Here is a 230,686-nt window from a genome sequence, read left to right as displayed (position 1 = left end):
GAGCGGCGCGGCACCTACCAGGCGCTGTTCCGCAGCGTGGCCAACGCCGGGTGCGCGCTCGGCGCGGGCGTCGCGGCGATCGGCCTGGCGGTGGGGACCACGGCCGCCTACCGCGCCCTGATCATGGCCAACGGCCTCTCCTTCGTCCTGGCCGCCGTCCTGGTCTGGCGCACCCGGGAACCGGCCGGACGCGGACTGGTCGAGGCGGCGGCCCCCGGGGAGTCGGCGGGCCCGTCCACCGCCCCGAGCCCCTGGCGCGACCGCGGCTACCTGCTCTTCGTCCTGCGGGACATGCCGCTGACCCTGGACGACTCGATCCTCGGCGTCGGCCTGCCGCTCTGGCTCGTCCACCACACCGGTGCGCCGCACGCCGTCGTCCCGGTCTTCCTGGTCCTCAACACGGTGCTCGTGGTGCTGCTGCAACTGCGCGTCTCGGCCCTGGCCGAGGGCCCGCGCGGCGCGGCCCGGGCGGCGGGCTGGTACGGGGTGATGCTGCTCGCCGGCTGCCTGCTGATCGCGCTGGCCACCGGCCGCGGCCCGTGGACCGCCTCGATCGCGCTGCTGGCCGCGGCGGTGCTGGTCACCCTGGCGGAGCTGCTGCGGTCGGTGAGCTCCTGGGAGCTGGCGGTCAGCCTGGCGCCGCCGGGCGCCCGGGCGTCCTACCTGGGCGTGGCCGGGACGTCCCAGTCGGTGCAGAAGTCGGTGGGCCCGCTGCTGCTCACCGGCGTGGTGATGGCGGCCGGTCCGGTGGGCTGGCTGGCCCTCGGCGCGGCGACCGCCGGCCTCGGTGCGCTGCAGCGCCGGGCCAGCCTGCGGCGGCTGGAGACGGTCCGGCCCGTCGGGGGCGTCACGGGCGCCACGGGCGTCACGGCGACCGCCGCCGAGCCGGTGGAGCGGGCGAGCGAGACCGTCGGCTGAGCCGCTCGCCGCCCGGGGGTTCGCGTGCGGCGCCGTGACCGGGGCGGGGTACGGAGGATCGAGGAGTGACGCGGAGTGACGGCGCGGGGCTCCTGGGGGATCGTGACGGGACGTCTGCGGGGCGCCGAGGTCTTGGCCGCCCTCGGGCCCGCGCGCAGGTGCGAGGGCGTTCGGGGCTCCGCCCTGGCAGCTGCCGGGCGCCACGCCGACGGCTGTGACCTGGCGTTTCGCCTGACTACGGTGGAGCCGCGCGACCGGATCCCTTGAACAGCACGACGACCCGAGATCGAGGTACCCGTCATGAGTCTGAGCATCCGCAACCAACTGCCCGGCACGGTCACGTCGGTGGCTGAGGGTGAGGTCATGGCCACCGTCAAGCTCCGGCTGGACGGCGGGCGCGACCTCACCGCGGCGGTCACCCGGGACGCGGTCGAGGACCTCGGTCTGCACGAGGGCAGCCGGGTGCGGGCCCTGGTGAAGTCCACCGAGGTCGCCCTGGCCACCGGCCCCGTCGAGGGCCTGAGCATCCGTAACCAGCTCCCCGGCACCGTCTCCGCCGTCACGAGCGGTGCCGCGATGGCCGGTGTGAAGGTCGCCGTGGACGGCGGCGAGCTGACCGCCGCCATCACCGCCGACGCCTGTGCCGACCTCGACCTGGCGGAGGGGAGCGCCGTCGTGGCCCTGATCAAGTCGACCGAGGTCTCACTCGCCGCCGTCTGATCCCGGGCGGTCGGGAGCGGTCCCGAGCGGTCCCGAGCGCGCCGCGGCCCGTCCTCGCAGGGGGACGGGCCGCGGCGCGTGCGGTCGGTCGTGGCCGATGCCTTCGTGCTCCCGGTCGGTGCGCGGGGCGGATCAGGAGCGGGTGGCGGTGATGAGGTGGTAGTCGAGGAGGCCGTCGTGCCAGGCGGCGAGGAAGTTGCGCGTCCAGTGGGAGGTCGGAACGGTGTCGGTGAGGTAGCGGTCGAGGCCTGGCCAGACGTCGGCGCCGATGGACTCGGTGTGGAGGCCGGTGAGACCGGCGTCGGCGAGGTCGGCGGTGAAGCCGGCCAGGGTGTGCGGGACGTCCAGGCCGTCGGCGAAGCTGGCGAGGAGGATCCGCAGGCGTTCGGCGACCTCGGCGCCGGGGGCGGCGAAGAAGGTGGTGACGGCGAAGTGGCCGCCGGGGCGCAGGACCCGGGCGGCCTCGTGCGCGAAGCCGGTGAGTTCGCGGAAGTGCTGGGCGGCCTCGACGGAGTAGAGGCCGTCGAGCGAGCCGTCGGCGAAGGGCAGTCGGTCGGCGGCGCCGATGGTGTAGGCGAGCCGGTCGGGGTAGGTGGCCAAGGCCTTGGCGTTGACGGCGCGGGCGCGTTCGACCTGGTCGGGGTGGATGTCCACGCCGGTGACGGCGGCGAAGCGGAACTCGCGCAGCGCGAGCGCGGCGCCGAGGCCGCGGCCGCTGCCGACCTCGGCGAGGCGTAGCCGTTCGCGTGGTTCGGGGAAGGTGCGTAGGACGCGCCGGTAGAGCTGTTCCTGGCTGTGGACCCGGTCCTCGGGGGTCGGGGCGGTGAGGTCGATGCCGTGCCAGTCCCCGAAGTTGATGAATCCGCCCGCGAAGCTGGCCGCCTTGGACAGGTCGCCGGCGCCGTAGGTCTGGCGCACCGTCGGGGGGATGTGGTTGTGGTCCATGGGCCGCTCGGTCTCCTGCTCGGTGGGCGCCCGGCGGTCGGGCGCGCCGAGGTACGTACCCAAACCGGTGGTCGTCGGAACACGGTACGTGATGGACGCGTGGGCTCGGTGGGAAAAGGGCGCGGCGGTGCTCCGAGGGGGCTCGGACCACCGCCGCGCGACCGGGGGCGGCTACCGGGTGAGGGCGGCCGCGGCGCTGGCAGGTGCGGTGGGTGGCGCGATGGTCGGTTCGGCCGTCGCTTCGACGGTCGGTTCGGGGGGCGGTTCGGCGGCCGGTACGGCCGTCATGCCCGCGGCGCCCCGGTGGCGGGGCGGCCCGCGAGCGGGATCTCGCAGGAGTCGGAGAAGCCCTGCGAGGAGACGCCGTTGGCGATGTTGGCCCGGGCGGCCATGTTGACGAAGGCGACGTAGGCGGTGAGTTCGACCATCGCCGCCGGGCCGAGGGCGTCGAGCAGATCGCCGTACTGCTCGTCGGTGACGGTCGGCGGCGTGACGGACATCGCCTCGGCGTACGCCATCACGTCCCGCTCCAGCGGCGTGAAGAGCTCGGAGCCCCGCCAGACCGGCACCTGACTGGCCTTGGCGAGGTCCAACCCCTGGTTCCGGGCCTGGAAGTAGTTGATGTCCAGGCACCAGCTGCAGCCGATCAGCGAGGCCACGGCCATGTGGGCGAAGGACTTGAGGCTCTCGTCGAGCGCCTCCCACCCGGCCACCCTCCCCGCGAACTCCTGGTTGGCTGTGGCGACCCCGGCGTTGTGCCAGAGCACCTCGGCGGGTTCGAAGACGGCGCCGAACGCCTTGATCATGGTCTCGCTCATGTCAGCGGGCAGTACGGCCTTCGGCAGGCGGAGCGCCATGGTGTGTCCTTCCTGGGTGTGTCTCGGTCGGGCATGAAGACACCGCGGGGCGGGCGGATGTGACAGGCGCGTGAAAAATCCCGCCGGGTGGGGCGGGCGGTTCGCTACAGTCCGCGAGGGTTCTCCGAGACCCCGACCGCGAACCCGGAGGAGAGCGACCCCGTGAACGTGCCCGACGAACGCCCCGTACCGCCGCTGACCGGGGGCGAACGCGAGATGCTGCGCGCCTTCCTCGACTTCCACCGGGCGACCCTCGCCATGAAGTGCGAGGGCCTGAGCGACGAGCAGCTGCGGCAGCGCTCCAGCCCGCCGTCCACCCTGAGCCTGCTCGGACTCGTCCGGCACATGGCCGAGGTGGAACGCACCTGGTTCCGGCGGGTGATCAACGCCGAGGACGTCCCGCTGGTCTGGTCCGAGGACGGTGACTACCAGGCCGCGTACGACGCCGGCGGTGCCACCCGTGCCGAGGCCTTCGCCGCGTGGCAGGCCGAGGTCGAGCACTCCCGCCGGATCGAACTGGCCGCCGAGACCCTCGACGTCACCGGCTACCAGGCCCGGTGGGAGGCCGAGGTGTCGCTGCGGCTGGTGATGCTGCACCTGATCCACGAGTACGCCCGGCACAACGGGCACGCGGACTTCCTGCGGGAGGCGATCGACGGGGTGGTCGGGGCGTAGCCGGGGTCTAGTCGGGGCGTAGACCCTGTCCGGGCCCGGCGGGTCGGACGGTTACCAGCCGAGGAGGTGGGTGCGGCGGGTGAGGGCGGTGAGGACGGACTCGGCGGCGGTCTCGTGGGTGAGGTCGGCCGTGTCCAGGGTGTGCGCGGGGTCGACCGCCGGGGCCGGACCGCGGTGCAGGACGACGTAGTGCAGCGCGGCGCCGGTGGTGCGGCTCTCGCGGCGGAAGGTCTCCAGCGCGGTGAGGGCGGTCGGGCTCTCCACGACGACCTGGTAGCCGCGGGTGGCGTAGGCGAAGGCCGCCTGGGCCGCGGCGGCCAGCGCGGTGGCGTTCTGGTGCTCGGCTCCGGGCAGGTGCGCCGGGAGGCGGCCGCTGCGGATGACCCGCAGGAAGTCGTCCGTCCGCAGGTGGACGCTCGGGTTCAGCTCCCGGGTGAGCAGCTCCGCGACCGGGCTGTTCCCGGCCCCGGACGGGTCGACGAGGACCAGGACGCCCCCGGCGCCCCGGCCGCCCCCGAGCTCCGGCCCACCTACGGTCGTACGGTTCACAGCTGCGGATCCCTTCGCGGGCCGGGGACGGTCGGGTAGCCGGGGCGAGGCGGTCGGAGTGCGAAGGGGCTGGTCGGCCCGTATCCGGACAGCAGACCGCCTCGTCCCTACGACTGATGGGTTTCGGGAATCAACCTAGTCCAAACGGGTGCCCCGAGTCGTCCCCCACCCGGTGTGCGGGCGGGTCGGCGCGGCCGGTCGGTGACCGGTCGGTAACCGGGCGGTGGCCCGGCCGTGTGCGTCCGGTGCGCCCGGCCGGTGCGCCGGGCCGGTGCGCCGCGGCGTGTGGTGCGTCGGGCCGTGTGGTGCGTCGGGCCGTGTGGTGCGCCGGGCCGTGCGCCCGGGGCAGTGCTCCTCTCAGCGCTCCTCGGCGCGCAGGACGATCGGGTTGGTCAGCACGGCCATCGGCCCCCAGGGCAGGTCCGGGCCCATCGCGTTGCCCTTGCCCGGGGTGCCGTCCGCCTTCGGGTGGCGCACCTCGGCGCGGACGTACGCGGCGAGCGAGGCCGTGGTGCGCCACACCACGGTGCCGGAGCCCTCGGCGGACAACGACTCCTGGTGCATCTGCCCCTCGTCGGTGATCAGCCGGACGGTGCCGCCGGGCACGCCGGAGACGGCGAGCCGGACGTCCAGCGGGGCGTCGGCCGGGACGGTCAGCTCCTCACCGATGCCGGCCCGGCGGCCGTGCCCGGTGACGGTGAAGTCCAGCTGGACGACCTTCGACTCGGCGAGCCAGCTGCGACCGTCGCGCAGCCCGTCGAGGACCGCGTCCCGGGTGAGGTCCTCGGCCAGCACCACGGTGTGCGGGGAACCGATCACCTGGGGCTCGCTGTGCGCGTCGCTGTTGCCCAGCGCCGGCAGCCAGGAACGGCCCTCGCGCAGGGCGACGGCGAGCCGGCCGTCCCAGGTGTCCACCGCGGACTCGTCGTCGTACGTCCAGGGGCCGTTCCACACCTCGACGGCGTCGGCCTGCTCGTAGCCGAACTTCCACTGGCAGGCCACGTACGGGCAGTACGGGTGCGCGGGCACCACCAAGCCGCCGGAGCGGTGGACCTGCCGGACGAAGCGCGGGAACTCCTCGTCGCGCGAGCGGTAACGCCAGTCGACGAACTGGCCGCCCTCCAGGCCGAGGGCCAGCCAGTGGCCGTTGCGGGTGGTGATCTCCTCGCCCGGGACGATCAGCAGGTCGGGGCCGGCCAGCGGGCCCCAGACGGCGTGCGAGGAGCTGGTGTTGTGGTCGGTGGAGACGATGAAGTCCAGCCCGGCCGCGCGCGCCCCGGCCGCGACCTCCTCGGGGAGCCGCCGCCCGTCGGAGTGGACGGTGTGCAGGTGGCAGTCGCCCCGGTACCAGGCCCGGCCGCGGCCGCGGGCCCGCTCGGCCGGGTAGTGCGGGGTGAACTGCGGCCCCGGTGCGCCGAACCGGAGCGTGACCTGGACGTGGTAGTCCAGGCCCTGCGGGGCGACCTGGTACGGGCCCAGCACGATGTGCCAGGTGCCGGGGTTGACCGGGCCGGGCAGGTAGCCCGGGGTCGCGGCGGAGCGGGAGAGGCTGAACTCGGTGCGGAAGCCGCCGGACCAGCCGCGGAAGCCGGGGCCGCCGAGGTCGGTGCCGCGCTCGTCGAAGATGCCGATGTCGCAGGAGTTGCCGGGCGTGCCGGCCGGGACCGGGGGCTTGTCGTAGCCGTAGGAGACGGCGATCTCGCGGACGCCCTCCGGGACTTCGACCGGGAGGTAGACGAAGTCGGGGGCGCCGGTGGGGAGATGGCCGGTGAGGGTGAAGGTGCGGTCGGGTGTCGCGCCGGCGGCTGAGGCCGGGGCCGCGGTGGGGGCTGCGGTGGGGTCGGCCGAGGCGTTACCGGCGTCCGCGGCGAGGCCGAGGGCGGTCGCGGCGCCGGTCGCCAGGCCGGTGCGGAGGAGGTCGCGGCGGGCGGGGAGCGGGGTGCTGGGTTCGGTCGGCATCGAGGTCTCCGGGCTGGGGCGGGCGGGTCCGCCCGGCGGCCTACCCGGGCCGGTGAACCCGGGGTGAGACGGGGCCCACCGCGGTGGGGCGGGTCGGTGAAGTCGGTCGCGTCGCCGAGACGGGAGGGGCGGGAGGGGCCGGCGGGAGGGGTGCGGGAGGCGGCCGGGGCGAGTTGCGGGGAGTGACGAATGGTCGGTTCATAGTCATGTAATCGGTTGATATCAGGATGGAATGGACCGGGAGGCTGGCGTGGCGGTGAGTCGGCGGACGCTGCTCGTGGTAATGGCCGGAGGCGTGCTGACGGGGTGCCGGGCCACGGCGGCATCGACCTCGCTCGCCGGGGCGGCCTCGGGGTCGGTCCCCGGTCCGGCGACGCTCTCCGGTCCGGCGGCGCTCTCCGGTCCGGCGACGGCGGACGCCACGGCGGCGGGCGGTATATCCGCGGAGGCCGGCGCCGCGCCGACCCCCGGCCCGAGCCTCGCCGCCACCCCCGTACCGATCCCCGTTCCGGCGAAGGAGCCGACCCGGGCGGAGGTGGTCGAGCGGTACGGCGCCGCGGCCCCGACCGACTGGGGGCTGGAGGTCGCCGGGGTGATCACCGAGCTGCCCGAGGGCGAGAGCGCGACGGCGCTCACCTTCGACGCCTGCGGCGGCCCCGGCGGCAACGGCTACGACGCCGCGCTGATCGACTTCCTGCGCGCGCACGCCGTCCCGGCCACGCTCTTCCTGAACGCCCGCTGGATCGACGCCAACCCCGACGAGTTCGAGCAGCTCGCCGCCGACCCGCTGTTCGAGATCGGCAACCACGGCACCGTCCACCGCCCCCTCTCGGTCACCGGCCGCTCCGCCTACGGGATCGTCGGCACCGGAGACGTCGGCGAGGTGTACGACGAGGTGGCGGGCAACGCGCAGAAACTGGCCGGTCTGCTCGGGCACCCGCCGCGCTTCTTCCGCTCCGGCACCGCCCACTACGACGACATCGCCACCCGGGTGGTCGCCGACCTGGGCGAACGCGTGGCCGGCTTCACCGTGAACGGGGACGGCGGTGCGACGCTCAGCGCCGCCCAAGTGCGCCGGGAGGTCGGGTCGGCCCCGCCCGGCGCGATCGTGATCGGCCACATGAACCACCCCGGCGGCGGCACCGCCCCCGGGGTGGCGGCGGCGGTGCCGGGGATGCTGGCGGCGGGGCGGCGGTTCGTCCGGCTCTCGGACGTGCTGTAGCGGCGTGCGTCGGGCGGCTTCGAGGGGCGCGGTCTTGCGGGGCGGGCGTGGCGGGCCGGGGGTTGCGGTCCGGCGGTTGCGGTTCGGGGGTTGCGGTCCGGGGGTTGTGGGCCTGGTGCTGTGGGCCGCCGGCGGGTCAGGCGAGGCGGAGGCCGCCCGGGTGCTCCTCCTCGATGATCCGCACCAGCCAGTCGAAGACCGTCGGCCCCCGGCCCGCCCGGGCGGCGGCCAGCTCGGCGGCCACGTGCTCCCGGTTGGCGGGGTGGCAGCTGCGCAGCCGGAGCTCCAGCTGGCGGGCCGTCTCCGGGTGGCCGAGGTTGCGGCGGGACACCTCGTGCCGGCGCCACTCGATCACCCAGTCCCCGTCGTCGGGCGTGCCGTAGCCGCCGCGCAGGCAGTCGGCGAAGGCGTCGAGGTTGCGGCCGAAGTAGCCGTCGGCGCCGATCTCCTGCCCGACGACGTCCCAGAAGTCCTCCAGGGTGCCGATCCTGCTGCCGTCGATCACGTAAGTCACCGTCACGGGGTCGAGGATATGCCCGGGTGGTGAACGGGGCGGCGACGGAAGGTCACGGTTCCGGGGCCGGTCGGAGCGTCGGGGGCCGGGGCGTCGGGGGCGGGCGGGGGCGCCGTTGGGGGCGGTGGCTCGGTGGGCCGTGGTTCAGTGGTCGGCGGCTCGGTGGTCGGTGGCTCGACCGTCGGTCACGGCGCGGCGGCGATGGCGGTGGCGAGCAGGCCGTCCCGGACGGCCCAGCGGCCGTCGAAACCGTCGATCCGGCGCCCGCCGACCAGCGGGCCCGGGACCAGCAGGCGGGCGGCGAAGGTGCCGTCGGGGGAGAGCTCCAGCTCGGCCTCGCTGAACTCCAGGAAGAGCCCGGTCAGCGGGAACCACGCCTTGTACACCGACTCCTTGGCGCTGAACAGGAGGCGGTCCCACGGGGTGCCCGGGTGCGCGGCGGCCAGGTCGGCCAGCCGCTTCTGCTCGACGGGCAGCGCGACGATGTCCAGCTCGCCGTCCTGCAACGGGAGCGCGGGCTCGGCGTCGATGCCGACGGAGGCGAGCGCCCCGGCCCGGGCCACGGCCGCCGCGCGGAAGCCGTCGCAGTGGGTGAGGCTGCCGACCACGCCGTCCGGCCAGCTCGGCGCGCCGCGCAGGCCCGGGACGAGCGGGCGGTAGGGGACGCCGAGCCGGGCGAGGGCGGCCCGGGCGCAGTGCCGCACGGTGGTGAACTCGCGGCGCCGCTTGTCGACGACCCGGGCCAGGACCGCCTCCTCCGCCGGCTCCAGCCGGGCCTCCGGCGGGTCGTCGTACGCCACCTCGGTCGCCACGACGTCCGGCAGCAGGTCCCCGATCACCCGTTCTCCCCCTCGGTCGGTCGCGCGGGGTCGTCGCCGCGCGGGACGAGAGTAACCCGGGTGGCGGATCGTGCGAGGTGGAACGGGGACCGCGGGCGGGGCCGCCGCCGGGGGCTGCTGCCCTTGCGGGCGGGGCCGCCGCCGGAGGCTACTGGCCGAGGAGCCGGGCGAAGTCCAGGCCGAGGCTGCCGAGGACGGGCAGGGCGCCGAGGTCGGTGATCCCGCCGACCGGGATGCTGTAGCCCTGGTTCACCGCGCGGGCCGGGCCGGCGGAGGTGGCGGGAGCGGCGGTCGCGGGTGCGGCCGCGGCCGGGACCAGGACGGCGCCGAGGAGCAGGGCGGCGAGGGCGGTGCGCATGTGACGGGGCCTCCGGGACGTACGGGCGGGTGACGCCCGGTCAACACCCTCCGTGGCAGTGCGGTCACGTATCTTCGCTCTTTCGGTCGCATTCGTAAAGATCCTTGCCTTGTGTTCATGCCAACATCATGGAGGTCTGGACCACGCCAAGGAAGAGCGCATACGTTCCCCTCTCGGGAGTGGGCACCGAGTCGCCGAACTGCCGTACAGCTGTGGTGACTTCTGGCTGTCATGCCCATGATCAACCTGTTCCGAGCGATTCATCAGCACGGCAACCGGAGGGAACGAACCATGCGCGCCATCGGCAAGAACCTCAGGATCCTCGCGGGCGCCCCGCTCGCCGCAGCCGCTCTCATCGCCTTCACGGCCGGCACCGCCAGCGCCGCCATCCCGATCAACAAGCCCATGACCGGCAAGGCCACCTACTACAACGACGCGGGCTTCGGCGCCTGTGGCACCCAGATCAACGCCTCCACGCAGCTGCTGGTCGCCGTCTCGCACACCTGGTGGACCACCGCGAACCCGAACAACGACCCGGTCTGCAAGGGGATTTCGGTCAAGGTGACGTACCAGGGCAAGACCATCACCGTCCCGGTGAAGGACCAGTGCCCCTCCTGTGACTCCACCCACATCGACCTCAGCCAACCGGCCTTCGCCAAGCTGGCGCCGCTCGACAAGGGCGTCATCAGCGGCCTCACCTGGCAGTTCGTGAAGACCGGCCTGAGGGGCGAGACCGTCGAGCTGTCCGCCCCGGTCGCCGGCTCCACCATCGGCTGAGCCGCCGGACCGGCCCTCCACGGCCGTGCCCGCCCCCTACGGCACGACGGGGGCGGGCGCGGCGTGCGTCGCGTGTGCGGACGGGGACGGAGGCGGGCACGGACGCGAGTCGGGCGCGGGCGCGAAGGCGGGTACGGGTCAGAACCAGTGCAGGCAGTGCGGCGGGCGCTCGGCGCGGAAGAGGGCGTCCGCCAGGGCGGCCGCGTCGGGGCGGTGGGCGCGGATGTGGCCGGCGCGCACGAGCGTGGTCGGGGAGGTGCCGCCGAGGTAGATCGCGCCCAGGTCGCGCACGTCCAGGGACAGGTCGGGATCGCGGTCGGTCGGGACGCACTCCGCCTTGCCGTCCCGGACGGTCAGCAGATGGCGGCCGCGCTCCCCGAGGAACGGGTCGTCGACGTCGAGGACGAGCTCCCCGTCGCCGAGCCAGCCGCGCGAGGTGAGCGCGCGCGGGACGTCCAGGATCCGCACCCAGAGCCAGTCCGTGCTCCTGCTCAGCTGCCCGGCGCTGAAGTCCACGAGCTGCCAGCGCAGCGGATGCTCCGGCGGGGAGTGCTTGAACACGACCTCCGAGACCAGGTCGTGGCCGAGCAGACACGCGGCGAGGGCCGAGTGGACCGTGTCGTCGGCGGCGATCACCTCGTCGACGGTGAGGGTGTCGGGTTCGTCCAGCCAGTAGCTGGCGTACCCGTCCGGCACGCCGTTCGCGTCGCGGTGCACGACGACATGGCGCGGCGCCCGGGCGACCGGGGGCTGTCCGGCGCCCAGCGCCCACCACCGGTGCGGCCGGGACAGCGCGCCGGGCTGCGTGCGGCGGTACCGGTCGTAGACCTCCTCCAGCAGCTCGCCGCAGTCGGCGCGCTTCAGCACCTCGATCGAGCCCGCGTCCGTTCCGCCGGCCCGGGGAGCGGTGAGGGCCGCCCGGTGGCGGGGGACCGTCAGCCGCTGGGTGTACGTCGCCGGGCCGTAGCCGAACCTGCCGTAGATCGAGGACTCGGAGGCCAGCAGGACGGACAGGAACTCTCCGCGCTCCCGTAGCCCGGCGAGCTGATGTCGCATCATCGCGGTGAGCACGCCCCGCCGCCGGTGCGTGGGCACGACGCCGACGGCGCTGATCCCGGGTACGGGGACGAGGGCCCCGCCGGGCAGGGTGAGTTCGAAGGAGTAGGCAGCGGCGGTGCCGATCGGTCGGCCGTCCGGGTCGAGGGCGAGCAGGCCCCGGTCGAGCTCCAGCGCCGACCACCACAGACCACCGCCGTCCTCGGCCGGTGTCCCCGGGAAGCGGGCGAACGCGGCATGGAGCGTGTCGACGAAGACCTCGCGGTCCTGGTCGGTCGTGGAACGGATCTCCATGGCTACCGCTGCCTCCTCGGGCTGCCGGCACCACGGAGTGCGGTGCCACGCCCCAGTGCAGCCCGGTGGCGTGGCAGGGTCAAACGATTTACGGACGGACGGTGAGGTTCAGACTTGCCGTTCGATGGCCTCGAAGATGTCGGCGTCGGTCTCCTGCTGCCACGTGGGCAGCTCGTCCCAGTCGGCGACGTAGCTGGGCTTGGGGTCCGCGATGTGCTTGTGGATCTGGGCGATCCAGCAGGTCGCGACGAAGCGGCCCTTCTGCTCCCGGGTCAGCTTGGCGGTCGTGCCCGCACTGACCGCCACGAAGTCGCGGACCTGCCCGAACACCGCTGCGGCGGAGGCCCGTTCCCAGGCAGGGGTGTCCTCCCAAGGAGCGACGTAGCCGGGCTTCGGCTCGCCCGGGAAGTGCTTGCGCACCCCGGCGATCCACGCCTCACGGAAGATCCGGCCGTCCTCGGTCATGGCTGTCACCCTTCGCTTCGGAGGTACTCCCGCTGCCACTCCAACGAGTTCATCGCCAGCGCGGCTTCGGCTCACGTCGGTCTCGTCGTGGTGCGGTCGGTTCATGCCTGCCATGGCTCTTCTCCATTGCGCAGGTAGCGGGTCCGGCCGTCCGTGAGCGCCTGGAGGGCGGCGAGCAGGCGGTCGCGCTGGCGCGGGCGGAGTCGGGCGGCGGATTCGGCGGCTGGCAGGAAGAGCACTTCGGAGAGCTCGTCATCGTGCGGACGGACGCTGGCGGCGAGGGCCAGGGGGAGGGTACCCGCGTCGAAGATGAAGGCGAGCTGGTCGTCCCAAGGGCCGTGCGGGGCCACCCAGTCCACGACCAGGAGGCGATGGATGGTGATGGTGAGGCCCAGTTCCTCGCGCAGCTCGCGGACGGCGGCCTGGTCGGGCGGCTCGTCGGCCTCCGCCATGCCGCCGGGCAGGTCCCAGCCGTCCTTGTAGGTCGGATTGACGACGAGGACGCGATCGTGCTCGTCGCGAAGGATCACGTCGGCCGAAACGCGCTTGCGGGCCTGCTTCGCGTTGCCCTCGGCGAGGTAGGCATTCCAGGCCTCGGGGTCGGTGGGTGTCGGCCTCACGATGAACCTCCCCGGGACTCCGGGATGATGTCGGCGAGCAGGAGGAGCCGGGTCCTGCTCGCTTCATCGAATCGTGCCAGGTATTCCTGCACGGGTCGGTGGTCGCGGTGCCTCGCGAGGAGTTCGGCGAGGTCGTCGAGTTGGTGGACGACCCGAACCGAACCGAGGGTGGGGCTGGTCGACAGGAGCTCGATTCCGACCGAGACCGCCGCGTCCAGGTCGCCGCACTGGAGGTGCGCGCGGGCGAGGGTGATCCGACTGAACGCCAGAGAACGCGTGCGGCCCTCCTCCCGCAGGACGACGGCCTGTTCGGCACACCGGAGTGCATCGGTGTGGCGTCCGAGGTCGGTGAAGACCAGTGCGGATTCGCCGGCGAGGGTGGCGTGGTCGAACGGGCTCAACCACGGGTGTGTCTCGTCTGCCCGCGTTGTGAGGGCTGAGTGGGCGAGATCGAGTGAGCGAGTGGCCGGTCCGAACTGCCCGGAGGCGGCGAGGGAACGGGCGAGTACGGCGTGCAGTCTGGCCGCCAGGCTCGGCAGGTGCGGGCCTCGGCGGGACAGTTCGATGCCGACCGTGGCCCAGTGCGAGGCCTGGGCCGGGTCACCGTCATGGAGCGACAGATGGCTTGTGCTGGCGGCGATGTGAGCAGCGAGGGGGAGATCGCCGGCTGTTCGGGCCAGTGTGAGCGCCCGGGTGAGGTGGCTTGCGGCGAGTTCGTCGCGGCCGGAGTCGTGCGCCATCCATCCGGCCATCTCGGTAAGTGCGGAGGCGGTGACGAACACCTGGGAACTGCTTCCGATGTCGACCAGTCGCGGTGCCACGTTCGCGGACAGGTGGCGGACCACGGCGGCATAGAGGCGTCCGCCTCCGGTCTGTCGATCGGCAGCGCGGAAGGCTTCGACAGCTGCGAGGTCGCCTTCGGCCGCAGGGCGCGAAGACAAGGGCATCGGGGTTCTGAATGCGGAGGTCATCGGCTCCCAGGGGCGTTCGGCAAGGCCCAGCAGATGGCCGGGGATGTGCAGGGCATCGGAGATCTGCTCGAACAACGCCAGCTTCTCCACCCGGGTTTTGCCGTTCATGTAGTCGTACAGGCGACCTTGGGTGATCTCCACGGCTGAGGCGAGGCGACGGGTGCTGATGCCATGGGCGTTCAGGAGGCGGAGCACGGCTCCCACGTCGCGCATCGAGCACGCTGACAGGAAGCGCGGATCGTCGAGCAGGCCCGCAACGATCTGGCGCGGGTCCGGATGGCCGTCCACTCTCACCCCCTTGGTTGCATGGGTCGATCGTACGGCCACGGAGAGTGCGATGACCTCGACTTGGAGTCACTGGATCGGAGTCTCCTGCGCGGGTCGGTAGTGGGTTGAGTGACGGGGAGCCGACCGGATCCGAGGTGTCCCGAGGGGCGGTGCGGCTGCCAGGTGGGCCCCGAAACAGCGAGGCCCCTGACCTCTTTGAGGAGTGACCCGTGATGAGTCAGCCCGTCGAGGAGAAGCACACCGCGGCCGTCCGTCGCCTGCAGGTGCCGCCGGTTGACCGTTCTGACCGGGCGCCGAAGCCTGCTACGGCGCTCCTGCCCTACCGGCCCGAGTCGGCTGCTGCGGCTCGGGGGTTGGTGCGGGAGAAGTTGTGTGAGTGGGGGCTTCCGGAGCTGGTCGATTCCGCCGAGGTGGTCGTGAGTGAGTTGGTGGCCAATGCGGTCAAGACGGGGTGTCTGACGAGGATGACCGTCACCGTCCGCCGACTGACCGAGCGGAGGGTGCGGGTGGCGGTGCGGGACGGGTCGCGGGTGATGCCGGTGTTGATGGTGGCGGGGACCGAGGAGGAGGGGCATCGGGGGTTGGCACTCGTCCATGTCCTGACGGAGGGGCGTTGGGGTGCGGTGGCGGAGCCGTTTGGGAAGGTGGTGCATGCGGAGCTGGTGGTGCGGTGAAGGGGTGAGGGGATGCCGGTGTTGTACGTGGTGGTGTGTGCGGCGGGGGTCGCCGGTGGGGTGGGGGAGTTGATCTCGGCTGCTCAGTCTGAGGGGTGGGAGGTGGGGGTGGTGGCGACTCCGCAGGCGATGGGGTTCATCGACGTCGACGCCGTCACCGCGCAGACCGGGTATCCGATCCGGTCGGCCTGGCGGAAGCCGGGGGAGCCCCGGCCGCTGCCGGATCCGGACGCCCTCGTCGTCTCCCCGGCGACGTTCAATACCATCAACAAGTGGGCCCTGGGGATCTCGGACACCCTGGCGCTGGGGATCCTCTGCGAGTCGTACGGGTGGGGGATCCCGGTGGCCGTCCAGCCGTGCGTCAGTCCCGCGCAGGCGGCGCATCCCGCGTACGGGGAGAGCCTGGCGAAGCTGCGGCGGATGGGCGTGCGGGTCGCGGAGTTCGTGCCGGGGGCGGGGGCGTACAGCTGGACGCGGGCGTTGGAGCTGCTGCGGGACTGACAGGGTGGCTGGTCGGGCCCCGGGATCCTGGCAGTGTGGGGGGTGGTCCGCGCCGGCCGGGCCCGGGTAGCGTCCGGGCAGGTCGGCGAGGGTGCGGGAGGTTCCGGTGGCGGTCAACGGCGGGGTGTCGTTCTGGTACGCGGCGGACGGGGTGCCGGAGGCCGGGCCCGGGCTCCCCGGGGACCGGGACGTGGACGTCTGCATCGTCGGTGGCGGGTACACCGGCCTGTGGACCGCCTACTACCTGAAGAAGGCCGAACCCTCGCTGCGGATCGCCCTGGTGGAACAGCGGTTCTGCGGCTACGGCGCGTCCGGCCGCAACGGCGGCTGGCTGTACAACGGCTTCGCGGGGCGCGGTGCCTTCGCCAAGCGGTACGGGCGGCAGCGCGCGGCGGCGATGCAACGGGTGATGGACGAGGCCGTCGGCGAGGTGGTGGAGGTCGCCGCCGCCGAGCGGATCGAGGCGGACGTCGTCCGTGGCGGTGTGCTCGAAGTCGCTCGCAACCAGCCGCAGTTGGCCCGGCTGCGGGCCTTCGTCGAGGCCGAGCGGGAGTACGGGGCGGGCCGGGTCGAGCTGCTGAGCGCCCAGGAGGCGGACGACCGGGTCGCGGTCGCGGGCACCCTCGGCGGCTCGTGGTCCCCGTACGGCGCCCGCATCCAGCCCGCGAAGCTGGTGCGCGGCCTGGCCCGGACCGTGCGCGGGCTCGGGGTGGAGGTGTACGAGGGCACGCCGGTGAGCGCGATCCTGCCCGGCGACGCCTACCGCAGGCCGCGGGCCGTCACCCCGTACGGCACCGTCACCGCCGAGTACGTGCTGCGTGCCACCGAGGGGTTCACCGCCGGGCTGCGCGGCGAGAAGCGCACCTGGCTGCCGATGAACTCCGCGATGGTCGCCACCGAGCCGCTGCCGGCCGGGTTCTGGGCGGAGGTGGGTTGGCAGGGCCGTGAGGTGCTGGGCGACTTCGCGCACGCCTACATGTACGCGCAGCGCACCGCGGACGACCGGATCGCGCTCGGCGGCCGCGGGGTGCCGTACCGGTTCGGCTCGCGGACGGACTCGGACGGCTCCACGCAGGTGGAGACCGTGCGGCAGTTGCGGGCGATCCTGAACCGCTTCTTCCCGGCCGCCGCCGGGGCCCGGATCGACCACGCCTGGGCGGGCGTGCTGGGCGTGCCCCGGGACTGGTGCGCCACGGTGGAGCTGGACCGGGTGACCGGGCTCGGTTGGGCGGGCGGCTACGTCGGCAGCGGGGTGACCACGACCAACGTCGCCGGGCGGACGCTGCGCGACCTGGTGCTGGGGCGCGACACCGGGCTGACCCGGCTGCCCTGGGTGGGCCACACCGTGCGGCGCTGGGAGCCGGAGCCGCTGCGCTGGCTGGGGGTGCACGCGATGTACGCCGCGTACCACGCCGCCGACCGGCACGAGGCGGCCGGGCGGGCCGGAACCTCGCCGATCGCCCGGGCCGCGGACCTGGTGTCCGGGCGCTAGCGCGCCACCTGGGGCTGTCGGCGGCGGGCTCCGCCCCGCGGGGCGAAGGGCTCGGGGTGCCGGATCGGCAGCTCGGCCGGGCGTGGCGGCGGTGCGGCGGGATGGCGGCGGAGGCTATTAGCAGATCAGCGACGCCGAGTAGTGGATCTTGGACCTCGAGTCGGCGATGCCACCCGAATTGCGGACAGCGTTCGGCTGATGGGGCATATTGTGTGCCCCGCAAACTACTCCGATGGAAGTCAGTTTCCCGTCGCGGTCCGAAAACGATCTGCCGACCCCCGCCGACTGGGATAGCGTCGAAGGCGTCGGGGGGCCGACACCGATCCGGTGTATTCGAACGCTGGTTACCGGGCCGTCAAGGCCGATTGAGTCCTGGAGAAAAACATGCGGAATTTCCCTTCGGAAAGCCGACCGGAAACGCTCGACGATCTGCAGCTCGCCGTGGATTCGCTGGCGGCGTTTCCGTCCCGGAACGCGGCGGGCGGCTCGGAGGTGACCGAGCGGCTCGCGGCGGTCGCCGAGCTGTGCCGCTCGGTCGACGCGGTGCTCGACAGCCTGGTCGTCCAGGCGGCCGCGGAGGCCGCCGAGGAGGGCTGGACCGCGGCCCGGATGGCGGCCGAACACTCCGCCTACTACGCCAGGTTGCAGCGGGCGCTGCTGCCCGCCGGCGCCGGTGCCGGGCTGACGCAGCAGTGAGCGCGGTGCACCTGGGCGAGCACGTGCTGGCCTGCCCCACCCGGTGGAGCGACGTCGACGAGAACGGGCACATCAACAACGCCCGGCTGGTCGGCTACATCCAGGAGGGGATTTACGACCTGTTCTGCCACCACGCGACCGCCGTCCGGGAATCGCTGTTCCCGTCCGGGTTCATTATCGCGCGGCACGAGATCGATTATCTGGAGCAGTTGCACCACCGCCCCGAGCCATTGTCGGTGCGGCTCACCGTGGAACGGATCGGGCGGAGTTCCGCGCACGTCGAGGTGAATGTCTGCCGGGATCCGCTGACCTTTATGCGGGCGCGGACCGTGGTGGTCGCCCGGGATCGCGAATCCGGCCGCTCGCGCGCCCTGAGCCCGAACGAGCGCCGCTTTCTCTCGACGTTTATGCCGGAGAAGGCGCGTGCCGAGGGAGCCCGGGCCACCGCGACGGCGACGGCGCCGACGCAGCGGGTGGCCTCCGGCGCCGCGGGCCGGGCCTGGGCCTCGCGCCGGCCGCGCAGGCGGTGCCGCACCTCGGCGGGCTGACCGCGGACCGACGGCGGGCGGACCCGCTCCCCGGGGCGCGGCCCCGGGCCGGCGGCGTGATCGACAACGGCGTCGATCCGCCGAGGCCGGACACCCGGCGCCCGGCCGGGCCCGATCGCATCGGGCCGGTTCCCGGGGCGCCGGGGCGAGTTACGCTGAGCAGCACGGGCACCGGTACGTCCCACGGCGGTCACGGGCCGCGATGCCACCTCCCTGCCCGGGGCGCAGACCGCCGTCGGTCCCACCGGATCCCGCCGACCGGAAGGAGGACTCGATGACCATCTCCTGGGAGGACTTCCTCGCCCGCGTCGTGGAGCGCGGCGAGTACCGGGGCGAGGCGGAGGCGGACCACGCCGCCCGGGTCGTGCTCGCCCTGCTCGGCGAGCACCTGGTGGGCTCGGAGCGGACCCAACTCGCCGAGGCGCTGCCCGGGACGTACGCCTCGCTGCTGCGCGACGCCGAGCCCGCGTCCGAGCCGCTGAGCGCCGAACGCTTCGTCCAGGGCGTGGTCGGGTGGATCGACGGGGCGACCACCGCGACGGCGCAGTGGGACATCGGAGCGGTGCTCAGCACCGTGGCCGACCTGGTTCCCGAGGAGCTGATCGACCGGGTGGTCGAGCAGCTGCCGGAGGGCTACGACCTGCTGTTCGGGCACCCCACCCCCGCGTGAGCCGTCCGGGCGGGCCCGAGCGGGCCCGCCACGCGGCCCGGTGAGCGCTCAGCGGCAGAGCGCGGCCGCCCCGATCAGCCCGGCGTCGGTGCCGAGTTCGGCGCGGCGCACGTCGAGACCGCGGACGTAGGAGAGGGCGGCGTAGCGGTCCAGGTGGCGGGCGAGCGGGGCGAACAGCACGTCCCCGGCGGTGGCCACGCCGCCGCCGACGACGACGCGGTTCAGGTCCACCAGGGCGGCCGTGGCGGCGATGCCGGCGGCCAGGGCCCGGGCGGCGCGGTCGAAGGAGGCGCGGGCGACCCGGTCGCCCGCGGCGGCGGAGGCGGCGACGGCGCGGGCCGAGCGGTCCTCGCCGTCGGGCCGCCAGCCGTCGGCGAGTGCCCGGCGGGCGATGGCGGTGCCGCTGGCCAGGCCCTCCAGGCAGCCGCGGGAGCCGCACGGGCAGGGCTCGCCGTCCAGGTCGACGGTGATGTGGCCGAGGTGCCCGGCGTTGCCGCTGGGGCCGGGCCGGACCGCGCCGTCGAGCACCAGTCCGGCGCCGACGCCGGTGGAGACCACCAGGCAGAGCGCGTTGTCCGCGCCCCGGGCGGCGCCCTGCCAGTGCTCGGCGGCGGCCATCGCGACGCCGTCCCCGGCGAGGTGGACGGGCAGGGTGCGCGCCGCCACCGCCCGGTGTGCGGCGACCTCGGCGACCAGCGGGAAGCCCCGCCAGCCGGGGATGTTGACCGGGCTGACGGTGCCCTCGGCGAGGTCGACCGGGCCGGCGCTGCCGATGCCGAGGGCCGTCACCGCGGCCCAGTCGTCGGTGCCGGCGAGCTGGTCCAGCACCTGGTGCACCACGGCGAGCACGGCCGGGCCGGGCTCGGTGGCCGGGGTGGGCAGCTGGAGCCGGTGCCGCAGCCGTCCCGAGCCGTCGACCAGGGCGCCGGCGATCTTGGTGCCGCCGATGTCGACGGCGGCGAACAGCGGGGTGGGCGGCACGGCGGTCTCCAGGGGGTAGCGGGGGCGGCGCCCCGGCCGCGAGGGCAGGGGCGCCGCACAGCGTAGAGCAGGCCGGTGGGGCCGATCCGGCTACCCCGCCGCCCGCAGGCGCAGGGTGACCAGTTCGAAGGGGCGCAGCGCGAGCCGCACCGCGCCGTCCTCGACCGCCACGTCGCCGCGGGTGCCGTCCCAGGGGCGCTCCAGCAGGTCGCAGGGGACGGCCTCGGCGAGCGGGAAGGAGGTGGTCAGCCGGCCCCGGGTGCGGCCGCCGGACGCCTCGTAGACCCGGACGATCAGGTCCCCGCTGCGGTCGTCGGCCAGCTTGACGGCGCTCACCACCAGCGCGTCGTGGTCCGCCGCCACCAGCGGCGCCACCCGCTCGGCCGTGCCGGTGACCCGCCGCTCGGGCAGGCCGATCCGGTAGCCCTCGCGGACGGCGTCGCCGATCGCCGCGCCCGGGACGAGGGCGTGCCGGAAGCGGTGCAGGCCCTGGTCGGTCTTCGGGTCGGGGAAGCGCGGGGCGCGCAGCAGCGAGCAGCGGACCGTCGTGGTGGTGCCGCCGTCGGCGTCGCGCACGGTGCGGGTGACGTCGTGGCCGTAGGTGGAGGCGGTGACCAGGGCGACCCCCCAGCCGGGCTCCGTGAGGTGGACGAAGCGGTGGTTGCAGGCCTCGAACTTGGCGGCGTCCCAGCTGGTGTTGGTGTGGGTGGGGCGGTACAGGTGGCCGAACTGGGTCTCGGCGGCGTAGCGCTCGGTGTGGACGTCCAGCGGGAACGCGAGCTTGAGGAACTTCTCGGTCTCGTGCCAGTCGACCTCGGTGTCGACGTCCAGGCGCGGCTCGCCCGCGGGCAGGGTGAGGGTCTGGACGACGGTGGAGGAGCCGAAGGAGCGCTCGACCCGGACGCTCGCCCGGCCGGCGTCGGCCGTGGCGGTGAGCGCGTCCACGCCGGTCAGGTCGGTGACGGTGTTGCGGTAGTACCGGTCGACGTCCCAGGCGTCCCACATGGTGGGGAAGTCCGGGTGCAGCTGGAGCAGGTTGGCGCGGCTGCCCGGGGCGACGGTCTCCCGGCCGCTCGCGAGCTCGACCACCGAGGCCACCAGGCCGTCCGCGTCCACCACGACCTCCAACAGGCCGTTGCGCAGCAGGTAGCCGCCCTCCGGCCGCTCGGCCACCGTGCAGCCCTCCGCCGGCGCGGCCACCACGGCGGCCCCGCCGGCCGGGACCGTCGAGCGCGCGTGCGGCGCCGCGTTGAACACCAGCTCGCGCCCGCCCGCGGCGTCCCCGGCGAGCGCCCGCTGCGCCGCGCCGATCAGGCCCTCCAGCTCCCCGGCCAGCGCCGCGTAGGTCGCCTCGGCCTCGCGGTGCACCCAGGCGATCGAGGAGCCGGGCAGGATGTCGTGGAACTGGTGCAGCAGCACCGTCTTCCAGATCCGGTCCAGCTGCTCGTACGGGTACGCGGCCCCGGTGCGCAACGCGGCGGTGGCGCACCAGAGTTCGGCCTCACGCAGCAGGTTCTCGCTGCGCCGGTTGCCCTGCTTGGTCTTCGCCTGGCTGGTCAGGGTGGCCCGGTGCAGCTCCAGGTAGAGCTCGCCGACCCAGACCGGCGGGTCCTGGTACTCGGCCTCGGCCCTGGCGAAGAACTCGGCGGGCTTCTCCCAGCGAACGGTGGCGGAGCCCTCCAGGTCCCGCAGCCGGGCCGCCTTGGCGACCATCTCCCGGGTCGTGCCCCCGCCGCCGTCTCCCCAGCCGGTCGGGGCGAGCGAGTGCCCGGCCACCCCCTTGTCCTTGAAGTTCCGTGCCGCGTGGGCGATCTCGCTGCCCTTCATGGAGCAGTTGTAGGTGTCCACGGGCGGGAAGTGGGTGAAGATCCGGGTGCCGTCGATGCCCTCCCAGAGGAAGGTGTGGTGCGGGAAGGTGTTCACCTGGCTCCACGAGATCTTCTGGGTGAGCAGCCACTTGGAGCCCGCGTTGCGGATGATCTGCGGCAGGCCGGCGGTGAAGCCGAAGGTGTCCGGCAGCCAGGCCTCCTGGTTCTCCACCCCGAACTCGTCCAGGAAGAACCGCTTGCCGTGCACGAACTGCCGCGCCATCGCCTCCGAACTCGGCATGTTGGTGTCGGACTCGACCCACATCCCGCCGGCCGGGACGAAACGGCCCTCGGCCACCGCCTTGCGCACCCGCGCGTACACCTCGGGGCGGTGCTCCTTGATCCAGGCGAACTGCTGGGCCTGGGACATGGTGTAGAGGAAGTCCGGCTCGTCCTCCAGCAGCGCGGTCATGTTGGCGGTGGTGCGGGCCACCTTGCGGACGGTCTCGCGCAGCGGCCAGAGCCAGGCCGAGTCGATGTGCGCGTGGCCGATCGCGCTGATCCGGTGCGCGGACGGCACGGCGGGTGCGGCCAGCACCGCGGCGAGCTCCGAACGGGCCGCGGCCGCCGTGCCGTTGACGTCCTGCAGGTCGACGGCGTCGAGCGCCCGCTCGATCGCGCGCAGCAGCTCCCAGCGGCGGGCGCCGTCCACCGGCAGCTCGACCATCAGCTCGCCGAGTACCTCCAGATCCAGCACCAGCTGCCAGACCGTCTCGTCGAAGACGGCGAGGTCCATCCGGGCCAGCCGGTACTGCGGCCGGTCGCCGGCCGTCTCCTTGTCGCCCAACTCGGTCGGCAGGAAGGGGTGGTAGTCCATGATGACCGGGTTGGAGGCCGCCTCGACGTGCAGCAGCACCTGCTCGCCGCCGGCCGCCGGGGCGGCGATCCGCACCCACTGGTTCTGCGGATTGAGGCCCTTCACCGGGGTGCCGTCCGGACGGTAGACCAGGCCCTCGCACTGGAAGCCGGGCATGTTGGCGTCGAAGCCGAGGTCGATCAGCGCCTCGACGGTGCGCCCCGCCCAGGCCTGCGGCACCGTACCGGTCACGGTGATCCAGCTGGTGCCCCAGGGCGCGCCCCAGGCGTCGCCGACCGCGATCGGGCGGCGCGGCGCGGCCAGGCCCTCGGCGACCGGGACGGGCTCACCGGGTGCCGTCCAGATGCCGACCTCCAGCGGGACGGACTCCGGGTAGACGGCCGGGCGGATGCGCTCGGCCAGGACGCGCTTGAGACGGGACTCGACGAGGGTGCGGTCATCGTGCATGTCGGCGGCTCCGTTGGGGACTGAGGGATAACGGACGAGGCCTGTCCGGCGGTGCTCCGCGGGCCCGGGAGCACCGCCGCACGGGGGCCCTACAGCGAACGTACGTCGTTGGGGTGGAGCACTTCGGTGATGCCGCGCGCGGCGAGGTGGGCCCGGTCGTCGGCGTGTTCGGCGAGGACGGCGGTCGGGCGGGCGCCGGCCTCGGCGAGGCGCATGAACGCCTCGTACACCGATCCGCCCGGGCCGCAGGCCGAGCGCTTCGGGGAGGTCACCTCGTCGCCGGTGGCGACCACCACGGCGATGTCGCGCGGCTTCGGCGGCTGCCAGTCGCGGCGGGCCTCGGCGGCCGCCTCGGCGAGCCGGGCACCGGCCGGCTTGACCTTCCGGTCGGTGGTCAACAGGCCGAGGCCGTACTCGAGTTCGGGGAAGTCGGCGAGCGAGCGGTCCACGTCGTGGGAGCACCACCAGGTGACGCCCCACAGGTCCGGGCAGTCCAGGACGGCGGCCAGGGTGGCGCCGGTGAAGCGGGCCGCGTCCTCGGGGGCGATGTACGGGGCGGGCGCGCCGACCTCCTGCAGCCACACCGGGCGGGCCGGATCGTCCGCCCAGGCCTTGGAGAGTTCGACCAGGTACGCGGCGTGCTGGGCGGTGGCCGTGGAGTGGGCGCCGTGGCGCTGCGCGGTGCCGTTGAACACCCACGAGTGCACGGCGGTGGCGGCGCCGAGCCGGGCCGAGTGCCAGGGGGTGAACGGGTGCTCGTCCAGGTACCAGGCGGCGTCGTAGGAGGCGTGCAGGTGCAGCCGGCCCGGGGCGGCGGACTCGCAGGCGTGGAGCATCCAGCGCAGCCAGGCCTCGGCCTCGGCGGGGGTGACCCGGTCCGGGTCGGGGTGCGGGGCGCCGGAGAACTGGTTGATCTCGTTGCCGACCGTCATCCCGAGGAAGTTGGGCCGCTCGCGCAGCGCCCCGGCGAGGGTGCGCAGGTAGGCGGCCTGGCCGTCGAGGACCTCGGGGTCGGTGAAGAGGTTGCGCCGGTGCCAGGTCCGGGTCCAGGCGGGGAGGAAGTCGAAGCTGGACAGGTGGCCCTGCAGACCGTCCACCGCCACGTCCAGGCCGCGCTCGCCGGCCGCGTCCACCAGCGCCGTCAGCTGCTCGACGGCGCGCGGTCGGATCAGTGTGCGGTTGGGCTGGAACACCGGCCAGAGCGGGAAGACCCGGACGTGGTCCAGTCCGAGGGCGGCGACGGAGTCGAAGTCGGCGCGCACGGCGTCGAGGTCGAAGTCCAGCCAGTGGTGGAACCAGCCGGCGCTGGGGGTGTAGTTGACGCCGAAGCGGGGGGCGGTGGTCATCGGAGGGCTTCCTCGACTGGGTTGGGGTGTACGGGCGGTGGGCCGTCCTCCGCCGGGTTCGTGCTCCGTCGGGTGTCGCGCTCGGTCGGGTGTCGGGCTCGGGGCGGGTGTCGCACTCGGTCGGGTCTCGGGCTCCAGCGGGTGTCGGGCTCGTTTCGGGCCTCGTGCTCTGCCTGGTCTCGTGCTCTGCCGGGTCTCGGGCTCCGGCGGGCTCAGCCCTTGACGGCCCCCTCCTCGACGCCCCGGAAGAAGAAGCGCTGGCAGAGGCCGAACACCACGACGATCGGCAGGAAGGCGATCATGGTGCCGGCCGCGATCAGCCGGGGGTTGGCGGAGAAGGTGCCGTTGAGGTACTGCAGCCCGACGGTGAGGGTGTACTTCTGCGGGTCGTTGAGCACGATCAGCGGCCAGAGGAAGTCGTCCCAGGCGCCGATGAAGGTGAAGATGACGATCACGCTGAGCATGCCGCGCACGTTCGGCAGCCCGATGTGCCACAGCCGCTGCCGGACGCTCGCGCCGTCCACCAGCGCGGCCTGGTCGAGTTCGACCGGGACGGCGGCGAAGGCGGTGCGCATCAGCAGCACGTTGAGCATCGCGATCGAGCCGGGCAGCGCGACCCCGGCCAGGGTGTCGGCCAGGCCGAGGCCGCGCACCAGCACGTACTGGGAGACGATGGTGACCTCGCCGGGCAGGACCAGCGTGGCGAGGAAGAGGCCGAGGAGGAGCCGGGCGCCGCGGAAGCGCAGCCGGGCGAGCGCGTAGCCGGCCAGGGTGCAGCCCACCACGTTGCCGGTGATGCAGATCGCGGCGACGACCACCGAGTTGAGCGCGTAGGTCCACACCGGGATGGTGTCGGCGACCCTGCCGTAGTTGCCGAGGGTGGGCTGGTCGGGCAGGAAGGCCGGGGTGCTGGTGTAGACGTCCTCGGCCGGGCCCTTGAGGGAGGTGGACAGCTGCCACAGGAAGGGGCCGATGACCAGGAGCAGGACGAGCAGCAGGAGCAGGTAGCGGACGGCGGTCCCGGTGGGGGAGGGGGTGTTGAAGCCCCGCGACCCCGTGCGCGGCCTGCCGGTGCGGTTGATGCGGTTGGTGCGCTTGGTGCGGGTGGCGTGGGCGGTGGTGCTGTCGGTGGTGGCTCCGGCGGTCGTCGGCGGGCTGGTGGTCACGGGGTCAGGCCGCCTTCCGGTTCAGGCGCATCAGGAACAGCATCGGTCCGAGGGTGACGAGGAACAGCAGCAGGCTGAGCGCGGAGGCGTAGCCGAGGTGGCCGTTGAAGCCGCGGCTGTACATCTGGATCAGCATCACCACCGACATGTCCCGACCGCCCGGGCCGCCCTGTCCGTTGGAGAGCACGTACAGCTCGGAGAACACGCGCAGCGCACTCACCGAGATCAGGACGGAGACCAGGACCATGGTCGGCCGCACCCCGGGCAGGGTGACGTGCCGGAAGCGGCTCAGCGGACCGGCGCCGTCCACGGCCGCCGACTCGTGCAGCTCGCGCGGGACGTTGGCCAGGGCGGACAGGTAGATGACCATGTAGTAGCCGAGGCCCTTCCAGACGGTCAGGGCGATCGCGCTGAACAGCAGCAGCCAGCGGTCGGTCAGGAAGGAGACCGGGGAGCCGGCCAGTCCGGACTGCCGGAGCAGGCCGTTGACCAGCCCGCGGTCGTCCAGCACCCAGCCCCAGATGATCGCCACCACGACGGCGGAGGCGATCACCGGGGTGTAGAAGGCGGTGCGGAAGAAGGTGATGCCGGGGATCTTCCGCTGGACGAGCAGCGCGAGCAGCAGCGGCAGCACGGTCAGCAGGGGCACGCAGACCAGCATGAAGACGACGCTGTTGAGCAGGGCGTCGGCGAGCTGGTCGTCGTCCAGCAGCCGGCCGTAGTTCTCCAGGCCGGTGAACTGCCCGCCGCCCAGGGGCTTGGCGTCGGTGAACGACAGGATCACCGTGTTGACGGCCGGCCAGAGGTTGAACACGGCCAGCCAGACGATCGCCGGCCCGGCGAGCAGCCAGGGGGTGAACCAACGCCGGTGGGTCATGCGCGTGCCTTCCTGGGGGCCTGGGGGTGGTGCCGGTGAGTCCGGGGAGCGGCGGAGGCGGTGGGCGGGGTGGCTCGGGCGGCCCGGGTCGCTGGGGTGGGCGCGATGGGCGCGGTGGCCGGGAGGGGAGCGGTGGGCGCGATGGGCGCGGTGGCCGGGTGGGTACGGGCGGCGCGGCCGGGGTCAGCCCTTCAGCAGTTTGTTGCACTGCTCCACGGCGGTGTCCAGCGCCTGCTTGGAGCTCGCGTCGCCGCTGATGGCCAGGGCGATCTGCTGGTTGATGACGGTGCTCATCGCGTCGTCGACCTGGACGGGCTGGATCAGCTTGGCCTTGGCCAGCGAGTCGAAGGCGATCACCTTGGCGTCGCCCGCGTTGGTGCCGTCGCTCTTGCTGAAGAACGGGTCGTTCGCCGAGGCCTTGGTGGACGGGAAGATGCTGGTCAGGTGGGCGAAGGCGGCCTGGTTCTCGGCGTTGGTGACCCAGCGGGCGAGGGCGACCGCGGCGGCCGGGTTCCTGGTGCTCTTCGGGATGGACATGCCCTGGACGTACAGCGGCGGGGTGGCCAGGGCGGGGGAGGGGACGACCTTCGGGGCCAGGGTGGGGTTGTCGACGGCGAGGCTGGTGATGTGGTTGGCGCCGGCGGTGGTCCAGGCGGCGGTGCCCGCGTTGAACAGCTTCGAGTTGCCCGCGTACGTGTTGGTCAGGACGTCCTTGGGGAGCAGGCCCTCCTTGAAGGCGTCCCGGTACTTGTCGAGCAGCGCGGCGGCCTCGGGGGTGTTGAAGGTGAAGCTCTTCCCGTCGTCGGACATGATCTTCACACCGGCGTTGTAGAGGTCGCCGATCCCCGGCTTGCGGCTCATCAGGTAGGTCTGGCCGCCGGACCTCTCCTTCATCACCCGGGCCTGGGCGATGAGTTCGTCCAGGCTGGTCGGGAGCTTCTTCGGATCCAGGCCGTTCTTCGTCAGGAGTTCCGAATTCCAGTAGTTCACATCGGTGTTGAGGTACCAGGGGTAGCCGAAGGTGCCCGGGTGGCCGGCGAAGCGGTAGGCCTCCACGCCGCCGGCGACGTACTCGTCGGCGAGCTTCGGATCGGCCTTGGCGACGTCCAGCAGGAGGTCCTTCCGCGCCAGTGGGAGGGCGAAGTCGGGCGGGAGGTTCACCACGTCGGGCAGGGTGCCGGCGGCGGCCTGGCTGAGCACCTTGTCGGAGTAGCCCTCGCCGGGCTGGTCGAGCCACTCCACCTCGACGCCGGGGTACTTCTTCTTGAAGCCGTCGATCACGCCCTGCACGTAGTCGGTGAACTTCGGCTTGAGTGCCCAGGTCTGCAGCGAGACCTTGCCCTTGACCTCGCCGGTGGCGGCCGCGCTCGCCACACTGTCGCTGCTCTTGGTGTCGCCGGAGCCGAGTCCGCAGCCGGTGAGCGCCGCCGCGGTGAAGGCCGTTGTCGTCAGTGCCGCCCAGATTCTTCGCATGAGGGTCTCCCGGTCCTGGGGTGGGTGGGGGGATCGTGCTGAGCTCGGGTTCCGGAGCCTGGCGTGCGAACTAAACCGGTCTAGCTATGGCAGGGACTATGCTCCCGCCTAAACTTGGCTGTCAAGAGAGGAGTCGGGTGCTGTGGGCAGACCGACGATCGCCGACATCGCCCGCCGGGCCGGTGTCTCCAAGGGGGCGGTGTCCTTCGCGCTCAACGGCCGCCCCGGGGTGAGCGAGGCGACCAGGGCCCGGATCCTGCGGGTCGCCGAGGAGATGAACTGGCGCCCGCACAGCGCCGCGCGCGCCCTCGGCGGCGCCCGCGCCGACGCCGTCGGCCTGGTGATCGCCCGCCCGGCCCGCACCATCGGCGTCGAGCCGTTCTTCGGTCAGCTGCTCTCCGGACTCCAGGCGGTGCTCTCGGCCGGCGCCGTCGCGCTGCACCTGATGGTGGTCGAGGACACCGCCGCCGAGATCGAGGTCTACCGCCGCTGGGCCTCCGAGCACCGGGTCGACGGCTTCATCGTGGTCGACCTGCAGGTCAAGGACCCGCGGCTGCCGGTCCTGGACGGCCTCGGGCTGCCCGCCGTCGTGCTCGGCGGGCCCGGCAAGGGCGGCAACCAGCTGCGGATCTGGGCCGACGACCGGGAGGCGATGCTCTCGATCGTCGACTACCTGGCCGCCATCGGGCACCGCCGGATCGCCCACCTGGCCGGGCTGCCGCACTTCCAGCACACCCAGCGGCGGATCCGCGCCCTGCGCGACGCCTCGCGCCGGCTCGGCCTGGAGGAGGCCCTCTCGGTGCCCACCGACTTCAGCGACGCCGAGGGCGCCGCCGCCACCCGCACGCTGCTCTCCCGGCCCCGGCGGCCCACCGCGATCGTCTACGACAGCGACGTGATGGCCGTCGCCGGGCTCGGTGTGGCGGGGGAGATGGGCGTCGCGGTGCCCGGCGAGCTCTCCATCGTCTCCTTCGACGACTCGGTGCTCGCCCGGATCGTCCACCCGCCGCTGACCGCGCTCAGCCGGGACACCTTCGCGCTCGGCGAGCAGGTCGCCCGCAGCCTGCTGGAGGCGCTGGAGGAGGCCGGGCCCGGGCGGGACCTGCGGATGGCGACGCCGCGGCTGACCGTTCGGGAGTCCACCTCGCCGCCGGGGGCCGGGCCGACCGCGACCTCATTCCCCGGAGTGGTTGCCGCGCGAGTCGTTGACAGCGGTTCTGAACCGGTTTAGCCTCGCTGCGCCGAAGGGGTCCGGTCCGGCGCACCGCCTGTTTGTCATGTTCGTTGAATTCCCGTCGTTCGTCGGATTCCCGCTTTCGCCGACCTCGCCCTCCCCGTCGGCCGCACCCGTCGACGCCACCTGTTCGGCACCGCCCGGTCGTCGACCTCTCCCGACGGTCGACTCCCCTCGGTGAGCACCGCCACGCCCGCATGCACCCGGGCCTGCCGCTGCCGGTGGGCCCGGCCCCCACCCACTCCGCTCGATCGGAGCCACCGCATGTCAAGACGTCTCCCCCCGCTGCTCGGCGTCGCGCTCGCGACGGCCACCCTCGCGACGGCCGTGCTCGGCGTCGGGGCCGCCGCCCAGGCGGCACCTGGTCCCGGTCCCGCTTCCGGGCCCGCGCCCGCCGATCCGGTGGCCGCCGCCGGTCAGGGAAGCCAGCCCTTCGCCTCGTACTGGTACCCCAGCTCGATCCTCGGCTGGGACCCGGCCACCGACCCGGACGCCCGCTTCAACCGCTCGCGCGTCCCGCTGCAGCCGCGCACCGCCGACCCGGCGCTCAGGGCGAACCCCAACGCCCGTACCGGCGAGGGCAGGATCGCCTCGCTGGTCTCCTTCGGCCCCACCTCCAACAACCCCTCGCAGGGCTCCGCCGACCCGAACTACTACGCCTTCGGCTACTGGCAGTACGTCGACAAGCTGGTCTTCTGGGGCGGCTCGGCCGGCGAGGGGCTGATCCTCGCGCCCAACCCGACCGTCATCGACGCCGCGCACCGCAACGGCGTCAAGGTCTACGGCACCGTCTTCTTCCCGCCCGGCGCGTACGGCGGCCAGATCCAGTGGGTGCGCGACTTCGTCCAGAAGTCCGGCAGCCGCTACCCCGTCGCGGACAAGCTCGTCCAGGCGGCGCAGTACTACGGCTTCGACGGCTGGTTCATCAACCAGGAGACCGGCGGCGGGGATTCGTCCCTGGCCGGCGAGCTGCGCAACCTGATGCAGTACACCAAGGCGCAGAGCGGCACCGAGTTCATGTGGTACGACGCGATGACCACCTCGGGGGCGGTGGACTGGCAGAACGCCCTGACGGCGGCCAACTCCCCCTTCCTCCAGGACGGTTCGAAGCGCGTCGCCGACTCGATGTTCCTGAACTTCGGCTGGTCGGCGAGCGGCCTGGACTCCTCCCGGACGCTGGCCCGGCAGCTCGGCCGCAGCGAGTACGAGCTCTACTCCGGCATCGACACCGAGGCCAACGGCTACAACACCGGCGTGGACTGGAACACCCTCTTCCCGTCCGGTGGTCCGCACACCACCTCGCTCGGCCTCTACCGCCCGGAGTGGACCTGGAAGTCCGCCGGCGACCGCGCCGACTTCTACGCCAAGGACGCCCGCTACTGGGTCGGCGCGAACAACGACCCGTCCCGGATCGACCTCTCGGCGAGCTGGCCCGGCCTGGCCGGCTACGTCGCCGAGTCCTCGCCGATCACCGCCAAGCCCTTCGTCACCACCTTCGACACCGGGCAGGGCGATTTCTACAACGCGGGCGGCGCGCGGGTCGCCACCGGCGGCTGGAACAACCTCTCGCTCCAGGACGTCCCGCCGACCTACCGCTGGGTCGTCGACTCGGCCGGCAGCAGGCTGAGCCCGTCCGTCGACTTCACCGACGCGTACCAGGGCGGCTCCTCGCTGCGGCTGAGCGGCACCCTGGACGCCGCCAACACCGTGCGGCTGTACCAGACCGCGCTGCCGGTCGCGGCGAGCACCAAGCTGGACCTGGTGGTCAAGACCCCGGCGGCCGGGCCGACCAAGCTCAAGGCCGCCGTCGCCTTCACCGACGCGCCGAACAGCTTCACCACCATCGCCGTCGGCTCCAACTCCGGGACGGGGTGGGAACGCCACACCCTCGACCTCTCCCCGTACGCGGGCCGCACCCTGGCCCAGATCGCGCTGCGGGCCGAGGGCTCCGACCCCGCGTACGACCTCCGGGTCGGCCAAATCGCCGTCTACGACGGCTCGGTGGAGACCCCGGCGGCGCCGAGCGGCCTCACCGTCCTCGGTGCGAGCGACGTGACGCCCGGCTCCAGCCAGTCGCTGCGGCTGTCCTGGACGGCGGTGCCCGGCGGCAACGTCCACCACTACGAGGTGTACCGGCGCAACGCGGACGGCAGCCGGACCTTCCTCGGCGCGACACCCAACGACGCCTACTTCGTGGGGCGGCTCGACCGGGCGGGGAGCGAGGCCGCGACCACCCTGGACGTCGAGGCGGTGTCCACCACCTACGGGCGCTCCACCGCCGCCTCGACCAGCGTGAGGTGGAACAGCACGCCGCCGGCCACCGGCAACCTGGCGCTGAACCGCCCGGCCACCGGCTCCGGCCAGTGCAACGCCGACGAGGGCCCGGCCAAGGCCGTCAACGGCAGCGTCGGCGGCGGCACCAGCGACAAGTGGTGCACCCTGACCGCCGCCAAGTGGCTGCAGGTGGACCTCGGTTCGGCGAAGCAGCTGTCGAAGTTCGTGGTCAAGCACGCCTCGGCCGGTGGCGAGAGCAGCGCGTACAACACCCGCGACTTCTCCATCCAGGTCCGGTCGAGCACCGGCGACCCCTGGACCACGGTCGCCACCGTCACCGGCAACACGGCCGGTACCACCACGCACCCGGTGAGCACCACCGCCCGCTACGTCCGGCTGGTGGTCACCAAACCCACCCAGACCACCGACCCGGCCGCCCGCATCTACGAGTTCGAGGCCTGGGGCGGGTAGGCCCGCCGGCCCCCGCTCGCTCCTTCGGACCTCCGGAGGGGAAGCCCCGGGCCGGTTACCCTCACCGCCGTCGAGCACACCGACCCGTTCGCCGGTCCCGAGGGCGCCTCGCGCCGGGCCGTGCGGATGACGACCGGGGACCCTCGGCAGCCCCGCCATGGAGACCACCGCCCGACGACCACCGCCGCCACGGCGCCCACCGGGGAGTGGGGCGAAAACGGCGTGCGGTGGGCGGCGTGGCGGGGCTAGCTTCCCCCCGGGGACGTCCGACAGCGACCGCACGGGGAGACGTGATGGTGATCCGATCCGAGGCCTTCGAGCGACCACCCCTCGGGTACGAGGAGTTCGTCGCCCGCGCCGCACCCGACCAGGACGTGGTGGGGATCGTCCTCAAGGGGTCGCGGACGCACGACGGCATGCCCACCGTGCATTCCGACCACGACGTGTACCTCGTCCTGGCGGACGGCGCCACGAGCGGCCTGGCCGGACTGCACGGCCACCGCTCGGCCGCGCTCGACGTGGTGGTGACCACGCTGGACGGCCTGCGGGCGTGCGACGGCCTGGAGCGCTACGCCCTCGCCCGGGCGCGGGTCGTGCTCGACCGCACCGACGGCGCGCTCGCCGCCATCCTCGCGGCGAAGGGCCGGCTCGGCGTCGAGGAGGCGCATGCCGTCGCCGCCGCGCGGCTGGACGCCTACGTCAACTGGCTGTACCGCTCGGTGAAGAACGCCCGCGACGGCCTCGCGCCGGCCTCCCACCTCGACGCCGCGGAGAGCGTCGGCCACCTGTTGGAACTGCTGTTCGCGCTGGACCGCCGGCCGCGCCCCTACAACAAGTACCTGGCCTGGGAGCTGGAGCGGCACCCGCTGCCGGGCTGGGACGCCCGGGCGCTGCTCGACACGGTCGAGCGGATCCAGCGGACGGGTGAGGTGTCCGTCCAACGGGGACTGTTCGGACGGGTGGAGGAGGTGGCGCGGGCGGCGGGCCACGCGGCGACGCTGGACGCCTGGGGCGAGGACCTGGCGCTGCTGCGACCGGGCGGGGAGCCCACTGGCCCGTCCGGCGCGGCCGTCGCCCCGGGTGCTCGGGTCGACGCCCCGTCCGGTGGGGTCGAGGCCCCGTCCGGTGGGGTCGACGCCCCGTCCGGCGCGGCCCTCGCCCAGCCCCGCGCCGCCGTTGCCCTGTCCGTCACCGTGCGGGACCTGCGACACGATGACCTGCCGGACTGCGCCTGGTCGGGCTCGGCCACCCATCTGCGCAGTGTGGAACGAGAGCTGGTGCGCGTGGCGGCGGGCGAGGCGGACTACCTCGCGGTCTGCACACCGGCGGGCCTGCCGGTGGCGATCGGTGGCATCGACTACCGGGCCTCCGACGGCGCCGGCACCCTGTGGCAGCTCGCCGTCCACCCGGCACTCCAGTCCTGCGGCCTGGGCACCCTGCTGATCCGCTCGGCCGAACAGCGCATCAGGGAAAAGGGGCTGACCCGGAGCGAACTCGCCGTCGAGGAGGACAACCCCCGCGCCCGCGCGCTGTACGAGCGCCTGGGGTACACCGCGTACGGCCGGGCGCCCGACGCCTGGGACGAGGAGGCACCGGACGGCTCGATCCGCCGGTACGAGACGATGTGCGTCCTCATGCGCCGGGAGCTGTGATCCCGGCGAGCGGGTGAACGGCCGGGAGGCCGGGGGCGGGAGACGGGGGGCGGGGAGGGCCCGCCCCGGCCCGCCCCTGCCCTCCCTCCGACCCGCCGACCCCTGCCTCTGGTCCTACGCGCCGCCCCTCCCGCCGGTCCTACGCGGCGGTCGGCCCGACGGTGATCGTGCGGAGCCGCTTGGTGGCCCGGGTGAGGGCGACGTACAGGTCGCGTTCGCCGGCGGGACGGGCGGCGACGATGCCGTCCGGGTCGACCACGACGGCCTCGTCGAACTCCAGGCCGCGCGCCTCGGAGGCCGGGACCAGCCGGGCGTACCGCTCGACACCCGCGGCGGTCAGCTCCTCGACCCGGTCGTCCGCGCAGACCACCCCGAGCAACTCGCCCGGATGCGCGGCGCTTCGGGCCCGCAGTTCGCGGAGGAGGCCCGCGGTGAGCCCCTCCGGGGCCAGCGTGACGGTGCGGGGCTCCTCGCCGTGCCGGATGGAGCTGATCGGCGGCTGCTCGGGGGCGATCCGCCGGAGCAACTCCGCGGTGGTGGCCAGGATTTCCCGCGTGGTCCGGTAGCTGACGGTCAGCGTCCGCAGGTCGAAGCGCCGGTCGAGGTGCGGATCGAGGGCCTCGTTCCAGCCGCGGGCGGCGGTGGCCGGACCCGCCTGGGCGAAGTCGCCGACGAGGGTCATCGACCGGCCCGGGCACCGGCGCAGGACCATCCGCCACTGCATGGCGGTCAACTCCTGCGCCTCGTCGACGACCACGTGCCCGAAGTCCTGTTCGGGCGGTCCGTCGATCAGACTCGCCGCCTCGTCGAGGAGGGGTACGTCGGCGTCGGTCCAGGGCGCGCCGGGCGTGCGCAGCACCAGGGCCCATTCCTCGTCGGCGAGCCCGGGCAGGTGGGTGCCCAGGGCGACGGGGTCGGACAGCAGGGTGCCGACGAGTTCGGCGGGTTCGAGGCGTGGCCAGAGCTCCTCGACGGCCCGGTCGAGGTGGGGGTCGTCGAGGAGGGCGGTGCGGACGGCGTCGGCGTCGAACTCCTCCGCACCCGAGGAGGGCGTGTCGTCGAAGCCCATGGCGTGCAGGTCCCGTGCCGCCATCCGGTCGAGGTCGATCCCGGTTTGCCGCTCGACCTCGGCGTCGATCCGCTCCAGCGCCTCGACGGTGCCCCGGGCCAGCGCGCTGGTGAGGGCGTCGACCAGGTGCTCCCGGAACCGCTCGCGAGCCCGGTTGTGGGCCAGGCCGCTGGTCTGCGCCGTCCGGCGCGCGGCGGCGACCTCCCCCTCCGCCAGCCGGATCCACTCCTTCCCGACCCGGACGGTGAAGTCTCCGCGCGGGGCCTGCCACGAGCGGACGAACTCGGCCAACGCATCGGCGAATTCGGCCCTCCCCTTCAGTCGCGCGGCTTCGGACCCGGCCACGGCACCGGGAACGACACCGGCCAGCTCCCCGCAGGTCGCCAGGACGACGTCGTTCTCGCCGAGCGAGGGCAGGACCTGGGAGATGTAGTCGAGGAACCGCGCGTTCGGACCGAGCACCAGCACACCGCGCTCGGCCGCCTTCGGGAACGCGTACAGCACGTACGCGGCGCGGTGCAGCGCCACCACCGTCTTTCCGGTGCCCGGGCCGCCCTGCACCACCGTCACCCCGCGGTGCGGGGAACGGACGATCGCGTCCTGCTCGGTCTGGAGCGTCGCCACCGCCGACCCCATCCGGCCGGTGCGCCGCTGCTGGAGCGCCGCCGAGAGCGGGCCGTCGCCGATGACGTCCTCGGCGGTGGGCGCGGAGCCGTCCAGCAGCTCGTCGCTCACCCCGGTCACCGTGCGGCCGGTCAGGCTCAGATGGCGGCGGCGCCGCAACCCCAGGGGGTGCACCGGCGTCGCCTCGTAGAACGGCCGCGCCGCCTCGGCCCGCCAGTCCACCAGCACCGGCAGCTCGTCCCCCTCCCGCTGCAGGCCCAACCGCCCGATCCGCAGGACCGTCCCGTCCGCCCGGTCGATCCGGCCGAAGACCAAGCCGCCCTCGGCGCCCTCCAGCCGGCGCACCTCACCCGCCAGCCGCCCGGCCGCCACCTCCCGCTCGTACACCTCGCCCGCACTGCCCGCCCGCGACGCGAGCACCCGTGCCAGCTGCGCCCGCGCTCCCGCGAGCCGCTCGTCGAACACCTCGCCTATGACGGACACCTGCGCCCGCTCCAGCTCCACCTGGAGTGTGGCGCTGCCATGGATCTGCGACAAGGAAAAGCCCCTCTCGGTTCGACCCGACACTATGCAGGGGGAATCCGGGGAAGTACATATTGACGTGTGCGGACCGGCTGTGTCCTTCGGCCAGGCCAGGGGTCGGATGGTCAGCGGGTCGACCCGAAAGCGGACCGTGCCAGGGAATTCCTCCCTGGTTCCGCGCCCCGTGACGGGGAATTCCGGTGGAATTCCGAGCGTATTCGCGGCCCCCGGGGACCGGGGTGTCCTTGAGGTGAGGAGTACGGATGCAGGTAGCGGTGGTCACCTTCGACGGGTTCAACGAACTCGACAGCTTCATCGCCTCCGCCGTGATCAACCGCTGTCGTGCGGACGGCTTGGAGGCCTTCATCACGACCCCGACCCCGGTGGTGACCTCGATGAACGGGGTCGAGGTGACGGGGCAGCGTCCGATGGAGTTCGTGGCCGACGCCGACGTCGTGCTGATCGGCAGCGGGGTGAAGACCCGTGACGTGGTCGCCGACGACGGGCTGGTCTCGCGGCTGGTGCTCGACCCCGCGCGGCAGCTGATCGGCGCCCAGTGCTCCGGCGCCCTGGTGCTGGCCCGGCTCGGGCTGCTGGCGGGCATGCCGGCCTGCACGGACCGCACGACCCGGCCCTACGTCGAAGCGTGCGGCGTCACCGTGTCGGACGCGCCGTTCCACAGCGAGGGGAACATCGCCACGGCGGGCGGTTGCCTCGCCTCCCAGTACCTCGCCACCTGGGTGATCACCCGTACGCTCGGGGAGGCCGCCGCGCGCGACGTCCTCGACTACGTCGCTCCGGTCGGCGAGAACCGGGCGACCGTCGAGCGCGCCCTGCGGGCCGTGCACCGGGGCGCCGCCGCGGCCCTGCCCACGGTCGGCTCGCCGGAGATCACGCCGCCGGTGGCTGCCCTGCCCTGACGGGGACCCTCCCTGACGGGGACCTGCCCTGACAGGGACCCTCCCCGACAGGGATGTGCCCTGGCGGGCCCCTGCCTGACGGCCCATCGGGATGTCCACCGCCCGATGTCCACGGGCGGGACTCGGCCCGCGCTCTCGCGCTCGGTCGGCAGCCGCCCGAGCACCTCGCGGGCCCGGCCCCGGCCCGCTGTTCCCGGAGGGGCCGACCGGCCGCGGCCACGCCGACACGCTGCTGCGGTGCACCGGCCGCACCGCCCTCCAGGGCCGCCGGGGCCGCTCGCGCCGCCCGGCCGGCGGGTGGCCCTGGGACGGCCCGGTGGCCTGAGCCCGGCACCGAGCGGGCGAGGACGCGGTGCGGGGTACGGCGGTGGCTTCGGTTCCGGGCACGACGGTCATGAGCGGACCTCCTTCCGGGCCACCCGGTGGCGGCCCTCGATGTCCCTCAGCCTTGCACCCCGCCGCAGCCTCCGGCGCCTGCCGATCGGCACATTTCCGGAGCTCATCGGCCCTCGGGACCTGCCGATCGGCAGGGTGGTCCTGGGCGCGACCCGGCCCCGGCCGCCCTGCGGGGGTGCGGGCGACCGGGGCCGGGGGTTCGGGGCGACGCGACGCCCTCGGCGCCCTCGGCGCCCTCGGCGCCCTCGGCGCCCTCGGCGCCGGCAGCGCCGTCGGCGTCGGCGTGGGCCGGGGTCAGTGCTGCAGGGTCTCGCCCTGGTAGCCGCCACAGCCGTTGGTGGTGAACACCGAGGAGACCCACCACCCGGCCGGGACCGTCGAGTTGGCGCACACGTTGATGCCGTTGAAGAGCTGGTTGGTGATGGTGCCGCCGAGGTGTCCGCCGCAGCCGTTGGTCTGCTGTTCGGCGGTGATGACCCAGCCCGCCGGGATGGACGAGTCCATGCAGATGCCGATGCCGTTGAAGAGCTGGTTGGTGATGGTGCCCCCGAGGTGTCCGCCACAGCCGTTGGTCTGCTGTTCGGCGGTGATGACCCAGCCCGCCGGGATCGGCGAGTCCATGCAGATGCCGATGCCGTTGAAGAGCTGGTTGGTGATGGTGCCCCCGAGGTGTCCGCCGCAACTGTTGGTCTGCTGCTCGGCGATGATCACGTACCCCGGCGGGATGGGCGAGTCCATGCAGATGCCGATCCTCGGGCCGGCGGTGTTGATCACGGCGATGAGGTGTCCGCCGCAGCCGGGGCCGGTGTACTCGGAGGTGATGACGTAGCCGGCCGGGATCGGGGAGTCGCCGCAGACGTTGATGCCGTTGAAGGGCGGCTGGACGGTCAGCTCCAGGTAGCCGCCGCAGCTGTTGCTGGAGCGCTCGGAGACGATCACCTGGCCGGGCGGGAGGGGCGAGTTGCCGCAGACCGTGGCGGCCGAGGCGGGAGCGGCGAAGGTCACGAGGCCGCCCGCGAGGACGGCGAGCACGGCGACGACGCGTCCGAGCCAGTGTGTGATGGGTTTCATGCGGTCTCCCGGAGGGGGGTGGACGGTTCCCGGACGGGACCGGTGGTGCGCCTGTGAATCCGGCGGTCCCGGTGCGCCCACCACAGTGGCGGGCCGGTCGGTCGGGGCCAACACCGTCGGGACTCGGACAAACAATTACGGAAAACGATCAACCCCTGGTCACCAGCCGATCCTGTGCGGACAATCTCGTGCGGACAATCAATCGACAGGACGTCGACGCGAATCCGGCGCGAAGCGGACGCGTCGCCGCAGCACGGGGAGGGTGCGGGTGGGCCGCAGACAACGGAGCCTGGACCCGGAGGCGGGGCCGGCGGCCGAGTTCGCCCTCCGGCTGCGCGCCCTGCGCGAACGGGCCGGGACCCCGACCTTCGCCGCGATGAGCCGCAGGGTGCACCGCTCGACGACGGTCCTCTCGGAGGCCGCGGGCGGCGTGGACCTGCCGACCTGGGCGACGGTCGAAGCCTTCCTGGAGGCCTGTGGCGAGACCGACCCCGGGCCGTGGCGCGAACACTGGGAGCGGGCCCGCGACGCCCTCGGGGAGCCGGCGACGCCGCCCGACGACCCGGCCTCCACGGCGAAGCCGTACGGTTCCGCGGGGCCCGGCTCGGCCACGGCCGCCGCACTGGCCGCCGCCGTTAGGTCCGACGCCGCTCGGCGCGCCGCCGCACCGCCCGGCACCACACCGCGAGCCGCCCACCGCTGGTGGTCCTCCCGCCCCGCCACCGCGGCCGCCGCGCTCCTCGTCGGCCTGACCGCCGGCCTGCTGACCGGTCTCCAACTCCCGCGCGGTGGAGCCGGATCCGCGACCGGTCCGCAGCCCACGCCGTCCCGGGCGATGCCGACCGTCGTGGTCGTCCCGGCGCCCGTCCCCCCGCCCTGGCCGGCCGGCGGCTCCGGCTGCGACGCCCGCACGCACTGGGTCTACCAGTACGACCACGCCTACCAGGGCCAGGTCTACGCGCTGCTCGCCCGCCCGGACGGCAAGCCCGCCGACACCGCCGTCACCCTCACCTGGGGCGCCTGGCGCTGGCAGCACCCGGTGACGGTCCAACCGGGCACCCCGGCCCAGACCACCGGCGGCACCCTGCTCCTCTACACCAAACTCGACACCAGCCTCCGCGACCCCCTGGTCACCGTCGACACCGCCGACCCGGTCTGCGCCGCCTTCGGCACCGCCGGGCCCACCTCCGTCGCGCCCCTCAGCACCGTCGACGCCAACCAGGGCTGGACCGGCGCCGAGCCCACGGCGGACACCCCGGACGATCCGTCAACAGCCGCTCGGTAGCGCAGCGGTACGGACGGCGGCCGGTTCGGGCGGCAGGCGCGCGGACGCCGATCGGGCGGGCGGCGGGAGCGCGTTCCGGGCCGTCGCCCGCACCGCTCGCCTCGGGGACACGCGTCAGCGGCGTCCCCCTGAGCCACACCGGCGCGGCCGGCCGCTCGGAGCCCGGGGCGAGCGCGTCCCGGGCTCCGAGCGGCCGTCGTCGAGCACCGGCTGCCGCCGTCCGTCGGGCGGGGGAGGGGCCGGCCCGTGCCCGACCCGGCTCGCCGTGGCCGGCACCCGCCCGCGACCGTCAGCTCCACCAGAACGACCAGCAGTCCTCCAGCAGGACCTCCTGCGCGTAGTCGATCAGGCTCTCGGTGGCGAGGACGTTGTCGGGACAGAACGCGACGTGCTCGGCGGCGATCGGCAGCGCCGTCTCCAGATCGTCGGCGTCCAGCCGAACCGCGGCGCTCAACCGCAGACCGGCGGGGCCGACTTCGACGACCCGGGCACGGAACCGCCGCTCCCAGCTCCGGACGACGGCGGCGAGCTCACCGGGGTCGTGGCCGCCGCCCGCCGTCCACCCGCAGACGGCCAGGGCCTCGGCCCCGGTGCCCGCCCGGACGAGTCCGATCCGCAGGTCGGCGTCGTGGCGCAGCAGCCAGCGCGCCACCTCGGCGGCGGCCGCGTCCGGGTCGCCGGCCGCCGCCGCGCACGCCGCGGGTGCCAGGCCGGGCCAGTCGGCGCCGTACGGCTCCAGTATCCGGTGGTGCCGCTCGGCCTCCTCGGGGTCGTCCGGGTGGGCCACGGCCGGCGGGTTCCACCAGCGGCTCAGCAGGGCAGCCGGATCGTGGGAGTCGGGCGAGGACGCCCGGTCCGGATGGAGGTCGCCGGTGGCCCAGGGCCGGAACTCCGGATCGCCGGCCCGGCGGGTCAGCAGCAGCGGCCAGAGGCCGGAGCGCTCGTGCTCCCGCTGCAGCTGCTCCCACAGGCCGACGGGTGCCGGGCCGTCGCTCAGCCACATCACCGGGGTGCCGCCGTCCCCGCTGCCGGCGGGGACGATCAGTCGGCCCGGCGGCAGCGGGACGGACAACGAGGACCGCTTGGCGGCCCCTTCGGGGAACAACGGGCGGAGTTCGGCCGGCAGCGGCGCACGATCGATCATGCGCTCACGGTAGCGGCGGGGTCGGACACGACCCGCACGGAGGCCGGCCGGGACCGGCAGACCGGCGGGCTCGCCGGTCTGCCGGTCCCGGCCGGTCCGTCAGAGCCGCTCGGGCACCGGGTTGCCGACCGCCTCGATGGCGCGGCGGACCGGGACCTTCACGAGCACCGCGAAGCCGATCACGAAGAACACCAGCAGCGAGATGATCGCCGAGCGGTAGCTGCCGGTGATCTGGTAGGCGAGGCCGAACACCAGCGGGCCCATCCAGCTGGTGCCGCGGTCGCTGACCTTGTAGACGCTGAAGTACTCGGCCTCCCGGCCCGCCGGGATGAGGTGGGAGAACAGCGAGCGGGAGAGCGCCTGGCTGCCGCCGAGCACCAGGCCGATCATGCAGGCCAGCACGTAGAACCAGATCGGCTGGTGGGCGGGCATGACGTACCCGAGGGCGAGGGTGATCACCCAGCCGACCAGGGAGCCGAGGATGGTCCGCTTGGCGCCGTACCGCCGGGCGATCCGGCCGAGCAGCAGCGCGCCGCCGATCGCCACCACCTGGACCAGGAGCACGGCGGTGACCAGCGAGGTCTGCTCCATGCCGAGTTCCTCGCTGCCGTAGAGCGAGGCCTGGGAGACGACGGTCTGGATGCCGTCGTTGTAGCAGAGGAAGGCGGCCAGGTAGAGGAGCGTGAGCGGGTGCTTGCGCATGCCCTTGAGGGTCCGGCCGAGTTCGCGCAGGCTGCCGGCGGCGGGCCGGTCGGTGGGGGCGGCGGTCCGCGCGGGGGCGATCCCGGCCCGGGAGGGCAGCCGCAGCAGCGGGACGAGGGTGAACAGCGCCCACCACAGCCCGGCGGAGGCCAGGCAGATCCGGACGGCCGTCCCGGAGGACAGGCCGAGCGCGTCGTGGCCCTCGAACAGCGCCAGGTTGGCGATCAGCAGCAGTCCGCCGCCGGCGTAGCCGTAGGCCCAGCCCTTGGAGGAGACCGCGTCGCGCTCGTCGGGGGCGGCCAGGCCGGGGAGGTAGGCGTAGGACAGCGCGACCGACACCGCGTACGCGATGTTGGCGACCACCAGCAGGGCGCCGCCGAGCAGGTAGCGGTCGCCGTCGAGGAAGAACATCCCCGTCGTGGCGAGCGCGCCGACGTACGCGAAGCCGCACATCAGCTCCTTGTGCCGCCCGGTGCGGTCCGCGACGGTGCCGGTCAGCAGCATCACCGCGACCGAGAGCAGCACGGAGAAGGAGACGGTGTACGGGAAGAACGATCCGGCGCGGATCGACAGGCCGAGCGGGTGCACGTCGCCGGACGCGTCGGCGGCGTTCTTGGCCACCGTGGTCAGGTAGGGGCCGAGGAAGACCGTGAGGACGGTGGCCGAGAAGGCGGCGTTGGCCCAGTCGTTGACGTACCAGCCGAACTGCATCCGGCGCAGGGCCAGGCGGTCGGCGGCGGCCGGGTCGGTCGCCGGTGCGGCCGCCGGGTCGGCCGGCGGATCGTCCGGCCGCTGCGTCGCGGAGTTCGTGGTGCTCATGGGGTCCCCATCACCGTGCTGGAGCCGGTACTGCCGTCCGTCCAGCAGCCGCGCTCGCCGAGGACGTCCCGCAGGACGTCGATGCGATCGGCCATGATGCCATCCACACCGAGGTCGAGGAGAGCCCTGATCCGTGTGGGATCGTCCACAGTCCAGACGTGGACCTGCAGGCCGAGGCGGTGGGCGGCCCGGACGAAGGCCCGGTCGACCACCCGCACGCCCCGGTGCCGCTCCGGCACCTGCGCGCACACCCCGGCGAACGGCGCCCCGCGCCCCGGCAGCAGCGGCCCGGCCAGCGAGCGCAGCCGCAGCCGGGCCACCTCGCGCGGGCCGAGCGAGGTGGCCAGCCGCGGCCCGGCGGCGGCCCGGACGGCGGCCAGCCGGCTGTCGGAGAAGCCGCCGACGCAGACCCGGTCCCAGGCGTCGGTCCGGCGGATCGCCTCGACCAGCGGGCCGACGGCCGGCGCCGCCTTGACGTCGATATTGAAGCGGGCCCCGGGGAACGCGCCGAGCAGGTCCTCCAGCAGGGGCACCGGCTCGGTGCCCCCGATCCGGGCCTGCCGGACGGCCTCCCAGGGCAGCTCCGCGACGGCGCCGGTGCGGTCGGTGACCCGGTCGAGGCGCGCGTCGTGGAAGGCCACCAGCACGCCGTCGGCGGTGGCGTGCACGTCCGTCTCCAGGTAGCGGTACCCGAGGGCGACGGCGGCCTCGAAGGCCGCCAGCGAGTTCTCGGGGTGCCCGAGGTCGCCGCCGCGGTGCGCGAAGGCCAGCGGCCCCGGGTGGTCGAGGAAGACGTGCATGGGGTGCTCCGAGCTGCTGGGAGGGGAGGCCGCGCCGCCCGCTCCGCCGCCGTCCGGGACCGCGTCCGGGCGCGCGCGTTACAGTATGACGCACTGTGTCAAGCAGTAATGAGGCCGGCGCGGGATCGGGGGCGGGCGGGGGAGCTGCGGCGGCCCGAGTGGCCCGCGTGGTCCGTGTGACCCGCGTCGCCGGCGGGGCCTGATGCGAGTGTCCGGTTCGTGGACATGACATCGATCCGAGATGTGCCGATTCCGCTTCTTCGCGTCAAAAGTCGTGCAGGAATCAACATTTCAGGAGTATTTCCGGCGACCGATCGATCGGGCACCACTTTTCTGTGACCTTTGCCACAGCTCGACGTGCGTTTTTCGTTCCTCGGCGCTCCTGTTTATGGCCGAAACAATCCACACTGGCCTGATGTCACTTGATTATTCGTCAGATGTTCGGATGTGATGGCAGGGTGTGTGTCGTAGCCGTACCACCTTCTGACCTGGTGCACACCGATCGTGTCCACGATGACGAATGGCTGAACTGTGCGCATGACCCGTTCGGATCGCAACGAAGCGACCACGCGGCCCCGCCTCCCCGGCGAAAAGCTCTCCACCCGCGAGTTCTCCCGGCTGGCCGGCAGCGTCGGCGGATACCCGTACGTGAAGATCGTGCTCGACCGTGCCGAGTCGGTGCTCCACTTCATCGACAGCGCGGACGGCATCCTGCACGTCCGTTACATCGCGGGCGAGATCCTCGGCATGTCGATCGACGAACTCGCCCGCGGCCTCGATGCGTTCAATGACGACGTCTACCGGAATCCCGATCGCCGCTTCCTCCTCGGCACCCTCGCCCTGCACACCCGCGGCGGTACCGGCGACACCTTCCTGTCGCTGGAGACCGTCGACGTCGACACCATGTCCCAGGACATGCTGCTCGCCTTCTACCACCGGGTGCGCGCGCACGTCGACCCCGCGCTGCCGCTGCTCCTCAAGCCGGCCAACCACCGCCAGGAGGAGTACGTCGCGGCGATCCCGGAGAGCGAGATCCCGCGCGTCCTGTCCCACGAGCTCTACTCCACGGCCGCGTTCGTGCCGCTGAACCCCGGCGAGGCGCACGGCCGGCTGCGGGTGTTCCGCTCGGAGGAGGAGTACCGGGCGGCCCCCGAACCGCTGGAGTGGCACGACATCGTGGTGATGCCCCGGGTGCCGGAGGACGTGCCCCGGGTGTCCGGCATCATCCACACCGAGCACACCACCCCGCTCTCCCACATCAACGTGATGGCCGCCGGGTGGCGGATCCCCAACGCGGTCGGGATCGGAGCCGTCGAGCGGATCGAACGGGACGGTCTGGCCGGGCAGTGGGTCCGCTACCGGGTCGACACCGACGGCACCGAGCTCCACCTCGACGCCGCGCCGCCGCCGAGCGCCGACGCCCGGCCTACGGCGCCCCCGCCGGCCGAACGCGTCACCGTGGACCGGCCCGACCTCGCCCCCACCCCCGTCACCCCGCTGACCGAACTGCGCGCCGGCGACCACGTCCGGTTCGGCACCAAGGCGGCCAACCTCGGCGAGCTCACCCACCTGCTGCAGCACGGCTCGCCGCGCTGGCTCGGCTTCTACCGCGTCCCGCGGCCGCCCCGGGAGAACCTGCTGCGCTACCTCGCCCGACAGCTCGGCCTCCCCGAGGACGCGGACGACACCGAACTCACCGGCGCCGCGCAGCGCCTGGTGAAGGAGCACGCCCGGGTGCCGCGCGGGATCGTCCTGCCGTTCTCCCTCCAGCAGCGCTTCCTCGACTCCTCCGCCGAACTCCGCGCCGCGGTCGGGCGCCTCGACTCCGCGCTGCGGGACGGGACTCCGGACGTCGACGGCCTGTGCCGCGCAGCGCAGCGGCTGATCCGCACCACCCCGGTGCCCGAGCCGATCCGCACCGAACTCGACCGGGCGCTCGACCGCCACCTGTACGGCGCGCTCGTGCTGGTCGTCCGCAGTTCCTCCAACGCCGAGGACCTGTCCGGCTTCTCCGCCGCCGGGCTCTACGAGTCGGTGGCGCACGTCAGCGGCACGCCGGCCGTCCTGGACGCGGTCCGGGAGGTCTGGGCCTCGCTGCTGTCGCCGCGCGCCGTACGGCTGCGGCACCAGGCGGGCATCCCGCTGGACCACTGCCGGATGGGCGTGGTGGTCCAGGAGCAGGTCGGCTCGGCCGTCGGCGGGGTCCTGGTCACCTGCAACCCGCTGAGCCCGCAGGACTTCCGCGACGTCTACCTCAACATCTCGCCGCGCTCGGTGACCGAGGTGGTCACCGGCGAAGGCGCCCCGCTGCAGTACCTGTGCAACACCATGGAGGGCGGCAGCCGCACCGTCTCGCTGGGCACCGCCACCGCCGACCTGGACGCCGCGACCAAGGACCTCGTCGGCCGGCTGGCGCTGATCAGCCGACTGCTGCAGTCGCACTTCTCGCCCGACGAGAGCTACGCGGCCCCGGTCGACATCGAGTGGGCGATCGAGGGCGACCGGATCGACCTGCTGCAGCTGCGGCCCTTCCGCACCGCCGGCTGACCCCGGCCGGCGCCCGGCCCGCTCGTACCGCGGCGCGCCCGCTCGTGCCACGCCGGGCCTGCGCACACCCCGCCGGGCCTGCGCACACCCCGCCGGGCCCGCTCGCCGGCCCACAGAACTTCCTTCAGGAGAAAGCACCGTGAAACGGATCCTCTACGTCTACGTCAAGGGCGGAGCCCCGCTGGAGTACGCCTTCCCGCGGATCGCCGCCTGCGGGGAGCTGCACGTCCTCGCGCTGGCCCCGCTGCCGACCACCGCCGAGGAGCAGTGGCGGCCCAGCTGCACCAGCATCGAGCTGGTCCCCGAGGCGCCGCGCGGTGACGAGCTGGTCGAGCTGATCGTGCGGTACGCCGAGCGCATCGGGGCCGACGCGGTGCTCACGCTCTCCGAGTTCGCGGTGCTGGCCGTCGCGCACGCCGCGCGCCGGCTCGGCCTGGCCGGCCCCGGCGAGGGGATCGTCCGGGCGCGCGACAAGCGACTGATGCGCGAGGCGTGGGCCGCCGCCGGGGTGCCCATCCCCGGGTTCCGCCGGGTCGACAGCCTCGCGGACCTCGACGCCGCGCTCGCCGAGTTCACGCCCCCGCTGCTGCTCAAGCCCGCCTGGGGCGCCGGCTCGGTCGCCCAGATCGTGCTGCACTCCGCCGACGACGCGGCCCCGGCCTGGCGCGAGATCGAGCGCGGGCTCCAGGCCGGCAGCAAGGTCGGCATGAACGAGCTCTACGCCCCGGACACCGACCGGGACCGGCTGGTCGAGGAGATCGCCCAGGGCTCCACCGACGGCTGGTACCAGGAGCCCGGCTACGGCGACTACGTGAGCGTGGAGGGGATCGTCGCCGACGGCGTCTACCGTCCGCTGGCCATCACCGCCAAGCTGCCGACCGTGCCGTCCTTCGTCGAGGTGGCCAGCACCTCGCCCTCCGTCATGGCGGTGCCGCTGCAGCGCCGGATCGAGGAGGTCTCCCGCCAGGCCGTCGACGCGCTCGGGCTGGAGAACTGCGGCACCCACACCGAGCTCAAGCTGATGAAGGACGGCGAGCTGGTGGTCATCGAGACCGCGGCGCGCTTCGGCGGCCTGCTGACCACCCGGCAGGTCCAGGAGGTGTTCGGGCTCGATCCGATCGGCATGCTGGTCCGGCAGCTGCTCGGCGAGCAGGTCGACTACCCCGAGGCCATGCTCACCGAAGGGGCCCGGGCCGCCGCCTCGGTGGCCGTCGTCCCGACCGACGCCTTCGGCGTGCCCTGGCGCACCCGCCCGGTCTGGAACCCGCAGGACGTGGACTGGCAGAGCCTGCTCTCCCCGGGCAGCAGCATCGAGGCCGTCCCCGCCTTCGCCATGCCCGCCGGCCGTCCGGTGCCCGCCTTCGACCCCAACGCGGGCTCGCGCAACTGGCTCGGGGTCTACCTGCTGAGCGCCGTCGACGCCGACACGCTGCAGCGCGACTGCAACGCGGTGCTGAACGGCATGGAGGCCGCCCTGCACCGGGCCGCCGAACGCGCCGCCGGACACGCTGCCGAACGCGCCGCCGGACACGTTGCCGAGCGCGCCGCGGGCTGATCGCGCCCGTCGTCCGCCGATCCGTCGTCCGCCGATCCGCCGTCCGCCGAAGCCCGCTGGGCGTGGCGGCGCCCCGCTTCCCCCGATGACTCACCGAGGTTCCCCCCATGCGCGTACTGTTCGCCGGCGTCCCCGGCGCCGGCCACCTCTTCCCCCTCGTCCCGCTGGCCAGAGCCATGCGTTCGCTGGGCCACGAGGTCGCCGTCGCCTCGATGGACGGCGGCGAGCCGGTCGCCGCGTCCGGGCTGCCGTACCTCCCGATCGCCCCGGGGGTGGACTGGAGCAAGGAGATCCGGGCGCTCGGCCGCGCCCTCCGGCCCGAGCTGCTGCAACGGGTGATCGAGACCAACTCGGCCGACCGGGAGTCGTTCGTCCCGCTGGCCGCCCTCGTCAACACCCTGGTGGCCGACGCGGCCGTCGAACTCGCCGAGCGGTGGCGGCCGGACCTGGTGGTCTACGACTACCAGTTCCCGGTGGCCCTGCTCGCCGCGACCAGCCTGGGCGTACCCGCCGTCCAGCACGACCTCGGATTCGTCCGCACCCCCCGGCTGCGCGCGCTGATGCTCGCGGAGATGGCCGAGGCCTTCGCCCGCCACGGAGCCGACCGGCTGCCCGAACCGGCCGCGACCATCGACCTCGCCCCGCCGAGCATGGCCGGCGCCGAACCGTACGGCTGGTCGCTGCGGCCCGTCGCCTACAACGGCGAGCGCGACGGCGAGGGCGACGGCGCCCTCCCGGACCCCCTGGCCGCGCCCACCCACCGCCCGCGCGTGGCCGTGACGCTGGGCACCGTACCGCCCAAGACCGACGGCCTGACCAGGATCGAGCGGGTGATCGCGGCCGCCGCCGAGACCGACGCCGACTTCGTCCTGGCCACCGGGGACCTCGACCTCGGCACGCTCGGCACCCTGCCCGACAACGTCCGCGCGTACGGCTGGGTCCCGTGGCGCGCCCTGCTGGACACCTGCACCGCCGCGATCCACCACGGCGGCAGCGGCACCGCGCTCGCCGCCCTGGACGCCGGCATCCCGCAACTCGTCCTGCCCGACGGCTCCGACCGCTTCATCAACGCCGACGCGGTCCGCGACCGGGGCGCCGGCCTCAGCGCGCGGGCCGAGGAGATCGCCCCCGCGCTGCTGGACCGGCTGCTCACCGACCCCGCGCTGACCGCCGCGGCCCGCGAGGTCCGCGCCGAGATCGCGGCCATGCCCAGCCCGGCCGAGGTGGCGGAACGGCTCACGCGCCTCGCCGGCTGAGGCCGCGGACGGCGGACGCGGTGCCGCCGCTTCCGGTCGGGGCGTCGCCGGCCAGGCTGCCCGGGCAGGAGTCCGTCCGTGCTGCCGGGGGGGGGACACGGACACGACCGAGCGTGACCCCGAGCAGCCCGGCCTTGACCCGGAGCAGCCGGCCTTCGAACCGTCAAGCGGATCGACGGTGCCGTGCGCGGGCCGCTGATCCGGGCCGACGTGAGCACCCCCGGGCGCCGATGCCGCCCTGGCCGGACGCGGGGGACGAGGACGAACGCGAGGACGAACGCGAGGGCGAACGGCAGTGCCGCGACTGGCGCGGAGGGCCCCGGCCCTCCCGGGCGGAGCGGCAGCAGCGCTCGCCCACACCGTCGGGGCCGCAGGATGACCGGGCGCGGGCAGGCTCGTCGGGCAGGGCGTGACGCGCACGAAGCGAACCCTCACCGCTCTGGCCGGCGCCGCGGCGGTCCTGACCTCGACCCCCGTCCTGCCGGCCCACGCCGCCGACGGATACGACCGCTGCCCCACCGGTTACTACTGCATGTTCTCCGGCCTCGACGGCACCGGGACATGATCAAGCTGACCCGCAGCACGCCCGACCTCGCCCCGCTCGGCATGAACGACCGGGCGAAGTCGGACTGGAACCGGACGTCCTCCGCCATCCACCTCTGGTCGGAGGCGGACTACGGCGGCTGCACGACCGTCACCTCCGCCGGGCCGACCGGCAAGGGCAACTTCTTCCCGGACTACCGGGACTTCTTCAGCTCGGTCCGGTTCGACGGCCCCGGCGGACCGAGCTGCGGCACCCCGCCGGGCGGGGAGGGCTGACCGGGGCCGGACCGGCGCGGCCTCAGACCACCAGAGGGGCGGCCGGGGCCGCGCGGAGATCACGGTCCTCCCCGGGCCCCGGGTCCTCCCGGAGCTCACGCGCCTCCTTGGACCGCGGGTCCTCCGTGGGCCGGCGGTCCTCCCGGGCGCCCCGGTCCTCCCTGTCCTCCCGGAACCCGCGGTCCTCCCGGGGCCGCTGCAGGGCCCCTTCCGGCAGCTCCCGGCCGAGCGGCAGCAGGGCCTCCAGCGGGACCCCGTACGTCAGGACGCGGTCGGCGTCCCGGGTGTGCTGGACCGCCGGGTCCAGCACACCCGGGAACCGGGTCCGGGTGCAGGTGCGCCACTGGACGGCGGCGACCCAGCCCAGCGCCATGCCGATGCCCGCGTAGGCGCGGGCGCGTCCGTCGGGCCAGGTCGGGTCGAGGGCGCGGCCCTCTCCGTCGGCGCACCAGGCGTGGTGGGACACCGTGCCGTCCGCCTCGATCACGTACCCCTCGACGTACGTCAGGGCGGCCGATCTCCGGGCGATCCGCCAGGCGTTGGGGAAACCGGCACCGCCGTTGCCGCGGCGGGGCATACCGGCCGGCCAGGCGGACGGCGTCTGCAGGCGTCCCTGCGCGAGGACCACGGCTTCGGCGGTCAGGCCGCCGCGCGCCGCCCGCGCCCGCAACGCGCCGACAAGGACCCGCTCGTGGTGGGAGGTTCCGGCAATCGAGGTGGAGGACACGCTGGCCAGTCTTCTCAACGCCCAAGGGCTGCGCGAGAAGTACTACGCCATCCGATGCCGCGAGTGCGCCGCCCGCCGCGCCGACGCCGTGTCGCCACCGCGCCGATGCGGGGCCGCTGACGCGTCGGGGCAGCCTCGGGCAGCGCTACACCGCGCCGAGGAAGCCGGGGTCCGGCAGCCCGAACCGCCCGGCGAACTCGGCCGCGACCCCGAGGACTTCGCGCATCGGCACGGCCCGCCGGGTCGTGCCGCCCGGGTCCTCCCGCGCCTCCTCGGACCACAGGAACGGGTACACCGTGATGCCCTGCGCCGGGGCCAGCGCCTCGGCCTCCGCCCGCCAGCCGGGCCAGCGCAGCCCGTCGTAGAACGTCTCCAGGCGGCCCGAGAGCAACCAGGAGACCCACGCGGAGTGGCCCATCGCCAGCTCCTCCCACTCCAGCGTGTCCGGCGCGAAGTAGGTCATCTGCCCCGGCGCACCCGGGCGGCCCGCGGTGGCCGGGTCATGGCCGTTGAGCGCGAACACCCCGCCCACGGCGTCATGACCGACCACCAGCCCGGCTGCCGGATGCCACCCGGGGTCGAACGCGGCGGGGAACCCGTTCACCTGCCCAAGGCTCGGCAGCCCGCCCTCCCCGGCCGAGCCGCCGCCGAACACCCGGACCCACCCGTGGTCCAGCAGGAGCCCGCCGGTGTTCCACACCAGCGCGCCGAGCACCGACCGCGCCGTGACCTGCAACTGCAGCAGACATCGGCGCCCCTCGACCCGGTCCGGGGCGAGCACCCGGGCGTCCACCGGGCTCCCCGCCAGCGCCGCCGCCACCTCCGGCCACGCCGGATCGTCCACCCCGACCAGTTCGTCGATCGCACGCATCCCAGGATGATCGCAGTTCCTACGACCGCCCCGGCACCCGGGTCACGCCCGACGAACCGGTCACGCCCGGCACGCGGGTCACGCCCGGCACGCCCCCGGCGGAGGGCCCCTCCGGCGCGGGCCGCCCGTCGCCACCGGTGCGCTGCCGGTGGCGCGTGGGCGGCCCGTCGGCGGTGTCAGCGGTCTGCCTAGCCCTCCGCCGGGGCGAGGGCGGCGGCCAGGCGGCGCAGTTCGGGGCCGTAGTCGGGGTTGGCGAGGGCGGCGGCGAACTGGGCGCGGAGGTAGGCGGCGGGGTTGCCGGTGTCGTACCAGGTGCCGGCGATGACCTGGCCGTAGACGGCGCGGCGGGCGGCGTACGCGTTGATGGCGTCGGTCAGGTAGACCTCGTCCTCGGGCTTCTCGTGCCAGCGGCGGGTGAGTTCGCGCAGTTCGTCGACGATGCCGGGGGTGATCACGTAGCCGCCGATGGCCGCGTACGCGGAGGGGGCGTCGACCGGCTTGGGCTTCTCGACCAGTCCGGTGATGCGCAGGGAGCCGCCGCCGAGGTCCTCCTTCACCACCGGCACGCCGTAGCGGTAGGAGTCCTCGGGGGCCATCGGCATCAGTGCGAGGACGGGCGCGTTCGTCTGCTCGTACGCCCGGATCAGCTGCTGCGCGCGGGGGACCTCGGCCACGAAGACGTCGTCGGGCCAGAGCACCAGGCAGGGCTCGTCGCCGAAGTGGCGGGCGGCGTTGAGCACCGGGGTGCCGTTGCCGTACGGGCCGTGCTGGTAGAGGTAGCTGATGTGGCCGCGGCGGGACAGCTCCCCGACCTCCTCGACGGCGTCCGCGAACGCCGACTTGCCGTCCCGGCGCAGTTGGTCGACGAGGACGGGGTTGGGCCGGAAGTGCTCCTGGATCAGGCCCTTGTCGCCGTTGACGACGATGGTGATGTCGGTGATGCCGCTCTCGATCAGCTCGCGCACGGTGTGCTCGATCACCGGCTTGTCGCCGACCGGCAGCATCTCCTTCGGCGTGGCCTTGGTCAGCGGCAGGAGGCGGGAGCCGAGCCCGGCGGCGGGGATGACGGCTCGGCGGATCGTCCTGGGGGCCATGTGCCCTCTCTCGTCTCGGCGGTGGCGCGGTGCATCGTGCAGATCGCGGTCGTGACGCCACGTTACCAAGGGTTGTGGTGTGATTATTCGCGTGCGGGGGTGGGGAGTTGGCGCCACGGCACGCGCTGCGGACGCCCGCCCCGAGGCCCCCTCCGAGGCCCCGCCCCGAGGCCCCGCCCGAGGCCCCGTCCCGAGGCCCTGACCGGAGCCCCGCCCTGAGGACCCGTCCCGGGGCACCGGCCCCGGGGCACCCGGACGGCACCGGGCGGGCCCCGCACCGGCGCCGTCCGCGTGCCCCGCTCCTAACGGGTCGTCTGCATCCGGGCCCCGACGGCGTCAGCGGACTCCGGGAGCGCCGCGGCCGGAGCGCCCGGGCGCAGGGCCAGGACGAGGACCGCCGCCCCGGCCAAGAGGACGGCCGCCACGAGCCCGGTGGTGTGCAGCCCGGCGGTGAAGGCCTCGCGGGCGTCCTGCAGCAGCGCGGCGCCCCGGTCCGCCGGCAGCCGGCCCGCGGTGGTGAGGGCGGCGGGCAGGGAGTCCGGGCCGCCGTGGGCGTGGTCGCGGTAGACGGTGGCCGCGAGGGTGCCGAGGAGGGCGAAGCCGAGCGAGCCGCCGAGGTAGTTGCCGGTCTCGGACATCGCGGCGGCCGAGCCGGCCCGCTCGGGCGGGACGGTGCCGAGCACCAGCCCGGTGCCGAGCGCGAACAGCGGGCCGGTGCCCAGGGCCAGCACGGTGATGCCGGCGATCACCACGGGCAGCCCTCCCGGGCCGCCGGTGCCGTCCGCGAGGGCGGTCAGTAGCGCGCCCAGCCCGGAGACCGCCAGGCCGCCCGCGATCGCGGTGGCGGGCTTCAGCCGGCCGGTCAGGGCGGGCGCGGTCATGGTGCCGAGCGCGACGCCCAGGCCCATCGGGGCGAACAGCACCGCCGAGGCGAACGGCGAGTGCCCGAGCACGCCCTGCAGGTACTGGGTCACCTCCAGACCGGTGCCCGCCATGGCGACCCCGGCCAGCACCAGCGCGACGAGCACGGCCGCGAACGGCCGGTTGCCGGCCCGGCGCAGGTCCAGCAGCCGCAGGTCCAGCAGGGGCGCGTCCTGCCGCAGCTGGCGCCGTACGAAGAGGACGCCGAGCACGGCACCGGCCGCCAGGAGCACCACCGGGGCGACGGCCGCGCCCTCGACGGCGAGCCGCTTGACACCGTGGACCAGCGGCAGCACCGCGCCCAGCGACAGCGCGACGCCCACCGGGTCCAGCCGGCCGGCCCGGTCGCTGCGGTACTCCGGCAGCACGGCGGGCCCGGCCAGCACGAGCAGCACCATCGCCGGCACGGCGGCCAGGAACACCGATCCCCACCAGAAGCGCTGCAGCAGGAACCCGGCGAGGACGGGGCCGAGTGCGCCGCCGGTGAACTGGCAGGTCGCCCAGACGGCGACGGCCCGGCCGCGTTCCCGTTCGTCGCGGAACAGGTTGGTGATCAGGGCGAGCGTGGACGGCGCGAGGGTGGCACCGGCGACGCCGAGCAGCGCGCGGACCACGATCAGCATCAGCGGGCCGGTCGCGAAGGCGGCCGCCGCCGACAGCACCGCGAAGGCCGCCGCTCCGCCCAGCAGCAGGCGACGCCGGCCGATCCGGTCGCCGAGCGTCCCCATCGTGATGACCAGGCCGGCCACCACGAGCCCGTAGGCGTCGCTGATCCACAGCTGCTGGACGCCGGTGGCGCCCAGGTCGGCGCTCAGCTCGGGCAGGGCGAGCAGCAGCGCGGTGGTGTCCATCGCCACGAGCAGCGTGGGCAGCATCAGGAGGGCCAGCCCCAGCCGGGCCCGGGTGAGTCGCATCTCGGGAACTCCTCTTTCCGTGACTTTCCGTACGTCGTCCTCGGACGGTTCGGGGGCTGGTCGGAGCGGACCGGGCGTTCTTGACGCGCCCCGGAGCGGCCCCGGAGATTTCGTGCGAGATTTCCGGCGGAGGACGTCAAGACGGCGGCGTCCGCTCCGACCACCGGTCGAAGCGGCCCCGCCGGGGCCCGCACATCCGAGGGAGACGCACGATGAAGTTCCTGATCAGCCTGCACATCAACCCGGCCGTCCTGGACGCGCTGACCGACGAGGAGAAGGCGGCGATCGGCGCCGGCCACGGCACGTTCATCGAGGAGCTGAAGGAGTCCGGCGAGCTGATCCTGACGCAGGCGCTGGTCGACCCCTCGCAGGCCGCCGTGGTGACCGTCCGCGACGGGCAGCCGGTGGTGACCGACGGTCCGTTCCTGGAGGCGAAGGAGTTCCTGGGCGGCTTCTACCTGGTCGACTGCGAGGACAAGGCGCGGGCGATCGAGCTGGCGGCCCGGATCCCGGACACCCGGATCGAGGGTCTGGGCGTCGAGGTTCGGCAGGTGATGTTCTCCGACGGAAACTTGGAGGCATGACAGCACCGACAGCACCGGACATCGAGGACCTGCTGCGTGGCCTCACGCCGCAGGTCCTCGGCACGTTGGTACGGAAGTACGGCCTGTTCGAGGGGTGCGAGGACGCCGTGCAGGAGGCCGTCCTCGCCGCCGCCGTGCAGTGGCCGTCCGAGGGGGTGCCGGACAACCCGCGCGGGTGGCTGGTGACGGTCGCCTCCCGGCGGCTGGTGGACCAGGTGCGCAGCGACCGGGCGCGCCGCGAGCGGGAGTCGGCGACGGCGGCCGCCGAGGTGGTGCCGGAGTCCGTCCCGGACACCGACGACACGCTCCTGCTGCTGTTCCTGTGCTGCCACCCGGCCCTGACCGCCGCCTCGCAGACCGCCCTGACCCTGCGGGCGGTCGGCGGGCTGACCACGGCCGAGATCGCCCGCGCGTTCCTGGTGCCCGAGGCCACCATGGCGGCCCGGATCAGCCGGGCCAAGCAGCGGATCCGGGCCGCCGGGAGCACCTTCGCCGCACCGGAGGGCGCCGAGCGCGAGGAGCGGCTCAGGGTCGTCCTGCAGGTGCTCTACCTGATCTTCAACGAGGGCTACACGGCCTCCTCGGGCAGCGAGCTGCACCGCCCGGACCTGGCCCGTGAGGCGATCCGGCTCACCCGGACGGTCCACGCCCAGCTGCCCGAGGACGGCGAGGTCGCCGGCCTGCTCGCCCTGATGCTGCTGACGCACGCCCGTCGGAGCGCCCGCACCACGGCCACCGGGGACCTCGTCCCGTTGGACGAGCAGGACCGCACGGCGTGGGACCGCCGCCTGATCGACGAGGGCACCGCGCTGGTCAAGACCGCGCTGGCGGGCCCGGAGCTCGGCCCGTACCGGCTCCAGGCCGCCATCGCCGCCACCCACGCCGACGCGGCCACCGCCGCCGACACCGACTGGCGGCAGGTGCACGGCCTCTACCTGATCCTGGAGCGGATCGCCCCCAACCCGATGGTCACCCTCAACCGGGCGGTCGCCCTGGCCGAGGCCGAAGGCCCCCGGGCGGGCCTGGCCCTGCTCGCGACCCTCGACGCCGACCCCCGCATGGCCGAGCACCACCGCCTGCTGTCCGTCCGGGCGCACCTCCTGGAGAAGGACGGCGACCCGGCCGCCGCCCACGACCACTACCGCCGCGCCGCCCGCGCCACCGCCAGCCTCGCCGAGCAGCGCTACCTGGAGGCCCGCGCCGCCCGCCTGCGGCCGCTCTGACGGACGGGTGCCGGGCGGAGGTCAGGACGTCGGCAGCAGGTAGCGGAGTTTGCCGCCCTCGGCGGCGGTGAGGCGGCCGCCGTTGGCCTCGATGACCCGGCGGGACGCGGTGTTGGCGGCGTCACAGGTCAGTAGGGCCTCCGTGATGCCGAGGGCGGCGCCGACCGGGAGCGCGGCGGCGAGCATGGCGGTCGCGTGGCCCCGGCGGCGGGCGCCCGGCCGGACGTCGTAGCCGATGTGGCCGCCGACCCGGGCCAGTCCCGGGGTCAACCGGTGCCGGATCGCGATCCTGCCCAGCACCTCGTCCCCGTCGGCCCACCACAGGGTGGTCATCGGCACGCCCGCGTCGCGTCGCGCCCCCGCCTCCGTCCGTTCGGCGAGGACCCGGGCGACGTAGCCGCCGAAGGCGGCGGCGTCGCCGGTCAGGGCCGCCGGGTCGACGTCGGTGACGAACCAGGGGACGGGGTGGCCCGGGTCCGCGCGGAACTCGGCCACCGCCGCCAGGAACGACCTCCGCAACCGGACGGTCGGATCGATCAGCCCGGGCACGGACTCTCCTCGGCCGCGTCGGCGTCCGGCGCCCGGTCCTCGGCGCGAGCAGGGCGGAGCCCAGCGGCGCGCCGACCTCGCCGCCGCGCAGCATCCGCCAGCCGACCCGGCGCCCGGTCCTCGAACACCCGACGGGCCACCGGGGGCCCGTCGGGAGTGCCGTCAGCCGTCATCAGCCGGTGCCGCCGGCCTTCAGGACCTGGGCCGCCGCGACGCCGGCGGCGCTGTTGCCGTGGCCGCCGCCCTCGACCTCGGCGGCGACGGCGAGGTCCCCGCGGTAGGCGATGAACCAGCTGTTGGTGGCCTGGCCGCCGGCTTCGACGGTGCCGGTCTTGGCGCCGATCTGGCCGGACAGGCCGGACATCGGCGCGCGGGCGGTGCCCTGGGTGGCGGTCTTGGCCATCATGCCGCGCAGGTCCCGGGCGACATCCGCGGGCAGCCGGCCGGGGGCCGACACCCGCTTGGCGTCGTCCCGCAGGACGGGCTGGCGGAACGTTCCGCTCTGCACGGTGGCGGCCACCGAGGCCATCAGCAGCGAGTTGACCTGGATCTGGCCCTGGCCGATGTACTCGGCGGCCGCCTCGTCCTTGTTCCCCGGCGCCGGGATGGTGGCGTCCCGGCTCGGGATGCCGATGTGCCACTCCAGGCCGAGCCCGAACTGCTCGCGGGCCACCTTGCCGAACGCGCCGGGCGCCAGCTTCTCCAGGCCCTTGTCGATGAAGCCGGTGTTGCAGGAGTGGGTGAAGTCGTCGGTGAGCGTGTACCCGGGGAAGTCGCCGGGCTCGTCGTTGTGCCAGGGCTTGGGGGAGTTGGTGGTGTTCTTGCACGGCACCACGGTGTCCGGGGCCACGCCGGCCTCCAGCAGGGCGGCCGAGGTGACCACCTTCATGGTGGAGCCGGGCGCCTGGCCGCCCGCGACCGCGCGGTTGAACCCGGCGGGGGAGTAGGCCATCGCCAGGATGTGGCCGGTGCTGGGCTCGATCGCCACCAGGGAGGCCGGCTTGCCGCCCGCCGACTGCTGCTTGACCGCCTCCTCGGCGACCTTCTGAAGGTCCGCGTCCAGGGTGAGCTTGACCTGCGGCGCGCTCGGCGGGGTCAGCACGAACAGCTGCTCGGGCTCCTTCCCGGAGCCGCCGGAGAGCACCACGGCCCGTCCGGTGACGACCGCCGCGCCGTTCGCGGGGGCGATCTGGGGCAGCACGGCCGCCAGCGACGGGAAGCCCTCCAGGGGCTTGCCGTTGCGGTCGGTGGGCTTGGTCACCGGGTCGGGCAGCGCCTTCACGGCGATGGTCCTCCCGGTGGCGAGCTGCGGGTGGATGACCGTCGGCGCCCAGCGCACCACCGCCCGGCCGTCCTGGGCCCGGACGACGGTGAGCGCGCTGTCGTACTCCCAGGCGCCGGTCGCGCCCTCGAACTCGGCCTTGACCCGGTAGCCGAGGGCCGGCTCGCCCGGGGTGCCGGACGCCGCCGGGCCCGTCCCGGTCAGCGCGAGCGAGCGCGCCGGCACGTTCTCGTGGAACGCGGTGAGCGCGGCGCGGGCGGCCTCCGGCCGGTCGGTGAGCGCGGAAGCGGCGGTGACGTCGCCGCGGCCCCAGGCCGCCAGGAAGTCCTTCGCCGTCGTCTCGGCCTGGGCGGCGGTCGGCGGCTCCTGCGGGGCCTTGGCCGCGCTGTCGGAGCCCTGCGTGCCGCCGCCGGACGAACCGCCGCCCTGGACGGCGCTCACGATGGTGTACAGGCCGTACCCGCCGACCGCCAGCAGTGCGGCGAACACCCCGCCCACCGCCACCAGGACGGCCCGTCGGGCGCCCGAGCGGCGCGGGGCCGCTTCCTCGTCCTGGAACTCGAAGTCGTCCTCGTCGAGTTCGGTGTACCCGGCGTACCCGTCCGGCTCATGCTCTTCGCGCATGTCCTCGTCCCCCCTGTGTCCTGCTTCGTCCTGCTTCGTCCTGCGGTTTCACGGGACCGCCCCCTCCGGCGTCCCGGCCGGTCGCCCGATCCGTCCGTCGGAGATCCGTTCGAGCGCGGACCAGCCTAAGCGGAGAAGGGCGATCGGTCGACGGCGGGTGGGTCCGCCGGGCGGCCGGGTGCCGACCGGGGCGGCCCCCGGCGTACGGCTGCGCCGCGGTCCGTCCCCCTCGACGGACCGCGGCGCAGCGGCTTCCGGGCGGCGTCGGTCAGGACGCCCCGGTCACACCGGCTGCCACAGGGCCGGGACGATCGGCGGTTCCCAGCCGACCTGGGCGGTGTGGCCCTGGATGCAGACGTAGCCGACGCCGTTGTAGGTCACGGTGTCGCCCGCCTGGTAGGTGGTGCCGGGGGTCCAGGTGCCGCCCGGGTTGGGGTTCCCGTTGCCCACGACCAGCGAGAAGCCGGTGCTGTGGATGGCCTTGCCGGTCCCGGTGAGGGTGATGCCGTAGGTGCCGGCCGCGGTGGAGGCGGAGGTCGTGATGGTGACCGTCGCCGAGCCGCCGGACTGCACCGAGGAGGGGCTGAACGTGACCGTGACACCGGCCGGCACGCCCGAGGCGGTCAGGTTGACCGTCTGGGCCGAGCCGGACGTGGTCGCGGTGGCGACCGTCGCCGAGGTGGAGCCGCCGGGCTGGACGGTGGCGGTGGCGGGGTTCACCGCGAGGGAGAAGTCGTCGGCGGGCGTGCTGCCGCCGACGGAGGTCTTCCAGATGGTGGAGGCCACGCCGTCGGCGCTGCGGTTGAGCACCGTCGCGTCGACGTTGCCGGTGGTGTCGCAGGACTGGTGGTAGCAGGAGTCGTAGGAACGGCCCGCCGTGCCGCCCCACTTGGCGGCCTGCGCCGAGGTCTTGGTGTCGCTGGCGCCGGCCGCGTAGCCGGAGGTCGGGATGCCGGCCTGCTGGAAGGAGTAGTCGTCCGAGCGGCCCTGCCCCTCGACGTTCTCCTCGGGCTGGAGGTTCAGCGAGTCCCAGTAGGCCTTCATCGGCGCCGCGGCCGGGGAGGAGATGTTGTTGATGAAGTAGCCGGCGTTGGGCGAGCCGACCATGTCGAAGTTGTAGTACGCCTTGATCGCGGAGCGCTGCGCGGAGCCCAACTGGCCGACGTAGAACTGCGAGCCCTGCAGGCCCTGTTCCTCGCCGGTCCACCAGGCGAACCGGACGTGCCGGGTCAGGGTGGGGTTCTGCTGGGCGAGCACCAGCGCGTTCTCCAGCAGGGTGGCCGAGCCGGAGCCGTTGTCGTTGATGCCGGGGCCGGCGCCGACGCTGTCGAGGTGCGCGCCGAACATGGTGACCTGGTCGGCGGGGCCGCCGGGCCAGTCGGCGATCAGGTTGTCGGACTGGTAGGTGCAGGAGGTGCAGGTCTGCTGGCTGACGGTGTACCCGGCCGCCTGCAGCTTGGCCTTGAGGTAGGCCACCGACTGGCTGTGTCCGGCGCTGCCCGCCCGGCGGTTGCCGCCGTTCTGGTTGGCGATGGTGTTCAGCTGCGCCAGGTGGGCCTGGACCTTGGCGACGTCGATGTCGGGCGCGGGCCCGCCGGGGTTGCCGCCGCCGACGGTCAGGGTGTACTGGGCGGTGTGGGTGGCCGCGCCGGCGGTGCCGGTGACGGTGATCACGTACGTCCCGGCCGGGGCGCCGGAGGAGGCCGCCAGGGTGAGGGTGGCGGAGGAACCGGTCTGCACGGACGAGGGGCTGATCGTGGCGGTGACCCCGGTCGGGGCGCCCGAAGCGCTCAGGCTGACGGTCTGCGCGGTGCCCGAGGTCAGCGCGGTGCTGATCGTCGCGGTGGTCGAGGCGCCGGGCTGGACGGAGCCGGAGGCCGGGCCGAGCGCCAGCGAGAAGTCGTTGCTGCCGGACGGCGTGCAGCTCGGGTCACCGCTCTGCGCGGGCACGCTGACCGCGTCCCAGGCCGCCTTGGCCCGGGTGAAGAAGGTGCAGGACGGGTCCAGGTTCTTCGCCGCCGTCAGGGTGGCGGTGCGGTAGCGCTTGTACGTCATGCCGCTGGTCTTGAGCAGCATGCCGCCGTAGAAGACCCGCCCGGCGTCCTTGATCCCGATGCCGGTGACGGTGGAGTTGTTGCACGTCGGGCTGGTGGGCTTGCCGCCGCCCGGGTTGGAGCCCTCGGCCAGCAGGTAGAACCAGTGGTTCAGCGGGCCGGCCGCCGCGTGCTCCTCGGTCTGCGGGATGGACGAGGAGTAGCAGTTGGGGTCGTTGTTGACCTGGGAGGGGTTGGACATGTTCCGGATCGGCCCGGTGCCGACCAGGTTGATCATCTCGCCGACGGTGTAGTCCGGGCTGTCGTACGGCGCGGGCTCGTTGGCGTAGGCCTCGGTGAGCGCGCCCATGATGTCGCCGGTGGCCTCGCCGAGGCCGGACTCGTTGTTGGCGCCGCCCGGGGTGTACTGGTCGATGCCGTGGCCGAACTCGTGGCCGACGACGTCGATCGAGGCGATCCACTCGTTCGCCTGGCTGTGGCCGATGGATATCGAGCTGCCGTCCCAGTAGGCGTTGACGTCGTTCAGGCCGACCTTCACCGGCCAGCTGCCGCCGTTGCCGTTGTGCCCGTTGCGGCCCAGCCAGTCGCGGAGCATGTCCCATTCCTTCTGGGCCGCGAACATCGCGTCGCCGCAGGCGGTCTCCTTGGTCGACGGGCTGCCGTTGCCCCAGGAGTCGCCGGCTTTGGAGAAGACCTGGCCGGTGCTGTAGTCCGAGCAGGTCAGGCCGGGCCGGTTCGGGTCGCGCAGCGAGTACGAGCCGCCCGAGGCGGTGGTGCTGATGGTGACCGGGGCGGGGCCGTTCCACTTGCTGTTGAGGGTGCCGGCGCGGACGTCGTCGTAGCTGTCGATCGCCTCGCCGCTCGCGGCGTCCACGAAGACGTGCAGCCGGCTGGGGGCGTTGCCCCGGTGGCCGGTGAGCACGGTCTCCCAGGCGAGTCGGCCGCCGCCGTCCTTGACCCGGACGACCAGCCGGCTGGACTCCACCGTGTCGACGGAGGGCAGGGCGGTGCGGGCGGTCCTCTCCGCGGTGTCCGCGCCGATCCGCGGGGTGACGGACCCGCCGACCGGGCCGGGGGCGGCGGCCTGCAGGCCGCGGACCTTGCCCCGACCGTCGGCGAGCACCACCGCGTCCCCGCCGACCACCGGCAGGCCGCGGTAGCTGCGCTCGTACGCGACGGAGTAGAGGCCGCCGACCCAGGGGGTGACGGCCCGGCGCTCGTAGGTCTCGCCGGGGCCCTTGGCCAGGGCGTCCAGTCCGGCCGCGGCCGCCGCGTCGGCGGCGTCGACCGCGGCGGCCAGGGCGCCGGGCGGTGCCGGGGAGGGGGCGGGCGCGGCGGTGGCCGGCCCCGCGGTGGCGGCGATCAGGCCAGCCAGGACGGTCAGGGTGGTCGCCGTGGTCAGCAACCGGCCTGGGGAAACTCTGCGTTGCATCGAGGCTCCTCGCATGTGGGGGTCCTCGACCGCGGACGGCAACGGCTGGTGGCGCACCGCAGGCCGTGTCGGGGGAGCGGCCGTACGGGCCGTCCGCGCTCGGGTGCCCGAACCCTCACATGGCGTCATGCTCGGGTCAATGGCCGGTGCGGCCCAGGCATAGGGTTGGCAAATTCCGTCAAGCTCGCCGTCCGGCTTCGCGTCAAGCTGGGCTTTTCCGTGAGTGGTTGAGACCACCTCATGTACGGGCCGGGTTGCGAGCGGGTACCGTCGGGGCGACGAACGCACCCGGGGAGGCAGCCGTGGAGCGGAACCGAGTGGCGGCCCGCGCCGTCCGCGCGACGGGGACGCCGGCCCCGCCGACCGGCCGGGGCCGCGCCGCCTGGTGCGAGTTCGGCGCCCGGCTGCGGCACTGGCGGCGCCGGGCCGGCCTCACCCAGGTGCAGCTCGGCGCCGCGATCGGCTACGACCACACCGCGGTCAGCAAGATCGAGCACGGGGCCCGCCGGGTCTCCCCCAGGATCGCCGACCGGCTCGACGAACTCCTCGACGCGGGAGGTGAGTTGAGTCAGGCCTGCCAGCGCGCCGAGACCGCCGAGCTGTCCGTGCCCGACGCCTTCCCGCCCGCCCTGCTCCGGCCCCCGCTGCCTGGCCCCGGACCGGCCGGGTCGGCCCCGAGCGGCTGCGCCCCGGCCCGGCTGCCGGACTACGGCCTGCTCTGCCCGTTGCACGGCGCCGAGGGCTGTGACGTCCCCGCGGCCTCCGAACTCGCGGGTCTGCACGCCGAGTTCTGCGCCCCCGAGGCGCTCGCCGACCCGGCCGCGGCGCCGCCACTGGACGCCGCCACCGCGCACGCCCTGACCGGACTGCTGGCCGCCCACCTGCGCGCCGGTGAGACCGGTGGCCGACCGGGTCTCGCCGCGGCCGTCGAACGGACCCTGCGCGCGGTGCTCGCCCGGCTCGCCGACGCTCCGGCCGCGCACCGCCGCCCGCTGGCCCGGCTGGCCGCCGAGCACGCCCACGCGGCCGGCGCGCTGCGCATGCAGGACGGCCGCAACGCCACCGCGATGGCCTGCTACGACCGCGCGCTCACCTGGGCCGGGCTGGCCGGGGACCAGGCCACCCAGGTCGGTACGCTCAGCGACCTGAGCATCCTGGCCCGCCTGGACGGCGACCCGGAGGCCGCCCTCGGCTACGCCCGCGAGATCGACCGGGTCGCACCCGGCCGGCCCTGGGCCGGGGCGATGGGGCGGATCAGCCGGGCCCGCGCCCACGCGCTGACCGGCGACGTCCGGGCGACGGTCCGGCAGATCGACCTGGCCCGGGCGCACCTGGACCACATCGGCGCGCAGGACGAGGTCGACGTGCCCTGGCTCTCGATCGCCTCGATGCGGATGCGGGTGGAGTCGGCCGCGGCCGCCGCCCTGCGCGACCTCGCCGCGGCCGGGAACGACCCGGGGCTGGCCCGGCGGGCGCTGGACGCCACCGAGACCGCGCTGGGCCTGCTAGGCCCGACCCAACTCCCGGCCAGCCGACTGCTGTTCGTCGTCCGGGCGGCCGACTGCCTGGTCTGCGCGCACGATCCGCAGGCGGCCGTCGACCTCCTGGGCCGCGCCTTGGGGGGCACCTCCGCGGCGGGCCTCCCGGCACTGGTCGGGTACGAGCTGCGGGGAGTGCGCGACCGCCTCGCCGCGCACGCTCCGCAGGCCGCCGACCGGTTGGCGGAGCTGGTGCGCGCCTGAGCGACGCGGGAGGGGCGCTCGGGCGCTTTTGCGCGCGGGTGCGAAGGAATCCCGCCCCGGTCACTTCGGTATCCGGCGAAAATGCGCCCCCTTCACGCCGTTCGAGCGTCAACTTCGTGCGCGGATGGTCCGCCGATCGGGTCATTCATGGCGTTAACACGTCGAATGACTTCCTCGAGCAGCGGCTCCCGCTAGAGTCACTGACGTTTCCAGTCGTTAGTCCGCGAAGAACGGGGGGCGCGTGCTGTCAGCCGTTGCACGCCGGCTCGCCCATCCGCTCCTGCTGCTGGGCGTCCTGTCCGTCTCCGTCGCGACCCTGCGCTTCCACTGGGCCCCCGACCGGGTCTCACCGCTCGTCCTGGTCGCCGTGATCGTCTACCTGGCGGTCCTGGAGCGGCTGATCCCGTACCGCACCGACTGGCATCCGACCCGACGCGAACTCGGCTGGTACGGCGTCTACTTCGCGCTCAGCATGGTCGGCGGCGCACTGGCCCAGGGGCTGGTGACGAGCCTGGTGGAGGTGCTCGGCCCGGCACATCCGGCGCTGCCGTTCGCGATGGAGATCCCACTCGCGCTGCTGGTCGGCTCGCTCGGCGACTACCTCGTGCACCGCTGGTCGCACCGGAACCGGTGGCTCTGGCGGCTGCACGGAGTGCACCACGTCCCGGAGAAGGTGAACGTCGCGAACAACGGCGTGAATCATTTCCTGGACGTCTTCGTCGCACAGTCCGTGGTCCAACTTTCGCTGGCGCTGATCGGATTCTCGGCGGATTCGGTGTTCGTGGTCGGAATATTCGTTCTGGCCCAGGGGTATTTCGTCCACGCGAACATCGACGTCCACCTCGGGCCGCTCGGCCACGTCCTGGCCGGTCCGGAGCTCCACCGCCTCCACCACAGCACCGACCTCGCCGAAGCCGGCCACTACTCCTCCGACCTCTCCCTGTGGGACCACGTCTTCGGGAGCTTCACCTGGCGGCCCGGCCGAGTGCCCACCGCCGTCGGACTCACCGACCCGGCCGCGTTCCCCGCGACCGGCGAACTCGGCGCCACCCTGCTGCACCCCTGGCGCCGCGCGAAGCCCACCGAGCAGTCCGCCTGACCGCGCCCGCGCTGTCGTCCCCCCGCCCGTGTCCCCGGCGCCACGCCATCACCCTCGGATTGGACCATGAATTCCTCGCCCTCCGCCGTGCCCCGCGAGCCCATCGCGATCACCGGTATCGGCTGCCGCCTGCCGGGACACGCCAACGACCACCGGACCTACTGGCGCAACCTGCTGGAGGGCCGGGACTGCCTCACCGAGACCCCCGCCGACCGGTACGACACCGGCAGCCTGGGCAGCCGCGACCGGGCCAAGCAAGGGCGGCTGATCGGCGGCCGGGGCGGCTACATCGACGGATTCGACACCTTCGACCCGGACTTCTTCGGGATCAGCCCGCGCGAGGCCGAGCACATGGACCCGCAGCAGCGCAAGCTCCTGGAGGTCAGCTGGGAGGCCCTGGAGGACGGCGGCCTGCGTCCGGACGAACTGGCGGGGCGGGACGTCGGCGTCTACATGGGCGCCTTCACCCTCGACTGGAAGATCCTGCAGTTCGCGGACCTCGACTTCAGCACCATCGCCGCGCACACCGCCACCGGCACCATGATGACGATGGTCTCCAACCGGATCTCGCACTGTTTCGACTTCCGCGGCCCCAGCGTCTCGATCGACACCGCCTGCAGCTCCTCCCTGGTGGCGGTCCACCTGGCCTGCCAGAGCCTGCTCCGCGGCGAGACCGAACTCGCCCTGGCCGGCGGCGCGTTGCTGCACATGGCGCCGCAGTACACGATCGCCGAGACCAAGGGCGGCTTCCTCTCCGCCGACGGGCGCTCGCGTGCCTTCGACGCCTCCGCCGACGGCTACGTCCGGGCCGAGGGCGTCGGTGTGGTGGTGCTCAAGCGGCTCTCCGACGCGCAGCGCGACGGGGACCCGGTGCACGCGGTGATCCTCGGCAGCGGCGTCAACCAGGACGGCCGCACCAACGGCATCACCGTCCCCAGCGCGGACGCCCAGGCCACCCTGATCGAACGGGTCTGCGCCGAGGCCGGGGTGCTGCCCGGGAGCCTGCAGTACGTCGAGGCGCACGGCACCTCCACCGCGGTCGGCGACCCGATCGAGGCGGCCGCGCTCGGCCGGGTGCTCGGCATCGGCCGCCGCTCCGGGGACCGTTGCTACGTCGGCTCGGTGAAGACCAACATCGGGCACACCGAGGCCGCGGCCGGCGTCGCCGGGCTGATCAAGACCGCACTCGCCCTCAAACACCGCCGGATCCCGCCACACCTCAACGTGGAACGGCCCAACCCGGCCATCGACCTGGCCGCGCTGCCCTTCGAGATCCCGGCCGAACCGCTCGACTGGCCCGAGCACGCCGGCCCGGCCCGCGCGGGCGTGAACTCCTTCGGCTTCGGCGGCACCAACGCGCACGTCCTGCTGCAGGAACCGCCCGCCCCCGCCCCCGCGCCCCCGGCCACCGGACCGGTCTGCAGCGTGCTGCCGCTGAGCACCAAGGACGCCGCCGGGCTGCCCGAACTGGCCGACGCGGTACGGCAGGAGATCGCCGCCGGGGCCTCGCTCACCGACCTCGGCCACACCCTGGCGCACCGCCGCCAGCACCTGCCCGAGCGGCTCGCGGTGGCCTACTCCACCCGGCAGGACCTGGCCGAGGCGCTGGCCGCGTACGGGCGCGGCGAGGAGCACCCGCGGGTGGTCCGCGGCCGCGCCCGGGAGCGCCGGGAGCGCCGCCTGGCCTGGGTGTTCACCGGCATGGGCCCGCAGTGGTGGGGCATGGGCCGCGGCCTGTACGAGAGCGAGCCGGTCTACCGCGAGGCCGTCCGGGCCGTCGACCGGGAGATCCGCGAGCAGGCCGGCTGGTCGCTGCTGGAGGAGCTGGCCCGGGACGAGGCGGAGTCCCGGATGGCCGAGACCTGGCTGTCCCAACCCGCCAACTTCGCCGTCCAGGTGGGGCTTTCGGCGCTCTGGCGGAGCCACGGCCTGCGCCCGGACGCGGTGGTCGGCCACAGCACCGGCGAGGTGGCCGCCTTCCACGAGGCCGGAGTGTACGACCTGGCCGACGCCGTCCGGGTGGTGCTGACCCGCAGCCGCCTGCAGCACCGGCTGGCCGGCACCGGCGGCATGCTCGCGGTCGGACTGCCGGAGGCGGAGGCGGAGCGCCGGATCCGGCCGTACCGCGACCGGATCTCGCTCGGCGCCGTCAACAGCCCCTCCGCGGTGACCCTGGCCGGGGACACCGAGGCACTGCGCGAACTGGCCCGGGAGCTGACCGGGCAGGACGTCTTCGCCCGCATGCTCGACGTCGAAGTCCCCTACCACAGCGTGCGGATGGACCCGATCCGGGACGAGCTGGTGGCGGCGCTCGCCGACATCAAGCCCCAGGAGGCGCGACTGCCGCTCTACCTGACCGCCCGGGAGGGGCTCGCCAAGGGGCCCGAACTGGACGGCGGGTACTGGTGGGAGAACGTCCGCAACCCGGTGCGCTTCCGGGCCGCCGTCGAGCGCCTGGCCGAGGACGGGCACGGCCTGTTCCTGGAGGTCGGGCCGCACCCGGTGCTCGGCCACGCGATCCGCGAGTGCGCCGAGCGGGCCCACACCCTGCCGTCGATCCGCCGGCACCAGGACGAGCCCGAGCGCTTCGCCCGCAGCCTCGCCGAACTGCACACCCTGGGCGTCGAGGTGAGCTGGGACGCGCTGCACCCGGCCGGACGCCCGGTGCCGCTGCCGCGGTACCCGTGGCGGCGCGACCGCTACTGGGTCGAGCCCGCGCCGGTCGCCCAGGTCCGGCTCGGCCGGGTCGACCACCCGCTGCTCGGCCGCCGCACCGCGAACGCCCAGCCCGGCTGGACCACCGCGCTCGACCCCGAGCGGCTGCCCTACCTGAGCGACCACCGGATCGAGGGCCGGATCGTCTTCCCGGCCGCCGGGTACCTGGAGATGGCCGCCCAGGCCGTGCGCGCCCTGACCGGCGGCACCGAGGTGGTCCTGGCGGAGATCGAACTCAACCGGGCGCTGTTCCTCTCCGAGAGCGACCCCGCCCGCGTCCAGCTCGGCTACGCGCCGGAGGACGCCCGGTTCACGGTCACCGCCACCCCGGCCGGCGGCGAGCCGGCCACGCACGCCTGCGGCCGCGTCCGCACCGGCCAGCGCCGCACCTACGGCCCCGCGCTGGACACCTCCGCCCCGGACGCCCGCGGACAGCACCTCGACGGGCCGGACTGCTACCGGCGGCTGGCCGGGCGCGGCTACGACTACGGCCCCGCCTTCCAGGCCATCGACCAGGTGTGGGCGGGCCCCGGCGAGGCACTGGCCCGGCTCCGGCCGACCCCCGGGCTCGGCCCCGACGCCGCCGACCACCAGCTGCACCCGGTGCTCCTGGACGCCTGCTTCCAGACCCTGCTCACCACCACGCTGCACGCGCCCGAGGGCGGCAGCGTCCGGCTGCCGGTCTCCATCGAGGAGGTCCGGCTCGACGCGATCGGCGCCCGGCCGCTCTGGGCGCACGCCACCGTCACCCGGGACAGCGGCGAGGAACTCGTCGGCGACATCGCCCTGTACGACGAGGACGGCGGCCCGCTCGGCCGGATCACCGGCTTCCGGGTCGCCGACGTCGCCCAGGCCCCGGCCTCCGTCGGCCTGGCCACCATCGACGGCTGGCTCACCGAGGTCGCCTGGGTGGAGGCGGCCGCCCCGACCACCGGGGAGGCAAGCGGCGACCTGCTGCTCTTCGCCGACGAGGGCGGCCTCGCCGAGCGGCTGGCCGCGCTGGCCGCCGAGCGCGGCGCACGCTGCCACCTGGTCCGGCCCGGCGCGGAGTACCGCCACGGTGACGGGCACTCGACCGTACGGCCCGACTCCGCCGAGGACGTCGGCCGGCTGCTCGCCGACCTCGACACCGGCTACGCCACCGCCGTCCACCTGTGGAACCTCGACCTGCCCGCCCTGGACGCCACCACGCCCGACCGGCTCGACGGGCTCGCCACCCTCGGCGCCTACTCGCTGATCGCCCTCGCCCAGGCGCTGCCCGGCGCCCGCCCGGACGGCCGGCTGCACATCGTCACCCGGGGCACCCAGCCCGCCGCCCCCGGCGACCGGGTCGAACCGCTCGGCGCCCCCGCCTGGGGCATCGGCCGGGTCCTCTGGCAACAGGAACTCGTCGCCCAGCGCGGCAGCCTGATCGACCTCGACCCGGCCGTCACCGCCGCCGAGCAGGCCGAGGCCCTGCTCGCCGAACTCACCGCCCGGGACGAGCAGGAGATCGCCCTGCGGGCCGGCGGGCGGCTGACCGGCAGGCTGCGGCCGGCCGAGGGCCTCACCCGGCCGCTGCCCCCGGCGCTGCGCCCCGACGGCAGCTACCTGGTCACCGGCGCCTTCGGCGCCCTCGGCCGGCTGCTCTGCCGCACCCTGGTCAAGCGCGGCGCCCGACGGCTGATCCTGGTCGGCCGCACCGCCCTGCCCGAGCGCTCCCAGTGGGCGCACACCGATCCGCGCAGCCCCGCCGGAGAGCGGATCGCCTTCCTGCGCGAGCTCCAGGCGCTCGGCGCCGAACCCCTGCTCGCCCCGGTCGACGTCACCGACGAAGCCGCCCTCGCGGCCTGGCTCGCCGACTACCGGGAGCACCAACGCCCGCCGATCCGGGGCGTGTTCCACCTCGCCGGGCAGGTCAAGGACACCCTGCTCGCCCAGATGGACCGCCCGGCCTTCGACGCCGGGTACGCCCCCAAGGTGGCCGGCGGCCTCCTGCTGCACCGGCTTCTGCGCGACGAACCGCTCGACCACTTCGTCCTGTTCGCCTCCGTCGCCTCGCTGCTCACCACCGCCGGGCAGACCAACTACGCGGCCGGCAACGCCTTCCTGGACGCCCTCGCGCACCACCGCCGGGCCGACGGCCTGCCCGCGCTCAGCCTGGACTGGGGGCCCTGGGCCACCGGCATGATCGAGGAACTGGGCCTGGTCGCCCACTACCGCGACGCCCGCGGCATGAGCTCGCTGCCGCCGGACGCCGGGGCGGCCGTGCTGGAGCGCGTCCTCGGCCAGGACCACGCCCAGCTGCTGGTCGCCACCGTGGTCGACTGGCCGACCTTCCTCGCCTGGTACCCGGCGCCGCCCCCGCTGGTCGCCGACCTGGCGGCGAACGCCGCCGAGCGGGCCCCGGCCGAGACCGGCGGCTTCCTGGACGCCTACCGGGCGGCCGACCCGCAGAGCCGCCGGGCGCTGGTGACCGAGCGGTTCACCGCCGCGGCCGCCGCGGTGCTGCGCACCGCCGCCGAGCGGATCGACACCGACACCAGGCTCGGCGCGCACGGCCTGGACTCGCTGCTCGCGATGGAGCTGCGGGCCCGGGTGCACGGCGAACTGGGCGTCGCCCTGCCGGTGGTGGCCCTGCTCAGCAACGGCACCGTCGGCGACCTGGTGGACCTGCTCGTCGAGGGCCTCACCGAGCGGCTCGCCGCCGACGGCGCCGCGACCGGCGCCGAGGTCGAGCTGCACACCGACGAGTCCCGCTACCCGCTCACCCACAACCAGCAGGCGCTCTGGTTCCTGCGCCAGCTGCACCCGGACGGCTTCGCGTACAACATCGGCGGCGCCGTCGAGGTGCGCGCGGAGCTCGACCCGGAGGTGGTGTTCGCCGCGTTCCGCCACCTGGTCGCCCGGCACCCCGGCCTGCGGGCCGCCTTCACAGCCGAGGAGGGCCGCCCGGTCCAGCGGATCCGCGCGGAGGCGGTGGCCGACACCGCGCTGTTCGACGTCGAGGGCCGGCCGTGGGAGGAGATCCACGAACTGATCGTCCGCGAGTACCGGCGGCCGTACGACCTCGCCGAGGACCCGCTGGTGCGGCTGCGGCTGTTCCGGCGCGGGCCGGACCGCTGGGTGCTGATGAAGGCCGTCCACCACATCGTCTCGGACGCCATCTCCACCTTCACCTTCATCGAGGAGCTGTTCGAGGTCTACGAGGCGCTGCGCCGGGGCCGCACCCCCGAACTGCCCCCGGTGGCCGCCCGCTACCTGGACTTCCTCAACCACCAGAACCGCTTCCTGGCCGGGCCCGAGGCCCAGCGGATGCTCGACTACTGGCGCGGCCACCTGCCCGCCGAGATGCCGGTGCTGGCGCTGCCCACCGACAAGCCCCGCCCGGCCGTGCAGACCCACAACGGCGCCTCCGAGTTCTTCCGGCTGGACGCCGAGCTCACCGCCCGGGTCCACGAGCTGGCCCGCGCGCAGAGCGCCACCCCGTTCATGGTGCTGCTCAGCGCCTACTACCTGCTGCTGCACCGGTGGTCCGGGCAGCCGGACATCGTGGTCGGCAGCCCCGTCACCGGCCGCACCCAGGAGGAGTTCGCCGCCGTCTACGGCTACTTCGTCAACCCGCTGCCGCTGCACGTCAGCCTGGCCGGGGAGCCGACGGTGGCGGAACTGGTGGCCCGGGTACGGGAGAGCGTGCTCGGCGGGCTGGACAACCAGGAGTACCCCTTCCCGCTGCTGGTCGAGCAGTTGGGGCTGCAGCACGACCCGAGCCGCTCCGCGGTGTTCCAGGCGATGTTCATCCTGCTCACCCACAAGGTCGCCGTGGAACGCTTCGGCTACCGGCTGGAGTACATCGAACTCCCCGAGGAGGAGGGACAGTTCGACCTGACGCTGTCCGCCTACGAGGACCGTTCGGACGGCTGCTTCCACTGCGTCTTCAAGTACAACTCGGACCTCTTCGAGGCCGGCACCGTGCGGCGGCTGGCCGCGCACTACCGCAACCTGCTGGACGCCATGACCCGCGCCGCGCAGGACGAGCCGGTCGGCCGGCTGCGGATGCTGGACCCGGCCGAGCGCCGGGAGATCCTCACCGCGTTCAGCGGCGCCGAGCGCCGGATCGAGCACGACACCCCGCTGCCGGAGCTGATCGCCAAGGCCGCCGCCGAGCACCCGGAGGCCTTCGCCGTGGTCGCGCCCGGCCGTGACGAGGTCCGCCGCATGACCTACGGCGAGCTGGACCGGCGCTCCCAGCGCACCGCCGTACGGCTGCGCGAACTGGGCGTCGAGGAGGGCTCGGTGGTGGCGGTCCACCTGGACAAGTCACCGGAGCTGATCACCACCCTGCTGGGGATCTGGCGGGCCGGCGCCGCCTACCTGCCGCTCGACCCCGGGCACCCGGCGGACCGGCTCGCGTACCAGGTGGCCGACGCCGGGGCCGCGCTGGTGGTCGTCGACGAGCGGCGCCCGCCGGCCGCCGAGCTGCCCGCCCGGCCCGTCACCCTGGAGGAGCTGGACCGGCCCGCCGCGGCCGCCCTGCCGCTGCCCGCCGCCGACCCGGACCGGGCCGCCTACGTGATTCACACCTCGGGCTCCACCGGTCGGCCGAAGGGGGTCCGGGTCGACCACCGCAACCTGGCCGCCGTCACCGCCGGCTGGCGCGCGGAGTACCGGCTGGACACCGAGGTCCGGGTGCACCTGCAGATGGCCGGGACGGCCTTCGACGTGTTCTCCGGCGACCTCGCCCGGGCGCTCGGCAGCGGCGGCACCCTCGTCCTGGTCGACCGCGACCTGCTCTTCGACACCGCCCGGCTGCACCGGGTGATGCGCGAAGAGGCCGTGGACTGCGGCGAGTTCGTGCCGGCCGTGGCCCGCGCCCTGCTCACCCACTGCGAACGGGAGGACCTGCGGCTGGACTTCCTGAAGCTGGTGATCGTCGGCTCCGACTCCTGGAAGGCCGCCGAACACCGCAAGCTGCGCGCCCTGTGCGGCGAGCGGACCAGGCTGGTCAACTCCTACGGCCTGACCGAGGCCACCGTCGACAGCAGCTACTACGAGGGCACGGCCGAGGAGCTGGAACCCGGCCGGATGGTGCCGATCGGCCGGCCCTTCCCGAACAGCGCGCTGTACATCCTCGACCCGTACGGCGAGCCCGTCCCCGCCGGTGTGCCCGGCGAGCTGTGGATCGGCGGCGCGGGCGTCGCGGCGGGCTACCCCAACGACCCGCAGCGGACCGCCGAGCGGTTCGTCACCCTGGAGCTCGACGGCGCGCCCGCGCGGCTCTACCGCACCGGCGACCTCGGGCACTGGGACACCGCGGGCACCGCGCACCTGCTCGGCCGGATCGACAACCAGGTCAAGGTGCGCGGCCACCGGATCGAGCCGGGCGAGATCGAGGCCCACCTCACCGCCCGCCCCGAACTCGCCCAGGCCTGCGTGGCCGTCCGCCGGGACGCCTCGGGCGAGGCCGTCCTGGCCGCCTACGTCGTGCCCGCCGAGGGCACCGTGCTGGACCGCCGCGAACTGCGCCGCCACCTGGCCGAGCACCTGCCCACCGTGATGATCCCCTCCTACCTCACCGAACTGCCCGCCCTGCCGCTCACCCCGAACGGCAAGGTCGACCTCGCCGCCCTGCCCGAACCGACGGCCGACACCGGCGGGGCCCAGCACGAACCGCCCGTCACCCTCTACGAGACCAGGGTCGCCGAGCACTGGCGGAACCTGCTCGGCCTCGACGAGGTCGGCCTGCAGCACGACTTCTTCGAGCTCGGCGGCAGCTCCATCAGGCTGATCGAGCTGATCCACCACCTGCAGACCGAGTTCGCCATCGACATCCCGGTCGGCCTGCTGTTCAAGGTCACCACCCTGCACGGGATGGCCCGCACCGTCGAGCAGATCGTCACCGGCGAGGTGGCCGGCGGCCAGTCCCACCTGTGGTTCAACCCGACGGCGCCCGAGGACCGCACGGTCTTCTGCTTCCCGCCGGCCGGCGGCCACGGCCTGGTCTACCGGCAGCTCGCGGCGCACCTGCCCGAGCACCGGATCGCCGCCTTCAACTACCTGACGGGCGACGACAAGACCGCCCGCTACGCGGACCTGGCCGAGGAACTGCACCCGGACGGGCCGTACGTCCTGCTCGGCTACTCGCTCGGCGGGAACCTCGCCTTCGAGGTGGCCAAGGAGCTGGAACGCCGCGGCCGTACGGTGAGTTCGGTGCTGCTGGTGGACGCCTACCGGGTCCTCGACGCCTTCGACCTCGGCGAGGAGCACGTGGCCGTCTTCGAGCGCGAACTCCACGAGCACCTGCACCGCCACACCGGCTCGCGGATCGTCGCCCGGGAGACCCTCGAACAAGCCAGGGACTACCTGGAGTTCTGCAGCCGCACCCCCAACACCGGCATGGTGAGCGCCCACCTCGACGTGGTCTGCGAACGCGACCGGCTCGACGTGCACGTCAGCGGCGCGGACGGCTCCTGGCACGGCGCCTCCACCACCGGCACCGCCGTGCACGTCGGCCACGGCAGCCACGCGGAGATGCTCGACGGCGAGCACGCCGCCCGCAACGCCGAACTGGCGGGCGCCATCCTGGCCGGAGGCACCGTCGATGGCCGTGGCTGACCGCGGACCGGACTGGTCCGGCAGGGAGCGGGCCCCCGGCGGCCCGCCCCGGGTCATCGTGATCGGGGCCGGCCTGGCCGGCCTCGCCACCGGCTGCTACGCCCAGATGAGCGGCCTGGAGACCCGGATCTTCGAGAAGCACGTCCTGCCCGGCGGCTGCTGCACCGCGTGGTCCCGGCACGGCTACCTGTTCGACTACTGCATCGACTGGCTGATCGGCACCGCCGAGGGCACCGGCGCGCACCAGGTCTGGCGCGAACTCGGCGCCCTGGACGGCAAGTCCGTGACCCGCTTCGACGTCTTCAACCGGGTCGTCGACGAAGACGGCCGCGCCGTCACCTTCTACGGCGACCCGGACCGCCTGGAAGCCCACCTGCTGGCCCTCGCGCCCGGCGACGCCGAGCCGATCCGGGCGTTCTGCCGGGACCTGCGCCGCTTCGTCGCCGCCGAGCTGCCCTGGGACCTCACCCCGCCACCGCTGCGCACCACGGCGGAACGGCTGCGCACGCTGCGCAGCGTCCTGCCGTCCTTCCGGCTGTTCTGGCGCACCGCGACCACCCCGATGAGCGGCTTCGCCGAGCGCTTCCAGGACCCGCTGCTGCGCCGGGCGTTTCCCACCATGTTCCTGCAGGAGCCGAAGGGCTTCCCGCTCCTGCCGTACCTGTACACCCTGGCCGCCGCGCACAACGGCAACGCCGGTTTCCCGCAGGGCGGTTCGCTGGGGCTGGCCCGCTCGGTGGAGGAGCGCTACACCTCGCTGGGCGGGGTGATCGGCTACCGCTGCCGGGTGGAGCGGATCCTGGTCGAGGACGGGCGCGCCGTCGGCGTCGAACTGCGGGACGGCTCAAGGCACTTCGCCGACCACGTGGTGGCCGCCTGCGACGGCCCGACGGTGCTCGACCGGCTGCTGGAGGGCCGGTGGTCCAGCCCGGCCACCGACCGGCTCTACGGCGAACTCCTCGACAAGCCCGGCAATCTGTACCCGGCCGTGGTCTCCGCCTTCGTCGGCGTCGACGGTCCGCTGCCGCAGGGCGAGCCGCACAGCACCACGTACCTCCTCACCCCCGTGGAGGGTGCCCGGCTGCCCGGCGCGCTGCAGCAGAGCCTGGTGGTGCAGCTGCGTTCGGCCTACGCCGACGGCTTCGCGCCGCCCGGCAAGTCGGTGCTGCACTGCACCTACTTCAGCGACTACCGCTCCTGGAAGGACCTGCGGCTGCGCGACCGCCGGGCGTACCGGGAGCGCAAGCAGGAAGTCGCGGCCTTCGTCCGGGAGTTCCTGGACCGGAAGTACCCCGGGCTCGGCGGCCGGATCGAACTGGTCGACGTGGCCTCCCCGGTGACCGTCGAGCGGTTCACGGGCAACACCTACGGCTCCATCCTCGCCTGGCAGGCCTTCTCCGAGGCCGAGGACGCCGCCAACCGGCTGGTCAACCGGGACCGGATGCGGCTGCCCGGGCTGCGCGGCTTCTCCATGACCGGGCAGTGGACGGCGCTCGGCGGGCTAATCCGGGCCGCCACCAGCGGGCGGTACGCCGCGCAGTACCTCTGCCGGGAGCTCGGCCTGCCCTTCCGGGCCTGGCCCAGTGACAACCGGGAACCCTGGCACACCGGCAAGTGGGGCGACCTGCCGCAGCTCGGCCGGGCCACCGTGGGCGTGCCGCGGGCGGGTGCGCCGGACGAGGCGCCGGCCGACGAGGAGGCGACCGCCGGGGAACCGGTCGGCGAGGAACCGGTCGACGAGGAGCTGCTGGGAGCGGGCGTGCCGGAGGCGGACGTGGCAGAAGTGGGAGCGGCGGAGTGAGCGGGACGGCGGGCGACCGGCGGACGGTGGTCATCATCGGCGGAGGGCTCGGCGGCCTGTCCACCGGCTGCTACGCGCAGATGAACGGCTACCGCACCCGGATCCTGGAGATGCACGAGATTCCCGGCGGCTGCTGCACCGGCTGGGAGCGCGGCGAGTTCACCTTCGACTGCTGCGTCAGCTGGCTGCTGGGCAGCGGCCCGGGCAACGAGATGCACCGGATCTGGCTGGAGCTCGGCGCGCTGCAGGGCAAGCGGATGCGCAACTTCGACGTCTTCAACGTGGTGCGCACCCGGGACGGCCGGGCGGTGTACTTCTACTCCGACCCTGACCGGCTGGAAGCCCACCTGCTCGACCTGGCCCCGGAGGACGCCCCCCGGATCCGGCAGTTCTGCGCCGGGCTGCGCAAGTTCCGCCTGGCACTGGCCCGTTACCCCTTCCTCAAGCCGGTCGGCCTGATGGGCCGGTGGGAGCGGTGGCGGATGCTGGCCTCCTTCCTGCCGTACGTCAACGTGATCCGGCGCTCGATCACGGTGCTGATGAGTGACTACGCGGCGCGCTTCCGCAGCCCGCTGCTGCGCGAGGCGTTCAACTTCGTCCTGTACGAGAAGCACCCCAACTTCCCGGTGCTGCCGACGTACTTCCAACTCGCCTCGCACGCCGGTCAGTCGGCCGGAGTCCCGGAGGGCGGATCGCTCGGCCTCGCCCACTCGGTCGAGCAGCGCTACCGGAGGCTCGGCGGGGAGATCACGTACAACGCCAAGGTGACCGAGATCCTGGTCGAGCGGGACCGGGCGGTCGGGGTGCGGCTGAGCGACGGCCGGGAGGTCCGGGCGGACATCGTGGTGGCCGCCTGCGACGGCCGGACCACCATGATGGACCTGCTCAAGGGCCGCTACCTGAACGACACCTACCGCCGGCTGTACACCAGGACCATCACCGAGCCCGGCATGGTCTTCCCCGGCTACCTGACCGTCTTCCTCGGCCTGCGGCGCCCCTTCCCCGCCGGCGACCCGTGCACCACCTACCTGCTGGAGGACGAGCTCGCCGCCCGGCTCACCGGCATCCGGCACCCCAGCATCAACGTCCAGTTCCGCAGCCGCCACTACCCGGAGCTCTCCCCGGCCGGGACCACCGTGGTGTACGCCAGCTACTTCTGCGACATCGCCCCCTGGCGGAAGCTGAGCACCGGCCCCGAGCAGGCGCCCCGGCTGCGGCGCGGCGAGGAGCTGCACACCCTGCCGGTGGGCCGCGGGCGCGAGTACCAGCGGGAGAAGCGCCGGGTGCGGGACGCCGTGATCGAGTTCCTGGACGGTCACCACCCCGGTCTGAAGGAGGCGGTGGCCGTCAAGGACGTCTCGACCCCGCTCACCCAGGTCCGCTACACCGGCAACTACGACGGCACGGTGCTGGGGTGGCAGCCCTTCGTGGAGAGCGGCGAGACCCTGGAGGAGGAGATCAAGCGCAACGGCCCCGGGCTGCCGGGGCTGGCGAACTTCTACCTCTCCGGCGTCTGGGCGACCACCGGCGGGCTGATCCGGGCCGCGGCGGCCGGCCGGCACGTCGTCCAGTTCATCTGCCGGGACGACCGCAGGCCGTTCACCGCCGAGATCGACGACCACGCGCCGCCGCCCACCCTGCTCATCGAACCGGTCGGACCCGCCGACCGGCAGTTTGGAGTCACCTCGTGAGAGTCGAGAAGTGGATCGTCCGGGAGCACGTGGACGGCGTGCCGGACGTCGCGCGGATGTACCGCAAGGTCGTGGAGGAGATGGACGTCCGGCTCGCCGCGGACGAGATGCTGCTGCGCACCCGCTACGTCTCGGTCGACCCGTACCTGCAGGGCATCGCCCTGGACACCCCGATCGGCGACCACATGGGCGCCGACTCGATCATGGAGGTGCTGCAGGCCGGTCCGGCCGCGCGGTTCGCGGTCGGCGACCTGGTCCAGGGCTTCGGCGGCTGGCGCACCCACCTGGTCAGCAACGGCGCGCCCCGGCTCTGGCAGACCGGCACCTTCCCGATGGTCTTCCCGGCCTTCCGCCGGCTGGAGCCGGACCACTACGACGAGGCGCTGCCGCTGTCCACCGCGCTCGGCGTGCTGGGCGGGCCGGGGATGACGGCCTGGGGCACGGTCGAGAAGTTCCTGGAGGTGCGCGCCGGGTCGACGGTGCTGGTCAGCGGGGCCTCCGGGGCGGTGGGGTCGCTGGTCGGGCAGCTGGCCCGGCACCGGGGCGCCCGGGTGATCGGCACCACGGCCACGCCGGAGAAGGCCGAACGGCTGTGGGAGCTGGGCTTCGACGGGGTGGTGCTCTACCGCGACGGCGACGCCCCGGAGCGCCTGGAGAAGGAACTCGCCGAACTGGCCCCCGACGGCATCGACCGCTACTTCGACTGCCTCGGCGGGGTGCTGACCGACGTGGTCTTCGGCATGCTCGCGGTGGAGAGCCGGGTCGCGGTCTGCTGGCAGTGGGGGAGCCAGGTCGGCGGGGACTGGACGGGCCCGCGGCTGCTGCCGATGATCATGTTCCCGCGGACCACCATCCGCGGCATCTTCTCGCTGGAGTGGTTCACCGAGGAGAACTGGGCCGCGCTGCGCCGGGACCTCGGCACCCTGGTCCGCAGCGGGGAGCTGCGCTACCAGCAGACCGTCCACCGCGGCTTCGACCGCATCCCCGACGCGTACCGCAGCCTGTACACCGACCGCTCGGCGAGCCGGGGGAAGGTGCTGGTCGAGCTCTGAGGGCCCGGTGGGCGGGCCGGGGATGCCGCTAGCTAGCCTGCGAGGCCGGCGGCGCGGAGGCGGCGGTGGACCGCCTCCCACTCCGGGGCGACCGGATCCGTCCGGCGGGTGCCGACGCCCAGGTCCTTGAACCCGCTGGAGGTCGACACGCAGACCACCGGGCCGTCCGAGAGGTCCGGCTCGCCGAGGCTGCGCAGCCCGGCCAGGCCGGCCGCCGCGGACAGTTCGGTCCACAGGCCGGCCCGGGCCAGTTCGCGCTGGGCGTCGGCGAGGCGGCGGTCGTCCAGGGTCAGCGCCCGGCCGCCGCTCTCCCGCAGTGCGAGCACCCCGCGGAAGCCGCTCATCGGCGCGGCGATCGAGTAGGCGTCGCTCGGCCCGACCTCCACGTGGGCGGCCGGGAGGCCCTGCTCGACGGCCCGGGCCAGCGGGCCGGATGCCGCCGACTCGCAGGCGTGGATGCGGGGCACCCGGTCGGTCAGGCCCAGCCGGCGCAGCTCGGCGAAGCCCTTCCAGATGCCGAAGAGCAGCTCGCCGTACCCGACCGGGACGAACACCGCGCTCGGGGTGCCGATGTCCTGGAAGATCTCGTAGGCGACCGTCTTGTAGCCCTCGGGCCCGAAGGCGTGCCCGGTGTGGGTGGTGGTCAGGTTGCTCACCGGGTGCAGGCCCAGACGGTCCACCACCTGCCGCAGCAGTGGCCGGCGCGCCTCCCACGGCACCGGGAGGACCACCGCGCCGTAGGCGGTGAGGAAGGCGTCGACGTTCGGCGGGAGGTCGGGGCCGGTGAACACGACGCAGGGCAGCCCGGCGCGGGCGGCGTAGGCGGCGGCCGAGGCGCCGTGGTTGCCGGAGGAGGCCACCGCGATGCCGGGCGCGCCGACGCCGACGGCGGCGCTGGTGGTGCAGCGGTTCAGCCGGTCCTTGTGGCTCCACGTGGGGTTGCGCGACTCGTCCTTGACGTACACCCCGGGCTCGATCTCGATCAGCGGCGTGGCGCCCTCGCCGAGACCCGGGGCGAGCAGCGGCGGCAGCAGCGGGGCCCAGCGCTCCAGGCCGCCGCGGCTCGGGGCGGGGGCGAACAGGCGCTCCCGGTCGACCTCGTCGTAGGCGTAGTCGACCTCGACGGGGTAGGAGACGTCCTCCGTGCTGGTGCGCGGGCAGCCCGCGGTCAGCGGGGGCCGGAGGGGGTGGCGCAGGCCCTGGCCGAGGCCGCCCTCGCCGAGGGAGAGTTGGCCGGTTGCGAGGGAGTCCGTCGTCGCCATGGCAGGAGACTAACCGGGCGGCCGCCCTCCGGTCCGGTGGTTTCCGATCTTCGCTTCCCGGCCCGTGCGCCGGGCCGGCCGCGCGGGGCTACTGACCCTGGCGGATGGCGGAGACGTCGAACTCCAGGACCACCTTGTCGCCCACCAGGACGCCGCCGCCCTCCAGGGCCGCGTTCCAGGTGACGCCGAACTCCTTGCGGCTGATGGTCACCGAACCCTCCAGGCCCACCCGCTGGTTGCCGTACGGGTCGACGGCGGTGCCGGTGTACTCGAAGTCGATGGTGACCGGGCGGGTGACGTCCTTGATGGTGAGGTCGCCGGTGACCGCGTACTCGGTGTCGGAGCGCGCCTCGACGGCGGTGGAACGGAAGGTGATCTCCGGGAAGTTGGGAGCGTCCAGGAAGTCGTTGGTGCGCAGGTGCTGGTCGCGCTGCTCGACGCCGGTGTCGATGCTCTCGGCCTTGATCACCACCTGGGCGGTCGAGCGGGACGGGTCCGCGCCGTCGAGGTGGGCGGTGCCCTCGAAGGTGTGGAACGCGCCGCGGACCTTGGTCACCATGGCGTGGCGCGCGACGAAGCCGATCCGGCTGTGCGCGGGATCGATGACGTAGTCGCCGGTGAGGTCGGAGAGGTCGGTGGTCATGGTCGGGCTGCCTCCTGGTGCGGATGTCGGTGGTCCCCGGACCACGCTAGGGGGAGTTTCCGATCGTCGCCCGTTGGGTTGGGCCTGGTCGGGCCCGGGGAGGGAAGGAGCGTCGGGAGTACCGGGACGACCAGGGGGCCGGGATGGACAGCGGGATCGGGGCAATGGTCGAGGCGGTCGCGGAGGCGCGGCGACAACTGCGGGAGAACGCGCTGCCGAAGGCGCGGGAGGGTGGGCGTGACAAGGTTCCGCAGTCGGACGAGGCCGCGTTGATGGGCGCACTCGCCGGGCTGATGGAGGCCGTCGTCGATCTCGCCTTCGCCGCCTCGGACCGGATGACCACGAACGACAGCAACACCGCGTACCTCAAGGTGGGGAGGAGAATGCGGGACCAGGCCCGTTTCCTGCGCGACGACGAGCGCACGGTGGCGGCACGGGTGGAGCCCGCCGGGCCGAAGGGACCCTGACCCGGCGGGCGGCGGCTCACTCCGAGGTGAACAGGAGGGCGACCAGCCGGCCGTCGGCGTCGCGGCCCTCGTAGCAGCCGGCCGCGTCCCCGATCATCGGGAAGGCCAGCACGTTGCAGCCGGTGCGCTCGTCCACCGTGACGTCCACCCAGGCGCGCGGCCGGCCGTCGGCGTCGGGGGTGGCGAGCTCGGCCTCCACGTGCGCCACGAAGGCGTCGAGGTCGGGGAAGGCCGCCGGACGCTGCCCCTTGAAGCGCAGCGCGTCCATCGCGATGCCGTCCCAGAGGAAGCCGAGGGTCGGGCCGAGCGGCTGGTAGTCCTCGATGGCGTCCTCGAACTCGGCCTCGGCGATGACCTCGGGTTCGGCGAAGGGGATCAGCACCATGGTGACGTCCACCCGGTCCTCTCCGGTGTCCCGGTCCTGCCAGCGCTCCACCGCGATGTGTACGGGGTGCCTGCCGTGCGGCAGATCGCCGCAGTAGGACCACTCCGGCGCGTCGGGGCTGCAGAAGACCAGGTCCGAGGCGATGGTCAGGTCTCCGGCGTAGGGGTATTCCCGGGGGATCTCGCCCTCGGTGTACTCGTCCGCCAGCTGGTGCATCAGTGTGTTCATATCCATGCCGGTCATGGTGGCAGCCCCCTCCGACAGTCCGGCGGGGGGCTGCCACCCGGGGGCTCAGCGGTGGGCGGGGAACTGCACCACCTGCTGGTACGTGGGCCGGTTCTGCCAGGTGGACTTGGCGTCCGTCACGCCGCCCAGCGGGCGCTGGATGACGGTGTCGGCGCACCACTTGTCGCCGGCGGAGCAGTCCGTGTCGCCGGGGTAGACCTGGGCCGGGGTCTGGGCGGCGGCGCGCTTGAGGGTGTCCAGCAGGACGCCCCGGCAGGCGGTGAGGTCACCGCCGCCGCAGAACGGGCGGGCGAGCGGGCCCTTGACCTGGTCGCCGTGGACGGCGCGCAGGTCCTTGTCCAGGTAGCTCCACCAGCCGTACTGGAAGGCCGAACCCTTGTGCGGGATGGACTCGTTGGCGCTCACCGGGCCGCCGCCGGGGCCGGTCTGCCCGCCCGAGGGCGACTCGTTGATCTGCAGCGCGCCGGTCAGCGCGCCGAACAGCTGGTCGCCGAGGCCCGGGCGCATCACGCCGTCCGCGAGCAGCGGCCACCAGGCGTCCATCACCCGGATCGCGGTCGCGTCCGCGTAGGCGTGGCTGCCGGGGGACGTCTCCTTCCGCTGGGCACCGTCGGCAAGCCAGGACTCCAGCTGCTGCAGGGCGGTGAGGGTGGCCGGGTCGGTGACCGGTGCGCTGCGCAGGATCCGGATAGCGTCGGGCAGGACGTCCTCCGCCCGCAGGTCGGCCAGAGCGGCGCTCTCCATGGCCTGGGTGAGCGAGACCCGGCTGACCTTGCCGCCGCCCGCCAGCAGGGCCTTGACCCGGTCGTCGAGCAGGTTGCCGCGGTGCACCGAGCCGTTGCCGAAGCCGGCCGAGGTGTAGCCGTTCGCCTGCTTGTTGTTCCAGGAGACGTAGTAGTCCTGGTCGACGGACTGCGGGTGCTCGGCCGCCGGGGTGTACCGGGCGGTGTTGGCGGCCGGGTCGAATTCGGCCCACTCGTAGGCGGGCCGGGCGAGCACGGGCAGGCCGGCGTCGACCCCCGGGGCCCGCACCGGGTTGCTGCCGGAGTTGTAGTAGGCGATGTCGCGGGAGTCGGCGTAGAACCAGTTGAAGGTGTAGTTGATGTCCTGCGCGGCCTTCTGGAAGCTCGCCGCGTCGTGGACCGCGCCGGGGTCGTTGAGCTCCTGGAAGCCGATGATGGAGTCGGCCTCGTGGCGGTAGGTGGAGCGCAGCGCGGTGAAGGCCACCGGGGCGCCGCCGACCGTGCCGCGGGCGGTGACCAGGCCGTACTTCGAGCGGTACATCACCAGGGTGTAGGAGCCGGCCGCGGTGGAGTCGGCGGTGGTCGGGCTCCAGGCGTTCTTGCGCTCCAGCCGGTCGAAGGGCAGGCACTGGCCGTGCCAGAGGTAGGAGCCGGCGGCGGTGGTGACGGGCGAGCCGTCGGTGGTGCAGAGCGGGACGGCGTAGGTGTCGGTGATGTCCTGCCCGGCGGAGGTGGCGCTCCAGGCGTAGTCCTGGCCGCGGCCGAGCTGCACGTAGAAGCTCAGACCGGCGAAGGCGGCGCCGCGGGCGCTGATGCCGGGGCCCTGGATCTCCTCGAGCATCAGCAACTGCGGGGCGAAGTAGCCGGTCTGCGGGCCGAACACGGCGACCGGGTGGCCGTCGTCGGTGTGGGCGCCGGAGACCAGCAGGGCGTTGGACATGCCGTGCTTGGCGGTCAGCAGGTTGCCCGGCAGCACGCCGGCGGCCGTGGTGGCGGCGGAGTTCGCGGAGCCGGTGGCGTCGTAGACCATCCGCTCGGGCACCACCGAGCCGGGATCGGGCAGCGCCTCGCCCTGCGGCTGGTCGGGCACGGTCGCGTACGGGAAGCTCTGCCCGTCGTGCAGGGTCTGGACGGCCTCCGGGTCGTCGGCCTCGCGCAGCGACTTCCACAGCGCGTCGCCGGCGTCCTTGCCGTAGCGGGCCTCGGCGGCGGACTTGACCTGGGCGGAGGCGAGTTCACCGCCGCCGCCGGAGCCGAACAGGGCGCCGACCACGGAGGCGAGGGCGACCAGGTCGGTGAGTTTGAACGGCTCGATGGACCCGGCGTTGGTGATCGGGTCGATGTGGCCGGTCAGGTCGTACTCGCCGGGGAAGGTGCGGGCGTTGTACGCCTCCTTGGCGTACTGGTTGATGCCGTCGAGGTAGGCGTTGGCGTCGGCGAGCGCCTGGGTGGCCCGGCCGCCGCGGGCGGCGATGGCGTCGATCTGCTGCTGCAGTTCGGCCTCGGTGTACGGCGCGGCCTGCCAGAAGCTCTGCTCCAGTTGGCGGTTGGCGCCGGCGCCGCCCGCGAAGCCGGAGAGCTGGCCGCGGCCGACGTGCCGGAACAGGTCCATCACCCAGAGCCGGTCCTGGGCGGCGGCGTAGCCCGCGCCGAACTCGGTGCCGTAGCGGGTGGTGCCGGCGATGTGCGGGACGCCGGTGGCCTTGTCGCGCACGATGGTGACGTCCGGGCGGGGGCTGGTGGTGCTGGCGACCTGGTCGGCGGGGACGCCGAAGGAGGCGTCGTTGAAGAAGTCGCGCAGCTTGGCCTCGGTGAGGCCGGAGTAGCCGGACGCGAGGGCCGCGTACGGGCCGAGTTGGTCGTCGGTGTGGGCCGGGCGGGTGCCGAACATCCGGTTGAGCAGGATGTCGGCGAGGGTGGCGTTGCCGTTCTCGCCGGGCGGCAGGATGTCGTTGCAGTGGCCGCCGCAGTAGTCGTTGGCGGCCGCGGTGGGGGCGGTCGGCGCGGCGGGGGCGGCGGTCGCGGTGGGGGTGGTGGTCAGGGCGGCGGTGACGAGCAGGGCCGACGCGAGGGCGGCGGCCGGGAATCGGAGGGGGTGGGGGCGTAGGCGCAAGGCGGACTCCTCCGTCGTAGCCACGGGGAGTCGACGGTAGGGGTGCTACTGGACGGTTGGCTAGTGGCGTGCATGCCATTTCCCCGGGCGGGTGGTCAAGGTGACGATGCGTCGGCGCGGGAGGGAGGGGCGTCAGGCCTGGTGGTCGGTGGTGTCGGCTGGGGGTGGGGGCCTCGGGGCGCGGGGTGCGTTGCCGGTGGTGCCGGAGGTGGGTGGGCGGTCCGGCGGTGGGGTGGCGGGGCGGTGGGGTGGCCGGGCGGTCCGGCCGGTCAGCGGCTCGCGGAGAGGCGGCCGGCGAGCCGGGCAGCGGCGGTGGCCGCGTCCGTGACGGGCAGGCGCGGGGCCAGGTCGGCGAGGAGGTGGCGCAGACGGTCGTGGACCGGGCCCGGTGAGGTGGCGACCGAGCCGGTGAGGACGAGGGGTTCCCCGGGGACGGCGGTGGTGCGGACCAGGCCGGCCAGGTGGTCGGCGGCGGTGCGGGCGATGGCGAGGGCGCTCGGGTCCCCCGCCTCGGCCAGGCGGGAGACCAGCGGGGCGAGCTCGGCGAGTCGCCGCGGCGGGCCGTCGTAGGCCCAGCGCAGCAGGAGGTCGGGGGAGCCGGCGGCGCAGTGGCCGCGTACGGCGGTGCCGAGCGGGCCGTCCGGCTCGGCGTGGGCGTGCCGGAGCGCCTCCCGGCCGAGCCAGAAGCCGCCGCCCTCGTCGCCGAGCAGCCACCCGAGCCCGCCGCTGCGGGCGAGCGTCCGGGTGCCGTCGAGCCGGACGCAGATCGTGCCCGTCCCGGCGATCAGGACGGTGCCCCGGCCGTCGCCGACGCCGCCGGAGGCCAGGGCCGGGACGGTGTCCGGGACGAGCCGGACCGGGCAGCGGAGCCCGAGCGCGCTCCGGAGCCGTCGGGCGAGGCCGTCCGGGTCGGGCAGGGCCCGGTACCCGGCGAGCCCGACCAGGCAGGCCGCGACCCCGGCCGGATCGCGGCGCCCGAGCGCGGCCGAGACGGCGGCGGCCAGACGGTCGACCGTGCCGGCCGGGTCCTGTCCGGCCGGGTTGGCGCCGCCGCACTCGGCGCCGGCGAGCCGGGTGCCGGCGGCGTCGAGGAGGACGGCGCGGGTGCGGCTGCCGCCCGCGTCGACGCCGAGGTGCAGGGTGCTCACGGGGCGGCTCCGGAGGGGCGGAGGAGGTGGGGCCGGACCGCCGCCGGACAGGTCCGGCGGCGCGGGGCTGATCGGCGGCCAGTCTGCCAGCTGAGGCGCCAGGTCCGTCGGTCCCTGGGCGGAGCGGGCGAGGCGGGCCCGCAGGCCGTTCCGCACCCGCGCGGGCGACTGGCGCGTGCCTCCGCCCCGCGGACGTGCTCGACGCCCGCCGTCGGCCGGGGTGGGGAGCGCGGTGGGGCGGGAGCCGGCGGGCGCGTCAGGCCCTCCGGGCCGGGGAGCTCCGGCGGGCCGGGGGCGCGATGCGGACCCGCTGGGTGGCGGGGGCGCGTTCGAGGTCGTCCAGCTGGGCGAGGATGGTGGCGCGCAGGTCGTCGTCGTCCTCGAAGTGGTGGTCGTTGAAGAGCGTGTAGCCCGTCCACATCAGGTTGGCGCAGACCCGGGCCGGCACCCGGCCCGTCCGGGCGCCCATGCCGACCAGGGCGACCGAGCGTATGGAGCCCGGCTCCAGCCGGTTCTGCCGGTGGACCGCCTGGAAGGCGGCGGCGCAGGCCAGCGCCACGTTCAAGGTCTCGCTGACGTTCTCCGAGGAGGTCTCCATCGTCGGGGCCGAGATCAGGAACCGGGGGTTGACGGCGCCGGACGGCACGCACACCGCGCTGCCGACCGGGAGCGAGCCCGCGTGACCGTCCCGGATCGCCTTCTGCACCCGCAGCTGGATGCCCGCGCCCAGGTGCCGCTTGATCGCCGCGTCCGTCCCGCCGTCCATCCGGCCGCGGGAGTTGGTGGGGCTGACCCAGGCGTCGGCCTTCGTGGCGAGGAGCGAGGCGTGGCGGACCTCCACCCCGGGGGTGTCGGCGAAGGCCGCCCGCCAGGACTCGACCACCGTCGCGTTGAGGTCGGTCAACACCACCGAGAGCGGTGACTGCGTGCGGTCCGTGGTCATGGGTGTGCTCCTGCCGGTCGGTGCGGCCTGCTGACACCGACGAAGCTAGCGGGCGCCACCGACAATCCGTCCGCGGTCCTCGGCCGCCGCCGTCCGCGCCCGTCGGCGGCGCGTCCGGCCGGGCCGGACTGTCGGACCCGGCTGGTAGGACTGTCGTGTCAGCCAGGGGAGCTGACGGGTCGTCAGGCGCGTCCCGTCCGCCCATCCGTACCGCCCGACCAGCCGGAGTTGCACCACCATGAGCGTTGTCGACACCCCCGCCCAGCCCGACCCGAACGACCCGCTCGCCCTCGCGGAGCTGTTCGCCGGCGGTGGCGAGCCGTGGCTCCCGCTGCTGAAGCCGGTCATCGAGGCCCAGCCCGGCGCGGCCTCGTTCATCGGCCCCGGCCGCGGCCCGGCCGTCGTCCCGGTCCGCGAGCTGACCTTCCAGGCGCTCAAGCCGCACGCGCCGCACAAGTGGAAGGTGGTGGTCTTCGGCCAGAACCCGTACCCGCGGCCGGAGAGCGCCACCGGCATCGCGATGTTCGACAACACCTTCCACGACTGGAAGGACAGCACGTTCGGCCGGGTGGTCAGCATCCGCTGCATCATCAAGGCGGCGGCGATGTGGAAGTACGGCATCCCCAAGAAGACGCCGATCGCTGACATACGGGCGCTGCTGAAGGAGAGGGAGACCGTCCAGCCGCCGGAGTGGTTCCAGGCGATGCTCACCCAGGGCGTGCTGCTGCTGAACGCGGCGCTGACCGCCAGCAGTGACGGCGCGATGGGGCCGGACCAGCACACCGGTTTCTGGCGGCCGGTCGCCGAGCGGATCGTCGAGGAGATCCTCCGGGCCAAGCAGCAGGCCGCCGAGGAGGACCGCTACGTGGTCTTCGCCTGGTGGGGCGCGCACGCGCGCACCCTGAAGAACGTCGTGCTGCGGCTGCAGAAGAAGTACCCCGAGGTGGAGGTCCGGCACATCGACCACGCCAACCCGGCCGCCCAGGGCGACGTCTTCTGCGACGGCGAGCACTTCGCCACGGTGAACGCGGCGCTCGCCGCGCTCGGCGCCGAGGAGGTCGACTGGCTGCCCAGCACCGGCTGGAACGCGCAGTCGGACGGCGCCGGCGGGGCGGACGGCGGGGTCGCCGAGCGGATGGGCGCGTTCATCGCCTCCACCATGGAGCTGCACCAGCTCTACCTGGACCGCCTGGCGAGCGTGAAGGACGAAGGCCTCGTCCTGCCCGCCATCACCGGTGTCTTCGACACCCCGTTGACGGGGTTCCGGGAGGCCGCGGCCCCGGTCGCCGCGGTGCTGCGCGGCCTGGACCGGCACGTCGAGCTGTCGCACGACTTCGGCAAGCGGCGGGCGGACGAGGCGGCGGCCGGCCTGTCCGCCGACGAGATCGCGGCGCTGTACCTGTACACCTGCGAGTCCGCCTTCTACCGGGAGATCAACGCCGTCCTGCGCTCGCCCGACCGCAGCCGGCTGGCGCCCTACCTCCCGTACCTGCGGCTGCTGTTCGCGGCGGTGTCGCGGCTGCCCGTCCGTACCGAGCCGCTCTGGCGCGGGGTCTCGCTGGACCTGCGCCGGCAGTACCCGGTGGGCAGGACGGTGACGTGGTGGGGCGTGTCCTCCTGCACGTCCAAGCTCGCGGTGGCCCAGGGCTTCCTCGGCAGCCGCGGCAAGCGGACGCTCTTCGAGGTGCGCCCGGCCCGGGCCGCGGGCATCCAGAACTTCTCGGCGTTCACCGGCGAGGAGGAGTTCATCCTGCTGCCCGGCACGCAGCTGGAGGTCACCGATGTGCGGACGGAGCGCGGCGGCCTCTGCACCGTGACGCTCACCGAGTCGGCGGAGGCGCCCCTGGTGTCCTGAGCCGAACGGGTCGCGCCGCCCGTCCTCCAGCCGCTCCGCTCCGGCCTGCCGTGCCTCGCCGGCCGCCGCGCCTCACCCGTGGACCAGGCGCATCGGCACGTGCACGACGGCCAGGGCGGCCGCCGCCGCCGCGAAGCCGAGGACGGCACCGGCCGCGACGTCGCCCGGGTAGTGCACGCCCGTGTGCACCCGGGAGTAGCCGACGGCGACCGCCAGCGCCCCGAGCGGCACCGCCGCCGGGGGCAGCACCACCCCGACCGCAGTGGCGAAGGCCGTCGCCGAGGCCGTGTGTCCGGACGGGAAGGAGGCCGACTCCGGCATCCGCACCTGCCGCGCCACGCTCACCCGGGCCTGTTCGCGATCGGGCCGGCGCCGGTGGACCAGCTGCTTGCCGAGCAGGTTCGCGCCCACCGAGGCCAGCGCGACGGCGGCGACCCCGGCCGCCGCCGCCTGTCGGGGCCGGCCGGGAACCAGGGCGAGGCCCGCGGCGACGGCCAGCGAGATCTTGGAGTGGTCGGCCGCGCGGGACAGCCGCCGCAGCGCGGCGTCCAGGCTCGGCGTCGGGGTCGCGGCGACGGCCGCGTACAGCGCCCCGTCGACCGCCCGGAGGTCGCTGAGCACGCCCGCCCCGCTGGGCTTGGCGGGCGGAGCAGTGGTGGTGTTCCGGTCAGGCATGGGTCCGTCCCTCCGAGTCCCCAGCAGAGTCCTGGGCGATGTTCCGAGCGGAGCCCCGAGCGGAGCCCCGCCGGGCGTCCTGTTCGGCGTCCGCTCCCGTGTCGGGGCCGCCGCGGTCGAACGCCAGCGTGGCCAGCTGCCGCCAGTCCAGCCGCGGCGTGACGGGCGTGACGCCCGGGCGGTCGCGCGGCACCAGCACCCGCAGCGCGCCCGCGCCGAGCGTGCACACCACCGGCGTGCGCATCCGCAGCGCCTCGCCGTCGACGGCCACCGCGATCTCGGCCTCCTCGGAGGTCACCTCGACCCGGTGGGCGGTCATGACGGTCAGCCCGGTGGACTGGGCACCCCGGACGGCCAGGTCCGCGGCCTGCGCCGCGCTCTCCACCCGGATGCCCATCACCCCCAGCACGCCGCTGTCGAGACGGGGACGGCGTCCGCCACCGTCCAGGTCGTCCGGGGAGCCGTACGGGTTGTTGCTGACCAGCAGCGCCTGCTGGGCCGAGAGCGGCCCGCCCGCGGCCGAGGCGGGCGCGGCGCCCTCGAACGTGGCGTCGATCCGCCGCACGCCCTCGCCGACCAGCAGGTCCGGCAGGAGGTTCAGGATGGTGCCCGCCTTGTCGTCGCGGTACTCGGGGCGCTGCACGATGTCCGCGTACACCCCGAAGGAGACGGTGTTGACGAAGGGCCGGCCGGAGACCTCGCCGAGGTCGACGCGCAGCTCCTCGCCGTCGGTCAGTGCGTCGAGGCAGCGGGCCGGGTCCTCCCGGTCGAGACCGAGGTCCATGGCGAAGTGGTTGCGGGTGCCGGCGGAGACCACCAGGAACGGCAGGTCGTGCTCGGCGGCGACCGCGGCGACCAGTGCCTGGGTGCCGTCACCGCCCGCGACACCCAGCAAGTCGGCGCCGTCGGCCACCGCCTCGCGGGCGAGCGCGGCCACGTCGGTGTGGACGGCGGGGTCCAGCAGGACCACCCGGGCGCCGAGCCGCTCCGCCCGCTCCACCAGCCCGAAACGGCCGACCTTCCCGTCCCCGGACTTCGGGTTCATGATCAGCACCGGATGTCGCGGCCGCGCCGCGGGCACCGCCGGTGCCGCCCTGGCCGGGCGCGCGCGACGCAGTGCCCAGCGGCCGAGAGCCAGCGCGGCACCCCAGGCGAAGAACAGCAGCAGCGCCGTCGGCCACAGGTCGTGGAAGGCGAACAGCACCACGACGCCGACCGGCGCCGCGACCGCGAGCAGTGCCCCGAGCACCCGCACGGCGCCCCGGTACGCCAGGAACCACCAGGCGCCGGCCGCCCACACGACCAGCGCCAGGAACCCCAACGCGACCACCTCCAGGCCGCCGTCGCCCAGCGCGACCAGCAGCACCACGACGGCGCCGACCGCGGCCAGCAGCGCGCACCGCGCGAGCACCCGCGCGGTCCGGTCGGCGGAGCGCGTCCGAGGCGTGTCGTCGATGTCGACCTCCCTGAGCCGTGTTGCCGTCATGTGCCGGGTTGTGCAGGGCTGTGCCGTGCTCTGCCGCGCCGTGCGGGCGGTCCGTTCCAGCAGCCTGCGCAACCCGGCGCCGGGAGGCATCCCGGCCCGGCTGTCCGGGTGACCGCCCCGGACGGCCGTACGCTACCCCGCTCCGGGAAGTACACACGTCCGCCCGCGGTCTGCGGTGTGGCGGTGCGGGGTGGGGCCGGGTGCGGGGGCCGGGCCGGCCCGGTGGGGCCCCGTGGCGGATGCGAGGGCGGCCGGTCCGGCCGGGCGGCGGCGAGGACCCGGCCGTACCCCTGGTGCCGGGGGCGCGGCGGGCGGGATGATGCCGACTGCCGGCCCACCCCCGGACCGCCGCCCTCGCCGATCGGATGCCCCGCCTTGGACTCGCTGCTGCTCTCCCGTCGTGACCTCGACTTCCTGCTGCACGACTGGCTGGACGTCACCGCGCTGACCCGCCGCCCGCGCTACGCCGACCACGACCGGGACACCTTCGACGCGGTGCTGGAGCTCAGCGAGACCATCGCCACCCGGCACTTCGCCCCGCACAACAAGAAGAACGACGCCGAGGAGCCCCGCTTCGACGGCGAACGGGTGCACCTCATCCCGGAGGTGGGCGAGGCCCTGAAGGTCTACGCCGAGGCCGGGCTGGTCGGCGCCTCGATGCCGTACGAACTCGGCGGCCAGCAGCTGCCCGTGGTGGTCGCCAACGCCTGCCGGGCCTGGTTCCAGGCCGCGAACATCGCCACCTCCTCCTACCCGCTGCTGACCGTCGGCAACGCCAACCTGCTGCTGGCGCACGGCAGTCCGGAGCAGGTCGACACCTACGTCCGGCCGATGGTCGAGGGCCGCTACTTCGGCACCATGTGCCTGTCGGAGCCCCAGGCGGGCTCCTCGCTGGCCGACATCACCACCCGGGCGGTGCCGGCGGCGGACGGCACGTACCGGATCACCGGCACCAAGATGTGGATCTCCGGCGGCGACCACGAGCTCGCCGAGAACATCGTCCACCTGGTGCTGGCCAAGATCCCCGGCGGGGCGGCGGGCGTGAAGGGCATCTCGCTGTTCATCGTGCCCAAGTTCCTGGTCGGGCCGGACGGTGCGCCGGGCGAGCGCAACGACGTGGTCCTGGCCGGCCTCAACCACAAGATGGGCTACCGCGGCACCACCAACACCCTGCTGAACTTCGGCGAGGGCCGGCACACGCCGGGCGGCGGGCCCGGCGCGGTCGGGTACCTGGTCGGCGAGGCCCACCACGGCCTCGCGTACATGTTCCACATGATGAACGAGGCCCGGATCGGCGTCGGCCAGGGCGCCACCGCGCTCGGCTACACCGGGTACCTGCACGCCCTCGACTACGCCCGCACCCGCCCGCAGGGCCGCCCGCTGGGGGCCAAGGACCCGGCCGCCCCGCAGGTGCCGATCATCGAGCACGCCGACGTGCGCCGGATGCTGCTGGCGCAGAAGAGCTATGTGGAGGGCGCGCTCGCCCTCGGCCTGTACTGCAGCCGGCTGCTCGACGAGGAGGCCACCGCCGAGCAGCCGGAGGACCGGGCCCGCGCCCACCTGCTGCTGGACGTCCTGACGCCGATCGCCAAGAGCTGGCCCTCGCAGTGGTGCCTGGCCGCCAACGACCTGGCCATCCAGGTGCACGGCGGCTACGGATACACCCGCGAGTACGACGTCGAGCAGTTCTACCGGGACAACCGGCTCAACGCCATCCACGAGGGCACCCACGGCATCCACGGCCTGGACCTGCTCGGCCGCAAGGTCGTGATGGACGGCGGCGCGGGCCTACGGCTGCTGCTGGACACCCTCGCGGCGACCAGCGCGCGGGCGGCGGCGGCCGGTGGCGAGGCGGCCGACCTGGCCGCGCTCCTGGACGCCGCCGCGGCCCGGACCGCGCGGACCACCGCCGCGCTCTGGTCCACCGGGCAGCCGGCGGTCGCGCTGGCCAACGCCTCCGTCTACCTGGAGGCCGTCGGCCACGTGGTGCTGGCCTGGATCTGGCTGGAGCAGTACCTGGCTCTCGGCTCCGGCACGGACGCCTTCCGCGCGGGCAAGCGGCAGGCGGCCCGCTACTTCTTCCGGGTCGAACTCCCCCGCACCGGGCCGCAGTTCGACCTGCTGGACAGTCTGGACACGACGGCGGCGCAGTGCCGGCCGGAATGGTTCTGACCCGCCGCTCCGCGCCCCGGGGGGCGGGGCGTGAGAGGCTCCTCCCCATGGAACAGCGCGTACTCGGCCGCACCGGACGGCCCGTATCGATCGTCGGCCTCGGCACCTGGCAGCTCGGCGCGGACTGGGGGGACGTCCGGGAGGAGGACGCCCTGGCCGTGCTGGAGGCCTCCGTGGCGGCGGGCGTCACGCTCTTCGACACCGCCGACGTCTACGGCGACGGCCGCAGCGAACAGCTGATCGGCCGCTTCCTGAAGGACCGCCCGGACGCCGGGGTCTTCGTGGCCACCAAGTTCGGGCGCCGGGCCGAGCAGCGGCCGGAGCACTACAACCTGGCCAACTTCCGTGCCTGGGCAGACCGTTCCCGGGCCAACCTGGGCGTGGAGCGGCTCGACCTGGTGCAGCTGCACTGCCCGCCGACGCCGGTCTACTCCTCGGACGAGGTGTTCGACGCCCTGGACACCCTGGTGGCCGAGCAGCGGATCGCCGCCTACGGGGTCAGCGTGGAGACCTGCGCGGAGGCGCTGACCGCGATCGCCCGGCCGGGGGTGGCGAGCGTGCAGATCATCCTGAACGCGTTCCGGCTCAAGCCGCTGGAGCGGGTGCTGCCCGCCGCCGAGGCGGCCGGGGTGGGCATCCTGGCCCGGGTGCCGCTGGCCTCGGGCCTGCTCTCGGGCCGCTACAGCGAGCGCACCGTCTTCGCACCGGACGACCACCGCAGCTACAACCGCCACGGCGAGGCCTTCGACCAGGGCGAGACCTTCTCCGGGGTGGACTTCGCGACCGGCGTCGAGGCGGCGGCGGAGTTCGCCGCGCTGGCTCCGGAGGGCGCCACCCCGGCGCAGACCGCGCTGCGCTGGATCGTCCAGCAGCCGGGCGTGACGACGGTGATCCCGGGGGCCCGCAACGTCGCGCAGGCCCGGGCCAACGCCGAGGCCGCCGAGCTGCCGCCGCTGCCGCCGGCCACCCTGGCGGCGGTGCGGGAGCTGTACGACCGGCGGATCCGGGCGCAGGTGCACCACCGCTGGTAGACCGCCGGCAGCCGGGCCGGCCGGCCCGGTGCAGGGGGCGTGTGCCGCCGTGCCGCGCCCCCGCCCGCACGTCCGTGCGCCCTGGCGGCCCCCGCCGCGGGCCTGGGCACCCGTCCTTCGCTCTGGCACCGTGGCGCGGACGGTTCCGGTTCCACGGAGGGGGCACCGCATGGCACGGCGTTGGCTGGTGACGGGCTGTTCGTCCGGGCTGGGGCGGGCCCTGGCCGCCGCCGCGGCCGAGGCCGGGGACACGGTGCTGGCCACCGCCCGCACCCCGGCCGCCCTGGAGGACCTGCGGCGGCGCCACGGCGGCCGGATCCTGCCGCTCGCCCTGGACGTGCGGGACGCCGAGCAGTGCCGCGCCGCCGTCGCCGCCGCGCGGGACCGGCTCGGCGGCCTCGACGTCCTGGTGAACAACGCCGGCAACGGCGTGTTCGGCACCGTGGAGGAGGTCGGCGACGAGGAGCTGCGCGACCAGCTGGAGACCCTGGTGGTCGGCCCCTGGCGGCTGGCCCGGCTGGCGCTGCCGGTGCTGCGCGCCCAAGGCGGCGGCCACATCCTCAACGTCTCCTCGCCGGCCGGCCGGATGTCCTTCCCCGGCCTGGCCGCGTACGTCACCGGCAAGCACGCCCTGGAGGGCATGACCCAGGCGCTGGCGGCCGAGGCCGCGCCCTTCGGCATCCGGGTCGTCGCCCTGGAGCCCGCCGGCTACGCCACCCGCTACGGGACCTCGCTCGTCGACGCCGCCGACCGCTCCCCGCTCTACCGGGACGCCACCGAGCCGATGCGCGAACAGCTGCGCGGCCTGGGCGAGTCACCGGAGATGAACCGCCCGGAGGACTTCGCCCGCGACGTCCTGCGGATCGTGGCCGCCGACGGCCCGCTGCCGGTGCGCATCCCGGTCGGCGTGGGCGGCGCCGACCTCATCGCGGCCTCCGTGCACGCCGGGGCGGCCGAACTCGACGCCGTACGGGCGTTGCTGGAGGTGCCGACGGCCGCCGCGGACTGAGCGCCCGGACCGGGGCCCGCCGCCGGTCGGCGGGCGGGCCGGGAGGGTCCGTGCCGGGTGCCGCTGGGCACCCCGGCGTCAGGCGAGCACCCTCTCCTTGGCGCGCTGGAACTCCTCCTCGGTGATGGCGCCGGTCCTCTTGAGCTCGGCCAGGCGTGCCAGGTCGTCGACGTGGCCGGAGGGCGCCGTGGCGCCGGCGGCCGTCTCCCGGACGTAGCTGCGGAACTCCTGCTCCGCCTCCGCCGCCTGCTGGTACTCCCGCTGCCCCATGCCCTTGCCCCGGGCGATCAGGTAGACGAACACGCCCAGGAACGGGAGGAGGAGCAGGAAGACGCACCACCCCGCCTTGCCCCAGCCGTTCACGCTGTCGTCACGGAAGAGGTCACCGAAGACGCGGAACAGCAGGAAGAACCACATGATCCACAGGAAGAGCCACATGGTCGTGAAGAAGATGTCCAGCAGCGGGTAGTCCACCGTCGGCCTCCTATCGTCGACGGCCTGCCCGGGGCGACCGCGGCAGGCACGTGGTCGGCTTGGCGGAGGCGTCCGGTGGCCCCCGGGCGTCGGGGCCCGCGGGGGACCGGCTCGCTCTCCACCGTCCATCTACCGGCCCGGGGCCCGGTCCGGCATCACCCGGGCCGGGTGACTCCACCCGGGGCGGCCTCCGACCGGCGGCGATATTCTGCGGCTGATGGGCGGAACGGAGAGCGCACGGCGACGGCGACCCGGCCTGGTGGAACTGCTGCGGACGGTCCGGGCGGGCCCCGCGCGCATGCCCGAGCGCCTGGCGGTCTACGCGGTGGACTTCCTGGCGCCCCCGGTGGCCGACACGGTGGCGTCGGCGCGCGAAGCCCGGCGGGGCGGGGCCCCCACGACGGAGCTCACCGAGGAAGTCATCTCCCGCGGCGTGCGCCGCTCGGTGGTGGACGGCTCCTTCCTGGGCGGCCCGTTCATCCTCCTGCTGCCGGTCGCCTTCCTCGGCGCGCTGTTCGCCCAGTTGCGGATGGTGCTCGAACTCGCCGCCCTGTTCGGCCTCGACCCGCACGGCGAGGAGGCCGCGGTGGAGGTCCTGGTGGTGCAGGGGGTCCACGCGACGCCGGAGCTGGCGGCGCAGGCCCTGCGGGAGGCGGCCCGGGCCGGTGAGGCCGGTGACGAGCCCAAGGCCTCCTGGCTGTCCGTCGTCCGCCGTCAGGCGTACCTGATCGGCCTGGTGACGCCCGACGACCCGAGCCTGGGACGGGTCCGCAAGTGGCTGGGCTGGGCAGGCATCGGCGTGCTGCTGCTCATCGGGACGGTGGTGCCGTTCGTCTGGGTGCCCGCCTGCGCCGAGATGTACCGCAGGGCCACCAACGAGCTCGCCGACCGCGCCCTGCTGCGGTTCGCGGCGCGCGACGCCGGGGCCGTGCCGCCCCGCACCTGGAACCGGTCGGTCCTGCGCCCCGGCCTCCTCCTGGTGGTGCTGCGGACCCTGGTGGCGTTCCTGGCGACGGCGGGCGCGGTCCTGTTCGTGCTGCTCACCGGCCTCCGGGTCGTGGACAACGTCTGGCTCACGCTGTTCCTCGTCCTGCTCGGGGTGAGCGCGGCGGTCGTCGGCTGGCGCTGGTTCCGTGCCGGACGTCCCGGTTCGGACCCGCGGGGCTGAGCCCACCCGGGCACGGGGCCGAGCGGGCCGGGCGGGTCAGATCAGGTGCAGTTCGCGGGCCCGCCGCACCGCCCTGCTGCGCCCGGACACGGAGAGCTTCCGGTTGATGCTCTTGAGGTGCGTCTTGACCGTGTTGACGGAGAGGAACAGGTCGGCGGCGATCTCGTCGGTGGACATCAGCTGCGCGGCCCGTTCCAGCACGTCGAGTTCGCGGTCGCTCAACGGCTCGACCGGCTGCTCCGGCGCGGCGAGGTCCGGGGCCCCGGTGACCGCGGTCCCGGGCAGCAGGTCGGGCGGGAGCCAGCCGTGGGAGCTCACCAGGGCCGAGCGGGCCCGCAGCAGCTGCCGCAGCCAGGGCCCGGCTTCCCGGAACGGCCCGCGCAGCTGCTCGGGCCGGGCGAGCGTCAGGGCGCGGGTCAGCAGCCGCTGGGCCCCGGCCTCGTCGCCCAGGGCGCCGACGGCCTGCGCGCGGGTCAGCAGGACCCGGACGGCGATCGCGGGCCCGTGGCCGCCGCGGGCGGGGATCGCCTCCAGGAGCCCGAGGGCGGTGCGGTGCTCCCCGGTGGCGAGCCGGGCCCGGGCGGCGGCGACGGCGCATTCCGCGCTCCCGGTGCCGGCGCGGGCCAGCACGTCCAGGGCCGCGGCCGGATCACCGTCGGCGAGGTGGGCGGCGGACAGCGCCACCGCCGTGCCCGAGCGGACCCAGGACGGCGCCGGTCCGGCGGCCGGACCGTCGTCGGGGGGGTGTGCGAGCGCGTCGAGGGCCGCCCGGGCGTGGCCCCCGGCCAGCAGCACCCGGGCCCGGACGATCGCCAGCCCGGCGGCGAGGGCCGGGTCGTGACGGACCGCGGCCGAGCCGGCCGCCCGGTCCAGTGCCGCGCGCGCCGCCGGCAGGTCGTCGCGGTCGACGGCGAGCGCGGCGAGCACGGCCTGGACGGCCCCGGTGCGGGAGGCCGGTCGCAGCCCCGCGCGCTCCGCCTCGACCGCGGCCTTGCGCAGGTGGGCCTCGGCGCGGGCGGGCCGCCCGGCGATCACCTCGATCAGGGCGAGCCGGGCGAGCGCCTCCTGACGCGGGCCGACGGTGGCCGTCCCGTCGGGCGTCCTCAGGGCGGCCGTCAGAGCCGCGCCGGCGGCGTCGAGGCTGCCCTCCCAGAGCAGCACCGACCCGAGGTCGCTCAGCCGCAGCGCGCGCAGCTCGGGACGTTCCTCCAGCAGCTCCCGCGGGACGTGCTCCTCCAGCTCCTCGGCCTCCCGGGCGGCGCTCCAGGCCATGTCGGCCGACCCGAGCAGCCGGCCCGCCCGCACCCGCAGGTGGGCGGCGCCGAGGAGGGCGGGCGCCACGTCCGCGGGGTCGTGCTCCCGCAGCAGGTCCTCGGCCTGGCGGAGGTGTTCGAGTCCGCCGTCCACCTCGTGCCGGGCCAGGTCGCGTGCCGCCCGGACCAGCTCCGGGGCAGGGCCCCGGGCGTGCGGGGACATGCCCGCGAACAGGTCGTCCAGCCGTTCCGCGTCGCTGCCGGTGGACAGCCGGCCGAGGGCGAGGCCGTCGACGACCCGGGCCGCGGCGAACTCCCAGTCGCCGGCCGCGGCGGCGTGCGGCAGCGCCTCGTCCAGGTACCCGGCTCCGGCCAGCCAGCGGGCCGTCCTGCGCCGGAGCTCCCGTTCCAGCCCCGGGCTGCGGGCGGCCAGGTGCATCCGCAGGATCTCGGCGAACAGCGGGTGGCAGCGGTACCAGGAGTGCCCGACGGGCTCGACGAAGGCGTTGGCGCGGCACAGGTCGGCGAGGATCCGTGCGCCGTCGGACCGGCCGGTCAGGGCGTCGGCGAGCTCGGGGTGGATCCGCTCCAGGACGCTCGTCCGCAGCAGGAGGTCCTGCGTCTCGGAGGCCTGGGTGTCGAGGACCTCGGCGAGGAGGAAGTCCGCGACCGTGCTCCGGCCGGCCTCGAACTCCGCCAGGTAGGCCTCGGGATCCGCGGCGCCCTGGGCGGCCAGGGCCGACAGCCGCAGCCCGGCGGCCCAGCCGCCGGTGCGCTCGGCCAGTGCCCGGCTGCTGCCGGCCGGGAGGTCGAGGCCGTGCCGGCGGAGCAGGACGGCGACCTCCTCCGGCCGGAAGGCCAGGTCGGCGGCCCGGACCTCGGTGACGCCGCCGGAGGCGCGGTAGCGGTGGATCGGCAGCAGCGGCTCCGTCCGGCTGATCAGGACGAGCCGCAGACCGGGGCCGGCGTGGCCGAGCAGGAAGTGCAGGTCCGCGGCCACCTCGGGGGAGGTGACCTGCTCGAACTCGTCGAGGACCAGCACCAGCGGCTCCTCCAGGCGGCTCAGGTGGGCGGCCAGACGGGCCAGCAGCGAGTGGTCGACCTCCTGGGCCAGGGCGGGGACGCCGATGTCCTCCGGCAGGGCGATGCCGTGGTGGCGGACGGCTTCGAGCAGGTAGGTCCAGAAGACGCCGGGCGCGTTGTCCTCCGGCTCGACGGTGAGCCACGCCGTGGCGCCGCCCGGTCGGGTGGTGGTCAGCCAGTCGGCGACGAGCAGCGTCTTCCCGGCGCCGGCCGGGCCGCTCACGAACAGCAGGGACGTCCCCAGGCCCTCGGCGAGCCGCTCGACCAGGCGCTCCCGGCGGACGAAGGTCGCGGGGAGCGGGGGTACGGCGAAGCGGGCCGAGAGCACCGGGTCCCCGCCGGGTATCCGATGCGTCGGCGCGGGGCCGCGTTCGGGGAGGTCCACCGAGCGGGCGGCCGCCGCGACGGCTGGTCCGAGGGCCATGGTGCTCACCTCAGGGCGAGTTGCGCACGGGAAGCGCGGATCACTGACGATTCCCATCCTTTCCGACCGCGCCGGGCTCGGCAAAGGGGGCGGACGGTCCTGCGGGACCGGGCCGTGCGGTCACCGGGGAAGGGGCCTCGGGCCCAACCGGCTCCGCCGGCTGGGCCGCCCGGGTGAACAGGCCGGGCGAACGGGCCGCGCGCGGCGCCCGTCCGGCGCTCCCCTCAGTCGTCCTCCGCGTCGCCGTCCGGGTCGTTCTCCCGGCCGTCCCCCCGGCCGTCCTCCCGGTCGCCCTCCGGCGTGGCGAGCAGCCCGGCCAGCCGGCCCTGCTCCGCGATCACGTAGCCGAGGCCGATGCCGAGCGTGACGGCCGTGAACACCACGATCAGCCAGCTGAGCAGGGTGAAGACCAGACCGAGCGGGCCGAACTGGGTCACACTGCGGTCCAGGGAGCGGGGGATGTAGAGCCGTGCCGTCAGGGCGAGGGCGGTCAGCCCGGCACCGGTGAGCACGGCCCCCGGCAGCAGCGGCAGCCACGGGATCCGGCCCCCGAGCAGCAGGTACTGGGTCCACCACCACAGCAGGACGGCGGTGATCAGGTAGAGCAGGCTCCCGAGGCCGGTGCCCGCCCCGAACCCGGACCGCAGCTGGCCCTGGACGATCAGGGCGGCGAGCCACACCAGCAGCCAGGTGAGCCACCGCCAGGCGGCCACCCGTCCGGCCAGGTGCGGCAGGTGCCAGCTGCGCTCGCACAGCCGCTGCAGGATGCGGCTGCAGCTGGTGGCCGACAGCAGGGTCACCAGGATCCCGAGGCCGCCGAACGCGTCGGTCGTGGTGCCGTCGCCGGACGGGTTGAGGGCGCCCTTGACCTCGTCCAGCGCGACGCCCTGCAACCCCATGACGGTGCGCAATGACTCGGAGATGCTGGAGCGGACCTCCTGGGGCATGAAGGCGGCCAGCACGAAGAGCACGGGGATGGCGGTCAGGAACGCCTGGGCCGCGAGGCGGGTGGCGGTGTCCAGGACGTGGATGTGGACGAGCTGTGCCGCGAGCCGGCGCGGGAACGGGGCGTCGCGCAGGGTGGCCGTCCTGCCGCGCAGCCAGGCGGACCTGGCACGGAGCCGGTCAGCGCGGCTGGGCCGACCACGCCGTTCTTCCGCCACGCCGGTCTCCCTCGGGTCGATGTCCTCGGCCGGGCCGTCGCTGCCGGGCGCCCCCGGCGCGGACTCTCCGGGCCCCGTCCAAGACTCGGCGACGGGGCACGGTGCGGCACGTCGGGCGGACCGCCGTTCGGCGCAACCTCCGGTGGCCGGGCTCAGCCGCCCGGGGCCCGGCTCCGTGGTGGTCCGGACGTCTCCCGCTCGGGCAGTTGGCGCAGCTCGACGACGTGCAGGCCGAGCGCCTGGAAGCGGCTGAGCAGGCCGTACAGGTGGGCTTCGTCCGTGACGGGGCCGAACAGCAGGGTCTGGTCCGGCACGAAGACGCTCTCCAACTCGGGGAACGCCTCGCGGACGATCACGTCCGGCACCGCCCCGGCGATGCGGAACTCGTAGCGCATGGGCGTCCTTCCGTCGCGTGCTCCGACGGGACTGCCGTCCCCGTCCGACCAGGCTGTGCGGTGCGGAGCCCGCCGCGGACCACCCGAGGGGGGTGAGCCGTGCCGACGGCGCGCCGCCTACCGTCGAACCGGTGGGTGGACCCGGGGGCGGACCGCGCGGCGGGGCGGGCACGGTCGGCGCGTCCGGCGGACGGCAGGAGGCACGGTGAACCGGTGGCGCGCGCTGATCGTCCTGGGCATGGCGCAGTTCCTGATGGTGCTCGACGCGTCCGTGATGAACGTGTCCATCAGCCGGCTGGTCGAGGACTTCCACACCGAGGTCACGGCGATCCAGGCGGTGATCACCCTCTACACGCTGGTGATGGCGGCCTTCATGATCACCGGCGGAAAGCTCGGAGACATGTTCGGGCGACGCCGGGTGTTCGTGATCGGGATGGTGGTCTACGGCGTCGGCTCGGCGCTCACCGCCGTCGCGCCCACGCTGTGGGTGCTGGCGCTCGGTTGGTCGGTGATCGAGGGACTGGGGGCGGCCCTGGTACTGCCGGCGCTGGCCGCACTGGTGGCGGGTGCCTACCGGGGCCGGGACCGCGCGACCGCCTACGGCGTCATCGGCGGCCTGGCCGGCGCGGGCATCGCCGTCGGTCCGCTGCTCGGCGGCTGGCTGACCACGTACCTGACCTGGCGCCTGGTCTTCGCCGGCGAGGTCGTCCTGGTGCTGGTCATCCTCGTCCTGATGCGCTGGATCGCACCGGCCCCCGCACCGGAGCACCGCACGAGGCTGGACGTGGTGGGCGTGCTGCTGTCGGTGGCGGGGCTGGGCCTGGTGGTGCTGGCCGTGCTGCAGAGCAGCACCTGGGGTTGGCTGGAGCCCCGCGATCCGCCGTTCACCGTGCTCGGGTACGCGCCGACCCTCTTCGCCGTCGCGCTGGGCGGCGTGTGCCTGGTGCTCTTCCGGTCGTGGGAGCTGCGCCGTCGGGACCCGCTGGTGCGGTTCGGACTGTTCGGAATCCCGCCCCTGCGCTCCGGCCTGCTGATGCTCTTCAGCCAGAACCTGATCCTCCTCGGGCTGTTCTTCGTCATTCCGCTCTACCTCCAGACCGTGCTGGGGCACACCGCCTTCGAGACGGGTCTGCGGCTGCTCCCCGTGTCGGTGACGATGCTCGCTGCCTCGATGTCCGGCCCGCTGCTCAGCCGGTTCGCTTCGCCGAGGACGGTGGTGCGGGTCGGGCTGGCGGTGCTGTGCGCCTCGTCCTTGTGGCTGGTCGGCACCGTCAAGCCGGAGCTCGACGACCTGTCGTTCGCGCTGGCGATGGCCCTGTTGGGGATCGGCATGGGGCTGCTCGCCTCGCAACTGGGGAACATCGTGCAGTCGAGCGTCGGGGAGGAGGACCGCAGCGAGGTCGGCGGGCTGCAGTACACCGCCCAGAACCTGGGGTCGTCCCTGGGCACCGCGTTGATCGGTGCCATCCTGATCGGCGCCCTGACGGCCGCGTTCGGCACGGCCGTCGCCGAACACCCGCAGATCTCCGACGCGGTGCGCGGGCAGGCCGGAACCAGGATCGAGGCGGGCGTCGACTTCGTACCGGCGGAGCAGCTGTCCACGGCACTGGCGCAGACCTCGGTTCCGCCGCAGGAGGCGGACGCCATCGTCGAGTCCTACAGCGCGGCCCAACTCGACGGTCTCAAGGTGACGTTCCTGGCCGCCGCCGGGATCACGCTCGTCGCCTCCGCCTTCACCCGCCACCTGCCCGCCCGGCGCGCGTGAGCGCACGCCCGCCGGTGCGGGGCGGCGGCCGCGGTCACCGGACGACGCGCCGGTGGAGCGCGTGGTTGGTGTTCCTGATGCCCTGGGTGCCGCTGGTGACGGCGTGGCGCATGGCGCCGGTCAGCACGAGCAGGGCGCCGAGCAGGATCCAGCCGTCCCGCTCGCCGGTGCTCAGGGCGGCGGCCGGCACGGTGCGGGCGGGCGTGGCCCCGGCCTGCGGAGCCGACGTCACGAGGTCCTTGGCGATCTCGACGAGGCCGGACAGCGCGTGCGCGATCGCTGCGGCGGCGAGTGCCGAGGAGCCGAGGACGAACCAGCCGACGCGGCCGAGGTCCTCGGGTGCGGACGCGACCGCGGGAGAGGACACCCGGTGGTGGATGCCGAGCATGGGTCTCGCCTCCTTCGCTGGGGTGACGGGAGACCTTTCCCTCACGAGCCTGGCAGGTCACGACCCGCGCGCCATGAGTCGTCCGGCCCTGCGCCGGGGGGCCGGACGGTCGTGACCCGGGGGCCGGAGCGGAGTCGGCCCGGCGCTCAGGGTGCCCGGTCGGCCGGGCCCTTCGCGGTGGCGGGCCGGTCGCCCGGCAGGAAGAGCGCCGCGCAGAGTCCGATCACGCCGCAGAGGGCGAGGACCGCCATGGCCGCCGCGTACCCGTTGCGGGTGAGTTCGGAGACCAGGATGGTGCCGGCGACGGCGGTGCCGATCGAGGAGCCGAGGTTGGAGACGCTCCGGGAGAGGCCGGAGATCTCGCCCTGACGGCTGTCGGGGAAGGCGGACTGCACGATGTTCACCGACGGGGTGAGCATCAGTCCGATCCCCAGGCCGATCAGCAGCAGGCCGGGGGTGAAGGCCCAGACGGAGCCGACGGCCCGCACCAGGAGGAGGAGCACCACGATGCCGACGACGGTGACCGCGAAGCCCGTGACGATCAGGGAGCGCTGGGAGCGTCGTTCGGCCAGCCGCTCGGCGGCGAGCGAGGTGGCGAGCAGCCCGAGGGTGGCGGCGGTGAAGACCGCTCCGGTGGCGATGGCGCTGTAGCCGCGGACCACCTGGAGGTAGGCGCCGACGGTGAACGAGACGCCCATCAGGACGAGCCACTGGGCGTTCTGGGTCACCAGGCCCAGGTTGGAGGTGCGGTTGCGGAAGAGGCTGGTGGCCAGCAGTGGCTCGCGTCCGGTGCGCTCCAGGTGGCGGATCCAGCCGAAGAACCCGGCCAGCACCGCGGCACCGGCCGCCAGGAGGCCGACCATCAGCCAGGTGCTGTTGTCGGCGGCGAGGATGCCGGTGACCAGCAGGACCAGCCCGGCCGCCGACAGGACGGCGCCGACGGTGTCGAACGGCCGGGTCGGGTCGGCGGGGAGCGGGTCCTTCAACGTCCGGGTCAGGAACGCGATCAGGGCCACGACCAGGGTCTGGAAGGCGAAGTTGGCGCGCCAGTCGATGGCCGTGGTGAGCAGGCCTCCCAGGAGCGGGCCGGCGGCCGCGCCGATGCCGCCCAGGGCCATGATGGTGCCGAAGGCACGCGCCCGGGCGGCCGTCCCGGTGAACAGCAGCGTGGTCAGGATGTACACGGGCGGGATCAGCAGCGCGGTGCCGACGCCCTCCAGCACGGAGTTGCCGAGGATGAGGACCCCCAGTCCGGGGGCGGCCGCGCTGAGCAGGGCACCGACGCCGTAGGTGATCAGGCCGGCCATCAGGCAGCGCTTGCGGCCCCACCGGTCGGTGAGCTTGCCTCCCGGGATCATCAGCGCGGCCATGACCAACAGGAAGACGGTGATGGCGACTTGGACGCCCTGGACGCTGGTGTCCAGGTCCGTGCTGATGTCGTTGATCATCACGTTCATGCTGGAACCGGCGAAGCTGCAGATGAACTGGGCCAGCGCCAGCGGGATCAGCACGCTGCGGCCCGTCGTGGCGGTGGCGGTGGCGGTGCCGGTCATGACCGGTTCCTCTCGTCGGGTGCGTTCCCGGGAGCGCGCAGCACGGCGTGGAGCGCGACGAGGTCGACGGCGATGATCGTGAGGGACCAGGCCGGGAAGCTCGGCAGGAAGACGAACTGGACGAACACGTTGGCGCACAGCACCACCACCGGGAACCAGCGGGACGGCAGGTCCCCGGTGAGCAGCCTGATGCCGGCCAGGCCCTGGGCGACGGCCAGCGCGAGCAGGGTCCAGCCCAGGCCGTGCGGGTCGCCGAAGACGTAGCGGTCGGTGCCGGTGAGGACGGGGGAGTCGACCAGCGCCGCCATCGCGTCCATCCCGTTGAACAGGGCCAGCAGGAGCAGCACGACCCCGGCGAACGGCAGCGGGGCGCGGCGCCTGCGCGCCGGGCGGCGGGGAAGGGAGGCCACGGCGGTCTCCTCTCGGGCCCACGCGCGGTGGTCAGCCGGCTCCCCGGCGGTCGAGTTCCTCGTCGAGGGCGAGCGCCGCGTCGATGAGGGCGAGGTGGGTGAACGCCTGCGGGAAGTTGCCCAGTTGTTCGCCGGAGGGGCCGATCTCCTCGGCGAACAGGCCCACGTGGTTGGCGTAGGTGAGCATCTTGTCGAACGCGTAGCGCGCCTGGTCGACCCGGCCGGCCCGGGCCAGGGCCTCCACGTAGAGGAAGGTGCAGAGGTTGAAGGTGCCCTCGGAGCCGCTGAGCCCGTCGGGGGAGGCGGCCGGGTCGTAGCGGTAGACCAGGCTGTCCTGGACCAGCTCCCGGTCGATGGCGTCCAGGGTGGACAGCCAGGCCGGGTCGGTGGGGGAGAGGAAGCCGACCTTCGGCATCATCAGCAGCGAGGCGTCCAGGACGTCGGTGGCGTAGTGCTGGGTGAAGGCCTCGCGCTTGGCACTCCATCCGCGCTGGACGACCTGGCGCAGGATGTCGTCCCGTTCCGAGGTCCAGCGGTCCAGGTCGGCGGGGCGGGCGAAGGTCCGGGCGACGCGGATGGCGCGGTCGAAGGCCACCCAGCACATCAGCCGGCTGTAGGTGAAGTCCTGCCGCCCGCCGCGGGTCTCCCAGATGCCCTCGTCGGGGCGGTCCCACTGCTCGGTCAGCCAGTCGACGAGCCGGCGGAACGCGTCCCAGCCGCGCAGGGCGCCCATGTCGTCCTCGTCGGCGGCGAACGCGTACGCCGCCTCGCCGTAGATGTCGAGCTGGAGCTGGTCGGCGGCGGCGTTGCCGGCGCGCACCGGGAAGGAGCCGCGGTAGCCCTCCCACTGGGTGAGGGACTCCTCGGTCAGATGCGGGTCGCCGTCGATCCGGTACATGATCTGGAGCCGTTCCCCCTCGGCGTGGGAGGAGGCCTCGACCCGTTCCCGGACCCACCGGCGGAAGGCCAGCGCCTCGTCCCGGAAGCCGATGCCGATGAGGGTGTGGACGGACAGCGAGGCGTCCCGGATCCAGGTGTAGCGGTAGTCCCAGTTCCGTTCCCCGCCGATCTGTTCCGGCAGCCCGGCCGTCGCGGCGGCGATCATCGCGCCGGTCGGCCGGTAGCTGAGCAGCTTGAGGGTGATCGCCGAGCGGTCCACCATCTGCCGCCAACGGCCTTGGTAGGTGGAGGACTTGATCCAGTCGTACCAGAACGCCCGGCAGGCGTCGAAGGCGGCCTGGTCGTCCGCGTGGTCCGGCGGGGCGGGCGGCGCGGCGCCCGGCGGCTGGGCGGTGAGGACCACGGTGGCCATCTCGCCCGCGTCCAGGGTGAACCGTGCGGTGACGTCGGAGCCGTCGGCCCGCAGGACGACCGGGTCGGTGGCCTGGACGCACAGTTCCTGGTCGGGGCCCCGCAGCAGCGCGCAGCGCTCGTCCGGCAGGGACAGCCCGTGGGTGGCGCGGCCGTAGTCGAAGCGCGGCCGGCACTCCAGCAGGAAGGGGACCCGCCCGCGCACCGCCCGGGCCACCCGGAAGACCCGGTGCCGGTCGCCGGGGGCCGTCGACCTCTCGGGAAGCATGAAGTCGACCACCTCGGCCACGCCCTGCGGGGAGAGGTAGCGCGTGACCAGGATCGCGGTGTCGGCGAGGTAGAGCTGCTTCACCTGGGCGTCGGGCACTTCCTCCCGGTCGACGGCGAGCCCGCAGCGGCCGCCCTTGGTGTGGTCGAGCAGGGAGGCGAACAGACTGGGGGAGTCGAAGCGCGGGGTGCACCACCAGTCGATGTCGCCGTCCGTGGAGACGAGCGCGGCGGTCTGCAGATCGCCGATGATCCCGTGCTCGGCGATCGGAGGGTAAGGGTTCATGGTGCGCTCCCCGGGCCGACGGAGGAAACAGCCTTCGCCGTCACGGTACGGAGGGCGGTCGTGCCGCGGATCACCCCGGATGGGTGAGCGGGCGGGGCCCGGGCGGGCCGTCGGGCCCGGAGGCCGGCCGGGCCGGGCGGCGGACCCGGCCCCGCTCACCTGTCCGGGGTGAGGCGGGGCGCTCCGGCGCCGACGAGAATGTCGGGAGCCATCGGTCGTGCCCGGTGCGGCGAGCGGAGCGGCCGCCGCGCGGTGTGGGAGGAGCTGCCGTGACGACACCCCGAAGCCGCACCCCTGCTCCGGACCGCCCGCGCACCCGGACGGACTACGCCGGCGCGGTCTACGGTTCGATGCTGGCCGCCTCCGTGATCGCCGCCGCCGGTGTCCACGATCCGCACCCGCGGCTGTCGTTGGTCCTGCTGCTGGTGATCACCGGGATCGTCTTCTGGATCGCCCACGTCTACGCGCGGGTCGCCGGGGAGCGGGAGGTCGGCCGGGGGGTCGGGTGGCGCAGGGTGCGCGAGGTCGGACGGGACGAGTGGCCGCTCGTCGAGGCGTCGGCCCTGCCCGCCCTGGCGGTGCTGGTGAGTCCCTGGCTCGGAGCGGGGGACAACGCCTGGCTGGCGCTCGGGGTCGCGGTCGCGCAGCAGGTGGCCTGGGCGGTGCTGGGGGCCCTCAGGGCGGGTGTGCGGCCGGGCCAGGCCGCCGTGGAGGGCCTGGTCAACCTGTGCCTGGGCCTGGTCATCGTGGCGGCCAAGGTCGCCGTGGGGCACTGAACCACCCGGGGCGGGTGGTGCCGCCGGGCGGCGGGGCTGACGGAGTGGGAGGACCGGTCCGTCCGCCGGGCCCTCCGACGGTCGGTCCGTCCGTCCGCCTGCCCCTCGTTCGCCGCCCCTCGTTCGCCGGCCCTCCCTCGCGGGCCCTCCCTCGCGGGCCCTCCCTCGCCGGCCCTCCCTCGCGGGCCCTCCCGGGCCGTCTGACCACGTACGGAGGCAGCCATGACCGCCACCGCTCCGCACGGCGCCGAGCCGGCGGCCGGTCACCGCGCGACCGGCCGCCCGGGCGGCGGACCGCTCACCTTCGCCGGGGTGCTGCTGGTGCTGTCGGGCGCCCTCAACGCCCTGGACGGGATCGCGGCGATCGCCCGGTCGCACGTCTTCGTCGCCGGGGCCCACTACGTGGTCGGCGACCTCCGGGCCTGGGGGTGGGTGATGCTGGCCCTGGCCGTGGCCCAGCTCGCCGCGGCGTACGGCGTGCTGGTGGCCCGCGCGCCGTGGGCGCGGTGGACGGGCGTCGTCACCCTCGGACTGAACGCCTTCTCCCAGATGGCCTTCGCCCCCTCGTACCCGCTCTGGGCGGTGACCCTCGTCGCGGTCGACGTGATCGGCATCCACGCCCTGACCGCGCACGGCGGGCCAGACCGGGACCCCGGGCCCGGCACCGGTTCCGGCTCCGCGCCCGGTTCCGGGGCATGAGCGCGTCCGGGGCATGAGCGCGCCGGAGGGCCGGTGCCGGGGTTCCCGGCACCGGCCCTCCATCGTCGTGTCCTCAGGCGCGGATCCTCGTGTGCCTCCTCCAGCGCGTCCTCAAGCGTGTCCTCAGGAGGCGAGGAGCCGCTGCTTCTGCGCCGCGAACTCCTCCTCGGTCAGCACGCCCTGGTCCTTCAGCTGCGCCAGCTTCTGCAACTGGGCGATCTTGTCGTCCATGCTCGGGGCCGGTGGTGCGGCCGGGGGCGGGGGCGGGGGCGGCGGCGCGGGTTCGGCCGCCATGTCCTGCTGGGCCCAGCGACCCGCCTGACGGCGGGAGACCCGGTTGGACACGGCGGTCGCCGTTCCGGCGACGACGGCGGTGCGCGCCATACCGCGCAGCAGTCCAGGCATGACCAGCTCTCCTCTCGACGGCTTCACCCGGTGGCGGACGGTGCGGCGCCGGAGTCGTCCGGCGTGCCCGCTCCGGCGTCGACGTCCAGGCCGTCCAGCGCGTCCAGCGATTGCAGCAGATCCGGCAGGGGGATCCGGCCGCTGGCGACCACCCGGGCGCCTCCCCGGCGCAGGGCGGTGGCGAACGGCGCGGCCCAGGTGTTCTCGTACACGAGCACCCCGGCGGAGTTCCCGGGCTCGATGACGCCGCCGGCCTCGCCCAGGTCCTCGGCGTCGAGCAGTCCGGAGCCGGCGCCCTCGAAGACGGCCAGGTCCAGCCGGCCGTCGCCGTCGAAGTCGGCCAGTTCCATCCCCGTGACGGTGCCGTCCGTGTCCTTGCGCACGAACGCGAAGTCCAGGATGCGGATCACACCCCGGTCCACCAGGTCGATCAGCAGCGGAAGCCCCTCCCCGGTCATCCGGTTGCCGGGGAACTCGACCACCAGGTAGTCGATGGGCCCGGTCTCGACGAGGTCGTCCTCGGCCATGGCGGTGCTCCTTCCGACGTGGGAGTCCGTCGCCCGGCCCACCGGCCCGGGCGTCGTCTCGACGCTAGGCGCGGCCGTCCGCCCGGGGATCACCTGCCCGGGGTGAGCCGACGGCCGGCTGCGGCCCCGGCGGTGCGGGTACCGGGGCGGCCCCGGAGGCGGGGGCGGGCTGCTCCGGGCGGCCCAACCCGGCGAGCCGAGGACGGCACGCGCGGCGTGAATGGTGGACAGCGGCGCCAAGGCCGCGTGTCGACCGTCGGGAGAGCCGTTGAACGGGCCGCTGGAACCCCCACCGCCGGAGCCGGCTCCGGACGGTCCGCGCGACGGGGCCACCGCCGGGGCGCGGCGCCCCTCCCTGGCCTCGCGGGTCGTCCGGAGCACCGCGTCGGCCGTGCTGATCACCTTGACCTGCATCCTGGTGCCGGTGTCGCTGCTCACCGTCTGGGTGCACGACATCGCGCTGGACACCGACCGGTACGTCTCCACGGTGGCTCCGCTGGCGACCGATCCCGCGATCCAGGACGCTGCGGTCGCCCGGATCACGCAGGCGGTGGACGTGAAGGTCGACGGCCCGGCCGTCGCCTCCGACCTGGCGGCCTGGCTGCAGTCCCAAGGGCTGCCGCCCAGGGCCGCCTCGGCGGTCAAGGCGCTCGGGCCCAAACTGGACGACGCGGTGGACCAGGTGGTCGGCCGGGCGGCGACCCGGGTCGTGCACAGCGACGCCTTCGTCACCGTGTGGACCCAGGCGAACCGCGCCGGTCACGCGGCCGTGGTGCACGCGCTCACCGGTGAGGGCCGCGGCGCGATCGGGGTCAGCGACGGCACCGTCACCCTGGACGTCGGGGCGGCCGTCGACCGGCTGAAGGACGAACTGGTGGCCGCCGGCCTGACCCCGGCCGAGAAGATCCCGGACGTGGACAAGCACCTGGTGCTGTTCCAGTCCGACAAACTGGCCAAGATCCGCGGCGGTGCCCACGCCCTGGACGTGGTCGGCAACTGGATGCCCGTCCTCACCGTGCTGCTCGGCGCCGCCGGCGTCCTGCTGGCCCGGCGCCGACGCCGGGCGCTGGTGACCTCCGCGCTCGGCGCGGCGGGCGGCTGCCTGGTGGTCGCGATCGCGCTGGTGATCGCCCGGCACTACTACCTCGACCACCTGCCCCCGGCCGTGCAGTCCCCGGCCGCGGCGGCGACGGTCTTCGACACGCTGCTGCGCTTCCTGCGGGTCAGCCTGCGCACCGCGATCGTCCTGGGCGTCGTGGTGGCCCTCGGTGCCTACCTCTCCGGCGCGGGACGGCTGCCGCGCGCCGTCCGCGGCCGGGCCGACCACGTCGCGGACTCGGTGGCGGGCTGGAGCGACGCGCACGGCGTGCGCACCGGCCGGGTCGGGACCTGGACCGACGCCCACCGGCGCGCGCTGGTGCTGGTGGCGCTGCTGATCATCGCCCTGGTGTTCGCCCTGTGGAACCACCCGACCGTGCTGACGGTCCTGCTGCTGGTCCTGGTCCTGCTCGCGGTGATCGCCGTCCTGGCGCTGCTCGCGGCCTCCGGGCGGGTCGGCACCGGCACCCCGCCGGCGGCCACGGCGGCCACGGAGCCCGCGCCGCCGGGCCCGCCCACGCCCCCCGGTGCGCCCGGCCCACCCGCGCCGCCCGGGTGAGCGCACCCCGGGGGGCCGTCCGGTCCCGCGCGGAGGGCCGGCCAGCCCACGACAGCTCCGCGGCCCGGTCTTACCGTGAAGTCAGGGCTTGCTTCCCGGCTCTGCCGCGAGCCGAGGCCGGTGGGCGCCGTCTCCCCGTCGTCGGGGGCGCCCCCTCCCGATCGCGGTCGGCGAAGCGGTCGTCACCGAAGGAGTCGATGTCATGACCAGCAGTGTGAGCAGCACCAGCCACGTTGCACCCGAGGGCGAACGCCGCCCCTTCGCGAGCGGCTGGACCATCTTCGCCGCCGTGATGCTGATCGCCGGCGGCATCATGGCGATCTTCCAGGGCATCTCGGCCATCACCAAGGACGACCTGATCGTCGTCACCCGCAACTACGTGTACCAGATGAACACCGCGGGGTGGGGATGGATCCACCTCATCCTCGGCATCGTCGTCGTCCTCGCGGGCGCGGCGCTCTTCAGCGGTGCCACCTGGGCCCGGGCGGTCGGCGTCGTCGTCGCCGCGCTGGGAATGATCGCCAACTTCCTGTGGCTGCCGTACTACCCGTTCTGGGCCATCGTCCTCATCGCGATCGACGCGTTCGTCATCTGGGCGCTGTGCGTCGGCACCACCAGGAAACCCGCTTGACCGCAACCGCGGGCCCCGCGCCCGCGACGCCGCCCCGTCGACCGGACCCAGCCGGTCGACGGGGCGGCGGCCGTTGACGGGCCCTCAGCCGGAGGGCGCGGCCGAGGGGAGGAGGCGCGGGGCGCCCGGTGGCGGGGTGCGCGCAGGCGTCGGCCATCGGGCACGGCGGCCGCGCGACGGCGGGACGGGTTTGGCGGGCGGGCCGGGGAATCTTGTATGGTTCCTGGCGAATCATCCAGAGGGGTGGAGGGACCGGCCCTACGAAGCCCCGGCAACTCCCCGGTCGACCCGGCGTCCGAAGTACGCGCCGTGCCGCCCGGGATCAGTGCCAACTCCGGCCTGTCGCCACTGTGGCGCGGGAAAGATGAGGAGACACGGTGCTCTCTGTGCTGTCCTTCGCCCGGGCGCTTCCCGCCCCGGCCCTTCCGCGTACCCGTCTCGTGCCCGGCGCAGGCGATCGGCCGACTTCCCCGGCCCGCCCCCGCTGACCACACCCCCACGGCTCCCCACCCGGAGCCTGCGCGAGCGCGGCCGTCCGCCGCTCGCGGATTCGAGACGGAGTACCCATCCATGCAGAACACGAGCGGCGTCGGCGTGCTCGACAAGATCACCTCGATCCTCGGCACCCTGGAGGCCGGCCCGGCCACGCTGGGCGGACTCGTCGCCGCCACCGGCCTGGCGCGGCCCACCGCGCACCGGCTCGCGGTCGCGCTCGAACACCACCGGCTGGTCAGCCGGGACCTGCAGGGCCGGTTCGTCCTCGGCCCCCGGATCGGCGAGCTCTCGGCGGCCGCCGGGGAGGACCGGCTGCTGGCCGCGGCCGGCTCGGTCCTCGCCCACCTGCGGGACGTCACCGGCGAGAGCGCCCAGCTGTACCGCCGTCAGGGCGAGATCCGGATCTGCGTGGCCGCCGCCGAGCGGCTCTCCGGGCTGCGCGACACCGTCCCGGTGGGGATCACGCTGCCCATGAAGGTCGGGTCCGCCGCCCAGGTGCTGCTGGCCTGGGAGGAGCCCGAGCGGCTGCACCGCGGCCTGCAGGGCGCGCGCTTCACGGCCACCGCGCTGAGCGGCGTACGGCGCCGGGGCTGGGCCCAGTCGATCGGCGAGCGCGAGCTCGGGGTGGCCTCCGTCTCGGCTCCGGTGCGCGGGCCGTCCAACCGGGTGGTGGCCGCCGTCTCGGTCTCCGGCCCGATCGAACGGCTCACCCGCCACCCCGGCGCCCAGCTCTCCCAGGCCGTGATCGAGGCGGCGAACCGGCTCACCGAGGCGCTGCGGAACCCGTGACCGGCCGGGTCCGCCCGCCCCTGCGCGCCGTACGGCTCAGGGCCCTGGTCCGCGGCAGCGGGAGGCGCGGGGGAACCGGCCGGGAACCGGCCGGGGACTGGGCGTCGGGGTGCCGACCGACACCCCGCACGGCGCCGACCCGGCCGCCGGGACGGACCGCGCGGCGCCGACCTCGATCTGAGCGGTGTTCGGCAGCACGAAGGAGGGCGGTCCGGCGGGGGCCGGCGTGCCGGCCCCCGGAGGCGCCATCGTCGCCTCGCGCCCGGCTCGGGCCGACCGCGTCCTGGTCCGAACGCCTCCGGCGCGGGGCCCCGTCCGCCTCCCGCCCGGGTCCGTTCGTCCGCCGTCCGGCCGCCCCCCGCCCTCGGGACCACGCCCGCCGCCAGGGCCGCGGTCCGCTTGTGAGGCCCGCGTGAAGGTGGCGGGTGGGGCCGGTGATCGGCCGTTGATCGGGCGTAGACGGCGAGCCTGGAGCATCGGGAGCCGGAGGGAACCGGTTCGCGGGCCACAGCCTGATCACCGGGTCCCGTGCGACCGGACCACGGGCCGCGCGGGTGCCCAGTGCTGCGGCCGTCGGACCGGACCTCCGGTGAGTGTCCGAACCACGGAAGGGCAGACGAGGCATGGACAGCGGGCAGTCGGTGCAAGCGGTGAGGACGGCGGCGGGCTTCGGCGAGCTGCTGCGGGTACGGCGTGAGCGGATCGGGCTGACCCAGCAGTGCCTGGCCGACCACGCGACCCTCAGCGTGCGGGCGATCCGGGACATGGAGAGCGGCCGGGTGCGCCGCCCCCGCAACGAGACCGTCCGGCTGCTGGCGGACGCGTTGCGGCTGGAGGGCCGCAGCCGAGCGGACTTCGAGGAGGCCGCCCGCCGCCACCCGCTCGCCGGCGAGCCGGTGATGCCCCCGGCCCCGGCCGCCCCGCCGGTGCCGCGCGGGGCGATGGTCGGCCGGGAGATGGAGACCGACGTGCTGGCCGACGCCTTCGCGGTGCACGGGGACCGGCTGGTGGCACTCGTCGGGCTCGGCGGGGTGGGCAAGACCAGGCTCGCCCTGGAGGTGGCCCACCGGCTGCACCAGGGCGCCCGCTGGCCGGTCCGCTGGGTCGACTGCGGCGGCGGCCCGCACCCCTGGCGCGGCCTGCCGGCCGACGTCGTCCGGGACATCGGCGAGCGGCCCGCCCTGCTGGTGCTGGACGGCGCCGACGGCGGGGTGGACGCCGGGCAGCTCGACGGACTGTTCCACCACTGCCCCGGCCTGCGGGTGCTGATCACCGCCCGGGAAGCCCGGCCGCTGCCCGGCTGCCAGGTCATCCCGCTCGCTCCGCTCCCCGTACCGGCCCCCGAACTCGACGCCCGACCCGAGGCGTTGGCCCAGGTCGGCGCCGTGCGGCTGCTGCTCTCGCACCTGTGCCGGCTGCGCCCCGGCTACGCCCTGGAACGCTCCGAGGCGCCGGCCGTCGCCGAGCTCTGCCGCCACCTGGACGGCCTGCCGGGCGCCCTGGAGCGTGCGGCGGGCTGGGCGCTGGTGCAGTCCACCGGCCAGCTGCTGGCCCGGCTGGCGGCCTCCCCGTTCACGCTGGCGGCGCCGCCGCTGGTGTACGGCGCGCGCGGAGACGTCCGGGACGAGGTGGAGCCCGCCATCCGAAGACTGACGGAGCGTCAACGCGCGCTGCTGGACGTCCTGGTGGACGAGCCGGGGGACTGGTCCGGGGAGGACGCGGTGGCCCGCAGCGGCTGGGCGCCGCAGACCTGCCTGGCGACCGTGCACGAGCTGCTGTCGCGCGGGCTGATCCGCAGCGTGCCCGCGCGGGACGGCGTGCGCTTCACCGTGCTCAACCTCTGCCGCCGCCTCGTCCGGGAGGAGCCGGGGCTGCGGCTCGCCCCGACCGGGGACGTCCCGCTGCTGGCCGTCGCGGGCTGAGCGGCGGCCCCGCCGCCTCCGGGGTGTCGCCAGGGGGCCGGCCGCCGTGCGGCAGCGCCGGTGCCGTGGGCGGCCGCCGATTCTGCCGCAAGGTGCCGCAGGACCTGCCGCTTGCCCGGGCCGGGCGTTCCTAACGTTCTCGGTGGGGCCGGGCCGTCGCGGAACACGCGCCGGAACTCCGGACCGCCGGCCGGGGCGTCGGCGGAATTCCATCGCCGATCTCTACCGATGAGGGCTGAGTTGTGGAGCACGCAAACGCCGAACACGGCGGGCTGGACGTCGTCGTGACGACGACGGCCTCGGATTCGCACACCTGGAACCTGGTGTTCCTGCAGCTCCTGCTGGAGGAAATGGGCCACCGGGTGACCAATCTGGGCGCCTGCGTCCCGGACGCCCTGCTGCTCGCCGAATGCCGCCGGATCGAACCCGACCTGATCGTGATCAGCAGCGTCAACGGGCACGGCCACCAGGAGGGCCTGCGGGTCGCCCCCGCGCTGCGCGCTTGCCCGGAGCTGCGGAGCACCCCGACCGTCATCGGCGGCAAGCTCGGCATCGCCGGGGCCGACGACCCCGACCGTGAACGGTCGTTGCTGGCGGCCGGCTTCGACGCCGTCTTCGAGGAGGACAGCTCGGTCGAGGCCTTCCGCGCGTTCGTCGACGGGCTGCGCACCCGGGTGCTGCTGTGACCGGTTTCGGCGCGTTCGTCGCGCAGGCCGCGGAGGCCGGCGCGCTGGTGGTGCAGCCCCGGATGGGCATGGCGGAGGCCGCGCCGATGCGGGCGGGCCTGCTCGCCACCCGGGGGGCGGCCGCCGTCACCGTCGGCACCATCACGCTGGACAGCTACACCCGCACCGGCGACCTCGACATGGCGCGGCGCGCCCTGGCCGCCGGGGCGGGCCTCAACGGCTACCCGATCGCCACCCACCCGGTGGAGGTCACCCGGGCGGTGCTGCACGGGGTCGCGGACGCGGGCTTCCCGGTGCAGGTCCGGCACGGCTCGGCGGCGCCGGAGGGGATCGTCCGGGCGCTGCTCGCGGCCGGCCTGGACGCCACCGAGGGCGGGCCGGTCTCCTACTGCCTGCCCTACGGCCGCACCCCGCTGCACGAGGCGGTGGCCCGCTGGCGGACCAGCTGCGAACTCCTCGCCGCTCGGCGGGAGTCCGGCGCCGAGCCGCACCTGGAGACCTTCGGCGGCTGCATGATGGGCCAGCTCTGCCCGCCCTCGCTGCTGATCGCCATCAGCGTGCTGGAGGCGCTGTTCTTCCGTCAGCACGGGCTGTGCAGCATCTCGCTCAGCTACGCCCAGCAGGCCAACGCCCGGCAGGACGAGGAGGCGCTGGCCGCACTCGGCCGGATCGCGGACGACCTGCTCGCGGACGTCGACCGGCACCTCGTGGTGTACGCCTACATGGGCGTGTACCCGCGCTCGCCCGGCGGAGCCCGGCTGCTGCTGGAGGACGCGGCGCGGCTCGCCGTGCGCGGCGGCGCCGCCCGGCTGATCGTCAAGACCACGGCGGAGGCGCACCGCATCCCGACCGTCGCCGAGAACGTCCGCGCGCTGGAGGCCGCCGCCGCGGCCGCCACCGCCGAGCGGGCCCGCCCCCGGCCCGCCGCCGCACCGGACACCGGCATCGAGGCCGAGGCCAGGGCGCTGATCGGCGCGGTGCTCGACCTGGACGCCGACCTCGGGCGGGCCCTGGTCCGGGCGTTCGCGGCCGGCTACCTGGACGTGCCGTACTGCCTGCACCCCGACAACGCCGGGCGCACCCGCAGCTCGCTGGGCCCGGACGGGCGGCTGTCCTGGTCCGCGGTCGGCTCGATGCCGATCGCCGGACTCGTCGAGGGCGGGCGGCCGCCGATCCTCGGCTCGGCCGGGCTGCTGGCCGCGCTCTCCCACGTCCAGCGGCGCTACGACGGCGGCGACGCGCCGGCGGGCGCGGCGCCCGTCCCCCGGGGGCTGCCCGCCGTGCGCTGAGGCCGCGCGGTGCCGAACCGTACGAGGCGCACGGCCCGTACGCGGCGGCGCTCGTACGCGGTGCCGAGCCCGTCGCGGCGCCGGTCCGCGCGCGCACCGAAGCCTCCCGACACCAGACCGTCCGCGAGACACCGTCCGCGAGACACCGCCCCCGAGAGACCGTCCCCGAGGCACCGCCCCCGAGGCACCGCCCCCGAGAGACCCTCGCCGAGAGAAGAGGACCCCGACCATGCCCGACTCCACCCCCCAGCCCCCGGTGCCGCCGACCGATCCGGGCCGCCACCTGACCGCGCCGGCCACCCGGAGCACGCTCCGGATCCAGCAGCAACTGCTCACCGCCGCCCGCGAGTTCCTGCGCGGCCAGGGCTTCACCGAACTGCTGCCGCCGATCATCGGCCCGGTCACCGACCCGGGCGCGCGCGGCTCCAAGCAGGTGGACATCGACTTCTACGGCCACCGCTACAAGCTGATGACCAGCGCGATCCTGTACAAGCAGGCCTCGCTGCTCGCCTTCGACAAGATCTTCTGCATCGCCCCGAACGTCCGCCTGGAGCCGCTGGAGACCGCCGGGACCAGCCGGCACCTGGCCGAGTTCCACCAGCTGGACGTGGAGGTCGCCGGCGCGAGCCGGGACGACGTCGTCCAGCTGGCCGAGGACCTGGTGGTCCACATGGTCGACAGCGTGCTGCGCGAGCTGCCCAAGGAGTTCGCCGAACTCGGCCGGGACCCGCAGGCGTTCGCCGAGCTGCTCCAGGGCTCCTTCGGCCGGATCCGGCACGCCGAGGCGGTCACCGAGCTGCGCGGCGTCGGGCACCCGCAGAGCCCCGACGCCGAACTCGATTGGGAGGGCGAGGCGCTGCTCTCGGCCCGGCGCGACCGGCCGTTCTTCGTCACCGACTACCCGAAGGGCTCGCGCGGCTTCTACGACCGCGAGCACCCGGACGATCCGGGCCTGCTGCGGAACTTCGACCTGCTCGCGCCCGAGGGCTACGGCGAGCTGTGCAGCGGCAGCCAGCGCACCAACGACTACGCGGAGATCGTCACCCGGATGCGGGAGACCGGCGAGAACCCGCAGAAGTACCGCTGGTACCTGGACCTGGTGCGCGAGGGCGTGCCGGCCAGCGCGGGCTTCGGCATCGGGGTCGAGCGGCTCACCCGCTACGTCGCCGGGCTGGACGCGGTCTGGCAGGCCAGCGCGTTCCCCAAGGTCGCGGGGGTGGTGTCACCGTGAGCCCGAGGACGGCCACGAGCGGGGAGCGGCTGAACGCCCCGGCCGAGCGCGGCGAGAAGGGCCTCACCGCGCCCGGGTTCCCCGAGGAGGAGGTCCGGCGGCGGGCCCGGGTCGGCGCGGCGGCGGCGTTCCCGCCCGCCGAGGAGTACGGGCACGTGCTGTTCGGCGCCGACCGTACGGACCGGACGGCCGCCGGCGGCGCGCCGGACGCCCTGGACGCGCTGCGGATCGTCCCGCCGCTGTTCCTGCCGCAACGGCTCGCCAAGCTGATCGACCTGGGCCGCGAGCCCGACTACCGGGACGTCGAACTCGCCACCCCCGTCGGCGGTTTCGCCTCCGCGCTGCCGGTGTACGTGTCCGCGACCGGCTCCACCCGGGCGGCCGGCGGCGATCTGGGACTGGCCCTGAGCCGGCAGGCCGGGGCGCTCGGGATCCCGATGGTGGTCGGCGAGAACGTGGTGCCGGTCAACGGCTACGGCCGGCTCGGCGAGGCCGCCGACCGCACGCTGCTCGGCCGGCTGCGCGCCTACGCCGAGGAACTCCCGGACGGGCTCGGCGGCGTGGCCGTCCAGCAGAGCACCGAGGACGCCGACGCCGAGGTGTGGAACCTCGTGCACAGCGACCCGGCCGCCCTGCCACTGCTCGAATCCGGCCGCCTGGCCTTCGAGTTGAAGGTCGGCCAGGGAGCCAAACCCGGCCTGGGCGGGATGACCGTGCTGGACCCCGAGGCGGCCGCCGCGCTCGGCGACCGCTTCGGGCTGGACCCGCTGTTCCCCGACGGCCGGGTGCTGCGCGCCGCGACCCCGGGCACCTTCACCGCGGAGATCCTGCGCCAGCAGATCCGGCTGATGCGCAACAACTACCCGCGGGTGCGGATCTGGGTGAAGCTCTACCCCGGCCGGGACGTGGCCGAGGCCGCCCGGGTGGCGCACGAGGCCGGTGCGGACGCCGTCGTGGTGGACGGCGCCGAGGGCGGCACGGGCTGGGCGCCCGGGGTGTTCCTGCCGCACGTCGGTCTGCCGCTGGCGGAGTGCCTGCGCCGGCTGGCGGCCGACCCGCCGCCGAGCCTGCTGGTCTCCGGGCGGATCTGGGAGGGCGCCCGGGCGGTCAAGAGCCTGGCGCTGGGGGCCCGCGCGGTGGGCCTCGGGCGCGCGGCGCTGTTGGCCGTCGCGGAGGACCGGGAATCCGGCCTCCGGCGTTTCGCGGAATGCCTGGCGCTGGAGCTCCGACTGCTGATCAGTTCGCTCGGAAAGTATGCTCCGGCCGCTCTCGACGCGGCAGACGTCTGGTCTCCCGAGGGATTCTGAAAAACCCCGGCTGGTAGCTCCGGCCTGCCCGGGGAGCGGCATGAAGAACATGCCGATTTCCTTCCGCTCATTCTGCCGATAGGGCCTTCCGATTCCCCCTATCGTCGCTTCCGTCGCCGATTAATCTCACGATCTGGGGTTGGATGATGTCCTCACGCGGTTTTCCCCTCGAATCCACGGCCGCCGAATTCGCGCCGTTCGCCGCCGCCGTCCGCCGCTTTCCCGAGCGGCCGGCCGTCCGGGCCGGCGGGCGGACCCTCAGCTACCGGGAGCTGGACGGCCTGACCGCCGCCCTCGCCGCCCGGCTCGCCCCCGGGCGCACGGTCGCCGTCACCGGCCGCGACCGGCTGGACCACGTGGTCGCGCTGCTGGCGGTCCTGCGGGCGGGCGCCACCTATTTGCCGCTGGACCGGGAGGCCCCCGAGGAGCGCAACCGCTGGATCGCCGAGGACGCCGGGGCCTCCCTCGCCCTGCACGGCGAGGAGCTCACCGTGATCGGGGCGGGGGCGGACGCCGGCGCCGGCTACGTCATCTACACCTCCGGCACCACCGGCCGCCCCAAGGGCGTCCACGTGCCGCTCGCCGCGCTCACCGGCCACCTGGCCGCTGTGGTCGGGACCTTCGGCCTGACCGAGCGGGACGTCGTGCTGCAGTTCGCCCGCCCGACCGTGGACGTGGCGGTGGAGCAGGTGCTCGGCGCGCTGACCGCCGGGGCCTGCCTGGTCCTGCCGGAGCAGCGGCTCCTCGCCCCGGCCGAGCTGCTGGACCTGCTGGACGACGAGGGCGTCACCGTCGCCAACCTGGCGGCCGGCTACTTCCAGGACGTGGTGGCGGCGCTCGGCGACCGGGTGCCGCGCACCCTGCGGCTGATGATCTCGGGCAGCGACAAGCTGGAGCCCGCGACCGCCGCCGCCTGGTGGGCGGCGACCGGGGTGCCGCTGCTCAACGCGTACGGACCGACCGAAACCGTGGTCACCGCCACCGCCCACCGGCTGGCCGGCGGGCAGGACGGCCCGGCGGCCCGGGTGCCGATCGGCAGCGCGCTCGGCGCCCGGCGGCTCTACGTCCTGGACGAGCGGCTGCGGCCGGTGCCGCCCGGCGAGAGCGGCGAACTGTACGTCGGCGGGCCGCTGTTGGCCTCCGGCTACCTGGGCCGCCCCGGCCTCACCGCCGACCGCTTCGTCGCGGACCCGTTCGCCGGGGCGTCCGCGGCGGCCTCCGACGGGCCCCAGGACGGCCCGGCCGCCCGGATGTACCGCACCGGCGACGTGGTGCGCCGCACCGCGGAGGACGGCCCGCTGGAGTTCCTCGGCCGCAGCGACCACCAGGTGAAGATCCGCGGCTTCCGGGTGGAGCCCGGCGAGGTCGAGCAGGTGCTGGCCGGGTACCCCGGCGTCACCGGCTGCGTCGTGGTGGCGCACGAGGGCCGGCTGGCCGCGTACGTGACCGGCGCCGCCCCGGGGTACGCCGAGCTCCGGCCCTGGCTGGCCGAGCGGCTGCCCGAGCACATGGTCCCGGCGACGCTCACCGCGCTGGAGGCCTTCCCGTTGACCGCCGGCGGCAAGGTGGACCGCGCGGCCCTGCCCGAGCCGCAGTCCGCGCCCGCCGGCAAGCCGGCCGGCCGCCCGCCGCGCACCCCCGCCGAGCAACTGATCGCCGCGGTCTGGGCGGACGTGCTCGGGGTGCCCGAGGTCGGCGCCGACGACAACTTCTTCCACCTGGGCGGCGATTCGCTGACCGCCGTCCGCGTGGTGGGCCGGGTCTTCGACGTCTTCGGCATGGTGTCGCCGTACACCATCTTCGACGCGCCGACGCTGGCCGAGTTCGCCGCCGCGGTGAGTTCCGCGAGCGCGGGCGAGCGCCCGGAACTGGTCCGCCGGGGCGCCACCGAGGCGCCGTTGTCCAAGTTCCAGCGCGGTCTGTGGTTCCTGGACCAGTGGAACCCGGACGCGCCGACCTACGTGGTGCCCTGGGTGTTCCGCTTCGCCGGCCCGGTCGACCCCGAGCTGCTGCGGCGGGCGCTGGCCGGGGTGGTCGAGCGGCACGAGAGCCTGCGGACGACCTTCGAGCTCGCCGAGGACGGTCCGCGCCAGGTCGTCCACCCCGCCGTGGAGCTGCCGTTCACGCTCACCGACACCACCGCCGACGCGGTGGACGGGCTGGTCGCCGAGGCCGCGCTGGAGCCCTTCGACCTGGAGCGCGGACCGCTGGTGCGGGCCCGGGTGTTCCGCGCCGAGGGGGCGACCACACTGCTGCTGCTCCTCCACCACATCGTCTGGGACGAGGGCTCGCTGGCGGTGCTGGAGGCCGAACTCCGGGAGCTGTACGACGCGTTCGCCGAGGGCCGCCCGGCCGATCTGCCGGAACTCGCCGTCCAGTACGGCGACTACGCGGCCTGGCAGTACCAGGACGACACCGTCGAACGCCAACTCGACTACTGGCGGGACCAGTTGCGCGACGCGCCGACCGCCCCGGCGCTGGCACCGGAGCACCCCCGCCCGCAGGAGCAGGCCTTCCGCGGCGCCTTCCACCGCTTCGCCATGCCGGACCCGGTGGCCGAGGCCGTCCGCTCGCTCGCCCGCAGTGAGGACGCCACCCCGTTCATGGTGCTGCTCGCCGGGCTGGCGCTCACCCTGCACCGCCGCTCCGGGCAGCGCGACCTGGTGCTCGGCTCGCCGGTGAACGTCCGCGGCCGGGCCGAACTCGACGGCCTGATCGGCTACTTCGTCAACGTGCTGCCGCTGCGGCTGAAGCTGGAGGAGGGCGCCTCGTTCCGCGAGCTGGTCCGGCACGTGCGCGAGGTGTCGATCGGCGGCTACCGGCACCAGGAGGTGCCCTTCGACGACATCGCGAGCGCGGTGCTGGAGGAGCGGCCGGAGGACCGCAACCCGCTCTGCCAGGTGCTGCTGGAGCTGCACCCGCTGGACACCCGGCCGTTCACCGTCGGCGGCCACCCGGTCACCCGCGCCCTGCACTCCAACCCGGTCTCCCGGTTCGACCTGTCGGTCTCGGTGGACGACCTCGGCACCGGCTTCACCGGCCGCTTCGAGTACGACAGCGACCTCTTCGGCGCGGCCGGCATGGCCGCCCTGTGCGAGGAGTGGCTGGGCACCCTGGCCGCCGCCGTCGAGGTGCCGGTGCACGCGCTGTTCGAGGCCGGCGCCGCCCGCTCCCCGCAGGCCGCCGCCCTGATCGCCGGCGAACGGACCGTGACCTACGGTGAGTTGAACGCCGACGCGAACCGGCTCGCCCGCCACCTGGCCGGCCTCGGCATCGGCCGCGGCGACACCGTCGCGGTGCTGGCCGAGCGCGGGCCCGAGCTGGTCACCGCGCTGCTGGCGGCCCTGAAGACCGGCGCCGCCTACACCCTGCTCGACCCGGACTTCCCGGTCGAGCGGCTGGCCGCCGCGGTGGCCGACACCGGCGCCGCCGCGCTGGTCACCCACCGGCACGACGCCGAGCCGTTCACCGTCCGCCACCGGGTGGACCTGGACGCCTCGGCGGCCGAACTCGCCCGGTACGCCGGGCACGACCTGGGCCTGCCGGTCGGCGGCGACGACCTCGCCTGCGTGATGTTCACCTCCGGCTCCACCGGCCGCCCCAAGGGCGTGGCGGTGCCGCACCGGGCGCTCACCACCACCTACCTCGGCCAGGACTACGCCCGCTTCGGCCCGGAGGAGGTCTGGCTGCAGTGCTCGCCGGTCTCCTGGGACGCCTTCGCGCTGGAGCTCTACGGGGCGCTCTGCTTCGGCGGTGCCTGCGTCCTGCAGCCCGGTCAGCGGCCCGACCCGCAGACCATCGCCGAGCTGACCCGCCGCCACGGCGTCACCCAGCTCCAGCTCTCCGCCAGCCTGTTCAACTTCCTGCTGGAGGAGTTCCCGGAGACCTACGACGGCCTCAAGCTCGCCTTCACCGCCGGTGAGCGGGCCTCCGTCACCCATGTCGCCAAGGCCCTGGAGAACCACCCGGGCCTGGTGGTGGCCAACGGCTACGGCCCGGTCGAGAGCCTCGGCCTGACCACCTGCCACCGGGTCGACCCGGCCGGAGCGACCGGCGGCTCGGTGCCGATCGGCACCGCGCTGAACGGCAAGGGCATCCACGTCCTGGACGAGAACCTGTGCCCAGTCGAGCCCGGCGCGACCGGCGAGCTGTACGCCTCCGGCGGCGGCCTCGCCCACGGCTACCTCGGCCGGCCCGGCCTCACCGCCGAACGCTTCGTCGCCTCCCCGTTCGGCGCCCCGGGCGAGCGCCTCTACCGCACCGGTGACCTCGGGTACGTCAACGCCGAGGGGCTGCTGGAGGTCACCGGCCGGATCGACGACCAGATCAAGATCCGCGGCTTCCGGGTCGAGCCCGGCGAGATCGAGGACGCGCTCACCCGCCACCCGGCCGTCCGGGAGGCCGTGGTCGCCGTGCACGAGCCCGCCCCGGGCGACCGCCGGCTCGCCGCCTACGTCACCGCCGGCGCCGACGCCCCCGAGCCGGACGCCCTGCTCGACCACCTGGCCGCCCTGCTGCCCGAGCACATGGTGCCGGCCACCCTCGACGTCCTGGACGCCCTGCCGCTCAACCACAACGGCAAGGTCGACCGGCGGGCGCTGCCCGCCCCCGCCGGGCGCCGGGCCGCCGCGCCCGACCCGCTGACCGAGGCCGAACGGCTGGTCGCCGAGGCGATGCGCGAGGTGCTCGACCTCGCCGAGGTCGGCCGCGAGGACAACTTCTTCCGGATCGGCGGCAACTCGCTGGCCGCCGTCCGGGTCGCGATGCGGCTCTCCCGGGAGACCGGCACCCGCGTCCCTCCGCAACTGGTGTTCCGGGCCCGGACCGTGAGCGCCATCGCCGAACGGCTGGCCGCCCGATGACGGACCGCACCGCACACGACCGCACCGCACAGGAAGGGAACGAGGCCGTGAGCCCGTCCGACCACCCGGCGCGCACCGCGCCCGTCTCGGGGCTGCAGCGCGGCCTCTGGTTCCTCGACCGCCTCGACCCGCGGGCCGTCACCTACTGCACCCCCTGGACCCTCGACGTCACCGGCCCGCTCGACCCGGCGCTGCTCCAGGGCGCGCTGGACGCCGTGGTGGCCCGGCACGAGGCGCTGCGCACGACCTTCGCGCTGCACCCCGACGGCCCCCGCCAGCACGTGCACGCCGCCCTCGCCGTCCCGCTCACGGTGACCGACCTGCGCCCGACGGCCGACGGCGGCGCCGGCACCGGGGCCGCAGGACAGGCCGAGGACCAGGCCCGGCGCCTGGAGGCGCTGCTCGCCGCCCGCTGCGCCGAGCCCTTCGACCTGGCCACCGGACCGCTGCTGCGCGCCGAGGCCTTCCGGCTCGCGGACGAGCGCACCACGGTGCTGTTCACCGTCCACCACATCGTCTGGGACGGCTGGTCCGCCGAGGTCTTCGAGCGCGAACTCGCCGAGCTGTACGGGGCGGCGGCGGCCGGCCGGGAGGCCGTCCTGCCGGAGCTGACGGTGCAGTACGCCGACTACGCGCAGGAGCAGCTCGGCACCTCCTACGAGGAGCACCTGACCTACTGGAAGGAGCAGCTGGACGGCGCGCCCGGTCTGCTGGAGCTGCCCACCGACCGGCCCCGGCCGGCCGAGCGCGGCGCGACCGGGCGGACCGAGGAGTTCGACCTCGCCCCCGGGACGGCGGCGGCGGTGCGGGCCCTGGCCGAGGCCGAGGGCGTCACCCCCTTCACCGTCCAGCTGGCCGCCTTCGCCCTGCTGCTGAACCGCTGGACCGGCGCCGACGACCTGGTGATCGGCACCCCCGTCACCACCCGCGACCGCCCCGAACTGGAGCACCTGCTCGGCTACTTCGTCAACCTGCTGCCGCTGCGCCTGCGGCTCGCGCCGACGCTGACCTTCCGCGGCCTGCTGGAGCACGTCCAGGACGTCGCCTTCGAGGCCTACGGCTACCTCGACGTGCCCTTCGACCAGCTGGTCGACCACCTCGGCACCGCCCGCAGCGCGCAGCACCCGCCGCTGGTCCAGGTGGTGTTCGGCGCCCACCGCGAGGACCGCACCCCGCTCGCGCTCGGCCCGGCCCGCGCCGAGAGCCGGGTCCGCTCCAACGGCACCAGCAAGTTCGACCTCACCTGGTCGCTCTTCGACGGCGGCGCGGCGGCCGGCGCGGCGGGCGACGGCACCGGCGGCGGGACCGGCGGCGAGCTGCGCGGCGAGGCCGAGTACCGCAGCGAGCTGTTCGACCCGGAGACCGTCCGGCGCCTCGCCGCCGAGTACGGGGCGCTGCTCACCGCGGCCCTGGCGGACCCGGACGCCACCGTGCTGCGGCTGACCACCCGCACCGCCGACGCGCCCCGCGCCACCGACACCCCCGGCGCGTGCCTGCACCGGCTGTTCGAACGGGCCGCCGACGCGCACCCCGACCGGCCCGCCGTCAGCGACCCGGACGGCACCCTGAGCTACGCCGAACTCGACCGCCGGGCCAACCGCCTGGCGCACGCCCTGCGCGCCCGCGGGGCCGGCCCCGGCGACCGGATCGGCATGCTGCTGGACCGCACCGCCGACGTCCTGGTCACCGTCCTCGGCGTGCTCAAGACCGGCGCCGCGTACGTACCCGTCGACCTGGCCGCGCCCGTCGACCGCGCCGCGCTGGTCTTCGGCGACACCGGCGTCACCCTGGTGGTCACCGACCGCGCCGACCGGGTGCCCGAAGGCCCCTGGCGGGCCTACGACCTGAGCGCCGAGGCCGCCGACCTGGCCGCCCGGCCGGACACCCGCCCGCCGGCCGTCGGACGCCCCGGGGACGTCGCGTACATCATCTTCACCTCCGGCTCCACCGGCCGCCCCAAGGGCGTCGCCGTCGCCCACGAGCACGTCAGCCGGCTGATGGCGGACGGCGAGGCGCACTTCGGCTTCGGCCCGGAGGCGACCTGGACGCTGTTCCACAGCTACGCCTTCGACTGGACGGTCTGGGAGATGTGGGGGGCCCTGCTGCACGGCGCCCGCCTGGTCGTCGTCCCGTACGTGACCAGCCGCTCGCCGGAGGAGTTCGCGCAGCTGCTGGAGGAGGAGGGCGTCTCCCACCTGTGCCTCACCCCCTCGGCGCTGCGCCAGCTGGAGCCCGTGCTGCGCCGCAGCCCGCGCGCCCTGCCCGCGCTGGAGTGGATCATGCTGGGCGGGGAGGCGCTGGACCCGGCCGTCGTCCAGCGCTGGTTCGAGCTCGACCCGCCGCCCCCGGCCCGGCTGTGCAACCTGTACGGCATCACCGAGACCACCGTCCACGTCACCACCCACGACCTGGCCGGTAGCACCGGCTTCGAGCGCAGCCTGATCGGCGCGCCCATGCCGCACCTCACCGCGCAGGTCCTGGACGACTGGCTGCGGCCCTGCCCGCCCGGGGTGGCCGGCGAGCTGTACATCGGCGGCGGCAGCCTCGCCCACGGCTACTGGGGCCGCCCCGGCCTCACCGCCGGGCGCTTCGTCGCCGACCCGTACGGCCCGCCCGGGGCCCGGCTCTACCGCACCGGGGACGTCGCCCGCCGGCTGCCCGACGGCGGCCTGGAGTACATCGGGCGCGCCGACTTCCAGGTCAAGCTGCGCGGCTTCCGGATCGAGCTCGGCGAGATCGAGAACGCGCTCGCCGCCCACCCGGACGTCGACGCCTGCGTGGTCACCGTGCACGAGGACCGGCTCGCCGCGTACGTGACCGGGCGCGAACCCGCCGACGTCCGGGCCTTCCTGGGCCGCTCGCTGCCCCCGTACATGGTCCCGGCGAGCTACACCGTGCTGGAGTCGCTGCCGCTCACCGTCAACGGCAAGGTGGACCGGGCCGCGCTGCCCGCCCCCGGCCAGCGCGGCACCGCCACCGGCGGCCGGCAGGTCGAGCCGCGCACCCCGGAGGAGGAGGCCTTCGCCGCCGTCTGGACGGAGGTCCTCGGGGTGGACGGCATCGGCGTCCACGACGACTTCTTCCACCTCGGCGGGGACTCCATCCGGGCCGTCCAGCTGGCCGGCGCGCTGCACGAACGCGGCTGGGGGGTGACCCTGCGGGACGTCTTCAACGCCCCCACCGTCGCCGCCCTGCTGCCGCTGGCGCAGCCCGTCACCGGGGGCGCGGAGGCCCACGAGCCCTTCGCCCTGCTCACCCCGGAGGACCGCGCCGACCTGCCGCCCGGCCTCGTCGACGCCTACCCGATGGTGTCCATGCAGCTCTCCATGGTCTTCCACATGGAGATCGCGGGCGGCACCGACAGCTACCACAACGTCAACTCCTACCGGATCTCCGGCGACCTCGACGAACAGGCCTTCCGCCGCTCCGTCGCCGAGGCCGTGGACCGGCACGCCGTCCTGCGCACCGGGCTCGACCTGTCCGGCTACGGCGAACCGCTGCAGCTCGTGCACGGCCGGCTGCCCGCGCCCGTCGAGTTCGCCGACCTGCGCGGCGCACCGGACCAGGACGCGGCCGTCCGGGAGGTCTTCGACGCCCACCGGCGGACGCCGTTCGACCTCACCGCGCCGCCGCTGTTCCGGATCACCGTGCAGCGCCTGGCCGAGGACGCCTTCCAGCTGACCGTCTCCGAGCACCACGCGATCCTGGACGGCTGGAGCTTCACCTCGCTGCTCACCGAGATCCTGGAGCGCCACACCGCCCTGGCCGCCGACCCGCTCGGCGCCCCCGCCCCGCCGCCCCGCACCGCCTTCCGCGACTTCGTGGCGGTCGAACGGGAGGCCGCCCGGGACGAGCGCTCGCTCGACTACTGGCGCGGGCGGCTCTCCGGGGCCAGCGGCCAGATGTTCCCCGGCAGCGAGTCCGTGCACGAGCTCTCGCGCACCGTCGAACGGGTGCTGCCCGAGGCGCCCGAGCAGCTGCGGCTGGTCTCCGAGGCGCTGGCCGTACCCGTCAAGTCGGTCGCGCTGGCCGCACACCTGACCGCCCTCGCCGACATCACCGGCCGGCCGCGCGTCACCACCGGCCTGGCCGTCAACGGCCGGCTGGAACGGCTCGGCGGCACCGAGGTGTACGGGCTGTTCCTGAACACCGTCCCGCTGAGCTGCGAACCCACCGGGGACCTGCTCGCCCTGGCGCGCGAGGTCCACCGGGAGGAGCTCGACATGATGCCGCACCGCCGCGTGCCCTTCGCCCGGCTCGCCCGGCTGATGACCGACACCGCGCTGGACACCCAGTTCGGCTTCCTGCGCTTCCACGCCCTCGGCCGGCTCAGCTCGGCCCGGATCGTGGACGGCCGGATCGGCTGCGAGCCGACCCTGCGCCACGAACCCAACAGCTTCGCCTTCGGCGCCTCGCTGATCCAGGACCCGGTCTCGCAGCGCGTGCTGCTCGCCGTGGACCACCAGCGCTCGCTGGTCGACGACCGCACCGCCGAGCAGTTCATCGACACCTACACGGCCGCCCTGCACGCCATGGCCGCCGCCGCCCGCGACCTCTGAGGACCCGCCATGACCGACCTGCTGCAGCGCCTGCGCGCCACCGTCGCCGCCCACCCCGAGCGCACCGCCGTCCTCGCCGCCACCGCGGCCGGCGGCACGGAGCGCCTGGACTTCGCCGCCCTCGACCGCCGCACCGCCGCCCTGGCCCGCGCCCTGCGCGCCCTCGGCGTCGGCCGCGGCGACCGGGTCGGCGTCCACCTCGGCCGCACCGCCGACCTGCCGGTCGCCCTGCTCGCCGTCTGGCGGGCCGGCGCCGCCTACGTCCCGCTCGACCCGGCCTACCCCGCCGAGCGCCTCGCCTTCATGGCCGCCGACGCCCGCCTCGCCGCCCTGATCAGCCTGGACGGCCTGCCGGCCGCCGAGGGCGTGCCGGTGCTGCGCCCGGACGCCGCCGCCGACGGCCCCGCGCTGCCGCAGGAGGCCCACCCGCTCGACCCGGCCTACGTCATCCACACCTCAGGCTCCACCGGCCGCCCCAAGGGCGTCGAGGTCTCGCGCGGCGCCGTCGCCGGGCTGATGGCGAACCTGGAGGCCATCGGCGCCCACCGCGCCGAGCCCGGCGTGGTCGGCTGGAACGCCAGCGTCTCCTTCGACGCCTCCGTCCCGCAGTGGACCCGGATCTGCCGCGGGGACACCGTCCTCGTCATCGGCGACGAGCACCGCGCCGACCCGGCCCGGCTGGCCGCCCTGCTCGCCGAACACGCCGTCACCGACTTCGACCTGACCCCCTCGCACTGGGAACTGCTGCGCGAGCCGCTGGCCGGCGCCCGGGTACCGCGGCTGTTCATGGGCGGCGAGGCCGTCCCCGAGCGCACCTGGCGGGAGCTGGCCGACGGCGGCATCGACGCCCTCAACCTGTACGGGCCCACCGAGTGCACCGTCGAGGTCCTCGCCGCGCCGGTCAGCGGCCCCGCACCGCACCTCGGCGAGCCGATGCCCGGGCTGCTGCTGCACCTGCTGGACGAGAAGCTCGCCCCGGTCGCCGACGGCGTGGTCGGCGAGCTCTACCTGGCCGGGCCCGGGGTCGCCCACGGCTACGTCCACCGGCCCGGACTGACCGCCGAGCGCTTCGTCGCCGACCCGTACGGCGCGCCCGGCACCCGGATGTACCGCACCGGCGACCAGGCCCGCCGCGGCGAGGACGGCCGGCTGGAGTACGTCGGCCGGGTGGACCGGCAGGTCAAGCTGCGCGGCTTCCGGATCGAACTCGGCGAGGTCGAGCACGCCCTGGCCGGACTGCCGGGCGTGCAGGCCGCCGCCGTCACCGTGCACGAGCCCGCCCCCGGCGACCGCCGGCTGGCCGGCTACGTCACCGGCGCCGTCCGCGCGGCCGAGCTGACCGAGCGGCTGCGCGCCACCGTGCCCGCCCACCTGGTGCCCTCGGTGATCACCGTGCTGGACGCCATGCCGCTCACCCCGAACGGCAAGGTCGACCTGGCGGCGCTGCCCGCCCCGGCCGGCGGCGCCCCGGGCACCCGCGCCCCGGCCGCCGCCGAGCAGGCCGCTGCGGGCGGCGCCGAGGACCCCGACGGCCTGGCGGCCCGGGTCGCCGAGGTCTGGAGCACCGTCCTCGGCGTGAGCGCGCCGGCGCCCACCGACGACTTCTTCTCGCTCGGCGGCCACTCGCTCGCCGCCCTGCGGGTCGTCCACCTGCTGCGCCGCAAGCTCGGCATCGAACTCCAGCTGCGCCACCTGCTCGACTCGGCCGACCTGGCCGCCTTCACCGCCACCGTCGAGCGGGCCGTCGGGTCGGGCACCGCCGCCCCCCGCCCCGCCCTGACCGCCCGGGCCCGGTGAGCGGCACATGACCACCGCCACCCGGGTGAGACCCCGCGTCGAGGGGGACTGGCTGTTCGTCCCCGCGCCCCAACCGCACCGCCCGTTCCGGCTGTTCTGCTTCCCGCACGCCGGCGGCGACGCCACCGCCTACACCCCGCTGGCCCGCGCCCTCGCCCCGACCGCCGAGGTCTGGGCGCTGCGCCCGCCCGCCCGCGGCGGCCGGCTCGCCCACCCGATGCCCGCGAGCTTCGACCTGCTGGTCGACGCCGTCGTGGAGGCCCTCAGCCCGCACCTCACCGGCCGGTTCGGCTTCTACGGGCAGAGCTTCGGCGCCCTGCTCGGCTACGAGGTCGCCCGGGCACTGCCCGCCGAGCGGCGCCCCGAGCTGGTCGTCGCCGCCTCCGCCTCGCCGCCCGCCGCCTGGGCCGGGCGGGACCGCCCGCGGTACACCGCCGACGACCTGCTGCGCCTGGCCGGCATGGGCGAACTCGTCGAGGGCGAAGCCGAGCTGAAGGAACACGCGCTGCGCGGCATCCGCACCGACCTGGACGTGGTCGCGAGCTACCGGCCCCGCCCGCACCCGCCGATCGGCTCCGACCTGCACACCGTCGTCGGCCTCGACGACCCGCTGCTCACCGGCGGCGGCCTCGACGGCTGGGCCGTCCACACCCGCGGCGCCTCGGGCCACCACGTCGTCCCCGGCGGCCACCTGCTCGCCACCGTCGACGGGCCCGGCCCCGTCGACCTGCTGACCTCCCTCATCGCGCGGCCCGGCGCCGCCCCCCAGCCCACCACGGAGTCCTCATGCTGACCACCACCGCGGTCGACCTCACCGATCCCGACCTGTGGGCCCGGCCCGACACCCCCGCCCTGATCGCGGAACTGCGGGCGGAGGCCTCCGTCCACCGCACCGACACCGTCGACGACGGGCCGGTCTGGTCGGTGCTCTCCTACCGCCATGCCGCCGAAGTCCTGCGCGACGCCCGCCTCTACAGCTCCGAGCAGGGCTCCCTGCTCGGAGCCGGCGAGGGCAACGTGCCGGTCGGCTCCGGCCGGATGATGGCCCTCACCGACCCGCCCCGGCACCGCGAACTCCGCGCCCCCGCCAACCCGTTCTTCGGCCCGGGCCCGGTCCGCGGCGCCGCCCCCGGGATCACCGGCCTCGCCGCCGCGATCGTCGACAAGGCCGTCGAACTCGGCGAGGTCGACCTCGTCGACGCCGTCTCCGCCCTCCCGCTGTCCGTCATGTGCGACCTCCTGGACGTCCCCGAGCAGGACCGCGAGATGGTCGAACGGGTCTGCGACGTCGCCTTCCTCGGCAACACCCCGGAGGAGCGCCGGGCCGGCCACCAGCAGCTCATCCCGTACCTGCTGCACCAGGTGATGCTGCGCCGGACGAACCCGAAGGACGACCTGATCAGCAAGATGGCGACCTACCGGGTCGGCGGCAAGCTGCTGCCGGTCGAGGACGTCGTGCTCAACCTCGACAACATCGTCGTCGGAGGCGTCCAGACGGTCCGCCACACCGCCGCCATGGGCCTCTACACGCTGAGCCGGCGCCCGGAGCTGTGGCGCCGGCTGCAGAACGGCGAGGTCGGCATGGACTCGGCCCTGGACGAACTCCTGCGCTGGACCTCGGTCGGCCTGCACACCCTGCGCACCGCCAGCCGGGACACCGAACTCGACGGCCACGCCATCCGGCGCGGGGACCGGGTCGCCGTCTGGGTGTGGTCCGCCAACCGGGACCCGGAGGCCTTCGAGCGGCCCGAGGAGATCCTGCTCGACCGCAGCCCCAACAAGCACCTCGCCCTCGGCCTCGGCGCCCACTACTGCATCGGCGCCCCGCTGGCCAAGGCCGAACTCGGCGCCCTGTTCACGGCGATGCTGGAGCGCGTCGACACCATCGAGCCGACCGGCCCGGTCACCCACAACCGCTCGATCATCAACTTCGGCCTGGACCGCTTCCCCGTCCGCCTCCTCCCGCGCTGACCGCCCGACAGCGGCACTCCGCCGCACCGAACTGCCGCGTTCCTGCCTGGCCTCCTGCCGTTGCGGGCCCCGCGCCGCCCATACCTTCGAACCAACCCAAGGAGGACACCATGAGCAACCCGTTCGAGGACGACAACGCCGGCTACCTGGTGCTGGTCAACGACGAGAACCAGCACTCGCTGTGGCCGGTCTGGATCGAGGTCCCCGCCGGCTGGACCACCGTCCACGGCGAGGACACCCGCCAGGGCTGCCTCGACTACATCGAGGCGAACTGGACCGACATCAGGCCCGCGAGCCTGATCGCCTCCCTCGCGCAGCAGTGAGCGCCACCATGCCGACCTGGGACCTGGACCCCGGCCGCCCGGCCCTCGCCCACGCCCCGCGCACCGCGGGCATCGGCGAGGCCTGCGAGTGGCTGCGCGAGAACGAGGCCGAGCTCACCTCGGCCCTGCACCGCCACGGCACGATCTTCCTGCGCGGCCTGCCGGTCGCGAGCACCGAGGACGTCGCGGCCGTGCGCGACGTCCTCATCCCCGAGCGCACCCCCTACCGCGAGAAGGCCACCCCGCGCAGCGACTACGGCAACGGGGTCTTCTCCTCGACCGACCTGCCGCCGGCCCAGCCGATCCGGATGCACAACGAGAACAGCTACACCCTCACGTTCCCCGGCCGGCTGCTCTTCGCCTGCCTGACCGCCCCCGAGGAGGGCGGCGCCACCCCGACCGCCGACTGCCGCCGGGTGCTGGAGCACCTGCCGGCCCACCTGGTCGAGCGGATGCGGACCACCGGCTGGACGCTCACCCGCAACTACTCCGACTACGTCTCGCTCGGCTGGCGCACCGCCTTCGCGACCGAGGACCGCTCCGAGGTGGAGGCCTACTGCCGCGAGAACGGCATCACCTGGGCCTGGCAGCCCGACGGCAACCTGCGCACCAGCCAGCTGCGCCCCGGCACCATCCACCACCCGGTGACCGGTGAGGAGGTCTGGTTCAACCACCTCGCGTTCTGGAACGAGTGGTCGCTGGACCCGGACATCCGCGAGGCGATGATCGACGAATTCGGCCCGGACGGCCTGCCGTTCAACACCGGGTTCGGCGACGCCGAGCCGCTCGGGCGCGCCGACGTCGACGCCCTCAACGAGGCGTACCACGCCGCCACCGTGCGCGAGCGCTGGCAGGTCGGCGACGTGATGCTGGTCGACAACGTGCTCTGCGCGCACGGCCGGGACCCGTACCGCGGCGACCGCAGGATCGCCGTCTCGATGGGGCAGCCCGTCGACGTCCTGGACTGCCGGCCCAGCGTCCGGCCGGACCTGGCCGCCGTCTGACCGCCCCGCCCGCCCCCGGGCGGACGAACACCCCGTGCCGTGACGTGAGTAGACGTGAGTAGAGGAAGCACCGTGATCCCGGTTTCGTACGCCCAACAGCGTCTCTGGCTGATCGACCAGATCGAGGGGCCGACCGCGCTGTACAACCTGCCGTTCGCCCTGCGCCTGCGCGGCGAGCTCGACACCGCCGCGCTGCGCGCCGCGACGGCGGACGTGGTCGCCCGGCACGAGGCCCTGCGCACGGTGTTCCCGGTGGTCGGGGGAGTGCCGGTGCAGCGGATCCTGCCCGCCGAGGAGGCGAAGCCGCGCTTCCTGGTGGTGGACCGCGCACCGGCCGACTACCCCGCCCACCGGGACGCGGCCGCCGCCGAGACCTTCGACCTGAGCCGCGAACTGCCCATCCGGGTCACGGTGTTCACCCTCGCTCCGACCGAGCACGTGCTGCTCGTCGTGCTGCACCACATCGCCGGCGACGGCTGGTCGCTCGGCCCGCTGCTGCGCGACCTCGCCACCGCCTACCGGGCCCGGCTCACCGGCCGCGCCCCCGACTGGGAACCGCTGCCGATCCAGTACGCCGACTACGCCCTCTGGCAACGCGAGCTGCTCGGCGACGAACACGACCCCGACAGCCTGCTCGCCCGCCAGGTCGACCACTGGCGCACCGCCCTGGCCGGGCTGCCGGAGGAACTGGAGCTGCCCACCGACCGACCCCGACCGCCCGCCCCCACCGGCGCCGCCGACTCCGTCGACCTCGCCTGGGGCGCCGACCTGCACACCGCCCTGCTCGACCTCGCCCGCACCCACCGCACCACCCTGTTCACCGTCCTGCAGGCCGGACTGGCCGCGCTGTTCACCCGCCTCGGCGCCGGCACCGACATCCCGCTCGGCACCGGCATCGCCGGGCGCGGCGACGAAGCCCTCGACGACCTGGTCGGCTTCTTCGTCAACTCCCTGGTGCTGCGGGCCGACACCTCCGGCGACCCGAGCTTCACCGAGCTGCTCGGCCGGGTCCGGGAGGCCCAACTCGACGCCTTCGCCCACCAGGACGTGCCCTTCGAACGGCTCGTCGAGGAGCTCAACCCGCCCCGGGCGCTCGGCCGCCACCCGCTGTTCCAGACCCTGCTGGTGCTGCAGAACCACGGACAGGACGCCGAACTCGACCTGCCCGGGCTGGAGTCCGCCCCCGAACCGATCGGCCTGCGGGTCGCCAAGTTCGACCTCAACATCGGCATCGCCGAGCACCACGGCCCCGACGGCGCGCCCGCCGGGCTCACCGGCTCGATCGAGTACGCCGCCGACCTCTACGACCGCCCCACCGTCGCCGCCCTGGCCGAGCGGCTCGGCCGGCTGCTGGCCGGCGCCGCCGCCGACCCGCACGCCCCGATCGGCACCCTCGACGTGCTCGGCGACGAGGAGCGCACCCGCGTCCTCGTCGAGTGGAACGCCACCGCGGCCCCGCGCCGGGAGGGCACCCTCGCCGAGTCCTTCGAGCGGCAGGCCGACCGCACCCCGCGGGCCGTCGCCCTCGCCCACGACGGCGGCACCCTCTCCTACGCCGAACTCGACACCCGCGCCAACCGCCTCGCCCACCACCTGACCGCCCTCGGCGTCGGCACCGAGACGCCCGTCGCCATGCTGATGGAACGCTCCGTCGACGTCGTCGTCGCCACCCTGGCGATCCTCAAGGCCGGCGGCTGGTACGTCCCCATGCACCCCGGCCTGCCGCCCGAGCGGATGGCCGACGTGCTCGCCGACACCGGCGCGCCCGTCCTGCTCACCGACCGCGCCGACCCCGGCTTCCCGCACGCGGCCGCCGTGGTGCGCCCCGGCGACGAGGCCGGCGCCCCCGACCACCGCCCCGGCCTGCCCGTCCACCCGGACCAGCTCGCCTACGCGATGTTCACCTCCGGCTCCACCGGCCGCCCCAAGGGCGTCGCCGTGCGCCACCGCGACGTCCTCGACCTCGCCGCCGACCGGCGCTGGCAGGACGGCCGGCACGAGCGCGTCCTGCTGCACTCCCCGCACGCCTTCGACGCCGCCACCTACGAGATCTGGACGCCCCTGCTGGCCGGCGGCACCGTCGTGGTCGCCCCGCCCGGCGCCCTGGACGCCGCCGCCCTGCAGGCCGTCACCGCCCGGCACGACGTCACCGCGGTCTTCCTCACCAAGGCCCTGTTCGACCTCGTCGCCGAGCAGGCCCCGGAGAGCTTCGCCGCCCTGCGCGTCGTGTGCACCGGCGGCGAGGCCGCCTCCGGCGTGCTGATGCGGCGCGTCCTGGACGCCTGCCCCGACCTGCTGCTCGCCCACGTCTACGGCCCCACCGAGACCACCACCTTCGCCACCCACCACCCGCTCACCCCGGCCGACCTGACCGGCCCCCGGGTCCCGATCGGCGGCCCGCTGGACAACATGCGCAGCCACGTCCTCGACGCCCGGCTGCGCCCCGTCCCGCCCGGTGTCCCGGGCGAGCTGTACATCGCCGGCGCCGGCCTGGCCCGCGGCTACCTCAACCGGCCCGGCCTCACCGCGGAACGCTTCGTCGCCTGCCCGTACGGCGGGCCCGGCGAGCGGATGTACCGCACCGGGGACCTGGTGCGGCTGCGGGCCGACGGCGCGGTGGAGTTCCTCGGCCGGATCGACGGCCAGGTCAAGCTGCGCGGCTTCCGGATCGAGCTCGGCGAGATCGAGGCGGCGCTCTCCCGCCACCCCGCCGTGCGCCAGGTCATCGTGATCGCCCGGGAGGACCGGCCGGGCGACACCCGGCTGGTCGCCTACTGCACCGCCGACGCCTCGCTCACCCCCGACGGACTGCGCTCCTTCGCCGGCACCACGCTGCCCGGCTACATGGTCCCCGCAGCCGTCGTCCTGCTCGACGCCCTGCCGCTCAACGCCAACGGCAAGGTCGACCGCCGCGCCCTGCCCGCCCCCGACCTCGCCGCCGACGGCAGCGGCCGCGCCCCGCGCGACGAGCGCGAACGGGCCCTGTGCGCGCTCTTCGGCGACCTGCTCGGCATCGACGACATCACCATCGACGACGACTTCTTCGCGCTCGGCGGCCACTCCCTGCTCGCCACCCGCCTCACCGGCCGGGCTCGCACCGAACTCGGCGTCGAACTCTCCATCGGCGACCTCTTCCAGGCCCCGACCGTCGCCGGACTGGTCGAGCGGCTGGCCGACCGCGCCGACGGCGGCCCGGCCCGCCCGGCGCTGCGGCCCGCCGTCCGGCCCGAGCGGGTGCCGCTCTCCTTCGCCCAGCGCCGGCTCTGGTTCCTCGCGCAGGCCGAGGGCCCCTCGGCCGCCTACAACGTCACCCTCGCGCTGCGGCTGAGCGGCCCGCTGGACGCCACCGCCCTGGAGGCCGCCCTCGGCGACGTCGTGGCACGGCACGAGGCGCTGCGCACCGTCTTCGGCGAGCAGGACGGCACGCCGTACCAGCGCGTCCTGGACGCCCCCGCCGGCGGCCTGCTCACCCGCACCGACCGCCCGACCGACGAGCTGGCCGGCCACACCTTCGACCTCGCCGCGGACCTCCCGGTGCACGCCTACCTGCGCTCCGAGGGCGCCGAGCAGCACGTGCTGGTCCTGGTCGTCCACCACATCGCCGGGGACGGCGCCTCGCTGGGCCCGCTCTACCGCGACCTCGCCGAGGCCTACGCGGCCCGCCTCGACGGCACCGCCCCCACGTGGACGCCGCTGCCCGTCCAGTACGCCGACTACGCGCTCTGGCAGCGCGAGCTGCTCGGCGACGAGGACGACCCGCAGAGCCTGCTCGCCCGCCAACTCGCCCACTGGCGCGAGGCGCTGGCCGGTGCGCCGGAGGAGCTGCCGCTGCCGCTGGACCGCCCCCGCCCGCCGGTCGCCTCGCACCGCGGCGCGATCGTCCCGCTGGAGTTCGACGCCGCCCTGCACGCCCGGCTCGGCGCGCTCGCCGCCGACCACGGCGTGACCCTCTTCATGGTCCTGCGGGCCGCGTACGCCACCCTGCTGCACCGCTTCGGCGCCGGCACCGACCTGCCGATCGGCACCCCGCTGGCCGGCCGCCTCGACGAGGCCACCCGGGAGCTGGTCGGCTTCTTCGCCAACACCCTGGTGCTGCGCACCGACCTGTCCGGCCGCCCCGCCTTCGCCGAGCTGCTGGGCCGGATCCGGGAGACCGACCCGGCCGCCCACGCCCACCAGGACCTGCCCTTCGAGCGCCTGGTGGAGGAACTGAACCCGACCCGCTCGACCGCCTGCACCCCGCTGTTCCAGGTGATGTTCGCCTTCGCCGGGGACGCCGAGGACGGGCCGGACCTCCCCGGGCTGACTGTCACCGAGGAGCCGGTGGACTTCGGCACCGCCACCTTCGACCTCAGCCTGCGCCTGGTCGAGCGCCACGGCGCCGACGGCGCGGCGGCGGGGCTGGCCGGTGTCCTGGAGTACGCCACGGACCTCTTCGACCGCGCGACCGCCGAACAGCTGGCCGCGGCCCTCGACCTGATCCTGCGTCAGGTCGCCGTCGACCCGGGCCGCTCGGTCGCCGAGCTGGAGGTGCTGCCCGCCGAGCAGCGGTCCCGCGCGGCACTGGCCCACACCCCGCTGCCCGGGCCCGTGCCGCTGGTGCCCGCCGCCTTCGAGGCGCAGGCCGCCGAGACGCCGGCGGCCGTGGCCCTGGTCTGCGGCGACCTCGCCCTGACGTACGCGGAGCTGAACGGCCGGGCGAACGCACTGGCGCACCGGCTGATCGCGGCCGGTGTGGGGCGGGAGTCCGTGGTGGCCCTCGCGCTGCCGCGCTCGGCGCGGACGGTGGTCGCCGTCCTCGCGGTGCTCAAGGCCGGCGGCGCCTACCTGCCGCTGGACGCCGAGTACCCGGCCGACCGCACCGCCGACACCCTGGCGCAGGCGAAGCCGGCGCTGGTGCTGACCGACGCCGACTGGCCGCTGCGCGAGGTGCTCGACGGCCTGCCCACGCTGGACGTCGCCGAGGCGGCCGAGGGCGGCCCGCGGACCGACCCGGCCCCGCGCGCCACGGCGGCCGACGCCGCGTACCTGATCTTCACCTCCGGCTCCACCGGCCGCCCCAAGGGCGTCGTGGTCCCGCACGGCGGCATCGCGGCGCTGCTCGCCGCCCACCGCGCCGCAGTCATGGCCGGGACCGCCCGGCAGAAGGTCGCGCTGACCGCCTCGCTCTGCTTCGACGCCTCCTGGGACGGCCTGCTCTGGCTGGTCGCCGGGCACGAGCTGCACCTGATCGCCGGCGACGCCCGCCGCGACGCCCGGGCCCTGGTCGGCCACGTGCGCGAGCACGGCATCGGCGTGCTGGAGGTGACGCCCTCCTACGCCGAGCAGCTGATCGAGGAGGGCCTGCTGGAGGAGCCCGCGCCCGCCCTGGTGCTGCTCGGCGGCGAGGCCGTCGGCCAGGCGCTGTGGACCCGGCTGCGCGAGGCGCCGGGCACCGCCGCCCACAACCTGTACGGCCCGACCGAGTGCACCGTCGACGCCCTGACCCACCCGCTGGCCGCCACCGAGCGGCCCGTCCTCGGCCGCACCGTCGCCGGCACCCGCGGCCACGTCCTGGACGCGTACCTGCGGCCCGTCCCGCCGGGCGTGCCCGGCGAGCTGTACCTGGCCGGCGCCGGCCTGGCCCGCGGCTACCTCGACCGGCCCGGCCTGACGGCGGAGCGCTTCGTCGCCTGCCCGTTCGGCGGGCCCGGGGAGCGGATGTACCGCACCGGGGACCTGGTCCGCCGCACCCGCGACGGCGAGCTCGAATACCTCGGCCGCACCGACCACCAGGTGAAGATCCGCGGCTTCCGGGTCGAACTCGGCGAGGTCGAGCGCGCCCTGACCGCCCACCCGCGGGTGCTCCAGGCCGCCGTCCTGCCGGACGCGGACGGGCTGCGCCTGGTCGCCTACCTGGTCACCGACGGCCCGCTCGACCCGGCCGAGGCCCGGGCCGCCGCCGCCCGGACGCTGCCCGGCTACATGCTGCCGGCCGCGATCGTGCCGCTGGACGCCCTGCCGCTGACCGCCAACGGCAAGCTCGACCGCTCCGCCCTCCCCGCGCCGGACTTCGCCGCGCTCTCGGCGGGCCGGGCGGCGCGCACACCGCAGGAGGAGATCCTCTGCGGGCTGTTCGCCGAGGTGCTGGGCCTGGACGCGGTCGGTGTCGACGACGACTTCTTCGACCTGGGCGGGCACTCGCTGCTGGCGACCAAGCTGCTCAGCCGGGTGCGCGCGGCGCTGGGCGCGGAGCCGGGCATCCGGGACGTCTTCGAGGCGCCGACCGTGGCCGGGCTGGCCGCGCGGCTCGGTGCGGCCTCGCAGCGCCCGGCGCTCAGCGCGGCGGCGCGGCGCCCGGAGCGGGTGCCGCTGTCCTTCGCCCAGCAGCGGCTCTGGCTGATCGACCGGATGGAAGGCCCCAGCGCCCTCTACAACGCGCCGCTGGCGCTGCGCCTGGGCGGGGAGTTGGACGCCGCCGCGCTGGAGCTGGCGCTCGGCGACGTGGTCGCCCGGCACGAGAGCCTGCGCACCCTGATCGGCGAGTCCGACGGCACCCCGTACCAGCGCGTCCTGCCCGTCGAGCGAGCCGCGGTGCCGCTGGACACCCGGGACTGCCCGGCCGCCGAGGTGGCCGCCACCGTCGCCGCACTGTGCCGTCGCGCCTTCGACCTGCGCACCGAACTCCCCGTCCGCGCCGCCCTGTTGCGCGTCTCGACCGAGGAGCACGTGCTGGTCCTGGCGCTGCACCACATCGCCAGCGACGGCTGGTCGCTCGGCCCGCTCGTCCGCGACCTCACCACCGCCTACGCCGCCCGCAGCGGCGGCGCCGCCCCCGGCTGGCCGCCGCTGCCCGTCCAGTACGGCGACTACGCGCTCTGGCAGCGCGAGCTGCTCGGGGAGGAGAGCGACCCGCAGAGCCTGGCCGCCGGCCAGCTCGACTACTGGCGCCGGACCCTGGCCGACCTCCCGGACGAGGCGACGCTGCCGCTGGACCGCCCCCGCCCGCCGGTCGCCTCGCACCGCGGCGACCGGGTCGCGCTCAGCCTCGGCGCCGACTGCCACCGCGACCTGGTCGCACTCGCCCGGGCCCACCGGGTCACCCTCTTCATGACCGTCCAGGCCGCCCTGGCCGCGCTGCTGAGCCGGCTCGGCGCGGGCACCGACGTGCCGATCGGCTCGGTGGTGGCCGGGCGCTCCGACGAGGCGCTGGACGACCTGGTCGGCTTCTTCGTCAACACCCTGGTGCTGCGCACCGACACCTCGGGCAACCCCAGCTTCGCCGAACTGCTCGGCCGCGCCCGGGAGACCGCCCTCGGCGCCTACGCCCACCAGGACGTGCCCTTCGAGCGGCTCGTCGAGGAGCTCAAGCCGACCCGCTCGCTGGCCCGGCACCCGCTGTTCCAGATCATGCTGGTGCTCCAGAGCAACGAGCAGGCCGACCCCGCCACCGCCGGCCTGCGGGTCGAACCCCTCCCGGCGGCCACCGGCTCCGCCAAGTTCGACCTCAGCCTGATCGCCCAGGAGTCCTTCGGACCCGACGGCGAGCCCGCCGGGATCGACTGCGCCCTCGACTACGCCACCGACCTGTTCGACCGGGAGACCGTCGAGGCGGTCGCCGCGCGGCTCGGGCGGCTGCTGGCGGCGGTGGCCGCCCGGCCGGAGCTGCCGATCGGCCGGATCGAGCTGCTCTCGGCGCAGGAGCGCGCGGTGCTCCCGGCCGGCGGCGGCGCCCTCCCGACCGCGGGCGACGCGCTGCCGGCCGAGGTCCCGCTGCTCCCGGCCGCCTTCGCGGCCCGGGCCGCCGAGACCCCGGAGGCCGTCGCCCTGGTCTGCGGGGACACCGCGCTGACCTTCGCCGAGCTGAACGCCCGGGCCAACCGGCTGGCCCACCGGCTGATCGCGGCCGGTGCGGGGCGGGAGTCCGTGGTGGCCCTCGCGCTGCCGCGCTCGGCGGAGACGGTCGTCGCCATGCTGGCGGTGCTCAAGGCCGGCGGCGCCTACCTGCCGCTGGACGCCGAGTACCCGGCCGACCGCACCGCCCGCATGCTCGCCGACGCCCGCCCGGCGCTGGTGCTCACCGACGACCGCTGGCCGCTGCCCGAGGTGCTCCGCGGGCTGCGCACCCTGGACGTCGCCGCGCCGTCCCAGGCGCCCGAGACCGACCCGCGGCGGGCCGTCGAGCCGGGCGACGCCGCCTACGTCATCTACACCTCCGGCTCCACCGGCCGCCCCAAGGGCGTCGTGGTCCCGCACGGCGCCGTCGCGAACCTGCTGGCCGCCCACCGGGCCGCGCTGATCGACGGCACCGGCCGCGCCCACGGCCGGCAGCGGATCGCGCTCACCGCCTCGCTCTGCTTCGACGCCTCCCTGGAGCCGGTGCTCTGGATGTACGCCGGGCACGAGCTGCACCTGATCGGCGACGAGCTGCGCCGCGACCCGGCGGCGCTGGTCCGCCACACCGCCGGGGCGGGCATCGACGCCCTGCACCTCACCCCGTCCTACACCGAGCAGCTGATCGAGGAGGGGCTGCTGGACGCACCCGCGCCGCGCCTGCTGCTGCTCGGCGGCGAGGCCGTCGGCCAGGCGCTGTGGCAGCGGCTGCGGGAGCACCCCGACACCGCAGGCCACAACTTCTACGGCCCGACCGAGGCCACCGTCTACGCGCTCACCCAGCCGCTCGACGCGGCGCGGCGCCCCGGGCTGGGCGGCCCGATCGCCGGGGTGCGGGCGTACCTCCTGGACGAGTACCTCAACCCCGTCCCGGCGGGTGTGCCCGGGGAGCTGTACCTGGCCGGCGCCGGTCTGGCCCGCGGCTACCTGCACCGGCCGGGCCTGACCGCCGAGCGGTTCCTCGCCGACCCGTACGGCGAGCCGGGCAGCCGGATGTACCGCACCGGGGACCTCGCCCGGCGCACCCGCGACGGCGGCGTCGAGTACCTCGGCCGCACCGACCACCAGGTGAAGATCCGCGGCTTCCGGGTCGAACCCGGCGAGATCGAGCAGGTGCTGGCCCGCCACCCCGCCGTCCGGCAGGCCGTGGTCACCGTGCGGGAGAGCGACACCGGCGACCGCCGGCTGGTCGGCTACTGCACGGCGGCCCAGGACACGCCCGAACTCGCCGCCGAACTGCGGCGGTTCGCCGCCGAGTCGCTGCCCGGCTACATGGTGCCGGCCGCCGTCGTCCTGCTGGACGCGCTGCCCTTGACCGGCAGCGGCAAGGTGGACCACCGGGCGCTGCCCGCGCCGGACTTCGCCGCGCTGTCGGCGGGCCGGGCGGCGCGCACGCCGCAGGAGGAGATCCTCTGCGGGCTGTTCGCCGAGGTGCTGGGCCTGGACGCGGTCGGTGTCGACGACGACTTCTTCGACCTGGGCGGGCACTCGCTGCTGGCGACCAAGCTGCTCAGCCGGGTGCGCGCGGCGCTGGGCGCGGAGCTGGGCATCCGGGACGTCTTCGAGGCGCCGAGCGTGGAGGGGCTGGCCGTCCGGCTGGCCACCGGTGCGCGGCGCCCGGCGCTGAACGCGGCGGCGCGGCGCCCGGAGCGGGTGCCGCTGTCCTTCGCCCAGCAGCGGCTCTGGCTGATCGACCGGATGGAGGGCCCCAGCGCCCTCTACAACCTGCCCCTGGTCCTGCGCGTGACGGGGGAGTTGGACGCCGCCGCCCTGGAGTCGGCGCTCGGCGACGTGGTCGCCCGGCACGAGAGCCTGCGCACCCTGATCGGCGAGTCCGACGGCACCCCGTACCAGCGGATCCTGCCCGTCGAGCAGGCCCGCGTCGGCGTCGAGCTGCTGCCACCGGGCACCGCGCCGCAGACGTGCGCGTCCCGCCCCTTCGACCTGGCCGCCGACCTCCCCGTCCGCGCCCACCTCATCCCGGCGCCGCCCGGCGAGCACCTGCTCGTCCTCGTCCTGCACCACATCGCCGGCGACGGCTGGTCGATGGGGCCGCTGCTGCGCGACCTCGCCGCCGCCTACGCGGCCCGCACCGGCGGCACGGCCCCCGACTGGGCGCCGCTGCCCGTCCAGTACGCCGACTACGCGCTCTGGCAGCGCGAGCTGCTCGGTGAGGAGAGCGACCCGCAGAGCCTGCTCGCCCGCCAACTCGGCTACTGGCGCCAGGCCCTGGCCGGCCTGCCCGAGGAGCTGTCGCTGCCGGTGGACCGGCCGCGCCGGGCGGCCGCCGGCCACCGCGGCGAGCGCGTCGTCGTCCCCTACGGCGCCGAACTCCACCGGGCGCTTGGCGAGTTGTCCCGCGAGCACCGGGTGACGATGTTCATGACGCTGCAGGCCGCCCTGGCCGCGCTGCTGACCCGGCTCGGCGCGGGCACCGACGTGCCGATCGGCTCGGTGGTGGCCGGGCGCTCCGACGAGGCGCTGGACGACCTGGTCGGCTTCTTCGTCAACACCCTGGTGCTGCGCACCGACACCAGCGGCGACCCGGCCTTCACCGAGCTGCTGGCCCGGGTCCGGGAGACCCAGCTCGACGCCCACGCCCACCAGGACGTGCCCTTCGAGCGCCTGGTCGAGGAGCTCAACCCGGCCCGCTCGCTGGCCCGGCACCCGCTGTTCCAGGTGATCCTGCTGCTGGAGGGCGCGGGGGAGTCGGCGCCGCTCGCCGGGGCCGGACTGGACGCCGCCGTGGAGTCCTCCGGCGGATCGGTCGCCAAGTTCGACCTGTGCGTGGGCTTCGGCGAGTCCTTCGACGCCGACGGCGCCCCCGCCGGGCTGGAGTGCGCGATCGACTTCGCCACCGACCTGTTCGACCGGGAGACGGTCGAGGCGATCGCCGTCCGGCTCGGGCGGCTGCTGGCGGCGGTGGCCGCCCGGCCGGAGCTGCCGATCGGCCGGATCGAGCTGCTCTCGGCGCAGGAGCGCGCCGCCCTCCCGACCGCGGGCGACGCGCTGCCGGCCGAGGTCCCGCTGCTCCCGGCCGCCTTCGCGGCCCGGGTCGCCGAGACCCCGGAGGCCGTCGCCCTGGTCTGCGGGGACACCGCGCTGACCTTCGCCGAGCTGAACGCCCGGGCCAACCGGCTCGCCCACCGGCTGATCGCGGCCGGCGCCGGCCCGGAGTCGGTGGTCGCGCTGGCCCTGCCGAGGTCGGTGGAGAGCGTGGTGGCGATCCTGGCGGTGCTCAAGGCCGGCGGCGCCTACCTGCCGCTGGACGCCGACCACCCGGCGGACCGCACCGCCCGCACCCTCGCCGACGCGGCCCCCGCCCTCGTGCTCACCGACGGTCGGTGGCCGAAGCCCGAGGCGCTGGCCGGCCTGCCCACCCTGGCCGTCACCGCCGCCCGCGAGCCCGAGGGCCGTGCCGAGGGCCGTGCCGAAGGCCGCGCTGACGGCCGTGCCGACGGCCGCATCGAGGACCGGACGGACGACCCGGCCCCGCGCGCCGGGGCCGACCACGCCGCCTACCTGATCTACACCTCCGGCTCCACCGGCCGCCCCAAGGGCGTGGTGGTCCAGCACGGCAGCATCGCCGCGCTGCTGGCCGCGCACCGCCGCGGAGTGGTCGGCCCGGCCGAGGCCGCCCACGGCCGACTGCGCGTCGCGCTCACCGCCTCGCTCTCCTTCGACGGATCGCTGGAGCCCCTGCTCTGGCTGTTCGCCGGGCACGAGCTGCACCTGATCGACGACGAGCTGCGCCGCGACCCGGCCGCCCTCGTCCGGCACGTCCGCGCCGCGGGCATCGGGGTCATGGACCTCACCCCCTCGTACGCCGAACAGCTCGTGGCGGAGGGCCTGTTGGAGGAGGCCGCGCCCCCGGTGCTGGTGCTCGGCGGCGAGGCCGTCGGCCAGCAGCTGTGGACCACCCTGCGGGAGGCGCCGGCCACCCGGGCCCACAACCTGTACGGCCCGACCGAGGCCACCGTCTACACCCTCGGCCGGCCCGTCGACGCCGCGGAGCGCCCCGGCCTCGGCGGCCCGATCCCCGGCACCAGGGTCTACGTCCTGGACGAGCACCTCCACCCCGTCCCGGCGGGTGTGCCCGGGGAGCTGTACCTGGCCGGCGCCGGTCTGGCCCGCGGCTACCTGCACCGGCCGGGCCTGACCGCCGAGCGGTTCCTCGCCGACCCGTACGGCGAGCCGGGCAGCCGGATGTACCGCACCGGGGACCTGGCCCGGCGCACCCGCGACGGCGGCGTCGAGTACCTCGGCCGCACCGACCACCAGGTCAAGATCCGCGGCTTCCGGATCGAACTCGGCGAGGTGGAACACGTGCTGACGCTCCACCCGGAGGTGTCCGCCGCCGCCGTGCTGCCCGCCGAGGACGGGCTGCGCCTGGTCGCCTACGTGGTGGCCGACAGCCGGCCGGACCCGGCCGAGCTGCGCGCCTTCGCCGCCGAGCACCTGCCCGGCTACATGCTCCCCGCGGCCTTCGTCGCACTGCCCGCCCTGCCGCTCACCGGTAGCGGAAAGCTCGACCGCGCGGCGCTGCCCGCCCCGGACTTCGGGCAGCTCACCGGCGGTCGCGCCGCCCGCACCCCGCAGGAGGAGCTGCTCTGCGCCCTGTTCGCCGAGACCCTCGGCCTGGAGCGGGTCGGCATCGACGACGACTTCTTCGACCTCGGCGGCCACTCGCTGCTGGCCGTGAAGCTGCTCGCCGGCGTCCGCGCCGCCCTCGGCACGGACCCGGGCATGCGGGCCCTGTTCGAGGCACCCACCGTGGCCGGGCTGGCCCGCCGGCTCGGGCTGGCCCCGGCCGCCGACGCCCTGGACGTCCTGCTGCCGCTGCGCAGCGGCGGCGAGCGGCCCCCGCTGTTCTGCGTCCACCCGGCGGCCGGCATCAGCTGGGTCTACTCCGGGCTGCTGCGCCACCTCGGCCCCGAGCAGCCGGTGTACGGTCTGCAGTCCCGCGGCCTGCGCGGCGGGGCGCCGGCGAGCGTCGCCGAGATCGCCGAGGACTACGTGCGGCAGATCCGCGCCGTGCGGCCCACCGGCCCCTACCACCTGCTCGGCTGGTCCTTCGGGGCCGTGGTCGCGCAGGAGATGGCGGTGCGGCTGCGGGCCGAGGGCGCCGAGGTCGGCTTGCTGGCGCTGCTGGACGGCGCCCCCGCGTCGCCCACCGCCGCCGCCCCGGTCGTCGAACCCGCCGACACGCTGGACGAGTTGCTGCGCTCGCTCGGCCACGACCCGGCGGACGAGCGCGGCCTGGCCGGCCTGCGGGCGGTGCTCGGCGAGGCCGTGGCCGTCCTGCCGGAGGTCTTCGACCGGCACCGCAAGCTGATGGCCGAGCACGTGCCGGACCGCTACCGGGGGGACGCCGTCTTCTTCGGCGCGACCACCGGCAAGCCCGCGCACTGGCCGTACGAGCAGGCCTGGCGGCCCCACCTGGACGGCCGGATCGAAGCCCACCGCCTCGCCTGCGCGCACGGCGAACTGACCCAGCCGGAACCCCTCGCACGGATCGCCGCCGTGCTGGCCGAGAAGCTCGGAGCGTGACCGCGATGACCACCACCGTCCCGATCGAGTCACCGGCGGCGCCGGAGCGCCCGCGCGGCCGCTGGGGCCTGTGGGCCCAGGGGGACTTCCGCCGGCTGTGGATCGGTGAGACCACCAGCACCCTCGGCACCGCCGTCGGCAGCGTGGCGCTGTCCCTGGTGGCCGTGGTCACCCTGGGCGCCGGCCCGCTCGCCGTCGGCGGGATCAACGCCGCCGCCTGGCTGCCCTGGCTGTTCCTCGGCCTCCCGGCCGGCGCCTGGGTGGACCGCTGGCCCCGGCTGCGGGTGATGCTGGTCTGCGACCTGCTGCTGGTGGTGCTGTTCGGCAGCGTCCCGGTGGCCGGCTGGTTCGGGGCGCTCTCCCTCGCCCAGCTGGTCGTGGTGGCGCTGCTCACCGGCGCGGTGAAGGTGTTCTTCTCCACCGCGTACGGAGCGCTGCTGCCGACCCTGGTGGCCCGGGCCGACCTGCTGGAGGCCAACGTCAAGCTGCGCTCCGGCGCCTCGGCGGCGGAGATCGCCGGCCCCGGCGCGGCCGGTCTGCTCTCCCAGGCCTTCGGCGCCGCCAGCGGGATGCTCGCCGACTCGCTCACCTACCTGGTCTCGGCGCTCTGCCTGCGGCGGATCAGGACCGAGGAGCACCCGCCGCCGGTCTCCGAGCGGCGCGGCATCCCGCGCGAGATCGGCGAGGGCGTCCGGTTCCTGCTGCGCGATCCGTACCTGCGCACCTTCGCCTGCTTCGCCGCGGTCGGCAACCTCGGCCTGAACGGCATCCAGGCGGTCCAGACGGTCTTCCTGGTGCGCAGCGTCGGGATCCAACCCGGCGCGGTGGGCGGGGTGTTCGCGCTGGTGAGCGTCGGCGGACTGGCCGGGGCGATGCTGGCCGGGCGGATCGCCCGCCGGCTGGGCACCGCGCGCGCCCTGCTGGTCTGCGAGCTGGTGGTCGCGCCCTTCATCCTGCTGCTGCCGCTGGCGGGGGAGCGGCTGCCGCTCGTGGTCAGCGCGCTCGCCTGGGCCGTCGCGGTCTGCGGAGTGGTGGCGGGCAACGTCCTGGCGGGCAGCTTCTCCCAGGCCTACTGCCCGCCCGAGCTGATCGGCCGGATCCGGGCCAGCTCCGCGACCCTCAACTACAGCGTGATCCCGGTGGGCGCCCTGCTCGGCGGCTGGCTCGGCGAGGTGATCGGTGCCCGCGGCACCATCTGGCTGATGGCGGGCGTGCTGCTCTCGGCCGGGCTGGTGCTGCTGGCCAGCCCGCTGCGCGGCCTGCGCGACTTCCCGACCCGGCCGACGGCGCCCGAGGCCGCCGCGGTCTGACCCGCAGTCAGGCCGACGGCGCCCGAGGCCCCCGCGGTCTGACCCGCAGCCGGCCCCGCACCCCCGGCTTCGCACGACCCTGCTCCCACCCCCGCTGCTTCCCGCACGTCCCGATCCGGAGGATCCGATGACCAGCACCGCCCGTCCCATCCGCTCCGCCGCCACCACCCCCACCGCGACCGGCACCACCCCCGCCCCCGCGACCGGCACCGCCCGTCCGGCCCGCACCGCCCGTCCGCGCCGCTACCTGATGTGCCGTCCGGAGCACTTCGAGGTCAGCTACGCGATCAACCCCTGGATGGACCCGGCCAAGCCGGTGGACACCGACCTCGCCGTCGCCCAGTGGGAGCGGCTGTACACCCTGTACGGCGAACTCGGCCACCAGGTCGACCTGATCGACCCGCTGCCCGGCCTGCCGGACATGGTCTACGCGGCCAACGGCGCCACGGTGGTGGACGGCCGGGTGCTCGGGGCGCGCTTCCGCAACGCCGAACGGGCCGCCGAGGGCCCCGCCTACCTGGAGTGGTTCCGTGACCGGGGCTTCGCGACGCACGACCCGGAGCACGTCAACGAGGGCGAGGGGGACCTCCTGCTGACCGGGAGCTACGTGCTGGCCGGGCGGGGCTTCCGCAGCGTCGCCGAGGGGCACGCGGAGGCGCAGGAGTTCTTCGGCCGCCCGGTGGTCGGCCTGGAGCTGGTGGACCCGCGCTTCTACCACCTGGACACCGCGCTCGCGGTGCTCGACGGCGACGAGATCATGTACTACCCGGAGGCCTTCTCGCCCGGCAGCCGTACGGTGCTGCGCCGGCTCTTCCCGGACGCGCTGCTGGTGAGCGAGGCGGACGCCGAGGTGTTCGGGCTCAACGCGGTGAGCGACGGCCTGCACGTGGTGCTGCCGGAGGCGGCCGTGGGGCTGGCGGCGCGGCTGCGGGAGCGCGGGTTCCGGCCGATCGGGATGGACCTGAGCGAGCTGCTCAAGGGCGGGGGCAGCGTGAAGTGCTGCACCCTGGAGATCCGCGCGGCGGCCGCCTGATCCGGCCTGATCCGGCCTGGGCCGCTGGTCACCACCGCTGGTCACCACCGCTGGTCACCACCGTCGATCAACGGTGGTGATCAGCGGTGCTCCGCCGTAGATCGGCCGTTGACCGGCCCCCGCAAGACTGGTGCCACACCACGACGGAGACCTTCCCCCAGCGGGAAGTGACTGAAGGAGCACCAGACATGACGCAGCGTCCGGCCACCGCCTCCGCCCGCCTCCGGCTGTTCACCGTCGGCCTCGGGGTGGCCGTCGCCCTGGGGGCCGGCCTCTCCGCCACGGCCGCCGTGGCCGGGTCGGCCGGCACCGGCACGGCGACGACGGTGGTGGTGGGCGACGCCACGCCGACCCCCACCCCCGCCGCCCCCACGCCGTCCCCCACCGTGCACGGCAGCACCGGCGACTGGAACAGCACCGGCTCCTGACCGGCCGGGGCCCCGCAGGATCGAGCCGCAGGAACGATTCCTCCCGGCCGCCCGTCGGTCCTCGGTCAGTACCGACCGGTCAGCGGCACGGCCGCCGCCTCCCGCCGGTCCCCCCGCTCATCCCCGCGCCGCTCCTCCCGCCGCCCGTCCCGCGCCGACGGAACCCCGTCCCGGCCCCGGGCGAGCAGCCCCGCCACCTCGGCGGCGTCCGGCAGCCCCAGGCGGACGAAGATCGCGTGTGCCTCCCGCCAGCGGTCCCGCGCCTCGGCCTCCCGCCCGAGGTCCGCCAGCGTCCGGCCCAGCACCACCAGCGCCTGCCCGTGGTCCCGCTCGGCCCCCAGCTCCTCGCACAGCGCCAGCGCCCGCCTGGCGTGCTCCAGCGCCTCCTCGGTCCGGCCCAGCGACCGCAGACTGTCCGCCAGCCGGTAGTGGGCGTGCGCGGCCCGGACCTGCAGACCGGCCGTCGTGGCCACCGCCAGGCACTCGCCGAACCAGGTGACCGCCTCCTCGTGCCGCTCCAGCCCGTGCAGCGCCAGCCCCAGCACGTACAGCGTGTACGCCCGCCCTGGGTCGTCGTCGCGGGTGCGCAGTCCGGCCAGCGCCTCGTGGCAGATCGCCACCGCCTCGGCGGCCCGGCCGCTGCGCACCCGGGCCAGCGCGGCGTTCACCGTCGTCACCAGCTCGCCCGAACGGTGGCCGAGTTCGCGGGCCAGCAGCAGCGCCTCGTCGTAGAGCTCCACGGCCTCGTCGTAGCGGCTGAGGAACTGGCAGACCAGGCCGAGGTCGTTCAGCGCCTGGCGCAGGATCACCGTGTCGCCGGCCGCGCGGGAGGCGTCCACGGCCAGCCGGGCGGCCGCCTCGGCCTCCTCCAGCCGGGTGGCGGCCAGCGCGACGTTGCCCCGCAGGAAGTGAGCCCGACCGGCTGCCCGACGATCGGCGCGGTGGACGGCCGCGGCGGCCAGCGCCTCGGCGGTGGCGGCCAGCTGGCGTCCGGGCGGGGCGAGGGTGAAGGGCGTGAGGGCGATCAGCAGGTCGATCGCGGCGCGCAGCGGGTCCGGCCGGGCGTCCTGGCCGCCGTGCCGGGCGGGGGAGGGCGCCTCCGCCAGCGTCCAGGCGGCGACCTGGGCGGCCAGCGCGATCGCCCCGGAGCCCTCCGCCTCGGCCCAGGCCCGGGCGCCGTCCGGCCCGCCCAGCTCCACCCCGGCGCTGCGGGCGGGCCCGAGCGCCCCGGCCGCCGGATCCCCGGGCACGGCGTGCTGGAAGGCCGCGCAGGCGGTGGCCAGCAGGTGGTCCAGCAGCCGGTCGCGGGCCTCGACGGCGGCGCCCGGATCGTCCGGTCGGCGCCGGGCGAAGGCGCGCAGCAGGTCGTGGTAGCGGTAGCGGCCGGGGAAGGGCGACTCCATCATCGCCACGTCGACCAGGGCCTCCAGCAGGTCCTCGGCGTCGTACTCGTCGAGGTCCAGCAGGGCGGCCGCGGCGGCCAGGCCGATGTCCGGGCCGTCCACCGAGGCGACCAGCCGGAACGCCCGGGCCTGGGCGGGCGTCAGCTGGCGGTAGCTCAGTTCGAAGGCGGCCTCCACCGCCAGGTCGCCGATCCGCAGCTCGTCGATCCGCCGCCGCTCGACCGCCAGCCGGCGGCCCAGCGTCTGGACCGTCCAGCTCGGCCGGGCGGCCAGCCGGGCCGCCACGATCCGCACCGCGAGCGGCAGGTGGCCGCAGACCCGCAGCAGGTCCCGGGCGGCCTCGGCCTCGGCGGCCAGCCGGTCGGCGCCGATGGTCCGGCCGAGCAGTTCGAGCGCCTCGGCGGGCTCGAAGACGTCGAGGTCGGTCTGGACGGTCGCGGGCAGGCCGGAGAGCCGGGTGCGGCTGGTGGTGAGCACGGCGCAGCCGACCGCCCCCGGCAGCAGCGGCCGGATCTGCGCGGTGTCGTGGACGTTGTCGAGGACCAGCAGCAGCCGCCGGCCGTCCACCACCGAGCGGAACAGCGCCGAGCGGGCGTCCAGCCCCTCCGGCACCGCGTCGGCCGGCACCCCGAGCGCCAGCAGGAAGCCGCTGAGCACCGCCTCCGGGTCGGCCGGGGTGGTGTCGGCGCCCCGCAGGTCGACGTAGAGCTGGCCGTCGGGGTAGGTCTCGCGGACCCGGTGGGCGACGTGCAGGGCCAACGCGGTCTTGCCGACACCGCCCATGCCGACCACGGTGGCGATCACCAGGGCCTGCTGCCCCGGGGTGCCGAGGGCCCGGCCGAGCCGTTCGACCACCACCGTACGACCGGTGAAGTCGGCTGCGTCCGGCGGGAGTTGGGCCGGTCTAGGGGCCGCCGCCGCCACCGGTTCGACAGGCGGCTCCTGCGGCGGCGCGGGCTCGGCCGCGGCCGGCTCCACGGGCTCGACCGGAGGCGTGACGGCCGCCGTGGCCGCCGCCGCCGGGGCGGTGAAGACCGGGGCGGCGAGGACCGGAGCGGCGAGTGCCGGGTCCCCCTCCAGGATCCGCCGGTGCAGCTGGTCCAGCTCCGCCCCCGGCTCCACCCCCAGCTCGGCCAGGAACAACTGACGCACGCTCCGGAACACCGCCAGGGCGTCCGCCTGCCGCCCGGCCTGGTACAGCGCGCGCATCAGCAGCCCGTACGCCCGCTCGTGCAGCGGGTGCTCGGTGGTCAGCGCGGTCAGTTCCGGGATGCACCGGGAGAACCGGCCCAGCGCCAGGTCCAGCGCGATCCGCTCCTCCAGCAGCGTCAGCCGCAGCTCCTCCAGCCGCTGCCGCTGGCGCTGCGCGAACGGCCCGGGGATGCCGGCCAGCGGCTCGCCCTGCCACAGGTCCAGCGCCTGGTTCAGCAGGTCGCGGGCCTGCTGCGGCTGCCCGGCGGCCGCCGTCCGCTCCGCCTGCGCCGCCAGCTCCTCGGCCTGCGCCGCGTCCACGGCGTGCTTGGGCAGCACCAGCCGGTAGCCGTCGCCGACCGAGGTCAGTACGGTCGGCGCGTCCGGCTCCTCGCCGTGGAGGATCTTGCGCCACCGCCAGGCGTACGTGCGCACCGTCGTCATCGCGGTGCCCGGCGGCTCCTCACCCCACAGGGCGTCGATCAGGTCCGTGGCGCTCGCACCGTGCCCCGGACGCAGCAGCAGCACCGCCAGCATCGCCTGCTGCTGTGGACTTCCGACCTTCAGGACGGTGGCGCCGCGTTGCACCCGCATCAGTCCCAGCACCGAGAACCGGAAATCTCCCACTCCTGCACCTGCCCGCCTCATGTGCTCGCCCCCGCCCGCGCACGTGCTTCCCCCCGATTGATGAGCCCCTATCAACCCACGCCACCCCGGCAGCTGTCGAGAGATCGTCGACCGGGTGGTGATCCGGTGTTGATCGGCCGTCACCACAATCGGTGGTGTGGCTCCCCTGCCGTCGGCCCGGCACGACCACCGGGCCCGCCACACCCCCGGCCGCCGGACCGCTGCCCGGCGACCACCCCAGCTCTCGGAGGCGGACGCCCGTGAACACCGACCTGCTCTACCGGCTGCTCGACCTCGATCCGGACGACGGACCGGTCGAACTGCTCCAACGTGCCCGCGAGGTCCGCCACTTGTCCTACCTGGTGCTCGCCGCGCTGGCCCGGGAGGACGTCCGGATGGGCGAGCACGCCCGGGCCGAGCTGGGGCGCGCCCGGGACCGCTGCAACGGCTACGCCCGGCTGGCCACCGAGCTCGCCGACGCCACCGGGGTGCGACCGATCCGCGACCTCCCGCTGGCCGGCCACTACCCGGCCGACCTGCCCCGGCCGCTCGGCGAGCTCACCCTGGTCAGCCCCACCGAGGCGGCGCTCTGGCAGGCCGTCAACCGGCTGGTCACCGACCACCCGGTGGAGTCGGTCGAGGTCACCCTGCTCGGCGAGCGCCCCCGGCACACCACCGTCACCCTGCGCTGGCCGGCCGAGGACCCGCTGCTCGACCCCTGGTACCAGGTGCGGCTCGGCACCGCCGCGCTCCCCGGCGACCGGGCCGGCGTCCCGATCCGCCCCTACCTGGCCGCCGACGACCACGTCGAGTGCCTGATCGCCCTCGCCGAGGAGGGCCTCGCCCGCGCCTTCCACCCCGGCGACGTGCTCGACGTCGCCCACCTCGCCGGGCAGCCCTTCGAGCCGGTCGAGACCGCCGCCGTGGTCGCCGCCTACCGGCTCGCCCCCGAGGCCGTCACCCTGCTCGACCTCGCCGCCGAGCACGTGCCGCTCGGCCCGCTGGCGGGTGTGCGCACCGTCCTGGAAGCCGAGGTCGCCCTCGAACTGCGGCGCCGCCGGGACACCGCCCGCCCGGCCCGGCCGTGCCACGGCACCCTGCTGCGCCGCACCGTCACCCGGCACGAGTGGGACGAGGCCGTGCTGCTCCCTTCCGGGGCCGGCACCCTGCTGCTCACCCCGGTCGCCGACTACCTGCTCGCCCCGGAGGGCACCCGGCCCACGGCGGCCGACCGCACCGCCGCCCTCGCCGCCCTGCGCGCCTGGGACGCGATGGCCCCCGGCACCCCGGGTCCGGCCCCCTGTCCCGGCCTGTCGCGGCCGCGCCGGGGGTGACGGACGGCAGGTCGCGGGCGCGCCGGGGGTGACGGACGGCAGGTCGCGGGCGACCGGGAACCGGGCGCGGCCGGTGGTGCCGAGGGGCCAGGCGGGAGGTCCGGGCGGGGCGAACCCCGGAAGGGGTGCCGTCCGTGCTAGTCGCTCGGACCGCTCGCCGGCCGGCGAGCGGTGCGAGGACGGATGAGGGAGGACAGCGGTGGCCTGGTACCAGGGGGCGAGCCGGATCACGGTGACGGCGGTGGAGGGGCGGTTCCCGCAGCGGGCGGTGGTGACCGTCCGGGGTGCGGTGCCGGTGGAGATCCCCGGCGAGGTCGGTGCCGTCCACGTCGTCGACGCGGAGCGCTGGGAGCTCGACCTGGAGCACTGCGACCAGGGTGAGTGGTGTGCCAACGTCCGCGCGGTGCAGGGGCGGTGGCAGGAGATCCGGGGTGTGGCGACCCAGGTCGTGCACAGCCGCAACCGGGACCGGGCCGGCGACCGGCAGGGCCGCAACCTGGTGCTGCGGATCGAGCGGATCGCCCCGGGCGGCGATGAGTCCGCGCCGGTCACCGCCGCCGCGCGCCGGACGACCGCCGCCCAGCTGGCCCCGGCGGCCTCCGGCGGACCGGCCGCGCCGCGCACCTCGGCCGGTCCGGCGAGCGGCGCCGTCGCCCCGGGCGTGCGGACCACCACGGCGGGCGCGGTCCGGACCACCTCGACCACCTCGACCACCTCGACCACCTCGACCGTGTCCTGGAGCAGCTGACGCCTCCCGCCGGACGGCTCTCACGTGCGTGTCCCTGCTCGCCGACCGGCGCCCCCCGGTTCCGGGTGGCCCGCCGGAGGGGCGATGGGACTTCCAGGACACCTGTCCAGGTATTCTGGACTCCTGTCCATGAAGTCGACCGATCGACGTGCGGCCGCCGGGGTTCGGTCGGCCACGTCGGGGAGCTGATGACGATGCGCGTGACCGCCGATGTCCTGGTGGCCCTGGTGGCCGCCCTGCACGGGTACATCCTGGTGCTGGAGATGTTCCTGTGGGAGCGGGCGCCGGGGCGCAAGCTCTCCGGCTTCGACGCCGAGCTCGCCCGCACCACCGCGCGGCTCGCCGCGAACCAGGGCCTCTACAACGGCTTCCTCGCCGCCGGGCTGGTCTGGGGCCTGGTCGCCGGTGGCGAGGTCGGCCGGCCGGTGCAGATCTTCTTCCTGGTCTGCGTGGTGGTGGCCGGCCTGTACGGCGCCGCGACCGCGAACCGCCGCATCCTGGTCGCCCAGGCGCTGCCCGGGGCGCTCGCGCTCGGCGCCGTGCTGCTCGCCGGATGAGTGCCGCACCGGAGCCGCGCGGGGCCCGGGGCCCGCGCGCCGGCCAGGAGTCCCGGCCCGCCCAGGACCCCCGCGCCGAGCGCACCCGGGCCAGGCTGCGCCGGGCGCTGCTGGAGGAGTGCGCCGAGCGTCCGCTGGCGGAGGTCAACGTCGCCGCGCTGGTGCGTCGGGCGGGAGTCGGCCGGGCCACCTTCTACGTCCACTACCCGGACCTGGAGGCGCTGGCGGTGGACGCCTGCGCCGACGTGGTCCGCGACGCCGTGGACGCGCTGCACGCCTGGCGCGGCCTGCCGGACCCGGACGCCCCGCCGCCCGCGCTCACCGGGTTCTTCGCCGACCTGGTGCCGCGCGCCGCGCTCTACCGGACCCTGCTGGCCCCGGGCGGCGGCGGTCCGCTCGGCCTGGTGCTCACCCGTGACCTGCGGGAGCGCAGCCGTACCGAGCGGGCCCTCGCGGGCGCCCCGGAGCCCGAGCTGGTGGCCGCCGCGGTGGCCGGTACCTTCACCGGGGTGCTCGCGGACTGGCTGCACGGCCGGATCGAGGCCGCCCCGGAGCGGGTCGCCCACCAGGTGTGGCGGCTGCTGATCTCCCTCCACCGCACGCCGCGGCTCTGAGCCGCGGCGCGCCGCGGTCTCCCGGGGCGGTCCGGTCGCACCCCGGGCCGTCCCCGACGGACCATTGGGAAACTTTCCTAACGAAAGCCATTGACCCCGGGGTCCGCTGCCCCGATCCTGTGAGACGGCTCCCGCCTCCCTGACCTGCCGTCACCGCTCCCCGGTTCCACAGGATCGACGAAAGTGAGTTGGCATGCGCAAGACCACCGGAGTCCGTCTCACCGCCCCGTTGCTCGCCGCCGCCCTCGGCCCGGCCGGGCTGCTGCTGGCGCCCGCGACCTCCACCTCCGCGGCCCCCTCCGCCGCGGCCTCCACGGCGGCCGTGCCCGGGATGGCCGCCGCGCCGTACGAGTACCTCGGCTGGGGCAACCCGCAGAAGCCGACCGACGTGATGAAGGCCGCCGGCGTGAAGTGGTTCACCCTGGCGTTCGTCCTCTCCGACGGCGGGTGCAACCCGAAGTGGGACGGCAGCCGGCCGCTCACCGGCGGCTCCGACGAGGCCGCGATCACGTCGATCCGGGCGGCCGGCGGCGACGTCGTGGTCTCGGTCGGCGGATGGAGCGGGAACAAGCTCGGCGAGAAGTGCTCCAGCGCGAGCGCGCTCGCCGGGGCGTACCAGAAGGTGATCGACGCCTACAGGCTGAAGGCGCTCGACATCGACATCGAGAACACCGAGTTCGGCAACGCGACGGTCCGCCAGCGGGTGGTGGACGCCCTGAAGATCGTCAAGAGCAGGAACCCCGGCCTCGTCACCTACGTCACCCTGGGCACCACCCCGAGTGGTCCGGACGCCACCGGCAAGGACCTGATCAAGCGGGGCGCGGCCGCCGGCCTGGCGAACGACGGCTGGGTGGTGATGCCCTTCGACTTCGGCGGCCACAGCGGCAGCATGGGCCAGGCGACGGTCGGCGCCCTGGAAGGGCTGAAGGCGGCCGTGAAGAGCGCCTACGGCTACAGCGACGACGCGGCGTACCGCCACATCGGCGTCTCCTCCATGAACGGCAACACCGACGAGGCGGGGGAGACCGTCACCACCGGCGACTTCCGCACCATCCTCGGGTACGCCAAGCAGCACCACCTCGCCCGCTTCGCCTTCTGGGCCGTCAACCGCGACCGCGCCTGCGGCTCCGGAGCGGACGCCGACGCCTGCAGCGGCGTCGCGCAGTCGCCCTACGAGTTCACCAGGATCGTCGCCCAGTACCAGGGCTGACGAAGGGTCCGCGGACCTCCGCCGCGGGCACGCCCTCGGCCTCCCGGCGGCCGTCGAGGTCGACGCGGTGTGCCCGGGCCGGGTCCGGACCGACATGGGCGGCCCGGGCCCCGCTGAGCGTGGAGCAGGGCGCCGACACGGTGGTCCGGTCGGCCCTCCTGCCGGAGGGCGGTCCCACCGGGGGCTTCTTCCGCGACCGCCGCCGGATCCCGTGGTGAGCGGCTAGGAGCCGTCCAGCGTGGCGAGTTCGTCCGGCGTCAGGGCGAGGGCGGCCGCCGCGGCCGAGTCGCGGATCGAGGCCGGGCGGCGCGCGCCCGGGATCGGGACGACGACCGGGGACTGCGCCAGGTGCCAGGCGAGGCAGACCCGTTGGGGGCTGACGCCGCGGGCGCGGGCCAGGGCGTGGAAGGGGGTGTCGGGCGGCGGTGCGGCGGCGCCCGGGTCGTCGACCGCGCTGAGCGAGATGCCGCCGAGCGGGCTCCACGGCAGGAAGGCCAGACCGAGCTCGGTGCACAGCTCCAGGGTGTCGCGGGTGTCGCGGTGGGCGGGGGAGTAGCGGTTCTGCACCGAGACCAGCCGGGAGCCGAGGATCTCCCGGGCCGCCAGGATCTGCGCGCGGTCCACGTTGGACAGCCCGACCAGGCGGATCGTGCCGGCGTCGGCGAGGTCGCGCAGGGCGCCCACCGAGTCGGCGAAGGGGACGGCCGGGTCGGGCTTGTGCAGCTGGTAGAGGCCGACCGACTCCACGCCGAGCCGGGCCGCCGAGGCCTCGGCCGCGCGGCGCAGGTGGTCCGGGCGTCCGTCGACCGTCCACGAGCCGTCGCCGGGGCGCCCCCGGCCGCCCTTGGTGGCCACCAGCACCTCCTGCGCGCCGTGGCCGTAGGTGGCCAGCGCGCGGGCGACCAGCCGTTCGTTGTGGCCGAGTTCGCCGGCGTGCCAGTGGTAGGAGTCGGCGGTGTCGATCAGCCGCACGCCCGCGTCGAGCGCCGCGTGGACCGTGGCGACGGCCTGCTCGCGGTCGGGCCGTCCCTCGACGGAGAGGGGCATCGCGCCGAGCCCGACGGCGCCCACGGCGATGCCGCCGACCGTGCGCGCCGCGGGGCCCGTCGCCGGGTGCGTTCCGGTGGTCATGCCCGGACCTCCTGGACGGCCCGCGGCAGCCAGTCGGCGACCGGGGAGAAGCGGAAGCCCAGGGCGGCGGCCCGGGCGGTGTCCATCGGGTAGGCGCGCTCGAAGGAGAACGGCGAGGGCGCCTCGCCCGGGCCGACGGTCAGGATCGGTTCGGCGCCGACCGTACGGCCGATCGCGGCGCACAACTCCCGGGCGTCCAGCGTGCCGTGGGCGGCCGCGTTGACCGGACCGGTGAACTCCCCCGCGGCGGCCCAGGCCAGGAAGCGGGCGATCTCCGGCGCGTGGACGAAGGAGGCGGGCTGCGGCGCCGCGTGGACGGCCACCGGCAGGCCGCGCTCGATCCGCTCCACGTAGTGCGCCAGTCGTCCGGTGAAGTCGGCGCCGCCGAGGACGTGCGCGGTGCGGACGGTGACGAGGTCGACGGCGGCCTCCCGGGTGAGCAGCGCCTCCGCCTGACGCTTGCCCTCGCCGTACTGCGCCTCCAGGAACTCGCCGTCCTCCCACGGGAGGTCGAGGTCCACCGGGTGAGTGGCCGGGTCGAAGGCCGACTCCGGCAGGGCCGGACCGCCCGGGCGGCCGAGGTCGGCGTAGACCTCCACGGTGGAGGTCAGCAGGTAGCGGTCGGTCAGCGGGGCGAGGACCCGGGCGGCCACGGCGGCCTGGCGCGGGGTGTAGCAGACCTGGTCGATGACGGCGTCGAAGCGGCGGCCGGCCAGCGCGGCACGCAGCGCCCCCTCGTCGTCGCGATCGGCGCGCAGGTGGGTCACGCCCGGCGGTGCGGGCCTCGAACCCCGGTTGAGGACCGTCACCGCCGCTCCGCCCTCCCGCAGTTCCCCGATCAGCCGCCGCCCGAAGTAGCGGCTCCCTCCGATCACGCAGACGTCCATGCTGGTCGGCCCCTTCCCGGTCCGTCGCCGAGCGTTTCCGCTCCGTTCCCGCTGATCAGCCTGCCGCGCCGTGATCTTCAGCGGTAGTGTCGATCAGAGGAGCCTGTCATAAGGAGAACTGTTGATCGACGTCCAGCGGTTGGCGGTGCTGCGCGAGGTGGCCCGCCGCGGCAGCTTCAACCAGGCGGCCACGGTGCTGCACTGCACCCCCTCGGCCGTGTCCCAGCAGATCGCGGCGCTGGAGCGGAGCCTCGGCGCGCCCGTGGTGGAACGCTCCACGCGCGGGGTGACGCTCACGGACGCCGGCCGCCTGCTGGTGGAGGCCGCCGACGCGATCGCCGCCGAACTGGTCGACACCCAGCAGCGGATCGAGCGGCTCACCGCCGAGCGGACCGCGCTCACCGTCGCCACCTTCGCCAGCGCCGGCCGGCGCCTGCTGCCGCCCGCCCTGGCCGAGTTCGTGGCCCGGCACCCGGAGGTGGAGCTGACCGTCCTGGAGGCGGAACCCGAGGAGAGCCTGCCGGCCGTCCGCGAGGGGCGGGCCGACCTGGCCCTCGCCTACCACCTGGAGGGCCCGCCCCCCGCCCGGCCCGGCGACCGCTCCGGCCTGGACTGGACGCCGCTCGGCGAGGACCCGCTGCGGGTCGTGCTGCCGCGCCGCCACCCGGCGGCGGCCCGCCACCGGGAGCGCCCCGAGCCCCCGCACCTGGCCGAACTCGCCGACCAGCGCTGGATCCTGGGCTGCCACAAGTCCGCCGCCCAGCTGGCCCGCCACGCCGACCTGGCCGGCGTCGAGCTGCGCGTGTCCTGCACCGCGACGGACTACGACTTCGCCCAGTCGCTGGTCCACGCCGGGATCGGCATCGCTCTGATCCCCGAGATCGGGCTGACCGGGCACCCGGAGCTGGTGGCGCTCCCGCTGGCCGAGCCGAGCCCCCGCCGCCACCTCGGCCTCGCCCTCTCCCGTCGCCGCCGCGGCCACGCCGCCCGGCTGGCCGAGGAGTTGGCGGCGCTGCTCACGGCCGAGCGGGGCTGACGGGCGCCCCGGGCGAGCGAGCGGGTCGAGCGGGTCGAGCGGGCCGCGCCGGGCGAGTGGGGCGGACGGGCATGGCGGACGGGCGTGGCGGAGGCGTCGGCGGGCCGCCCGGCCGCCCGGCCGCCCGGCCGTCCGGAGCGTGCGCACTCCCTTGACGGATTAAGTTACGTTCCTTAACTTGATCCCGCGCCGCACCGCCGCGCGCCCGCCCCCACACCCCGGAGCCACCCGTGTCCTCAGGCTTCACCCGAAGAATCGGCCTCTTCCAGGCCACCGCGATCAACATGAGCCAGATGTGCGGCATCGGACCGTTCGTGACCATCCCGCTGATGGTCACCGCCTTCGGCGGTCCGCAGGCCGTCATCGGCTGGATCGCCGGCGCGCTGCTCGCCCTCGTCGACGGCCTGGTCTGGGCCGAGCTCGGCGCCTCGCTGCCCGGCGCCGGCGGCACCTACGTCTACCTGCGGGAGGCCTTCCAGTACCGCACCGGCCGGCTGATGCCGTTCCTGTTCGTCTGGACGGCGATGCTCTTCATCCCGCTGATCATGTCCACCGGGGTCCAGGGCCTGGTGCAGTACCTGGCCTACCTGTGGCCGGGCATGACGACCGGCCAGGGGGACGCGGTCGGCCTCGCCGTGCTCGCCCTGGTCGTGCTGCTGCTGTGGCGCCGGGTCGAGTCCGTCGGCCGGATCACGGTCGCCATGTGGGCCGTGATGATCGTCTCGGTCGGGGCGGTCATCCTCGCCTCCTTCACCGACTTCCACCCCTCGCTCGCCTTCACCTGGCCCGCCCACGCCATCGAGCCCGCCCACGGCCGGTTCTGGATCGGCTTCGCCGCCGGCCTGACCATCGGCATCTACGACTACCTCGGCTACAACACCGCCTCCTACCTCGGCGCCGAGATCAAGGACCCCGGCCGGGTCATGCCGCGCGCCATCATCCTCTCGATCACCGCCATCATGGGCATCTACCTGCTCATGCAGATCGGCGTCCTCGGCGTGGTCCACTGGCAGGACATGCTCGACCCGGAGAACGCGGCCTCCAAGTCGGTCGCCTCGGCGGTGCTGGAACGGACCTGGGGCAAGGGCGCCGCCGACACCGTCACCGCGCTGATCCTGGTCACCGCCTTCGCCTCCGTCCTCACCGGCCTGCTCGGCGGCTCCCGGGTGCCGTACGACGCGGCCCGCGACGGGATGTTCTTCCGCTCCTTCGCCAGACTCCACCCCCGCCACGGCTTCCCGGTCCTCGGCCTGGTCGCCATGGGCACCGTCACCGCCGCGGGCTTCCTGTTCGCCCGGCACATCGGCAGCTCCTCCGCGCACCCGCCGCTGAGCATCCTGATCGCCCTGCTGACCAGCGTCATGGTGCTCGTCCAGGCGCTCGCCCAGATCGCGGCCGTCACGGTGCTCCGCAAGCGCCAGCCCGACCTCGCCCGCCCGTACCGGATGGTGCTCTACCCGCTGCCGAGCGTCGTCGCCGCCGTCGGCTGGCTGGTCATCTACGGCTACGCGGACAAGGCCAACGACGGCGTCCACCCGATCGAGTGGTCGCTCGCCTGGGTCGCCCTCGGCGGCCTGGCCTACCTGGTCTGGTCGAAGGTCGAAGGCGCCTGGCCGTTCGGGCCGAAGGAGATCCGCGAGGAGTTCCTGGACGCCCAGCGCGCCGACGCCGTGACCACGAACGCCATGACCACGGACGCCGGGTAGCCACCCGTCCGTCCACCCCTGACCGCCGGCCGGCGGGCCGGAGGCGCCGCACCGCCACCCGCCCGCCGACCGGCCACACCCGAGGACTCCGCCGTGCGCACCGACCCCGTCGACCCCCGCCCGCAGGCCCGCGCCGATCTCGCCGTCACCCGCGCCGACCTCGCCCGCGCCGACCTCGCCCGCGCCGACCTCGCCCGCGCCGACCTCGCCCGCGCCGACCTCGCCCGCGCCGACCTCGCCGTCATCGGCATCGACTTCGGCGGAACCAAGACCGAGGTCGCACTCGCCGACTCCACCGGCACCCCCTTGCGGCGGATCCGCCTCGCCACCCGGGCCGCGCAGGGCCCCGAGCAGATCCTCGCCCGCGCCGGCGCGGTCGCCCGCGACCTCGCCGACCACGCCCTGGGCGCCCTCGGCCTCCCGGTCGCCGCCCACGCGGCCGTCAGCCCCGGAGTGATCCAACCGGACCGGATCCTGCTCACCCCGAACCTGCCCGGCTGGGAGGGGCTCGCCCTCGCGGACCGGCTCGCGCGCGAACTCGGCGTGGACGCCGTCGCGGTGGCCAACGACGTCCGGGCCGGCGCCCTCGCCGAACTGCGCCTCGGCGCCCTGCGCGACGCCGACCCCGGGATCTACCTCAGCCTCGGCACCGGGATCGCCGCCGCACTCACCATCGGCGGCCGGGTGCTCGACGGCGCCCACCGGGCGGCCGGCGAGATCGCCTACCTGGACCCCGGGCACCCGGCCGGCACCCCCGGCGCGGTCTTCGCCGACGGCCACGCGCCGCTGGAGGAACTCGTCGGCGGCAAGGCCCTCGGCGCGCGCAGCGCCGCCGAACTCGGCGAGGAGCTCACCGCGGAACGCCTCTTCACAAGTGAGGACCCGGCCGCCCGGCGGATCGCCGCGGAGGCCCTCGACACCCTCGCGACGGCCGTCGCCAACATGGCCGTCCTGGTGGACCCGGAGCGGATCGTGGTGGGCGGCGGCATGATGGCCGCCGCAGCGGCGATCCTCCCCGCCCTCACCGCCCGCCTCGCCCGCGCCGTCCCCTTCCCCCCGGCCGTCCTGCCCGCCCACTTCACCGCCGACGCCTCCCTCCACGGCGCGATCGCCCTCGCCCTCGACCACCTCGCCGCCCGCGCGGCCGCCTGAGGCGGGGCGGTACGGGTGTGGGGCGGCGCGCGTGCTGCCCGCCCGCCGCCGTCGGAGGCGGGGCGATGCGTGAGCGGACACGGGCGCTACGGGGCCCGGGAGTTCCGGGGGCCCGCAGCGGTGGTGGGGTGGGGGTGTCAGTCGCGGAGGACGCTGACGCCGCCGAGGAGGCCCCAGGCGGCGACGTGGACGGTCGGGCCGCCGGGGCGGCTGGGGCCGTCGTCGCTGACGCCGCCGAGGCGGATGCCGCCGACGACCACCCGGACGTCCGGGCGGACCCGCAGCTTGACGCCGCCGATCAGGCTGAGCTTGGTGATCCGCAGTTCGGCGCCGTCGGGGAGGTCCACGTCGGTGAGGTCGATGTCGGCGCCGCCGATGAGCGAGGCGGTCACGGTGCGGCTGTGGATCTCGTGGCCCGCGAGGCGGTTGCCACCGAAGATGCTGATCCGGACGTCGGTCTTGTCGCTGTCCGGGGTCCCCGAGTTCGTCATGCCGCCTACCGTAGGGCCCGGTCGGGGCGGCCGGTCAACCCCCCCCGGCGGGCGTGGGCCAGGACGGGACCGGTGCGCCCCCGGCCGGCCTGCGGGCAGTGCGCACGCGCCGGCCGGAACGGCTTCGGCCGCCGTCCCGGGTGGGACGGCGGCCGAGGGGCCCGGCGGGCGGGTGCGCGTCGGTCAGCGGGCCGCGGACTTGCGGGTGCGGCGGGAGACCGAGTCCAGCACGACGGCGGCGAGCAGGACGGCGCCGGTGATCATGTACTGGACGGACTGGTTGACGTGGACCAGGTCGAGGCCGGTGATGATCGACTGGATGACCAGGATGCCGAGCAGCGCCGACCAGGTCTTGCCGCGCCCGCCGAACAGGCTGGTGCCGCCGATGACGGCCGCGGCGATGGAGTTCATCAGGACGTTGCCGCCGCCGAGCAGCTTGTCCGCGGAGCCCTGCTGGGAGGCGATGAACAGGCCGCCGAGGGCGGCCATGCCGGCGGAGATCATGAAGACCGAGATCCGCACCCAGTCGACGTTGATGCCCGCGCGGCGGGCGGCCTCGACGCCGCCGCCGACGGCGAAGATCTGCCGGCCGTAGCTGGTGCGGCGCAGCACGAAGTCGGTGATGACGACGACGGACAGGAAGACCAGCAGCGGCAGCGGCAGGCCGCGGTCCTGGTTGAGCTCGTACGCCGCGGCCAGCGCGATGACGGCGATGACGCCGACGCGCAGCGCGATCTCGCTGGTCGGGCGGGCGGCGAGGCCGGCGGCGGTGCGGCGGCGGGCGTCCAGGAGCTGGCCGGCGGCGAAGAGCGCGATGCCGAGGACGGCGAGGCCCCAGGTGAAGGCGACGTCGCCGTCGCCGAGGAAGTAGGTGTCCAGGTTGGCGAGCACGCCGTCGTTGACGACGTTGACGGTGCCCTTGTCGCCGAGGACGTACTGCTGCAGGCCGCTCCAGGCGAGCAGGCCGGCGAGGGTGACCACGAAGGCCGGGACGCCGATCTTGGCGAAGAAGAAGCCGTGCAGGGCGCCGATGGCGACGGCGGCGGCGATCGCGATGAGGCAGGCCACCCACTCGTTGTAACCCGAGCGGACGGACAGGACGGCGGCGATCGCGGCGGAGACGCCGGAGACCGAGCCGAGGGAGAGGTCGATCTCGCCGAGCAGGAGGACGAAGACGATGCCGACGGCGATCAGGCCCGGGCCGGCGATCCACTTGGTGATGTTGGTGAGGTTGTCGGCGTTGAGGAAGTCGCCGGTGATGCCCTGGAAGATGGCGCCGATCAGGATCAGGCCGAGGACGACGGGCACCGAGCCGAGGTCGCCGTTCTTCATCTTCCGCTTGAACTCGGCGAGGTAGCCGGCGAATCCGGCCTCGCGCACGAGCAGGCGGGGGTCCACGGCGGGGGCGGCCGACGCCGGGGACGCCTCGGGGGTGTCCGGGGTGGTCTGTTCGGTGGTCACTTCGCGTCCTCCGCGAGTCGGGCCTGGCGCCGGGTGACGGCGTTCTCGGTGGCGCCGGTGATGGCGGAGATGATCTCCTCGTGCGAGGTGCCGGCCACCTCGAAGACGCCGTTGTTGCGGCCCAGGCGCAGCACGGCGACGGTGTCCGCGACGGCCTTGACGTCGGCCATGTTGTGGCTGATCAGGATGACGCCGAGGCCGCGGTCGCGCAGGCGCTCGACGAGGTCGAGGACCTGGGCGGTCTGCTCGACGCCGAGGGCGGCGGTGGGCTCGTCCAGGATGACGATCTTGGGGTCGCCGACCAGGGCGCGGGCGATCGCCACCACCTGGCGCTGGCCGCCGGAGAGGGCGGCGATGGGGATGCGCACGCTCGGGATGCGGATGGAGAGGGTGTCGAGCAGTTCGCGGGCGCGCTTCTCCATGGCGACCTCGTCGAGGGTGCCGTAGCGCCTCAACTCGCGCCCGAGGAAGAGGTTTCCGACCACGTCGAGGTTGTCGCAGAGCGCGAGGTCCTGGTAGACGGTGGCGACGCCGAGGTTCTGGGCGTCGTGCGGCCGGCCGATCGTGACCGGCTCGCCCTCCCACTCGATCGTGCCCTCGTCGATCGGGTGGACGCCGGCGATGGTCTTCACCAGCGTGGACTTGCCGGCGCCGTTGTCGCCGACCAGGGCGACCACCTCGCCGGCGTGTACCTCCAGGTGCACGTCGGTCAGTGCCTGGACGGCGCCGAAGCGCTTGGAGATCCCGCGCAACGCCAGTACGGGTGCGCCTGTCACGTGAACCATCTCCTTCTTCCCGTGCGCGCCGTGATGGTGGGTGGGCGGCCGGGCTGGCCCGCGCGCCGTGGCGGGGCGCGGGCGGGTGAGCGTCGAAAGGGGGTGGCGGGCGGCCGGGTGGGGCCTGCCGCGCGGTGCGGGCGGTGCTCCCCGGGGAGGTGGGGAGCTCCGCCCCGCACGCTGCCGGGTCGGGCCGGCGGTTACTTCAGGCCGGCGGCGGCGCAGGCGGCGGCGTAGTCCGCGGTGCAGATGTCGGCGGCCTTGTAGAGCCCGTCGGCGATGACCGTGTCGTTGATGTTGGCCTTGGTGACGATCTTCGGGTCGAGCAGCTTGGCCGGGATGCCCTTGTCGGTGGCGCTGTCGACGCTCGCGGTGGCGACGGACTTGATGTCCTTGCCCTGGAGCAGGTCGACGGCCAGCTCGGCGGCGCTGTCGGCGAGCGGCTTGTACGCCTTGTAGATGGTGTACGCCTGGTCGCCGTTGACGATCCGCTGGACGGCGTCGAGGCCGGCGTCCTGGCCGCCGACGGGGACCTTGATGCCCGCGGCCTGCAGCTGGGTGATGATGGCGCCGGCCATGCCGTCGTTGGCCGAGTAGACGGCCTGGAAGCCGTCCTTGCCGAGCTGGGTGATCGCGGCACCGATCTTCTGGCCGGCCACGGTGGGCTTCCACTCGCCGGACTGCTCGTAGACGACCTTCTTGACCTTGCCGTCGAGCACCTTGTGCGCGCCAGCCTTGAACTGACCGGCGTTCGGGTCCGCGTCGTCGCCGTTGATCATGACGATGTTGGCGTCGGCGGCCTTGCCCCCGAGGGCGTCGACCAGGGCCTGGCCCTGGAGCTCGCCGACCTTCTCGTTGTCGAAGGACGCGTAGGCGGCGACCGGGCCGGTGGCCAGGCGGTCGTAGGCGACGACCTTGACGCCCTTGTCGGCGGCCTCCTTGACCCAGGACTGGGTGGAGGTGGCGTCGAAGGCGTCCAGCACGATGACCTTCACGCCCTGGGCTATCAGGGTGTCGAACTGCTGCTTCTGCTTGGCGGCGCTGCCCTCGGCGTTGTTGTAGAGCACCTTGCAGTCCGCGCACAGCGCCTTGACCTTGGCCTCGATGAACGGGCGGTCGAAGGACTCGTAGCGGGTCGAGGACGCGTTCTCGGGCAGCAGCAGACCGATGGACTTGGTGTCGCCCGAGGCGGCGGAGTCCTTCTTGTCGCCGCCGGCCTTGCCGCACGCGGCCATGGACAGGGCCATCGAGACGGCCGCCGTGGCGATGACGGCGCGACGCATCATTGCGTTCATGTGGGGGTGCCTCCCTGACGTCGCCGCGACGGTGCGGCGGAGTGGGAGGGAGTCAACCCTCCGGGGCCGGATTGAGTCAAGAAGTAAATCCAAGACGAGGCAATGCGGGTCCTATTCGTTATCTTCCTGAACGCACTGCCCGGAGGGTCCCCCGGGGTGCGAAGGCCCCGCCGGGCCGCTCGGCCAGGCCCCGCCGCCCGCGTGCCGTGTGGGAGACGCGCATGCCCAGCGAGCTGGGCGGGCACCCTCGGTGGCGGGATGCGTACGGGGCGTACGGCCGATGCGGTCGGTCGGCCCGCGAGGCGTACCGTGCGGGGGCCCGCGAGAGTACTGCGTTCAAGATGTGTCGACAGTGCGCTCCCTCGTCGGTCGACTCCGGAGCGCAGCGCCCTGGGCTCGACTCGGTTGTCATGCACCGGGGTTGACGGTCAGTCAGGAGGCCGGGCTCCGCGTGGCGACGGGCTTCATCGGCTTGTCATCGCCCGCTGTCACGGTGGTCGGCAGAACTCGGCCGAGTGCGCGCCGCGTCGGAGGGCGGGCGCGCGGGCCGACCGTGTCGGGAGGAACGCATGCGAGGACGAAGGATCGCGGCCGCGACGGCCGGGCTCCTGCTGACCGTCGGGTTGACCGCGGCGCAGGGGGCGACGGCGGAGGCGGCCGTCCAGCGGGTGACGGCCCCGTGCGAGGGCACCTACACGATCGTCGTCGGGGGCACCGGCAGCTCGTGGAACAACGACGGCTTCTACGGCAACATCCAGCAGCACGTCGGGTACCCCACCCAGATCCCCAACGGGGCGAGCACCCGGGCGGGCGTCAACGAGCTGAACCGCCTGGTCCGCGACCAGCGCGCCGCGTGCCCGTGGCAGCACGTCAAGATGGCCGGGTACTCCCTGGGGGCCGGGGTGGTGCACGTCTGGGTCAGCGAGAACTGGCGGACCTTCGACAACGTCAACGCCATCCTCGTCGCGGACCCCAAGCGCCAGGGCCCTCCCGGGGCCAACGGCGGCGCGGTGCCGTTCGGCGGCATCATCGGGGCCCCGCTCGCCGGGGCGGACCGGAACTTCGGCACCGTCCCGGTCAAGACGATCTGCCACTGGGACTACGTCTGCGACGAGTCCGCGGGCATCTGGACCTACCCGAACAACCACGTCCGGAACTACCCCGAGGACTTCAACATGGACCACCACAACGACAGCGCCAACGAGCAGTGGTACAACGGCGCCTGGTACCCCGCGTAGCCAGGCGTCGAACCCGTCGGCGGCCGGGCGCACCCGGCCGCCGACGGGCGGCGGTCCGGCCGGGCCGGCCCGCAGCGGGCCCGTTTCATCGCCCTGTCATCGCCCCTCCGTAGGGTGACCGCGTTCAGACAAGAATGTCGAGCGCAGGGAAGGACGGCCCGATGGCACGGAGGAGACTCACCGCGAGGCTGCCGGTCGCGGTCATGGCCGCGGTGGCGCTGCTGAGCACCACGGCGGCCGCCGGACCGCCCGCCGCGGCACCGTCGGCCGCACGGGCGGCGAGGGCGGCGGGGCCGGACAAGCCGACGATCCGCTACACCGAGTACGGGATCCCGCACATCATCGCCTCCGACTGGGCGGGGCTCGGGGAGGGGTACGGCTACGCCGCGGCCAAGGACAACATCTGCACCCTGGCCGACACCTACCTGATGGTCAACGCCCAGCGCTCCCGCTACCTGGGGCCGGACGGCAAGGCCAGCCCCGGGGAGCACCAGAACACCACCAGCAACCTCAACAGCGACCTGTACTTCCAGCGGATCAACGACAACCGGGTGGTGGAGCGGCTGATCGACCAGCCCGCCCCCCACGGGCCGGAGCCGGAGGTGAAGGAGGGCATCCGCGGCTACGTCCGGGGCTACAACCGGTACCTGGCCGAGACCGGCGTGAACAACCTCTCCGACCCGGCCTGCCGCGGCGCGGCCTGGGTGCGGCCGATCACCGAACTGGACGTCTACCGGCACGCGCACGCCGAGATCATCATGGGCAGCGCCGACCCGCTGCTGGACGGCGAGGTGAACGCCGCACCCGCGGTCGCCGCGGCCGCCCCGCCGCCGGCGGCCACGCCCGAGGAGACCGCGGCGAAGATCCGCGACGCGATGGCCGCCGCCCGGCAGCAGAGCATGGGCAGCAACGCCCTGGCGGTCGGCGCGCAGGGCGTGGCCGCGGGCACCGGCACCGCCATGCTGCTGGCCAACCCGCACTTCCCGTGGCAGGGCAAGAACCGGATGTGGCAGAGCCAGCTGACCATCCCCGGCAGGGTCAACGTCTCCGGCGCCAGCCTGCTCGGGCTCCCCGCCGTGAACATCGGGCACACCGACGACGTGGCCTGGAGCCACACCGTCGCCACCGTCGCCCCGTTCGGGCTGTTCGACGTCCAGGTGGACCCGCTGCACCCCACCGACTACCTGGTGGACGGCACCTGGCAGCCGATGACCTCGCAGCAGGTCGGCGTCGACGTGCTGAACCCGGACGGCTCGCTCGGGCGGGTCACCAGGACGCTGTGGTCCACCCGCTACGGCCCGATCACCACGTCGGTGCAGGGCGTCCCGCTGCCCTGGGTGGTGAGCGCGCACGCGGTGCGCGACGCCGACATGGACAACCTGCGGGCCCTGAACACCTGGTTCCACCTCGACCAGGCCAAGGACGTCCACGACGTGGTGACCACCCTGGAGACCACCGAGGGCGTGCCGTTCTTCAACACCGTGGCCGCCGACCGCAAGGGCGACGCGCTGTACGCGGACATCCAGGCCACCCCGAACATCACCGACGAGCACGCGCAGTCCTGCCTCACCATGACCGGCCAACTGCTGTTCAACCAGGGGCTGCGACTGCCCAACGTGCCGCCGATCTCCATCTTCGACGGCAAGCGCAGCGCGTGCGACTGGCCGGACGACCCCAACGCCGTCGCGCCGGGGCTCCTGGACCCGCACAAGCAACCGCGGCTGATCCGCTCCGACTTCGTGGGCAACGCCAACGACAGCGCCTGGCTGGCCAACCCCGAGCAGCCGCTGTCCTTCCCCCGGGTGATGGGCGACACCGCGGCGCCCCGGTCGCTGCGCACCCAGGAGCTGGTCCTGACCGCGCAGAACCGGATCTCCGGCACCGACGGCCTGCCGGGCAAGGGCTTCACCCCCGAGACCATGCAGCAGCTGCTCTTCGCCGACCACAGCCGGGCGGCCGACCTGGCCCTCGACGCCACGGTGTCCATGTGCCGGAGCCAGCTCTTCGGGCTCATCCTGGTGGACGGCAACCTGGTCAACGTGAGCGAGGCGTGTCCCGTCCTGGCCGCCTGGAAGGACCACGCGTTCACCGCGGACAGCCGCGGGTCCTGGCTGTTCGAGAACTACTGGTACTTCCTGACCAACGGCCAGGCGATCGAGAAGCTGCCGTGGAAGGTCCCCTTCGACCCCAACGACCCGGTGCACACGCCCAATTCGCTGGACCCGGGGAGCTCCGCCGTCCGCGACGCGTTCGGCCGGGCGGTGCTCGCGCTGCGCAACGCCGGCATCCCGTTGAACGCCGCGCTGTCGGACGTCCAGAAGGTCACCCGCAACGGCGAGCAGATCCCGATCCACGGGTCGCTCCACGAACTGGGCGTGCTGAACTTCGTCACGCCCGGCACGGTCGACGGCAAGCCGGACATCGTCTTCGGCTCCAGCTTCGTCCAGCAGGTGCGGTTCACCGCCGACGGGCCGCCGCAGGCCGCCTCGGTGCTGGCCTACTCCCAGTCGGCCGACCCGACCTCGCCGCACTACGCCGACCAGACGAAGCTGTTCTCGGCGGGCCGGTGGGTGACCGAACGGTACACCGAGGACCAGATCGCGGCCTCGCCGGCGCTGGAGGTCAAGGTCCTGGGCTGAGGCCCGATCGACTGAGGCCAAGGGCCGGACCGCCAGGGCGCGCCGGAACTCCGACCAGGAGCTCCGGCGCGTCCGCGCGTCTCGGTGCGTCCGCGCGCCCCGGCGCGCCGTCCGTCTCAGGGCACCCGCAGGCCTCGGCGGGCCGCTCCGGCGAGGCCGAGCCCGGCCTCGTCGCCGCTCAGGATCAACCGGCAGGTGCGCCGCAGCAGCCGGCTCGGCGGCACCCCCAGGTCCTCGGCCAGCCGTCGTCGGGTGCGGTCGTACACGGCCAGCGCGTCGGCCTGCCGGCCGCCCCGGTACAGCGCGCGCATCAGCAGCGCGGCCACCGGCTCGTTCAGGGGGTGCTCCGCGGACAGCGCGAACAGCTCGGCGGCCGCCTCGGCGTCCTGGCCCAGCAGCAGCTGCCACTCCAGCTTCCGCTGGGCGACGGCGATCCGGCGTTCGGTCAGGCGCAGCCGCTCCAGTTCGGCGAGCGGGCCGGGCAGCCCGGCCAGCAGCTCGCCGCGGAAGAGGCCGAGCGCCCGGGAGCAGAGCCGGACCGCCTCGGCCGGGTCGCCCGACCGGTGGGCCGCACCGGCGTCGGCGACCAGCCGCTCCATCCGGGCCAGGTCCACGTGGGCCGCGCCGGGAGCGAGCCGGTAGCCGCACCCGTCGCGCTCGATCACCGAGTCCGGGGCGTCCCCGATCCGCAGGCTCTTGCGCAGCCGGTAGATGTGCACCGGCACCACGTTGGTGACCGGCGGTTCCGCCCCCCACACCCCGTCCAGCAGGTCCTGCCGGCTGACGGTGCGTCCCGCGCGCAGCGCCAGCGCCGCCAGGACGGCCCGCTGGCGCAGGTGGCCGAGGTCCAGCGGCCGTCCGTCCCGCCAGGCGCGCAGCGGTCCCAGGACGGAGATCCGCACCCTCGGCCCGGCCGGCCGGCAGCCGGCGCCGCGCGGCAGCGGGCGCACCGCCCCGGTGCGCGGGCCGCGCCCGGGGGCGACCAGACCGCAGTCGAAGGCGTGGACGATGGCGGCGGCCCGGTCGCGCAGCCCGAGCTGCCCGAGGATCCGCGCGAGGACCCCGGCCACGGTCTCCTCGGGGAGGTCGAGGGCGGCGGCGATCTCGTCGTCCCTCAGCCCGCAGCCGACCGCGTGGAGCACCTCGCGCTCCTGGCGCCCGAGCCCGGCGGCGCTCGGTCGGACGGCGGTGGCGGTGACGGGCATCGCTGCTCCCTGGACTCCGGGCCGGCCGGCCGCTCCGGCGGACGCCGTCGTCACGCTAACCGCGGCCGTGCGGGCGGTGAATCCGGAAACATCCGGAGACCCACGCCCCGGTGGCCAGGTCCGGGGCGGCCCGGTCTCAGGGGCAGCGGGCGAGCACCGGGCGGTCCCTGGTGCGGACGGCGGGGAGCCAGGCGGTGGTGCGGTCGGGGAGGCGGACGCGGTACCAGAGGGTGGAGGTGCGGTCCTCCTCGTCGATGACCGGCAGGCCGGTCGGGAGCTGGCAGTCGGCGTCGAGGGTGTCGTCGTGCCAGACCCGGACGGGGACGACGTTCTCCGCCGTGTAGGGGCGCAGCGGGTCGACGGCGAGACCGAGGCTGCACCGGGGGTCGCGGTCGGTGCGCTCCTGGCAGCCGCGTTCGGCGTTGAACACCCGGACGCGGGCGGGGTGCGCGGCCGGGCCGGGGCTCGGCCAGAGCGCGGCCGCGGTGACGGCGGCGACGGCGGTGGCGCAGCCGGCCAGGGTGAGCAGGGCGACGCGCGGCCCCGGCCGGCGGGGGCCTCGGCGTCCGGCCGGGCGGCTGGTACGGAGCGCGCGGCCGGACTGGTGGGCCCGCCCGGACTGGTGGGCCTGGCCGGACTGGTGGGCGCGGATCCGGGTGAGCAGGCTCTCGGCGGTGTGCGGGGCGCGGGCGGCGTGGGTGGGGGCGAGGCAGTCGGCGACGAGGGCGCGCCAGAACGGCGGGACGGCGGGGGACAGCCGCAGCTCGGCGCGGCCCTCGGCGTACTGCTGGACGGCGGCGCTGCGGGCGGTGGGGGTGGCACCGGGGAAGGGCGGGACCCCGGCGGCGAACAGCTCGTGGATCACGATGCCGAGCGCCCAGATGTCCGCGGTGGGCCGGATCTTGACGCCCTGTTCGCCGAGCGGCTCCTTCCAGCGCTCCGGCGGCAGGTAGTCGGGAGTGCCCATCGGGGCGCAGTGGCCGTGAGTGCCGGTGAGTTCGATGGCGAGGCCGAAGTCGGAGAGGCGGACCTCGCCGTCCCGGCCGATCAGGACGTTCTCGGGCTTGAGGTCGGTGTGGACCCAGCCGGAGCGGTGCAGATGGGCCAGGCCCTCGCAGATGCCGGCGACGATCCGGCCGGCCCGGGCCTCGTCGACGCCGGTGGCGAGCAGGTCGCGCAGGGTGCCCTGGGCGCGCTCCATGACCAGCACGATCGCACCGTCGAGCGCGGGGTGGTCGGGGGCGGCGAGGGGCAGGGTGCCGAGCAGCCGGACCAGCCGGGGGTGCGGGGCGGTGCGGGCCAACTCGGCCTCGCGGCGGGCGGCTTCGGCGATGTGGCGGGCCTGGCGCGGGGCGAGGCCGGCGGTGGGCAGCACCTTGAGGGCGACGGTGTCGTCCAGGCCGCCGTCGCCGCTCTCCGGGTCGGAACCATGCGGACCGGCCGGGCCGCTCGGGCCGCTCGGGCCGCTCGGGCCGCTCAGCCTGTTCGGGCTGTTCGGGCTGTTCGGGCTGTTCGGGCTGTTCGGGCTGTTCGGGCCGTTCGGACGGGCGGCGGGCCCGGCCCGGCGGGCGGCGTAGACCGTCGCCCAGCCGCCCTCGCCGATCGGCCCGGTGACGGCCCACTCGCCGACCCGGTGGCCGGGCGGCAGCAGGGCCTCGTCGTCCTCGCAGAAAGCCAGGTCGTTCACCGTCGACGCCCCTTCCTACCGGCCGGTCTCGGCGGTTTCCGGGCGGGGCAGGAGCGCGAGGTGCTCCTCGCGGACGATGCCGAACTTCAGGGCGAGCCCCACCACGGCCTCCCGCTTCCCGCTGCGGCGGTCCGCGCGGGACGTGCCGTCGGGCACGTCGATGCGGAGCTTCTCGTCGGCGAGGTAGTCGAGGTGCGAGCTGACCGCGCGGGCGGTGAGGCGGGCGCAGGCCGGGTGGCCGCGCAGCCGGGCGACCACCTGGGGCGTGGTGGGCACGGCGGCGGGGGAGTGGTCGCGCAGCCAGGGTTCGCAGAGCGCGACCAGGACCAGGAAGTAGGTGGCGGTCTCGTCCAGCGAGTACGCCGTCATGGTGCGGCTCTCCCAGGAGCCGGCGCCGCGGGCGTGCGGGTCCAGGAAGACGTGGTCGGGCGCGAACACCTGGAAGGACAACGGGGTTTCACGCCGGGAGGGCAGCACCACCCGGGAGAACTCGAACGGGATCGGGGCGCCGATCCGTCGCGGCGGCACCCGCAGGTACTCCCCGGCGCCCTCCGGGTTCTCCACCAGGTAGGCGTGGGTGCTGCTGAGGTTGCTCAGCTGCCAGTGGTCGTCGATGGCGTGGATCTCGCCGGCCAATCGGGAGACCGACGCGTCGCCGAGCCGGAGTTCCACCGGTGTGGTGGCGGACCCGCGGCCGAACCGCGCCCGCTCTCCCGGACCGAGCCGCAGGGTGACCGCGTCGTCGCCGTTCCCCTCCGGCAGGTGGACGAGAATCCCGCTCACCGCTCCTCCGTCCCGCGCACCGCTCCCCCGCTCCCCGTTCCGTGTGCCGACCGTTGCCGGTCGGAGGCACACTACCGCTTTGCGCATGACAATAAACCGTATGGTGGCGCAGGCCACGTGACGGCTGGTCGACCAGGCGGTACGCGCAGTGAGCGGTCGGGCGCGGGTTCTTTCGGGTTCTCTCGGGTGCGGTCGGGTTCGGTCAGGTGCGGTCGGGTGCGGTCGGGGCCGGAACGGCCCGTGAGCGGGAGCACGAGGGCGTCCGCTCACGGGCCCGGTCCGCAGCGCGCTGACGGCGAGCCTCAGTTGACGGCGGGTCCGGCGGTGGTGTTGAGCCAGGCCCAGTCGGACCAGGTGGCGAATCCGGTCTGCCACTTGTGGTAGACGCCGGCGGTGCTGGTGCCGAAGACCTCGATGCGGCCGTCGGCGTTGGCGGTGGCGACGATCTCGGTGCCGCCGCCGCCGAAGGCGTCCCACGGGCCGTACGGGGCGTTGACCCCGGTCTGCCACAGGTGCTGCGCCGTGCTGCCGTTGATCGCGAACAGCTCCACCCGGCCGTCCGGCGAGCGCTCACTGGTCAGTCGGGAGTCGGCGGGGCCGCCGGTGGGTTCCCAGTCGGACCAGGTGGTGGGGTTGGTCTGGTACTTGTGGAAGACGCCCTTGGGGCCGGAGGCGAAGACTTCGAGGCGGCCGTCCTGGTTGTGGTCGACGGTGAGGTCGGTGCCGCCGCCGCCGAAGGCCTCCCAGGCGGACCAGCTGCCGGAGGGCTGGAGCTGGTAGCGGTGTTGGAGGGTGGTGCCGTTGAGGGCGAACATCTCCAGGCGGCCGTCCGCGTTCGCGCCGATGGCGAGCTGGGCTCCGCCCGGGCCGCCCAGGGACTCCCAGTCTGACCACGCACCGTTCACGGCGGTCTGCCAGGCGTGCGAGACGCCGTTCGCCCCGGCCGCGAACACCTCCAGCCGGCCGTCCGCCGACCGCGCCGACACCACCTTCCCCGCTTGCGCCGGATACACCGGCGGGGCGGGGCGCGGGCCGGTCCCCGGGGTGCAGGGCATGGTGACGCCGCGGTCCGCGAGGTAGGGGATCGGGTCGGTGCGCACGGAGGCGTCGGCGTCGGCCCAGACCCGCAGGTGCAGGTGCGGGCCGCTGGACTCGCCCTCGGCGCCCATCCGGGCGATCAGCTGGCCGGCCGTCACCTGGTCGCCCTTGGCGACGTCCCGCTCCTGCATGTGCCCGTACTCGGTGATGCTCCCGTCCGGGTGCAGGATCCGGATCCACTGGCCGTAGCCCTGGGCCGAGCCGGACTCCAGCACCCGGCCGTCGCCGACCGCGTAGATCGGGGTGCCGTAGTCGTTGGCGATGTCGATGCCGTTGTGCTCCGGGGTGTAGCCCTGGGAGATGTACCCGGAGGTCGGGCAGGACGCCGCGAACCCGGCGACCGCGGCCGGAACGGCAGGGGTGGCGGCGCTCGGGACTGCCGCGGCGGAGGCGGCCGGCACGGTGACCGGCAGCAGCAGGGCGATCGCGGCCAGGGCCGGCCGCAGGGCGCGACGGGGGAGGGACCGGGCCATCGGAGCGCCCCTCACGCCTTGCGCAGGCGGTCGATGATGCCGTCGATGTCGGCCCGCATCAGGTCGGGCCGGATGATGTGGCCGCCGGGCTCCTCGTGCGAGTCGTGCGGGATGCCGGCCCGGTCCAGCAGGGCGCGGAACTCCCGCTGCCCGGCCAGCACCTGGGGCTCGTTGACCTGGCTGAACCAGTCGACCGGGTCGGGGCTGGTGCCGGCCACCAGGAAGACCCGCTTGTTGCGGTAGCTCTCGATCCGCTCCACCGGGTTGTCGGCGCTCACCCGCGCCTGGTCCCAGAACGGCGCGCCGTAGACCGTGCCGCCCGCCAGGTCCAGCGCGGCGGAGGAGGCGTTGGCCCAGTGCGCCACCAGGCCGCCGTCCCGGCGCAGACTGGCCGGGCCGGAGTGGGCGCTGACCGAGGCGAAGTGCCCGTAGTACTTGGCGGCGTACTTGAGCGCGCCGAACCCACCCATCGAGAAGCCGGAGACCGCGCGGCCGTCGTACTCGGCGAAGGTGCGGAAGTTGGCCTCCACCCACGGCAGCAGCTGGTTGATGTGGAACTCCTCCCAGTTGCGCGGGCCCACGTTGGAGCTGACCGGGTTGGAGTACCAGCCGGCGTGGCCGCCGTCCGGCATCACCACGATGATGGGCTTCCCGGCGGTCCAGTCGCGGACCCCGGCCCGGTCGAAGGTGATGAAGTCCTGGTCGGTTCCGCCGCCGTGGAACAGGTACAGCACCGGGTAGGTGCGCCCGCTCACGTGGTAGTCGTCCGGCAGCAGCACGTTCACGGCGGGATTCCAGCCGATCGCGGCGGTCTGGAAGCGGTAGTACCACATCCGCGGATCGCTCTCGTTGCGGTCCACGATGGTCAGCCCGAACCCGTTGTCGGCGGCCGCCGCGGCCCCCGCCGAGGCCGGCGAGCCCGCGGCGCCCAGCGCCAGCGCGGCACCGAGCCCGCCGGCCGACCTGAGGATGCTCCTACGGGTGGGGTGGTGCGCGGTCATCGTGACCTCCTGGGGACGCGGGAACGGCGGCCGGTCCGAACCGCCGGCCATCGAGCGGTTGGGACGGTAGCCACCCCCGACGCCGCGCAGAACCCGGAACCATACGGACTGACAGCCGCGGGCCCGGCGCCCCACACTGGTGCCTTTCGGCGGGGCCGCTGCCCGGCCCCGCCGATCACCCCACCCCGCCGATCACACCACCGGCCCGCCGCTCGGCCCGGTGCGTCGTCACGCGTGCGACCGGGGCGGCGGACGGCGTTGATCGCTTGTCTACCAGCGACTTCTACGGTGCGCCCATCGGCAACTTCCGCACCGCTCAGAAGGATGCACATGAACGACCCCACCGCGTCGTCGCGCCGCGACGCGCCCTGGATCGGCGACGATCCGCGATTCACCGCGCTGCGCGCCGCCTACCGGGGATTCGTGGTCCCGGTGACGGCGGCGTTCCTGCTCTGGTTCCTGGCGTACGTGCTCTGCTCGGCCTACGCCCGTGACCTCATGGCGGTCAAGGTCGTCGGGAACCTCAACGTGGCCCTGGTCTTCGGACTGCTGCAGTTCGTCTCGACCTTCGGCATCGCGCTGGCCTACGGCCGGTTCGCCGCCCGGCGGTTGGACCCGCCGGCGGCGGCGCTGCGGAGCCTGGCGGCGTCCCGCGCGGCCGGCGCCCCGGCCGGTGCCGCGGCCGGTGCCACGGCTGGTGCCGCGGCCTTCCGGACGGGGGGGCGGGCATGATCCGGCACCTCCCCCTCGCCGCCGCGGCGGCGACCTCGGCCGCCGCCCCGTCGACCTCGAACAAGGCGCTGACCGTCGGCCTGTTCGTCGCCCTGGTGGCGGTGACCCTCGGCATCACCCTGTGGGCGCGGCGGAGCACGCGGGGCACCGGCGGCTTCTACACCGGCGGCGGCGAGTTCTCCGCCCTGCAGAACGGGATCGCCATCTCGGGCGACTACCTTTCCGCGGCCTCCTTCCTCGGCATCGCTGGCCTCATCGCGCTCAACGGCTACGACGGCTTCCTCTACTCGATCGGCTTCCTGGTCGCCTGGCTGGTCGCGCTCCTGCTGGTCGCCGAACTGCTGCGCAACACCGGGCGGTTCACCATGGCCGACGTGCTGGCCGCACGGCTGCGCAGCGGGCCGATGCGGACCGCCGCGGGCGTGTCGACCATCGTGGTGTCGATCTTCTACCTGATCGCGCAGATGGTCGGCGCGGCGACGATCGTGGGGCAACTGCTCGACGTCAAGGGCAGCGCCGCGCAGATCTGGACCATCGTCGGCGTCGGCGCCCTGATGATCGTCTACGTGGTGGTCGGCGGCATGAAGGGCACCACCTGGGTGCAGATCGTCAAGGCGGTGCTGCTGATCGCCGGCGCGGCCACGATGACCCTGTGGGTGCTGGCGAAGTACGGCTTCGACCTGAGCCGGCTGCTCGGGGACGCCGCGGCGGCGTCGAAGAAGGGCGACGCCTTCCTCCAGCCCGGTCTGAAGTACGGGGCCACCGACGGCTGGTCGAAGCTCGACCTGGTCAGCCTCGGCACCGCCCTGGTGCTGGGCACCGCCGCGCTGCCGCACGTCCTGGTCCGCTTCTACACCGTCCCGACCGGCCGGGACGCGCGCAGGTCGGTGAACTGGTCGATCGGCATCATCGGGGTCTTCTACCTGATGACCCTGGTGCTCGGCTTCGGCGCGGCCGCACTGGTCGGCACCGCGACGATCAAGGAGAAGGACCCGTCCGGCAACACCGCCGCCACCCTGCTGGCCGAGCACCTCGGCGGCGGTGCGGGCACCACCGGCGGCTCCCTGATGCTCGCCTTCGTCGCGGCGGTCGCCTTCGCCACCATCCTGGCGGTCGTGGCCGGGCTCACCCTGACCTCCTCGTCCTCCTTCGCCCATGACCTGTACGCCAACGTGATCCGCAAGGGCCGGGTCACGGAGCGCCAGGAGCTGGTCACGGCGAAGGTGGCCGCCGTGGTCATCGGCGCGGTCGCGGTCGTCCTGTCGATCTTCGCCCGGGACCTCAACGTGGCGTTCCTGGTGGCCCTGGCCTTCGCCACCGCGGCCTCGGCAAACCTGCCGGCGATCCTGCTGACGCTGTTCTGGCGGCGCTTCACCACCTTCGGCGCCAAGTGCGGCATCTACGCGGGCCTGGTCAGCGCGATCGGCCTGGTCCTGCTGTCCCCGATCTGCTGGGGCGGCGCGAGCGGCACCGTCCACGCCGTCAAGCTGACGGCCGCCCAGGCGAAGGACTGCGGGGTGCCGGCGGCCAGCAAGGAGGTCGGCAACGCCACGGCGCTGTTCTCCTGTACCGCCACCGCGCCGGTCCCGCTGCAGAACCCGGGCATCGTCTCGATCCCGATCGGGTTCGCGGCCGCCGTCCTGGGCTCCCTGGCCGGCGGCCGTCGCCGGCCGGAGGACCCGGACGGGCGCGTCTTCGAGGAGTTCGAGGTCCGGGCGCTCACCGGCGCGGGGCGGTAGACCGTGCGGACGGGCTCCAACCTCGACGAGTTCCTCGCCGACCTCGCGCGCTACGCCGCCGCGGAGGTGCTCACCGCCCAGCTCACCGCGGACACCCTGCGCAAGTACCTGCGGGCCGGGCTGATCGTCCCCGACGAGCTGTGCGCCGGTGACGCCGACGGCTACGCGCAGCGGCTGCTGCACGCCGGGCGGACGCACTCGGTGGTCGCGCTGACCTGGCTGCCCGGGCAGTCCACCCCGATCCACGACCACATCGCGTGGTGCGTGTCCGGCGTGGTGGAGGGCGTCGAGGTGGACGAGGCGTACCGGCTGTGGCGGCTCCCGCGCTCCGGGCGCCGGGTGCTGGTGCCGGCCGGCCGGACCACCTGCTCCCCGGGCCGGGTGCAGCTCCTGGTGCCGCCCGACGAGGACATCCACCGGGTGTCCAACGGCGGCCCGGGCCGCGCGGTCTCGCTGCACGTCTACGGCGCCGACATCGCGTCGAACGGCGGGAGTTCGGTCTACCGGGTGTTCGGACAGGAGGTGGTGGACGCCCCGCCGGACGGCGCCCGCCCGGTCAGCCGGCGCGGCCCGGACGCGCCCGCCGCCCCCTGACCGGTCCCGCCCACTCCGAGAGCCCCCGGCACCCGCCGGGGGCTCCACCCGTTCGCGGGCCGTCGGCCGTCCCGGCCGTACGCCGCCGTGCCGGTTGCGCCGCCGTACGCCGCCGTGCGGGTCACCCCGCTCTGCCGGTCACGCCGCCGGTCACGCCGACGGGCCGGTCCCGACGGCGTTCCCGGCCGGGCCCGTGCTGTCCCGGACGACCAGCTCCGGGCGCAGCAGTTGGAGCGAGTTGGCCGGGCTGCCGGAGCGGGTGAGGGCGCGCAGCAGCAGCTCGACCGCCTCGCGGGCCATCTCCCGCTTGGGGATGGAGACGCTGGTGAGGGCCGGCCGGGCCACGCCGACCTCCGGGTTGTCGTCGTGGCCGACGATCGACAGGTCGCGCGGGACGCAGCGGCCGGCGGCCCGGGCGGCCTCCAGGGCGCCGAGGGCGAGGACGTCGTGGGTGGCGAACAGCGCGGTGACCGCCGGGTCGGCCGACAGCGCCGCCGTGGCCGCCGCGAAGCCGCCCGCGGGGGTCGGTTCGGGCGCGGTGTGCACGGCGCCGTCGGGGACGGTCAGGCCGTCGGCGGCGAAGGCGCGCCGGAAGCCCGCGACCCGGGGGCCGTGGTCGGGGCTGGCGAGCACGGCGACGTGCTCGTGGCCGAGTTCGCGCAGATGGCGCCCCGCCAGGTAGCCCGCCCGCTCGTAGTCGATGGTGACCACCGGGAAGCGGTCCGGGGCGTCGGTCTCCCAGGCGCACAGGGCGACCGGGAAGGAGGCCTCGGCCAGCAGCGGCAGGTGGTCGATCAGGTCCCGGTCGCCGGCGATCAGCAGGGCGTCCACCGAGCGGCTGGTCAGTCCGGCGAGGTGCCGCTTGGCGCGCTCGCCGTCCAGCCGGGTGGTGCAGAGCAGCAGGTGGTAGCCGTTCCGGTCGAGGACGTCCTCGACCTCCTCGACGATGGCCGGGTAGAACGAGCCCGTCACGGTCGGGACGAACAGGCCCACCGTCCGGGTGGCGCCGGTGGCCAGGGAGCGGGCGACCAGGTTGGGGGTGTACCCCAGCTCCTCGATCGCGGCGCGCACCCTGGTGGCGGTCGCCGGGCTCACCGCCCCCCGCCCCCGGATGACGTTGGAGACGGTCTGCTTCGTGACCCCGGCGCGCTCGGCCACGTCCTGCATCGTCACCATGGGCTGGATCCTTCGATTGACCGGTCAACTTGCTGTCGAGGAACCGTAAGTCACCGCTGAACACCCGTCAAGGAGGCCTGGTCCCCTTGTACGGCGCGGGACATGAGGTTTCATCCCCGGCAACGCCCGGTAAGCCGCCCCGGGGCCGGAAGCGATTCTGCGCGCACCCTTGATTTACCGGTCAACCCGACCGTATCGTCCCAGCCATCCACAGCGACGCCCCGTCCTCGGGCCCCGGCTGACGACCCGTCCGCACGGCATCTCGCGATCGCGCCTCCGAGAGGAACCACCCATGGGGAGAACCACCCAGTCCGCACGCCGGATCGCCGGCGCGGCCACCGCCCTCGCCCTCGCCCTCGGAGCGAGCGCCTGCGGCAGCGGCTCGGGATCCGGCGCGAACGCCGCCGGCGGCTTCACCTACTGGTCGATGTGGCGCGCCGACGAGCCGCAGGCCAAGGTGCTGAAGGCCGCGATCGACGACTTCACCGCCGTCACCGGCGCCAAGGTCGACGTCACCTGGGCGGGGCGCGACATCGCCAAGAAGATCGGCCCGGCGATCGCCGCCAACCGGGCCCCGGACCTGTGGGACGAGTCCGACGACAAGGTCTACGGCACCACCGCCGCGGCCGGGCAGGCCCTGGACCTCTCGCCGGTGCTGCAGCTGCCGGTGCCGGGGGAGGACGTCCCGGTCTCCCGGGTCATCCCGGCCAAGTACTTCAACATGCTGCCGAAGGACCCGTCCGGGGCCAACCACTACGTGATCCCGTACGAGGTGGTCACCAACGCGATGTTCTACAACGCGGCCGACCCGGCGGTGGCTGCGGCCATGCCGGCCCCGCCCGCGGACTGGGCCGGCCTGCTCAAGGTCTGCGACGCCCTGAAGGCCGCCGGCAAGGCGTGCATCGCCTCCGAGGGCGAGGACCCGTGGACCAACGGGCTGTTCCTCGACTACCTGCTCAACGGCGCCGGGGTGAACGTCGCCGAGCTCTCCGCCGACAGGTCCGGCGCGGCCTGGGACGCCCCGGCGGTCCTCGCCGCGGCCGGGCAGGTGGAGCAGCTGGTGCGGGGCGGCCACCTGATCGCGGGCTACGACGCCACCAAGTTCCCTGCCCAGCAGACCAATTGGACGGCCGGCAAGGCCGCCTTCTACCTGGACGGCAGCTACGTCACGGCCGAGATCGCCCAGCAGGTCCCAGCCGGCTGGAAGACCGCCTCGATCCTGCCGCCCACCGCCAAGGCCCCGGACGCCGGCCTGTTCGGCTTCGCGATCCCCAAGCGCGCCAAGAACGCGGCCGCGGCGCAGAAGTTCATCGCCTTCTTCCTGCAGAAGAAGCACCTGTCCGGGATCTCCACCACCGCGCTCAACCTCACCCCGCGCGCCGACATCCCGGCCCCGGCCGAACTGGCCGACGTCCAGAAGGCCCTGGCGGCCCCGACCCTGCGGCTCAGCTTCGACGGCGCGAGCGGCGGCTGGCTGGCCAAGGTCCTGAACGAGAACTACCTGGACCTCTGGCACGGCAAGACCACGGCCGCGCAGTTCGTCGCGAAGTGCAAGGCCGACCAGGTCGCCTACTGGCAGAGCCAGGGCTGACGGTGGCGACCACGATCGACGGCCCGCCCCGCGCGGGCGCCGCCCCGCTCCGGCCCGAGCGCGCCGAGCGACCCGGCCCCGGCGCGCTGGAACGCGGGCGCCGCCGGATGTTCTGGCCGTTCACCGCACCCGCGCTGACCGTGTACGCAGTGCTGTTCGTCGCCCCGGTCGGCTACGCGCTGTGGACGAGCCTGCACCGCTGGGACGGCATGGGCGCGATGGACTGGCGCGGCCTCCAGAACTACGCCCTGCTGTTCCGCGACCCGAGGTTCCGCACCTCCCTGGTCAACACCCTGGACCTGATGGTCATCGGCGGCACCGTCACCTTCGTGCTCAGCTTCGCGCTGACCCTGGTGCTGCGCGAGATGCGTGCCCGGCTCTTCGCCCGCTCGGTGCTGTTCTTCCCCTCGCTGGTCAACGGCATGGTCTTCGGCATCGCCGCCGGGTTCCTGTTCTCGCCCACCGGCCCGGTGAACCGGGCGCTGGAACTCTTCGGGGTGACCACACCGCCCAAGTGGCTGTCGACCGACAACCTGCTCCCGATGGTCCTGGGCACCCTGGTCTGGACGGCGACCGGCTACTACACCTCGATCATCATGGCGGCCGTCGACCAGATCCCCGACTACCTCTACGAGGCGGCCGAACTCGACGGCGCCGGCCCCTTCCAGCGCTTCCGGCACGTCACCCTGCCGTGCGCCTGGGACGTCGTCGCGGTCTGCGCGGTGCTGTGGACGGTCAGCTCGGTGAAGATCTTCGAGCTGATCCTGCTCTACGGCGGCAGCACCAACGCCTATCCGCCGGTAAGCAGTTGGAACACCGCCGTGTACGTGTACGCCGAGGCCTTCCCGCAGGGCACCGTCCCGCGGCTGGGCACGGCCACCGCCGCCGCGATGGTCAGCCTGGCCATGGTCACCCTGATCACCGTCGTGCTGCGCCGGCTGCTGCGCCGCGAGCCGATCGAGTACTGACCGCGCCCCGGCCCGCCCGCCACCCACCCCGCCCCGACTCCCACCCCGCCCCGACTCCCACCCCGCCCCGACTCCCACCCCGCCCCGACCACCGACCCGCCCCGACCACCGACCCGCCCCCCACCCGGAAAGGCCACCACCCGTGCCACGAAGCGGAAGCGGACGCGGCTCCACGGGACTCGCGACCCGGATCGGCACGGCCCTCGTCTGGCTCGTCGTCGCCGCGGACCTGCTGCTCGTCCTGTGGATCCTCCTCACCTCGCTGCGCAGCGGCCCCGACATCCTGCGCCACGGCGTCGGCCTGCCCACCGACCCGCGGACCGAGAACTACACCACCGCGCTGGACGAGGGCGGCTTCGCGCGCGCCGCGCTCAACAGCGTGCTCACCGCCGGGCTCTCCTCGGTGGTCGCCGTCGCCCTGGCCGCGCCCTGCGCGTACGCCCTCGCCCGGCGCCGCTCGCGGACCTCCACGGTGCTGACGACGGCCTTCGCGATGGGCCTCGGCGTGCCCGGCCAGGTCCTGGTGGTGCCGCTGTTCGTCGGGCTGTCCCGGGCCGGACTGACCGACAGCGACCTCGGCCTGGGGCTGGTCTACGTGGGCCTGGCCATGCCGTTCACGGTCTTCCTGCTGACCGGCTTCTTCAGCGGCGTCCCCGGCGCGCTGGAGGAGGCCGCCGTCCTGGACGGCGCCGGCCCGCTGCGCACGTTCGTCCAGGTGGTGCTCCCGGTCGCCCGGGGCGGGCTGGTCACCGCCTTCCTGCTGCAGTTCGTCACCGCCTGGAACGAGACCCTGTTCGCCCTGGTCCTGACGAACAGCGAGGGGACGACCACCCTCCCGGTGGCGCTCGCCTCGTTCGTCGCGGCCCAGCAGTTCAACGGCCTGGACTTCGGCACCATGTTCGCCGGAGTCTGCCTCATCCTCGCCCCGATGATCGCGCTCTTCTCCTGGATGGGCTCACGGATCATCCAGGGCATGACAGTTGGGATCGGCAAGTGACCTCGACCCTGCGCACCGACCTGCTCCGCATCGACGGCACCCCGGACCCGACCGGCGGCACCCTGCCGATCCTGCACGGCCTGCCCCGGCAGACCGGGGCCGGCGCCGGGGTCGACGAGGAGATGCGCCGCAACCTGGCCTACGGGGTGCCCGACACCCTGCTGCCGTACACCCGGCAGAGCGGGTACGACCGCGTCCGCGCCGAACGCGAACTCCCGTGCGCGGTCCTGGAGAACGAGCAGCTCACCGCGACCTTCCTGCCCTCCCTCGGCGGACGGCTGTGGTCCCTGGTCCACCGGCCGAGCGGGCGGGAGCTGCTGCACCGCAACCGGATCCTGCAGCCCGCCAACCTCGCCCTGCGGGACGCCTGGCTGGCCGGCGGGGTGGAGTGGAACCTCGGCGCCACCGGGCACTGGCCGCTGACCTGCGAGCCGCTGCACGCCGCCCGGGTCGTGGCGCCCGACGGCACCCCGGTGCTGCGGACGTACGCCTTCGAACGGCTGCGCCGCCTGGTCCTGCGGATGGACGCCTGGCTCCCCGCCGGCTCCCCGGTGCTCTACGTCCACATCGCGGTGCACAACCCCTCGCCGGCCGAGACCCCCGTCTACTGGTGGTCCAACATCGCCGTGCCCGAGGACCGGGAGGTCCGCGTCCTCGGCCCGGCCGACCACGCCTTCCACTGCGACTACGTCAGCGACCTGCGCCGGGTGCCCTTCCCCCGGGTCGACGGCGCCGACCGCAGCTACCCCGGCCGGGCCCCGCGCGCCGCCGACTACTTCCTCGACCTCCCGGCCGGCCGCCGGCCCTGGATCGCCGCCCTGGACGCGAGCGGCAGCGGCCTCGTCCAGACCTCCACCGCACGGCTGCGCGGCCGCAAACTGTTCTGCTGGGGCACCGGCCCCGGCGGCAGGCACTGGCAGGAGTGGCTCTCCGGCCCCGGCGCGGCCTACCTGGAGATCCAGGCCGGCCTGGCCCGCACCCAGCTGGAACACCTGCCGATGCCCGCCGGAGCCACCTGGTCCTGGACCGAGGCGTACGGGCTGCTCCGGGCCGATCCCCGTGCCGTGCACGGGAGTTGGGCGGACGCCCGGGCGGCCGCCGAGGAGGCGCTGGACCGGCTGCTCCCGCCGCGGGACCTCGCGCTCGCCGACGCCCGGGCCCGGGAGTTCGGTGCGCCCGAGGAGGTGCTGGCCGAGGGCGGCGGCTGGGCCGCGCTGGAGATCGAGGCCGGCGCCCTGCCCGCCACGCCCCTGCTGCCCTTCGGCCCGCCCGGTGCCGCCCAGGAGCCGTGGCGGGAGCTGCTGAAGACCGGCACGCTCCCGGTCTGCGACCCGCCCGCCGAGCCGGTCACCGGTGAGCACTGGCGCCTGCTGCTGGAGGCCGGTGCCACCGACTGGCACGCGCTGTACCAGCTCGGGCTGCTGCGCCTGGCGGCGGGGGAGCGGGACGCCGCCCGCGAGGCCTTCCGGCGCTCCGTCGCCGCCCAGCCCTCGCCCTGGGCGCTGCGCGCCCTCGCCTTCCTCACCCCGGACCGGCAAGAGGCCGCCGAGCTGATGGGCGCCGCCCACCGACTCCGGCCGGAGCTCCGGGAGTTGACCATCGAGACGTTGGAGTCGCTGAAGCGCGCCGAGCGCCCCGCCGAGGCGCTGGCGCTGATCGCCGAGCTCCCCCCGGCCGACCGGGCGCACGGGCGGATCCGCCTGGCCGAGGCCGAGGCCGCGCACGCCTGCGGCGACGACGACCTGGTCCGGCGCCTGCTGGCCGAGGGCCTCCGCGTCGACACCATGCGCGAGGGCGAACTCTCCCTGGACGCCCTCTGGCTCGCCGTCCACCCCGGCACCCCGGTGCCGCCGCAGTACGACTTCCGGATGGCCTAGGTCCGGTCCGGCACGATCCGCCGGACAGGGCCCGAGCACCCGCGCCGCCCCACGACCACTCTCCCGTTCCGCACCCCCCACCGCGGAGGCGCCGCAGTGCGCCCCCGCACGGAAAGAGGAGTACCAGTGTCCACTCATCGAACACGGCTGGCCGGCGTCCTCGCCGCCACCGCACTGGCGGCGCTCGGCACCGCCGGCCCCGCCTCGGCCGGCCCGGCCGCCGCCGAGCCGGCCGGTGCCAAGCCCGCCGGCCCCGCGTACACCGTGACGGTCGGCCGGACCGGATCGTACGGGTCCCCCGACGACACCCCCGCGAGCGTCTACACCGACAAGGACGGCACCTTCTACTTCCAGCAGGCGCACGCGCTGTACGGGGCCGAGGACTCCCGGCAGTGGGACTTCTTCACCGGCCGGGACTTCGACGGCGCCACCAGGTCGGCCGCGATCAGCGACGCCGTCAACCCCGCCGACCCGACCGACCGCAACGACGACACCACCGCGCGCTGCAACGCCGGCCCCACCGGCCGGCAGGCGAGCGACCCGCCGCAGGGGTCGGGCTACGCCCAGCGGAACTACTGCGACCTGTCGGGCGTCTGGGTCGACCCGGACACCGGTGACTGGTACGGCCTGGTGCACAACGAGTTCACCCCGCAGCCCTTCGGCGACGGCCTGCACTACGACGCCATCGACTACGCCGTCTCCACCGACCAGGGCCGGACCTGGACCATCCGGGACCACGTGATCACCTCGCCGTACAGCACCACGCGCGGCGACACCACGGCCTTCCCCGCCCAGACCTTCGACTACGGCGACGGCGACCAGCGGCTGTTCGTGGACACCGCCTCCGGCTACTTCTACGTCTTCTACGGCTCCCGGATCGTGGACAAGGGCGGGTCCTGGCGCGACTTCATGGCGCACGTCGCCCGGGCGCCGATCTCCGCCAAGATGGCGCCCGACAGCTGGCAGAAGTGGTACGACGGCGCGTGGTCGCAGCCGGGGCGGGGCGGCCGGGAGAGCGACATGGTGCCCGCCGACGCCGCCCACCCGAGCGGCTACGTACCGCCCGCCGAGGAGTACGACCCGGCGAATCCCGGCACCGTCGAGCAGCAGGTCGCGGCCGGCACGCTCACCCCGACCTCGCCGCTGTTCGTCATGAACGTCGCCTACGACGCCCACCTGGGCCTCTACCTCGGCACGCCGCAGGCCGTCGACCAGAGCGGCGGCGCCCCGCAGCAGATCTACGCCACCAAGGACCTGGCGACCCAGAAGTGGACCCTGCTGGGCGACACCGGCGGCTACCACACCGCCTCCTGGTACCGCTGGTTCCTGGACGGCGCCAACCGGACCGGCTCCACCATCCTCGGCCGCGACTTCCGCCTGTACTGCGCGTTCGGCTGCTCCGGCGGCTCGTCGGGCGAGTACGTCGACCTCACCGTCGGCTCCTCCCGGCCCGCCGCGGCGCCGTTCGACCTCACCCGGACGTACCGGATCGGCAGCGGCGACGGCCGGGTGCTGGCCCAGCGCCCCAACAGCCCGGCGACCACCTCGGCGGGCCGGGCCACCGGCTCCGCGCTGGAGTCCTGGTCGTTCGCGGGCAACGGCGACGGCTCGTACCGGATCCTCAACGCGGCGACCGGCGGCGCGCTGGGGGTGGACGCTTCGGGCAACGCCGGACGGGCCTGGGGCGCCCCGCCGACCGTCGGCGGCTCCGTCGGCGTCGGGCAGCAGTGGTTCATCATGCCGGCCGGCACCGGCTACCGCCTGGTCAACCGCTACAGCGGACTGGTGCTCGGTCTCACCGCCGCCGGCACTCCGGCCGAGACCACGCCCGTCCGGTACTGGACCGACACCACCGGCTCCCCCGTCGGCGGCGGCCGCACCGCCGCCGCGCAGACCCTCACGCTCACCCCGACCGGCACGGCCCGCGAAACGGTCGTGCTCGCCGGTCCGGGCGACCAGTCCGGCACCGTCGGCAAGGCCGCCTCGGTGCAGCTGACCGCGACCGACAACGCCGGCAAGCGGCTCACCTTCTCCGCCACCGGTCTGCCCGCCGGGCTCACCCTCGCCTCCTCGGGCCTGATCTCCGGGACCCCGAGCCGCCCCGGGGTCTCGACCGTCACCGTCACGGCCTCCTCCGGCAGCGCCCGCGCCTCGGTCTCCTTCACCTGGACGGTCACGCCGGTCCTCACCGGCGACCACACCCTGACCGCCGGCGGCAAGGCGCTCGACGACGCCGACCACAGCACCACCGCCGGGAACGGCCTGATCACCTGGACGGCCTCCGGTGACACCAACCAGCTCTGGACGTTCCGCCCGCAGCCGGACGGCTCCTACGAACTGGTCAACCGGCTCTCGGCGATGTGCGCCGACGTCACCGGCGGTTCCACCGCGGCCGGCGCCCGGATCATCCAGTGGCCGTGCACCGGCGGGAGCAACCAGCACTGGAACGTCCGGCCGACGGCCGACGGCTCGTACACCGTCACCTCGGCCCGCAGCGGACTGCTGCTCACCACCGCCTCGACCGCCGACGGCGCCCTGGTGACGCAGCAGCCGGACACCGGCGCTGCGCTGCAGCGGTGGTCGATCGGCTGACGCCGCGCGGCGCCGGCCCGACCGCGCCCGACCGTGCTCGGGCCGGTGGCGCACCCGCCCGGCTGAACCCGCCCGGTCGACCGCCGGGCGGGTTCCGTTCGGGCGCCCGGTCAGCGGGGCGCGGCGGCGCGCAGCCGCTCGGCGGCGGTCTCCGGGCTCACGTCGGTGACGAAGGCGTCGAGCCCGGATTCCACGCCCGCCAGGTACTTGAGCTTGCCGGGCGCCCGCCGGATGGTGAACAGCTCCAGGTGCAGGGCGAGTTCGTCGCCGCCGTCCTTCGGCGCCTGGTGCCAGGCGGAGATGTACGGGGTCCGGTTCGGGGTGGAGCCGGCGGGGGCGGGGAAGAGCCGGTCGAAGCGGCGCAGCAGGTCGAGGTAGAGGCCGGGGAACTCGGCGCGCTCGGCCTCGTCCAGCGCGGTGAGGTCGCGGACCCGGCGGTGCGGGTAGAGGTGGACCTCGTACGGCCAGCGGGCGGCGAACGGCACGAAGGCGGTCCAGTGTTCGCCCTGGAGCACCAGCCGTTCGGGGGTGGCCCGCTCGGCGGCGACGAGGTCCTCGAAGAGGTTCCGCCCGGTGCTCGCCCGGTGCGCCTCGGCCCGGGCGATCATCCGGGCCGTGCGGGAGGGGACGAAGGGGAAGGCGTAGATCTGCCCGTGCGGGTGGGCCAGCGTGACGCCGATCTCCTCGCCGCGGTTCTCGAAGCAGTACACCTGCCGGACGGCGGGCAGGGCGGACAGTTCGGCGGTGCGGTCGGCCCAGACGTCCAGCACCAGCCGGGCCCTGGCCTCGTCGAGGTCGGCGAAGGAGGCGTCGTGGTCGGGGGCGAAGCAGACCACCTCGCAGCGGCCGGTGCCCGGTCGCCGGGTGCGCAGGGGCTCGTCGTGGGCCGTGACGTGCGCGGCGGAGTCCGGGGCGAGCGAGGGGAAGCGGTTCTCGAACACCGCGACCTCGTAGTCGGCCGCCGGGACCTCGCTGAGCCGGCCCTCCCGGGAGGGGCAGAGCGGGCACTCGCCGGCCGGCGGGTGGTAGGTCCGCTGCTGGCGGTGGGCGGCGACCGTCACCCACTCGCCGAGCACCGGGTCGAGCCGGGTCTCGGAGAGGCTCGCGGCGGGCTCCAGCGGACGCTGGTCCGCGGTCTCGCGGAGCGCGCCGGGCCCCTGGTCGTAGTAGAAGAGTTCGCGGCCGTCGGCCAGCTTGGTCGCGGTCTTGTGCACCGCTGTGCTCCTTCTGCGTGGGGCGTCGGCCTGCCTTCGCCCGGCCTCCAACAGAATCAAACAATTGCGATCGCTTGTCAACATGAGTTGACCGGTGGGCGATCGCCGAGCGGGCCCGGCTCCGCGCCGCTTCCGCTCGGAAACCCGCAGCTGTTGACCCCGGCGGGCAATCATGTTTGATTGTGTCGAAATAAGCTCCCGCCCGCCGAGAAGCGACCCTCGCGGGAGCCGAGACCGACACGGGAGCTGAGCAGATGACCGACCAGGCCGCCACCGACTTCGAGGCCGTCCACGGCGCCCGGCCGGCCGGCGTGTGGGCCGCCCCCGGCCGGGTGAACCTGATCGGTGAGCACACCGACTACAACGACGGCTTCGTCCTGCCCATCGCCCTGCCGCACCGGGTCGAGGTCGCCGCCCGCCGCCGCGAGGACGGCCGGGTGCGGCTGTACAGCGCCCAGGGCGACGGATGCACCGTGACCGACCTCGCGCTCGACGGGCTGGCCCCCGGCGTGGTCGCGAGCTGGGCCGCCTATCCGGCCGGCGTGTTCTGGGCCCTCGCCGAGGCCGGACACCCGGTCGGCGGCGCCGACCTGGCCTTCGACAGCGACGTACCGCGCGGAGCCGGACTCTCGTCCTCCGCCGCCCTGGAGTGCGCCACCGCCGCCGCGCTCAACGACCTGTACGGGCTCGGCCTGTCCGCGCCGGAGCTCGCCCTGCTCGCCCAGCGGGCCGAGAACGCCTTCGTGGGCGTGCCCTGCGGAGTGATGGACCAGATGGCCTCCGCCTGCTGCACGGACGGCGCCGCGCTGTTCCTGGACACCCGGACGCTGGAGCAGCGGCACGTCCCGCTGGACCTCGAGGCGGCCGGGTTCCGGCTGCTGGTGATCGACACCCGGGTCAAGCACGACCTCGGCGACGGCGCCTACGCCGCCGTACGGACCGGCTGCGAGAAGGCCGCCGCGCTGCTGGGCCTGGACGCGCTGCGCGACCTGCCGGCCGCCGACCTCGCCACGGCCCTGACGCGCCTGCCCGAGGAGCTCGCCCCGCTGGTGCGGCACGTGGTCACCGAGGACCAGCGGGTGGTCGAGACGGTCGAGCACCTGGCGGCCGGCCGGATCGCGGAGCTGGGGCCGATCCTGACGGCCGGGCACGCCTCGCTGCGCGACGACTACCGGGTCTCCTGCCCCGAGACGGACCTCGCGGTCGAGGCGGCCGTGGCCGCCGGCGCGCTGGGCGCCCGGATGACCGGCGGCGGTTTCGGCGGATCCGTCATCGCCCTGGTCGGGGCGGCCGACGTGGAGCCGGTCTCGGCGGCGGTGCGCTCGGCCTTCCGCTCGGCGGGGTTCGCCGCGCCGGTGGCGTTCACCGCCCTGCCCTCGGCGGGGGCGCGCCGAGTGGCCTGACCGGTCCCGGGCCGCGCGGTCCCGAGCCGTGCGGCCCTGAGCCGTGCGGCCCTGAGCCGTGCGGCCCCGAGCCGCCGGTCAGGTGGCGGCCGGCACCACGACGAGCTCGCCGACCGCGTCGGCCAGGACGCTGCGGGCCGCCGCCGGGAGGGCGTCGTCGGTGATGAAGCAGTCGACCTCCGCCAGGGTCGCGAAGCTGCTCAGACCGACGACGCCCCACTTCGTGTGGTCGGCGACCACGACGGTGCGGCGGGCGGAGGCGATCAAGGCCCGGTTGGTCTGGGCCTCGGCGAGGTTGGGCGTGGTGAGCCCGGCCTGCTCGCTGACGCCGTGCACGCCGAGGACGAGCAGGTCCACGTGGAGGGTGCGGATCGTCTGGTCGGCGAGGGCCCCCACCAGGGCCGCGGAGCGGGTCGGCGCCCCTCCGGTCAACAGCAGCGACGGGACGGACTCCCTGCCCTCGCCCGCGGACGCCCACAGCAGGTCCGCGATCCGCAGGGAGTTGGTGACGACCGTCAGCTGCGGGATCTCCAGCAGCCGGGAGACGACCGCGTAGGTGGTGGTGCCGGCGGACAGCGCGACCACGCTGCCTGGTTCCACGAGCTGCGCCGCCGCGTCCGCGAGGGCGGCCTTGGTGCCCTCCTCCAGTTCGGACTTGAGGTCGAAGCCCGGCTCGTCCGTGCTCGCGGCCCCCACCGCGATGGCCCCGCCGTGGACCTTCTGAGCGGAGCCCTGACGGGCCAGGGCGTCCAGGTCGCGGCGGATCGTCATGTCCGAGACGCCGAACTGCTCGACCAGTTCGGCCACGCGCACCGCGCCGGCCTTGCGGATGGCCTCCAGGATCAGCGCCTGGCGCTGCGGGGCGAGCAAACTCTGATCAGCCACGGAGGCCCTTTCGATCGAACGGGTGCCTGGGTGCCCCCGCGTCCTTCCGGCGGGTCGTCCCCGCCGCGGTCGTGGCGGACGTCGGCGGACGTCGGCGACCGCCGGGAGCCGGACGGGCCGGACAGGCCGGGTGGACGGTCGCGACATGATCCAGTATCCCAGGACGCCGGTGCGCCCCACGCCCAGGATGCCCGGCGGTACGGCGAGGACTCGGCCGTACCGCACCGGACGCCCGGAACCGCCGGTGCCACCAGCGGCGGTGGCACCGGCTCCGGCCCGGCTCCCGTCTCCGCCCGGTCCGGCTCCGGCCGGAGCCGGACCGGGCGGAGACGGGCGGAGAGGGGAGGGGAGGGGAGGGACGTCCTGGGGCCCGGGACCCGGGGGCCCGGGTCAGACCGGCAGGCCGATCGCGCGCTCGCGGTTGCGGCGCTGCTGGACGACGACGGCGGCCACCAGCAGGGTGCCCTGGGCGACGTTCTGCCAGAAGGCGTTGATGCCCTGGACGGTGAGGCCGTTCTGCAGCGCGCCGAGCAGTGCGACGGCGAGCAGGGTGCCGCCGATGCTCCCCCTGCCGCCCTTGAGGGCGCAGCCGCCGAGCGCCGCCGCGGTGATCGACTGCAGCTCCAGGCCCTCGCTGCCGGAGACCGGCTGGCCGCTGCCGGTGCGGGCGGTGAGCAGCACGCCGGCCAGCGCCGCGACGGTCCCGGAGAGGGCGTAGGCGGCGATCAGGTACTTGTTGAGGTTGATGCCGGCGAGCCGGGCGGCCGTGTCGTTGCCGCCGATGGCGTAGACGTTGCGGCCGATGTCGGTGTAGGTGAGCAGGACGTGCACGGCGGCGGCGGTGAGGATCAGCAGCCAGACCATGGTGGGCAGGCCGGCGATCCTGCCGCGGCTGAGGAAGATGAAGACCGGGTCGTCGAGCACGTAGCCCTGGGCGCGGCCGTCCGAGACGAGCTGGGCGACGCCCTTGTAGGCGGCCAGTCCGGCGAGGGTGGCGATGGTCGGGTTGACCCGGCCGTAGATGATGACGGCGCCGTTGAACAGGCCGATGCCGGCGCCGATCGCGAGTGCGGCGCCGATGCCGAGGTAGGGGTCGGCGCCGGTGGAGGTGAACACCATCGCGCTGGTGACGGAGGCGAGGCCGGCCTGGGAGCCGACCGAGATGTCGAGTCCGCCGCAGATGATCACGACGGTCTGGACCACGGCCAGCAGGCCGGAGATGGTGGCGGCCTCGGCGATGACCTGGATGTTGTCCCAGCCGACGAAGTTGGGGTCGAGCCAGCCGAACAGCGCGACGACGGCGACGAGCGCGCCGATCAGGCTGAGGTTCTGGCCGCCGATCGCGGCGAGCAGGGCGCGCGGGCCGCCGGACCGGTCGGGCAGGGCCGCGGCGTCGGGAGCCGGGGCGGTCGGGGGAGTGGCGGTGGTCATCGGGTCTCTCCGGTCCGGGCGGGGGCGGCGGTGGTGGTGCGGATGTCCGCCGTGGCGAGGTCGTCCGCCATGGCGAGGGCGAGGATGGCCTCCTCCGTCGCTTCCTCGCGGGTCAGTTCACCGGTCGTGCGGCCGTTCTGCATCACCACGACCCGGTCCGCGAGGCCGAGGACTTCGGGCAGCTCGGAGGAGATGACCAGGACGGCGGTGCCCTCGCGGGCGAGGTCGGCGATGATCTGGTAGATCTCGGCCTTGGCGCCGACGTCGACGCCGCGGGTGGGTTCGTCGAGGATCAGCAGCTCGGGTTTGCGGGCGAGCCAGCGGGCGAGGACGACCTTCTGCTGGTTGCCGCCCGACAGGGTGCGGACCTCGGCTTCGACGGAGGGGGCGCGGACCCGCAGCCGGTCGGCGTACTCCTGGGCGAGGGCCCTCTCCTGCCGGCGCTTCACGAACCGCCGGCGGCTGAGCCGGCGCAGGCTGACCAGCGAGGTGTTGTCGCGGATCGTGCGCTGCAGGAACAGTGCCTGGGCCTTGCGCTCCTCGGGGGCGAGGCCGATCCCGGCGGCGATGGCGGCGCGCGGGTCCTTCAGCCGCAGGACCTCGCCGCCGAGGGTGACGGTGCCGGAGCGGATCGGGGCGTCGCCGGCCAGGGCGAGGGCGAGTTCGGAGCGTCCGGCGCCGATCAGGCCGGCCAGGGCGACGACCTCACCGGCCCGGACCCGCAGGCTGACCCCGCGCACGTCGTCGGTGGTGAGTTCGTGGACGTCCAGCACGACGCGGTCGGTGGCGACCTGTCGACGGACGAACAGCGAGGACAGGTCCCGGCCGACCATGAGCCGCACGAGCGTGGCCTCGTCGGTGGCGGCGGCCTCGACCACCCCGGCGACCTCGCCGTCGCGCAGCACGGCGATGCGGTCGGCGAGCCGGAAGATCTCCTTCATCCGGTGGGAGACGTAGATGACGGCGATGCCCTCCTGCCGCAGCCGTCCGATCAGGGCGAACAAGGCCTCGACCTCGTGCTCGGACAGCGAGGAGGTCGGCTCGTCGAAGGCGATCGCGCGCGGTGGCACGGCGCCGGTCAGTGCCCGCATGATCTCGACCAACTGGCGCTGGGCGGGGGTGAGTTCGGAGCCGAGCAGGTCCGGGGAGAGGACCTTGTCGAAGCCGAGGCGGGCCAGGTCCGCGGTGATCCGGCGGCGCAGTTCGGCACGGTCCAGGCGGCGCAGCCCGGTGCGCGGCAGCGCGCCGGCGTAGACGTTCTCGGCGACGGCGACGTGCGGGATGATCTCGGGCTCCTGCGGGATGATCCGGATCCCGGCGCGGCGGGCGTCCTGCGGGGAGCGCAGGTCGAGGGGCTCGCCGTCGAGCAGGACGCGTCCCCCGGTGGGCCGGTGGTCGCCGGTGAGGATGCGCAGCAGGGTGGACTTCCCGGCGCCGTTCTCGCCCATCAGGGCGGTGACCCGGCCGGGCGGGAACGTGAGGGTGACGTCCCGCAGTGCCTGGACGGACCCGAAGCGCTTGGACACGCCCTCGGCGCTCAGGCCCGGGGAGCCGCCCGGGGGTGGGACGTCGGCGGGTGGGGGTGGGGTCATCGGGGCCTCGCTGGCGGTGCGGTGCGTACGGGCGGGGGTGCGGTGCGTACGGTCTCCGGGAGGCGGAGCGGCGGGTCGGTGCCGGCCCGCCGCGGCGGCTCGGCCCGGGTCAGCTGCAGGACACGCCCGCGGCCTGCCAGGTGGCGGCGTCGACCATCTTGGTGGGGGCAAAGGCCTCCTGGGGGAAGTCCTTGCCGTTCTTGAGCTTGTCGACCATGGTCTGCACCGAGAGGGCGCCGACGTCCTTGCCGTTGATGAACAGGGCGGCCTTCATGCCGGAGGGCTTGCCGGAGGCCCAGGCCTTGCACGCCAGGTAGGCGCCCAGCCCGACACCGTCGATGTCGTCGGGGCTGACCCCGGCGTTCTGCAGGGCGGTGACGGCGCCCTGGACGTTCTCGTCGTTGCAGCCCCACGCCACCCAGTGCTTGACGCCGGGGTTGGCGGTGATCGTGGCGGCGACCTTGTCCTGGGCGCCGGTCGGGGTGTTGTCGGTCGCGACGTCGATCAGCTGCACGCCCGGCACGGCCTGGTCGAAGGCGGCCTTGGCGGCCTTCACGCGGTCGCCGCAGACGGTGACGTCCTGCTTCCAGGCGGAGACGATCCGGGTGTCGGCGGCGTTCCACCCGGCCTTCGTGAACTCCGCGGCGGCGCGCTTGCCGACCTCGCCGCCCATCTGGGCGCCGCTGAACCCGATCCGGGGCACCAGGTCGGCGGCCGGGCACTGCGCGGGGGAGGGGCCGCTCGCGCAGACCTGGTCGTCGGAGGTGAGCAGGGCGGCCTTCGCGTCCCGGGCCGTCCGGACGACCTGCGGGCCGACCGCAGGGTCCGGCACCACGATGATCAGCCCGTTGCTCTTCCGCGCGATCGCGGCCTGCACCTCGCCGACCGTCTTGTTCGCGTCGTTGCCGAGGTCCACCACCTTCAGGTCGGCGCCCAGTTCGGCCGCCTTGGCCTTCGCGCCGGCGGCCTCGTCGACGAAGTACTGCTGGTCGCCCTGCTTCTGCAGGTAGGTGATGGTGACCTTGCCGGACACCGGCGCGACGGGCGCGTCCGCGCTGTTCGAGGACGTCTGCCCGGTGGAGCAGGCGGTCAGGCCGAAGGAGGCGGCCAGGGCCAGTGCGGCGAGCGAGGCCGGGCGGGCGCGGAGGGAGAGGGGCATGGCGGGGCTCCAGGGGGTGGGGGACTGATCGGCCGCCGGTCACAGAACCGATCAGGAACCATCGCAATCGAACGCGGTGCCTGCACAGGAAACGCCCGGGTCAGGATCCGCGTCAACCCGGTTGTCCGATCGGATCTCGTTGAGACCGTCTTGTGATGTCCCGTCAAGATCATTGCATTGCCGATGAGTTGGCTGGTCAGGCCGAAGCGGCGGAGGGGCCTTCGGTCGCGCCCGGTTTCATGGTGGCCGATTCTGTGGCTGTTCATGCCAAGTTGTTGATTACTGTTGGAAGTCGGGACTACGCTCACCCCCTCCCCACCCCCACCCCGGAGACGCCCATGGGCCGTACACGCCTGTCCTCGACCTGGCGCGCCGTACTGAGCGCGGCGCTCGTCCTCACCGGTGCGCTGAGCACGCTGGCCGCACCGCCCCCCGCGCGGGCCGCCGCCCCGGTCACCACCGCCGTCACCACCGCCGTCACCGTCGACGGCACCAAGCCGGGCCTGACCTTCGACGGCGTCGGCGCGATCTCCGGCGGCGGTGGCAACTCCCGTCTGCTGGTGGACTATCCGGAGCCGCAGCGCAGCCGGCTGCTGGACTACCTGTTCAAGCCCGGCTACGGCGCCGCCCTGCAGGTGCTGAAGCTGGAGATCGGCGGCGACACCAACTCCACCGACGGCGCCGAGCCGAGCATCGAGCACATCCGGGGCGCCGTCGACTGCGACCAGGGCTACGAGTGGTGGCTGGCCGAGCAGGCAAAGGCCCGCAACCCCGACATCAGGTTCTACGGCCTGTCCTGGGGCGCCCCCGGCTGGATCGGCAGCACCGGTGGCGGCAAGGGCACCTTCTGGTCCCAGGACTCCGTCGACTACCTGATGGACTGGATGGACTGCGCCGCCCGGCACCGGCTGGACGTCTCCTACCTCGGCGGCTGGAACGAGCGCGGCTACGACAAGTCCTGGTACGAGAAGCTCAGGAGCGCGCTCACCGCACGCGGCCACGGGGCCACCAAGGTCGTCGCCGCGGACGACGGGTGGGGCGTGGCCGACGCGATGGCCGCCGACCCGGCGTTCAAGAACGCCGTGGACATCGTCGGCGTGCACTACCCCTGCGGGTACCTGAGCTCCTTCACCGACTGCCCGAGCACGCCGGCCGCCCAGGCGCTCGGCAAGCCGCTGTGGGCCAGCGAGAACGGCTCCGAGGACGCCGACGGCGGCGCCCCGGCGGTGGCGCGCGGCATCAACCGGGGCTACCTGGACGGGAGGATGACCTCCTTCCTGAACTGGCCGGTCATCGCCGCGCTCTACCCCGACCTGTTCTTCTCCACCGACGGCATGTCGATCGCCGACCAGCCGTGGTCCGGCCACTACACCATCGGGAAGACGACCTGGGTCACCGCGCACACCACCCAGTTCGCCAAGCCCGGCTGGCGCTACATCGACTCCGCGAGCGGCTACCTCGGCGGAGCGCGCGGCAACGGCAGCTACGTCACGCTGAGGAGCGCGGACACGGGCGACTACAGCACCGTCATCGAGACCATGGACGCCACGGCCGCCCAGACGGCGAGCTTCACCGTCACCGGCGGCCTGTCCACCGGCCCGGTCCACGTCTGGTCCACCGACCTCGGATCCGCCGATCCGGCGGACTGGTTCGTCCACCAGCAGGACGTCACCCCGTCCCGGGGCGCGTACACCCTCACCCTGCAGCCCGGCCGGGTCTACACCGTGACCACCACCACCGGCCAGGGCAAGGGCACCGCCACTGCGCCGCCCGCCGCACCGATGGCGCTGCCTTACGCGGACGGCTTCGAGACGCCCGCGACGACCACCTCGCCGCGGTACTTCGCGGACATGAACGGCGCCTTCCAGACCGTCGCCTGCGGCGGCGGCCGGTCCGGCACCTGCCTGCGCCAGATGGCCCCGACCTCGCCGATCCGCTGGACCGACGAGCCGTACAACGCCCCGTACACGATGACGGGCGACGGCAGTTGGTCCAACTACACCGTCACCGCCGACACCCTGTTCGAGCAGCCGGGCACCGTCGAACTCCTCGGCCGGGTCAACCAGCAGGGCCGCAACAACAACGGCCTGAACGCCTACCACCTGCGGCTGAGCGACACCGGTGCCTGGTCCATCGACAAGAGCGACACCAGCTGGCACTTCACCACCCTGGCGAGCGGCACCACCACCGCCCCCGGCACCGGCCACTGGCACACCCTGGCGTTCGCCCTGGAGGGCTCGACCCTCACCGCGCGCGTCGACGGCACCACCGTGGGCAGCGCCAGCGACGCGAGCTTCACCAACGGCCGGGCCGGCCTCGGCGTGACCGGCTACCGGACCGAGCAGTTCGACGACTTCGCGCTCACCCCCGGCACCCCGACCACCCACACCGGTCCGGTCGCCTCCGCGCTGCCCGGCACCTGCGCCCGCCCGGCCGCCGGCACCCGCGGCGCAGCCGTCCAGCTGTGGGCCTGCGACGGCACCGCCGAGCAGGTGTGGACCCGCACCAACGGCACCCTGACCCACGACGGCATGTGCCTCGACGTCACCGGCCAGGGGACCGCCGACGGCACCCGGGTCGAGCTGTGGGACTGCAACGGCGGGGCCAACCAGCAGTGGACGCCCCAACCGGACGCCACCCTGAGGAGCGCCCAGTCCGGCCGCTGCCTGGACGACCCCGCCGGGGCCACCGCCAACGGCACCCCGCTGGAGATCTGGGACTGCAACGGCGGCGCCAACCAGCGCTGGACCCTGCCCTAGGCGTGTCCCCGGAGGCAGGGGTCAGGTGAGGCCGGCGCGGTCGGCGATCTCCTCGCTGTGCCGCATGTGCTCGTGCGCCCGGTCGCCGAGCTCCGATATCAGCCCGGCGACCACGCTCTCGACCACCGCGAGCGTGGGCACCAGGCTGTCGTACGGGGACGGGGCGCCGATCTGGCTGGAGAAGACGACTTCCGCGTGGGTGCTCACCGGGGAGAGCCAGGTGTCGGTGAACAGGATGACGCGGCCACCGGCCTCCCGGACCAGCTCGGCGGCGGTGACCTTGTCCTCCTCGTACCTGCGGTAGTCGAAGACGACGAGGACGTCGCGGCGGCCGAGCGAGGCGAGCAGCGCGGTGCGCTCGACGGCCCGGTCGGGAAGGAGGCGGACGTTGTCGCGGACCTGCATCAGGTGCAGACCCAGGTAGTGGGCGAAGAGGTCGGTGAAGCGCCCGCCGGCCAGCGTGATGCGCCGCTTGGGGTCGGCGAGGAGCTGGACCGCGCGGTCGAGGTCGTGCGGGGTGACCTCGGCGAGCGTCCGGTCGACCGCCGCGGTGAAGACCTCGCGGCTGCGGGCCAGCAGCCCGGCCGCGCCGGTCCGCGGGTCGGCCGTGTCCGTCCCGGCGTTGCCGTAGTTGCCGCTGCTGTAGAGGGTCACGGGCGAGGCGCGGCGCTCGTCGAGCTCGGCGCGCAGCGCCGCCTGGAAGTCGGGGAAGCCCCGGTAGCCGAGCCGGTTGACGAACCGGATGACGGTCGGGGCGCTGACGTCGGCACGCTCGGCGAGGGTGGCGACGGTCTCGAATCCGGCGGCCGGCCACCCGGCGAGCAGGATCCTGCCGACCTTGCGCTCGGCGGGGCTGCAGTCGCCGAGCCGTTGGCGGATGTCCTCGGCGAGCGTGACGGTGGGCATGGGCGGGGCTTCCCTTCCCGGGTGGCGGGCGGATCGTGGGTGGTGCGCTGTGGAACCCGTCTCCGCAGCCTAGCGAAGTGCCGGGCTGCGGAGATCACCGCGCGGACGTGCTCCCGCGGCGCGGGGCCGCGCGGGCCGACGGGTGTCGGGCGGTCGGGGTCAGCGACGGCCGAGGCGCTCGAGCAGCGCGGCCAGGAGGGCGATCCGGGCCGGGACGCTGGAGGTGTCGAGCCACTCCTCGGGCGTGTGGTCGGCGCCGCCGACCGGGCCGAGGCCGTCGAGGGTCGGCACCCCGAGGCCGGAGGTGAAGTTGGCGTCACCGACGCCGCCCGTGGAGGCGCCGTGGACCCGCATGCCGAGGTCGGCGGCCGTCCGCAGGGCGACGGCGAGCAGGCCGGCCGCTTCCCGGGTGTGCTCCATCGGCGGGCACAGGTCCAGCTGGTCGACCCGGGCCGCGGTGCCCGCCACGGCTGTGCGCGCGGCGGCGCGGCGGATCCCGGCGATGGCGGTGGCCAGTCCCGCGGTGGTGGCCGCGCGGACCTCGACCCGAAGCTCGGCCTCGGGGCACACGATGTTGGTCCGGGTGCCCGCCCGCACCACGCCGACGTTGATCGTGACGCCCGGCCAACGGCCGTTGAGCGCCTGCAGCGCCACCACCAGGTGGGCCGCGGCGAGGGCGGCGTTGGCGCCGCGCTCGGGCTCGATCCCGGCGTGGGCGGCCCGCCCGGTGACGGTCACCAGCAGGTCCGCGACGCCCTTGCGCTCGATGACCAGGTCGCCGTTCTCCCGGGCACACTCCAGGCCGAGCGCGTAGTCCGCCCCGGCCGCGGTGCGCTCGGTCAACGCCCGGCTGGCCGGCGAGCCGATCTCCTCGTCCGGGGTGGCGAGGACGACCAGCTCGGCGAAGGCCGTCCGGCCGAGGCGGACGAGAAGCTCGGCCGCCGTGACACCGGCCAGCAGGCCGCCCTTGTCGTCGCTGACACCGGGCCCGTACGCGCGGCCCCGGGAGGCCTCGAACGGGCGGGCGGCAGCGGTGCCGTCCTCGAACACGGTGTCCATGTGCCCGAGGAGGACGATCCGCGCTCCCCCGTCCTCGACCGGCAGCGAGCCGGCGAGTCGGCCGACGAGGACGTCCCCGAAGCGGCGTCCGTCGATCTCGGCGGGGGTGGTGCGCTCGGTGGTGAACCCGACCGACCGCAGGCGGCGCTCGAACCAGTCGGCGACCCGGTTCACGCCGTCGGCGTTGTGGGAACCGGAGTCGACGGCGACCAGCTCGGCGAGGTCGCCGAGGTAACGGGGAAGGACCTTCCCGGCGGCGGCCGACAGCTCGGCCAGGCCCGTGCGGCTCGCCGGTTCGGCGGGGGCGCTCACAGGACCTTGGACAGGAACGCCTTGGTGCGCTCCTGTTCCGGGTCGACCAGGACCTTGCGCGGGTCGCCGGCCTCCACGACGACCCCCTCGTCCATGAACACCGCCGTGTCGCCGACCTCGCGGGCGAAGCCGATCTCGTGGGTGACCACGACCATCGTCATGCCGTCCGCGGCGAGGTCGCGCATGACGTCGAGGACGTCACCCACCAGCTCCGGGTCGAGCGCCGAGGTGGGCTCGTCGAACAGCATCAGCTTCGGCTTCATCGCCAGTGCCCGGGCGATGGCGACCCGCTGCTGCTGGCCGCCCGACAGCTGCGCCGGGTAGTGGCCGGCACGATCGCCGAGGCCGACCCGGTCGAGGAGCCGCTGCGCCTCGGCCCGCGCGTCCGAGGGGTTCATCCGGGCGACCCGGACCGGCGCCTCCATGACGTTCTGCAGCGCGGTGAGGTGCGGGAAGAGGTTGAAGCGCTGGAAGACCATGCCGATCTCCCGGCGGCGCTCGGCCACCTCCGACTCGCGCAGCTCGTGCAGCCGGTCGCCGACCTGCCGGTAGCCGACCAGGGCGCCGTCGACCGACAAACGGCCGCCGTCCACCTTCTCCAGGTGGTTGATGCAGCGCAGGAAGGTGGACTTGCCGGAGCCGGAGGGGCCGAGCAGGCAGCACACCTGACCGCGTTCGACCGTGAGGTCGATGCCCTGGAGGACCTCGAGCCTGCCGTAGTGCTTGCGCACGCCCTGGGCGTGCACCATGGGCTGGGCCATCGGATCAGCCCTTCCGGTTGCGGTTGGACGGGAGGAAGCCGGCGGCGCCGACGAACATGCGGCGCAGCGGGGAGACGGATGGGCCGCGGCCGGTGCCGCGGCCGTAGCGGCGCTCGAGCCAGGCCTGGGGGACGCTGAGGACGGTGGTCAGGGCGAGGTACCACAGGGCGGCGACCACGAGCAGCGGGATGACCTGGTAGTTCTGCGCGTACACGTCCTGGATGTTGGACATCAGGTCGTGGGCGGCGATCACCGAGACGTAGGCGGTGGTCTTGAGCATGTTGATGGTCTCGTTGCCCATTGGCGGGATGATGACCTTCATGGCCTGCGGCAGGACGATGCGGCGCATCGTCATGGCGGGCTTCATGCCGAGGGAGTGGGCGGCCTCGGTCTGTCCGGGGTCGACGGACTGGATCCCGGCGCGGACGATCTCGGAGGCGTAGGCGGCCTCGTTGAGGCCGAGCGCGAGGAGGGCGGCGACCGACGGGGTGAGGAGCTGGTTGGTGTCGAACTCGACGAAGGTGATCGTCGTGAACGGGATGCCGATCATCAGGTGCTTGTAGAGGGCGGCGGCGTAGGCCCAGAAGATGATCTGGACCAGCAGCGGGGTGCCGCGGAAGAGCCACACGAAGAGGCTGGACAGGCCGTACAGGACCGGGTTGCCGGACAGGCGCATGACGGCGACCAGGGTGCCGAGCGCGAGGCCGACGGCCATGGCGGCGACGGTCAGCCACAGGGTGGTGACCAGGCCGTCGAAGATGAGGTCGGCGAAGAGGTAGTGGCCGACGACGTCCCAGTGGACGTTGGGGTTCTTGGCGAGGGAGCCGACCAGCCCGACCAGCGAGAGCAGGGCGAGGGCGGCGGCGATCCAGCGTCCCCAGTGGCGCACGGGCACGGCGATCGGGTCCTCGGTGCCGGTGGCGGCGAGGCTGCCCGGGGAGCGGTGTGCGGTGGCGGCCATGTCAGTCCACCGCACCGTTCTTGGTGGCGGACTTGACGGCGATGGAGGCGACGCCGTACGTGCCGTAGATCTTGGCGAGGGAGCCGTCGTCGATGAGCGACTGCAGCGCCTTCTGAACGGCGTCGGTGAGCTGCGGCAGGCTCTTGCTGATCGCGATGCCGTTCGGGGAGGCGTTGTAGCCGCCCTGCGCGGCGGGATCGTCGACGACCTCGAAGGTGGCGCCGTTGTCGGCGGTCTTCGCGGTCCAGCCGGCCGCCGGCTTGGTGAGGACGTCGGCGGACACCTTTCCGGAGCGCAGCGCGAGCTGGGCGTCGGAGTCCTTGGGGAACGCCTGGACCTCGATCGGCGCCCTGCCCGCGTTCTTGCAGGCGTCCTGGTGCTTGTCGAGGAGCTTCTGCTGGTTGGTGGCGGTCTGGACCGCGGCCTTCTTGCCGCAGAGGTCGTCGAGGGTGACGATCTTGTCGGGGTTGCCCTTGGCGACCATGATGCCGGTACCGGAGACGGAGTAGTCGACGAAGTCGACGACCTTGCCGCGTTCCTGGTTGTCGGTGATCGCGCTGATCGCGGCGTCGTACTTGCCGGCCTGGATGGCCGGGACGATGCCGTCGAACTTCTGGGCCAGGAACTCGAACCTGACGCCGAGCTTCGCGCCCAGGGCCTGGCCGAGGTCGTAGTCGAGGCCGGTCATCTCGCTCTTGCCCTCGGCCACGTACATCTCGAACGGGGGGTACGGGATGTCGGTGGCGACCCGGACCTTGCCGGACTTCTTGACCGCGTCGGGGAGCGCTGCGTGCAGGGCGGCGTCGGGGCTGATGGAGACGCCGGCGACGGTGACCGGGGTACCGGCGCCGGCGGGGGTCTCGGACCCCGTGCTCCCGCAGGCGGTCAAACCGAGGGTGGCGCACAGGGCGAGGGCGGCCGGCAGGGCCGGTCTGCGAGCAGCAGAGGAGTTCACGGAGCAACCTTTCGAGAACTGAGCGGCGCCGGTGGGGCTGCGCCGCGAGCCAGGACGTTACAGGTAAACCATCTTGATGGCCATATGTAATGAAGGCTACGAATCGGTAACGCCCCGCGAAGCCCGGCTGAATCCCTGATGGATGCTCAGATGGTCAAGGTTTCACCCCACCAACGCGTTACATCTATCGCCATCACGCACCGATCTGTATGTTCCGTTGCTGCGCCCAGTGCTGCCCTCAGCGCACCGGATGCGCACCCCCGTCCTGCCCGGCCCCTCTCCGGGCGGACGCATCCCTCCTCGCCGGGCCCGCCATCGACGACGGCCCGCCTCCCCCACAGGAGCACCCATGACCATGTCCGCACGCCCCGCCCGCCGCCGGGCAGCCGGAGCCGCGATCGCCGCCGTCGCCCTGGCCACGGCACTCGCCTCGCCCGCCGCCGTCGCCCGGGCGGCCACGCCCGCCACCGGAAGCCTGATCCTGGCGGGCGGCGCGGTCGCCGCCGGCAACTCCGCGGTGTACGGCACCTTCGTCACCAAGGCGGGCGGTACCTCCACCGCCCGCATCGGCGTCATCACCGCGGCCTCCGACGTCCCGGCCGACGACCCCAACGCCAACGACCCCGCCACGTGCAGCAACTCGGTCTGCAACGGCACCTACTACGTCGACCTGCTGAAGAACACCTACGGCGCGGCCGACGCCCAGTGGATCCCGATCGACCTCGATCACATCTCCAACAACTCCAGCCAGAGCGTCATCGACCAGATCAACTCCATGACCGGCTTCTTCTTCGGCGGCGGAGACCAGAGCCGCCTCGTCACCACCCTCCTCAAGAGCGACAACAGCGACTCCCCCGCCCTCGCGGCGATCCGCGCCAAGTTCACCGCGGGCGCCGCCATCATGGGCACCAGCGCCGGCACCACCATCGCCAACGGCCGCGACATGGTCACCGGCGGCGAGAGCTGGGACGGTCTGCGCTACGGCTCCTACACCTCCATCAGCACCAGCTACCCCAACGACCTCAGCTACCGGCCCGAGGGCGGCTTCAACTTCTTCACCTCCGGCCTCCTCGACACCCACTTCGCCGCCCGCGGCCGCGAGGGCCGCATCACCCGCCTCGCGGCCGACACCGGCCACACCCGCGCCTTCGGCATCGACGAGGACACCGCCCTCGTCGTCACCGACCCCGGCTCCACCAACGAGACCGACACCGTCGTCGGCACCAACGGCGTCTCCGTCCTCGACCTGCGCTCGGCCACCGTCGGCACCCACAGCGGCTTCTGGTCCATCGACAACGTCAAGTGGTCCTACCTGACCAGCGGAGACAGCTACCACCCGACCACCTGGTCCGCCGACTCCGCCAAGCCCGCCTACTCGCCCGGCACCGGCACCGTGGGCAGCCGCTGGAGCGACGTCTTCTCCTCCCCCACGCCGACCACCGGCCACCCGTACCAGATGGTCAAGATGGCCACCGAGCTCGTGAACGCCGGCCGCAGCACCTACCAGTACGGCATCAGCTACGAGAGCGGCCCCACCTTCGAGGCCGACCTCACCAAGGGCACCGGCTACCGGGCTTGGAAGAGCGGTACGGCCATCGCCTTCGCCGACCTGACCACCCACCTGTACGTCTACTGACCACCGGTACCGGTGGCCGCACCGTGCCCGGTGCGGCCACCTCCGCGGGTGCACCCTTCGAGCCGGGCCCGCCGCCGGATCCCGCCCGGCGGCACCGCCCGGCGGCACCGCCAGGGTCCGACCACGATCCCCGTGACGGCGCCGACGGCACCACCGGGGCCGTGGAACCCTCCCGGGGCCGGGCCGGGCCGGGCTCGTCCGTCGGGGTCCGTTCGTCGGGCTCGCTCGCCGGGCTCGCTCGCCGGGGGGGCTCGTTCGTGAACGAGTCTTCAGCTTGTGGACTGACCCGGCCTCAGGACCGGTCGTCCCGGGGCGCCCGGCGCCCGGCGGCCCGGTCCCGGTGCTTGACGGCCCGCACCCGGTGCTTGACGGTCCGGGTCGGGTGCCGGACCGTCCCGTCCCGGTGCCGCCACCGCCCGAGCAGCGCGACCGCCGCCGCGAGGACGGCGGTGGCGGCCAGCACCAGCAGCAGGTTGCGCGGATAGGGCAGCGGCAGGACGGACGGATTGCCGTGGTCGTCGTCCGCCCGCAGGACGGCGGGCAGCCCGACGGCGGTGACGGCCGCCGCCACGACCAGCCAGCCGCGCAGCACCGGCCCGCGGACCAGGAACGCGCCCAGTGCGCACACCAGGGGCACCCACAGCCCGTCGTGGATCACCAGCGCTCCGGCCGCCCAGACCAGGACGTCCAGCGGGTCGGTGATGTACGGGTCACCGAGCAGCCCGGCCAGGCCGTAGCCGATCACGGCCAGCCCGGCGGCCAGCAGGACGGCGCGCAGGGCGGTGGTCACGCGATCACCTCGATCCGGGCGACCCACTTGGTCTGCAGGACGCCGGGCCGGTTCGGCGCGATGACCCGGGCGGGGAACCCGTGGTCCGCCGCCAGCACCTCGCCGTCGACCCGCAGGGCGAGCAGGCTGAGCGGATCGTCCACGTACGGTGCGGGCATCTCCATCACCCGGTACGGCCCCTCGGCCTCCAGCGAGGTGACCCGCACCGCCGAGCCGGGCGGCGCCCCGGCCCGCCGCACCAGCTCGGCCACCCGGACCCCGGTCCACCGGGCCGAGGCGCTCCAGCCCTCCACGCAGGAGATCGGCAACTCCACCGTGTACTGGGGGAGTTCGCCGAGCTCGGCGAGGGTGAGCCGGTACGGCCGCGGCCCGTCCACCCGCAGCCGCCAGTCCGCCGGCACCGTCACCGTGCCGGCCTGCGCGGCGGTGCGGTTCACCGGCAGGCCCTGCGGGCCGAGGTCGGGGCGGCGCGGGGCCAGCAGGTCCAGCGCGCGCAGCCACGGCACGCTCTGCCCGGCGGTGACCAGGGTGACGGCACCGGCGGCGGCGGCGGTGGCCGCCAGGAACGCGCGGCGCTGCGCCAGGGCCGGCGCGGCCCGCCGCCACCAGTGCGCGGCGATCAGCGGCGCCTTGACGGACAGGTGGACCAGCAGACCGCCGGTCGCCAGCCAGCCGAGCCAGAAGTGGGTCTGCCGGAACGGGAACGGCCAGGGGTACCACTGCAGGGTGTTCAGCAGGCCGGTGAACAGCTCCAGCAGCACGGCCGCCACCAGGACGGCGATGCCCAGCCGCTCCAGGGCGTGCAGCACGCTGCGCGCCGGCGGCCACTCGAACAGCCGGGGGTAGACGGCCCAGAGCTTCGCACCGACCAGGGGGATCGCGGCCAGACCGCTGATCACGTGCAGGCCCTGGGTGGCCCGGTAGCCGTTCACCGGCCGTGCGGGCAGGTGCGGGGCGAGCCAGCCGGGCGGGTCCTGGAGCAGATGGCTGGTCAGGCCGGTCAGGAAGCAGACCAGGAGTGCCGCGCCCAGCCAGCGGCCGACGGCCACCACCGTCCGGGGCTCGTGCAGCGGCGAGGCGAACGCCCCCGCGCGGAACGGCCCGCGCCGCAGGAACTCCGGCGGAGCGGGCAGCGGCGGGTCGTACCGGCGGCGGGCGCGGCGGGAGCCGGGGGTTCCGGGGGCGCCGGGGGTGGCGGAGGTGCCGGAGTCGGCGGGTTCGGTGTCCACCCGTCCATCGAAGCGCCCCGGCCCCTCCCGCGGCGGCTCCGACGTGCTTACCGATTTCGAACGGCGGCCTCGCCACCGGGGGCGGGCGGGTGCCCCGGTGGGAGGGTGGGCGGCGTGAACTCCCGCCCCGCCCCGCCCCGTACCGGCGTGTCCGGTCCTCCCCAGCCCCTTTCCGCCCTGTCCCGTCCTGACCTGTCCCGTCGTGCCCTGTCCCGTCCTGCCCTGGCCCGGACCGTGCCGCCCTGCCTCCTCGCCCTCCTCGCGCTGGTCACCGCCCTGGCGCTGACGGTCACCGGGAACGGCGCCCTCCCGCTCGCCGGCTGGTACCTGCTCGACCTCGTCCTGTTCGCCCTCGCGGTGCTGCTGCTGCGCCGGGTGCCCGGCGCGTGGGTGGTGCCGCTGGTCCTGGCCGGTGGCGTCGCGGTGGCCGCCGCGGGCCTGCTGGCTCCACCGCGCACCAGCGACGACGCCTACCGCTACGTGTGGGACGGCCGGGTCCAGGCCGCCGGAATCTCGCCCTACGCCCGCACCCCGGAGGATCCGGCGCTGGCGCGGCTGCGCGACCCGGGCCTCTTCCCGGTGGGCGACGGCTGCACGGGCTGGGACGAGCACCGCACCGCGGCCGGCGACTGCACCCGGATCAACCGGCCGGCCGTGCACACCATCTACCCGCCGGTGGCGCAGGCCTGGTTCCTCGCGGTGCACCCGTTCGGCGCAGGGGTGCGCGGGGTGCAGGCCGGCGGGGCGGTGCTCGCGGTGGCGACCACCGGGCTGCTGCTGGGGGTGGGGCGGGAGAAGTGGCGGGCCGCGCTGTGGGGGTGGTTCCCCGGCGTGACGGTGTGGGCGGTCAACGACGCGCACGTGGACACGCTCGGCGCGCTGCTCACGGTCGCCGGGCTCGGCTGCGCGGTGCGGGGACGGGCCGTGCGCGGCGGGCTGCTGCTGGGCGGCGCGATCGCGGCCAAGCTGCTGCCGGCCCTCGTCCTGCCGGGCGCCCTGTCCGGCCTGGCGGCCCGGCGCCCGACCCGCCGTGACCTCCTGCTCCTCGGTTGCGCGCTCGGGGCCTTCGCGCTCTCCTACCTCCCGTACGTCCTGGCCTCCGGCGCCTCCGTCCTCGGCTACCTGCCGGGCTACCTGCGGGAGGAGGGCTACGAGCAGGGGCACATCGACCGGTTCGGACTGCTGCGGCTGGTGCTGCCGGACCGCCTCCTGCCGTGGGCGGCGGCCCTGGTCCTGGCGGCCGTGGCGGCCCGGGTCCTGCACCGGGGGGACCGGCACCGGCCGTGGGCCGGCGCGCTGCTGGTGACGGGCACGGCCCTGCTGCTCGTGGCGCCGTCCTACCCCTGGTACGGGCTGCTGGTGGTCGCGCTGGTCGCGCTCGACGGCCGCTGGGAGTGGCTGGCCGTCCCCGCCGCCGGGCAGGCCCTCTACCTGACGGGAGGTCAGCCCGCCCAGCAGGTCTCGTACGGGGTGGCGCTGGGCGTCGTCCTGCTGGTCCCGCTGCTGCGGCGGCGCCGGGCGGGGAGGACGGCGCCGGCGGCGGGCGCCACGGAGTGAGGCGGGGAGGCCCGGACCGCGGGGGCCCGCGGCCGTAGCGGGGGCGCCCGGTCAGCGGGGGCGCACCGCCGCCTTCCGGAACGCGAGGAAGTGGCGGCCGTGCGAGGACCAGCGCTCGGTCTCCACGAGCCCGGCCCGCGCCGCGCGGCGGGCGGCGGCCGGCACCCCGCAGCGGGCCCAGGCGAACGGCGGTCCGACCCGCCCGTCGGCCCCCTCGACCCGGACGGTGATCCGCTCGTCGATCCCGCCCGGCTCCACTTCGACCAGCAACACGCCGCCCGGGGCGAGGAGTTCGGCGCTCCGGGCGAGCAGCAGCCCCGGGTCGCCGCCGATGCCGAGGTTCCCGTCGGCCAGCAGCGCACCGCCCCAGCGCCCCTCCGCGGGAAGCCGGTCGAACACCGACCGCCGCAGGGCCGGGCCGCCGAGGCTCCTGGTCCTGGCCACCGCCGCCCCGGTGACGTCGACGCCCAGCGCCGGCACGCCCAGGCCCAGTAGGGCCGCGACCAGGCGGCCGGGGCCGCAGCCCAGGTCCACCACCGGTGCGGCCAGCCGGGCGCACCGCTGCAGCAGCCCGTGATCGGCCCCGGCGGCGGGCGCGCACCAGCGTTCGACGTCGAGCGGGATCCGCCGTCCGTCCTCCACCCGCAGCCACAGCGGGCCCCGGCCGGCCCGGACGGCCTCCGCGAACGGGTCGTCCACCCACGCCTCGGCGGCGACGGTCATCCCGCCACCTCCCGGGCGGCCTCGACCGACCGGAGGCACGCCGCGAACCTGCTGCCCGGAGCCTCGGCGGCGACCTGACGCGCGTCCCCGATGGTGTCCACGTCGACGACCACCGGGAGCCGGCTCACCGCCAGGCCCTCCGCCCGCAGCCGGTCGAGCAGGGCCTGTCCGGTGCCCGCGGTGGACATCGGCAGGCCCAGCAGCAGCCGCCGGGCGAGCCGCTCGGTCGGCCCGGCCAGCCCGAGGGCCCAGAACCCGCCGTCGCCGGCCGGGCCGTACCAGGCGTCGACGCCCGCGCGCCGGGCGGGCGACAGGGCCTCGGCGAGCAGCGCGGCGTCCACCTGCGGGGTGTCCATGCCGACCAGCAGGGCCGGCGCTTCCGGGGCGGTCCGGGCGGCGAGCTCGAACGCGGCCGCGAGCCGGGCGTCCAGCCCGCCGCCCGACTGCGGTACCACCTGCCAGCCGGGCGGCAACCAGGGGCCGGCCTCGCCCTCCAGCACGAGCAGCCGGCGGCCGGCCGGCATCCGGGTGAGGGCGGCCAGGGTGTCGGTGAGGGCGGCCTCGGCCAGCGCCGCCGCCTGCTCGGGCGTGCAGGGCGGGGTGAGCCGGGTCTTGACCCGCCCCGGGACGGGCGCCTTGGCGATCACCAGCAGAGTCGGCGGGGGAGCGGCCAGCACGGCCCGCATGTCGCGCACGGCCTGCCGGGTGCCGCGCACCGTACCGGTCACCTTGGAGCGGCCGGTCCGCGGCAGGTAGTCGACGGGTGTCTCGGAGATCCGCATCCCGGCCGCGGACGCGGCGAGCACCATCTCCAGTGGGTAGCCGGAGCGGCGGTCGCCCAGCCCCAGCGCCAGCAGCCGGTCCCGGCGGGCGGCCCGCATCGGCCCGAGGTCGTGCAGCGCCGCCCCCGTCCGCGTCCGCAGCCGACGGGCCAGGGCGGCGTTGGCCAGCCGGGCGTGCAGCGGCCACGCCCCGGCGGTCGCGGGGCGGCGCCGGCCGAGCACCAGGTCCGCGGCGCCGGCCAGGACGGGCGCGGTGACCCGCGGCAGCTGGGCGGGGTCCAGCGAGCCGTCGCAGTCCATGAAGCAGACCAGCTCGGCGGTCGCGGCGCGCAGCCCGGCGTGGCAGGCGGCGCCGAAGCCGCGCCGCGGCTCCTCGACGACCGTCGCGCCCAGCGAGCGCGCGAGCGCGGCCGAGCCGTCCCGGGACCCGTTGTCCACGACGATCGCGCGCCAGCCCGGGGGCACCCGCCCCAGCACCCAGGGCAGCGCCTCGGCCTCGTCGAGGCACGGCAGGATCACGTCGGCGCACGGTTCGGCGAACGGCTGGGCGCACGGAAAGGGGGGAGTCGGAGGGATCACGTGGGCCACGCTAAGCGCGGGCGGGCCCGCGGTGGCCGAACCGCGCCCTTACGAAAGTCCTACGTCGGCCCACCGGCGGGCGGGCACCGGCCGGTGCCGTACGCGGTCGCGGTGCGACCTTACGGAACGCGAACGTCGACGCCCGCGCCGCCCCCCGACCCGTCCGCGGCTCGTATCCTCGGCGGGTGAACGACAGCGCAGCCCCCGCCGCACCGCCGGACCCGGCCCGCATCCTGGTGATCGACGACGACCTCACCGTGGGCGAGGTCGTGGCCGGCTACCTCACCCGGGCCGGCCACCGGGTCGACCGGGCCACCGACGGCCGCCAGGGCCTGGACCTGGCCCGCGCCCACCGGCCCGACCTCCTGGTCCTGGACCTCATGCTCCCCGGCATCGACGGCTTGGAGATCCTGCGCACCCTGCGCGCCTCCGCGGACGGCGCCGACCTCCCGGTGGTCCTGCTCACCGCCAAGGGCGACGAGGCCGACCGCATCCTCGGCCTGGAACTGGGCGCGGACGACTACGTCACCAAGCCGTTCAGTCCGCGGGAGCTCGTCCTGCGCGTCCAGTCCGTGCTGCGCCGCGCCCGCGCCGCCGCCCCCGCCGCGCCCTCCCGGGGGCCACTGGCGTCCGGGGACATCACGCTGGACCCGCAGGCCCGCCGCGCCCGCCGCGGCGGGCGCGAACTCACCCTCACCCTCCGGGAGTTCGACCTGCTCGCGTTCCTGCTCCGGCACCCCGGTACGGTCTTCCCCCGGCAGGAGCTGATGCGGCGGGTCTGGGGCTGGGACTTCGGCGACCTCTCCACCGTGACCGTCCACGTCCGCCGACTGCGCGAGAAGATCGAGGACGACCCCGCCGCGCCGACCCTGATCAGCACGGTGTGGGGCGTCGGTTACCGCTACGACCCCGCGACCGGCGCCACCGGCCCGACCGGTGCCGCGGACGCTCCCGGCGCCCTGGACGCTCCCGGCGCGACGGACACGACGCGGGTGAAGGACGGCCCGGCGTGAACGACCTGCTGCTGATCGCCCTGTTCGCGGGGCTCGGCGCCGCCGGCGCCGGTCTGCTCGGATGGGTGGGCGTACGGCTGCTGCGCCGCCGCTCGCTGGCGCTGTCGCTGTTCTGCGTGGCCGTCGTCACCGTCCTCGCCGTCACCTCCGGGACCTTCGCCGTGGCCCAGGCGATGTTCCTGTCCCGGCACGACTTCGGCGTGGTGATAGCCGTCCTCGCCATGGCGTCCGTGGTCTCGCTGCTCACGGCGGCCCTGCTCGGACGCCAGGTCGTGGCCGGCAGCCGGGCCCTGACCGCGGCCGCCCGTACCGTCGGGAGCGACGCCGGATTCACCGCGCCCGAGCACCCCCTCGGGCTCGAACTGGCCCAGCTCAGCGCGGAACTCGCCGCCACCAGCGCCCGGCTCGCCGAGTCGCGCACCCGGGAGCAGGCGCTGGACGCCTCGCGGCGCGAACTGATCGCCTGGATCTCCCACGACCTGCGCACCCCGCTCGCCGGGCTACGGGCCATGGCCGAGGCGCTGGAGGACGGCGTGGTCGAGGAACCGGAGCAGTACCTCAGGCGGATCCGCACCGAGGTGGAGCGGCTCACCGGGATGGTCGACGACCTCTTCGAACTCTCCCGCATCCAGGCCGGCGCGCTGACCCTCTCGGTGTCCCGGGTGTCCGTCTACGACCTGGTCGACGACGCCCTGGCCGGCGCCCACCCGCTGGCCCGCCAGCGCGGCGTGCGCCTGGAGGGCCGCCAGGTCGCGGCCGAGCCGGTCCAGGTGGACAGCCGCGAGATCACCCGGGTGCTCGGCAACCTCCTGGTCAACGCGATCCGCTCGACGCCCGAGGACGGCGTCGTCGCGGTCTCGGCCCGCCGGGAGAGGGACGAGGTGCTCCTGTCGGTCACCGACGGCTGCGGAGGGATCCCCGAACAGGACCTCCCCCGCGTCTTCGAGACCGGCTGGCGCGGCAGCACCGCCCGCACCCCGAGGTCCGACCCCGGTGAGGGCGGGAACAGCGGAGCCGGGCTCGGGCTGGCCATCGTCCGCGGCATCGTGGAGGCACACGCCGGCCGGGCCGAGGTGCGCAACGTCACCGGAGGCTGCTGCTTCGAGATCGCGCTCCCGGTGGCGAGCGGGTAAGGCCTTGTCCGGCAACTCCCTTATTCGGTGGGGGAGTTGCCGGAGGGCGCGGGCTCAGGCGCGCAGCGGAGCGGCGGCGAACTCGGCCATGCCCGCGGCGAACGGCACCCGGGCCCGCCAGCCGAGCTCGGCCCGCAGCCGGGAGGAATCCGCGGTGATGTGCCGGACGTCCCCGAGCCGGTACTGCCCGGTCACCACCGGGGCCGGCCCGCCGTGCGCGTCGGCCAGCGCCCGGGCCATCTCGCCGACCGTCCGCACCTCCCCGCTGCCGACGTTGTACGCCCGCGCGAGCCCCGGCGCCCGGTCGCGGACGGCCGCCAACGCGGCCAGGTTCGCCGCCGCGACGTCGTCCACGTGCACGAAGTCCCGGCGCTGGCCGCCGTCCTCGAACACCCGGGGGGCCTCACCCCGGGCCAGCGCCGAGCGGAACAGCGAGGCCACCCCCGCGTACGGGGTGTCCCGCGGCATGCCCGGCCCGTAGACGTTGTGGTAGCGCAACGTCAGGACGGACCCGCCGCACGCCCGGGCCCAGGCGGCGGCCAGGTGCTCCTGGGCGAGCTTGGTCGCGGCGTACACGTTGCGCGGATCGCCCGGCGCGTCCTCCGCCACCAGGCCCGGACGCAGCGGCGCCCCGCACACCGGACAGGGCGGCTCGAACCGTCCCGCGTCGAGCTGCTCCGGCCGCCGCGGCCCGGGCGCCACGCTCCCGTGCTCCGGACAGGCGTACCGGCCCTCCCCGTAGACCACCATCGACCCGGCCAGCACCAGGTGCCGCACCCCGCACCGGGCCATCGCGGAGAGGAGCACCGCCGTGCCGAGGTCATTGCAGCCGACGTACTCGGGCGCGTCGTCCAGGTCCAGCCCGAGACCGACCATCGCCGCCTGGTGGCAGACCGCGTCCACCCCGGCCAGGGCCCGTTCCACCGCCGCCGCGTCCCGCACGTCCCCGTGCCGGAACCCGACCCCGGCCGGCAGCTCCGGCACCGCCCCCGAGGGGTGCACGGCGGGCAGCAGTGCGTCCAGCACCCTGACCTCATGACCCGCCGCGGCCAGAGCGCGCACGACGGCCGACCCGATGAACCCGGCACCGCCGGTGACCAGAACCCTCATGCCCCGCGACGCTACCGGCCGGCCCCCGCTGCCGGGCCGACCCCGGCCGCCGCGTCACCCTTCGGTAAGAACCGCGCACATTCCCGGCACACCCGTCTTCGAGCACATCGACGTCGCCGACGGCCGCCTCCGGCTGCTGGAATCCGGCATCGGCGACCTCGGCGGCGACCTGCCGCCGGACGAGCAGAAGCTCGTCCTCGCGACCGGCGCGGTGCCAGTCCCCGACCTGTTCAGCCGGCAGGTCCCCGGCACCGCCTGGCGCACCAAGCCCAGTTGGTACATCGTCGCCGACGACGACCGCACCGTGAACCCCGACCTGCAGCGCGCCGCCGCCGCCCGCATGGGCGCCACCACCCACGCCGTCGACAGCAGCCACGTGCCGATGCTCTCCCACCCGGACGTCGTGCTCGACGTCATCCGCAGCGCCGCCAACACCCTCGCCTAGCGCGGACAACGGGCACCCCCTGCCCGACCCGCCCCACCCCGCCGCCCCGGCCCCCGGGGCGGCGGTCCCGTCCCGGCCGTCCCCGGACCGTCGTCGGCCCTGCGCCGGGTCCTGGTCCACATGATCGGGGAGACCGCCCGCCGCGCCCGCCGCGCCCGCCGCGCCGGCCACGCCGGCATCCGCCGCGAGCAGATCGACGGCACCACCGGCCGCTGACGCGACCCGATCCGCCACCACGGCACCGGGAATACGTAGGCGGCGGAAGCGGACAACGTACACGCGGTGGGGCGGGAACGGGCGCGGCGGGCGCACCGCCGGGGCCCGGTCATCGGCGGTACGTGCCCGTACGGCCTTGACCCGCGGCCGGGGCGGCGCGCAGTCTGGAGATACAGCGTAAATGTGGCCTGTACATCTGGGCCCGACGTGTACGGAGCACGTCGACAGCGCTGGTGGGAGGTCTCCATGACTGCCGACGCGGGCGGCGGAGCGGCCCCGCCCCACGATCCGACCCAGCCCCACACCGAGTCCGAGAAACTCGGCTGGACGATCAACATCCCCGGGCACCCGCCGAGGGCCGACTCCCCGGAGTACCAGGCCGCCCGGGCCGCGATGCACCGGCTGACCGACACGCTCGACCGGCCGTTCTACGGCGACGAGCCGGTGGAGGACCACCACGGCGGCGGTCTGTGGCTCAAGGACTCCCAAGGCTGGTTCCTGGTCCGCAACCTGGTCGGGATCGAGTGGTCCGCGCAGTTCTGCGCCGACCCCGCCAAGGTCGACCTGCTGCGGCAGAACGCCAAGCGGCTGTACGCGCTCTGCCCGGAGGCGGTCGAGGAGCTCGGAATCAGGGAACTGCTCGACACCCCGATCACCGACGCGGCCGGGGTGCAGCGCTGGACCGACTCGGTCTGCAACGCCAGCATGCCGCTGCCCCACGACGTGCACAGCGCGGCCCTGCCGCAGGGCGGCGGCGTGCACCACTACCCGAGCCCGGTGACCGAGATCGTCTTCTTCAAACGGGACGACTTCCGGCTGTGGGTCGTCGACGCGGTCGGCCAGGCCGTCGCCGTGGCCCCGGTGGCGGAGCGCGGTTCCGGTGACGGGCGGGTCCAAGTGCTGTTCGCGGCACAGGAGTCCGCGCTCCACTCCGAGCTGGAGCGGGCGCGTGACAACGGGGACGCCCTGCTGCTGGGGGCGGACCATCCGGTGGCCCTGACGGCGTTCGCCGAGCAGTACCACCCGGAAAGCGCGGCGGCGTAGGCCCCTGGCCACCGCCGGCCGCCGAGGAGGCGCGGACAGGGTTCATGGACACGGCACGGGGCAGCGGACGAGGCGCCGCGCCGGGCGCCGTCGAGGCCGTGGTCGAGCTGCGGGCCGGCGACGGGCCGGGGCTCGACGCCCTGCGGGACTGGTGCGCCGGGCGCGGGATCGCGGTCCTGCCGATGGCGGCCGGTGCGCTGGTGACGGGCCCGGCGGCGCGGTTCCGGGAGGCGTTCGGGTCCGGCCCGGTCGACGCCTCGGGCGCGGAGGCGCTGCCCGTGCCGGAGGACCTCCGGCAGGCCGTACGGTCCGTCACCGTGCTGCCGGTGCCCGAACCCCGTTCCGTCGCCGGTCCGCGAGAGACGACTCACGCCCGACGACCGCCGACCGGCGGCCCACGACCGCCAACCGACCACTGACCACTGGCCACTGACCACTGGCCACTGGCCACTGACGAGAGCTTCGCCCGGGCACCCGACGCCCGGGTCATCCACCGAGGAGTCATGATGCTTCCCAAGACACTGCAGAACGGGCAACCTCCTCCCGACCTGGTCTTCGGCTACGTGTCGGCGCGGTCGGAGGGCGGAACGCCGATGACCGAGGCCACCGACCTGACGTCGGCCGCACCGTACCGGGCCAGTGAGGACACCCGTGCCCGGGCCAAGGAGCGGGCGGAGGCCGCCGGGCTCACGGTCAGCGCCGAGAGCCGACTGGGCTTCACCGTCTACGGATCCCCGGCGGCCTACGAGCAGTTGACCGGTGGCCGGGTCACCTCGTACGAGGCCCTCCAGCACGTGTCGATCGGGCGCCGCCGCTACGTGACGCACCTCGACCTGGTGGGCAGGGGCCAGCCGGAGGCCCGGGGCGTGGGGGCCGCGCCGGACGCCGACGACATCGAGGCCGTCGTGCTCGAACAGCCGCGTTCCTGCTACCACGTGGCGCCGAGCCCGCAGCCACCGAACGTCAGCAAGTACCACCTGCGGCTCCCCGGCGACGTGTCCATGCTGCTCGGCGCCACCGCCGCGCACGCCCAGGGCGCGGTGGGCGCGGGCGTGGACGTCGCCATGGTGGACACCGGGCACTACGCGCACCCCTTCTTCGCCCTGCAGGGCTACGACGTCGATCCCGTCGTCACCGTGGTGCCGGGCACCAACCCCGCCAAGGACCCGGTCGGACACGGGACGGGGGAGTCGGCCAACATCTTCGCCGTGGCCCCCGGCGCGAAGCTGACGTTCTTCCGGGCCGCCGACGACAACGGCAACCTGACGAGTACGGTGGCCGGCTTCCTCAAGGCGAAGGCCGCGCACCCGCAGGTCATCACCAACTCCTGGGGCGGCGACCTCGACTTCCCGCCCACGGACCCGCACCCGCCCGCAGCCGCCCGGGTCTGGATCCTGGAGATCGAGGACGCGGTGGAGAAGGGCATCGTGGTGGTCTTCTCGGCCGGCAACGGCCACTTCTCGGTCGAGCCGCAGGTCCCCGGGGTGATCGCGGCCGGCGGCGTGTTCGTCGGTCCCGGTCTCACCGTCGAGGCGTCCGACTACGCGAGCGGGTACGCCAGTCCCTGGTTCCCCGGCGAGGTCGTGCCGACGGTCTGCGGTCTGGTGGGGATGCTGCCGCGGGCCCAGTACCTGATGCTCCCGGTGCAGCCGGGCTGCCGGCTCGACGTCGAGGAGAGCCAGGCGAGCGACGGGCAGATGCCGGACTCCGCCGACGGTACGCGCTTCGACGACGGCTGGGGGCTCTTCTCGGGCACCTCGGCGGCCGCCCCGCAGATCGCCGGTGCCGCCGCCGTCCTGCTCGGCCGGAACGGCCGGCCGGACCTGACGGCCCAGCAGGTGACGGAGGCGCTCGTGAAGACCGCCACCGACGTCACCGCCGGCCACAACCACCCCCGGTTCAACAATCCGGCCGGTCCCGGCCCGGACGAGGCCACCGGGCCGGGACTCGCCAACGTCAGCGCGGCCCTGGCCTTCGCGAAGGCCCGGTTCTGACCGGACCCGCAGCGAGGGGCTCCGGACGCGTCGAGGTCCGCCCGGGTTCGCGGGGCGGGCCTCGGGCCGTCCTCCACGCCCGGCGACGTCGATGCCGAGCCGTCGCCGCCTGGATAGACTGACCGGGCGTTCCAGGAACGGACCCGGCGCGGGACACGGACACGGACGACGCCCCGCGGTCGCGCGGCCGCCACCCTCCGTGACCGCTACGGCGGAGGCGGGCCGGTCGCGGGCGATCCGGCGGCGGGCCATCGAGCGGACGGGAGCCCTGCCATGGCGAACACGTCCAGGTCTCCGGGCGGCCACGGCCCCGGGATCGCCCGCCGCGTGTCCGCCCGTGGCCCCTCCCCGTCGCCCGCGCCGGCCGCGGCCCCCGCGCCGAACCCGACGCCGGCCCCGGCCCCGGCCCGCCGGGAGGGCACCGAGCCCACCGCGGCCAACGACCGGCTGGCGCTCAACGGCATGGGCAGCTTCGACTGGGACCTCGACCAGGGCACCTACCACCTCGACGACGTGGGCCTGGAGGTGTTCGACCTGCGGGCCGACGAGTTCGACGGACAGCCCGCGTCACTCTCCGCACGCGTGCTGCCCGCCGACAGCGAGCGGCTGGACGAGGCCGTGTCGCTCGCCCTGCGGGAGGGGCACCTGACCTTCGCGTCCTACTTCCGCGTCGTCCGCCGGGACGGCACGCTGCGCTGGGCCCACACGCAGGGGCGCATCCTGCGCGACCGGCAGGCGCGCCCGTACCGGATCGTCGGCATCGTCCGCAACGCCGAGGAGGAGCTGGCCCACGCCGAGGGGATGCGCACCCTCGCCGCCGACCGGCGCCGGCAGACCGACTCGGTGCGCGCCACCACCGAAGCCCTCGCCCGCGCCATGACCGTCCGCGACGTGACCGACGTGCTCACCGACAGCGAAGGACTGCGACGCTTCGGAGCGGACGGGCTGGCCCTCGGGCTGGTGGACGGGGACGTGATGCGCCTCGTCGCCGCGACCGAGCAGCCCTCGGCGGAGCTCAGGGCCCGGGACGACCTGTCGCTGACCCACCTGGCGGACGGCCTGCCCCTGTCCGAGGCCGTGCTCACCCGGCGCGCCCGGTTCATCGGCACCAGGGAGGAACTCACCACCCGCTACCCCCGCCTGCTGCCCTACGCCGAGGAGATGGGGATCGAGGCGGCGGCCTTCCTGCCGCTGGCCGCCCAGGCCCGCTCCCTCGGCGCGCTGGGCCTGTTCTACCGGGACAGGCACCACTTCAGCACCGAGGACCGCAACATCTGCATCGCGCTCGGCAGCGCCGTCGCGCAGTCCCTGCAGCGCGCCATGCTCTTCGACCAGGAACGCGAGTTCGCGACCACGCTCCAGACCACCATGCTGCCGCGCCGCATTCCCGCGATCAGCGGCGGCGAGGTGGCCGTCCGCTACCGGGCCGGCCGCAGCGGGCGCGAGGTGGGCGGCGACTGGTACGACGTCATCCCGCTGCCGGGCCGGCGGGTGGGCCTCGTGGTCGGCGACGTGGAGGGGCACGACAGCCACGCGGCCGCCATCATGGGCCAGTTGAGGATCGCGCTGCGGGCCTACGCCACCGAGGGGCACACCCCCGCGACGGTCATGGCCCGCGCCTCCGGATTCCTCGCCGAGCTCGACACCGAGCGGTCCGCGACCTGCCTCTACGTCGACGCCGACCTGGAGACCGGGACGCTGCGCCTGGTGCGGGCCGGTCACCTGGAACCGCTCGTGCGGCACGGCACCGGTCTCACCGGCGGGGTCGGCGTCCGCGGCGGCCTGCCGCTCGGCGTGGCCACGGTGTTCGGCCAGGACGGCTACCCGGAGACCCGGTTCGACCTCGGCCCCGGCGAGACCCTGCTGCTGTGCACCGACGGACTGGTCGAACACCCCGGCCGGGACATCACCGACGGCATCGACGCCCTCGCCGCCGCCATGCGCACCGGCCCGCAGGACACCGAGGCGCTCGCCGACCACCTCTGCGGCGGCCCCGGCGGCCGGCTCGGCGGCGGCGACGACGTGGCGCTCCTGCTGCTGCACCGGGCCGCCGTCACCGGCGCCCGCACCACCCGGCAGATGACCCAGCACGTCCACCAGGCCGATCCGGAAGGGCTGACGGAGGCCAGGGCCATGCTCCGCCAGGCGCTGGCCGGCTGGGGTGCGACCGAGCTCCTCTCCGACGTCGAACTCACCGCGGACGAGCTGATCACCAACGCCCTGGTCCACACCGACGGGGGCGCACTGCTCACCGTCGAGCTGCGGGCCGGCACGGCCCCCTGCATCCGCCTGGAGATCCGGGACCGCTCCAGTGTCCTGCCGCGCCGCCGGACCCCCGGCGAGACCGCCACCTCCGGTCGCGGTCTGCTGCTGGTGGACGCGCTCACCGGGAGCTGGGGCGTCGAGCCGCTCGGCAGCGGCAAGAACGTCTGGTGCGAATTCCCGCTGGCGGCTTGACCCTTCGACGGCGCCCTTCGCCTGCCGGGTCACCCGGAGGCAGGCACCCGGGGCAGGCCGTCGGCGGCCGCGGTGCTCGGGCAGGGGCGCGGACGAGGGCGGGGGCGCGGGGCCCGGGCGGGTTCAGCGCCGCGGGGCGGGTGCGGCGTCGTCCCGGGGCGCGGAAGGGCGGCGCCGGCGGTCGAGCGTCTCCAGCGGTCGGGTGAGCACCTCGGAGAACGCCAGCTCGGCGGCGCCGATCAGGACGGTGTCGCCGCCGAGTTCGCCGACGCGCAGGCGCAGGTTCTCCCGCACCGCGGCAAGGGCGTTGGTGTTGATCCGGCTGCGCACCTGGGCGGCGGATCCGAGGAAGACGTCCCGGAGGGTGCCGCCCAGGATGACCAGCTCCGGATCGAAGAGGTTGACGAGGTTCGCGATGCCGATGCCCAGCCAGTCCCCGACGCGGTGCAGGGCCGCGCGCGCGGTGACGTCCCCGCGGTCGGCGGCGACGACCACCGACCGTACGGCGTCGACCCCGGTGGCGCGGCCGTCCCGGCCGGCGGCTTCCAGCAGGGCGCGCTCGCCGGCCTCGGCCTCCAGACAGCCCAGGGCGCCGCAGCCGCACGGCCGTCCGCGGTACGGGTTGACGTTCATGTGGCCGATCTCGCCGGCGTATCCGCGCGCGCCGCGCAGGAGTTCGCCGTCGGTGATCACTCCGGCGCCGATGCCGATCTCGCCGTGCAGGTAGACCAGGTTCTGGCTGCCCCGGCCGATCCCGCGCCGGTGCTCGGCGAGCGCGCCGAGGTTGGCCTCGTTCGCGACGAGGACCGGGACGTCCAGACGGAGCCGGTCGGCGAACACGCCGGCGAAGTCGACGCCCTTCCAGCCCGTGTTGGGAGCGAGGCCGACCTGCCCGTCGGAGTGGCGGACGATGCCGCGCACCGCCACGGCGACGCCGACGCACGAACTGCCGGCCGGTGCGCGGGCCAGCATCTCGTCGGCGAATCCCGCGAGGACGGCGGCCACCCGCGCGGGGTCCTGCGGGTGCCCGTCGGACCACGGGCACTCGCGCCGGTCCAGGAACACGCCGCCGAGTCCGATCAGGGCCGCCGCCAGGCGCTCGATGCCCACGTCCACCGCCAGCACGTGCACGCGGGTGGACTCCGGCTTCACGACCAGCGAGGGCCGTCCGGCCCGGCCGGTCTCCTGCGGCAACTCCTCGCGGACCAGGCCCGCGGCCGTCAGATCGCCGACCAGACCCAGGATGGTGCTGCGGTTGAGGCCGAGCCGGGTCGCCAGGACGGCTCGCGAGGTGGGCCCGTCGAAGTGGACGAGGCGCAGCAGGGCACCCAGGTTGTGCTGGCGGACCTCTTCCTGGGAGGGACCGGCTTTCATGGCGGGCGGCTCTCATCGTCGGGCGGTGCGGCGGCGGGACATGGCGTCCACACCGGCGGCCACCAGCAGAACCGATCCCGTGACAGCGTACTTGACGCCCGAGGAGTACCCCATCAGGCCCATCCCGTTCTGGATCACCGCGACGACCAGGCCGCCCAGCACGGCGTCGACCACGCGGCCGCGACCGCCGAACAGGCTCGTGCCGCCGATGACGGCGCTGCCCACGGCGAGCAGCAGGACGTTGCTCCCGCCGGTGTTGGGGTCCACGGAGTTGCCCCGGGAGGCGGCGATGATGCCGCCGACGGCCGCCAGGCAGGAGCAGATGACGAAGGCGGCGATCCGGATGAAGGCGACGTTGATCCCGGCCCGGCGGGCGGCTTCGGCGCTGCCGCCCACGGCGTAGACGTGCAGGCCGAAGCCGGTCCGCTGCAGGGTGAACGTCCCCAGCAGCAGGAGCGCCCCGATCACGGGCACGACGACGGGCACGCCCTTGAGGGAGCTGACGACGACGTTGCGGCTGCGCTCCTGGTTGAGCAGGTACACGGCCGCGCCCCCGAGCACGACGACGGCGCCGGTCCGCAGGGCGAGGAGCGCCGGCGGGGTTCCGGCCAGGCCCCGGCCGAGCCGGTCGCGGCTGCGGCGCAGCTGCAGGGCGCCGTAGCCGAGGACGCAGCCGGCCAGCAGGACCCAGCCGAGGACGGGGCTGAGGTTGTCGTTCGCGATGGCCAGGATGGTCGGGTCCTTGACCGAGATGTTCGTGCCCTCCTTGAGCAGGATCAGCACGACGCCCTGGAAGCCGAGGAACGCGGCCAGCGTCACCACGAAGGAGGGGATGCCGACCTTGGCGACGAGCGTGCCGATGAGCAGGCCGATGACGGCGCCGGTCGCCATGGCGGCGGCCACCGCGCCGTACCAGGGCCAGCCGTGGTTCGTCAGCAGGATGGCCAGGACGGCGGCGCACACACCGCTGGCGTACCCGGCCGAGAGGTCGATCTCGCCGAGGAGCAGGACGAAGACCAGCCCCATGGCGATGGCGATGCTGCCGGAGCTCTGGGTGAGCAGGTTGGCGAAGTTCAGGTTGGACAGGAAGACCGGGCGCAGCAGGGCGAAGAACACGCACAGGACGACCAGGCCGGCGATGGCGGGCAGGGCGCCGAGCTCGCCCGCGCGGACCTGGTCGAGGTAGCCGCGGCCGATGTCCGCCAGGCGGGCGGTCGGGGACGGGCCCTGCTCGGAGCCGGTGGGCCGGTCGGGCCGCTCGGGCTTCCGGGGGGCGAGGGCGGAGGTCATACGGCGGCTCCGTTGGGGGTGGTCCGGGGGCCCGGGTCGCCGCTGCGGCCCGAGGTGATCAGTTCGACGACCTGCGCGTGCGTCACGTCGGAGGCCTTGACCTGGGCGGCCATCCGTCCGAGGTGCAGCGCGGCGATCCGGTCGGAGACCGCGAAGACGTCGTTCATGTTGTGCGAGATGAGCACGACGGCCAGGCCGTTGTCGGCCAGGCGGCGCACGAGTTCCAGGACCTGCGCGGTCTGGGCGACGCCGAGGGCGGCGGTGGGCTCGTCGAGGACGACGAGCTTGCTGTTCCACAGGACGGCCTTGGCGATGGCGACGGTCTGGCGCTGGCCGCCGGAGAGGCTGGAGACCTTCTGGCGAAGGGACTTGACCGTGCGCACCGAGAGCCCCCGGAGCGTCGCGGCGGCCATCTCCTCCATGGTCGAGTCGTCGAGCACCAGACCGCGGCGCTTCTCCCGCCCCAGGAACATGTTCTGCACGATGTCGAGGTTGTCGCACAGGGCGAGGTCCTGGTAGACGATCTCCACACCGAGCGCGGCGGCGTCGCGCGGGCTGTGCACGTGCACCGGCCGGCCGTCGAAGAGGTACTCTCCCGCGTCGATCGGGTGGATGCCGCCGATGCACTTGACGAGCGTCGACTTGCCCGCGCCGTTGTCGCCGACGAGTGCGGTGACCTCGCCCGCCCGGGCGCTGAGCGCGATGTCGTGCAGGACCTGGACGGGGCCGAAGCTCTTGTCGATCCCGCGCAACTCGAGAGTCGGTGTCTCTGTCATGGGTGAGGCTCCTGGGTATTGGCGGGGTGGGCCCCGCGCCGCCGACGGCGGGGCCCACGGGTGGGGCCGGCGTGCGCGCTACTGGATGCCGGCCTTCGTGCACAGCGCGGCGTAGTCGCCGGTGCACAGCTGCGCCTTGGTGACGAAGCCGTCGGTGATGACGTCCTGGATGTTGTTCCTGAAGACGGCTTCGGGCGTCAGCAGGACCGCCGGGACGTCGCGGTTGCCCGTCGGGTCGTGGACGGTGGCGCCGGTCTGGCCCTTCTTGCCGCCGGCCAGCTGGACGGCGAGGCCGGACACCGCGTCGGCCTCCTTCTTGACGGCCTTGTAGACGGTCATGCACTGGTCGCCCGCCAGGATGTTCTGCAGGCCCTGCACGGTGGCGTCCTGACCGGTGATCGGCACCTGCCCGTTGCGGTGGTTCTTGCGCAGCACGGCGATGGCCGCGTTGGCCAGGCCGTCGTTGGCCGCGAGCACCCCGCCGATGTTCGGCTGGCTGGTGTTCATCTGCTCGAAGATGGTCTGCGCCTGGGCGGCGTCCCAGTCGGGCACCGACTGGTTGGGGCCCTTGGTGTACTCCCCGGAGGCGTACAACGGGTCCAGGACGCTGTTGTAGCCGTTGGCGAACAGGGTGGCGTTGTTGTCGGTCGGGGAGCCGTTGAGTTCGGCCACGACGGGGTTCTTGGCGCCCATGTCGCTCAGGCACTTCGTCAGGCCCTGGCCCTGGAGCTTGCCGACCTGGGTGTTGTCGAAGCTGACGTAGTACTGGGCGGAGCCGCCGAGGGTGAGCCGGTCGTAGTCGATGGTGGCCACGCCCTGGGCCTTGGCCTTGTCCAGGACGGCCTTGCCGGTTCCGCTGTCGAGGTTGACGATGACCAGCACGTTCACGCCGCTGGTGATCATCTGGTCGGCGATCGTCTGGAACGCCTGCTTGTCGCCCTCGGCGTTCTGGATGTCGTAGTCCACCCCGGCGGCCTTGAAGGCCGCGGCGAGGTACGGCCGGTCCGCGGTCTCCCAGCGGACGGACGACTTGCTGTCCGGCAGGATCACGCCGATCTTCGGCTTCTTGCCGCCCGCCGAGCCGGAGCCGGAGCCGGAGCCGGAGTCCGAGGAGCCGCAGGCGGTGACCGTGGAGAGCAGGGTTGCTGACAGGGCAGCAGTGGCGAACAGGAGTCCCTTGCGCATGGGCAGGGTCCTTTCGAGGCGTGTCCGACCTGGGCCGGACGTGCGGTGGCCGATGACGGGGGTGGGGACGGGCACGAGCGCGGAGCGGGGGCGGGAGAGCAGCCGGCCCGCTGTTTGTTGCCCGCGACAACATACGTCGCGCCCCGAGGTCCGCCAAGCCCTTGCGCGGGCCCGCGTGCGTAACGATCGAGTCACCGCGACTCCGGTGACGGCGGTGACGGCGGGGGCGGCGGGTCGACAGCGGGCGCGGTCAGCCCGACGCCCGGACCACCAGCCGGGTGGGGAGCACCACCGACTCGCCGGGTGCCGGGTTCCGCAGCAGCAACTCCAGCGCGCGCGAACCGAGTTCCTCCACCGGCTGGCGGACGGTGGTCAGCCCCGGCCGGCAGCGCGCGGCGACGGGGGCATCGTCGAAGCCGATCAGCGCCACGTCCTCGGGGACCCGCAGGCCGTGCCGCCGCAGGGTCCTGAGCGCCCCCGCGGCCATCTGGTCGGACGCGGCGAACACCGCGTCCACGTCCGGCCGTTGGTCCAGCAGCCACTGCATCGCGTGCTCGCCGGAGGCGCTGCCGAAGTCGCCGTACGCCACGGCGGGCCGGGCCGCCGCCGTCGCGGCCACCGCCTGGCGGTACCCGGCCAGCCGGTCCGCGCCGGCGGCGGTGTCCGGCGGGCCGGCGATGGTGGCCACCGAGCGGCGCCCGGACGCGCACAGCCGCCGCACCGCGTCCCGGGCGCCGCCGAGGTTGTCCGCGTCGACGAACGCCGCCGTGTCCGGCTCCGGCGGGCGGCCCAGGGACACCGCGGGCACCCCGGCCGCGTGCAGCAGCCGGATGAGCGCGGTGTCCCACGGGCCGACCAGCAGCACGCCGTCGACGTGGCCGCCGCACAGGTAGCGCACCAGCGGCGGCCGCCGGGAGCGTCGGGGCACCGTGAAGACGGCCAACTCCCGCTCGGTGCCCGGCGGGCAGCGCCGCAGCCCGGCCAGCAGCCGGACCGGGAAGGCGTCCGCGTGGTACTGCAGCGGATCGGCGAAGACCACGACGGCCACCACGCCGGTCTCCCCGGCCCTGGGCGCCCGGCGGCGGACGTACGCCAGCTCGCGCGCCGCCCGCTCGACCCGGGCCGCCATGGCGGTGGAGACGGGGGCGGAACGGTTCAGCACCCGGGAGGCCGTCGCGGTGGAGACGCCGGCCCGACGGGCGACCTCGGCCAGGGTCGGAGCGGAGTCGGTGCCGCGTACGGGCTGGGGCATGGGGCCGTCCAGGATCGGTCCTCGATGGGGGAGCTGCACCCTCGGGCCGGCACCCGCGCCGGGCCACCGGCCCTGCCAGCTTGGTCGGTTGAACGATCAGCGTCAAGACGGGCGACACGGCGTGGGGGCGGGGCACGGCGGCGGGCGTCGGCGCGCAGGCGCGGGCGGGTCCGTCCGGGGGCGGGGGCGCGTCCGCCCGGAGTAGCGGGCGGTCCGGTGTCCGTCGAGCCCGGGCGAGGCCGCCGCCCCCGGCTGTGGGAGCGCTCCCAGGAGGCGCTGTAACTTACACGCCGCCGAGCCGGGCGGCCCACCGCCCGGGAACCGGCTCCGCGCTGGTCGGGGCCGTGGTCCGGCTCCGGTGCGCCACCCCCGGGCCCCGGCCGCGCTTCCCAAGCCGGCCGAGCCGCCCCACGATCGCACCCTGCACCTCCGTCCGCCACGCCACCCCCCACCCGCGCGGCGGTACCCCACCCATCTGGAGGACGTGCATGCGAAGCAGAACCCTGCGGGCCGGGGGAAACCGGCTCGCCGTCACCGCCACCGCCACCGCCCTCGCCCTGATCGGCCCGGCGGGCGTCAGCCTCACCCCGCCCGCCGCGGCCGCCACCGGCCTGTCCTGCGGCGTGAGTTACGCCGTCAACGACTGGGGCGGCGGCTTCACGGCCGACATCACCATCACGGACACCGGCACCACCGCGATCAACGGCTGGACCCTCGGCTACACCTACGCCGGCAACCAGACCCTCCAGAACGGCTGGAACGGTACCTGGAGCCAGAGCGGGCGGACCGTCACCGTCACCAACCCCGGCTACGCCGCCACCATCCAACCCGGCGCCGGCTACACCACCGGCGCCAACTTCGCCTACAGCGGCGCCAACACCGCCCCCACCGCCTTCACGGTCAACGGCACCCCGTGCCGCGGTGCCGACCAGCCCCCGACCGTCTCGCTCACCTCGCCGGCCGCCGGCCAGACCTTCACCCCCGGATCCACCGTGACGGTGTCCGCCGGCGCGGCCGACGCCGACGGGACGGTCTCCAAGGTCGACTTCTACGCCTCGACCCCGGCCGGCACCACCACCCTGATCGGCACCGACACCACCGCGCCGTACACGGTCGACTGGACCGGCGTGGCGGCGGGCGACTACTCGGTCACCGCCGTCGCGACCGACGACGCCGGCGCCACCACCACCTCCAGCCCGGTCGCGATCAAGGTGGCCGGGCCGAGCGTCCTGGTCAGTCCCGCCTCGCTCGTCGTCCAGCAGGGCGGCACCGGCACCTTCACCGTCGCGCTCTCCCAGGCGCCGTCCGCCACCACCACGGTGACGGTGGCCCGTTCGGGCAGCGACCCGGATCTGAGCGTCACCTCCGGGGCCGCCCTCACCTTCACGCCCGCCACCTGGAACGTCCCGCAGACCGTCACCGTCGCGGCCGGCACCGACGCCGCCCAGGTCGGCGGCACCGCGACCTTCACCGCCTCCGCGACCGGCTTCGGCTCTGGCGCCGTGACGGTGACCGAAGCGGCGAAGACCTCGGGCTACGACCGGTACTTCCTGGACCTCTACAGCAAGATCAAGAACCCGGCCAACGGCTACTTCAGCCCCCAGGGCATCCCGTACCACTCGGTGGAGACCCTGGTCGTGGAGGCCCCCGACTACGGCCACGAGACCACCTCCGAGACGTACAGCTACTGGCTGTGGCTGGAAGCCGACTACGGGCGGATCACCGGCGACTGGGCGCCCTTCACCAGCGCCTGGACGAACCTGGAGACCTACCTGATCCCCGGCCACGCCCAGCAGCCCGGCCAGAGCACGTACAACCCGTCCAAGCCCGCCACCTACGGCCCCGAGAAGGCCCAGCCCGACCAGTACCCGATCAAGCTGAACAGCAGCGCGCCGGTCGGCACCGATCCGCTCTCCGCCGAGCTGAAGAGCACCTACGACAGCCCGGACGTGTACGCCCCGGCCTGGCTGCTGGACACCGACAACAGGTACGGGTTCGGCCAGTGCGGGGACGGCACCACCAAGCCCAGCCTGATGAACACCTTCCAGCGCGGCCCGGAGGAGTCGGTCTGGGAGACGGTGCCGCAGCCCGACTGCGACGTGTTCGCGTACGGCAACAGCGGCTCCGGCTTCCTCAGCCTCTTCAACGACGGCGGCGGCAGCTACAGCAAGCAGTACAAGTACACCGACGCGCCGGACGCCGACGCCCGACTCGTCCAGGCCGCCTACTGGGCCGAGCAGTTCGCGAAGTCGCAGGGCAAGAGCGCGGCCATCACCGCGACCCTCGCCAAGGCCGCCAAGCTCGGCGACTACCTGCGCTACTCGCTCTACGACAAGTACTTCAAGCGGGCGGGCAACTGCCTCGGCTCCACCACCTGCCCCGGCGGCACGTCCAAGGCGAACGAGCAACTCGGCCTGCTCACCTGGTACTTCGCCTGGGGCGGCGCGGCCGACGGCGGCTGGTCGTGGCGGATCTCCGGCTCCGCCGCCCACCAGGGCTACCAGAACCCGATGGCCGCCTGGGTGCTCGCCAACGACCCCGGCCTGAAACCGCTCTCGCCGAGCGCGGCCACCGACTGGTCGGGCAGCCTGGACAAGCAGCTCCAGTTCTTCCAGTGGCTCCAGTCCACCGAGGGCGCCATCGCCGGCGGCGCCACCAACAGCTGGGGCGGCAACTACGGCGACGACGCGGCGCCCCCGGCCGGTGACCCGACCTTCTACGGCCTGTACTACGACTGGCAGCCCGAGTACCACGACCCGGCCTCCAACCAGTGGTTCGGGTTCCAGACCTGGTCGATGGAGCGGTTCGCCGAGTACTACTACACCACCGGCGACACCCGGGCGAAGGCCATCCTCGACAAGTGGGTCCCGTGGGCGATGTCCGTCTCCAAGGCGGACCCGGCCGGCGGCACCCTCACCACCCCCGACAAGCTGGCCTGGACGGGGGCGCCCGACACCTGGAACGCCACCGCCCCCGGCGGCAACGCGGGCCTGCACGTCACCGCGAGCGGCAGCGCCACCGACGTCGGCGTGGCGGGATCGCTCGCCAAGACCCTCGCGTACTACGCCGCCAAGTCGGGCAGCGCCGCCGCCCGGACGTTCGCCCAGTCCATCCTGGACACCCTGCACGCCAAGTACACCGACGGCCTGGGCTACTCGGCCGCCGAGACCCGCGCCGACTACAGCCGCTTCACCCAGCCGTACTCGGCGACCACCCACGCGGGCCTGTACGTCCCGCCCGGCTGGACCGGCACCTACCCGGACGGCACCAAGATCAGCTCGGCGAGCACCACGTTCCTGTCGATCCGCCCCTGGTACACCAAGGACCCGCAGTGGTCCAAGGTGCAGGCCTACCTCGACGGCGGCGCGGCACCGACCTTCACCTACCACCGGTTCTGGGCCGAGGCGGACATCGCGACCGCCTTCGACACCTTCGCCCAGCTGTTCCCGACGGTGAACCCGGGCGGCTGAGGGGGCCGCTGCGGCCGCCGGCCCCTGGCCCCGGGCCCCGGGCCCCGACCCGACCCCGACCCTGACCCCGGCCCCGGGCCCCGACCCGACCCCGACCCTGACCCCGGCCCCGGGCCCCGACCCGACCCCGACCCTGACCCCGGCCCCGGGCCCCGACCCGACCCCGACCCTGACCCCGGCCCCGGGCCCCGACCCGACCCCGACCCTGACCCCGGCCCCGGGCCCCGACCCGACCCCGACCCTGACCCCGGCCCCGGGCCCCGACCCGACCC

General features: G+C 74.6%; 165 protein-coding genes, 2 pseudogenes and 1 riboswitch (1 of these 168 cut by a window edge). Of the genes and pseudogenes, 86 read left to right on the top strand and 81 right to left on the bottom strand.

What is annotated here, in order from left to right; translation table 11 throughout:
• A protein-coding gene (locus ACZ6Y7_RS18520; protein ID WP_465758956.1) for an MFS transporter crosses the window boundary here: on the top strand, nucleotides 1–918 show its 3' portion. 408 nt of this gene lie to the left of the window's left edge; only the last 918 of its 1,326 coding nucleotides appear in the window; its start codon lies beyond the left edge, outside the window; the stop codon is at nucleotides 916–918.
• 300 nt (nucleotides 919–1,218) lie between these two features.
• Entirely contained in the window at nucleotides 1,219–1,638 is a 420-nt protein-coding gene (locus tag ACZ6Y7_RS18515) for a TOBE domain-containing protein (protein WP_465758955.1), read from the top strand.
• A gap of 132 nt (nucleotides 1,639–1,770) precedes the next feature.
• On the opposite strand, the gene ACZ6Y7_RS18510 is transcribed toward ACZ6Y7_RS18515, so the two are convergent.
• Together ACZ6Y7_RS18510 and ACZ6Y7_RS18505 are read right to left on the bottom strand one after the other, a co-directional pair.
• A complete protein-coding gene (locus ACZ6Y7_RS18510) occupies nucleotides 1,771–2,646 on the bottom strand; it encodes a class I SAM-dependent methyltransferase (RefSeq protein ID WP_465758954.1) in 876 nt (291 codons plus the stop codon).
• A gap of 221 nt (nucleotides 2,647–2,867) precedes the next feature.
• Nucleotides 2,868–3,440 (bottom strand): carboxymuconolactone decarboxylase family protein, encoded by a 573-nt coding sequence (locus ACZ6Y7_RS18505; protein WP_465758953.1) that lies wholly within the window; start codon nucleotides 3,438–3,440, stop codon nucleotides 2,868–2,870.
• A 168-nt stretch (nucleotides 3,441–3,608) separates the two neighbouring features.
• On the opposite strand from ACZ6Y7_RS18505, the gene ACZ6Y7_RS18500 reads away from it, so the two are divergent.
• Entirely contained in the window at nucleotides 3,609–4,115 is a 507-nt protein-coding gene (locus ACZ6Y7_RS18500; protein WP_465759124.1) for a DinB family protein, read from the top strand.
• Nucleotides 4,116–4,166: 51 nt separating this feature from the next.
• Here the strand turns inward: ACZ6Y7_RS18500 and ACZ6Y7_RS18495 are convergent, their stop codons facing one another.
• Both ACZ6Y7_RS18495 and ACZ6Y7_RS18490 read right to left on the bottom strand, forming a co-directional pair.
• Nucleotides 4,167–4,664 (bottom strand): hypothetical protein, encoded by a 498-nt coding sequence (locus ACZ6Y7_RS18495; protein ID WP_465758952.1) that lies wholly within the window; start codon nucleotides 4,662–4,664, stop codon nucleotides 4,167–4,169.
• Nucleotides 4,665–5,021: 357 nt separating this feature from the next.
• Nucleotides 5,022–6,623, bottom strand: a complete 1,602-nt coding sequence (locus ACZ6Y7_RS18490) for a CehA/McbA family metallohydrolase (protein WP_465758951.1) — start codon at nucleotides 6,621–6,623, stop codon at nucleotides 5,022–5,024.
• A 232-nt stretch (nucleotides 6,624–6,855) separates the two neighbouring features.
• Between ACZ6Y7_RS18490 and ACZ6Y7_RS18485 the strand changes: the two genes are divergently transcribed.
• Nucleotides 6,856–7,845, top strand: a complete 990-nt coding sequence (locus ACZ6Y7_RS18485; RefSeq protein WP_465758950.1) for a polysaccharide deacetylase family protein — start codon at nucleotides 6,856–6,858, stop codon at nucleotides 7,843–7,845.
• 136 nt (nucleotides 7,846–7,981) lie between these two features.
• Here ACZ6Y7_RS18485 and ACZ6Y7_RS18480 read toward each other — a convergent pair whose 3' ends face one another.
• The 3 genes from ACZ6Y7_RS18480 to ACZ6Y7_RS18470 all read right to left on the bottom strand — a co-directional run bounded on the left by ACZ6Y7_RS18480 (nucleotide 7,982) and on the right by ACZ6Y7_RS18470 (nucleotide 9,556).
• Nucleotides 7,982–8,365: a barstar family protein gene (locus tag ACZ6Y7_RS18480; RefSeq protein ID WP_465758949.1), complete on the bottom strand. Its 384-nt coding sequence runs from the start codon at nucleotides 8,363–8,365 to the stop codon at nucleotides 7,982–7,984.
• Between the two features lie 179 nt (nucleotides 8,366–8,544).
• On the bottom strand, nucleotides 8,545–9,198 hold the full coding sequence (locus ACZ6Y7_RS18475; protein ID WP_465758948.1) for a 4'-phosphopantetheinyl transferase family protein: 654 nt from the start codon (nucleotides 9,196–9,198) through the stop codon (nucleotides 8,545–8,547).
• Nucleotides 9,199–9,346: 148 nt separating this feature from the next.
• The gene (locus ACZ6Y7_RS18470) at nucleotides 9,347–9,556 is read right to left on the bottom strand and encodes a hypothetical protein (protein ID WP_465758947.1); all 210 of its coding nucleotides are present in this window, start codon (nucleotides 9,554–9,556) and stop codon (nucleotides 9,347–9,349) included.
• Nucleotides 9,557–9,847: 291 nt separating this feature from the next.
• Here ACZ6Y7_RS18470 and ACZ6Y7_RS18465 point away from each other — a divergent pair, with 291 nt between their 5' ends.
• Nucleotides 9,848–10,333 (top strand): cysteine/serine endopeptidase inhibitor, encoded by a 486-nt coding sequence (locus tag ACZ6Y7_RS18465; RefSeq protein ID WP_465758946.1) that lies wholly within the window; start codon nucleotides 9,848–9,850, stop codon nucleotides 10,331–10,333.
• Nucleotides 10,334–10,471: 138 nt separating this feature from the next.
• Here the strand turns inward: ACZ6Y7_RS18465 and ACZ6Y7_RS18460 are convergent, their stop codons facing one another.
• The 4 genes from ACZ6Y7_RS18460 to ACZ6Y7_RS18445 all read right to left on the bottom strand — a co-directional run bounded on the left by ACZ6Y7_RS18460 (nucleotide 10,472) and on the right by ACZ6Y7_RS18445 (nucleotide 14,027).
• On the bottom strand, nucleotides 10,472–11,683 hold the full coding sequence (locus ACZ6Y7_RS18460) for a GNAT family N-acetyltransferase (protein ID WP_465758945.1): 1,212 nt from the start codon (nucleotides 11,681–11,683) through the stop codon (nucleotides 10,472–10,474).
• A 108-nt stretch (nucleotides 11,684–11,791) separates the two neighbouring features.
• Nucleotides 11,792–12,148 (bottom strand): hypothetical protein, encoded by a 357-nt coding sequence (locus ACZ6Y7_RS18455; protein ID WP_465758944.1) that lies wholly within the window; start codon nucleotides 12,146–12,148, stop codon nucleotides 11,792–11,794.
• A gap of 101 nt (nucleotides 12,149–12,249) precedes the next feature.
• Nucleotides 12,250–12,768 carry an NUDIX domain-containing protein gene (locus ACZ6Y7_RS18450; RefSeq protein ID WP_465758943.1) on the bottom strand — a complete coding sequence of 173 codons (519 nt, stop codon included), beginning with the start codon at nucleotides 12,766–12,768 and terminating at the stop codon, nucleotides 12,250–12,252.
• Nucleotides 12,765–14,027: an XRE family transcriptional regulator gene (locus ACZ6Y7_RS18445; protein ID WP_465758942.1), complete on the bottom strand. Its 1,263-nt coding sequence runs from the start codon at nucleotides 14,025–14,027 to the stop codon at nucleotides 12,765–12,767. Before ACZ6Y7_RS18445 ends, ACZ6Y7_RS18450 begins: the two co-directional genes overlap by 4 nt.
• Before the next feature lie 212 nt (nucleotides 14,028–14,239).
• Between ACZ6Y7_RS18445 and ACZ6Y7_RS18440 the strand changes: the two genes are divergently transcribed.
• The 6 genes from ACZ6Y7_RS18440 (at nucleotide 14,240) to ACZ6Y7_RS18415 (ending at nucleotide 18,608) form a co-directional block, all read left to right on the top strand.
• Nucleotides 14,240–14,701, top strand: coding sequence for an ATP-binding protein (locus ACZ6Y7_RS18440; protein WP_465758941.1), 462 nt, complete (start codon nucleotides 14,240–14,242; stop codon nucleotides 14,699–14,701).
• Between the two features lie 12 nt (nucleotides 14,702–14,713).
• Complete coding sequence (locus ACZ6Y7_RS18435; RefSeq protein WP_465758940.1) at nucleotides 14,714–15,202, top strand: flavoprotein; 489 nt, start codon at nucleotides 14,714–14,716, stop codon at nucleotides 15,200–15,202.
• 106 nt (nucleotides 15,203–15,308) lie between these two features.
• Nucleotides 15,309–16,694, top strand: a complete 1,386-nt coding sequence (locus ACZ6Y7_RS18430) for an NAD(P)/FAD-dependent oxidoreductase (protein ID WP_465758939.1) — start codon at nucleotides 15,309–15,311, stop codon at nucleotides 16,692–16,694.
• Nucleotides 16,695–17,078: 384 nt separating this feature from the next.
• On the top strand, nucleotides 17,079–17,390 hold the full coding sequence (locus ACZ6Y7_RS18425) for a hypothetical protein (protein ID WP_465758938.1): 312 nt from the start codon (nucleotides 17,079–17,081) through the stop codon (nucleotides 17,388–17,390).
• Nucleotides 17,387–17,938 carry an acyl-CoA thioesterase gene (locus ACZ6Y7_RS18420; RefSeq protein ID WP_465758937.1) on the top strand — a complete coding sequence of 184 codons (552 nt, stop codon included), beginning with the start codon at nucleotides 17,387–17,389 and terminating at the stop codon, nucleotides 17,936–17,938. The genes ACZ6Y7_RS18425 and ACZ6Y7_RS18420 overlap by 4 nt, the downstream gene beginning before the upstream one ends.
• 274 nt (nucleotides 17,939–18,212) lie before the next feature.
• On the top strand, nucleotides 18,213–18,608 hold the full coding sequence (locus tag ACZ6Y7_RS18415) for a DUF2267 domain-containing protein (RefSeq protein ID WP_465758936.1): 396 nt from the start codon (nucleotides 18,213–18,215) through the stop codon (nucleotides 18,606–18,608).
• 48 nt (nucleotides 18,609–18,656) lie between these two features.
• Here ACZ6Y7_RS18415 and ACZ6Y7_RS18410 read toward each other — a convergent pair whose 3' ends face one another.
• The 6 genes from ACZ6Y7_RS18410 to ACZ6Y7_RS18385 form a co-directional block, all read right to left on the bottom strand.
• Entirely contained in the window at nucleotides 18,657–19,589 is a 933-nt protein-coding gene (locus tag ACZ6Y7_RS18410; RefSeq protein WP_465758935.1) for an ROK family protein, read from the bottom strand.
• Between the two features lie 90 nt (nucleotides 19,590–19,679).
• On the bottom strand, nucleotides 19,680–22,721 hold the full coding sequence (locus ACZ6Y7_RS18405; protein ID WP_465758934.1) for an alpha-mannosidase: 3,042 nt from the start codon (nucleotides 22,719–22,721) through the stop codon (nucleotides 19,680–19,682).
• An 89-nt stretch (nucleotides 22,722–22,810) separates the two neighbouring features.
• Nucleotides 22,811–24,067 carry a glycoside hydrolase 5 family protein gene (locus tag ACZ6Y7_RS18400; RefSeq protein WP_465758933.1) on the bottom strand — a complete coding sequence of 419 codons (1,257 nt, stop codon included), beginning with the start codon at nucleotides 24,065–24,067 and terminating at the stop codon, nucleotides 22,811–22,813.
• Nucleotides 24,068–24,279: 212 nt separating this feature from the next.
• Nucleotides 24,280–25,233: a carbohydrate ABC transporter permease gene (locus ACZ6Y7_RS18395; RefSeq protein WP_465758932.1), complete on the bottom strand. Its 954-nt coding sequence runs from the start codon at nucleotides 25,231–25,233 to the stop codon at nucleotides 24,280–24,282.
• A 4-nt stretch (nucleotides 25,234–25,237) separates the two neighbouring features.
• Complete coding sequence (locus ACZ6Y7_RS18390) at nucleotides 25,238–26,110, bottom strand: carbohydrate ABC transporter permease (protein WP_465758931.1); 873 nt, start codon at nucleotides 26,108–26,110, stop codon at nucleotides 25,238–25,240.
• A gap of 183 nt (nucleotides 26,111–26,293) precedes the next feature.
• Nucleotides 26,294–27,583, bottom strand: coding sequence for an ABC transporter substrate-binding protein (locus ACZ6Y7_RS18385; protein WP_465758930.1), 1,290 nt, complete (start codon nucleotides 27,581–27,583; stop codon nucleotides 26,294–26,296).
• A 142-nt stretch (nucleotides 27,584–27,725) separates the two neighbouring features.
• Between ACZ6Y7_RS18385 and ACZ6Y7_RS18380 the strand changes: the two genes are divergently transcribed.
• The 3 genes from ACZ6Y7_RS18380 to ACZ6Y7_RS18370 all read left to right on the top strand — a co-directional run bounded on the left by ACZ6Y7_RS18380 (nucleotide 27,726) and on the right by ACZ6Y7_RS18370 (nucleotide 33,214).
• Complete coding sequence (locus ACZ6Y7_RS18380) at nucleotides 27,726–28,814, top strand: LacI family DNA-binding transcriptional regulator (RefSeq protein WP_465758929.1); 1,089 nt, start codon at nucleotides 27,726–27,728, stop codon at nucleotides 28,812–28,814.
• Nucleotides 28,815–29,081: 267 nt separating this feature from the next.
• Complete coding sequence (locus ACZ6Y7_RS18375; RefSeq protein WP_465758928.1) at nucleotides 29,082–31,562, top strand: endo-beta-N-acetylglucosaminidase; 2,481 nt, start codon at nucleotides 29,082–29,084, stop codon at nucleotides 31,560–31,562.
• Nucleotides 31,563–32,743: 1,181 nt separating this feature from the next.
• Nucleotides 32,744–33,214 (top strand): GNAT family N-acetyltransferase, encoded by a 471-nt coding sequence (locus ACZ6Y7_RS18370; RefSeq protein ID WP_465759123.1) that lies wholly within the window; start codon nucleotides 32,744–32,746, stop codon nucleotides 33,212–33,214.
• Between the two features lie 139 nt (nucleotides 33,215–33,353).
• On the opposite strand, the gene ACZ6Y7_RS18365 is transcribed toward ACZ6Y7_RS18370, so the two are convergent.
• Complete coding sequence (locus tag ACZ6Y7_RS18365) at nucleotides 33,354–35,444, bottom strand: HelD family protein (RefSeq protein WP_465758927.1); 2,091 nt, start codon at nucleotides 35,442–35,444, stop codon at nucleotides 33,354–33,356.
• A gap of 248 nt (nucleotides 35,445–35,692) precedes the next feature.
• On the opposite strand from ACZ6Y7_RS18365, the gene ACZ6Y7_RS18360 reads away from it, so the two are divergent.
• The gene (locus tag ACZ6Y7_RS18360; protein WP_465758926.1) at nucleotides 35,693–36,349 is read left to right on the top strand and encodes a DJ-1/PfpI family protein; all 657 of its coding nucleotides are present in this window, start codon (nucleotides 35,693–35,695) and stop codon (nucleotides 36,347–36,349) included.
• 690 nt (nucleotides 36,350–37,039) lie between these two features.
• On the opposite strand, the gene ACZ6Y7_RS18355 is transcribed toward ACZ6Y7_RS18360, so the two are convergent.
• Complete coding sequence (locus tag ACZ6Y7_RS18355; RefSeq protein WP_465758925.1) at nucleotides 37,040–37,816, bottom strand: hypothetical protein; 777 nt, start codon at nucleotides 37,814–37,816, stop codon at nucleotides 37,040–37,042.
• Between the two features lie 268 nt (nucleotides 37,817–38,084).
• Here ACZ6Y7_RS18355 and ACZ6Y7_RS18350 point away from each other — a divergent pair, with 268 nt between their 5' ends.
• Nucleotides 38,085–39,101, top strand: coding sequence for a helix-turn-helix domain-containing protein (locus ACZ6Y7_RS18350; RefSeq protein WP_465758924.1), 1,017 nt, complete (start codon nucleotides 38,085–38,087; stop codon nucleotides 39,099–39,101).
• A 289-nt stretch (nucleotides 39,102–39,390) separates the two neighbouring features.
• Here the strand turns inward: ACZ6Y7_RS18350 and ACZ6Y7_RS18345 are convergent, their stop codons facing one another.
• The 3 genes from ACZ6Y7_RS18345 to ACZ6Y7_RS18335 form a co-directional block, all read right to left on the bottom strand.
• Entirely contained in the window at nucleotides 39,391–40,245 is an 855-nt protein-coding gene (locus tag ACZ6Y7_RS18345; protein WP_465758923.1) for a DUF4253 domain-containing protein, read from the bottom strand.
• 99 nt (nucleotides 40,246–40,344) lie between these two features.
• On the bottom strand, nucleotides 40,345–41,658 hold the full coding sequence (locus tag ACZ6Y7_RS18340; protein WP_465759122.1) for an MFS transporter: 1,314 nt from the start codon (nucleotides 41,656–41,658) through the stop codon (nucleotides 40,345–40,347).
• A 104-nt stretch (nucleotides 41,659–41,762) separates the two neighbouring features.
• Nucleotides 41,763–42,566, bottom strand: a complete 804-nt coding sequence (locus ACZ6Y7_RS18335) for a glycerophosphodiester phosphodiesterase (RefSeq protein WP_465758922.1) — start codon at nucleotides 42,564–42,566, stop codon at nucleotides 41,763–41,765.
• 537 nt (nucleotides 42,567–43,103) lie between these two features.
• On the opposite strand from ACZ6Y7_RS18335, the gene ACZ6Y7_RS18330 reads away from it, so the two are divergent.
• From ACZ6Y7_RS18330 to ACZ6Y7_RS18315, 4 genes and pseudogenes are all read left to right on the top strand, one after another.
• Nucleotides 43,104–45,113 carry a PEP/pyruvate-binding domain-containing protein gene (locus ACZ6Y7_RS18330; protein WP_465758921.1) on the top strand — a complete coding sequence of 670 codons (2,010 nt, stop codon included), beginning with the start codon at nucleotides 43,104–43,106 and terminating at the stop codon, nucleotides 45,111–45,113.
• Nucleotides 45,114–45,252: 139 nt separating this feature from the next.
• Complete coding sequence (locus ACZ6Y7_RS18325) at nucleotides 45,253–46,668, top strand: ATP-grasp domain-containing protein (protein ID WP_465758920.1); 1,416 nt, start codon at nucleotides 45,253–45,255, stop codon at nucleotides 46,666–46,668.
• Between the two features lie 107 nt (nucleotides 46,669–46,775).
• A complete protein-coding gene (locus tag ACZ6Y7_RS18320; protein ID WP_465758919.1) occupies nucleotides 46,776–47,924 on the top strand; it encodes a nucleotide disphospho-sugar-binding domain-containing protein in 1,149 nt (382 codons plus the stop codon).
• 532 nt (nucleotides 47,925–48,456) lie between these two features.
• Nucleotides 48,457–48,743: pseudogene (locus tag ACZ6Y7_RS18315) on the top strand (peptidase inhibitor family I36 protein).
• Between the two features lie 22 nt (nucleotides 48,744–48,765).
• Here the strand turns inward: ACZ6Y7_RS18315 and ACZ6Y7_RS18310 are convergent.
• The 4 genes from ACZ6Y7_RS18310 to ACZ6Y7_RS18295 form a co-directional block, all read right to left on the bottom strand.
• The gene (locus tag ACZ6Y7_RS18310; protein ID WP_465758918.1) at nucleotides 48,766–49,470 is read right to left on the bottom strand and encodes a hypothetical protein; all 705 of its coding nucleotides are present in this window, start codon (nucleotides 49,468–49,470) and stop codon (nucleotides 48,766–48,768) included.
• A gap of 145 nt (nucleotides 49,471–49,615) precedes the next feature.
• On the bottom strand, nucleotides 49,616–50,341 hold the full coding sequence (locus ACZ6Y7_RS18305) for a DUF2625 family protein (protein WP_465758917.1): 726 nt from the start codon (nucleotides 50,339–50,341) through the stop codon (nucleotides 49,616–49,618).
• A gap of 188 nt (nucleotides 50,342–50,529) precedes the next feature.
• On the bottom strand, nucleotides 50,530–51,435 hold the full coding sequence (locus tag ACZ6Y7_RS18300) for a UTP--glucose-1-phosphate uridylyltransferase (RefSeq protein ID WP_465758916.1): 906 nt from the start codon (nucleotides 51,433–51,435) through the stop codon (nucleotides 50,530–50,532).
• A 302-nt stretch (nucleotides 51,436–51,737) separates the two neighbouring features.
• Nucleotides 51,738–53,270, bottom strand: coding sequence for an MFS transporter (locus ACZ6Y7_RS18295; RefSeq protein ID WP_465758915.1), 1,533 nt, complete (start codon nucleotides 53,268–53,270; stop codon nucleotides 51,738–51,740).
• A gap of 212 nt (nucleotides 53,271–53,482) precedes the next feature.
• Between ACZ6Y7_RS18295 and ACZ6Y7_RS18290 the strand changes: the two genes are divergently transcribed.
• Nucleotides 53,483–53,854, top strand: coding sequence for a YciI family protein (locus ACZ6Y7_RS18290; protein ID WP_465758914.1), 372 nt, complete (start codon nucleotides 53,483–53,485; stop codon nucleotides 53,852–53,854).
• Nucleotides 53,851–55,077 (top strand): RNA polymerase sigma factor, encoded by a 1,227-nt coding sequence (locus ACZ6Y7_RS18285; protein ID WP_465758913.1) that lies wholly within the window; start codon nucleotides 53,851–53,853, stop codon nucleotides 55,075–55,077. The genes ACZ6Y7_RS18290 and ACZ6Y7_RS18285 overlap by 4 nt, the downstream gene beginning before the upstream one ends.
• A 21-nt stretch (nucleotides 55,078–55,098) precedes the next feature.
• On the opposite strand, the gene ACZ6Y7_RS18280 is transcribed toward ACZ6Y7_RS18285, so the two are convergent.
• The 3 genes from ACZ6Y7_RS18280 to ACZ6Y7_RS18270 form a co-directional block, all read right to left on the bottom strand.
• Complete coding sequence (locus tag ACZ6Y7_RS18280; RefSeq protein WP_465758912.1) at nucleotides 55,099–55,626, bottom strand: GNAT family N-acetyltransferase; 528 nt, start codon at nucleotides 55,624–55,626, stop codon at nucleotides 55,099–55,101.
• Between the two features lie 172 nt (nucleotides 55,627–55,798).
• On the bottom strand, nucleotides 55,799–57,532 hold the full coding sequence (locus tag ACZ6Y7_RS18275; RefSeq protein ID WP_465758911.1) for a penicillin-binding transpeptidase domain-containing protein: 1,734 nt from the start codon (nucleotides 57,530–57,532) through the stop codon (nucleotides 55,799–55,801).
• A gap of 282 nt (nucleotides 57,533–57,814) precedes the next feature.
• The gene (locus ACZ6Y7_RS18270) at nucleotides 57,815–61,018 is read right to left on the bottom strand and encodes a M28 family peptidase (RefSeq protein ID WP_465758910.1); all 3,204 of its coding nucleotides are present in this window, start codon (nucleotides 61,016–61,018) and stop codon (nucleotides 57,815–57,817) included.
• 302 nt (nucleotides 61,019–61,320) lie between these two features.
• Between ACZ6Y7_RS18270 and ACZ6Y7_RS18265 the strand changes: the two genes are divergently transcribed.
• The 6 genes from ACZ6Y7_RS18265 to ACZ6Y7_RS18240 all read left to right on the top strand — a co-directional run bounded on the left by ACZ6Y7_RS18265 (nucleotide 61,321) and on the right by ACZ6Y7_RS18240 (nucleotide 77,712).
• Complete coding sequence (locus tag ACZ6Y7_RS18265; RefSeq protein WP_465758909.1) at nucleotides 61,321–62,760, top strand: helix-turn-helix domain-containing protein; 1,440 nt, start codon at nucleotides 61,321–61,323, stop codon at nucleotides 62,758–62,760.
• Nucleotides 62,761–63,001: 241 nt separating this feature from the next.
• The gene (locus ACZ6Y7_RS18260) at nucleotides 63,002–63,859 is read left to right on the top strand and encodes a sterol desaturase family protein (protein WP_465758908.1); all 858 of its coding nucleotides are present in this window, start codon (nucleotides 63,002–63,004) and stop codon (nucleotides 63,857–63,859) included.
• Nucleotides 63,860–63,925: 66 nt separating this feature from the next.
• The gene (locus ACZ6Y7_RS18255; RefSeq protein ID WP_465758907.1) at nucleotides 63,926–73,168 is read left to right on the top strand and encodes a non-ribosomal peptide synthetase/type I polyketide synthase; all 9,243 of its coding nucleotides are present in this window, start codon (nucleotides 63,926–63,928) and stop codon (nucleotides 73,166–73,168) included.
• On the top strand, nucleotides 73,161–74,969 hold the full coding sequence (locus tag ACZ6Y7_RS18250; RefSeq protein WP_465758906.1) for a phytoene desaturase family protein: 1,809 nt from the start codon (nucleotides 73,161–73,163) through the stop codon (nucleotides 74,967–74,969). Before ACZ6Y7_RS18255 ends, ACZ6Y7_RS18250 begins: the two co-directional genes overlap by 8 nt.
• Nucleotides 74,970–74,995: 26 nt before the next feature.
• The gene (locus tag ACZ6Y7_RS18245; RefSeq protein ID WP_465759121.1) at nucleotides 74,996–76,660 is read left to right on the top strand and encodes a phytoene desaturase family protein; all 1,665 of its coding nucleotides are present in this window, start codon (nucleotides 74,996–74,998) and stop codon (nucleotides 76,658–76,660) included.
• Entirely contained in the window at nucleotides 76,657–77,712 is a 1,056-nt protein-coding gene (locus ACZ6Y7_RS18240) for an MDR family NADP-dependent oxidoreductase (protein ID WP_465758905.1), read from the top strand. The genes ACZ6Y7_RS18245 and ACZ6Y7_RS18240 overlap by 4 nt, the downstream gene beginning before the upstream one ends.
• A 32-nt stretch (nucleotides 77,713–77,744) precedes the next feature.
• Here ACZ6Y7_RS18240 and ACZ6Y7_RS18235 read toward each other — a convergent pair whose 3' ends face one another.
• Together ACZ6Y7_RS18235 and ACZ6Y7_RS18230 are read right to left on the bottom strand one after the other, a co-directional pair.
• Entirely contained in the window at nucleotides 77,745–78,974 is a 1,230-nt protein-coding gene (locus tag ACZ6Y7_RS18235; protein WP_465758904.1) for a threonine synthase, read from the bottom strand.
• Between the two features lie 88 nt (nucleotides 78,975–79,062).
• Nucleotides 79,063–79,617 carry a YceI family protein gene (locus ACZ6Y7_RS18230; protein ID WP_465758903.1) on the bottom strand — a complete coding sequence of 185 codons (555 nt, stop codon included), beginning with the start codon at nucleotides 79,615–79,617 and terminating at the stop codon, nucleotides 79,063–79,065.
• Between the two features lie 143 nt (nucleotides 79,618–79,760).
• Between ACZ6Y7_RS18230 and ACZ6Y7_RS18225 the strand changes: the two genes are divergently transcribed.
• The gene (locus tag ACZ6Y7_RS18225; RefSeq protein WP_465758902.1) at nucleotides 79,761–80,084 is read left to right on the top strand and encodes a hypothetical protein; all 324 of its coding nucleotides are present in this window, start codon (nucleotides 79,761–79,763) and stop codon (nucleotides 80,082–80,084) included.
• A gap of 16 nt (nucleotides 80,085–80,100) precedes the next feature.
• On the opposite strand, the gene ACZ6Y7_RS18220 is transcribed toward ACZ6Y7_RS18225, so the two are convergent.
• From ACZ6Y7_RS18220 to ACZ6Y7_RS18205, 4 genes are all read right to left on the bottom strand, one after another.
• On the bottom strand, nucleotides 80,101–80,703 hold the full coding sequence (locus ACZ6Y7_RS18220; RefSeq protein ID WP_465758901.1) for a hypothetical protein: 603 nt from the start codon (nucleotides 80,701–80,703) through the stop codon (nucleotides 80,101–80,103).
• A 57-nt stretch (nucleotides 80,704–80,760) separates the two neighbouring features.
• A complete protein-coding gene (locus ACZ6Y7_RS18215) occupies nucleotides 80,761–83,571 on the bottom strand; it encodes a penicillin acylase family protein (RefSeq protein ID WP_465758900.1) in 2,811 nt (936 codons plus the stop codon).
• Between the two features lie 269 nt (nucleotides 83,572–83,840).
• Nucleotides 83,841–84,719 (bottom strand): N-acetylglucosamine kinase, encoded by an 879-nt coding sequence (locus ACZ6Y7_RS18210; protein WP_465758899.1) that lies wholly within the window; start codon nucleotides 84,717–84,719, stop codon nucleotides 83,841–83,843.
• Nucleotides 84,720–84,975: 256 nt separating this feature from the next.
• Nucleotides 84,976–85,662 (bottom strand): macro domain-containing protein, encoded by a 687-nt coding sequence (locus ACZ6Y7_RS18205; protein WP_465758898.1) that lies wholly within the window; start codon nucleotides 85,660–85,662, stop codon nucleotides 84,976–84,978.
• Between the two features lie 238 nt (nucleotides 85,663–85,900).
• Between ACZ6Y7_RS18205 and ACZ6Y7_RS18200 the strand changes: the two genes are divergently transcribed.
• The gene (locus tag ACZ6Y7_RS18200) at nucleotides 85,901–87,517 is read left to right on the top strand and encodes an ADP-ribosyltransferase domain-containing protein (RefSeq protein ID WP_465758897.1); all 1,617 of its coding nucleotides are present in this window, start codon (nucleotides 85,901–85,903) and stop codon (nucleotides 87,515–87,517) included.
• A 72-nt stretch (nucleotides 87,518–87,589) separates the two neighbouring features.
• Here ACZ6Y7_RS18200 and ACZ6Y7_RS18195 read toward each other — a convergent pair whose 3' ends face one another.
• Together ACZ6Y7_RS18195 and ACZ6Y7_RS18190 are read right to left on the bottom strand one after the other, a co-directional pair.
• Nucleotides 87,590–88,192 carry a phosphatase PAP2 family protein gene (locus ACZ6Y7_RS18195; protein WP_465758896.1) on the bottom strand — a complete coding sequence of 201 codons (603 nt, stop codon included), beginning with the start codon at nucleotides 88,190–88,192 and terminating at the stop codon, nucleotides 87,590–87,592.
• Complete coding sequence (locus ACZ6Y7_RS18190; RefSeq protein WP_465758895.1) at nucleotides 88,185–89,678, bottom strand: diacylglycerol/lipid kinase family protein; 1,494 nt, start codon at nucleotides 89,676–89,678, stop codon at nucleotides 88,185–88,187. Before ACZ6Y7_RS18190 ends, ACZ6Y7_RS18195 begins: the two co-directional genes overlap by 8 nt.
• A gap of 375 nt (nucleotides 89,679–90,053) precedes the next feature.
• On the opposite strand from ACZ6Y7_RS18190, the gene ACZ6Y7_RS18185 reads away from it, so the two are divergent.
• From ACZ6Y7_RS18185 to ACZ6Y7_RS18175, 3 genes are all read left to right on the top strand, one after another.
• On the top strand, nucleotides 90,054–91,850 hold the full coding sequence (locus ACZ6Y7_RS18185; protein WP_465758894.1) for an acyl-CoA dehydrogenase: 1,797 nt from the start codon (nucleotides 90,054–90,056) through the stop codon (nucleotides 91,848–91,850).
• Nucleotides 91,851–91,897: 47 nt separating this feature from the next.
• Nucleotides 91,898–92,881: an aldo/keto reductase gene (locus ACZ6Y7_RS18180; RefSeq protein ID WP_465758893.1), complete on the top strand. Its 984-nt coding sequence runs from the start codon at nucleotides 91,898–91,900 to the stop codon at nucleotides 92,879–92,881.
• A gap of 169 nt (nucleotides 92,882–93,050) precedes the next feature.
• Complete coding sequence (locus tag ACZ6Y7_RS18175) at nucleotides 93,051–93,890, top strand: SDR family oxidoreductase (RefSeq protein WP_465758892.1); 840 nt, start codon at nucleotides 93,051–93,053, stop codon at nucleotides 93,888–93,890.
• Nucleotides 93,891–93,968: 78 nt separating this feature from the next.
• Here ACZ6Y7_RS18175 and ACZ6Y7_RS18170 read toward each other — a convergent pair whose 3' ends face one another.
• Complete coding sequence (locus tag ACZ6Y7_RS18170) at nucleotides 93,969–94,364, bottom strand: SHOCT domain-containing protein (RefSeq protein WP_465758891.1); 396 nt, start codon at nucleotides 94,362–94,364, stop codon at nucleotides 93,969–93,971.
• A gap of 217 nt (nucleotides 94,365–94,581) precedes the next feature.
• Between ACZ6Y7_RS18170 and ACZ6Y7_RS18165 the strand changes: the two genes are divergently transcribed.
• On the top strand, nucleotides 94,582–95,532 hold the full coding sequence (locus ACZ6Y7_RS18165; protein WP_465758890.1) for a hypothetical protein: 951 nt from the start codon (nucleotides 94,582–94,584) through the stop codon (nucleotides 95,530–95,532).
• 36 nt (nucleotides 95,533–95,568) lie between these two features.
• Here the strand turns inward: ACZ6Y7_RS18165 and ACZ6Y7_RS18160 are convergent, their stop codons facing one another.
• The 3 genes from ACZ6Y7_RS18160 to ACZ6Y7_RS18150 all read right to left on the bottom strand — a co-directional run bounded on the left by ACZ6Y7_RS18160 (nucleotide 95,569) and on the right by ACZ6Y7_RS18150 (nucleotide 99,850).
• Complete coding sequence (locus ACZ6Y7_RS18160) at nucleotides 95,569–98,292, bottom strand: winged helix-turn-helix domain-containing protein (protein WP_465758889.1); 2,724 nt, start codon at nucleotides 98,290–98,292, stop codon at nucleotides 95,569–95,571.
• Nucleotides 98,293–98,516: 224 nt separating this feature from the next.
• Complete coding sequence (locus ACZ6Y7_RS18155; RefSeq protein ID WP_465758888.1) at nucleotides 98,517–99,455, bottom strand: YhjD/YihY/BrkB family envelope integrity protein; 939 nt, start codon at nucleotides 99,453–99,455, stop codon at nucleotides 98,517–98,519.
• A 152-nt stretch (nucleotides 99,456–99,607) separates the two neighbouring features.
• On the bottom strand, nucleotides 99,608–99,850 hold the full coding sequence (locus tag ACZ6Y7_RS18150) for a hypothetical protein (RefSeq protein WP_465758887.1): 243 nt from the start codon (nucleotides 99,848–99,850) through the stop codon (nucleotides 99,608–99,610).
• 205 nt (nucleotides 99,851–100,055) lie between these two features.
• Here ACZ6Y7_RS18150 and ACZ6Y7_RS18145 point away from each other — a divergent pair, with 205 nt between their 5' ends.
• Nucleotides 100,056–101,615: an MFS transporter gene (locus ACZ6Y7_RS18145; RefSeq protein WP_465758886.1), complete on the top strand. Its 1,560-nt coding sequence runs from the start codon at nucleotides 100,056–100,058 to the stop codon at nucleotides 101,613–101,615.
• A 34-nt stretch (nucleotides 101,616–101,649) separates the two neighbouring features.
• Here the strand turns inward: ACZ6Y7_RS18145 and ACZ6Y7_RS18140 are convergent, their stop codons facing one another.
• The 4 genes from ACZ6Y7_RS18140 to ACZ6Y7_RS18125 all read right to left on the bottom strand — a co-directional run bounded on the left by ACZ6Y7_RS18140 (nucleotide 101,650) and on the right by ACZ6Y7_RS18125 (nucleotide 105,830).
• Nucleotides 101,650–102,003, bottom strand: coding sequence for a hypothetical protein (locus ACZ6Y7_RS18140; RefSeq protein WP_465758885.1), 354 nt, complete (start codon nucleotides 102,001–102,003; stop codon nucleotides 101,650–101,652).
• Nucleotides 102,004–102,149: 146 nt separating this feature from the next.
• Entirely contained in the window at nucleotides 102,150–103,556 is a 1,407-nt protein-coding gene (locus tag ACZ6Y7_RS18135; RefSeq protein WP_465758884.1) for an MFS transporter, read from the bottom strand.
• Nucleotides 103,553–103,966, bottom strand: a complete 414-nt coding sequence (locus tag ACZ6Y7_RS18130) for a DUF7144 family membrane protein (protein WP_465758883.1) — start codon at nucleotides 103,964–103,966, stop codon at nucleotides 103,553–103,555. Before ACZ6Y7_RS18130 ends, ACZ6Y7_RS18135 begins: the two co-directional genes overlap by 4 nt.
• Before the next feature lie 31 nt (nucleotides 103,967–103,997).
• Nucleotides 103,998–105,830, bottom strand: a complete 1,833-nt coding sequence (locus ACZ6Y7_RS18125; RefSeq protein WP_465758882.1) for a glycoside hydrolase family 15 protein — start codon at nucleotides 105,828–105,830, stop codon at nucleotides 103,998–104,000.
• A 269-nt stretch (nucleotides 105,831–106,099) separates the two neighbouring features.
• Here ACZ6Y7_RS18125 and ACZ6Y7_RS18120 point away from each other — a divergent pair, with 269 nt between their 5' ends.
• Both ACZ6Y7_RS18120 and ACZ6Y7_RS18115 read left to right on the top strand, forming a co-directional pair.
• Nucleotides 106,100–106,606 carry a hypothetical protein gene (locus ACZ6Y7_RS18120; RefSeq protein WP_465758881.1) on the top strand — a complete coding sequence of 169 codons (507 nt, stop codon included), beginning with the start codon at nucleotides 106,100–106,102 and terminating at the stop codon, nucleotides 106,604–106,606.
• A gap of 222 nt (nucleotides 106,607–106,828) precedes the next feature.
• Nucleotides 106,829–107,305, top strand: coding sequence for a DUF7144 family membrane protein (locus tag ACZ6Y7_RS18115; protein WP_465758880.1), 477 nt, complete (start codon nucleotides 106,829–106,831; stop codon nucleotides 107,303–107,305).
• 123 nt (nucleotides 107,306–107,428) lie between these two features.
• Here ACZ6Y7_RS18115 and ACZ6Y7_RS18110 read toward each other — a convergent pair whose 3' ends face one another.
• Both ACZ6Y7_RS18110 and ACZ6Y7_RS18105 read right to left on the bottom strand, forming a co-directional pair.
• The gene (locus tag ACZ6Y7_RS18110) at nucleotides 107,429–107,710 is read right to left on the bottom strand and encodes an SHOCT domain-containing protein (RefSeq protein WP_465758879.1); all 282 of its coding nucleotides are present in this window, start codon (nucleotides 107,708–107,710) and stop codon (nucleotides 107,429–107,431) included.
• Between the two features lie 23 nt (nucleotides 107,711–107,733).
• Entirely contained in the window at nucleotides 107,734–108,237 is a 504-nt protein-coding gene (locus ACZ6Y7_RS18105) for a DUF6325 family protein (RefSeq protein ID WP_465758878.1), read from the bottom strand.
• Between the two features lie 391 nt (nucleotides 108,238–108,628).
• On the opposite strand from ACZ6Y7_RS18105, the gene ACZ6Y7_RS18100 reads away from it, so the two are divergent.
• The 19 genes from ACZ6Y7_RS18100 (at nucleotide 108,629) to ACZ6Y7_RS18010 (ending at nucleotide 148,953) form a co-directional block, all read left to right on the top strand.
• Nucleotides 108,629–109,894 (top strand): hypothetical protein, encoded by a 1,266-nt coding sequence (locus ACZ6Y7_RS18100; RefSeq protein WP_465758877.1) that lies wholly within the window; start codon nucleotides 108,629–108,631, stop codon nucleotides 109,892–109,894.
• Between the two features lie 202 nt (nucleotides 109,895–110,096).
• A complete protein-coding gene (locus ACZ6Y7_RS18095; RefSeq protein ID WP_465758876.1) occupies nucleotides 110,097–110,525 on the top strand; it encodes a DUF7144 family membrane protein in 429 nt (142 codons plus the stop codon).
• Nucleotides 110,526–110,753: 228 nt separating this feature from the next.
• Nucleotides 110,754–110,896: riboswitch (SAM riboswitch) on the top strand.
• A gap of 199 nt (nucleotides 110,897–111,095) precedes the next feature.
• Entirely contained in the window at nucleotides 111,096–111,809 is a 714-nt protein-coding gene (locus tag ACZ6Y7_RS18090) for an IclR family transcriptional regulator (RefSeq protein WP_465758875.1), read from the top strand.
• Between the two features lie 623 nt (nucleotides 111,810–112,432).
• Nucleotides 112,433–113,731 carry a helix-turn-helix domain-containing protein gene (locus ACZ6Y7_RS18085; RefSeq protein WP_465758874.1) on the top strand — a complete coding sequence of 433 codons (1,299 nt, stop codon included), beginning with the start codon at nucleotides 112,433–112,435 and terminating at the stop codon, nucleotides 113,729–113,731.
• Between the two features lie 242 nt (nucleotides 113,732–113,973).
• Complete coding sequence (locus ACZ6Y7_RS18080; RefSeq protein WP_465758873.1) at nucleotides 113,974–114,417, top strand: cobalamin B12-binding domain-containing protein; 444 nt, start codon at nucleotides 113,974–113,976, stop codon at nucleotides 114,415–114,417.
• Nucleotides 114,414–115,706 carry a methylaspartate mutase gene (locus tag ACZ6Y7_RS18075; RefSeq protein WP_465758872.1) on the top strand — a complete coding sequence of 431 codons (1,293 nt, stop codon included), beginning with the start codon at nucleotides 114,414–114,416 and terminating at the stop codon, nucleotides 115,704–115,706. Before ACZ6Y7_RS18080 ends, ACZ6Y7_RS18075 begins: the two co-directional genes overlap by 4 nt.
• Before the next feature lie 229 nt (nucleotides 115,707–115,935).
• Entirely contained in the window at nucleotides 115,936–116,937 is a 1,002-nt protein-coding gene (locus tag ACZ6Y7_RS18070; RefSeq protein ID WP_465758871.1) for an asparagine synthetase A, read from the top strand.
• Nucleotides 116,938–116,966: 29 nt separating this feature from the next.
• Complete coding sequence (locus ACZ6Y7_RS18065) at nucleotides 116,967–118,244, top strand: glutamate synthase-related protein (RefSeq protein WP_465759120.1); 1,278 nt, start codon at nucleotides 116,967–116,969, stop codon at nucleotides 118,242–118,244.
• 143 nt (nucleotides 118,245–118,387) lie between these two features.
• Complete coding sequence (locus ACZ6Y7_RS18060) at nucleotides 118,388–123,106, top strand: amino acid adenylation domain-containing protein (RefSeq protein ID WP_465758870.1); 4,719 nt, start codon at nucleotides 118,388–118,390, stop codon at nucleotides 123,104–123,106.
• Between the two features lie 47 nt (nucleotides 123,107–123,153).
• On the top strand, nucleotides 123,154–127,665 hold the full coding sequence (locus ACZ6Y7_RS18055; RefSeq protein ID WP_465758869.1) for an amino acid adenylation domain-containing protein: 4,512 nt from the start codon (nucleotides 123,154–123,156) through the stop codon (nucleotides 127,663–127,665).
• A 9-nt stretch (nucleotides 127,666–127,674) separates the two neighbouring features.
• Nucleotides 127,675–129,462 (top strand): non-ribosomal peptide synthetase, encoded by a 1,788-nt coding sequence (locus tag ACZ6Y7_RS18050; protein WP_465758868.1) that lies wholly within the window; start codon nucleotides 127,675–127,677, stop codon nucleotides 129,460–129,462.
• Between the two features lie 7 nt (nucleotides 129,463–129,469).
• Entirely contained in the window at nucleotides 129,470–130,255 is a 786-nt protein-coding gene (locus ACZ6Y7_RS18045; protein ID WP_465758867.1) for a thioesterase II family protein, read from the top strand.
• Nucleotides 130,249–131,433 (top strand): cytochrome P450, encoded by a 1,185-nt coding sequence (locus tag ACZ6Y7_RS18040; RefSeq protein WP_465758866.1) that lies wholly within the window; start codon nucleotides 130,249–130,251, stop codon nucleotides 131,431–131,433. Before ACZ6Y7_RS18045 ends, ACZ6Y7_RS18040 begins: the two co-directional genes overlap by 7 nt.
• A 110-nt stretch (nucleotides 131,434–131,543) precedes the next feature.
• The gene (locus ACZ6Y7_RS18035; RefSeq protein WP_465758865.1) at nucleotides 131,544–131,756 is read left to right on the top strand and encodes an MbtH family protein; all 213 of its coding nucleotides are present in this window, start codon (nucleotides 131,544–131,546) and stop codon (nucleotides 131,754–131,756) included.
• A gap of 8 nt (nucleotides 131,757–131,764) precedes the next feature.
• Nucleotides 131,765–132,760 (top strand): TauD/TfdA family dioxygenase, encoded by a 996-nt coding sequence (locus ACZ6Y7_RS18030; protein WP_465758864.1) that lies wholly within the window; start codon nucleotides 131,765–131,767, stop codon nucleotides 132,758–132,760.
• A gap of 72 nt (nucleotides 132,761–132,832) precedes the next feature.
• The gene (locus tag ACZ6Y7_RS18025; RefSeq protein ID WP_465758863.1) at nucleotides 132,833–146,182 is read left to right on the top strand and encodes a non-ribosomal peptide synthetase; all 13,350 of its coding nucleotides are present in this window, start codon (nucleotides 132,833–132,835) and stop codon (nucleotides 146,180–146,182) included.
• 5 nt (nucleotides 146,183–146,187) lie between these two features.
• Nucleotides 146,188–147,492: an MFS transporter gene (locus tag ACZ6Y7_RS18020; protein ID WP_465758862.1), complete on the top strand. Its 1,305-nt coding sequence runs from the start codon at nucleotides 146,188–146,190 to the stop codon at nucleotides 147,490–147,492.
• A gap of 127 nt (nucleotides 147,493–147,619) precedes the next feature.
• Nucleotides 147,620–148,525: a dimethylargininase gene (gene ddaH / locus ACZ6Y7_RS18015; protein ID WP_465758861.1), complete on the top strand. Its 906-nt coding sequence runs from the start codon at nucleotides 147,620–147,622 to the stop codon at nucleotides 148,523–148,525.
• A 188-nt stretch (nucleotides 148,526–148,713) separates the two neighbouring features.
• Nucleotides 148,714–148,953, top strand: a complete 240-nt coding sequence (locus ACZ6Y7_RS18010; RefSeq protein WP_465758860.1) for a hypothetical protein — start codon at nucleotides 148,714–148,716, stop codon at nucleotides 148,951–148,953.
• 65 nt (nucleotides 148,954–149,018) lie between these two features.
• Here ACZ6Y7_RS18010 and ACZ6Y7_RS18005 read toward each other — a convergent pair whose 3' ends face one another.
• Complete coding sequence (locus tag ACZ6Y7_RS18005; RefSeq protein WP_465758859.1) at nucleotides 149,019–152,174, bottom strand: AfsR/SARP family transcriptional regulator; 3,156 nt, start codon at nucleotides 152,172–152,174, stop codon at nucleotides 149,019–149,021.
• A 260-nt stretch (nucleotides 152,175–152,434) separates the two neighbouring features.
• Between ACZ6Y7_RS18005 and ACZ6Y7_RS18000 the strand changes: the two genes are divergently transcribed.
• From ACZ6Y7_RS18000 to ACZ6Y7_RS17980, 5 genes are all read left to right on the top strand, one after another.
• Nucleotides 152,435–153,508, top strand: coding sequence for a hypothetical protein (locus tag ACZ6Y7_RS18000; protein ID WP_465758858.1), 1,074 nt, complete (start codon nucleotides 152,435–152,437; stop codon nucleotides 153,506–153,508).
• Nucleotides 153,509–153,707: 199 nt separating this feature from the next.
• Entirely contained in the window at nucleotides 153,708–154,256 is a 549-nt protein-coding gene (locus tag ACZ6Y7_RS17995; RefSeq protein WP_465758857.1) for a hypothetical protein, read from the top strand.
• Nucleotides 154,257–154,450: 194 nt separating this feature from the next.
• A complete protein-coding gene (locus ACZ6Y7_RS17990; protein ID WP_465759119.1) occupies nucleotides 154,451–154,813 on the top strand; it encodes a DUF1304 domain-containing protein in 363 nt (120 codons plus the stop codon).
• Complete coding sequence (locus ACZ6Y7_RS17985) at nucleotides 154,810–155,427, top strand: TetR family transcriptional regulator (RefSeq protein WP_465758856.1); 618 nt, start codon at nucleotides 154,810–154,812, stop codon at nucleotides 155,425–155,427. Before ACZ6Y7_RS17990 ends, ACZ6Y7_RS17985 begins: the two co-directional genes overlap by 4 nt.
• Before the next feature lie 193 nt (nucleotides 155,428–155,620).
• A complete protein-coding gene (locus tag ACZ6Y7_RS17980; RefSeq protein WP_465758855.1) occupies nucleotides 155,621–156,637 on the top strand; it encodes a chitinase in 1,017 nt (338 codons plus the stop codon).
• Between the two features lie 222 nt (nucleotides 156,638–156,859).
• Here ACZ6Y7_RS17980 and ACZ6Y7_RS17975 read toward each other — a convergent pair whose 3' ends face one another.
• Both ACZ6Y7_RS17975 and ACZ6Y7_RS17970 read right to left on the bottom strand, forming a co-directional pair.
• Nucleotides 156,860–157,768 carry an aldo/keto reductase gene (locus ACZ6Y7_RS17975; RefSeq protein WP_465758854.1) on the bottom strand — a complete coding sequence of 303 codons (909 nt, stop codon included), beginning with the start codon at nucleotides 157,766–157,768 and terminating at the stop codon, nucleotides 156,860–156,862.
• The gene (locus ACZ6Y7_RS17970; RefSeq protein ID WP_465758853.1) at nucleotides 157,765–158,655 is read right to left on the bottom strand and encodes an NAD-dependent epimerase/dehydratase family protein; all 891 of its coding nucleotides are present in this window, start codon (nucleotides 158,653–158,655) and stop codon (nucleotides 157,765–157,767) included. Before ACZ6Y7_RS17970 ends, ACZ6Y7_RS17975 begins: the two co-directional genes overlap by 4 nt.
• A 121-nt stretch (nucleotides 158,656–158,776) precedes the next feature.
• On the opposite strand from ACZ6Y7_RS17970, the gene ACZ6Y7_RS17965 reads away from it, so the two are divergent.
• From ACZ6Y7_RS17965 to ACZ6Y7_RS17955, 3 genes are all read left to right on the top strand, one after another.
• Entirely contained in the window at nucleotides 158,777–159,691 is a 915-nt protein-coding gene (locus tag ACZ6Y7_RS17965) for a LysR family transcriptional regulator (protein WP_465758852.1), read from the top strand.
• Between the two features lie 230 nt (nucleotides 159,692–159,921).
• Nucleotides 159,922–161,397, top strand: a complete 1,476-nt coding sequence (locus ACZ6Y7_RS17960; RefSeq protein WP_465758851.1) for an APC family permease — start codon at nucleotides 159,922–159,924, stop codon at nucleotides 161,395–161,397.
• Between the two features lie 93 nt (nucleotides 161,398–161,490).
• Complete coding sequence (locus tag ACZ6Y7_RS17955) at nucleotides 161,491–162,549, top strand: ROK family protein (RefSeq protein ID WP_465758850.1); 1,059 nt, start codon at nucleotides 161,491–161,493, stop codon at nucleotides 162,547–162,549.
• Between the two features lie 137 nt (nucleotides 162,550–162,686).
• Here the strand turns inward: ACZ6Y7_RS17955 and ACZ6Y7_RS17950 are convergent, their stop codons facing one another.
• The 4 genes from ACZ6Y7_RS17950 to ACZ6Y7_RS17935 all read right to left on the bottom strand — a co-directional run bounded on the left by ACZ6Y7_RS17950 (nucleotide 162,687) and on the right by ACZ6Y7_RS17935 (nucleotide 166,572).
• Nucleotides 162,687–163,040, bottom strand: a complete 354-nt coding sequence (locus tag ACZ6Y7_RS17950; protein WP_402212886.1) for a hypothetical protein — start codon at nucleotides 163,038–163,040, stop codon at nucleotides 162,687–162,689.
• 183 nt (nucleotides 163,041–163,223) lie between these two features.
• Entirely contained in the window at nucleotides 163,224–164,501 is a 1,278-nt protein-coding gene (locus ACZ6Y7_RS17945) for a sugar ABC transporter permease (RefSeq protein ID WP_465758849.1), read from the bottom strand.
• Complete coding sequence (locus tag ACZ6Y7_RS17940; RefSeq protein WP_465758848.1) at nucleotides 164,498–165,286, bottom strand: ATP-binding cassette domain-containing protein; 789 nt, start codon at nucleotides 165,284–165,286, stop codon at nucleotides 164,498–164,500. Before ACZ6Y7_RS17940 ends, ACZ6Y7_RS17945 begins: the two co-directional genes overlap by 4 nt.
• Nucleotides 165,287–165,477: 191 nt before the next feature.
• A complete protein-coding gene (locus ACZ6Y7_RS17935; RefSeq protein WP_465758847.1) occupies nucleotides 165,478–166,572 on the bottom strand; it encodes a sugar ABC transporter substrate-binding protein in 1,095 nt (364 codons plus the stop codon).
• 569 nt (nucleotides 166,573–167,141) lie between these two features.
• Between ACZ6Y7_RS17935 and ACZ6Y7_RS17930 the strand changes: the two genes are divergently transcribed.
• Together ACZ6Y7_RS17930 and ACZ6Y7_RS17925 are read left to right on the top strand one after the other, a co-directional pair.
• The gene (locus tag ACZ6Y7_RS17930; RefSeq protein ID WP_465758846.1) at nucleotides 167,142–167,810 is read left to right on the top strand and encodes a cutinase family protein; all 669 of its coding nucleotides are present in this window, start codon (nucleotides 167,142–167,144) and stop codon (nucleotides 167,808–167,810) included.
• 161 nt (nucleotides 167,811–167,971) lie between these two features.
• Nucleotides 167,972–170,449, top strand: coding sequence for a penicillin acylase family protein (locus tag ACZ6Y7_RS17925; protein WP_465758845.1), 2,478 nt, complete (start codon nucleotides 167,972–167,974; stop codon nucleotides 170,447–170,449).
• Nucleotides 170,450–170,565: 116 nt separating this feature from the next.
• Here the strand turns inward: ACZ6Y7_RS17925 and ACZ6Y7_RS17920 are convergent, their stop codons facing one another.
• From ACZ6Y7_RS17920 to ACZ6Y7_RS17900, 5 genes are all read right to left on the bottom strand, one after another.
• A complete protein-coding gene (locus tag ACZ6Y7_RS17920; protein ID WP_465758844.1) occupies nucleotides 170,566–171,654 on the bottom strand; it encodes a BTAD domain-containing putative transcriptional regulator in 1,089 nt (362 codons plus the stop codon).
• A gap of 136 nt (nucleotides 171,655–171,790) precedes the next feature.
• Complete coding sequence (locus ACZ6Y7_RS17915) at nucleotides 171,791–173,341, bottom strand: serine/threonine-protein kinase (protein ID WP_465758843.1); 1,551 nt, start codon at nucleotides 173,339–173,341, stop codon at nucleotides 171,791–171,793.
• A 15-nt stretch (nucleotides 173,342–173,356) separates the two neighbouring features.
• Nucleotides 173,357–174,124, bottom strand: a complete 768-nt coding sequence (locus ACZ6Y7_RS17910) for an FHA domain-containing protein (protein WP_465758842.1) — start codon at nucleotides 174,122–174,124, stop codon at nucleotides 173,357–173,359.
• 302 nt (nucleotides 174,125–174,426) lie between these two features.
• Entirely contained in the window at nucleotides 174,427–175,695 is a 1,269-nt protein-coding gene (locus tag ACZ6Y7_RS17905) for a DUF8189 domain-containing protein (RefSeq protein WP_465758841.1), read from the bottom strand.
• Between the two features lie 11 nt (nucleotides 175,696–175,706).
• On the bottom strand, nucleotides 175,707–176,696 hold the full coding sequence (locus tag ACZ6Y7_RS17900) for an alpha/beta hydrolase (protein ID WP_465758840.1): 990 nt from the start codon (nucleotides 176,694–176,696) through the stop codon (nucleotides 175,707–175,709).
• 330 nt (nucleotides 176,697–177,026) lie between these two features.
• Here ACZ6Y7_RS17900 and ACZ6Y7_RS17895 point away from each other — a divergent pair, with 330 nt between their 5' ends.
• The 3 genes from ACZ6Y7_RS17895 to ACZ6Y7_RS17885 are packed head-to-tail and all read left to right on the top strand — an operon-like array spanning nucleotide 177,027 to nucleotide 179,761.
• Nucleotides 177,027–177,428: a DUF485 domain-containing protein gene (locus tag ACZ6Y7_RS17895; RefSeq protein ID WP_465758839.1), complete on the top strand. Its 402-nt coding sequence runs from the start codon at nucleotides 177,027–177,029 to the stop codon at nucleotides 177,426–177,428.
• A complete protein-coding gene (locus ACZ6Y7_RS17890) occupies nucleotides 177,425–179,167 on the top strand; it encodes a solute symporter family protein (protein WP_465758838.1) in 1,743 nt (580 codons plus the stop codon). The genes ACZ6Y7_RS17895 and ACZ6Y7_RS17890 overlap by 4 nt, the downstream gene beginning before the upstream one ends.
• A 3-nt stretch (nucleotides 179,168–179,170) precedes the next feature.
• Complete coding sequence (locus tag ACZ6Y7_RS17885) at nucleotides 179,171–179,761, top strand: cysteine dioxygenase family protein (protein ID WP_465758837.1); 591 nt, start codon at nucleotides 179,171–179,173, stop codon at nucleotides 179,759–179,761.
• 150 nt (nucleotides 179,762–179,911) lie between these two features.
• On the opposite strand, the gene ACZ6Y7_RS17880 is transcribed toward ACZ6Y7_RS17885, so the two are convergent.
• The gene (locus tag ACZ6Y7_RS17880) at nucleotides 179,912–180,946 is read right to left on the bottom strand and encodes a LacI family DNA-binding transcriptional regulator (RefSeq protein ID WP_465759118.1); all 1,035 of its coding nucleotides are present in this window, start codon (nucleotides 180,944–180,946) and stop codon (nucleotides 179,912–179,914) included.
• 283 nt (nucleotides 180,947–181,229) lie between these two features.
• Between ACZ6Y7_RS17880 and ACZ6Y7_RS17875 the strand changes: the two genes are divergently transcribed.
• From ACZ6Y7_RS17875 to ACZ6Y7_RS17855, 5 genes are all read left to right on the top strand, one after another.
• Nucleotides 181,230–182,528 (top strand): ABC transporter substrate-binding protein, encoded by a 1,299-nt coding sequence (locus ACZ6Y7_RS17875; RefSeq protein WP_465758836.1) that lies wholly within the window; start codon nucleotides 181,230–181,232, stop codon nucleotides 182,526–182,528.
• A gap of 2 nt (nucleotides 182,529–182,530) precedes the next feature.
• A complete protein-coding gene (locus ACZ6Y7_RS17870) occupies nucleotides 182,531–183,496 on the top strand; it encodes a carbohydrate ABC transporter permease (RefSeq protein ID WP_465758835.1) in 966 nt (321 codons plus the stop codon).
• 142 nt (nucleotides 183,497–183,638) lie between these two features.
• Nucleotides 183,639–184,493, top strand: coding sequence for a carbohydrate ABC transporter permease (locus ACZ6Y7_RS17865; protein WP_465758834.1), 855 nt, complete (start codon nucleotides 183,639–183,641; stop codon nucleotides 184,491–184,493).
• Complete coding sequence (locus ACZ6Y7_RS17860) at nucleotides 184,490–186,370, top strand: DUF5107 domain-containing protein (RefSeq protein ID WP_465758833.1); 1,881 nt, start codon at nucleotides 184,490–184,492, stop codon at nucleotides 186,368–186,370. Before ACZ6Y7_RS17865 ends, ACZ6Y7_RS17860 begins: the two co-directional genes overlap by 4 nt.
• Before the next feature lie 126 nt (nucleotides 186,371–186,496).
• On the top strand, nucleotides 186,497–188,962 hold the full coding sequence (locus tag ACZ6Y7_RS17855) for an RICIN domain-containing protein (RefSeq protein WP_465758832.1): 2,466 nt from the start codon (nucleotides 186,497–186,499) through the stop codon (nucleotides 188,960–188,962).
• 110 nt (nucleotides 188,963–189,072) lie between these two features.
• On the opposite strand, the gene galT is transcribed toward ACZ6Y7_RS17855, so the two are convergent.
• A complete protein-coding gene (galT, locus tag ACZ6Y7_RS17850) occupies nucleotides 189,073–190,176 on the bottom strand; it encodes a galactose-1-phosphate uridylyltransferase (protein WP_465758831.1) in 1,104 nt (367 codons plus the stop codon).
• A 254-nt stretch (nucleotides 190,177–190,430) separates the two neighbouring features.
• On the opposite strand from galT, the gene galK reads away from it, so the two are divergent.
• Nucleotides 190,431–191,579, top strand: coding sequence for a galactokinase (gene galK / locus ACZ6Y7_RS17845; RefSeq protein ID WP_465758830.1), 1,149 nt, complete (start codon nucleotides 190,431–190,433; stop codon nucleotides 191,577–191,579).
• A 78-nt stretch (nucleotides 191,580–191,657) separates the two neighbouring features.
• On the opposite strand, the gene ACZ6Y7_RS17840 is transcribed toward galK, so the two are convergent.
• The 4 genes from ACZ6Y7_RS17840 to ACZ6Y7_RS17825 all read right to left on the bottom strand — a co-directional run bounded on the left by ACZ6Y7_RS17840 (nucleotide 191,658) and on the right by ACZ6Y7_RS17825 (nucleotide 196,646).
• A complete protein-coding gene (locus tag ACZ6Y7_RS17840; RefSeq protein ID WP_465758829.1) occupies nucleotides 191,658–192,464 on the bottom strand; it encodes a DeoR/GlpR family DNA-binding transcription regulator in 807 nt (268 codons plus the stop codon).
• 390 nt (nucleotides 192,465–192,854) lie between these two features.
• Complete coding sequence (locus ACZ6Y7_RS17835) at nucleotides 192,855–193,895, bottom strand: ABC transporter permease (RefSeq protein WP_465758828.1); 1,041 nt, start codon at nucleotides 193,893–193,895, stop codon at nucleotides 192,855–192,857.
• Entirely contained in the window at nucleotides 193,892–195,487 is a 1,596-nt protein-coding gene (locus ACZ6Y7_RS17830; protein WP_465758827.1) for a sugar ABC transporter ATP-binding protein, read from the bottom strand. Before ACZ6Y7_RS17830 ends, ACZ6Y7_RS17835 begins: the two co-directional genes overlap by 4 nt.
• Before the next feature lie 109 nt (nucleotides 195,488–195,596).
• Complete coding sequence (locus ACZ6Y7_RS17825) at nucleotides 195,597–196,646, bottom strand: substrate-binding domain-containing protein (RefSeq protein WP_465758826.1); 1,050 nt, start codon at nucleotides 196,644–196,646, stop codon at nucleotides 195,597–195,599.
• A gap of 338 nt (nucleotides 196,647–196,984) precedes the next feature.
• Here ACZ6Y7_RS17825 and ACZ6Y7_RS17820 point away from each other — a divergent pair, with 338 nt between their 5' ends.
• Nucleotides 196,985–199,405: a ricin-type beta-trefoil lectin domain protein gene (locus ACZ6Y7_RS17820; RefSeq protein ID WP_465758825.1), complete on the top strand. Its 2,421-nt coding sequence runs from the start codon at nucleotides 196,985–196,987 to the stop codon at nucleotides 199,403–199,405.
• 21 nt (nucleotides 199,406–199,426) lie between these two features.
• On the opposite strand, the gene ACZ6Y7_RS17815 is transcribed toward ACZ6Y7_RS17820, so the two are convergent.
• The 5 genes from ACZ6Y7_RS17815 to ACZ6Y7_RS17795 form a co-directional block, all read right to left on the bottom strand.
• Nucleotides 199,427–200,311: a MurR/RpiR family transcriptional regulator gene (locus ACZ6Y7_RS17815; protein WP_465758824.1), complete on the bottom strand. Its 885-nt coding sequence runs from the start codon at nucleotides 200,309–200,311 to the stop codon at nucleotides 199,427–199,429.
• A gap of 159 nt (nucleotides 200,312–200,470) precedes the next feature.
• Nucleotides 200,471–201,682, bottom strand: a complete 1,212-nt coding sequence (locus tag ACZ6Y7_RS17810; protein WP_465758823.1) for a M20/M25/M40 family metallo-hydrolase — start codon at nucleotides 201,680–201,682, stop codon at nucleotides 200,471–200,473.
• Nucleotides 201,679–202,443, bottom strand: a complete 765-nt coding sequence (locus tag ACZ6Y7_RS17805; protein ID WP_465758822.1) for an amino acid ABC transporter ATP-binding protein — start codon at nucleotides 202,441–202,443, stop codon at nucleotides 201,679–201,681. Before ACZ6Y7_RS17805 ends, ACZ6Y7_RS17810 begins: the two co-directional genes overlap by 4 nt.
• 4 nt (nucleotides 202,444–202,447) lie before the next feature.
• Nucleotides 202,448–203,404, bottom strand: a complete 957-nt coding sequence (locus ACZ6Y7_RS17800) for an amino acid ABC transporter permease (protein ID WP_465758821.1) — start codon at nucleotides 203,402–203,404, stop codon at nucleotides 202,448–202,450.
• Nucleotide 203,405: 1 nt separating this feature from the next.
• Nucleotides 203,406–204,359 (bottom strand): ABC transporter substrate-binding protein, encoded by a 954-nt coding sequence (locus tag ACZ6Y7_RS17795; protein WP_465758820.1) that lies wholly within the window; start codon nucleotides 204,357–204,359, stop codon nucleotides 203,406–203,408.
• A 349-nt stretch (nucleotides 204,360–204,708) separates the two neighbouring features.
• On the opposite strand from ACZ6Y7_RS17795, the gene ACZ6Y7_RS17790 reads away from it, so the two are divergent.
• Nucleotides 204,709–205,995, top strand: coding sequence for a cyanophycinase (locus tag ACZ6Y7_RS17790; protein WP_465758819.1), 1,287 nt, complete (start codon nucleotides 204,709–204,711; stop codon nucleotides 205,993–205,995).
• 292 nt (nucleotides 205,996–206,287) lie between these two features.
• Here ACZ6Y7_RS17790 and ACZ6Y7_RS17785 read toward each other — a convergent pair whose 3' ends face one another.
• On the bottom strand, nucleotides 206,288–206,785 hold the full coding sequence (locus ACZ6Y7_RS17785; RefSeq protein WP_465758818.1) for a hypothetical protein: 498 nt from the start codon (nucleotides 206,783–206,785) through the stop codon (nucleotides 206,288–206,290).
• The gene (locus ACZ6Y7_RS17780; RefSeq protein ID WP_465759117.1) at nucleotides 206,782–207,918 is read right to left on the bottom strand and encodes a molybdopterin-dependent oxidoreductase; all 1,137 of its coding nucleotides are present in this window, start codon (nucleotides 207,916–207,918) and stop codon (nucleotides 206,782–206,784) included. The genes ACZ6Y7_RS17785 and ACZ6Y7_RS17780 overlap by 4 nt, the downstream gene beginning before the upstream one ends.
• Nucleotides 207,919–208,248: 330 nt before the next feature.
• On the opposite strand from ACZ6Y7_RS17780, the gene ACZ6Y7_RS17775 reads away from it, so the two are divergent.
• Nucleotides 208,249–209,571, top strand: a complete 1,323-nt coding sequence (locus tag ACZ6Y7_RS17775) for a glycosyltransferase 87 family protein (protein ID WP_465758817.1) — start codon at nucleotides 208,249–208,251, stop codon at nucleotides 209,569–209,571.
• A gap of 51 nt (nucleotides 209,572–209,622) precedes the next feature.
• On the opposite strand, the gene ACZ6Y7_RS17770 is transcribed toward ACZ6Y7_RS17775, so the two are convergent.
• From ACZ6Y7_RS17770 to ACZ6Y7_RS17760, 3 genes and pseudogenes are all read right to left on the bottom strand, one after another.
• Complete coding sequence (locus ACZ6Y7_RS17770; protein WP_465758816.1) at nucleotides 209,623–210,294, bottom strand: class I SAM-dependent methyltransferase; 672 nt, start codon at nucleotides 210,292–210,294, stop codon at nucleotides 209,623–209,625.
• On the bottom strand, nucleotides 210,291–210,818 hold the full coding sequence (locus ACZ6Y7_RS17765) for a TIGR04282 family arsenosugar biosynthesis glycosyltransferase (RefSeq protein ID WP_465759116.1): 528 nt from the start codon (nucleotides 210,816–210,818) through the stop codon (nucleotides 210,291–210,293). The genes ACZ6Y7_RS17770 and ACZ6Y7_RS17765 overlap by 4 nt, the downstream gene beginning before the upstream one ends.
• 99 nt (nucleotides 210,819–210,917) lie before the next feature.
• Nucleotides 210,918–211,652 (bottom strand): annotated as a pseudogene (locus ACZ6Y7_RS17760) (glycosyltransferase family 2 protein); the annotation flags it as partial.
• A gap of 188 nt (nucleotides 211,653–211,840) precedes the next feature.
• Between ACZ6Y7_RS17760 and ACZ6Y7_RS17755 the strand changes: the two are divergent.
• The gene (locus tag ACZ6Y7_RS17755; RefSeq protein ID WP_465758815.1) at nucleotides 211,841–212,668 is read left to right on the top strand and encodes a response regulator transcription factor; all 828 of its coding nucleotides are present in this window, start codon (nucleotides 211,841–211,843) and stop codon (nucleotides 212,666–212,668) included.
• Nucleotides 212,665–213,801: a sensor histidine kinase gene (locus tag ACZ6Y7_RS17750; RefSeq protein WP_465758814.1), complete on the top strand. Its 1,137-nt coding sequence runs from the start codon at nucleotides 212,665–212,667 to the stop codon at nucleotides 213,799–213,801. The genes ACZ6Y7_RS17755 and ACZ6Y7_RS17750 overlap by 4 nt, the downstream gene beginning before the upstream one ends.
• A gap of 54 nt (nucleotides 213,802–213,855) precedes the next feature.
• On the opposite strand, the gene ACZ6Y7_RS17745 is transcribed toward ACZ6Y7_RS17750, so the two are convergent.
• The gene (locus tag ACZ6Y7_RS17745; protein WP_465758813.1) at nucleotides 213,856–214,911 is read right to left on the bottom strand and encodes an NAD-dependent epimerase/dehydratase family protein; all 1,056 of its coding nucleotides are present in this window, start codon (nucleotides 214,909–214,911) and stop codon (nucleotides 213,856–213,858) included.
• On the opposite strand from ACZ6Y7_RS17745, the gene ACZ6Y7_RS17740 reads away from it, so the two are divergent.
• From ACZ6Y7_RS17740 to ACZ6Y7_RS17720, 5 genes are all read left to right on the top strand, one after another.
• Nucleotides 214,910–215,356, top strand: coding sequence for an alpha/beta fold hydrolase (locus tag ACZ6Y7_RS17740; protein WP_465758812.1), 447 nt, complete (start codon nucleotides 214,910–214,912; stop codon nucleotides 215,354–215,356). The two genes, ACZ6Y7_RS17745 and ACZ6Y7_RS17740, sit on opposite strands and share 2 nt — an antisense overlap.
• Before the next feature lie 462 nt (nucleotides 215,357–215,818).
• Nucleotides 215,819–216,616 carry a DUF6424 family protein gene (locus ACZ6Y7_RS17735; protein WP_465758811.1) on the top strand — a complete coding sequence of 266 codons (798 nt, stop codon included), beginning with the start codon at nucleotides 215,819–215,821 and terminating at the stop codon, nucleotides 216,614–216,616.
• Nucleotides 216,617–216,660: 44 nt separating this feature from the next.
• A complete protein-coding gene (locus tag ACZ6Y7_RS17730) occupies nucleotides 216,661–217,035 on the top strand; it encodes a hypothetical protein (protein WP_465758810.1) in 375 nt (124 codons plus the stop codon).
• An 87-nt stretch (nucleotides 217,036–217,122) separates the two neighbouring features.
• On the top strand, nucleotides 217,123–218,610 hold the full coding sequence (locus tag ACZ6Y7_RS17725; protein WP_465758809.1) for a S8 family serine peptidase: 1,488 nt from the start codon (nucleotides 217,123–217,125) through the stop codon (nucleotides 218,608–218,610).
• 273 nt (nucleotides 218,611–218,883) lie between these two features.
• Entirely contained in the window at nucleotides 218,884–221,067 is a 2,184-nt protein-coding gene (locus tag ACZ6Y7_RS17720; protein WP_465758808.1) for a SpoIIE family protein phosphatase, read from the top strand.
• 123 nt (nucleotides 221,068–221,190) lie between these two features.
• Here the strand turns inward: ACZ6Y7_RS17720 and ACZ6Y7_RS17715 are convergent, their stop codons facing one another.
• From ACZ6Y7_RS17715 to ACZ6Y7_RS17695, 5 genes are all read right to left on the bottom strand, one after another.
• Complete coding sequence (locus ACZ6Y7_RS17715; RefSeq protein ID WP_465758807.1) at nucleotides 221,191–222,441, bottom strand: ROK family protein; 1,251 nt, start codon at nucleotides 222,439–222,441, stop codon at nucleotides 221,191–221,193.
• 12 nt (nucleotides 222,442–222,453) lie between these two features.
• The gene (locus ACZ6Y7_RS17710) at nucleotides 222,454–223,731 is read right to left on the bottom strand and encodes a sugar ABC transporter permease (RefSeq protein ID WP_465758806.1); all 1,278 of its coding nucleotides are present in this window, start codon (nucleotides 223,729–223,731) and stop codon (nucleotides 222,454–222,456) included.
• Nucleotides 223,728–224,507: an ATP-binding cassette domain-containing protein gene (locus ACZ6Y7_RS17705; RefSeq protein WP_465758805.1), complete on the bottom strand. Its 780-nt coding sequence runs from the start codon at nucleotides 224,505–224,507 to the stop codon at nucleotides 223,728–223,730. The genes ACZ6Y7_RS17710 and ACZ6Y7_RS17705 overlap by 4 nt, the downstream gene beginning before the upstream one ends.
• 78 nt (nucleotides 224,508–224,585) lie before the next feature.
• The gene (locus tag ACZ6Y7_RS17700; RefSeq protein ID WP_465758804.1) at nucleotides 224,586–225,692 is read right to left on the bottom strand and encodes a sugar ABC transporter substrate-binding protein; all 1,107 of its coding nucleotides are present in this window, start codon (nucleotides 225,690–225,692) and stop codon (nucleotides 224,586–224,588) included.
• A gap of 250 nt (nucleotides 225,693–225,942) precedes the next feature.
• Entirely contained in the window at nucleotides 225,943–226,944 is a 1,002-nt protein-coding gene (locus ACZ6Y7_RS17695; RefSeq protein ID WP_465758803.1) for a LacI family DNA-binding transcriptional regulator, read from the bottom strand.
• Between the two features lie 488 nt (nucleotides 226,945–227,432).
• On the opposite strand from ACZ6Y7_RS17695, the gene ACZ6Y7_RS17690 reads away from it, so the two are divergent.
• Nucleotides 227,433–230,414, top strand: a complete 2,982-nt coding sequence (locus ACZ6Y7_RS17690) for a glycoside hydrolase family 48 protein (protein WP_465758802.1) — start codon at nucleotides 227,433–227,435, stop codon at nucleotides 230,412–230,414.
• Nucleotides 230,415–230,686 lie beyond the last annotated feature (272 nt).

This window comes from Kitasatospora sp. NPDC053308, from assembly GCF_055585785.1.
The sequence above is the reverse complement of the archived record's forward strand: the minus strand, read 5'-3'. Positions and strand labels throughout refer to the sequence as shown.

Coding starts and splice junctions, on each gene's coding strand:
- ACZ6Y7_RS18515 (WP_465758955.1), top strand. CDS start 1,219: ATGAGTCTGAGCATCCGCAACCAACTGCCCGGCACGGTCACGTCGGTG.
- ACZ6Y7_RS18505 (WP_465758953.1), bottom strand. CDS start 3,440: ATGGCGCTCCGCCTGCCGAAGGCCGTACTGCCCGCTGACATGAGCGAG.
- ACZ6Y7_RS18490 (WP_465758951.1), bottom strand. CDS start 6,623: ATGCCGACCGAACCCAGCACCCCGCTCCCCGCCCGCCGCGACCTCCTC.
- ACZ6Y7_RS18485 (WP_465758950.1), top strand. CDS start 6,856: ATGGACCGGGAGGCTGGCGTGGCGGTGAGTCGGCGGACGCTGCTCGTG.
- ACZ6Y7_RS18470 (WP_465758947.1), bottom strand. CDS start 9,556: ATGCGCACCGCCCTCGCCGCCCTGCTCCTCGGCGCCGTCCTGGTCCCG.
- ACZ6Y7_RS18465 (WP_465758946.1), top strand. CDS start 9,848: ATGCGCGCCATCGGCAAGAACCTCAGGATCCTCGCGGGCGCCCCGCTC.
- ACZ6Y7_RS18460 (WP_465758945.1), bottom strand. CDS start 11,683: ATGGAGATCCGTTCCACGACCGACCAGGACCGCGAGGTCTTCGTCGAC.
- ACZ6Y7_RS18455 (WP_465758944.1), bottom strand. CDS start 12,148: ATGACCGAGGACGGCCGGATCTTCCGTGAGGCGTGGATCGCCGGGGTG.
- ACZ6Y7_RS18440 (WP_465758941.1), top strand. CDS start 14,240: ATGAGTCAGCCCGTCGAGGAGAAGCACACCGCGGCCGTCCGTCGCCTG.
- ACZ6Y7_RS18435 (WP_465758940.1), top strand. CDS start 14,714: ATGCCGGTGTTGTACGTGGTGGTGTGTGCGGCGGGGGTCGCCGGTGGG.
- ACZ6Y7_RS18425 (WP_465758938.1), top strand. CDS start 17,079: ATGCGGAATTTCCCTTCGGAAAGCCGACCGGAAACGCTCGACGATCTG.
- ACZ6Y7_RS18415 (WP_465758936.1), top strand. CDS start 18,213: ATGACCATCTCCTGGGAGGACTTCCTCGCCCGCGTCGTGGAGCGCGGC.
- ACZ6Y7_RS18405 (WP_465758934.1), bottom strand. CDS start 22,721: ATGCACGATGACCGCACCCTCGTCGAGTCCCGTCTCAAGCGCGTCCTG.
- ACZ6Y7_RS18400 (WP_465758933.1), bottom strand. CDS start 24,067: ATGACCACCGCCCCCCGCTTCGGCGTCAACTACACCCCCAGCGCCGGC.
- ACZ6Y7_RS18390 (WP_465758931.1), bottom strand. CDS start 26,110: ATGACCCACCGGCGTTGGTTCACCCCCTGGCTGCTCGCCGGGCCGGCG.
- ACZ6Y7_RS18385 (WP_465758930.1), bottom strand. CDS start 27,583: ATGCGAAGAATCTGGGCGGCACTGACGACAACGGCCTTCACCGCGGCG.
- ACZ6Y7_RS18375 (WP_465758928.1), top strand. CDS start 29,082: ATGTCAAGACGTCTCCCCCCGCTGCTCGGCGTCGCGCTCGCGACGGCC.
- ACZ6Y7_RS18360 (WP_465758926.1), top strand. CDS start 35,693: ATGCAGGTAGCGGTGGTCACCTTCGACGGGTTCAACGAACTCGACAGC.
- ACZ6Y7_RS18355 (WP_465758925.1), bottom strand. CDS start 37,816: ATGAAACCCATCACACACTGGCTCGGACGCGTCGTCGCCGTGCTCGCC.
- ACZ6Y7_RS18345 (WP_465758923.1), bottom strand. CDS start 40,245: ATGATCGATCGTGCGCCGCTGCCGGCCGAACTCCGCCCGTTGTTCCCC.
- ACZ6Y7_RS18340 (WP_465759122.1), bottom strand. CDS start 41,658: ATGCAGTTCGGCTGGTACGTCAACGACTGGGCCAACGCCGCCTTCTCG.
- ACZ6Y7_RS18335 (WP_465758922.1), bottom strand. CDS start 42,566: ATGCACGTCTTCCTCGACCACCCGGGGCCGCTGGCCTTCGCGCACCGC.
- ACZ6Y7_RS18330 (WP_465758921.1), top strand. CDS start 43,104: ATGACCCGTTCGGATCGCAACGAAGCGACCACGCGGCCCCGCCTCCCC.
- ACZ6Y7_RS18320 (WP_465758919.1), top strand. CDS start 46,776: ATGCGCGTACTGTTCGCCGGCGTCCCCGGCGCCGGCCACCTCTTCCCC.
- ACZ6Y7_RS18305 (WP_465758917.1), bottom strand. CDS start 50,341: ATGCGTGCGATCGACGAACTGGTCGGGGTGGACGATCCGGCGTGGCCG.
- ACZ6Y7_RS18300 (WP_465758916.1), bottom strand. CDS start 51,435: ATGGCCCCCAGGACGATCCGCCGAGCCGTCATCCCCGCCGCCGGGCTC.
- ACZ6Y7_RS18295 (WP_465758915.1), bottom strand. CDS start 53,270: ATGCGACTCACCCGGGCCCGGCTGGGGCTGGCCCTCCTGATGCTGCCC.
- ACZ6Y7_RS18290 (WP_465758914.1), top strand. CDS start 53,483: ATGAAGTTCCTGATCAGCCTGCACATCAACCCGGCCGTCCTGGACGCG.
- ACZ6Y7_RS18285 (WP_465758913.1), top strand. CDS start 53,851: ATGACAGCACCGACAGCACCGGACATCGAGGACCTGCTGCGTGGCCTC.
- ACZ6Y7_RS18275 (WP_465758911.1), bottom strand. CDS start 57,532: ATGCGCGAAGAGCATGAGCCGGACGGGTACGCCGGGTACACCGAACTC.
- ACZ6Y7_RS18270 (WP_465758910.1), bottom strand. CDS start 61,018: ATGCAACGCAGAGTTTCCCCAGGCCGGTTGCTGACCACGGCGACCACC.
- ACZ6Y7_RS18255 (WP_465758907.1), top strand. CDS start 63,926: ATGAATTCCTCGCCCTCCGCCGTGCCCCGCGAGCCCATCGCGATCACC.
- ACZ6Y7_RS18235 (WP_465758904.1), bottom strand. CDS start 78,974: ATGGCGACGACGGACTCCCTCGCAACCGGCCAACTCTCCCTCGGCGAG.
- ACZ6Y7_RS18230 (WP_465758903.1), bottom strand. CDS start 79,617: ATGACCACCGACCTCTCCGACCTCACCGGCGACTACGTCATCGATCCC.
- ACZ6Y7_RS18225 (WP_465758902.1), top strand. CDS start 79,761: ATGGACAGCGGGATCGGGGCAATGGTCGAGGCGGTCGCGGAGGCGCGG.
- ACZ6Y7_RS18220 (WP_465758901.1), bottom strand. CDS start 80,703: ATGGATATGAACACACTGATGCACCAGCTGGCGGACGAGTACACCGAG.
- ACZ6Y7_RS18205 (WP_465758898.1), bottom strand. CDS start 85,662: ATGACCACGGACCGCACGCAGTCACCGCTCTCGGTGGTGTTGACCGAC.
- ACZ6Y7_RS18200 (WP_465758897.1), top strand. CDS start 85,901: ATGAGCGTTGTCGACACCCCCGCCCAGCCCGACCCGAACGACCCGCTC.
- ACZ6Y7_RS18195 (WP_465758896.1), bottom strand. CDS start 88,192: ATGCCTGACCGGAACACCACCACTGCTCCGCCCGCCAAGCCCAGCGGG.
- ACZ6Y7_RS18190 (WP_465758895.1), bottom strand. CDS start 89,678: ATGACGGCAACACGGCTCAGGGAGGTCGACATCGACGACACGCCTCGG.
- ACZ6Y7_RS18180 (WP_465758893.1), top strand. CDS start 91,898: ATGGAACAGCGCGTACTCGGCCGCACCGGACGGCCCGTATCGATCGTC.
- ACZ6Y7_RS18175 (WP_465758892.1), top strand. CDS start 93,051: ATGGCACGGCGTTGGCTGGTGACGGGCTGTTCGTCCGGGCTGGGGCGG.
- ACZ6Y7_RS18165 (WP_465758890.1), top strand. CDS start 94,582: ATGGGCGGAACGGAGAGCGCACGGCGACGGCGACCCGGCCTGGTGGAA.
- ACZ6Y7_RS18160 (WP_465758889.1), bottom strand. CDS start 98,292: ATGGCCCTCGGACCAGCCGTCGCGGCGGCCGCCCGCTCGGTGGACCTC.
- ACZ6Y7_RS18150 (WP_465758887.1), bottom strand. CDS start 99,850: ATGCGCTACGAGTTCCGCATCGCCGGGGCGGTGCCGGACGTGATCGTC.
- ACZ6Y7_RS18140 (WP_465758885.1), bottom strand. CDS start 102,003: ATGCTCGGCATCCACCACCGGGTGTCCTCTCCCGCGGTCGCGTCCGCA.
- ACZ6Y7_RS18135 (WP_465758884.1), bottom strand. CDS start 103,556: ATGACCGGCACCGCCACCGCCACCGCCACGACGGGCCGCAGCGTGCTG.
- ACZ6Y7_RS18125 (WP_465758882.1), bottom strand. CDS start 105,830: ATGAACCCTTACCCTCCGATCGCCGAGCACGGGATCATCGGCGATCTG.
- ACZ6Y7_RS18115 (WP_465758880.1), top strand. CDS start 106,829: ATGACCGCCACCGCTCCGCACGGCGCCGAGCCGGCGGCCGGTCACCGC.
- ACZ6Y7_RS18110 (WP_465758879.1), bottom strand. CDS start 107,710: ATGCCTGGACTGCTGCGCGGTATGGCGCGCACCGCCGTCGTCGCCGGA.
- ACZ6Y7_RS18105 (WP_465758878.1), bottom strand. CDS start 108,237: ATGGCCGAGGACGACCTCGTCGAGACCGGGCCCATCGACTACCTGGTG.
- ACZ6Y7_RS18095 (WP_465758876.1), top strand. CDS start 110,097: ATGACCAGCAGTGTGAGCAGCACCAGCCACGTTGCACCCGAGGGCGAA.
- ACZ6Y7_RS18090 (WP_465758875.1), top strand. CDS start 111,096: ATGCAGAACACGAGCGGCGTCGGCGTGCTCGACAAGATCACCTCGATC.
- ACZ6Y7_RS18085 (WP_465758874.1), top strand. CDS start 112,433: ATGGACAGCGGGCAGTCGGTGCAAGCGGTGAGGACGGCGGCGGGCTTC.
- ACZ6Y7_RS18070 (WP_465758871.1), top strand. CDS start 115,936: ATGCCCGACTCCACCCCCCAGCCCCCGGTGCCGCCGACCGATCCGGGC.
- ACZ6Y7_RS18060 (WP_465758870.1), top strand. CDS start 118,388: ATGATGTCCTCACGCGGTTTTCCCCTCGAATCCACGGCCGCCGAATTC.
- ACZ6Y7_RS18050 (WP_465758868.1), top strand. CDS start 127,675: ATGACCGACCTGCTGCAGCGCCTGCGCGCCACCGTCGCCGCCCACCCC.
- ACZ6Y7_RS18045 (WP_465758867.1), top strand. CDS start 129,470: ATGACCACCGCCACCCGGGTGAGACCCCGCGTCGAGGGGGACTGGCTG.
- ACZ6Y7_RS18040 (WP_465758866.1), top strand. CDS start 130,249: ATGCTGACCACCACCGCGGTCGACCTCACCGATCCCGACCTGTGGGCC.
- ACZ6Y7_RS18035 (WP_465758865.1), top strand. CDS start 131,544: ATGAGCAACCCGTTCGAGGACGACAACGCCGGCTACCTGGTGCTGGTC.
- ACZ6Y7_RS18030 (WP_465758864.1), top strand. CDS start 131,765: ATGCCGACCTGGGACCTGGACCCCGGCCGCCCGGCCCTCGCCCACGCC.
- ACZ6Y7_RS18020 (WP_465758862.1), top strand. CDS start 146,188: ATGACCACCACCGTCCCGATCGAGTCACCGGCGGCGCCGGAGCGCCCG.
- ddaH (WP_465758861.1), top strand. CDS start 147,620: ATGACCAGCACCGCCCGTCCCATCCGCTCCGCCGCCACCACCCCCACC.
- ACZ6Y7_RS18010 (WP_465758860.1), top strand. CDS start 148,714: ATGACGCAGCGTCCGGCCACCGCCTCCGCCCGCCTCCGGCTGTTCACC.
- ACZ6Y7_RS17990 (WP_465759119.1), top strand. CDS start 154,451: ATGCGCGTGACCGCCGATGTCCTGGTGGCCCTGGTGGCCGCCCTGCAC.
- ACZ6Y7_RS17985 (WP_465758856.1), top strand. CDS start 154,810: ATGAGTGCCGCACCGGAGCCGCGCGGGGCCCGGGGCCCGCGCGCCGGC.
- ACZ6Y7_RS17980 (WP_465758855.1), top strand. CDS start 155,621: ATGCGCAAGACCACCGGAGTCCGTCTCACCGCCCCGTTGCTCGCCGCC.
- ACZ6Y7_RS17975 (WP_465758854.1), bottom strand. CDS start 157,768: ATGACCACCGGAACGCACCCGGCGACGGGCCCCGCGGCGCGCACGGTC.
- ACZ6Y7_RS17970 (WP_465758853.1), bottom strand. CDS start 158,655: ATGGACGTCTGCGTGATCGGAGGGAGCCGCTACTTCGGGCGGCGGCTG.
- ACZ6Y7_RS17950 (WP_402212886.1), bottom strand. CDS start 163,040: ATGACGAACTCGGGGACCCCGGACAGCGACAAGACCGACGTCCGGATC.
- ACZ6Y7_RS17940 (WP_465758848.1), bottom strand. CDS start 165,286: ATGGTTCACGTGACAGGCGCACCCGTACTGGCGTTGCGCGGGATCTCC.
- ACZ6Y7_RS17935 (WP_465758847.1), bottom strand. CDS start 166,572: ATGAACGCAATGATGCGTCGCGCCGTCATCGCCACGGCGGCCGTCTCG.
- ACZ6Y7_RS17930 (WP_465758846.1), top strand. CDS start 167,142: ATGCGAGGACGAAGGATCGCGGCCGCGACGGCCGGGCTCCTGCTGACC.
- ACZ6Y7_RS17925 (WP_465758845.1), top strand. CDS start 167,972: ATGGCACGGAGGAGACTCACCGCGAGGCTGCCGGTCGCGGTCATGGCC.
- ACZ6Y7_RS17920 (WP_465758844.1), bottom strand. CDS start 171,654: ATGCCCGTCACCGCCACCGCCGTCCGACCGAGCGCCGCCGGGCTCGGG.
- ACZ6Y7_RS17905 (WP_465758841.1), bottom strand. CDS start 175,695: ATGGCCCGGTCCCTCCCCCGTCGCGCCCTGCGGCCGGCCCTGGCCGCG.
- ACZ6Y7_RS17900 (WP_465758840.1), bottom strand. CDS start 176,696: ATGACCGCGCACCACCCCACCCGTAGGAGCATCCTCAGGTCGGCCGGC.
- ACZ6Y7_RS17895 (WP_465758839.1), top strand. CDS start 177,027: ATGAACGACCCCACCGCGTCGTCGCGCCGCGACGCGCCCTGGATCGGC.
- ACZ6Y7_RS17890 (WP_465758838.1), top strand. CDS start 177,425: ATGATCCGGCACCTCCCCCTCGCCGCCGCGGCGGCGACCTCGGCCGCC.
- ACZ6Y7_RS17875 (WP_465758836.1), top strand. CDS start 181,230: ATGGGGAGAACCACCCAGTCCGCACGCCGGATCGCCGGCGCGGCCACC.
- galK (WP_465758830.1), top strand. CDS start 190,431: ATGACCGACCAGGCCGCCACCGACTTCGAGGCCGTCCACGGCGCCCGG.
- ACZ6Y7_RS17835 (WP_465758828.1), bottom strand. CDS start 193,895: ATGACCACCGCCACTCCCCCGACCGCCCCGGCTCCCGACGCCGCGGCC.
- ACZ6Y7_RS17830 (WP_465758827.1), bottom strand. CDS start 195,487: ATGACCCCACCCCCACCCGCCGACGTCCCACCCCCGGGCGGCTCCCCG.
- ACZ6Y7_RS17825 (WP_465758826.1), bottom strand. CDS start 196,646: ATGCCCCTCTCCCTCCGCGCCCGCCCGGCCTCGCTCGCCGCACTGGCC.
- ACZ6Y7_RS17820 (WP_465758825.1), top strand. CDS start 196,985: ATGGGCCGTACACGCCTGTCCTCGACCTGGCGCGCCGTACTGAGCGCG.
- ACZ6Y7_RS17815 (WP_465758824.1), bottom strand. CDS start 200,311: ATGCCCACCGTCACGCTCGCCGAGGACATCCGCCAACGGCTCGGCGAC.
- ACZ6Y7_RS17805 (WP_465758822.1), bottom strand. CDS start 202,443: ATGGCCCAGCCCATGGTGCACGCCCAGGGCGTGCGCAAGCACTACGGC.
- ACZ6Y7_RS17800 (WP_465758821.1), bottom strand. CDS start 203,404: ATGGCCGCCACCGCACACCGCTCCCCGGGCAGCCTCGCCGCCACCGGC.
- ACZ6Y7_RS17790 (WP_465758819.1), top strand. CDS start 204,709: ATGACCATGTCCGCACGCCCCGCCCGCCGCCGGGCAGCCGGAGCCGCG.
- ACZ6Y7_RS17770 (WP_465758816.1), bottom strand. CDS start 210,294: ATGACCGTCGCCGCCGAGGCGTGGGTGGACGACCCGTTCGCGGAGGCC.
- ACZ6Y7_RS17765 (WP_465759116.1), bottom strand. CDS start 210,818: ATGCCGGCCGGCCGCCGGCTGCTCGTGCTGGAGGGCGAGGCCGGCCCC.
- ACZ6Y7_RS17740 (WP_465758812.1), top strand. CDS start 214,910: ATGCCCCGCGACGCTACCGGCCGGCCCCCGCTGCCGGGCCGACCCCGG.
- ACZ6Y7_RS17745 (WP_465758813.1), bottom strand. CDS start 214,911: ATGAGGGTTCTGGTCACCGGCGGTGCCGGGTTCATCGGGTCGGCCGTC.
- ACZ6Y7_RS17735 (WP_465758811.1), top strand. CDS start 215,819: ATGACTGCCGACGCGGGCGGCGGAGCGGCCCCGCCCCACGATCCGACC.
- ACZ6Y7_RS17730 (WP_465758810.1), top strand. CDS start 216,661: ATGGACACGGCACGGGGCAGCGGACGAGGCGCCGCGCCGGGCGCCGTC.
- ACZ6Y7_RS17725 (WP_465758809.1), top strand. CDS start 217,123: ATGCTTCCCAAGACACTGCAGAACGGGCAACCTCCTCCCGACCTGGTC.
- ACZ6Y7_RS17720 (WP_465758808.1), top strand. CDS start 218,884: ATGGCGAACACGTCCAGGTCTCCGGGCGGCCACGGCCCCGGGATCGCC.
- ACZ6Y7_RS17715 (WP_465758807.1), bottom strand. CDS start 222,441: ATGAAAGCCGGTCCCTCCCAGGAAGAGGTCCGCCAGCACAACCTGGGT.
- ACZ6Y7_RS17710 (WP_465758806.1), bottom strand. CDS start 223,731: ATGACCTCCGCCCTCGCCCCCCGGAAGCCCGAGCGGCCCGACCGGCCC.
- ACZ6Y7_RS17705 (WP_465758805.1), bottom strand. CDS start 224,507: ATGACAGAGACACCGACTCTCGAGTTGCGCGGGATCGACAAGAGCTTC.
- ACZ6Y7_RS17700 (WP_465758804.1), bottom strand. CDS start 225,692: ATGCGCAAGGGACTCCTGTTCGCCACTGCTGCCCTGTCAGCAACCCTG.
- ACZ6Y7_RS17695 (WP_465758803.1), bottom strand. CDS start 226,944: ATGCCCCAGCCCGTACGCGGCACCGACTCCGCTCCGACCCTGGCCGAG.
- ACZ6Y7_RS17690 (WP_465758802.1), top strand. CDS start 227,433: ATGCGAAGCAGAACCCTGCGGGCCGGGGGAAACCGGCTCGCCGTCACC.